General features: G+C 60.7%; 201 protein-coding genes and 3 tRNA genes (2 of these 204 cut by a window edge). 113 read left to right on the top strand and 91 right to left on the bottom strand.

Translation table 11 applies throughout. The annotated features are described in order from the left end of the window. The 40 genes from AC6IZO_RS01470 to flgL form a co-directional block, all read left to right on the top strand. A protein-coding gene (locus AC6IZO_RS01470; RefSeq protein ID WP_497807267.1) for a PAS domain S-box protein crosses the window boundary here: on the top strand, window positions 1–1,518 show its 3' portion. It extends 1,476 nt beyond the left edge of the window; 1,518 of the gene's 2,994 nt are visible here — the last part of the coding sequence; its start codon lies beyond the left edge, outside the window; its stop codon occupies window positions 1,516–1,518. A 3-nt stretch (window positions 1,519–1,521) separates the two neighbouring features. Next, a complete protein-coding gene (locus AC6IZO_RS01465; protein WP_497807265.1) occupies window positions 1,522–2,208 on the top strand; it encodes a response regulator in 687 nt (228 codons plus the stop codon). After that, entirely contained in the window at window positions 2,205–2,843 is a 639-nt protein-coding gene (locus AC6IZO_RS01460; RefSeq protein WP_497807263.1) for a sensor histidine kinase, read from the top strand. The genes AC6IZO_RS01465 and AC6IZO_RS01460 overlap by 4 nt, the downstream gene beginning before the upstream one ends. Window positions 2,844–2,907: 64 nt before the next feature. Continuing rightward, the gene (locus AC6IZO_RS01455; RefSeq protein ID WP_497807261.1) at window positions 2,908–4,095 is read left to right on the top strand and encodes a sigma-54 dependent transcriptional regulator; all 1,188 of its coding nucleotides are present in this window, start codon (window positions 2,908–2,910) and stop codon (window positions 4,093–4,095) included. Between the two features lie 122 nt (window positions 4,096–4,217). Further along, window positions 4,218–5,168: a sigma-54-dependent transcriptional regulator gene (locus tag AC6IZO_RS01450; protein WP_497807259.1), complete on the top strand. Its 951-nt coding sequence runs from the start codon at window positions 4,218–4,220 to the stop codon at window positions 5,166–5,168. Next, window positions 5,165–5,524: a flagellar basal body rod protein FlgB gene (locus AC6IZO_RS01445; RefSeq protein ID WP_497807257.1), complete on the top strand. Its 360-nt coding sequence runs from the start codon at window positions 5,165–5,167 to the stop codon at window positions 5,522–5,524. Before AC6IZO_RS01450 ends, AC6IZO_RS01445 begins: the two co-directional genes overlap by 4 nt. Continuing rightward, window positions 5,521–5,964 (top strand): flagellar basal body rod protein FlgC, encoded by a 444-nt coding sequence (flgC, locus tag AC6IZO_RS01440; protein ID WP_497807255.1) that lies wholly within the window; start codon window positions 5,521–5,523, stop codon window positions 5,962–5,964. Before AC6IZO_RS01445 ends, flgC begins: the two co-directional genes overlap by 4 nt. A gap of 18 nt (window positions 5,965–5,982) precedes the next feature. After that, the gene (gene fliE, locus AC6IZO_RS01435; RefSeq protein ID WP_497807253.1) at window positions 5,983–6,282 is read left to right on the top strand and encodes a flagellar hook-basal body complex protein FliE; all 300 of its coding nucleotides are present in this window, start codon (window positions 5,983–5,985) and stop codon (window positions 6,280–6,282) included. 11 nt (window positions 6,283–6,293) lie between these two features. Then, on the top strand, window positions 6,294–7,988 hold the full coding sequence (fliF, locus tag AC6IZO_RS01430; protein WP_497807251.1) for a flagellar basal-body MS-ring/collar protein FliF: 1,695 nt from the start codon (window positions 6,294–6,296) through the stop codon (window positions 7,986–7,988). Continuing rightward, window positions 7,985–9,007 (top strand): flagellar motor switch protein FliG, encoded by a 1,023-nt coding sequence (gene fliG, locus AC6IZO_RS01425; protein WP_497807249.1) that lies wholly within the window; start codon window positions 7,985–7,987, stop codon window positions 9,005–9,007. Before fliF ends, fliG begins: the two co-directional genes overlap by 4 nt. After that, on the top strand, window positions 8,982–9,668 hold the full coding sequence (locus tag AC6IZO_RS01420) for a FliH/SctL family protein (protein WP_497807247.1): 687 nt from the start codon (window positions 8,982–8,984) through the stop codon (window positions 9,666–9,668). Before fliG ends, AC6IZO_RS01420 begins: the two co-directional genes overlap by 26 nt. Further along, complete coding sequence (locus AC6IZO_RS01415) at window positions 9,668–10,966, top strand: FliI/YscN family ATPase (protein WP_497809910.1); 1,299 nt, start codon at window positions 9,668–9,670, stop codon at window positions 10,964–10,966. Before AC6IZO_RS01420 ends, AC6IZO_RS01415 begins: the two co-directional genes overlap by 1 nt. Then, window positions 10,966–11,451 (top strand): flagellar FliJ family protein, encoded by a 486-nt coding sequence (locus AC6IZO_RS01410; protein WP_497807245.1) that lies wholly within the window; start codon window positions 10,966–10,968, stop codon window positions 11,449–11,451. Before AC6IZO_RS01415 ends, AC6IZO_RS01410 begins: the two co-directional genes overlap by 1 nt. Before the next feature lie 461 nt (window positions 11,452–11,912). Next, the gene (locus tag AC6IZO_RS01405) at window positions 11,913–13,553 is read left to right on the top strand and encodes a flagellar hook-length control protein FliK (protein WP_497807243.1); all 1,641 of its coding nucleotides are present in this window, start codon (window positions 11,913–11,915) and stop codon (window positions 13,551–13,553) included. Between the two features lie 11 nt (window positions 13,554–13,564). Further along, entirely contained in the window at window positions 13,565–13,873 is a 309-nt protein-coding gene (locus AC6IZO_RS01400; protein WP_497807241.1) for a flagellar hook capping FlgD N-terminal domain-containing protein, read from the top strand. 3 nt (window positions 13,874–13,876) lie between these two features. Next, entirely contained in the window at window positions 13,877–15,136 is a 1,260-nt protein-coding gene (locus tag AC6IZO_RS01395; protein WP_497807239.1) for a flagellar hook protein FlgE, read from the top strand. Between the two features lie 253 nt (window positions 15,137–15,389). Then, window positions 15,390–15,680 (top strand): FliM/FliN family flagellar motor switch protein, encoded by a 291-nt coding sequence (locus tag AC6IZO_RS01390; protein WP_497807237.1) that lies wholly within the window; start codon window positions 15,390–15,392, stop codon window positions 15,678–15,680. After that, entirely contained in the window at window positions 15,677–16,159 is a 483-nt protein-coding gene (locus tag AC6IZO_RS01385) for a flagellar biosynthetic protein FliO (protein ID WP_497807235.1), read from the top strand. Before AC6IZO_RS01390 ends, AC6IZO_RS01385 begins: the two co-directional genes overlap by 4 nt. Continuing rightward, window positions 16,156–16,902 carry a flagellar type III secretion system pore protein FliP gene (fliP, locus tag AC6IZO_RS01380; RefSeq protein WP_497807233.1) on the top strand — a complete coding sequence of 249 codons (747 nt, stop codon included), beginning with the start codon at window positions 16,156–16,158 and terminating at the stop codon, window positions 16,900–16,902. The genes AC6IZO_RS01385 and fliP overlap by 4 nt, the downstream gene beginning before the upstream one ends. Then, the gene (locus AC6IZO_RS01375) at window positions 16,902–17,171 is read left to right on the top strand and encodes a flagellar biosynthetic protein FliQ (protein WP_497807231.1); all 270 of its coding nucleotides are present in this window, start codon (window positions 16,902–16,904) and stop codon (window positions 17,169–17,171) included. The genes fliP and AC6IZO_RS01375 overlap by 1 nt, the downstream gene beginning before the upstream one ends. A 5-nt stretch (window positions 17,172–17,176) precedes the next feature. After that, window positions 17,177–17,941 carry a flagellar biosynthetic protein FliR gene (gene fliR, locus AC6IZO_RS01370; protein WP_497807229.1) on the top strand — a complete coding sequence of 255 codons (765 nt, stop codon included), beginning with the start codon at window positions 17,177–17,179 and terminating at the stop codon, window positions 17,939–17,941. A gap of 3 nt (window positions 17,942–17,944) precedes the next feature. Beyond that, window positions 17,945–19,003: an EscU/YscU/HrcU family type III secretion system export apparatus switch protein gene (locus AC6IZO_RS01365; RefSeq protein ID WP_497807227.1), complete on the top strand. Its 1,059-nt coding sequence runs from the start codon at window positions 17,945–17,947 to the stop codon at window positions 19,001–19,003. Then, entirely contained in the window at window positions 19,000–21,078 is a 2,079-nt protein-coding gene (flhA, locus tag AC6IZO_RS01360) for a flagellar biosynthesis protein FlhA (RefSeq protein ID WP_497807225.1), read from the top strand. The genes AC6IZO_RS01365 and flhA overlap by 4 nt, the downstream gene beginning before the upstream one ends. Window positions 21,079–21,097: 19 nt before the next feature. Next, window positions 21,098–21,913 (top strand): FliA/WhiG family RNA polymerase sigma factor, encoded by an 816-nt coding sequence (locus AC6IZO_RS01355; protein ID WP_497807223.1) that lies wholly within the window; start codon window positions 21,098–21,100, stop codon window positions 21,911–21,913. After that, complete coding sequence (locus AC6IZO_RS01350) at window positions 21,898–22,869, top strand: flagellar motor switch protein FliM (protein WP_497807221.1); 972 nt, start codon at window positions 21,898–21,900, stop codon at window positions 22,867–22,869. Before AC6IZO_RS01355 ends, AC6IZO_RS01350 begins: the two co-directional genes overlap by 16 nt. Then, a complete protein-coding gene (locus AC6IZO_RS01345; protein ID WP_497807219.1) occupies window positions 22,866–23,768 on the top strand; it encodes a FliM/FliN family flagellar motor switch protein in 903 nt (300 codons plus the stop codon). The genes AC6IZO_RS01350 and AC6IZO_RS01345 overlap by 4 nt, the downstream gene beginning before the upstream one ends. A 9-nt stretch (window positions 23,769–23,777) precedes the next feature. Beyond that, entirely contained in the window at window positions 23,778–24,647 is an 870-nt protein-coding gene (locus AC6IZO_RS01340) for a cyclic di-GMP-binding domain-containing protein, MshE-related (protein WP_497807217.1), read from the top strand. Window positions 24,648–24,686: 39 nt separating this feature from the next. Further along, window positions 24,687–25,052: a hypothetical protein gene (locus tag AC6IZO_RS01335; protein ID WP_497807215.1), complete on the top strand. Its 366-nt coding sequence runs from the start codon at window positions 24,687–24,689 to the stop codon at window positions 25,050–25,052. Window positions 25,053–25,109: 57 nt separating this feature from the next. Then, the gene (locus tag AC6IZO_RS01330) at window positions 25,110–25,487 is read left to right on the top strand and encodes a response regulator (RefSeq protein WP_497807213.1); all 378 of its coding nucleotides are present in this window, start codon (window positions 25,110–25,112) and stop codon (window positions 25,485–25,487) included. 3 nt (window positions 25,488–25,490) lie between these two features. Further along, window positions 25,491–25,982, top strand: a complete 492-nt coding sequence (locus tag AC6IZO_RS01325) for a chemotaxis protein CheX (RefSeq protein ID WP_497807211.1) — start codon at window positions 25,491–25,493, stop codon at window positions 25,980–25,982. A gap of 196 nt (window positions 25,983–26,178) precedes the next feature. Then, window positions 26,179–26,910: a flagellar basal-body rod protein FlgF gene (flgF, locus tag AC6IZO_RS01320; RefSeq protein WP_497807209.1), complete on the top strand. Its 732-nt coding sequence runs from the start codon at window positions 26,179–26,181 to the stop codon at window positions 26,908–26,910. Window positions 26,911–26,918: 8 nt separating this feature from the next. Beyond that, window positions 26,919–27,707: a flagellar basal-body rod protein FlgG gene (flgG, locus tag AC6IZO_RS01315; RefSeq protein ID WP_497807207.1), complete on the top strand. Its 789-nt coding sequence runs from the start codon at window positions 26,919–26,921 to the stop codon at window positions 27,705–27,707. 2 nt (window positions 27,708–27,709) lie between these two features. Then, a complete protein-coding gene (locus tag AC6IZO_RS01310) occupies window positions 27,710–28,288 on the top strand; it encodes a hypothetical protein (RefSeq protein WP_497807205.1) in 579 nt (192 codons plus the stop codon). After that, on the top strand, window positions 28,285–29,004 hold the full coding sequence (locus AC6IZO_RS01305) for a flagellar basal body L-ring protein FlgH (RefSeq protein WP_497807203.1): 720 nt from the start codon (window positions 28,285–28,287) through the stop codon (window positions 29,002–29,004). Before AC6IZO_RS01310 ends, AC6IZO_RS01305 begins: the two co-directional genes overlap by 4 nt. A 74-nt stretch (window positions 29,005–29,078) precedes the next feature. After that, window positions 29,079–30,296 (top strand): flagellar basal body P-ring protein FlgI, encoded by a 1,218-nt coding sequence (locus AC6IZO_RS01300; protein WP_497807201.1) that lies wholly within the window; start codon window positions 29,079–29,081, stop codon window positions 30,294–30,296. Next, on the top strand, window positions 30,296–30,658 hold the full coding sequence (locus AC6IZO_RS01295; protein WP_497807199.1) for a hypothetical protein: 363 nt from the start codon (window positions 30,296–30,298) through the stop codon (window positions 30,656–30,658). The genes AC6IZO_RS01300 and AC6IZO_RS01295 overlap by 1 nt, the downstream gene beginning before the upstream one ends. A gap of 133 nt (window positions 30,659–30,791) precedes the next feature. Next, window positions 30,792–31,076: a flagellar biosynthesis anti-sigma factor FlgM gene (gene flgM, locus AC6IZO_RS01290; RefSeq protein ID WP_497807197.1), complete on the top strand. Its 285-nt coding sequence runs from the start codon at window positions 30,792–30,794 to the stop codon at window positions 31,074–31,076. Continuing rightward, window positions 31,077–31,415, top strand: coding sequence for a hypothetical protein (locus tag AC6IZO_RS01285; RefSeq protein WP_497807195.1), 339 nt, complete (start codon window positions 31,077–31,079; stop codon window positions 31,413–31,415). Window positions 31,416–31,424: 9 nt separating this feature from the next. Then, on the top strand, window positions 31,425–32,783 hold the full coding sequence (gene flgK / locus AC6IZO_RS01280; protein WP_497807193.1) for a flagellar hook-associated protein FlgK: 1,359 nt from the start codon (window positions 31,425–31,427) through the stop codon (window positions 32,781–32,783). Window positions 32,784–32,796: 13 nt separating this feature from the next. Then, window positions 32,797–33,696, top strand: a complete 900-nt coding sequence (gene flgL / locus AC6IZO_RS01275; RefSeq protein ID WP_497807191.1) for a flagellar hook-associated protein FlgL — start codon at window positions 32,797–32,799, stop codon at window positions 33,694–33,696. Window positions 33,697–33,856: 160 nt separating this feature from the next. On the opposite strand, the gene fliS is transcribed toward flgL, so the two are convergent. The 4 genes from fliS to AC6IZO_RS01255 all read right to left on the bottom strand — a co-directional run bounded on the left by fliS (window position 33,857) and on the right by AC6IZO_RS01255 (window position 37,342). After that, window positions 33,857–34,318: a flagellar export chaperone FliS gene (gene fliS / locus AC6IZO_RS01270; protein WP_497807189.1), complete on the bottom strand. Its 462-nt coding sequence runs from the start codon at window positions 34,316–34,318 to the stop codon at window positions 33,857–33,859. A 21-nt stretch (window positions 34,319–34,339) separates the two neighbouring features. Then, window positions 34,340–35,701, bottom strand: coding sequence for a flagellar filament capping protein FliD (gene fliD / locus AC6IZO_RS01265; protein ID WP_497807187.1), 1,362 nt, complete (start codon window positions 35,699–35,701; stop codon window positions 34,340–34,342). A 2-nt stretch (window positions 35,702–35,703) separates the two neighbouring features. Then, complete coding sequence (locus AC6IZO_RS01260; protein WP_497807185.1) at window positions 35,704–36,090, bottom strand: hypothetical protein; 387 nt, start codon at window positions 36,088–36,090, stop codon at window positions 35,704–35,706. A 79-nt stretch (window positions 36,091–36,169) separates the two neighbouring features. Further along, window positions 36,170–37,342 (bottom strand): flagellin N-terminal helical domain-containing protein, encoded by a 1,173-nt coding sequence (locus AC6IZO_RS01255; protein ID WP_497807183.1) that lies wholly within the window; start codon window positions 37,340–37,342, stop codon window positions 36,170–36,172. Between the two features lie 225 nt (window positions 37,343–37,567). Between AC6IZO_RS01255 and AC6IZO_RS01250 the strand changes: the two genes are divergently transcribed. The 7 genes from AC6IZO_RS01250 (at window position 37,568) to AC6IZO_RS01220 (ending at window position 44,217) form a co-directional block, all read left to right on the top strand. Continuing rightward, complete coding sequence (locus AC6IZO_RS01250) at window positions 37,568–37,810, top strand: flagellar FlbD family protein (protein WP_497807181.1); 243 nt, start codon at window positions 37,568–37,570, stop codon at window positions 37,808–37,810. Window positions 37,811–37,818: 8 nt separating this feature from the next. Further along, window positions 37,819–38,634 carry a flagellar motor protein gene (locus AC6IZO_RS01245; protein WP_497807179.1) on the top strand — a complete coding sequence of 272 codons (816 nt, stop codon included), beginning with the start codon at window positions 37,819–37,821 and terminating at the stop codon, window positions 38,632–38,634. Next, on the top strand, window positions 38,631–39,449 hold the full coding sequence (locus tag AC6IZO_RS01240) for a flagellar motor protein MotB (protein ID WP_497807177.1): 819 nt from the start codon (window positions 38,631–38,633) through the stop codon (window positions 39,447–39,449). Before AC6IZO_RS01245 ends, AC6IZO_RS01240 begins: the two co-directional genes overlap by 4 nt. Window positions 39,450–39,512: 63 nt before the next feature. Continuing rightward, entirely contained in the window at window positions 39,513–41,312 is a 1,800-nt protein-coding gene (locus tag AC6IZO_RS01235; protein ID WP_497807175.1) for a chemotaxis protein CheA, read from the top strand. Next, window positions 41,309–42,202, top strand: a complete 894-nt coding sequence (locus AC6IZO_RS01230) for a CheR family methyltransferase (protein WP_497807173.1) — start codon at window positions 41,309–41,311, stop codon at window positions 42,200–42,202. Before AC6IZO_RS01235 ends, AC6IZO_RS01230 begins: the two co-directional genes overlap by 4 nt. A 9-nt stretch (window positions 42,203–42,211) precedes the next feature. Further along, window positions 42,212–43,108: an HDOD domain-containing protein gene (locus tag AC6IZO_RS01225; RefSeq protein WP_497807171.1), complete on the top strand. Its 897-nt coding sequence runs from the start codon at window positions 42,212–42,214 to the stop codon at window positions 43,106–43,108. Next, complete coding sequence (locus AC6IZO_RS01220) at window positions 43,105–44,217, top strand: protein-glutamate methylesterase/protein-glutamine glutaminase (protein WP_497807169.1); 1,113 nt, start codon at window positions 43,105–43,107, stop codon at window positions 44,215–44,217. The genes AC6IZO_RS01225 and AC6IZO_RS01220 overlap by 4 nt, the downstream gene beginning before the upstream one ends. On the opposite strand, the gene AC6IZO_RS01215 is transcribed toward AC6IZO_RS01220, so the two are convergent. Then, window positions 44,178–44,660 (bottom strand): response regulator, encoded by a 483-nt coding sequence (locus tag AC6IZO_RS01215; protein ID WP_497807167.1) that lies wholly within the window; start codon window positions 44,658–44,660, stop codon window positions 44,178–44,180. The two genes, AC6IZO_RS01220 and AC6IZO_RS01215, sit on opposite strands and share 40 nt — an antisense overlap. A 394-nt stretch (window positions 44,661–45,054) precedes the next feature. Between AC6IZO_RS01215 and AC6IZO_RS01210 the strand changes: the two genes are divergently transcribed. Then, window positions 45,055–46,764: a M20/M25/M40 family metallo-hydrolase gene (locus AC6IZO_RS01210; protein WP_497807165.1), complete on the top strand. Its 1,710-nt coding sequence runs from the start codon at window positions 45,055–45,057 to the stop codon at window positions 46,762–46,764. A 175-nt stretch (window positions 46,765–46,939) separates the two neighbouring features. Next, a complete protein-coding gene (locus AC6IZO_RS01205) occupies window positions 46,940–47,596 on the top strand; it encodes an HAD family hydrolase (protein WP_497807163.1) in 657 nt (218 codons plus the stop codon). Between the two features lie 70 nt (window positions 47,597–47,666). On the opposite strand, the gene AC6IZO_RS01200 is transcribed toward AC6IZO_RS01205, so the two are convergent. From AC6IZO_RS01200 to AC6IZO_RS01180, 5 genes are all read right to left on the bottom strand, one after another. Continuing rightward, the gene (locus AC6IZO_RS01200) at window positions 47,667–48,440 is read right to left on the bottom strand and encodes a DeoR/GlpR family DNA-binding transcription regulator (protein WP_497807161.1); all 774 of its coding nucleotides are present in this window, start codon (window positions 48,438–48,440) and stop codon (window positions 47,667–47,669) included. A 55-nt stretch (window positions 48,441–48,495) separates the two neighbouring features. Next, window positions 48,496–50,754 (bottom strand): exo-beta-N-acetylmuramidase NamZ domain-containing protein, encoded by a 2,259-nt coding sequence (locus tag AC6IZO_RS01195; RefSeq protein ID WP_497807159.1) that lies wholly within the window; start codon window positions 50,752–50,754, stop codon window positions 48,496–48,498. Between the two features lie 207 nt (window positions 50,755–50,961). Further along, window positions 50,962–51,939, bottom strand: a complete 978-nt coding sequence (locus AC6IZO_RS01190; protein ID WP_497807157.1) for a glucokinase — start codon at window positions 51,937–51,939, stop codon at window positions 50,962–50,964. Further along, window positions 51,940–53,082, bottom strand: a complete 1,143-nt coding sequence (locus AC6IZO_RS01185; protein ID WP_497807155.1) for an isomerizing glutamine--fructose-6-phosphate transaminase — start codon at window positions 53,080–53,082, stop codon at window positions 51,940–51,942. Between the two features lie 132 nt (window positions 53,083–53,214). Then, window positions 53,215–56,601 carry a TonB-dependent receptor gene (locus AC6IZO_RS01180; RefSeq protein WP_497807153.1) on the bottom strand — a complete coding sequence of 1,129 codons (3,387 nt, stop codon included), beginning with the start codon at window positions 56,599–56,601 and terminating at the stop codon, window positions 53,215–53,217. 349 nt (window positions 56,602–56,950) lie between these two features. Here AC6IZO_RS01180 and AC6IZO_RS01175 point away from each other — a divergent pair, with 349 nt between their 5' ends. After that, window positions 56,951–58,318: an APC family permease gene (locus AC6IZO_RS01175; protein ID WP_497807151.1), complete on the top strand. Its 1,368-nt coding sequence runs from the start codon at window positions 56,951–56,953 to the stop codon at window positions 58,316–58,318. 267 nt (window positions 58,319–58,585) lie between these two features. On the opposite strand, the gene AC6IZO_RS01170 is transcribed toward AC6IZO_RS01175, so the two are convergent. The 20 genes from AC6IZO_RS01170 to AC6IZO_RS01075 all read right to left on the bottom strand — a co-directional run bounded on the left by AC6IZO_RS01170 (window position 58,586) and on the right by AC6IZO_RS01075 (window position 80,740). Then, window positions 58,586–60,067, bottom strand: a complete 1,482-nt coding sequence (locus AC6IZO_RS01170; protein ID WP_497807149.1) for a sodium:solute symporter — start codon at window positions 60,065–60,067, stop codon at window positions 58,586–58,588. A 21-nt stretch (window positions 60,068–60,088) separates the two neighbouring features. Further along, window positions 60,089–61,210 carry a dipeptide epimerase gene (locus AC6IZO_RS01165; protein WP_497807147.1) on the bottom strand — a complete coding sequence of 374 codons (1,122 nt, stop codon included), beginning with the start codon at window positions 61,208–61,210 and terminating at the stop codon, window positions 60,089–60,091. Next, window positions 61,207–62,106 carry a C40 family peptidase gene (locus tag AC6IZO_RS01160; RefSeq protein WP_497807145.1) on the bottom strand — a complete coding sequence of 300 codons (900 nt, stop codon included), beginning with the start codon at window positions 62,104–62,106 and terminating at the stop codon, window positions 61,207–61,209. The genes AC6IZO_RS01165 and AC6IZO_RS01160 overlap by 4 nt, the downstream gene beginning before the upstream one ends. Window positions 62,107–62,159: 53 nt before the next feature. Continuing rightward, window positions 62,160–64,739 (bottom strand): glycoside hydrolase family 2 protein, encoded by a 2,580-nt coding sequence (locus tag AC6IZO_RS01155; protein WP_497807143.1) that lies wholly within the window; start codon window positions 64,737–64,739, stop codon window positions 62,160–62,162. Window positions 64,740–64,986: 247 nt separating this feature from the next. Continuing rightward, a complete protein-coding gene (locus AC6IZO_RS01150) occupies window positions 64,987–65,946 on the bottom strand; it encodes a serine hydrolase (protein ID WP_497807141.1) in 960 nt (319 codons plus the stop codon). A gap of 194 nt (window positions 65,947–66,140) precedes the next feature. Then, window positions 66,141–67,337 (bottom strand): molybdopterin molybdotransferase MoeA, encoded by a 1,197-nt coding sequence (locus AC6IZO_RS01145; RefSeq protein ID WP_497807139.1) that lies wholly within the window; start codon window positions 67,335–67,337, stop codon window positions 66,141–66,143. Between the two features lie 22 nt (window positions 67,338–67,359). After that, a complete protein-coding gene (locus tag AC6IZO_RS01140; RefSeq protein ID WP_497807137.1) occupies window positions 67,360–68,022 on the bottom strand; it encodes an ABC transporter ATP-binding protein in 663 nt (220 codons plus the stop codon). After that, on the bottom strand, window positions 68,019–68,711 hold the full coding sequence (locus tag AC6IZO_RS01135) for an ABC transporter permease (protein WP_497807135.1): 693 nt from the start codon (window positions 68,709–68,711) through the stop codon (window positions 68,019–68,021). Before AC6IZO_RS01135 ends, AC6IZO_RS01140 begins: the two co-directional genes overlap by 4 nt. A 3-nt stretch (window positions 68,712–68,714) precedes the next feature. Further along, window positions 68,715–69,626: an ABC transporter substrate-binding protein gene (locus AC6IZO_RS01130; protein WP_497807133.1), complete on the bottom strand. Its 912-nt coding sequence runs from the start codon at window positions 69,624–69,626 to the stop codon at window positions 68,715–68,717. Window positions 69,627–69,635: 9 nt separating this feature from the next. Continuing rightward, on the bottom strand, window positions 69,636–70,667 hold the full coding sequence (locus tag AC6IZO_RS01125; RefSeq protein WP_497807131.1) for a ThiF family adenylyltransferase: 1,032 nt from the start codon (window positions 70,665–70,667) through the stop codon (window positions 69,636–69,638). Window positions 70,668–70,682: 15 nt separating this feature from the next. After that, a complete protein-coding gene (locus tag AC6IZO_RS01120; RefSeq protein ID WP_497807129.1) occupies window positions 70,683–71,759 on the bottom strand; it encodes a hydrogenase large subunit in 1,077 nt (358 codons plus the stop codon). Continuing rightward, window positions 71,756–72,163, bottom strand: coding sequence for an NADH-quinone oxidoreductase subunit C (locus AC6IZO_RS01115; RefSeq protein WP_497807127.1), 408 nt, complete (start codon window positions 72,161–72,163; stop codon window positions 71,756–71,758). The genes AC6IZO_RS01120 and AC6IZO_RS01115 overlap by 4 nt, the downstream gene beginning before the upstream one ends. Next, a complete protein-coding gene (locus tag AC6IZO_RS01110) occupies window positions 72,160–72,690 on the bottom strand; it encodes a 4Fe-4S dicluster domain-containing protein (protein WP_497807125.1) in 531 nt (176 codons plus the stop codon). The genes AC6IZO_RS01115 and AC6IZO_RS01110 overlap by 4 nt, the downstream gene beginning before the upstream one ends. Beyond that, entirely contained in the window at window positions 72,690–73,610 is a 921-nt protein-coding gene (locus AC6IZO_RS01105; RefSeq protein WP_497807123.1) for a respiratory chain complex I subunit 1 family protein, read from the bottom strand. Before AC6IZO_RS01105 ends, AC6IZO_RS01110 begins: the two co-directional genes overlap by 1 nt. Beyond that, on the bottom strand, window positions 73,607–74,080 hold the full coding sequence (locus AC6IZO_RS01100) for an NADH-quinone oxidoreductase subunit B family protein (protein WP_497807121.1): 474 nt from the start codon (window positions 74,078–74,080) through the stop codon (window positions 73,607–73,609). Before AC6IZO_RS01100 ends, AC6IZO_RS01105 begins: the two co-directional genes overlap by 4 nt. Then, entirely contained in the window at window positions 74,077–77,073 is a 2,997-nt protein-coding gene (locus AC6IZO_RS01095; RefSeq protein WP_497807119.1) for a proton-conducting transporter transmembrane domain-containing protein, read from the bottom strand. Before AC6IZO_RS01095 ends, AC6IZO_RS01100 begins: the two co-directional genes overlap by 4 nt. A 27-nt stretch (window positions 77,074–77,100) precedes the next feature. Next, window positions 77,101–77,373, bottom strand: a complete 273-nt coding sequence (locus AC6IZO_RS01090) for a MoaD family protein (RefSeq protein ID WP_497807117.1) — start codon at window positions 77,371–77,373, stop codon at window positions 77,101–77,103. Window positions 77,374–77,391: 18 nt separating this feature from the next. Next, complete coding sequence (locus AC6IZO_RS01085) at window positions 77,392–79,197, bottom strand: aldehyde ferredoxin oxidoreductase family protein (protein ID WP_497807115.1); 1,806 nt, start codon at window positions 79,195–79,197, stop codon at window positions 77,392–77,394. 2 nt (window positions 79,198–79,199) lie between these two features. Beyond that, on the bottom strand, window positions 79,200–79,676 hold the full coding sequence (locus AC6IZO_RS01080; RefSeq protein ID WP_497807113.1) for a 4Fe-4S dicluster domain-containing protein: 477 nt from the start codon (window positions 79,674–79,676) through the stop codon (window positions 79,200–79,202). A gap of 137 nt (window positions 79,677–79,813) precedes the next feature. Continuing rightward, a complete protein-coding gene (locus tag AC6IZO_RS01075) occupies window positions 79,814–80,740 on the bottom strand; it encodes a hypothetical protein (RefSeq protein WP_497807111.1) in 927 nt (308 codons plus the stop codon). 530 nt (window positions 80,741–81,270) lie between these two features. Between AC6IZO_RS01075 and moaA the strand changes: the two genes are divergently transcribed. Genes moaA through AC6IZO_RS01055 form a run of 4 tightly spaced genes read left to right on the top strand, consistent with a single transcriptional unit; the run spans window position 81,271 to window position 85,922 of the window. Next, entirely contained in the window at window positions 81,271–82,248 is a 978-nt protein-coding gene (gene moaA, locus AC6IZO_RS01070; RefSeq protein ID WP_497807109.1) for a GTP 3',8-cyclase MoaA, read from the top strand. Window positions 82,249–82,275: 27 nt separating this feature from the next. Beyond that, a complete protein-coding gene (locus AC6IZO_RS01065; RefSeq protein ID WP_497807107.1) occupies window positions 82,276–83,505 on the top strand; it encodes a molybdopterin-binding protein in 1,230 nt (409 codons plus the stop codon). Then, window positions 83,502–85,505 carry a molybdopterin biosynthesis protein gene (locus AC6IZO_RS01060; protein WP_497807105.1) on the top strand — a complete coding sequence of 668 codons (2,004 nt, stop codon included), beginning with the start codon at window positions 83,502–83,504 and terminating at the stop codon, window positions 85,503–85,505. The genes AC6IZO_RS01065 and AC6IZO_RS01060 overlap by 4 nt, the downstream gene beginning before the upstream one ends. A 3-nt stretch (window positions 85,506–85,508) precedes the next feature. Next, window positions 85,509–85,922: a hypothetical protein gene (locus tag AC6IZO_RS01055; protein ID WP_497807103.1), complete on the top strand. Its 414-nt coding sequence runs from the start codon at window positions 85,509–85,511 to the stop codon at window positions 85,920–85,922. 69 nt (window positions 85,923–85,991) lie between these two features. On the opposite strand, the gene AC6IZO_RS01050 is transcribed toward AC6IZO_RS01055, so the two are convergent. From AC6IZO_RS01050 to AC6IZO_RS01000, 11 genes are all read right to left on the bottom strand, one after another. Further along, a complete protein-coding gene (locus AC6IZO_RS01050; protein ID WP_497807101.1) occupies window positions 85,992–87,962 on the bottom strand; it encodes a sigma-54-dependent Fis family transcriptional regulator in 1,971 nt (656 codons plus the stop codon). 396 nt (window positions 87,963–88,358) lie between these two features. Then, window positions 88,359–89,042, bottom strand: coding sequence for a 3,4-dihydroxy-2-butanone-4-phosphate synthase (locus AC6IZO_RS01045; protein WP_497807099.1), 684 nt, complete (start codon window positions 89,040–89,042; stop codon window positions 88,359–88,361). A gap of 297 nt (window positions 89,043–89,339) precedes the next feature. Beyond that, window positions 89,340–89,942, bottom strand: coding sequence for a cytochrome c3 family protein (locus tag AC6IZO_RS01040; protein ID WP_497807097.1), 603 nt, complete (start codon window positions 89,940–89,942; stop codon window positions 89,340–89,342). A gap of 211 nt (window positions 89,943–90,153) precedes the next feature. Beyond that, the gene (locus tag AC6IZO_RS01035; RefSeq protein ID WP_497807095.1) at window positions 90,154–91,995 is read right to left on the bottom strand and encodes an FAD-dependent oxidoreductase; all 1,842 of its coding nucleotides are present in this window, start codon (window positions 91,993–91,995) and stop codon (window positions 90,154–90,156) included. Window positions 91,996–92,489: 494 nt separating this feature from the next. Continuing rightward, the gene (locus AC6IZO_RS01030; protein ID WP_497807093.1) at window positions 92,490–94,745 is read right to left on the bottom strand and encodes a sigma-54-dependent Fis family transcriptional regulator; all 2,256 of its coding nucleotides are present in this window, start codon (window positions 94,743–94,745) and stop codon (window positions 92,490–92,492) included. A 62-nt stretch (window positions 94,746–94,807) separates the two neighbouring features. Then, window positions 94,808–95,095, bottom strand: a complete 288-nt coding sequence (locus AC6IZO_RS01025; protein WP_497807091.1) for a ferredoxin family protein — start codon at window positions 95,093–95,095, stop codon at window positions 94,808–94,810. 11 nt (window positions 95,096–95,106) lie between these two features. Then, window positions 95,107–96,414 carry an FAD-dependent oxidoreductase gene (locus tag AC6IZO_RS01020; protein WP_497807089.1) on the bottom strand — a complete coding sequence of 436 codons (1,308 nt, stop codon included), beginning with the start codon at window positions 96,412–96,414 and terminating at the stop codon, window positions 95,107–95,109. Window positions 96,415–96,494: 80 nt separating this feature from the next. Further along, window positions 96,495–97,967: an FAD-dependent oxidoreductase gene (locus AC6IZO_RS01015; RefSeq protein WP_497807087.1), complete on the bottom strand. Its 1,473-nt coding sequence runs from the start codon at window positions 97,965–97,967 to the stop codon at window positions 96,495–96,497. Between the two features lie 17 nt (window positions 97,968–97,984). Continuing rightward, window positions 97,985–98,899, bottom strand: coding sequence for an electron transfer flavoprotein subunit alpha/FixB family protein (locus AC6IZO_RS01010; protein ID WP_497807085.1), 915 nt, complete (start codon window positions 98,897–98,899; stop codon window positions 97,985–97,987). Between the two features lie 43 nt (window positions 98,900–98,942). After that, complete coding sequence (locus tag AC6IZO_RS01005) at window positions 98,943–99,671, bottom strand: hypothetical protein (RefSeq protein ID WP_497807083.1); 729 nt, start codon at window positions 99,669–99,671, stop codon at window positions 98,943–98,945. A gap of 806 nt (window positions 99,672–100,477) precedes the next feature. Beyond that, window positions 100,478–101,344 carry a LysR family transcriptional regulator gene (locus tag AC6IZO_RS01000; RefSeq protein WP_497807081.1) on the bottom strand — a complete coding sequence of 289 codons (867 nt, stop codon included), beginning with the start codon at window positions 101,342–101,344 and terminating at the stop codon, window positions 100,478–100,480. A gap of 802 nt (window positions 101,345–102,146) precedes the next feature. On the opposite strand from AC6IZO_RS01000, the gene AC6IZO_RS00995 reads away from it, so the two are divergent. The 7 genes from AC6IZO_RS00995 to AC6IZO_RS00965 all read left to right on the top strand — a co-directional run bounded on the left by AC6IZO_RS00995 (window position 102,147) and on the right by AC6IZO_RS00965 (window position 109,380). Further along, the gene (locus AC6IZO_RS00995) at window positions 102,147–103,211 is read left to right on the top strand and encodes a hypothetical protein (RefSeq protein WP_497807079.1); all 1,065 of its coding nucleotides are present in this window, start codon (window positions 102,147–102,149) and stop codon (window positions 103,209–103,211) included. Window positions 103,212–103,391: 180 nt separating this feature from the next. Beyond that, window positions 103,392–104,327, top strand: a complete 936-nt coding sequence (locus tag AC6IZO_RS00990) for a SphA family protein (protein ID WP_497807077.1) — start codon at window positions 103,392–103,394, stop codon at window positions 104,325–104,327. Between the two features lie 124 nt (window positions 104,328–104,451). Continuing rightward, a complete protein-coding gene (locus AC6IZO_RS00985) occupies window positions 104,452–105,603 on the top strand; it encodes a 2-hydroxyacyl-CoA dehydratase subunit D (RefSeq protein ID WP_497807075.1) in 1,152 nt (383 codons plus the stop codon). Between the two features lie 12 nt (window positions 105,604–105,615). Beyond that, the gene (locus AC6IZO_RS00980) at window positions 105,616–106,920 is read left to right on the top strand and encodes a 2-hydroxyacyl-CoA dehydratase (RefSeq protein WP_497807073.1); all 1,305 of its coding nucleotides are present in this window, start codon (window positions 105,616–105,618) and stop codon (window positions 106,918–106,920) included. 68 nt (window positions 106,921–106,988) lie between these two features. Beyond that, complete coding sequence (locus AC6IZO_RS00975) at window positions 106,989–107,783, top strand: acyl-CoA dehydratase activase (protein ID WP_497807071.1); 795 nt, start codon at window positions 106,989–106,991, stop codon at window positions 107,781–107,783. Window position 107,784: 1 nt separating this feature from the next. Next, a complete protein-coding gene (locus AC6IZO_RS00970; RefSeq protein ID WP_497807069.1) occupies window positions 107,785–108,561 on the top strand; it encodes a hypothetical protein in 777 nt (258 codons plus the stop codon). 15 nt (window positions 108,562–108,576) lie between these two features. Continuing rightward, window positions 108,577–109,380 (top strand): ATP-binding protein, encoded by an 804-nt coding sequence (locus AC6IZO_RS00965; protein ID WP_497807067.1) that lies wholly within the window; start codon window positions 108,577–108,579, stop codon window positions 109,378–109,380. 1,683 nt (window positions 109,381–111,063) lie between these two features. Here the strand turns inward: AC6IZO_RS00965 and AC6IZO_RS00960 are convergent. The 6 genes from AC6IZO_RS00960 to AC6IZO_RS00935 all read right to left on the bottom strand — a co-directional run bounded on the left by AC6IZO_RS00960 (window position 111,064) and on the right by AC6IZO_RS00935 (window position 120,808). Further along, window positions 111,064–114,159, bottom strand: a complete 3,096-nt coding sequence (locus AC6IZO_RS00960) for a type I restriction endonuclease subunit R (protein WP_497807065.1) — start codon at window positions 114,157–114,159, stop codon at window positions 111,064–111,066. Then, window positions 114,156–115,163 (bottom strand): DUF4268 domain-containing protein, encoded by a 1,008-nt coding sequence (locus AC6IZO_RS00955; protein ID WP_497807063.1) that lies wholly within the window; start codon window positions 115,161–115,163, stop codon window positions 114,156–114,158. The genes AC6IZO_RS00960 and AC6IZO_RS00955 overlap by 4 nt, the downstream gene beginning before the upstream one ends. An 8-nt stretch (window positions 115,164–115,171) precedes the next feature. Next, entirely contained in the window at window positions 115,172–116,527 is a 1,356-nt protein-coding gene (locus tag AC6IZO_RS00950) for a restriction endonuclease subunit S (protein WP_497807061.1), read from the bottom strand. Further along, the gene (locus AC6IZO_RS00945; RefSeq protein WP_497807059.1) at window positions 116,524–117,600 is read right to left on the bottom strand and encodes a virulence RhuM family protein; all 1,077 of its coding nucleotides are present in this window, start codon (window positions 117,598–117,600) and stop codon (window positions 116,524–116,526) included. Before AC6IZO_RS00945 ends, AC6IZO_RS00950 begins: the two co-directional genes overlap by 4 nt. Continuing rightward, window positions 117,590–119,119 (bottom strand): class I SAM-dependent DNA methyltransferase, encoded by a 1,530-nt coding sequence (locus tag AC6IZO_RS00940; RefSeq protein ID WP_497807057.1) that lies wholly within the window; start codon window positions 119,117–119,119, stop codon window positions 117,590–117,592. The genes AC6IZO_RS00945 and AC6IZO_RS00940 overlap by 11 nt, the downstream gene beginning before the upstream one ends. Window positions 119,120–120,442: 1,323 nt before the next feature. Continuing rightward, window positions 120,443–120,808: a hypothetical protein gene (locus tag AC6IZO_RS00935; protein WP_497807055.1), complete on the bottom strand. Its 366-nt coding sequence runs from the start codon at window positions 120,806–120,808 to the stop codon at window positions 120,443–120,445. A 528-nt stretch (window positions 120,809–121,336) separates the two neighbouring features. Here AC6IZO_RS00935 and AC6IZO_RS00930 point away from each other — a divergent pair. From AC6IZO_RS00930 to AC6IZO_RS00915, 4 genes are all read left to right on the top strand, one after another. Continuing rightward, window positions 121,337–121,690, top strand: coding sequence for a hypothetical protein (locus AC6IZO_RS00930; RefSeq protein WP_497807053.1), 354 nt, complete (start codon window positions 121,337–121,339; stop codon window positions 121,688–121,690). A 421-nt stretch (window positions 121,691–122,111) separates the two neighbouring features. Beyond that, a complete protein-coding gene (locus AC6IZO_RS00925) occupies window positions 122,112–123,557 on the top strand; it encodes an SMEK domain-containing protein (RefSeq protein WP_497807051.1) in 1,446 nt (481 codons plus the stop codon). Next, window positions 123,557–124,978, top strand: a complete 1,422-nt coding sequence (locus AC6IZO_RS00920) for an argonaute/piwi family protein (protein WP_497807049.1) — start codon at window positions 123,557–123,559, stop codon at window positions 124,976–124,978. The genes AC6IZO_RS00925 and AC6IZO_RS00920 overlap by 1 nt, the downstream gene beginning before the upstream one ends. 309 nt (window positions 124,979–125,287) lie before the next feature. Further along, window positions 125,288–125,878, top strand: coding sequence for a potassium channel family protein (locus AC6IZO_RS00915; RefSeq protein WP_497807047.1), 591 nt, complete (start codon window positions 125,288–125,290; stop codon window positions 125,876–125,878). 12 nt (window positions 125,879–125,890) lie between these two features. Here the strand turns inward: AC6IZO_RS00915 and AC6IZO_RS00910 are convergent, their stop codons facing one another. Next, the gene (locus tag AC6IZO_RS00910; RefSeq protein ID WP_497807045.1) at window positions 125,891–126,277 is read right to left on the bottom strand and encodes a hypothetical protein; all 387 of its coding nucleotides are present in this window, start codon (window positions 126,275–126,277) and stop codon (window positions 125,891–125,893) included. 32 nt (window positions 126,278–126,309) lie between these two features. Between AC6IZO_RS00910 and AC6IZO_RS00905 the strand changes: the two genes are divergently transcribed. After that, the gene (locus tag AC6IZO_RS00905) at window positions 126,310–126,759 is read left to right on the top strand and encodes a hypothetical protein (RefSeq protein ID WP_497807043.1); all 450 of its coding nucleotides are present in this window, start codon (window positions 126,310–126,312) and stop codon (window positions 126,757–126,759) included. Window positions 126,760–126,782: 23 nt separating this feature from the next. Further along, complete coding sequence (locus tag AC6IZO_RS00900; protein WP_497807041.1) at window positions 126,783–127,253, top strand: Shedu immune nuclease family protein; 471 nt, start codon at window positions 126,783–126,785, stop codon at window positions 127,251–127,253. Window positions 127,254–127,365: 112 nt separating this feature from the next. Here the strand turns inward: AC6IZO_RS00900 and AC6IZO_RS00895 are convergent, their stop codons facing one another. After that, complete coding sequence (locus AC6IZO_RS00895; protein ID WP_497807039.1) at window positions 127,366–127,743, bottom strand: site-specific integrase; 378 nt, start codon at window positions 127,741–127,743, stop codon at window positions 127,366–127,368. 206 nt (window positions 127,744–127,949) lie between these two features. Here AC6IZO_RS00895 and AC6IZO_RS00890 point away from each other — a divergent pair, with 206 nt between their 5' ends. Beyond that, window positions 127,950–128,690: a hypothetical protein gene (locus tag AC6IZO_RS00890; RefSeq protein ID WP_497807037.1), complete on the top strand. Its 741-nt coding sequence runs from the start codon at window positions 127,950–127,952 to the stop codon at window positions 128,688–128,690. Between the two features lie 157 nt (window positions 128,691–128,847). Here AC6IZO_RS00890 and AC6IZO_RS00885 read toward each other — a convergent pair whose 3' ends face one another. Then, window positions 128,848–129,033 (bottom strand): ATP-binding cassette domain-containing protein, encoded by a 186-nt coding sequence (locus AC6IZO_RS00885; protein WP_497807035.1) that lies wholly within the window; start codon window positions 129,031–129,033, stop codon window positions 128,848–128,850. Window positions 129,034–129,160: 127 nt separating this feature from the next. Between AC6IZO_RS00885 and AC6IZO_RS00880 the strand changes: the two genes are divergently transcribed. From AC6IZO_RS00880 to AC6IZO_RS00870, 3 genes are read left to right on the top strand one after another with little or no spacing between them, the layout of a single operon-like run. Further along, window positions 129,161–129,334: a hypothetical protein gene (locus AC6IZO_RS00880; protein ID WP_497807033.1), complete on the top strand. Its 174-nt coding sequence runs from the start codon at window positions 129,161–129,163 to the stop codon at window positions 129,332–129,334. Next, window positions 129,331–131,274: an ATP-dependent nuclease gene (locus AC6IZO_RS00875; RefSeq protein ID WP_497807031.1), complete on the top strand. Its 1,944-nt coding sequence runs from the start codon at window positions 129,331–129,333 to the stop codon at window positions 131,272–131,274. The genes AC6IZO_RS00880 and AC6IZO_RS00875 overlap by 4 nt, the downstream gene beginning before the upstream one ends. Further along, entirely contained in the window at window positions 131,271–132,932 is a 1,662-nt protein-coding gene (locus AC6IZO_RS00870; protein WP_497807029.1) for a UvrD-helicase domain-containing protein, read from the top strand. The genes AC6IZO_RS00875 and AC6IZO_RS00870 overlap by 4 nt, the downstream gene beginning before the upstream one ends. Window positions 132,933–133,795: 863 nt before the next feature. On the opposite strand, the gene AC6IZO_RS00865 is transcribed toward AC6IZO_RS00870, so the two are convergent. The 4 genes from AC6IZO_RS00865 to AC6IZO_RS00850 all read right to left on the bottom strand — a co-directional run bounded on the left by AC6IZO_RS00865 (window position 133,796) and on the right by AC6IZO_RS00850 (window position 138,145). After that, window positions 133,796–133,972 carry a hypothetical protein gene (locus AC6IZO_RS00865; RefSeq protein ID WP_497807027.1) on the bottom strand — a complete coding sequence of 59 codons (177 nt, stop codon included), beginning with the start codon at window positions 133,970–133,972 and terminating at the stop codon, window positions 133,796–133,798. A 1,208-nt stretch (window positions 133,973–135,180) separates the two neighbouring features. Continuing rightward, window positions 135,181–136,959 carry a hypothetical protein gene (locus tag AC6IZO_RS00860; RefSeq protein WP_497807025.1) on the bottom strand — a complete coding sequence of 593 codons (1,779 nt, stop codon included), beginning with the start codon at window positions 136,957–136,959 and terminating at the stop codon, window positions 135,181–135,183. Then, on the bottom strand, window positions 136,943–137,110 hold the full coding sequence (locus AC6IZO_RS00855; RefSeq protein ID WP_497807023.1) for a hypothetical protein: 168 nt from the start codon (window positions 137,108–137,110) through the stop codon (window positions 136,943–136,945). Before AC6IZO_RS00855 ends, AC6IZO_RS00860 begins: the two co-directional genes overlap by 17 nt. A gap of 306 nt (window positions 137,111–137,416) precedes the next feature. Then, on the bottom strand, window positions 137,417–138,145 hold the full coding sequence (locus AC6IZO_RS00850) for a helix-turn-helix domain-containing protein (RefSeq protein WP_497807021.1): 729 nt from the start codon (window positions 138,143–138,145) through the stop codon (window positions 137,417–137,419). A gap of 257 nt (window positions 138,146–138,402) precedes the next feature. On the opposite strand from AC6IZO_RS00850, the gene AC6IZO_RS00845 reads away from it, so the two are divergent. Next, complete coding sequence (locus tag AC6IZO_RS00845) at window positions 138,403–138,966, top strand: hypothetical protein (protein WP_497807019.1); 564 nt, start codon at window positions 138,403–138,405, stop codon at window positions 138,964–138,966. Further along, window positions 138,963–140,210: a tyrosine-type recombinase/integrase gene (locus AC6IZO_RS00840; RefSeq protein WP_497807017.1), complete on the top strand. Its 1,248-nt coding sequence runs from the start codon at window positions 138,963–138,965 to the stop codon at window positions 140,208–140,210. The genes AC6IZO_RS00845 and AC6IZO_RS00840 overlap by 4 nt, the downstream gene beginning before the upstream one ends. 11 nt (window positions 140,211–140,221) lie before the next feature. On the opposite strand, the gene AC6IZO_RS00835 is transcribed toward AC6IZO_RS00840, so the two are convergent. Next, a tRNA-Lys gene (locus tag AC6IZO_RS00835) sits at window positions 140,222–140,297 on the bottom strand. Between the two features lie 159 nt (window positions 140,298–140,456). Next, window positions 140,457–140,675 carry a hypothetical protein gene (locus AC6IZO_RS00830; protein ID WP_497807015.1) on the bottom strand — a complete coding sequence of 73 codons (219 nt, stop codon included), beginning with the start codon at window positions 140,673–140,675 and terminating at the stop codon, window positions 140,457–140,459. Here AC6IZO_RS00830 and AC6IZO_RS00825 point away from each other — a divergent pair. Together AC6IZO_RS00825 and AC6IZO_RS00820 are read left to right on the top strand one after the other, a co-directional pair. Then, a complete protein-coding gene (locus tag AC6IZO_RS00825; RefSeq protein WP_497810004.1) occupies window positions 140,598–140,918 on the top strand; it encodes a hypothetical protein in 321 nt (106 codons plus the stop codon). The two genes, AC6IZO_RS00830 and AC6IZO_RS00825, sit on opposite strands and share 78 nt — an antisense overlap. Before the next feature lie 622 nt (window positions 140,919–141,540). After that, a complete protein-coding gene (locus AC6IZO_RS00820) occupies window positions 141,541–143,469 on the top strand; it encodes a peptidyl-prolyl cis-trans isomerase (protein ID WP_497807013.1) in 1,929 nt (642 codons plus the stop codon). 202 nt (window positions 143,470–143,671) lie between these two features. Here the strand turns inward: AC6IZO_RS00820 and AC6IZO_RS00815 are convergent, their stop codons facing one another. Next, a complete protein-coding gene (locus AC6IZO_RS00815; RefSeq protein ID WP_497807011.1) occupies window positions 143,672–144,712 on the bottom strand; it encodes a radical SAM protein in 1,041 nt (346 codons plus the stop codon). Between the two features lie 322 nt (window positions 144,713–145,034). Between AC6IZO_RS00815 and AC6IZO_RS00810 the strand changes: the two genes are divergently transcribed. Then, window positions 145,035–146,780, top strand: coding sequence for a S1 RNA-binding domain-containing protein (locus AC6IZO_RS00810; protein ID WP_497807009.1), 1,746 nt, complete (start codon window positions 145,035–145,037; stop codon window positions 146,778–146,780). 82 nt (window positions 146,781–146,862) lie between these two features. On the opposite strand, the gene AC6IZO_RS00805 is transcribed toward AC6IZO_RS00810, so the two are convergent. The 5 genes from AC6IZO_RS00805 to AC6IZO_RS00785 form a co-directional block, all read right to left on the bottom strand. After that, window positions 146,863–147,288, bottom strand: coding sequence for a TOBE domain-containing protein (locus tag AC6IZO_RS00805; protein ID WP_497807007.1), 426 nt, complete (start codon window positions 147,286–147,288; stop codon window positions 146,863–146,865). Window positions 147,289–148,204: 916 nt separating this feature from the next. Then, complete coding sequence (locus AC6IZO_RS00800; protein ID WP_497807005.1) at window positions 148,205–149,545, bottom strand: MFS transporter; 1,341 nt, start codon at window positions 149,543–149,545, stop codon at window positions 148,205–148,207. Window positions 149,546–149,634: 89 nt separating this feature from the next. Then, entirely contained in the window at window positions 149,635–151,158 is a 1,524-nt protein-coding gene (gene malQ / locus AC6IZO_RS00795) for a 4-alpha-glucanotransferase (protein WP_497807003.1), read from the bottom strand. Between the two features lie 35 nt (window positions 151,159–151,193). After that, the gene (locus tag AC6IZO_RS00790) at window positions 151,194–153,635 is read right to left on the bottom strand and encodes a glycoside hydrolase family 31 protein (RefSeq protein ID WP_497807001.1); all 2,442 of its coding nucleotides are present in this window, start codon (window positions 153,633–153,635) and stop codon (window positions 151,194–151,196) included. Between the two features lie 129 nt (window positions 153,636–153,764). Next, window positions 153,765–154,982: a hypothetical protein gene (locus AC6IZO_RS00785; RefSeq protein ID WP_497806999.1), complete on the bottom strand. Its 1,218-nt coding sequence runs from the start codon at window positions 154,980–154,982 to the stop codon at window positions 153,765–153,767. 330 nt (window positions 154,983–155,312) lie between these two features. Between AC6IZO_RS00785 and AC6IZO_RS00780 the strand changes: the two genes are divergently transcribed. The 4 genes from AC6IZO_RS00780 to AC6IZO_RS00765 all read left to right on the top strand — a co-directional run bounded on the left by AC6IZO_RS00780 (window position 155,313) and on the right by AC6IZO_RS00765 (window position 161,387). Continuing rightward, the gene (locus AC6IZO_RS00780; protein WP_497806997.1) at window positions 155,313–158,816 is read left to right on the top strand and encodes an outer membrane beta-barrel protein; all 3,504 of its coding nucleotides are present in this window, start codon (window positions 155,313–155,315) and stop codon (window positions 158,814–158,816) included. 77 nt (window positions 158,817–158,893) lie between these two features. Then, window positions 158,894–160,744, top strand: a complete 1,851-nt coding sequence (locus AC6IZO_RS00775; RefSeq protein ID WP_497806995.1) for an alpha-amylase family glycosyl hydrolase — start codon at window positions 158,894–158,896, stop codon at window positions 160,742–160,744. Window positions 160,745–160,958: 214 nt separating this feature from the next. Continuing rightward, window positions 160,959–161,035 (top strand) — tRNA-Val (locus AC6IZO_RS00770). A gap of 154 nt (window positions 161,036–161,189) precedes the next feature. Further along, entirely contained in the window at window positions 161,190–161,387 is a 198-nt protein-coding gene (locus AC6IZO_RS00765) for a hypothetical protein (protein WP_497806993.1), read from the top strand. Between the two features lie 85 nt (window positions 161,388–161,472). Here the strand turns inward: AC6IZO_RS00765 and metX are convergent, their stop codons facing one another. From metX to AC6IZO_RS00750, 3 genes are all read right to left on the bottom strand, one after another. After that, complete coding sequence (gene metX / locus AC6IZO_RS00760) at window positions 161,473–162,558, bottom strand: homoserine O-acetyltransferase MetX (protein ID WP_497806991.1); 1,086 nt, start codon at window positions 162,556–162,558, stop codon at window positions 161,473–161,475. Further along, a complete protein-coding gene (locus AC6IZO_RS00755) occupies window positions 162,558–163,859 on the bottom strand; it encodes a homocysteine synthase (protein ID WP_497806989.1) in 1,302 nt (433 codons plus the stop codon). The genes metX and AC6IZO_RS00755 overlap by 1 nt, the downstream gene beginning before the upstream one ends. 242 nt (window positions 163,860–164,101) lie before the next feature. Continuing rightward, window positions 164,102–164,263, bottom strand: coding sequence for a hypothetical protein (locus AC6IZO_RS00750; RefSeq protein ID WP_497806987.1), 162 nt, complete (start codon window positions 164,261–164,263; stop codon window positions 164,102–164,104). 190 nt (window positions 164,264–164,453) lie between these two features. Between AC6IZO_RS00750 and AC6IZO_RS00745 the strand changes: the two genes are divergently transcribed. The 3 genes from AC6IZO_RS00745 to AC6IZO_RS00735 all read left to right on the top strand — a co-directional run bounded on the left by AC6IZO_RS00745 (window position 164,454) and on the right by AC6IZO_RS00735 (window position 166,521). After that, complete coding sequence (locus AC6IZO_RS00745) at window positions 164,454–164,804, top strand: hypothetical protein (protein ID WP_497806985.1); 351 nt, start codon at window positions 164,454–164,456, stop codon at window positions 164,802–164,804. A gap of 8 nt (window positions 164,805–164,812) precedes the next feature. Next, window positions 164,813–165,361: a CDP-alcohol phosphatidyltransferase family protein gene (locus tag AC6IZO_RS00740; protein WP_497806983.1), complete on the top strand. Its 549-nt coding sequence runs from the start codon at window positions 164,813–164,815 to the stop codon at window positions 165,359–165,361. A gap of 224 nt (window positions 165,362–165,585) precedes the next feature. Beyond that, window positions 165,586–166,521, top strand: a complete 936-nt coding sequence (locus tag AC6IZO_RS00735; RefSeq protein ID WP_497806981.1) for an EamA family transporter — start codon at window positions 165,586–165,588, stop codon at window positions 166,519–166,521. A gap of 57 nt (window positions 166,522–166,578) precedes the next feature. Here the strand turns inward: AC6IZO_RS00735 and AC6IZO_RS00730 are convergent, their stop codons facing one another. From AC6IZO_RS00730 to AC6IZO_RS00715, 4 genes are all read right to left on the bottom strand, one after another. Further along, window positions 166,579–166,941, bottom strand: coding sequence for a hypothetical protein (locus tag AC6IZO_RS00730; RefSeq protein WP_497806979.1), 363 nt, complete (start codon window positions 166,939–166,941; stop codon window positions 166,579–166,581). A 206-nt stretch (window positions 166,942–167,147) separates the two neighbouring features. Further along, window positions 167,148–167,486 (bottom strand): hypothetical protein, encoded by a 339-nt coding sequence (locus AC6IZO_RS00725; protein WP_497806977.1) that lies wholly within the window; start codon window positions 167,484–167,486, stop codon window positions 167,148–167,150. A 240-nt stretch (window positions 167,487–167,726) separates the two neighbouring features. Further along, window positions 167,727–169,214, bottom strand: a complete 1,488-nt coding sequence (cysS, locus tag AC6IZO_RS00720) for a cysteine--tRNA ligase (RefSeq protein ID WP_497806975.1) — start codon at window positions 169,212–169,214, stop codon at window positions 167,727–167,729. Window positions 169,215–169,246: 32 nt separating this feature from the next. After that, window positions 169,247–171,016 carry a methyl-accepting chemotaxis protein gene (locus AC6IZO_RS00715; RefSeq protein ID WP_497809908.1) on the bottom strand — a complete coding sequence of 590 codons (1,770 nt, stop codon included), beginning with the start codon at window positions 171,014–171,016 and terminating at the stop codon, window positions 169,247–169,249. 446 nt (window positions 171,017–171,462) lie between these two features. On the opposite strand from AC6IZO_RS00715, the gene AC6IZO_RS00710 reads away from it, so the two are divergent. After that, window positions 171,463–172,806 (top strand): acetyl ornithine aminotransferase family protein, encoded by a 1,344-nt coding sequence (locus tag AC6IZO_RS00710; RefSeq protein WP_497806973.1) that lies wholly within the window; start codon window positions 171,463–171,465, stop codon window positions 172,804–172,806. 273 nt (window positions 172,807–173,079) lie between these two features. Here the strand turns inward: AC6IZO_RS00710 and AC6IZO_RS00705 are convergent, their stop codons facing one another. After that, a complete protein-coding gene (locus AC6IZO_RS00705; RefSeq protein WP_497806971.1) occupies window positions 173,080–174,273 on the bottom strand; it encodes a 6-phosphofructokinase in 1,194 nt (397 codons plus the stop codon). Between the two features lie 260 nt (window positions 174,274–174,533). Between AC6IZO_RS00705 and AC6IZO_RS00700 the strand changes: the two genes are divergently transcribed. From AC6IZO_RS00700 to AC6IZO_RS00660, 9 genes are all read left to right on the top strand, one after another. Then, a tRNA-Glu gene (locus tag AC6IZO_RS00700) sits at window positions 174,534–174,608 on the top strand. An 834-nt stretch (window positions 174,609–175,442) separates the two neighbouring features. After that, window positions 175,443–176,702, top strand: a complete 1,260-nt coding sequence (locus tag AC6IZO_RS00695; protein ID WP_497806969.1) for an efflux RND transporter periplasmic adaptor subunit — start codon at window positions 175,443–175,445, stop codon at window positions 176,700–176,702. A gap of 12 nt (window positions 176,703–176,714) precedes the next feature. After that, the gene (locus tag AC6IZO_RS00690) at window positions 176,715–177,437 is read left to right on the top strand and encodes an ABC transporter ATP-binding protein (RefSeq protein WP_497806967.1); all 723 of its coding nucleotides are present in this window, start codon (window positions 176,715–176,717) and stop codon (window positions 177,435–177,437) included. Then, window positions 177,434–179,869, top strand: coding sequence for an ABC transporter permease (locus AC6IZO_RS00685; protein ID WP_497806965.1), 2,436 nt, complete (start codon window positions 177,434–177,436; stop codon window positions 179,867–179,869). Before AC6IZO_RS00690 ends, AC6IZO_RS00685 begins: the two co-directional genes overlap by 4 nt. Window positions 179,870–179,873: 4 nt before the next feature. Continuing rightward, the gene (locus AC6IZO_RS00680; protein WP_497806963.1) at window positions 179,874–182,396 is read left to right on the top strand and encodes an ABC transporter permease; all 2,523 of its coding nucleotides are present in this window, start codon (window positions 179,874–179,876) and stop codon (window positions 182,394–182,396) included. Between the two features lie 3 nt (window positions 182,397–182,399). Next, window positions 182,400–184,358 carry a TolC family protein gene (locus AC6IZO_RS00675; RefSeq protein ID WP_497806961.1) on the top strand — a complete coding sequence of 653 codons (1,959 nt, stop codon included), beginning with the start codon at window positions 182,400–182,402 and terminating at the stop codon, window positions 184,356–184,358. Continuing rightward, window positions 184,358–185,713, top strand: a complete 1,356-nt coding sequence (locus AC6IZO_RS00670) for a sigma-54-dependent transcriptional regulator (RefSeq protein ID WP_497806959.1) — start codon at window positions 184,358–184,360, stop codon at window positions 185,711–185,713. Before AC6IZO_RS00675 ends, AC6IZO_RS00670 begins: the two co-directional genes overlap by 1 nt. Then, window positions 185,703–187,028, top strand: coding sequence for a sensor histidine kinase (locus tag AC6IZO_RS00665; protein ID WP_497806957.1), 1,326 nt, complete (start codon window positions 185,703–185,705; stop codon window positions 187,026–187,028). Before AC6IZO_RS00670 ends, AC6IZO_RS00665 begins: the two co-directional genes overlap by 11 nt. A 378-nt stretch (window positions 187,029–187,406) precedes the next feature. Next, entirely contained in the window at window positions 187,407–187,616 is a 210-nt protein-coding gene (locus tag AC6IZO_RS00660) for a TOBE domain-containing protein (protein ID WP_497806955.1), read from the top strand. 114 nt (window positions 187,617–187,730) lie between these two features. Here the strand turns inward: AC6IZO_RS00660 and AC6IZO_RS00655 are convergent, their stop codons facing one another. The 8 genes from AC6IZO_RS00655 to AC6IZO_RS00620 form a co-directional block, all read right to left on the bottom strand. Beyond that, window positions 187,731–188,537, bottom strand: coding sequence for an energy-coupling factor ABC transporter ATP-binding protein (locus AC6IZO_RS00655; RefSeq protein ID WP_497806953.1), 807 nt, complete (start codon window positions 188,535–188,537; stop codon window positions 187,731–187,733). After that, window positions 188,524–189,369, bottom strand: a complete 846-nt coding sequence (locus tag AC6IZO_RS00650; RefSeq protein ID WP_497806951.1) for an energy-coupling factor ABC transporter ATP-binding protein — start codon at window positions 189,367–189,369, stop codon at window positions 188,524–188,526. The genes AC6IZO_RS00655 and AC6IZO_RS00650 overlap by 14 nt, the downstream gene beginning before the upstream one ends. Continuing rightward, complete coding sequence (locus tag AC6IZO_RS00645) at window positions 189,360–190,115, bottom strand: energy-coupling factor transporter transmembrane component T family protein (protein ID WP_497806949.1); 756 nt, start codon at window positions 190,113–190,115, stop codon at window positions 189,360–189,362. Before AC6IZO_RS00645 ends, AC6IZO_RS00650 begins: the two co-directional genes overlap by 10 nt. Next, window positions 190,112–190,696 carry a hypothetical protein gene (locus AC6IZO_RS00640; protein ID WP_497806947.1) on the bottom strand — a complete coding sequence of 195 codons (585 nt, stop codon included), beginning with the start codon at window positions 190,694–190,696 and terminating at the stop codon, window positions 190,112–190,114. Before AC6IZO_RS00640 ends, AC6IZO_RS00645 begins: the two co-directional genes overlap by 4 nt. Next, window positions 190,686–191,141 carry a PPC domain-containing DNA-binding protein gene (locus tag AC6IZO_RS00635; protein ID WP_497806945.1) on the bottom strand — a complete coding sequence of 152 codons (456 nt, stop codon included), beginning with the start codon at window positions 191,139–191,141 and terminating at the stop codon, window positions 190,686–190,688. Before AC6IZO_RS00635 ends, AC6IZO_RS00640 begins: the two co-directional genes overlap by 11 nt. A gap of 13 nt (window positions 191,142–191,154) precedes the next feature. Beyond that, the gene (locus tag AC6IZO_RS00630) at window positions 191,155–194,460 is read right to left on the bottom strand and encodes an outer membrane beta-barrel protein (RefSeq protein ID WP_497806943.1); all 3,306 of its coding nucleotides are present in this window, start codon (window positions 194,458–194,460) and stop codon (window positions 191,155–191,157) included. An 826-nt stretch (window positions 194,461–195,286) separates the two neighbouring features. Continuing rightward, on the bottom strand, window positions 195,287–195,694 hold the full coding sequence (locus tag AC6IZO_RS00625; protein ID WP_497806941.1) for a rhodanese-like domain-containing protein: 408 nt from the start codon (window positions 195,692–195,694) through the stop codon (window positions 195,287–195,289). Between the two features lie 65 nt (window positions 195,695–195,759). Then, on the bottom strand, window positions 195,760–197,766 hold the full coding sequence (locus AC6IZO_RS00620; RefSeq protein ID WP_497806939.1) for a multiheme c-type cytochrome: 2,007 nt from the start codon (window positions 197,764–197,766) through the stop codon (window positions 195,760–195,762). A 242-nt stretch (window positions 197,767–198,008) separates the two neighbouring features. On the opposite strand from AC6IZO_RS00620, the gene AC6IZO_RS00615 reads away from it, so the two are divergent. Further along, a complete protein-coding gene (locus tag AC6IZO_RS00615; RefSeq protein WP_497806937.1) occupies window positions 198,009–198,929 on the top strand; it encodes a LysR substrate-binding domain-containing protein in 921 nt (306 codons plus the stop codon). A 140-nt stretch (window positions 198,930–199,069) separates the two neighbouring features. Here the strand turns inward: AC6IZO_RS00615 and AC6IZO_RS00610 are convergent, their stop codons facing one another. After that, window positions 199,070–199,849, bottom strand: coding sequence for a C-GCAxxG-C-C family protein (locus AC6IZO_RS00610; protein WP_497806935.1), 780 nt, complete (start codon window positions 199,847–199,849; stop codon window positions 199,070–199,072). 435 nt (window positions 199,850–200,284) lie between these two features. Between AC6IZO_RS00610 and AC6IZO_RS00605 the strand changes: the two genes are divergently transcribed. The 5 genes from AC6IZO_RS00605 (at window position 200,285) to AC6IZO_RS00585 (ending at window position 208,260) form a co-directional block, all read left to right on the top strand. Continuing rightward, window positions 200,285–202,150, top strand: coding sequence for a hypothetical protein (locus tag AC6IZO_RS00605; RefSeq protein WP_497806933.1), 1,866 nt, complete (start codon window positions 200,285–200,287; stop codon window positions 202,148–202,150). A 148-nt stretch (window positions 202,151–202,298) separates the two neighbouring features. Then, on the top strand, window positions 202,299–203,645 hold the full coding sequence (locus AC6IZO_RS00600; RefSeq protein ID WP_497806931.1) for a TolC family protein: 1,347 nt from the start codon (window positions 202,299–202,301) through the stop codon (window positions 203,643–203,645). After that, the gene (locus AC6IZO_RS00595) at window positions 203,642–204,757 is read left to right on the top strand and encodes an efflux RND transporter periplasmic adaptor subunit (protein ID WP_497806929.1); all 1,116 of its coding nucleotides are present in this window, start codon (window positions 203,642–203,644) and stop codon (window positions 204,755–204,757) included. The genes AC6IZO_RS00600 and AC6IZO_RS00595 overlap by 4 nt, the downstream gene beginning before the upstream one ends. Next, the gene (locus tag AC6IZO_RS00590; RefSeq protein ID WP_497806927.1) at window positions 204,754–208,035 is read left to right on the top strand and encodes an efflux RND transporter permease subunit; all 3,282 of its coding nucleotides are present in this window, start codon (window positions 204,754–204,756) and stop codon (window positions 208,033–208,035) included. The genes AC6IZO_RS00595 and AC6IZO_RS00590 overlap by 4 nt, the downstream gene beginning before the upstream one ends. Before the next feature lie 18 nt (window positions 208,036–208,053). Then, window positions 208,054–208,260, top strand: coding sequence for a YgaP family membrane protein (locus AC6IZO_RS00585; RefSeq protein WP_497806925.1), 207 nt, complete (start codon window positions 208,054–208,056; stop codon window positions 208,258–208,260). 74 nt (window positions 208,261–208,334) lie between these two features. Here AC6IZO_RS00585 and AC6IZO_RS00580 read toward each other — a convergent pair whose 3' ends face one another. Further along, entirely contained in the window at window positions 208,335–209,573 is a 1,239-nt protein-coding gene (locus tag AC6IZO_RS00580) for a pyridoxal phosphate-dependent aminotransferase (protein WP_497806923.1), read from the bottom strand. Window positions 209,574–209,805: 232 nt separating this feature from the next. Continuing rightward, on the bottom strand, window positions 209,806–210,489 hold the full coding sequence (locus tag AC6IZO_RS00575; RefSeq protein ID WP_497806921.1) for a PilZ domain-containing protein: 684 nt from the start codon (window positions 210,487–210,489) through the stop codon (window positions 209,806–209,808). A 213-nt stretch (window positions 210,490–210,702) separates the two neighbouring features. On the opposite strand from AC6IZO_RS00575, the gene AC6IZO_RS00570 reads away from it, so the two are divergent. After that, window positions 210,703–211,164 (top strand): hypothetical protein, encoded by a 462-nt coding sequence (locus AC6IZO_RS00570; RefSeq protein ID WP_497806919.1) that lies wholly within the window; start codon window positions 210,703–210,705, stop codon window positions 211,162–211,164. 33 nt (window positions 211,165–211,197) lie between these two features. Here the strand turns inward: AC6IZO_RS00570 and AC6IZO_RS00565 are convergent, their stop codons facing one another. Genes AC6IZO_RS00565 through AC6IZO_RS00550 form a run of 4 tightly spaced genes read right to left on the bottom strand, consistent with a single transcriptional unit; the run spans window position 211,198 to window position 214,045 of the window. Then, the gene (locus AC6IZO_RS00565) at window positions 211,198–211,734 is read right to left on the bottom strand and encodes a flavodoxin family protein (RefSeq protein ID WP_497806917.1); all 537 of its coding nucleotides are present in this window, start codon (window positions 211,732–211,734) and stop codon (window positions 211,198–211,200) included. A 12-nt stretch (window positions 211,735–211,746) separates the two neighbouring features. Continuing rightward, complete coding sequence (locus tag AC6IZO_RS00560) at window positions 211,747–211,974, bottom strand: tautomerase family protein (protein ID WP_497806915.1); 228 nt, start codon at window positions 211,972–211,974, stop codon at window positions 211,747–211,749. A 23-nt stretch (window positions 211,975–211,997) separates the two neighbouring features. Continuing rightward, complete coding sequence (locus AC6IZO_RS00555) at window positions 211,998–212,993, bottom strand: aldo/keto reductase (RefSeq protein WP_497806913.1); 996 nt, start codon at window positions 212,991–212,993, stop codon at window positions 211,998–212,000. A gap of 41 nt (window positions 212,994–213,034) precedes the next feature. Then, on the bottom strand, window positions 213,035–214,045 hold the full coding sequence (locus AC6IZO_RS00550) for an AraC family transcriptional regulator (RefSeq protein ID WP_497806911.1): 1,011 nt from the start codon (window positions 214,043–214,045) through the stop codon (window positions 213,035–213,037). 397 nt (window positions 214,046–214,442) lie between these two features. Here AC6IZO_RS00550 and AC6IZO_RS00545 point away from each other — a divergent pair, with 397 nt between their 5' ends. The 4 genes from AC6IZO_RS00545 to AC6IZO_RS00530 all read left to right on the top strand — a co-directional run bounded on the left by AC6IZO_RS00545 (window position 214,443) and on the right by AC6IZO_RS00530 (window position 219,291). Next, window positions 214,443–214,727, top strand: coding sequence for a DUF2934 domain-containing protein (locus tag AC6IZO_RS00545; RefSeq protein WP_497806909.1), 285 nt, complete (start codon window positions 214,443–214,445; stop codon window positions 214,725–214,727). A gap of 69 nt (window positions 214,728–214,796) precedes the next feature. Then, the gene (locus AC6IZO_RS00540; RefSeq protein WP_497806907.1) at window positions 214,797–215,579 is read left to right on the top strand and encodes a hypothetical protein; all 783 of its coding nucleotides are present in this window, start codon (window positions 214,797–214,799) and stop codon (window positions 215,577–215,579) included. After that, window positions 215,567–217,498 carry a prolipoprotein diacylglyceryl transferase family protein gene (locus AC6IZO_RS00535; protein WP_497806905.1) on the top strand — a complete coding sequence of 644 codons (1,932 nt, stop codon included), beginning with the start codon at window positions 215,567–215,569 and terminating at the stop codon, window positions 217,496–217,498. Before AC6IZO_RS00540 ends, AC6IZO_RS00535 begins: the two co-directional genes overlap by 13 nt. 155 nt (window positions 217,499–217,653) lie before the next feature. After that, on the top strand, window positions 217,654–219,291 hold the full coding sequence (locus AC6IZO_RS00530) for a SulP family inorganic anion transporter (protein WP_497806903.1): 1,638 nt from the start codon (window positions 217,654–217,656) through the stop codon (window positions 219,289–219,291). 195 nt (window positions 219,292–219,486) lie between these two features. On the opposite strand, the gene efp is transcribed toward AC6IZO_RS00530, so the two are convergent. From efp to AC6IZO_RS00500, 6 genes are all read right to left on the bottom strand, one after another. Beyond that, a complete protein-coding gene (gene efp, locus AC6IZO_RS00525) occupies window positions 219,487–220,059 on the bottom strand; it encodes an elongation factor P (RefSeq protein WP_497806901.1) in 573 nt (190 codons plus the stop codon). Between the two features lie 84 nt (window positions 220,060–220,143). Further along, window positions 220,144–220,566, bottom strand: coding sequence for a cytidine deaminase (locus AC6IZO_RS00520; RefSeq protein ID WP_497806899.1), 423 nt, complete (start codon window positions 220,564–220,566; stop codon window positions 220,144–220,146). 2 nt (window positions 220,567–220,568) lie between these two features. Further along, window positions 220,569–221,516: a phospholipase C/P1 nuclease family protein gene (locus AC6IZO_RS00515; protein WP_497806897.1), complete on the bottom strand. Its 948-nt coding sequence runs from the start codon at window positions 221,514–221,516 to the stop codon at window positions 220,569–220,571. Window positions 221,517–221,676: 160 nt separating this feature from the next. Next, entirely contained in the window at window positions 221,677–222,297 is a 621-nt protein-coding gene (locus AC6IZO_RS00510) for a thymidine kinase (RefSeq protein WP_497806895.1), read from the bottom strand. 19 nt (window positions 222,298–222,316) lie between these two features. Beyond that, window positions 222,317–222,817: a nucleoside 2-deoxyribosyltransferase gene (locus AC6IZO_RS00505; RefSeq protein ID WP_497806893.1), complete on the bottom strand. Its 501-nt coding sequence runs from the start codon at window positions 222,815–222,817 to the stop codon at window positions 222,317–222,319. A 159-nt stretch (window positions 222,818–222,976) separates the two neighbouring features. Then, window positions 222,977–223,720 (bottom strand): SIR2 family NAD-dependent protein deacylase, encoded by a 744-nt coding sequence (locus tag AC6IZO_RS00500; protein ID WP_497806891.1) that lies wholly within the window; start codon window positions 223,718–223,720, stop codon window positions 222,977–222,979. Window positions 223,721–223,894: 174 nt separating this feature from the next. Between AC6IZO_RS00500 and hisI the strand changes: the two genes are divergently transcribed. The 9 genes from hisI to AC6IZO_RS00455 form a co-directional block, all read left to right on the top strand. Beyond that, entirely contained in the window at window positions 223,895–224,308 is a 414-nt protein-coding gene (gene hisI / locus AC6IZO_RS00495) for a phosphoribosyl-AMP cyclohydrolase (protein WP_497809906.1), read from the top strand. Next, entirely contained in the window at window positions 224,308–225,180 is an 873-nt protein-coding gene (hisG, locus tag AC6IZO_RS00490) for an ATP phosphoribosyltransferase (RefSeq protein WP_497806889.1), read from the top strand. The genes hisI and hisG overlap by 1 nt, the downstream gene beginning before the upstream one ends. Beyond that, the gene (hisD, locus tag AC6IZO_RS00485; protein WP_497806887.1) at window positions 225,180–226,421 is read left to right on the top strand and encodes a histidinol dehydrogenase; all 1,242 of its coding nucleotides are present in this window, start codon (window positions 225,180–225,182) and stop codon (window positions 226,419–226,421) included. Before hisG ends, hisD begins: the two co-directional genes overlap by 1 nt. Next, on the top strand, window positions 226,418–227,527 hold the full coding sequence (gene hisC, locus AC6IZO_RS00480; protein WP_497806885.1) for a histidinol-phosphate transaminase: 1,110 nt from the start codon (window positions 226,418–226,420) through the stop codon (window positions 227,525–227,527). Before hisD ends, hisC begins: the two co-directional genes overlap by 4 nt. Further along, window positions 227,524–228,111, top strand: a complete 588-nt coding sequence (hisB, locus tag AC6IZO_RS00475; protein WP_497806883.1) for an imidazoleglycerol-phosphate dehydratase HisB — start codon at window positions 227,524–227,526, stop codon at window positions 228,109–228,111. The genes hisC and hisB overlap by 4 nt, the downstream gene beginning before the upstream one ends. Beyond that, the gene (hisH, locus tag AC6IZO_RS00470) at window positions 228,108–228,713 is read left to right on the top strand and encodes an imidazole glycerol phosphate synthase subunit HisH (protein ID WP_497806881.1); all 606 of its coding nucleotides are present in this window, start codon (window positions 228,108–228,110) and stop codon (window positions 228,711–228,713) included. The genes hisB and hisH overlap by 4 nt, the downstream gene beginning before the upstream one ends. Further along, a complete protein-coding gene (hisF, locus tag AC6IZO_RS00465) occupies window positions 228,710–229,483 on the top strand; it encodes an imidazole glycerol phosphate synthase subunit HisF (RefSeq protein ID WP_497806879.1) in 774 nt (257 codons plus the stop codon). The genes hisH and hisF overlap by 4 nt, the downstream gene beginning before the upstream one ends. A gap of 10 nt (window positions 229,484–229,493) precedes the next feature. Next, complete coding sequence (locus tag AC6IZO_RS00460; protein WP_497806877.1) at window positions 229,494–230,168, top strand: HisA/HisF-related TIM barrel protein; 675 nt, start codon at window positions 229,494–229,496, stop codon at window positions 230,166–230,168. A 186-nt stretch (window positions 230,169–230,354) separates the two neighbouring features. Beyond that, on the top strand, window positions 230,355–230,686 hold the 5' end (the start) of the coding sequence (locus tag AC6IZO_RS00455; protein WP_497806875.1) for a 2-oxoglutarate dehydrogenase E1 component. It continues 2,146 nt past the right edge of the window; the window shows 332 of its 2,478 coding nt (coding positions 1–332); it begins with the start codon at window positions 230,355–230,357; its stop codon lies beyond the right edge, outside the window.

Below are 230,686 nucleotides of genomic sequence, written 5' to 3'. Positions count from 1 at the left end.
GCACAGCGGGCGCTGCTCAAAAGCGAACAACAGTTGCGCGCCATCTTTGAGAGCGCCGTGGACGGCCTGTTCATCCTGGGGCGCGAGGGAACGTTCATGGAGGTGAACCCGGCGGGCGCCGCCATGACCGGCCGTGGACGAGAGGACATTGTGGGCCACTGTCTGGAGGACTTCAGCGTTGACGCGGGCGCGGCAGCCTCTCTGTGGCTCGACATGCAGCAAAGCGGGTGGGCGCGGGGAGAGCTGCAACTGATGTGTCCGGACGGCAGCACCCTTTACGCCGAGTGCACGCTCAAGGGAGAAATTCTTCCCGGCCTGCACCTGCTGATGACGCGCGACCAGACGCACCGGCGCGAACTTGAGGAACAACTGCGCCACTCGCAGAAGATGGAGGCCATAGGAAGGCTGGCCGGAGGCGTGGCGCACGACATCAACAACATGCTGACGGTCATACGCGGCTATTCGGAGCTGATGCTGCGCAAGCTGCCGCCGGAGCACCCGCTGAACCGTCATGCGGCAGGCATCGTCAATGCCGTCGACCGCTCGGTGCTGATCACCCAGCAACTGCTCGCCTTCAGCCGGCGGCAGGTCTTGCAGCCGCGCCCGCTCAATGTCAACCACATTGTCAGCGACATGAACAAGCTGATGCAGAAGCTGATTGGCGAGGACATTGAGCTGGTGCTGGAGTTGGCTCCCGAGTTGGGCGAGGTCACGGCGGACGGCGGGCAACTGGGACAGATTCTTCTGAATCTGGCGGTGAACTCGCGCGATGCCATGCCACGCGGCGGGCGCATCGTCATTGGCACCAGCAACGTCACGCTGCCGGAGCCGGCGATGAATCCTCACCTCCCGACCCAGCCGGGCGAGTATATCGCGCTCACCGTCAGCGACAACGGATGCGGCATGTCTCCGGAGGTGCAACAGCACATCTTCGAGCCGTTCTTCACCACGAAGGAACTTGGCAAGGGCACGGGGCTGGGGCTGGCGACCGTCTATGGCATTGTGCGGCAGAACCGCGGCTCCATCCTGGTGGAAAGCGAGCCGGACAAGGGCACAACGTTCCGCGTCTTCCTGCCGCGCACAGGGTTGCATCGCGGCCCCAAAGACAATGGGCAGACGCGCTCGGTGCAGCTTGGCATCCTGCTGGTGGAAACCAATGAGGCCTCACGCAACGCAATGAATGAGTTCCTTCGTCTCCAGGGGCACACCGTGTGGGTGGCCACCAGCCTTCAGGCGGCATTGGCGACGGCTTCCAACAACACCGAGTCCATACGCCTGCTGATCGCAGACTCGGAGCGCCCTGATTGCGCCGCGGAACTTCACTCGCTGCGCAGCCTGCTTCCGGGGATTCCCGCAATCCTGCTGGGGCCGGAAAAATCCGGCGACTACATTCGGCAGCAATTGCTCAAACCAACGGATATCTACATTTCGCGGCCTTTCCGCCTGGCGGAGCTGGCCAACAAGATCAAGGAGGTTTCCGCCAGTGCCGACACGCAGGACACGCTGGTGGATGCATAACGCATGCGCATTCTCGTGGTGGAAGACGACGCTCCCCTTGCAGGCTTTATCCGCAAGGGCCTGGAATCCGAAGATTACGCGGTTGATGTCGCCTACGACGGTGAGCAGGCCAACGCGATGGCCTGCGATCTCGACTACGACCTTGTGGTCCTCGACCTGAACCTGCCGAAGCTCGACGGCATTGGCGTGCTGCGCAATGTACGTCCGGCCAAGCCGCACCTGCCCGTGCTGGTGCTGACCGCTCGCAGCCGGGTGGAGGACCGCGTGCAGGCTCTCGATAGCGGAGCCGACGACTGCCTGAACAAGCCATTCTCGTACACGGAGCTTTCCGCACGCGTGCGCGCCCTGCTGCGCCGGGGACAGGCCACTGTCGACAGCGTCCTGCGTGTGGGCGACCTCTCACTGGATCGGGTGGAGCGCCGCGTGGAGCGCGCCGGACGAAGGATCGAGCTGACGGGCAAGGAATTCGCACTGCTTGAATACCTGATGCGCAACGCCGGACGAAGAATTACCCGCTCGATGATCATCGAGCATGTTTGGAACATCAACTTCGACACCACCACGAACGTCGTCGATGTTTACATCAACTATCTGCGCAAGAAGGTCGATGAGGGCGCGCCGCGCAAGCTGATCCACACCGTGCGTGGCGTGGGCTATGAATTGAGCGACCATCCGGCGGTGAACGCATGAGTCAGCCGGCATTCACCACGCCGGAGACCAAGGCGGCGTTTGCGAGCGAGGTCTTTCACACCCTGGCGCAACCGCTGACGGCGTTGCGCGGCACGCTGGAGCTTGCCCTGATGAAGAAGCTGGACGCGAAGGACATGCGCCAAGCTATGCAGGAGAGCATCAAGGCGGTGGACCGCACGATTGCCTCCCTGCGCTACGTGCGCGAACTGGCAGACGCGGAAGACCCCGGCAGGCCCACGCGCGTGAGCCTGAGCGATGCACTTAACCGCGCTCTTGACGACTTCCGCCCGGTGGCCGAAGAGATGGGCATATCGCTCACGGACGCACCACTGGCGGCGGTGATGGTTGAGGCCGATGCCACGCGGCTGGAGCATGCGCTGTTCCTGCTGATGGATGCGGCTTTCAGCTGCTCGCCCGCGGGTATACGGCTTGCGCAACAAGGCAGACGCTTTGTGCTGTACCTGCCTGGGGCCACACGGCTTCCGCTGAATGGCGCGCCGGCGCGCTCCGTGGAGCTGGCGCGAAGGATGCTGCAGGCCGCAGGATGCAACGTCATCGTGGAAGCAGCCGCCCTCATTCTGGAAGTGGGAGTCCCCAATGCGGAAGAGTCTCGGCCAAGCGGGAAAACACTTTAGTTTTCTCAACGCTTTCTAATCACCGTCTAATGACGGATTAATCTGAGCAGGTTATAAGACAGTTATGAACGCCGCCCTGATGCACGCACCCCAGTCACCGGTCACGGTGCTCGTCGCCAGCCCGAATATGCAGACGCGCCGTTCGGTGGCACTGCGGCTGCGTGCAGTCTCCTGCGTGGAGGAAGCGCATGGCGGCGCGGAAGCGCTGGCCAAGCTGGACTTCTGCGGTGCGCGCGTATTGCTGCTTGACCGTCATCTTCCCGATCTGGACTGCGGCGAGCTGGTGTCGATGGTCGAATCGCTGCATCCGAATGTGGAAGTCATCCTGATGGAAGATGAGAGCGGAGCCGTGAGGATCCCACCCGAACTGCGCGACAGCCCCGCCTATCGCCTTTGCAGTGAACTGGAGTACACGCGTGTCCTGCCGCCGGAGGCACTAGCCGTTGAATCACCGGTGTCTTTGCCACTTCCAACTCCGGACTCTGAGAGCACTCTGCCGGGAATGATTGGGTGCTGTGCCAGCATGAAGGAGATCGCGCGCCTGGTTCGCCTGGTGGCGCGCCGGAGCGCCGCAGTCATGATTACCGGCGAGACCGGGACCGGCAAGGAGCTGATTGCGGAAGCCTTGCACACGCTCAGTCCAAGGGCCGACAAGCCATTTGTCACCGTCAACTGTGCCGCCATTCCCGAACCACTATTGGAAGCCGAACTATTCGGATACGCGCGCGGTGCCTTTACAGGCGCGGTGCAGTCGCGAGTGGGCAAAGTACACGCAGCGCATGGTGGCACCATCTTCTTTGATGAAATTGGCGAAATGCCTCTGAACCTGCAGGCCAAGCTGTTGCGCTTTCTGGAAAATGGCGAGGTGCAGCGGCTCGGGACCTCTGACATCTTCCGCGTAGACACCCGCGTGGTTGCAGCTACCAACATTCACTTGGAAGAGCGTGTGGCGCAGGGTGAATTCCGCGAAGATCTCTATTTCCGCCTGACGGTCTTCCCCATCGACCTGCCTCCGTTGCGGCAACGCGGCGAGGACGTACTCCTGCTGGCGCGGCACTTCCTCAGCATCAATGCAGAACACGCGCAGCGTCTCTCTCCTGGCGCTGAAGCGGCACTGCGGCAGCACGACTGGCCGGGCAACGTACGCGAACTGCGTCACGTAATGGACCGCGCGGCCATTCTCTCCGATGGCGCCCCTTCGATCGAGACTGAGCACATACGCATCCGGAAGCTGCCGCGCAACCCGCGTTAGAGCGCTCTCAGCACCTGCGGCAGATCTGCTCTCCGCCAACGGCCAGCATTTTCCTACCGCCTCAGAGACTTCTCACCCAAACCGGCAAAAGGTGGCAACTGGCGTGCAGTCTCACCCGGCGTATGCTGCCTATTCAGACAAAAGAGGCCGGATTCGATTGGAGCAGCTATCCAGAATTCATTGGCAGCTCCGCAGCGCTGCTCGTGGTGCTTTCCCACGCGCGGCAGATGATTCATGAACGTATCCCCATCCTGATTGAAGGCGAAGCAGGCACAGGCAAGAAGCTGCTCGCACGCTTCCTGCACTGGCACAGCACACGGCGCAATCACCGCCTCATAGCTCTGCCCTGCTTCGGGCTCAGTGAAGCCCGGCTGCAGGACGAACTGTTCGGCTTCCGCCGCCCGCAGGCCGCCGCGCAATCCCAGGGTCGCCAAGGCATGCTCGCTGAAGCCGTGAACAGCACGCTGGTGCTGGAAGAGGTTGGAGCGCTGCCACTGCAACTCCAGATGCAGTTACTGCAGGAGCTTTCGGCGCGCCTTGCAGAGGACGATGCAACTCATGCCTCCACCGCGCCACTGCTGATTGCCACCACTGGTGTGGCCATTCCGCAGCTGGTGCACGCTGGCCGTTTTCTGCCGGAGCTGGCGCACCTGCTCGCATTTAACTCACTTACCATGCCGCCGCTGCGGCAGCGACGCGATGACATTGCACCGCTGGCGGAGCACTTTCTCCGCACCTCGCACCGTGGGCGCATCCCGCAGTTCTCCATCGACTTCCTCTTCGGACTTGAGAACTACGATTGGCCGGGGAATGTGGCGGAACTTGCCGGAGCGATGCGCCGGCTTGCTTACCGCACCAGCGCCGAAGTTCTCACCGAAGTTCACTTAGACATTGCACTACCGCTGCATCGCGCCGGTCTCTCGCTGCGGGAAGCCGAGCGCCGACTGCTTGAGTCGGCGTTGCTCTCGACGGCGGGCAACCGCACCAAGGCCGCGGAAATGCTGGGCGTGAGCGTACGCACGGTGCGCAACAAAATACGCGAATTTGGGCTGCCACCCCGGAGGCACGCATGAGCATCGTCGACACGCAACTGACCAACCTGCTCGGGCGTTACCTGGACTTGGCGGCCGCGCGACAGGGCGTGGTGGCCAACAACATTGCCAACCTTGACACGCCAGGCTACAAGGCGCGCGACACCAACTTTGGCGAGCAGTTGAAGACATTGATGAATGATGAGCCGCCCACGAGCCACCCTCGCGTGGTGGAGGTGCCGGGGCTGATCGAGCGTCCCGATGGCAACAATGTGAGTCTTGACCGTGAAGGCCTGCTGCTGGGCCAAACGCAGTTGCAATTCCAGACCGGAGTGGAACTGCTGCGGGCACAGCTCAAGCAGATTGCAACGGCAATCAAGGAAGGCGGCGCGCAATGAACCTGTTCGGAGTCATGCAGGTCAGCGGTTCGGCGTTGGGCGCGGAACGGCTACGCGCGGAGGTGGTGGCCAGCAACATGGCCAACGCCGAGAGCACGCGGACGCCCGAAGGCGGCCCATACCAGCGCAAACAGGTGGTGTTCGAGAGCGCGGGTCCGAAGTTTCAACTGGCGCTGGCCGCCGCGAGAGGCAGCAACGCCAATGCCGCGCTGAGCGGCGTGAAGGTGCAGTCCGTGGTGGCGGATCAGACGCCGCCGGTGATGCGCTATGAGCCGGGGCACCCCGATGCGGACGCCAACGGCTACGTCGCCTACCCGGCCATCAACCCCGTGGTGGAGATGACCGACATGATGAGCGCGATGCGTTCCTACCAGATGAACGCCGCCGCCATCAGCTCAGCCAAGCAGATGATCCAGCAATCGATCGACATCCTGAAGTAGCAACCAGCGAGGACCAGCATGAGCATCCCATCCATACAGGGCACCGCCGCATTCACACCGCTGACGAACATTGCGGCGCCAGCGGCAGCCGAGAACAGCACGGGCTTTCTTGACACGCTGGGCAGCGCCATCCGCGCCACCGGTAAATCGCAGGCCGAGGCGGAGCAGAAGGTGAAGGAGATGCTCAGCGGCGGAGGGCAGGACGTACACGCCGCCACGCTGGCTGTGGAACAGGCTAACCTCTCGTTTGAGCTGATGGTGCAGGTGCGCAACAAGGTCATCAGCGCCTACCAGGAAATCTCCCGACTGCAGTTCTAGGTTGAAGTGACATGGCGGAAACAGCGATCACCACGACCACGCAGCAACCGCTGGCCCAGGCCAGGGAGTTTGTGCGCAGCCTGACCTTGCGGCAGAAGCTCCTGCTGGGCGGCGGCGCGCTGGCCGTGGCTGCAACGCTTCTGATGTTTGTGCTTTTGACAGGCAAGAGCGAAATGAAGCCTCTCTACAGCGGCATGGAGCCCGCCGAGGCGCAGGCGTTGGTGGCGCGGTTACAGGCGAAGAAGATCGAGGCCAAGCTGACGCCGGACGGATCCGGTGTGCTGGTGCCGTCTGACAAGCTGGATGCCGCGCGGCTCGAAGTGGCCTCGCAGCCTTCCCCTCACAGCGGACGCATGGGCTTTGAGCTGTTCGACAAGAACAACTGGGCCTCAACCGACTTTGACGAAAAGGTGGCCTATCAGCGTGCGCTCGAGGGAGAGCTGGAGCGCACCATTGCCACAATGAATGGAGTGGAGGCCGTGCGCGTGCACATCACGCAGCCACCCGACTCGATCTTTGCCGGCAAGGAGCAAAATGCGAAGGCCGCCGTAATCCTCAAGCTGAAGAGCGGCCGCATCACCTCGCCCATGCAGGCCTCGATTGCGCGGCTGGTGGCGGGCTCCGTCGACAAGCTGGCGCCCGAAGCCGTGACCGTGGTGGACGCCAACACCAACCGAGCCATGCAGCTCAACACAGACCCAACGGTGGATGCCGACGGACTCTCCGCCAACGAGGTGCTGGCACAGCGTCTGCAGAAGACGATTGAGCCGGTGGTGGGTGCCGACCACGTGCGCACCTCCGTGCAGGTGCAATATGAAAACGGACTCTCCGAGGAGAACCAGGAAGTCTTCGAGCCGAACAGCGCGGTCGCCATCAGCGTGCAGAAGTCGGAAGAAATGAGCGTGGCGCAGAACAGCGGCGGGCCGGTGGGCACGGCAAGCAACCTGCCGAACAAGAACGGGCAGACGGCGGTGACGCAGCAGCCGCAGACTCAATCATCCTCAAAGACCGAGAACAGCCAGTTTGTGGTGAACAAGCTGGTGCGCCACGTGGCGCGCCCCGCCGGAGGCATCAAGCGGCTGACAGCGGCGCTACTGATCGACGATGAAATCCTTTACGAGAGCAAGAACGGCCAGGTAACGGAGAAACGCCAGAAGCGCTCCGCGGAACAATTGAAGCAGATTGAGGAGCTGGCCAAGGCGAGCATCGGCTTTGATGCCTCACGCGGCGACAGCATCTCCGTGCAGAACATCAGCTTCATGCTGCCTCCGCCGGAGACGGTCACTGTGCCCACCAAGTCGGAAAAGGTTCGCAAGGTGGTCTCCCAGTACGCCACCGCCATCCGCGTTGTCAGCCTGCTGCTGATCTTCCTGCTTGTCTACTTCCTTGTGCTGCGCCCGATCAAGAAGCAGATCATCGTCGCGTTCGGCGGACCCGCCGGGAGGGAAAAGAAAGGCAAGAAAGACAAGAGCGGAACAGCAGAAGGCACTGCGGCAATTGCAGGCGCGACCGCTGCAGACGGCACGGCCCTTCCCGCTGGACACCCCGCGCTCGAAGAGGAAGAGAACCTGCTCGTGCTTCCCGAGGTTGAGCCCGGCGTGAAGCGCAGCGCGCAGCTTCGGCGGCAAATCACGGACAAGGTACGCGACAAACCAGCGGCATCCGCACAGCTGATCCAGACCTGGTTGAGGGAAGGCAAGAAATGACCGCCACACTCACAGACGAAGTCACCGGAGTGCGCAAGACCGCGATCCTGATGGTGCTGCTTGGCGAGGAAGTTGCGTCGATGATCTACAAGCATCTGGGGGCCAACGAAATTCAGGACATCACAGCGGAGATTGCCGAGCTGCCGCAGATTTCGCCCGACCTTGCAACCACCATTCTGGAGCAGTACTGGGGACTGACGCTGACCAGCGAGTACCTCTCCACCGGCGGCCGCGAATATGCGCGACGACTGCTGGTAAAGGCCTTTGGCGATGAAGCGGCGCAGAGCATGCTGGAGGCCGTGAGCCGTGCACAGGAACTGAGCGCCAGCAAGCTCGACTCCTTGCAGAAAGCCGACCCGCAGCAACTCGCAAAGTTTGTGGAAGGCGAACATCCGCAGACGGTCGCGCTCATCCTCGCGCACCTGGACGCAAAGCAGGCTTCCGCGCTGTTGATGAAACTGCCGGAGGAGAGCCGCGCGCAGGCCGTGCGAAGACTGGCCGAGTTGCGCCAGTTCTCGCCCGAGATGGCGCAAAAGGTTTCGCAGGTGCTGCACAAACGCATGCAGGCCCTCGGCGAGCAGAGCCGCCGCGCCTACGCCGGATTCAAGGGCGTCGCCGACCTCCTGAACCGGATGGAGCCTTCGGCGGGCAAGGTCATCCTCGAACTGATTGAGCGCGATGACTCGAAGCTCGCCATGAGCATTCGCAACCTTATGTTCACCTTTGACGACCTGCTGGGCGTGCCGGAGACGGGCATCCGCGAGCTGCTGACGCAGGTGGACAAGAAAACGCTGGCAACTGCCTTGAAGGGCGCGCCCGAACAGTTGAAGATGCACCTGTTCAAATCCATGTCTTCGCGTGCGGTGGACATGCTGAAGGAAGACATGGACGCGCTCGGGCCGATCCGCGCGCGTGACGTGACCAAGGCCCAGCAGGAGTGCGTGGCGCTGGCGCGCAAGCTGGAAGCGGAAGGCAAACTCCAGTTGAAGCAGGATGGCGAAGATGAGTTTACCGTCTGACATGGCGCCGGAAAACGATGTGCGGCTCTTTCAGTACGCCGACCCGCTGGAGTCGCGGGAGCAAGCGGGTGCGGCGCAGTCGGCGGAGAGCACGCCCGCCGAAATGCAATCCGCGTCGCCCGATCTCGATGCCGAACGCGTCGAGGCCTATGAGCGTGGTCGGCAACAGGGACTGCGCGAAGCGCAGGACGCACTGCAGCAGCGCTACGACGAACAACTGCAAACGGCCAGAACGCAGATTCAGCAGGCCGTGCAGGAATTCACAGCCGAGCGTCACCAATATTTCGAGCATGTGGAGCGCGAGGTAGTGCAGTTGGCGCTCTCGATTGCACGTCGCGTGCTGCATCGCGAGGCGCACGTCGATGACCTGCTGCTGGCGGGGATGGTCCGCGTCGCTTTGGAGCAATTGGAAGATAAGACGCGCGTGCGGCTTCTCGTGCGGCCGGAGCGGATTGAAGCCTGGCGCCGATTGGAATGGGCCAGCACGGCTGCAGTGGAGTGGGTCGGCGACAACACGCTCAGCGACGACGTTTGCCGTCTTGAGACCGACCTCGGCACCACGGAAATTGGCATTGAACCACAACTAAAAGAACTCGAGCAGGGACTCTTCGATCTGATGGACCACCGCCCGTCCGGCAAAAGCCTGCAGGTGGTGCAGTGATGCTGGAGCATTATCTGCGCGCCGTGGACACAGCGCCTCTCACGCGCTGGCATGGCCACGTTACAAACGCGACCGGCATGCTCATCGAATCGCAGGGCCCGTTCTGCGCACTGGGGGAGTGCTGTGAAATCTCTACATCGGATGGAACGGTCTTCCCTGCCGAGGTTGTCGGATTCCGCGGCAACACGGTGCTGAGCATGCCGTTGGGAGAAGCGCACGGCATACGCTACGGCGACCGCGTCGCCACCTGCGGGCTGCGGCCGATGATTCCCGTTGGCGACGCACTGCTGGGGCGCGTGATTGATGCAACGGGCGCACCGCTGGATCACCGTCCGCGACCACGCTGCGACGCTTCTGTAGCAGTGGAGGCCTTCGGTCCCGCGCCGATGCAACGCCCGCCGATCAAGCGAGTGCTCGGCACCGGCGTGCGCGCCATCGACTCATTCCTCACCTGTGGACGCGGCCAACGCATCGGCATCTTTGGCGGAAGCGGCGTAGGCAAAAGCACGCTGATTGGCATGATGGCGCGCGGCACCGCCGCCGATCTGACAGTGGTTGCACTGGTGGGCGAACGCGGCCGAGAGGTGCGCGAGTTTCTGGAAGACGGACTTGGCGAGGAAGGACGCCGCCGCTCCATTGTCGTGGTATCCACCTCCGACCAGTCGCCGCTGTTGCGGCTGCGCGCAGCCATGGCAGCGACCGCGATCGCCGAACACTTTCGTGCACGCGGCAAACATGTGCTGCTGGTGCTCGACTCGATTACGCGCTTTGCCATGGCGCAGCGCGAAATCGGGCTTGCATCCGGCGAGCCGCCCACCGCAAAGGGCTACACGCCATCGGTCTTTACGCTGCTGGCCCGCCTGGTTGAACGCGCCGGAACACTGGAAGCAGGAAGCATCACCGCCTTCTACACGGTACTGATGGAGGGCGACGATCTGATGGACCCCATCGTGGACAGCGTGCGCAGCCTGCTCGACGGACATCTTGTGCTCGATCGCCGCTTGACCTCGCAGGGACACTATCCTCCCATCAACATTCTGGAGAGCCTGAGCCGGCTGATGCCCGCCGTCAGCCGGCCAGAGCATCTCTTCAAGGCGCAGGCGTTGCGTGGTCTGCTGGCGGCCTACACGCGCTCGGAGGATTTGTTGCGCATTGGCGCCTACCAGCGCGGAGCGGATTCCGAGTTGGACCGCGCCGTGGAAGTGGTACCGCGCATCCAGAAGTTTCTGCGTCAGGATGCGCTTGAAATCGCACGCTTCGATGAGTCCGTCGCCGCGCTGCTGAAGCTGCCAGCCTGATGCCATTTCGCTTTCCACTTGAGACGTTGCGCCGCGTGCGTTCGCTGTTGGAGCAGACGGAGCGGCGTGCGCTGGAACGCGCCATTTCTGCACGGCAGCAGCAACAGCGTCTCATTGGTTCCGCTGACCAATGGCTGCTGCAAACCCGTTGCAATCTCCACGCCGCGCTGCAGCAGACTGTCAGTTCTGCCGAGCTCAACTGGGCAGAAGAGCGCGTGGCTGGGATGTTGAGTGCGCGTGAGGCCGCTGAGCAGCGCCTGTTGCAATTGCAGGACGAAAACAACAAGGCATTGCAGACCTACCTGGCAGCGCGCCGAAGATTGGAAATTGTTGAGCATTTGAAAACCGAGCAGCGGACGAAGTACGAAAAACAGACCGCTCGTTCCCTGCAGGAGCTTCTCGACGACCTCTACCTGGCAAAGATTGCCCGCGAACGCGCAGCAGAACGGACCACTGCGGCAACTTCTGCCCACGAAAATCGTTAATCGAAAGTGGTGCCCAACGTGCATCAGCAATGGGCGTGAGCACCGCGACCATCCAGTTCGAGCCAGTGGCAACCCAGGCCCCAACCGTTGCGCCATCGTGCACGAGCATTCCGAGCCACAGCTTCTCCAGTGCGCTCGATGGCGCACAGAAAGCCGGAGCAGCGGATGCCTCGACGAGTGCGGAGACGGCGCGTGAGACGGCGAACTCCACGCCAGTCACAACGGAAACCGAGCCCCGCCCCCGCGTTCAGGCGCAAACACCGCACGCCTCGCGAATTCGACGTGCAAACACCGGGCCTTCTTCCCGCGAACCTGCGGCACCGGAGCAGCAAAACGATTCTATGGCGCAGCCGTTGCCGCCGCCCCAGGGGAAGTCAGATGCTCAGGCCCCATTGCAACTATCGGCAAGCTCCGCGGTGACACAGGAGTCAGCCGCCGCCGCGGCCCACAACGAGTCGGACATGGGAGCCATTGCCCCAACTGAGCAGATGGCGGCCTCCGTGGTTTCCGCTCTGACCGTTGCAAACCTGCCGATTACGGATGGCAGCTCCGCATCGAGCGAGCCGAAGCCTTCTGCCGAGAAGTGTGACAGTAGGAACGGCGGAACATTACGCGGCTTGCAGAAGCCGTCTCGCGAAACGGCGAGCACAGAGAGTGCTCCCGAGCACATGGTGGCACCCGTTGTTGCCCGGGCGCAGGTGGCTGAGCATGCGAGCGTGAATTTCACGGGGTCCGTCAGTTCGGCACAACCACAATTGAGCGCCGTAGCCGCCGTGCCTGTTCGCACTCAGACCACGAACGCGACAGCCACGGCGGCAGCAGGCGCGAAGACTGACAGCGTAAGCACTGAGCCGGTCACGCCCGGAACCTCCGAAGCAACCACTTCCCGCTCGACCCGCAGCATCGCGCCCCAACATCCTGCACAGAACGCACCTGATTCCATTGACGACTTGGACACGGAAGAGGAGACCACAGTCTCGCCCTTCTCGCTTTCCACAGCTTCGGAAGCATCCGCCTCTTTGCCGACAGCCCCCGTAATCGCGGTCCGCAAAGCAAGCAGAGTAACCGAGGCAGGAGATACGCCGAAATCTGCCCAGGCCATTTCCGGAGCGGACATCGCAACACCTGAGGTTGCGACCGAAGAAACCGGCCAGAAGCAGCCGTTCGCAGCGTCCGCAGCCTCACCGGTTGAGCACACGCCGGCGCTGGCTCTTGTTGGCTCACCGCGGTCACAGTCCTCGACCTCAGCATCGGCTCAAGGCACGGCCTCAGCGCAGCCTGGGGCGGTCGGCGGCGGGGCCGAACCGAAGACCCATGCAACCAGGCGGGACGATACTACGGCTTCCACCACGCACAAGAGCACGGGAACAGCGCCCGCGCAAGCGGTGCCAGCCACCACACGAGTCTCCGGCACCTTCGCAAAACTCGACGATGTTCACCCTAACGACAACCTGCCAAACGATTCCGTCGCCCCAGCGGCGGGGGTGGCTTCCCCGCCTGCCACGCGCCCGATAGAGGCCGCGCATGCGGCTGCCGACCAGAGCCATGCGATTGGGCAGGCCGCACTGTCGATGAACTTCGCGGCACTTTCCATCGCGAACGCAACACAGTTGTCAGCAGAGTTGCCGGACTTGCAGGTTGCGGCGGAATCCGCCGCAGCGTCTCGAACGGTTGAATCCCAGCAGTATCCACAGGTGGTACACGACGCCCGGCTGGTGCAGCAGGCAACCGGTGGCGAGTGGAAACTCGGCTTGCAGGTGCCGGAGATGGGCCGCGTGGAGATCCGCACGACCCTGCGCGACGGCTCCACGCAGGCGCAGATTGCGGTAGAGCGCGAAGACATGCATCGCGTGATTGCCGCCAACCAGGTGGAGCTGGGCAACACGCTGGCCCGGCACCAGGTGGAATACACCGGCGTCTCACTGATGGAGTCCTCCGCACAGGGGAGTGGCTCCGGCGGTCAACCGCAGTGGCAGCGCCCTGCTCAGACCGCCGCGCAGGACAGTTCGGCGACACTGCACCAAGGCATCCATTTCAGCAAGCAGGGAGCGCGTTTGCCGCAACCTGCGCACGGAGGCGCGAGCCTCAATGTTCTGGCCTGAGGAGGCAAGGAATGAGCATCACAGCCATTAACACGAACGCCGCTTCGCCCACTGCGAATGCAAACTCCGCATCTTCTTCCTCGTCCGCCGGCAGCAGTTCGGCGCAGAGCCTGCAGGACGAATTCATGACGCTGCTGACCACGGAGTTGAAAGTGCAAGACCCGACTTCGCCGATGGACCCAGGCCAGATGGTTGATCAACTCACGCAGTTCAACATTCTGAACCAGGTGGCGCAGATCAATCAGTCGGTGCAGAACACGCTCGGCACCGGCAGCGGTTCCACCACAACCGGCAACACCAAGACAAACGCACTGGAGTAAACGATGCCTGACTTCTCAATTCCGCTTTCCGGCCTCACGGCAAGCTCGACCGCGCTGTCGACGATCTCCAACAACCTCGCGAACCTGAACACGATCGGCTACAAGGAAGCGCGCGTGGAATTCAGCGACCTCGTGTACCAGTACCTTGGAGCCAGCGGCAACGGGAACCCGATGCAGTTGGGCGCGGGCACGCAGGTCAGCGCCATCGACTCGAACTTCAAGAGCGGCAATGTGGAGACTACCGGGGTCTCCACCGACGTTGCCATCAGCGGCAATGGATTCTTTGTACTGAAGAACCAGGGCGGCTATCTCTATTCGCGCGCCGGAGATTTTTCGGTCGATAGCGAAGGCTACCTCGTTGCCAGCGATGGCTCCCTGGTGATGGGCTATACGGCAACGAATGGCGTAGTGGACCCGAACAGCGGCATCGGACCGCTGCAGGTCGGCAAGGGACAAATCAGCCCGCCCAACCCCACAACCGAAGTGCAGTTGAAGACGAACCTCGATTCGTCCGCCAAGACAACAGATACCGCCTACACCACGCCGGTCACGGTCTATGACTCGCTCGGCAACAGCCACGTGCTGACCTTCTCATTCTCTAAGACGGCGTCGAATACCTGGTCGTACACCGTATCGATTCCGAGCAGCGACGTTACCGGCGGCACGGGCAGCAGCACCACGGAGTTGTCCGGAACCTTCAACTTCGACGGCAATGGCAACCTTGTGATGCCCACCGACGCCTCCGGCAATACGCTTACCCAGCTGCCCATTACGCTCTCCACACTCTCGGATGGCGCCAATGATCTGACCTTCAACTGGAGGTTGCAGGACACCAGCGGAGGCGGCATGCTGACGCAACTGGCATCGGCCAGCAGCACCGCCAGCACCTATCAGGACGGCTACGCAAGCGGCACACTGCAGGACTTCACCATCACCGGGGATGGCACCATCCAAGGCTCGTTCTCGAACGGGACAAAAGTCCTCGGCCAGATAGTGCTGGCAAACTTTGCCAACACGCAGGGTCTTACGCGCGCCGGCGGCAGCAACTTCACGGCATCACTGGCGTCCGGCCAGGCTGTGATCGGCGCGCCCGGAACGAGTGGGCGTGGATCGCTCTCTGGTGGATCGCTGGAAAATTCCAACGTCGATATTTCCACCGAGTTTTCCAAGCTGATCATTGCGCAGCGCGGCTTCGAGGCAAACGCGAAGGCCATCACCACCTTTGACGAAGTGATGCAGGACACTATCCAGCTCAAACGGTAATCTGTGCGGCTCCGCCGGGTGCGCATCCGGCGGAGCTTTCTTAACCCGCTCTCATAAGACTCCGCTAATCCTCACCTTCTGCGTCGACGGCTCTCATCTCGGGCACGGTAAGTTCTTCTCTTCTTTTGCCCCGGCTCCAACCTTTGCGGCACGCAGATTGCAACACACAGTTCGTACGGGGACTGACAGGGATCGAACGTGCTTCACATACACCGCTCGTTTCCAATCCAGAGCAGCACCCGGCATCGCACGCATGGCAACTGAACCGCTGATGAACGAACTGATCACGCAGCCAGAGGCTCCGCAGCTGGTGCACGACCCATTTGCAGAAGTGCGCTGGCTCACCTGCACACTCGCAATCGAAGTTCCTGTGCCGCACTTCACAGTCGGCGATCTGCTGCGACTTGCACCCGGCGATACGGTCAACTCCGAGTGGCTGCAGGGCGCGGACATTCCGCTTTCCGTCAACGGCAAGCTCATCGGCTGGACCGAGTTCGAGGTTGTAGATAACCAGCTCGCCATACGGCTGACCCAACTGGCATGAAGAACCGACGCAAACCCGCCGCTCCGCAGACCGCGTTTCAGGCTGCGCTCTCCCGTCAGCTTTCGTCCACCACGCTACGCGAGCGCCTTCGCACAGCCTTCACACGCCTGTTTCACCTGCTGCGGGCGCAGAGCCACACGCATTCGAGGCAGCTACGCGTGATGGAAATGGCCAGTCTTGGGGAGAAGCGCTTTGTGGCCGTGGTGCAGTACGGCGCTCAGCAGTTCCTCGTAGGCGGCGCAGCTGGCAGCGTGAGCCTGCTGTCCGGGCTCACTGCCGCACCAGAGACAAAACGGCCTGCCCCACTGCGCAAACCACGTCAGCAGCGGCGCAACAACTCCCCCGCACTCACCCGGGCGGAGAGCCGCAAGCTCGTCTCGCTGCTGGCGCCATCGCCCGGTCAGTTGACGTCCGAGCCTGCTGCATCCAAATCGCGTGGCACGCGTCGCGCAGCCCCGTCGATGGAGAAGCTGGCATGAGGCTCCCGCGCATGGGCGTGTTGCTTGCGTTGCTGCTGGCTGCTCCAGCGGCATTCGCTGGGCCTGTGCCTCTCGCGCCTCCGCCCAACGCACAGCCATTCGGCGGCTTCGGAGTCGCAGGGCAGACACCGTGGACAATTCTGGTCTTACTCACGGTGCTGACGCTGCTACCGGCTCTGCTGCTCTCGATGACGCCGTTCGTGCGCCTGCTCATCGTCTTTCACTTTCTGCGTCAGGCGCTCGGCACGCAAACGGCCCCAAGCAATCAGACGCTGATCGGCCTCTCGCTGGTGATGACCTTCTTCCTCATGCAACCAGTCGGCGTCGCCATTCAGCAGAAGGCGATTGTGCCGCTGCAGTCAGGAAAGATTGATGCTTTCCAGGCCGTCGCGCTCGGCTCGGAACCAGTGAAGGGATTCATGCTTCGCTATGCGCGCCAGAAGGACCTTGCACTGTTTCTCGAGCTTGCACATGAAGCAAAGCCATCCGACATCTCCACGTTGCCAATGCGGGTGGTGGCACCCGCGTACCTGATCTCCGAATTGAAAGCTGGCTTCCAGATCGGCGCCGTGCTGTTTCTCCCCTTTCTCGTAATTGACATGGTCGTCGCCTCGATCACGACCTCGGTCGGCATGATGCAACTGCCCCCCGTGGTCATTTCCACGCCAATCAAGCTGATGTTGTTCGTGATGGTGGATGGCTGGAACCTGCTGGTGGGTTCCCTGATGAGGAGCTTTGCCTGATGCCGATGGAAGACATTGTGCAACTCGGCCGCAACACACTGATGGCGGCGCTCATCATCGGCACCCCTATTCTGCTGGTGGCGACCGTCGTCAGCCTGCTGGTCAGCATCGGGCAGGTGCTCACAAGCGTGCAGGAAAGCACGATTGCGACCGTGCCGCGCCTGCTCGTAACGGCCGCGACCATCATGCTGATGCTGCCGTGGATTCTGCGACACCTGGAAATGTTCACGCTCGGATTGTTCTCCGACTTTCGCCCGCTGTTGAAGTAACGCGAATGATGACGCTCGACCAACTCGTAACTGCTGTGCTCACCGTGGGGATGCGCGTGAGCGGGCTGTTGCTCTTCGCGCCGGTCTTTGGTGGCTCGTCGGTTCCTGCGCGCATCAAGGTGGGGCTGGCTGTGATGTTGACCGCCGTGCTCTATCCCTCGGTGGCGCAGTTGCATGTGCCGGTCACTTTGGGCGCGTGGCTCCAGGTCTGTCTCAGCGAGGTTGTCATTGGCGTCTTGCTGGGGCTGGCAACCACCGTGGTCTTCGATGGCGTGCAATTTGCCGGGCAGGTCCTGGGCGTGCAGATGGGCTATTCGCTGGTCAGCGTCTTTGACCCGACGACGCAGGCGGATACCCCGGTGCTCGGCGTCTTCTACCAGATGATCGCCATCCTGATCTTCCTGCGGCTCGATGTGCACCACTGGCTTCTGCGCGGCATGGCGCGCAGCTTTGACTACCTGCCCAGCGGCACCATGCTGACCGGCGCAGGTGTGGTGGAAGGCGCATTTCACGCGGCGGCGGCGATATGGGTATGTGGACTGCAGATTGCCGCGCCCGCGCTGGCGGCAACCATGATGGCCGACATTGTGCTGGCCTTCGTCGGCAAAGCGTCACCGCAGTTGCCCGTGATGCTGGTTGGAATTTCGCTAAAGGCGATGCTGGGCATGTTGACCACCATCGCCGCTATGGCCCTGTGGCCGCACTGGTTTGAACGTTACTTTGCCGACTCCATCCGTTGGACGGAGCGGCTGCTGCGATTGGCGCATTAAACGATGGGCGACAGCAACAAATCCGAGAAGCCGACTCCGCGAAGACTGGAGAAGGCGCGCGAGCAGGGGCAGGTTGCACGCAGCCGGGACCTTGCGAGTGCGCTCGCCATGATGACCGGAATCTTCGTGATTTCAGCACAACTGCCTTCGCACTTAGCCGAATGGAAGCGCCTGTTCTACGCGCTGCTGAGCCGCGCCGCGAGCGAGGACATTCATTTTGGCAGCCCCGTCATCGCGTGGTCCGCCAAATTGATTGTGATGTGGACCGTGCTGCCGCTGGGCGCGGTATGGGCCATGACGCTGCTGGCCTCATTCGCACAGGGCGGCTTCCTGATCGCACCCAAGGCACTGGCTTTCAAGCCCGACCGGCTGAATCCGGTGGGCAAGCTGAAGCAGATATTCTCCACCGTCACGCTGGTCAACATGCTGAAGTCGCTGGTGCCGACCGGCATCATCATCTACCTCGCATACGGCATCTTCGAGCGCAATTGGCGCTCCATGATGGCCGGGGTGGACGGCTCAGCCTCCAGCATCGGCGCCAACATCGCTGGCACGCTCTTCGAGCTGTTCTGGAAGGCAGGGCTGGTGCTCGTCATCTGGTCGGCGGTGGATTACATCGCGATCCGACAGAAGCTGCAAGGCGACTTAAAGATGAGTCGCGAGGAACTGAAAGAAGAATTCAAGGAAACAGAAGGCAATCCACACACCAAGTCGCGCATCCGGCGCCTGCAACGGCAGGCCCGCCGCGGACGCATGTTGAAGGACGTGCAGAAGGCCACGGTGATCGTCACCAACCCAACGCACTTTGCGGTTGCGCTCGAATACCGCATCGACATGGCCGCGCCCGTCGTGGTCGCCAAGGGGCGGAACTTGGTCGCGCAGCAGATCAAGGAACTGGCGCGCTGGCACGGCGTGCCCATCATGGAGAACCCTCCGCTGGCGCAGGCGTTGTTCAAGTCGGTTGAGATTGGGCAGGAGATTCCTGCCAAGCTCTACGCCGCCGTGGCGGAAATTCTTGCCTTCGTCTTCCGCATGCAGGCCAAGGCCGGAGGTGTGCGATGACCGCAGCCGCCAACGCACCTAAGTCCGCCACGCGCGGCAGCATCGTGGACTGGCTACTGCCCAGCGCCGCGGTATCACTGGTCTTTGTGATGCTGGTGCCTCTGCCTGGATTGCTGCTCGACCTGCTGCTGGCGCTCAGCGCTACCACCAGCGTGATCGTGCTGCTCTCGGCGGTGCACATTCTGAAGCCGGTGCAGTTCTCCATCTTCCCCAGCCTGCTGCTGTTGCTCACGCTCTTCCGGCTGGCGCTCAATCTGGCGAGCAGCCGCCGCATTCTGCTGCACGGCAACGAGGGCACGGCTGCGGCAGGCGCGGTCATACAGGCCTTTGGACAGTTCGTCGTTGGCGGCAATTACATCGTCGGGTTCGTGCTGTTCATCGCGCTGATCGCAATCCAGTTTGTCGTGGTCAGCCACGGCGCAGTGCGCACCGCCGAAGTCACCGCACGCTTCACGCTCGACGCCATGCCCGGCAAGCAGATGGCGATTGACGCCGACCTGAATGCCGGACTGATTGATGAGCACCAGGCACGCGAGCGGCGCGAGGCCGTGTCGCGCGAAGCCGAATTCTACGGTGCCATGGATGGCGCGGCCCGCTTCAGCCAGCGTGACGCCATCGCCACCATCCTCATTACGGCCATCAACATCGTCGCCGGGCTGCTCATCGGCGTCTTCCAGCTCGACATTCCTTTCATGGAAGCCGTGAAGACCTACACGGTGCTGACCGTTGGCGACGGACTGGTGACGATGATTCCGGCGCTGCTGGTGTCAGTCGCAGGCGGCATGGTGGTCACGCGCGCGTCCTCCGGCAGCTCGCTCGGTGGCGATCTCCAGAAGCAGTTGTTCGCCAAATCTCGTCCGCTCTGGATTGCCGGTGGAGCGATGCTCTCGCTCGCACTCATCCCCGGTCTGCCAAAGTTCTCCTTCTTCCTGATGGCCTCGGGCGCATTCGCACTGGCCTGGAAGCTGAGCAAGCAGGAGAAAGCAGCAGCGGCCGCTGCCGAGAAGGAACAGAAAGCCACGCCCTCTGCGGCCGCCACCGAAGCACTCGATCAGCTGCTGGCACTCGACGATCTAGCGCTCGAGGTCGGCTATGGGTTGGTGCCGCTGGTCGACGCCAAACAGGGAGGGCAGTTGCTCCAGCGCGTGCGCGCGCTGCGCCGCCACCTGGCACAACAACTCGGCTTCATCATCCCCAGTGTCCACATCACGGACAACCTGCGCCTGAAGCCGCGCGAATACGTTATCTACACGCGCGGCGTGGAAATTGCACGCTGGGAGATTCCCGATGGGCAACTGCTCGCCATCAGCTCCGATCCGCAGCCGCCAAAGCTGCCCGGCGTCGAGACCCGTGAACCAGCCTTCGGCGTGCCGGCGCGCTGGATTGCCCCGAGCCTTGAGGAACAGGCACTGGCCGCTGGCTACGCCGTCATCGACCCGACCTCGGTGTTGGCCACGCACTTGTCAGAGATCATCAAGCAGCACGCGCATGAGTTGCTCTCCCGCATGGAGACCAAGCGGCTGCTCGACAGACTCAACGACTCGTATCCAAAGCTGCTGGAAGAGTTGGTGCCCAAGCTCATGACTCTCGGTGAGGTACAGCGCGTGTTGCAGAACCTGCTGCGCGAGCAGGTGCCGATTCGCGATCTCGGCACCATTCTGGAGACACTGGCGGAGATCGCGCCCACGAGCAAGCACCCGGTGCTGCTGGTGGAGGCGGTTCGTCAGGCACTCGGGCGCGCGCTTGTCAGGCCGCTGCTCACCGACGATGGCGCACTGCGCGTGGTCACGCTCGATCCTCACATTGAGGAAGAACTGGCGATGGCCTTCAACCCGCAGCTTCCCCCCGCAGGTTCGCAGGGGCTGCAACCTTCATTCGTCCGCCGCGTGCTGGAAGGGCTGCGACGGCTCATGGGCGGGCAGACGCCCACGGCAACACCCATCATTCTCTGCTCCACGCCCGGCCGCTATCACCTGCGGCGGATTCTTGAACCCTTTTTGCCCAAGGTAGTCGTTCTTTCGCCGGGGGAAATTCCTCCGGTCGTCCCCGTGCACTCCATAGGGGTTGTGAATTGATTTGCAAGAGGACCGCGTCATGACGAATACAGACAATCCGTATTCCCACAGCCTGAGCGAAGAGGAGCGCAATCGCATCCTGCTCGACCAGCTTCCACAGGTGCGCTACATCGCACGGCATATCCACGACCGCCTGCCGCAACACGTTCCTCTCGAGGACCTCGTCCACGCCGGAGTGCTGGGGCTGATCGACGCGCTCAACAAATATGACTTTGCCAAGCAGGTGCAGTTCAAGACCTACGCAAAGTTTCGTATCCGCGGCGCGATTCTCGACAGCCTGCGCGAGTTGGACTGGAGTCCGCGCGATCTGCGACGCAAGGCACGCATGCTGGAGGAGGTCACCGCCAAGCTCAGTCACGAACTGGGCCGCTCGCCGAGCGAGTTGGAGCTTGCCGCCGAGTTACAGATGCCACTGGAAGAATTTCATCATCTGCTCGGAGAACTCGACGGACTTGATATCGGCAGCATGCGCATTGAGAGCAATGAGGACGGCCGCGAGGAGGACTTGTGCGAGTACCTGCCCGGCAACCCCGAGGAAAGCCCGTACTTCATCACCCTGCGCTCGGAGATGAAATCTCTGCTCGCGCGCTCTATCTCTGAGCTGACAGAGAAGGAACAGCAGGTGCTCTCGCTCTACTACTACGAAGAACTGACCATGAAAGAAGTCGGGGCTGTACTCGGCGTCGGAGAGTCGCGCGTCTCGCAGATTCACTCGATGGCGCTGATACGGCTGCGCACGCGGCTGCAGGAATTGCTGGCCTCAAAGGCCGTCCCCGCGCACCTCGCCGCGCGCGCCGTCAGCCAGACCCTGGAGGCGACATGGAAAAGGTACTGAACCAGGATGAAATCGATGCGATGTTCCGCGCAGCGCTCGGGCGCGCCAACGCACAGGTGAACGAGAAGGTGCAGCCATGCGATTTTCGCCAGGCCGGCCAGATCAAGAAGGATCAGGTACGCGCCATCAGCCAGTTGCATGAAGGCTTTGCCCGCAACCTGACCAATGCGCTCGGTGCCTACCTGCGCGTCGTCTTCGATACCAACCTCGTCTCGGTGGAGCAATTGACGTTCCGCGAATTTCTGGCGCGCGTGCCGGACGTGGCATACCTCGCTTCGTTCCGCGTGGAGCCGCTCGGCGTGTTGGCGGCCATTGAGCTTGACCTATCGCTGGCGTTTCCCATCATTGACCTGCTTCTCGGCGGACGCGGCCGCTCGTCAAATGACAAACGCGAGGTCACCGAGATCGAAGAGCAGATTCTTCAGGGCGTGGTGCAGATTCTCTGCCACGAACTGCAGAGTGCCTGGACTTCGATCAACGTCACGTTCGAGTTTGCTGAACGCCTTACTGAAGCCCAAATTCAGCGACTGATGCCCCCGACCGACAAAACGCTCTGCCTCAGCTTTGAAATCCGCATGCCGGAATCGCGCGGCATGCTCAACGTCTCGCTGCCAGCCGTCGTCAGCAACCAGTTACTTCGCACGCTGGATCGCGAGACTCGATTCGATCAGCGCCGCTCCGCACCCGAGGTGGCACGCCGGATGCGCGAGCACGCGCTTGAGTTTTCCTTCGGCTTTGACCTCACGCTTCCTGAAATGAAGATCAGCATCGACCGCTTGGTGGGCATGAGGCCCGGAGACATTCTGCCGCTGCCACACTCGGCTTCCGTGCCAGCCTCAGCGATTGTGGCGCGTCGTGCTCTATTCGCGGCGCTTCCTATACGCTCGCAAACCACGCGTGCGGCACAGGTTCTTGAGTGGATTCCAGAATCAGCGGACGAAAGGAAGATTCAATGAGCGAACCTGTCTCCGGAACCAGCTTCTTCATCGAAACTTTGTCGGACGCGACGCGGAATGTACTCTCGCAGATCGCCGGACGCGACGTCACACTCGAGATCGCGGCGGCGGAGCCTGCTGATTCCGGCATTGACATTTCCTTCTCCACAACCGAACCGCTGGGTGGCGAGTTCACCCTCCGTTTCGACACACATCAGGCCATCCTCGGCGCGGCACTGCTCACCGGCGAGACCGTAACCGACACCAGCGAGTTCACGGACGAAGTCAAAGAGGCGCTGGAAGAACTGATCCGGCAGATCTGCGGGGCAGCCGCCAGTGTGCTTCGCCAGCGCTACGGGTCGCTCGAGGTACAACACCAGTCCGACCTGCACCCAGACTTTGCAGATTGCACGGTGCGCTCGCTCGCCATCGACGCCGGTGAAAGCAGGGTTGAGTTCCAACTGATTCTCACTAAGCCACTGACTGACGCCTTGGATCAGAGCGAGAAGCGCCGGGCCGACGAAGAGAGCGCGCAGGCCTCCACCCCGATGGAGGCAGCCCCCGTGGAGGACGCGACAGTGCCCGCTTCTGCGTCGGTGCCACGCCCGCCAGTTCCCCAGGTACTGGCAAGCCAGGAGAGAGCGCAACGCATGCTGCGTGATTCCAACCTCGACATCCTGCTGGATCTCGAGCTGGCGGTCAGCCTGCGCTTCGGCAGCCGCAACATGCTGCTGAAGGAAATTCTCGAACTCACTTCCGGCTCCGTAGTGGAATTGGACCGCCGCGTTCAGGAGCCTGTGGACCTGTTGATTGACAACCGCCTTATTGCGCGTGGAGAGGTCGTACTCGTCGATGGGCACTACGGATTGCGCGTGATTGAAGTTGCGCCTCCCCGCGACCGCATCGCATGTTTGCCCTAGGAGATTCGAATGGAACTCGACATGACATTGGCTCAACCGCAGCTCAGCCGCTGGAAGCGGCCACTGCAGCAGCTGGGACTGCTTGGTCCACGCTGCGCCCGCCCCGGCTGCGGCAACTCCAGCACATCGTTGGCAAACATGCTGCGGCGTTTTGAGGCTGTTATGGTGAATGGCTCGGATTGGTATTGCAGCGCGGACTGTGTGGAGGCCGCTATTGCCGAAGAAGCCGGGCGCATACGCTACGCGAGTGCCCGCCGGCCAGTGCTGACGCGCATGCCGATCGGCCTGCTGCTGCTTTCACGCGGAGCCATCACGGAAGAGCAGTTGCGCCAGGCCGTTTGCGAGCATGGCAGCAGCGGTATGCGTCTGGGAGAGTGGCTGTGCGAGCAGGGCTACGCAACAGAGGAGGACATCGCGGCGGCGCTCTCCGTGCAGTGGGCGTGCCCGGTCTTCCCTTCGGCCAGCATCCAGGCGGGCTGCGCCGCGCTGTTGCCCGGTGCATTATTGCGGCGTCATCGAATGCTTCCGGTGCATTTCACGGCCTCCACGCGCAATCTGTATGTCGCATTCGCGGATGCGATCGACCACACCGCACTCTATGCCATTGAGCGCATTCTGCATTGCCATACCGAGCCCTGCGTGGTTCCGGACACGGTCATTGAACGCGGCCTTCGGCAACGGAGTTCCTGTTCAGAAAACGAGAAGTCTTTTTCCCGCATCGAGTCGGGCGCAGCCATCGCCCGCACCGTGCGTGAGTTCATCCAGCAGCTTGGAGCGGAAGACGTCCGGCACGCCACCTGCGAAGGCGCCCTCTGGGTACGGGTAATCAGCCATAAGAGGTTCATGGATTTGACCTTCCTGGCACAGGAAAACAGTTAAAGTTCGACGCCAATGTGTCGATGAGTTGTGCAGGCCGTCATGAACTCAACACTGCAACTCGAAGACACACGGAGATGGACAGCGCCACGTTCAGATGAGGCGGTGACGCAATACGCTGAACCAAGCCTTGAGAACAGGCTGACGCGGGTGGAGGATTTGTTGGCGGGCAACGTCCTTGACCTAGCAAAGCTGGTCGAGACGATCGGCTCGCTCCCGGAGCTTGCGTTTGCGCTCCGGCGCACAGCAAGCTGCGAAGCAGTGGGCAACTGCACTCTGGCTGATGCGGTGGTGCTTGCCGGACGCGATGGGGTCCGCTTGATGGCCGCTGAATTCAGTGCTCTGCACGCACCGTTGAAGAAGAACCGCCCGACGCTGGTCTTCCGGCCGCGGGCGCGGCGGCGTTAGAAAGTTCCAATGGACGGCACCGTTCCGTCTGGAATGAAGAATTGAGGTAGCGAACCTATGAACCAGATCAAAGCTCTCATCGTGGATGACTCTTCGGTGATGCGAAAAATCGTTGAGCGTTCCCTTCGGCAGGCCGGGCTGGACCTGTCGCAGGTCTTCGAGGCTGGCAACGGCGTGGAAGCCCTGGGCGTGCTCAATGAGCATCGCGTCGATCTCATCCTCAGTGACATCAACATGCCCGTGATGGACGGCCTGGAGTTCGTGCGCCAGGTGCAGGCCACCGAGTCTTCCAACATTCCCGTCGTCATGATCACCACGGAAGGCAGCGAGTCCAACGTGGTGCAGGCTCTCTCGCTGGGAGCCAAGGGATACATTCGCAAGCCCTTCACTCCCGACCAGGTGAAGGAGCACGTACTTCCGGTCTTAGGACGATGACGCATGGCCGCGACCGACACTTTTGCCAACCACCTTCCGGCGGACCGCAGCAGTTGGAAGCCTCTGCTGGAGCTCTCCACGCAGGAAGTTTTTGAAATCATGCTGGCAACGCCGCTGAAACCACACCTGGAGAACACGGCGCCGCCCAATTCGGATTTCACCGCCATGGTGGGGCTGGCAGGCCAGCTCTGCGGCGTGCTGAGCATCCGCTGCTGCCAGGATGCGGCACGCATCATGACCGCAAAGATGCTGGGCATGCCTGCCGAACAGATGAGCGACGACAGCTTTGATGCACTCGGCGAGATTGCCAACATGATCGCCGGTAACTTCAAGGCCAAACTCAGCGGCATCGGCAACCATTGCATGCTGTCTGTCCCCACGGTGATCAGCGGCAATGACTACCAGACCCGGTCGCTTGCCGACGGCATGTCCGTGGATGCGGTGATGGAGTTCGGCGAGTATCCCGTCTGGGTCACGCTCGAACTGCATACGTAGAGATACTCTCTGGTTCGCTCCTTGCGGCACGCGGCCTGTTGCGCTGCGTGCCATTCCTTGTCTTCGCAGCATGATTAGGTTTCTCTCACCTCCATACGACCACGCCTCCCGGCTCGCGACACCACCCCCGGCTTCTAAGCCAACTCCAATTCAATTTGGCCCGTGGGTTGCACTTCCTTTGCGCGGAGGTTGCACCTTGAACAGCGGATTCTATGCGGCGTGCTCGGGACTGGTCTCCAGGATGCAGCAACTTGATCTGGTGGCGCACAACCTGGCCAACGCCAACACGAATGGCTACCGGGGCGAGGCCGTGGACTTCCGCACGGTGCTGGTGGCGCGCTCTCCCCTGCGACTCGTGGGCGCCAGCGAGGTCAACCAATTCGGCACGCTGGGCGACACGCGGCTGGACCTGGCGCAGGGCAACCTGCAGCAAACGGGAAACTCGCTCGATTTCGGCATAGAAGGCAAGGGCTTCTTTGCGGTGCAGACGGCCAACGGCACCCGCTACACGCGCAACGGAAACTTCCGCCTTTCTTCCACAGGCATGCTGGTGACCCAGGAAGGCGACGCGGTACTGGGCACCAACGGCCCTGTGCGCGTTCCGAGCGGCAATTTTGCGGTCAGCACGGACGGCACCATCTCCGCCGACGGCGCCGTTGCCGGCAAATTGCAGGTGGTGGAGTTTGCCGACAGCTCGCAACTCACCAACCTAGGCAATGGACTGTATGACGCGCCGAAGGCCGCGGCGCAACCCGCCACTGCTTCCAGCGTCCGCCAGGGCATGGTGGAAAGCTCGAACGTAAATCCGGTCAGCGCCGCCGTGGGACTCGTTGCGCTGCAACGCCACGCCGAGATGCTCAACCGCGTGCTCAACATGTTCCACACCGAAATGAACAAGACTGCGGCTGAAGACCTGCCGCGCGTATAGGAGATCCGATGTTTCGAGCCTTGTATACCGGCGCCAGCGGCATGATGGCCCAGCAGACCAACCTGGACAACATCGCCAACAATCTTTCGAACTCCAGCACCGCGGGCTTCCGCCGCCGCCGCGTGCAGTTCCAGGACATGATGTACCAGAACCTTGTAATGCCGGGCTCGGCCGCCACCAGCCAGACCGTTTCGGCAGGTTTGCAGATTGGCCTTGGCTCGCGCTCGGCCGCCACCGAGATCATTCAGTCGCAGGGCGACTTCCAGACCACGGGCAATACGCTCGATATCGCCATACAGGGCGCGGGCTTCTTCCAGGTCACCATGCCCGATGGCTCCACTGCCTATACGCGCAGCGGCTCGTTCCACCTCGACCAGGCGGGCAACGTTGTCACCGCCGACGGCGACGCACTCACGCCTGCCATCACCATTCCGAGCAACGCCACTTCGGTCGCCATCGGCGCCGATGGCACGGTCAGCATCACGCAGGCCGGCCAGACGCAGTCGCAGACCGTCGGCAACATTCAGCTTGCAATGTTCCCGAACCCGGGCGGGCTGAACAGCATTGGCAAGAACCTGTTCATGCCTACCACCGCCTCGGGCGACGCCATTGTCGGCACGCCCGGCGGTTCAGAAGGCCTTGGCACGGTGGCACAGGGAATGCTCGAACAGTCGAACGTGAACGTGGTGGAAGAGTTCGTCGAGATGATCATGGCTCAGCGCAGTTACGAGTCGAATTCGCGCGTCGTCAACGCCGCCGACCAGATGTTCCAGCAGGTGAACCAGCTCGGACGCTGACCATGAGCGCACGTCCTCAACCCGGCTCTCTCTCCGCAAGGCAGGCAGGCGCCATGCGCGCGCGCAACCACGCCGCGCTGGCGCTCGCCCTGTTGTGGCCCATCTTTGCATGGGCGGCAAAGCCGGACGCACAGTACCGCGCCGAGTTGGCGAACATGCTCGTGTCTCGCATAGGCGTGACGGGAATCGCCGGAGAGCAGATCGAGCTGTCAGCAAGGCCATTGTGTGCCGCAAACGAGATCACCGTGCGCTCCGTGCGCCGCAACGAGTTCGGACAGATGCTGCTCTCTCTGCAGTGCCCCGGCGAGCCAGTTCCCTTCTCCGCGGCCCTCACCGCGACAGTTAAGACCACAGCTCCGAAACCGTTCAAGCCACGGACACCGCTTCTTCGCGCAGGCACTGTCGTTCCGCTCGAGCTGCGCTCCGCAGGAATGTCGGTCTTCACTCGAGGAACCGTGCTGGCCGCCGCCTTCGCAGGCGAACCCGTCCGCGTTCGCGCCGCGCGCACGCATCGCGTCTATCAGGCGCAGTTGCTTGCTGACGGGAACGTCCGCGCCGAACTGCCGGGAGAAGCACAATGAATATTTCCACAAAATTGCAGCGGCTATTTCTTGCGCTCATCGCCATAGCTCTCCTTGCGGTACCCTGCTCCGCTTCCAAGAAGAAGGAGAAGAAAGAACAATCGCCGCAGGCTTCGCTGGAACAGTACTTGAAGCAGTTTCCGAAGCAGGAGGCGCCGACCGCGCCGCAGACGCTGGGCAGCCTGTGGACCAACACCAGCAACCTCTCCGACCTGTGCACGGACTATCGCTCGCACCGCGTGGGAGAAGCCATACAGATACAGATTGTGGAGCAGACGTTGATGTCGGCCTCGCAGTCGGTGAACAACTCGCGCGCGTTCACCACCAGTTCGGCAATCACGGGTCTGCCCGGGAAGCTGAAGACCGGCGGCATGAATCCTCTGCTCGGCGCCAACTCCAGCACCACACTCAAAGGCAGCGGGCAGACCGCAGGCGCCAGTTCACTGAAAACCACGCTCACCGGACAGATTGTGGCCGTGCTGCCAAATGGCAGCCTGGTTGTGGAGGCGCGCCGCGACGTGATGATGAACAACGAGCGGCAAACGGTTGCACTGCGCGGGTTGGTGCGCCCCGGCGACGTTGCCAGTGACAACTCGGTGCTCTCCACGCAACTTGCCAACCTTGAGGTCGAGGTCAAAGGCAAGGGCGTCATCAGTGACGCCACGCACAGGCCGAACATCTTCATGCGCTTGCTGCTGAAGCTGGTGGAGTTCTAGGGATGCGCACACGGATGCTTCCGCTCATTGTCCTTGCTGTGTGCGCGCCGCTCTGCGCACAGCAGCCCGCGCCCGTGTTCTATTCCGAACCGGCGGCTTCCGAGCCACAGCCGCCATTGCTACCCGCACTCGCACCGAAGCAGGATGCAGCCCCCGCCCGGCAGGTTTCGGTCGACGAGGCGCAAGACGCGGCAAAACCGATCGCTAGCCTCTCCGACCGCCAACGGCCCCTCTCGGTCACCACTGGCTACACCACGGTCCGCCACGTAAGGGTGCGCGACATCTCCACTATTGAAGGTGTGCGCGACAACCTCCTCATCGGCTACGGGCTCGTGGTTGGCCTGAACGGCCGCGGCGACAGCCGGCAGACGGTCTTCACAACGCAGATGCTGGCGAACGTGCTCCAGCGGATGGGCATGCAAGTGGCGCCAACGCAACTGCGCGTCAACAACGTAGCGGCCGTCTTCGTCACCGCCACGCTGCCGCCGTTTGCGCGCCCCGGCTCTCAACTCGATATCACCGTATCCTCCACTGGCGACGCAAAATCACTCGAAGGCGGAACACTGTTGCTGACACCATTGCGTGCCGCCGACGGCCAGGTCTATGCCGAGGCGCAGGGCCCGTTGACCACCGGCGGTTACGCGGCAGGTGGCGGCGGAAGTAACAAGCAGGTGAACCAGCCGAACAACGCCCGCGTGCCCGGTGGAGCCATCGTCGAGCGCGACAACTCAATCGAGCTTGCGTCACTGCCCAGGCTGAGCCTTCTGCTGCGGCAGGCGGATTTCACAACCGCGGAACTGGTCGCCGGCGGAATCAACCGCGAGGTTGCAGGAAGTACCGCGCACGTAATCGACAGCCGCCGCATCGAACTGACGCCACCCGCGGGAATGCCACACGCGGAACTATTGAGCCGCGTGCAGAACGTGGCCGTTGACGTGCCGACGCCGGCGCGCGTGGTGGTGAATGAGCGCACGGGCACCGTCGTCATGGGGCGTGACGTCAAACTCGGCGCGGTCTCCATCCTCCACGGCAACTTGACCATCGAGGTCAAAACCGAATACCAGGTCTCCCAGCCAGGCCCATTCTCGCAGGGAAGGACTGAGGTGGTGCCACAGACGACTGTCACCGCCAAGGAAGCTCCGGCGAACCGTATTCAACTGAGTGAAGGCGCAACTGTGGAGCAGTTGGTCAACGGGTTGCAAAGCATTGGCGCCACAGCACGCGACGTGGTCTCCATTCTGCAGGCGTTGAAGGCCGCCGGGGCACTGCAGGGCGAACTGGAGGTGATGTGATGAGCAGTTCGATTTCGCAGCTTTCGGCCGCCGATGCACTGAACAACCGCTTTGCGTCCGATGCGCTTCACACAGGCGGCGACGCGCGCAAGATCCGCGAAGGCGCCAGTGAATTTGAGGCCATGCTTATCGGCCAGGTAATGGAAAAACTGCAAAAGAGCTTTGCCTCAACCGACGAAGGAGATGCCGACCCGGCGCACGATACGGTCTCCAGTCTCGGCACGCAGGCCATTGCCCGTATGCTGGCAGAGCGTCATGCCTTCGGCATCAGCGACATGCTCGTACAGGCAATGTCCGGACAATCAGCCGTAGCTAGGACGACAGCGGCGGGAACTCCGACTCAAAAGGAACCTGAAAAGTAACACGCGAACTATCAAGGTTGTGACCAACCTGCCGATGAGAGATTTGGAAGGCAAAGAAAGGCTCGAAATCGATTAAAGCTTTCTCAGCAATTGCCGATAGGTTAATTGCAGGTGATTTCGAAGAGGTATCCCCATGAGGATTGATAACACAAACGTTGGCGCCGTCAACATTCTGCAGAATTCAGGCTCGCCGCAGCGCGCCCAGAGTTCACAGGCAGGCGTGAAGCATGAAGGCGGTGTGGTTGCAAGTCTGTCTTCCACTTCGCAGACCGTCAGCAGTGCGGCGGCCGGTGACGACATCCGTCAGGATCGCGTGGCGGCCCTGAAGGGCGCCATCGACGCGGGCATCTACCAGGTCGACACGGCAAAGGTTGCGGGCGCGATGATGGATACGGCGGTCGCCACACGGATGCGATAAGTGGCGGACACACGCACATCGACGGAGCCTGCGGAAGCGAGACGACTTCTCACGGAGCTGCTCTTCGCCATCCAGCAGGGCCAGCACGCGCTGTCCCACTGGGATGCCGAGGCGTTCTCATCGGCGGTGGCCGAGCAACAGCGCCTATGCACCGTGCTGTCGGCGGTGCCGCTCGATACGGGCGATGCCGAGGCTTGTCACCTCTTCGGGCAACTTCGCGACGCGCTAGCGACCTATCGCCAGGCGGTTGCCAAGGGGGAGCGTTGGTGCGCTACCCTCAACCGCATCTACAACCTGACTGAAGAGCGCGCGCCGGGACTCCGGTCGGAGCGTGTGTGAGGAGCGTCCATGTCGACCTCTCTGTTTGGCACGCTGAATTCGGCACTCAACACGCTGCAGGTGCAACAGGCCGCGGTGGAAGTCTCCACCGCCAACATTGCCAACTCCAATACTGACGGCTATTCGCGGCGGCGCGCCGTATTGCAGGAAGCCGTGCCGAACAACGACGGCACGCCCGGCGGCGTAACGCTGGCCCGCGTGGAAAGCCTGCGCGACAACGTACTTGAGCTGCGCATTCAGGAAGAAACGCAGGCACAGACCGCCAACGATACCATCAGCAACGCGCTTCAGCCGGTGCAGTTGCTCTTTCAATCAGGCAGCAACTCGGTCGGCGACCAGATGACGGCGTTCTTCAACGCCCTGCAGAATCTCTCAACCTCTCCGGCGGACAGCTCCCTGCGCCAGGCGGTGCTGACCGCTGCCAACAACCTTGCAAGCAGTTTTCAGACGGCATCGGCCAACCTGACGAGCACGCGCAACACGCTCGACCTGCAACTCTCGCAGGCGGTCAACACCGTCAACACGGACACCAAGCAGATCGCTGCGCTCAACATACAGATCCAGACACTTCAGGCGGAAGGCAAGGATGCCTCAGACCTCGTGGACAAGCGGGCTGTCCTCATCACCGACCTATCCAAGCAGATGGACGTCAATCAGTTCAGCGACAGCGAAGGCCTGACGCTGACCACAAAGGACGGCGCACCGCTCGTCATCGGCGGACGCTCCTACGACATTTCCGCGCAAACCGACCCCGCCACCGGCGACACGCACATCTATTCCGGCGCGAATGACATCACGGCGCAGATCAGCGGCGGCGCCATGGGCGGCACTATCACCGCGCGCGACGTGAATCTCAATGACCTGCAGAGCCAGCTCGATACGCTCGCCGAAGGCCTGGGCACGGCGCTGAATACCGCCAACTCCAGCGGCTACGATGCCAACGGAAACGCGGGCGGCAACCTGTTCAGCTTCACCACAGGCAGTGGAGCAGCCGCATCGTTTAAGACCGCGATCACCGATCCGGCGCTCATCGCGGCCAGTTCCGACACGGCATCTGGCGGCAACGGGAACGTCAGCAAGCTGCTCGGCGTACAGAGCCAGACGCTCGCCAATGGACAGACTCCACTCAACGCCTACTCGAAGATCGTTTACACCGTAGGCTCCAAAATCTCCGACGCACAGTCAGCTTCGAGTGCCGCCGGCACCATTCTGCAACAGCTTCAGGATCAGCAAAGCGCTATTTCCGGCGTGAACATTGATGAAGAGGTCACCAAACTAGTGCTCTACCAGCGGACGTATCAGGCGGCGGCCAAGATCATCAGCATCGTCGATTCCATGCTGCAAACATCGATCAACATGTTCCAGTAGACGAGGTACCGATATGCGCGTCAACCCGAACACCACCTCCGACATGCTCAACTGGCTCTCGCAGGCCAAGCAGGCTGAGGACACGTATCTTCAGCAGCTCTCTTCCGGCAAGCGCGTCAACGTACCTTCGGACGACCCTGCGGCGGCCGCTGCCAACGTGGCACAGACCGCACGCAGCGCGCAGGACGATCAATACATCCAGAGCAACTCGAGCATTGAGCAGTCGCTGAGCATGGCCGACTCCACCCTCAGTTCGGTGGTGACGGCCCTGACACGCGCTATCACCCTGGGCACCAATGGCGCCACCGACACACTCTCCAACTCCGACCGCCAGGCGCTGGCCAATGAGATCGACGGCATCAAGAGCCAGATCCTTGGGCTGGCCAACACGACCTTCAATGGGCAATACCTGTTTGCAGGCACCAACACGCAGGTGACACCCTATGTTGCCGATGCCACGCAAAGCTCTGGCGTGCGCTATGACGGCAACACGCAGCAGAACATCGTCGACGTTGGCGCGGGCCTCTCCGTGGCCGCCAACCAGCCCGGCAGCAGCATCTTCAACCAGAGCGGCAAGGACGTGTTCGCCGCTCTCACAACCTTAAGCACGGCACTGCGCAGCAATGACACCGCCGCCGTAGCCACCGCCACCAGCGGCATTCGCACCGCGCTCGATGGCGTAAGCGCCTCGCGCGTCTTTTACGGCAACGCCGTGAACCAGGTGCAGGCGCAGGACACCTACCTGAACCAGGAGAAGATCAACATTGCCAGCTACCAGAATCAGTTGGTGGGTGCGGACATGACCACCGCTGTCGCCAACCTGTCACAGGCGCAACTGGCGCGACAGGCCACCATGCAGGCCATGGGCCGCACCATGAACATGACCCTGCTGAATTACCTGCCCAATTCCTAGCTAGACCTGATTCCTCTCTGAAGGCGCCTGCGGGCGCCTTTCTTCTTGCGCGCGATGGCATCAAGGAAGGGCGCCCGGAAGCGCCCTTCGGTTCAAGTTGGCTTTTGAGTTGGGAGTGTTCGACGCCGGGTTCTGCGCGCGCCTTCGAGGCTCGAAAAGATTACGCGGTCCACGCGGAGGTCTTCTCCGCAACCTCTCCGGCGTAAACCGGAGCGGGAACCGAAGGAACTGCCTCCTGCTTCGGCCCGAACAAATGCTGCTCGGCCTTTTCCCACTCGCCGCGCACTTCCTGCAGCAGCCACATCTGCTCTTTCAGCAGGCTTACCGACTGCTTGATTTGCGCCTCCAGCAGCTTGCCCCGCATGTGCGAATAGAACTGCCACAGGAACTTCGCCGCCTCGCCGCCGTTCTGCATGTTCAGGTTCGCCTGCAGATGGTCCAGACACTCCATGCAATGCTTGATGGCCGCAGTGCGTGCTTCGATGTCGGAAGTTTCAAGACACTCGATCGCTTTCTGCATGTCGGTGAGCATGCGGTCATAAACCATCAGCACCAGCCGGATCGGGTTCGCGCTGCGAACGCTTGCTTCCTGGTACGCGCTCTTTGCTTCAAAGGGGCTCATGTGGGTTTTCGAACTCTCCGTCTATTTGCTTGAGCTGCTCGTGCTCGTCAGGCTGTCCAGCATGGTCGTGACCGATTGCATCTCGGTTGGGAACGATTGCAGCTCGGTGTTGATCTTGCTGTAGTAGGCTGTCAACCGCGTCTGTTCATCGGTCAGGTAGGCTTCCAGGTCGTCGATCTGGCTCTGCAGATCGTTGTAGCTGGTCTTCAGAGAGTTGTAGTCAACCTGCAGCGAGCCATCGACAGTGCTGCTCATATCGAGCAGGTAGCTGTCGAACTTCTGCCCGAAGGCGGTGTAATCGCTGTTCTGGAAGAAACTCTTCACGTCACTGAAGTTGTTGGTGACAACGTCGTTCAGCGTGGTGCTGTCCACCGTCAACGTGCCGTCGTTGTTCATGGAGATGCCGAGGTCGGAGAGCGAGTTCACGCTCCCGTTCCCGGTGACCGATGTTGTGATCCAGCCCAACAGGTCACTCTGCATCTGGCGCACGGTGCTGTCGCCGGAAAGCTCCCCGGCGGAGGCGGTGCTGGTGGAGTACTTGAACTGCTCATTCAGCGCGTTGATGATGCTGTTGTAGTCGTTCACCATGTTGGCGATGGAGGTGACAACGCCACTGGTGTTCGGCCCCACGGTCACCGTGGCCTGGCTGCCGTTGGTGGCCCCGGTCAGCGTCAGTGTGACGCCCGAGATGACGCCCGAAAGCGTATTGGTCGCGCTCGTAATGGGCACGCCATCAACGGTTGCCGAAGCATTCTTGCCCGCCGTGGTGGTGAAGCTCAGGTTCGCCGGCTGCGAGCTGATGTTGATGGAGCCATCGGCGCCGGAGGTCTTGCTGGTCAGCGCCAGGCGCGCGCCGCTGACGTCCGTAATCACGCTGGCCGTGACGCTATAGCTGCCGCTGTTGATCTGTGTCACAAGGTCGTTGAGTGTGGCGCCGTCGCTGACCGAGACCGTGTAGTTGCTGGAGCCAACGCTGAAGACGAGGTCTCCGCTGCCGACCGCCGCAGTAGCGCTGTCGAGCGAGTTGCTGTAAGAGCTCGACGTCACAGCCAGGTTGCCGACCACCACGGTATGCGTGCCTGCACTGGCTCCGCTCTTGACGGTGGCGGTGACGGCCGCGGTGTTCGAGCTGGAGACTGTCTGCTTGGCCATGGTGCCAACCACGCTGCTCAGGCTGTAGACATCGTTCTCCAGCGTGGAGGCCGCCGACTGGAACCCCTCCAGCAGCGTCATCTTGTCATTGATGGTGGTTTGCTGGTTCTTGAGGATGGTTTCGCCCTTGCGCTCGGCATCCAGCGTCTGCGTCACAAGCGATGCGACATCGATTCCGCTGCCGCTGCCATAATTCGATGTGCCGATGGATACACCGTAGTTGCTCGACATCGTTACAACCTCACGTTCAACTTCTCGGCTGCTTCCGTTTCGTCCGCCACTTCAGAGTCAGCTTCCAGTTCGCTGCCAGAGTCGCTCCAGTCGATCTCAGGAGCCTCAACTTCGCCCACTTCAGACGCTTCTTCTTCGGAAAATTGCTCCTCGTAGCTTTCCGGATCCTGCTCTTCGTCTTCGCCCGGCTCCAGACTCACGTGAAGCTGCGCTGGATCCTTCTGCTTCTCCGGCTTGCGCTCCATACGCCGGAACGCCGTTCGCGGAGTCGGAACCACCGGCAGGGTCCCGATTTCACTCTGCAGGTCATTGGCCGCTGGCATTAAGGAGTTGCTTATGCGCGCGGTCCGGTCCATAGGTTCAACCGGCAGTGGCTGCTGTAACACCACACGCATAAGCAACTCCTTAGATTTCTCACCAAGACCGGAAGGCGAGCCTCATGAAAGCCCGCCTTCCGGTGTCACTGGTTTACTGCAACAGCTTCAGCACGCCCTGCTGCATCTGGTTGGACTGCGCGAGGGCGGAGATGCCGGTCTGCTGCAACACGTTGTACTTGGTCATGTTGGCAACGGCGCCAGCGATGTCGGCGGAGGTGATGTTGGTCTCCGCAGAGCTCAGGTTCTGCACCTGGTTGCTCATGACGTTTCCGGCCGCCTGCAACTGGTTGATCACCGCGCCAATGTCGCCACGGAGGGCGGCAACCTTGGTGATCGCGTTGCTGATGTCGGTCAGCGCCGTCTGCGCGTTGGCCGTCGTCGAAAGCGAATCGGTATTGATGGAGGAGGTGTTCATGTTCGAGGCGGAGAAGGCATTCAACGTCACGGAGATGTTGTAGCTGCCGTTTCCGGTCGAGTCGGTCATGTAGATGTTGACGATGTTCGTGCCGCCAGAGGCCGCCGGGTTCGAGGCCGCGCCGAAGTTGCTCACCGGGTTCTGCGCATCCTGCGTGATCTTGATGTCACCGCTGTTGGTGTTGCTGGTCAGCAGCAACTGGCCGGTGCCGTTCAGGCTGGCCGTCACGCCGATGCCCGCATTGTTCACATTGTTGATGAAGTCGGCCACGGTGTCCGAACCGGTCGAAGTATAGGTAAAGGTCTTGCCGCCATTGGTGATGGTCATGGAGGCATTGCCCGAGCCGGTGGTCGCCATCGCGTCGGTCATGGCCACGCCGGTGGTGGAAAACGCCAACTGGTTCGGGTTGCTGCCCGCTGTGCCGGCGCCGAAGATGACCGAACCGTTGTAGGTCGTCTTCTGGCCGATGTTGTCGATTTCCGCCTTGATCTTGGTGAATTCGGCGTTCAGAGCGGCAGCCTGGTTGCCGGTCGAATCGAGAGTCCCCGTGGAAGCTTCCGTCGCCAGGGTTACGGCGCGGTTCAGGAGCGAGGTCACCTGCGAAAGAGCGCCATCGGCCACCTGCAGCATGCCCACGCCCTGCGTCGCGTTCTGCTGCGACTGCGTAAGGGCCGCGATGTTTGCCTGCAGGCCATTGGCAATGGCCAGTCCGGCCGCGTCGTCGGCGCCGGAATTGATGCGCGAACCCGAAGACAACTGGTACAGGGTCTTCTGCAATGAGGTCTGCGTCATGTTCAACTGGTTCTCTGCCGCCAGTGCCGGGATGTTGTTCAGAATGCTGAGTGCCATGGGACTCTCCTTCCCGCGGTTCCTGCTAAGCCGTACCGGAATTCATCAGGTGGCGGCACAATGCCTCCACAACGCCCTGTCCGGAGGAACCTTTGCGTGTTACACCCACTCCATCGGCAGCTCTTGCCCGACCTTTAGCCCGTTTCGAGATTTCTTCTGCATTTGGCCAGCCATTCAAGCTGAGTCCGCATTCATCCGATGTATTGCCTGCGAGACCGCACTGCCATGATCGAACTCACGCGCCTCAACAACAAACCGATCATCGTCAACGCCGAGCTGATCAAGTTCGTGGAACAGTCGCCGGACACCGTCCTGACGCTCATCACCGGAGACAAACTTGTGGTGCGTGACAGTGCCGACGAGGTCGTCCGCCGCATCCTTGATTACCGCAGCCGGATCGCATCCTCGCCCTCTCCGGCGGTGCCCCTGTTCTCCTCCGCATCCGCGCAACCAACATCCCAAGGCTGAGGTGACCCGTGGACCGCAGCAGCATCATCGGAATCATCGTCGGAATTGGCGGCATCATCCTCGGCCTGTTGCTGGAAGGCGGAAAGATCGCGCAGATTCTCCAGCCGACAGCGGCACTCATCGTCTTTGGCGGCACGCTGGGGGCCGTGCTGCTGCAATACCCGCTGCCGTTCTTCCTGGCCGCCGCGCGCCGGCTCAGCAGGGTCATTCTCCATTCCAACTTTCATCCGGAAACCATCATTGCCACCCTCGTGGAGCTGGCGCTGAAAGCCCGCCGCGACGGCATCGTCTCGCTTGACGCCGAGCTCGACAAGATTCCCGACCCGTTCACGCGCAAGGCCGTCATGCTCGCGGTCGACGGCACCGAGCCCGCCGAACTGCGCAAGATCATGCAATTCGAGATGGACACGCGCCAGGATTACGACGAAGAGTTGGCACACGTCTACGAGGCCGCTGGCGGGTTTTCGCCGACCATCGGCATCATCGGCGCCGTGCTTGGCCTCATACAGGTCATGCAGCACCTCGACAACATCGACGAAGTTGGCAAGGGCATCGCCGTCGCCTTCGTCGCCACCATTTATGGCGTGGCCGCCGCCAACCTCTTCTTCCTGCCTGTGGCGGGCAAACTCAAGGTTCGTGCGCATGAGGAACAGATGGTGCGTGAGATGGCTGTCGAGGGCGTGGTCTCCATTCTCGAGGGCATGAACCCGCGCATGCTTGAGACAAAGCTCAACGGCTACCTGGTGGACACGCGCGCGGCCAAGCCTGCCGAGAACACTTCCGCCAAACCTGCCGTGCAGGAGCACGAGTCGGAGCTGGCATGAGTCGGAAGAAGAAAGACCATTCGAACCACGAGCGTTGGCTGGTCTCCTACGCCGACTTTATGACCTTGTTGTTTGCCTTCTTCGTGGTGCTTTACGCCTCGGCGCAGGTGGATCGTCACCGCATGAATCAGCTCGCGGTCGCCATTCAGGCAGGCTTCTCTGAGATGGGAGTCTTCAACGGCAACGCCGCGGGGCCGCCGGGCGGCAAGCCCAACGGGGCACTCGGGCCGGGATCGCCGTCGCAGAAGGAACTGCAAAACATTGGCTCGGGACCTCTCCCCTCAGAAGGCGCAGGCGTGCAGGCGCTACGCCGCGCACTGGGCGAAGCTCTCAAGAAGGGGCAGATATCGCCCCGCGACGTCACGCTCCGCGAAGGCCCCGACGGACTGGTCATCAGCCTGCATGAGATGAGTTTCTTCGACAGCGGCTCCGCCAAACTGCGTGCGCAGGCCGAACCGGTCTTTGGAAACATTGCCGAGTTGCTGGCGGCGCAGAACTGCCACTACCGCATCGAGGGCCACACCGACAACGTACCGATTCACAACGCGTCCTTCGGCTCCAACTGGGAACTCTCGACCGCGCGCGCCACCGAGGTCATCCGCGAGTTGATCACCCGTTATGGAATGGACGCCGGAGCACTCTCCGCGGCAGGCTTTGCCGAGTTCCACCCCGTGGCTTCCAATGACACGGAGGAGGGCCGCGCGCTCAATCGCCGCATCGATATTGTCGTGCTCAATCCTGTTCGCGGCACGGCAATTTCTGCCCTTCCCGCCCTCCCGGCTCCTGCGCCGAGCGCCCCACCAAAAGCCCGCTGAACATCTAAAGTTCTGCGAGCCTTTCGCCGATTCATCCACTAGTACCAGTGTTGCGGGGCAATCATGTCTGACTTTGTTCCTGATGATCTGTTGCGGGACTACCTGACCGAAAGCGATGAACTTGTTCAGCGCATGGAGCAGGACCTGCTGACCCTTGAGAGCGACAGCAGCCCGGAAGTGCTCAACCGCATCTTCCGCGCCATGCACACCATCAAGGGCACCAGCGGCTTTTTCAATTTTGACCAAACGGTGGCGCTGGCGCACCGCGCCGAAAACGTGCTGGACCAGTTGCGCAACGGCCAGCTCTCGGTCTCCCGCGCGCTGGTGGACACCATGTTGCGCGTCAACGACCAGGTGCGCGCCATGCTCGATGACGTACGCTGCTCGCGCACCCACAACTACGATCTCTCGCCCTGGCTTGAGGCGCTGATCGCCTTGCAACAACCAACGGAAAGCAAGGTGGAGACGGAAGCAGTCACAGCCACTGAGCCACCTGCGGACACCGTGAAGCAGGAGGCGGCAAGCAGCGCTCCCGAGCCGGCCGCAGCGGCAACACCTTCCGCGGAAGGCTCTCAGCCAAGTGGTCCGCAACTTGTGCAGCAGTCCGCGGCAGCAGCCGAGCCGGAGCGCAACAAGCAGCGCCGCAAGTCCGCCGATGCTGACGCCGAGTCAATGCGCGTGAATGTGCGCAAGCTTGATTACCTCGTCAACCTTGTTGGCGAGCTAGTGCTCGAACGTAATCGCCTGGCATCGCTCTCCAAGGATTTCTCGACGCAGCGGCAGCAATCGCAGGAAATCTCGGAAGCTCTCGCACTCTCAACCGCGCGCCTTAGCTTCATCACCGACGAATTGCAGACCGCATCGCTCAGCACGCGCATGGTTCCCATCGACACGGTCTTCCGCAAGCTGCCCCGCGTGGTCCACGACACAGCCGCGCAGATTGGCAAGAAGGTCGAGCTGGTCATCGAGGGTGCCGAAACCGAAATCGACAAGACGATGATCGAGCACATCAGCGACCCGCTGACGCACATCATCCGCAACTCGCTCGACCACGGTATTGAATCTCCGGAGAAACGCCGCGCTTCCGGCAAGCCGGAAACCGGCACCATCACGATCATTGCGCAGCAGGAAGGCGACCAGATCGAGGTCATCATCCGCGATGACGGCGGCGGCATCGACCCGGAGCGCATCACGAACAAGGCCCTGGAAAAGGGCCTCCTCACCGCCGAAGCTGCGCGCCTGCTCTCGCAGCGGGAGATCTTCGACCTGCTCTTCCTGCCCGGCTTTTCCACGGCGGAGAAGGTCAACAACCTGAGCGGCCGCGGTGTGGGCATGGATGTGGTTCGCACGAACCTGAAGAAGCTGAACGGCACCGTGGACATTGAAAGCGAGCTTGGCCGTGGCACCACCATGCGCCTGCGCGTGCCGCTCACTATGGCCATTCTGCCGGTACTGATGGTGGAGGTGCGCGGCGAGGCCTATGCGGTGCCGCTCCGCTCCGTGGTGGAAACCGTACGGATCGACATGCGCGACGTTCACACCATTGAGGGCCGCGAGGTGCTTTCCCTGCGCGGGCGTGTGGTGCCCGTCATCCGACTGGCGGAGGCTATGGGCCTGTGCTCGCCGGAAGCGACTACGCAGCGCGCCGTCATCATCACCAGCAATGAGCAGCGGGTGGCCCTGCTGGTGGAGCGCCTCATCGGGCAGGAGTCCACGGTCATCAAGCCGCTGGGCACGCTGCTGCGCGACAGCCCCGCCATCGCGGGCGCCACCATCAGCGGAGACGGCCGCGTGCGCCTGGTTCTGGACCCCGCAAACCTTATCACGGATGCCGGCAGCGGCCGGATTGGAGTTGTTGCATGAGCTTCGCCAGCAGCCTTTCGCCGGACAACTCGCAGATCCCCTCCGACCAGGGAACCTGCGTGCAGCTCCGCGATCTCATCTACAGTGTGGCCGGCATTTTTCACGCCGACCACCGACTGCGCTTCCTTGAGGAGCGTTGCCAGCGGCGCATGAAAGCGCTGAACATCCTGTCCCTGCGGCAATACTTCCAGTTGCTCACCACCAGCCCGGACCGCACCGCCGAGATGCATCAGTTGCTGAATGAAATCACCATCGGCGAGACCTGCTTCTTTCGCAACCAGCCGCAGCTTGATTCGTTCCAGAAACTGGTGCTGCCGCAGGTGGTAGCCAACAAGGCCAATCTGCCCATCAAGAACATACGCATCTGGAGCGCGGGCTGCTCCACCGGCGAGGAACCTTACACGCTGGCCATGATGCTGCTGGAAGAGAGCATCGGTGGCGCGCTCAAGGGCTTCTCCTTCGAGATCATGGCTACCGACCTCAACGACCGTTCCATCGCCAAGGCGCAGGCCGGCGTCTACGGCGAATACGCCGTGCGCAACATGACGCCGTTCTTCCGCACCAAGTACACCACGCAGGACGGCCAGACCTGGCGCGTGAATGACAACGTGCGCGCCAAGGTCCGCTTCCAGAAGCTCAACCTCTCCGACGACAGCCGCATGCTCTTTCTTAAGGGCATGGACGTCATCTTCTGCTGCAACGTGCTCATCTATTTTGACGGCAACAGCAAGCGGCGCGTCATCAACCACTTTTACAACAACCTGCAGCCGAACTCGTTCCTCTTCCTCGGACACGCGGAATCGCTGTTCGGGATCAATGACGAGTTCCGGTTGCTCCACTTCCCCGGCGCGATCGCTTACCTGAAGCCCGCCGCCCGGTCGACGAGATAAGGAGGGATGATGCCTGCACCGAGTCTGTCATCTCTTCGCGCCAAAATTGAGTCGCTGGAGAACATTCCCTCCGCGCCTGCAATCCTCATCCCCGTGCTCCGCCAGTTGGAAGCCCCCAGCGAGAGCGTCGACATGCAGAAGATCATCGACCTGGTCGGACACGACAAGTCGATCACCGCGCAGGTGCTGCGCATGGCGAACTCGCCGCTGTTCGGCCAGCGCCAGCGTGTCACCAGCGTGCGCGGCGCGGTCATGAACCTTGGCCTGCAGCGCATGCGCGAGATCGTGGTGAGTTGCTCGCTGCTCAAGCTGGCTCCGCCCGCGGGGTGTTCCATCGATCCCACGGCGCTGTGGGAGCACTCGCTTGGCTGCGCCCTGGTCTGCCGCAAACTCTCGCGCCGGCTCCAGTACAACTGTCCGGAGCGCGCATATCTGGCGGGTCTGCTGCACGACATTGGCATCCTCGTGAACATCCTCGTCATTCCCAACGAGTATCGCGAGGTTCTGCAGATCGCCATACGCACGCGCAACCCGCTCGACCAGGTGGAGCGCGAGCATCTCGGCTTCACCCACGCCACCACCGGCGAATTCCTTGGCACAACGTGGCGGCTGATCGAGTATCTGAACGAGGCCATCCGCCGCCATCACGAACCGGAAACAGCCACGCTCGATCCGGAACTCTGCGCGCTGGTCTGCGTTGCCGATACGCTTTGCCGCATCAGCGGCCTCGGCCACGGCTACACCGAGATGCGCGCCGTCGACATCTTCGAGATGCCGGCCTGGGAGGTTCTCGCGCGCAACAACGCGCAGGCCGCCAGCGTGGACATGGCGCGCTTCAGCTTCGAGCTGGAAACCTACGTCAAGGAGGTCAGGGCGCTGGTCACGGCCCTGTTCCGCATTCAATGACGCCGACAGGCCCCATCCGCGTGCTGGTGGTGGACGACAGCGCATTCATGCGCACGGCCATCACGCGCATGATCTCCTCCGACCCCATGCTGACCGTCGTTGGCACCGCCCGCGACGGCCAGGAGGGGCTGGAGAAGATTGCGCAGCTGAACCCCGACGTTGTGACCATGGACGTCGAGATGCCACGCATGAGCGGCATCGAGGCACTCAGTCGCATCATGGCCGAGCGCCCGCGGCCGGTCATTATGATCAGCTCCATCACTCAGGAAGGTGCGCAGGCCACGCTTGAAGCCCTCGCTCGCGGTGCCTTCGACTACATTCCCAAGCAGCTCTCCTACGTCTCGCTTGACATCGTCAAGATCAAGGCTGACCTGATCGCCAAAATCAAGGCCGCCATGCGCGTACCCGGCGCTGCCTTTGGTGGGCACGCACCGATCACCGCACCACCGCTGGCTGCTCCGCCACCGCCCCGGCCGGTGGTCACCGGCGGGCGTATTCCTATTCCGCATATCGTCTGCATCGGAACCTCCACGGGCGGTCCCAAGGCGCTGCAAACACTGCTGCCTCAACTTCCGGCGGATTTTCCCGTGCCCATCATGATCGTCCAGCACATGCCGGTGGGCTTTACCGGGCCATTCGCGCGGCGGCTCGACAGCTTCTGCAAGATCCATGTGGTGGAGGCCAAAGACGAGCAACTGCTGGAGCCGGGCACGGTCTACATCGGTCCGGCGGGCTTCCACATCCGGCCGGTGGCAGCCATGCCCTCAGGCTTTAAGGTGCAGCTCTCAAAGACTCCGTTCGACCTTCCGCATATGCCGTCGGTGGATGTGATGATGCTGGCAGCAGCAGAGGCTTACGGCTCGCATGCCATGGGAATCATCCTCACCGGCATGGGCGCCGACGGATTGAAAGGCATGAGTGAGATCTACCGCTGTGGCGGAATCACCGTGGGAGAAGACGAGAAGTCCTGCACAGTCTACGGGATGCCACGCGCCTGTGCCGAAGCTCGCGTGCTGCATCGCGTTGTGCCATTGGATCTGGTTGCTACTGAGATGATTTCTGCGACGCGCTACAGGCCCTTGCGGGCCTCGGCATCCGCAGGCTCCTGAGGCGCCACCCACCTGTCGGCGGAAGAATCCAGCACCTCGCGCACCTTCTCCGCCAGCGCCTGGAGCGTGAACGGCTTTTGGAGATAGGCCAGTTGGAGGTGGGTCACGCCGCGCCGCACCACTGCATTTTCCGTATAGCCGCTCATGAAGATGATCTTCAAGCTCGGCTGGGTCATGGCCAGATGCTCTGCCAGATCGCAGCCATCCATGCCTGGCATCACAACGTCCGTCAGCAGCAGGTTCACCTGCCCGGAGTGCTGTTCAAAGCGTTCAATACCCTCGTGGGCGTTGTTTGCCTCCAGCACGGAGTAGCCTTCCAGCTCCAGGATTTCGCGCGCCACCTGCCGCACATACTCCTCATCCTCGACGAGCAGGATGGTCTCATGTCCCTTTGCCGGGAGTGGGGGCTTTTTGGGCGCACTGAATTCGCTTGCATGTGGCATGATGCTCTCCATAACCCAGGAGAGCCGACGATGGCGCTTCCGGGCCCCTACAGAGTATGAATCTGACTTATGAATCCGTCTCTCCCGCATCCACTTGCTTGGAATCTAGTGTGCGGTAACTCGATTGTAGGGCGGCACATCCTGTCGAGAACCCACCCGCCTGAGATTTCACTTAGCTCGCTCCAATTCTGAATTGCTGTTTCCGTTCCGGAAACTGAACCAGGGGCTTGCTTACAATTTTTTACGTTTTGTCCTTGCGCTTGCCCTCCAGATTGAGGCTTGCGGTGGTACCATCCCCTAAACCAGATTCCTGCCAGGCTGCCGGTGGCGGCTCCAAAGATCAATCAGCCGTTTTGACGCACCTGAGCGCATCCCATTCAATCGAGGACGGTCGATGTCTGCTTCTGCTGCTTGGAAGTCTTTTCGTTTTTCCTGTGCTCTGCTTCTTCTGTTCGTCTGCACCATTCCGGCCATGGCGGCCGGGCCGGCCAGCGACCAACCCGACCTGCAGATGGTCACGCGCATCCGCGAGGAAGGCTTCCATCACTCCAAGGTTATGGAGATCATGAGCGAGCTGACCGACCGGCTCGGCCAGCGGCTGGCAGGCTCGGCCAATCACAAGCGTGCCAATGAGTGGGCACGCGACCAGTTCACCACGTGGGGCCTGGCCAACGCGCATCTTGAGCCCTTCCAGTTCGGGCGCGGCTGGCAGCTCGATAACATCAGCATCCGCATGACGTCGCCCGATGTCGCCGTGCTCAGCGCGCTGCCCAAGGCCTGGACCCCGGCCACCAACGGCCCGCTCACCGGCGAGGTCGTTCGCCTGAAGGCCACCACGACCGAAGAGCTCGCAAAGTACAAAGGACAGCTCGCGGGCAAGATTGTGCTCGTCGGCGAAATGCGCGAGGTCAAGCCCGGCTCCGAACCGGCGCTGAAGCGTTATGACGAAAAGAGCTTGGAAGATCTCGCCGAATATCAGATTCCCGGCGAAAACCTTCGCGATCCGGGTGGACGCACCTTCACGCGCGAAGACCTGATGAAGCGCTTCCAGTTCCAGCGCGATCTGCAGAAGTTTCTGAGCGAGGAAAAGGTCGCCGCCACCATTGAAGCCAGCCGCGGTGAAGCCGGTCTGATCTTTGTGCAGGGCACGCAGAACTACCACAAGGGCGATCCCGACGGCGTGCTCCAGTTGGTGATGACCGTGGAGAACTACGGCCGCATCTCTCGCCTGCTCGACCGCAAGGTTCCCGTCAAGCTGGAGATCAACGTTCAATCGCACTTCGAACTGGTGGACGATGGCAACATCTACAACACTGTCGCCGAAATCCCCGGCTCCGATAAGAAGAACGAGCTGGTCATCGCCGGCGGACACATCGACAGCTGGCACGCAGGCACCGGCGCCACCGACGACGGCGCGGGCGTGGGCATGACGATGGAAGCCATGCGCATCCTGCAGACCATCTTCAAGGAGACCGGCACGCAGCCGCGCCGCACCATCCGCATCGGCCTGTGGGCCGCGGAGGAGGAGGGCCTGCTTGGCTCGCGCGCCTACGTCAAGGAGCACTATGGCTACCGCGAGGAGCCCAAGGCCGATCCGAACAATCCGGTCCCCTCGTTCCTGCGCGGCGGAGATTCCAGCCCGCTCATCCTGAAGCCGGAGCAGGAGAAAGTCTCCGTTTACCTGAACATCGACAATGGCACCGGCAAGCTGCGCGGCATTTACACGCAGGAGAATGCGGCGGTGGCGCCCATCTTCAAGGCCTGGGGCGAACCGTTCCGCGACCTCGGCTTCACCACCATCACCGAGCGCACCACGGGTGGCACCGACCATCTGTCCTTCGACGCCGTCGGCATTCCGGGCTTCCAGTTCATACAGGACCCGGTGGAGTACAGCACGCGCACGCACCACTCCAACCATGACGTTTACGAGCGTCTGCAGCGCGAGGACATGATGCAGGGTGCGGTCATTCTGGCGTCGTTCCTCTATGACGCCGCCATGAGTGACGATATGATGCCGCGCAAGCCGCTGCCTCCGAACGCCAAGAAGGAAGCTGCGACGGCTCCGGCCGCCGCGGCCACACCGGCGAAGAAGGCTAAGAAGTAACTGCCTGCATTGCACGCTAAACCGGAAAGGCGGCCATTGGCCGCCTTTCTCTTTGCACGCGCATTCCGCTTCGTCGAGATTGAGCAATGTGAATCTTCCTGCAATTCTGCGCCGGGCGCGCCCGCCTTGGATGCGGCCTGCGTTCATTCCCGCTAGAATGGTTGCAGGAGAAATAATGACAGAACCCGCTTCCCCGCTGAGTGGCGACGCGGCCGCGCAGCGCGGCACGGCACTGCCCCTCCCCGAAGGCAACTTCCAGGCCTACCTGTTTGACTGCGACGGCACCATTGTCGACTCCATGCCCATGCACTATCGCGCATGGCGCTCGGTGCTCGATCCGCTCGGGTGCCCATTCCCCGAAGACCTGTTCTACGAGTGGGGCGGTGTCCCTGTGGATGCCATTGCCCGCAAGCTCGCGGACCGCTACAAGATTGATCTGCCGGTGGAAGAACTGGTGACACGCAAGGAACAGCTCTACCGCGACGGCGTCGGTAAGGTCATCGCTATTCCTGAAGTCGTGGCGCACGTGGAATCTCAATACGGCAGGCTGCCGCTTGCCGTGGTTTCCGGCGGCGAACGCAAGGCGGTGGAGAAATCTCTCCGCGCAGTCGGCCTTATCGACCGCTTTGAGACCTTGGTCTGCGCCGAGGATTACACCCACAGCAAACCGCACCCGGAGCCTTACTTGACCGCCGCGCAGCGTCTCGGCATTGAGCCTGCCTCTTGTCTCGTCTTTGAAGACACCGATCTTGGCATCGCCTCCGCGCGTGCTGCCGGTATGGCGTGGGTCAAGGTGCCATCGCCGCAGGAGCGCGCAGCCAATTTCCATTAGAGTGCTGATCTCATGAAAAAAGGGCCGCGCATCACGCGCAGCCCCTATCACCGTTTTCCCCGCAGTGCTTCTAAACCAGTGTGACCTCCACTCCCGCCGCGCGCAGCTTCTGCACCTCGTGCTCCGGCACCTTGCGGTCGGTGATGACCCCGTGCACCTCGCTCGTGGGAATGATGGTAGTCAGGCTCTTCTTGCCGAACTTGCTGGAATCGCAAACGACGACCGTGCGCGTGGCCATGTGCACCATCGCGCGCGCCAGTTGCGCACCCAGCAGGTTCTGCATGAAGAACCCCACTTGTGTATCGATGCCGTCGACACCCATGAAGAAGATATCGGCCTTCAAGTGTGCAATGGTCTGCTCGGCCAGCGGTCCCACCAGCGAATAGGAGTTCTTACGCAGCGTGCCGGCGGTCACAATTACATCCACGTCGCTGGCGGCCAGTTCGTGCGCAATGCGTATGCCGTTGGTGATGACCGTCAGGTTCCTGCGGTCGCGCAGGGCGCGCGCAATCGCCGTGGTGGTGCTGCCCGCGCCGAGCACGATGGACTGACCTTCTTTCACCATCTCCGCCGCCGCTTCGGCGATGGCATGCTTCTCGCGGGAGTGCTTGAGCTCGCGTTCCGTCAGGCTGAAGTCGGCTTCCATGGGGAGCGCGCCGCCGTGGATGCGACGCACCAGACCACGTTGTTTCAGCAGGTCGAGATCTCGCCGGATGGTGATCTCCGAGGTGCCGAATTGCTCCGCCAGATCACGCACCAGCGCGCGCCCATTGCTTCGCAACAGGTCCAGAATCGCGCGCAACCTTTCTTCATTCAGCAGAGATGTAGTCTCCACTTTGCCCATGAGTCCTCCGTTCGCTCTTCTGCCTTGGACACCGGCACCACCTGCGACCACTTCTCTAATACAGCAGATACTTCGCGCGAAGCTGCTGGAATGTCTCCAGCCCGTCGCGCCAGCTCTCCGCCACATTGCGCGGATCGGCTCCGCTGCGGATCGCCTCCACACTTGCCTTGGAAACCATCAGCCAGTCGAGCTTCGCCATGTCGTACTTGTCCGGATACAGCGCGTGCAGCGCCGACGCCAACTCTACGCCCAGCTCAACCGAATCCAGCGCGTTGCGGTCCGTCACCTGTATATTGACGCCGCCACACAACTGGTTCGCGTAGTTCGAGTCCGTCGGCGTGAACTGCATGGCGATGAATCGCACCCCGCTGATCTCACGTGCATTCAGGTAATTCGCCAGCTCAACCGGCTTCACCCACGGTGCGCCCACCAGCTCAAACGGTGTGCCCGTTCCACGGCCGACCGAGATATTGGTCCCCTCGATCATGCCCACGCCCGGATAGAGCATTGCCTCGGTCAGGCTGCGCATGTTCGGCGAAGGATTGATCCAGAGCCTTCCGGTTGAGTCGAACCAGTCGCCGCGCATCCAACCTTCCATCTTGATCACCGTCAGCTTGGCATGCAGACCGCGCTCGCTGTTGAACATGCGCGCCAGTTCGCCGGCGGTCATGCCGTGGCGGATCGGCGTCTGCCAGTAGGCGACGAAGGATTCGCGCCCGGCATCAGCCACCGGACCCTGCACAAAGTCGCCTGCAATCGGGTTCGGGCGGTCGAGCACCACGATCTCCTTGCCCGCTTTCGACGCCGCCTCAAGGAAGTAGCCCAGCGTGGTTTCGTAGGTGTAGAAGCGCACGCCAATGTCCTGTATGTCGTAGACGATGGTGTCAAGCTGATCAAGAACCTCGGCCTTCGGGCGGCGGTTCGCATCGCCCGCGCCGTAGACGCTGTACACTGGTGCCCCGGTCGCGGCATCCACCGAGCCGGAAATATTCGTCGTGTCGAGTTTGCCGCTGATGCCATGCTCGGGGCTGAAGATGGCAGCCAGCTTCAGTCCGGGCACCGCCGCCAGCACATCAACCGTGCGCTGCCCCTTGGCATCCACGCCGGTGTGGTTGGTCACCACTCCGATTCGAACCGGCTTGGCCGGGTCTGGATGCAGCGCGGAGAAGCCATAGGCTTCCAGCACGTCGATGCCAGCCTTCGCGTCACCGGCACGCACCGTCACGCGGCGTGCGGCGGTTGCCAGCTCGTTATAGCCGGTGATGCGCGCCACGCGCAGCTTCGCGTCGTCCGTCGGGTTCAGGTTCAGATCGTGCACCACGGCGTTGGCCACACGTGCGCGCAGAGACACTACCGAGTGTCCGCCACGCGGGTGCACCGCGTTCGTGAGCACGATGATGTACGTGTTGGTCGTCGGGTCCATCCACAGCGAGGTTCCGGTAAAACCCGTGTGGCCGAACGAGCCCACAGGCAGAAGGTCGCCGCGGTTGCTGGCAAACGGAGAATCCAGATCCCATCCCAATCCGCGCGCGCTGTACACATGCGGCGGCTGCTGAGGCGTACTCATCTTTTCCACCGTCAGGCGGTTCAAAACGCGCGAGCCTGTCAGCATCTCCTGCGCAAAGATCGCCAGGTCATCGGCGGTTGCGAACAGCCCCGCGTGACCGGCGACGCCGCCCATGCGCCGCGCCGTCGGATCATGCACCACGCCACGCAGCATCTTGTTGGTTTCATCGAACTCAGTGGGCGCAATGCGCGCGCGCCACTCCGCCGGAGGCGTGAAGCGCGTGTTCTTCATGCCGAGCGGCGCAAACACGTACTTTGCCGCGTACTGGTCAAGAGGCAGCCCGCTGACCTTCTCCACGAGGAAACCGAGCGTCTCGAAATTAATGTCGCTGTACAGGAAGCGTGAACCCGGCGTATAGATGGGTTTTTCGGCCATTGCCATGCGGTACGCTTCCGGCGTTCCGCTCCACGCCTGCTTCAGGTCCAGGTCTTCGCGCAGGCCCGAATAGTGCGTCAGCAATTGCCGCACCGTGATGCTCTGCTTGCCGTTCTGCGCAAATTCCGGAATGTAGGTTGCAACCGTGTCATTCAGACGGAGCTTGCCCTGCTCCACCAGCTGCATCACGCTGCTGGTGGTGGCCACGCACTTGGTGAGGGAGGCGAGATCGAAGATCGTGTCCGCCGTCATCGCCTCGCGCGAAGGCTCCAGCGAGCGCGAGCCGTAGGCCTTGCGGTAGACGACATGGCCATTGTGGCCGACCACCACCACTCCGCCCGGAATCATGCCGTCGCCGACAGCTTTGTTCATCGCCTGGTCAACGCTCGGCAGTTTCGCGCTGCCACCATTCGCCGCCTGCGCCAGCGCACTTGCGCAGCAGAAAGCCGACAACACTGCCGTAACCAGAGATGCTCTTCCCAGCGCTCGCCACAACGATCTCATCTTCATCCGCTCCACGTCTCCAACGCCCTCGAACCGGCTCCGCTCTTACCGAACGCAGTCTCTGTCTCGAACTCGTTACTGCACTGCCTCACACGCCATGCGCGCCGCTCCCAGCAGTGCCGTGCGCTCCTCCAACACCAGATGCACGGGAAACTCGGGCATCAGCTTCGCGAGCAGGTCCTTTGCCAAAAAGCCACGCAGGAACGCCCCTTGCGCCATCCGCGTGCGCTGCTTGGCTGCGATGCCACCTGCAACGTAAACTCCGCCCAGCGCCATGGCCCTCAGGGCCAGGTTCCCAGCCTCCGCGCCGTAGATCTCCAGCAGCAGATCAAGCGCCTTGGCGCAGACTTCGCACTTGCCGCTGTCGGCCGCCGCCGCAATCGCTCCGGCCTTGTCACTGGCGTTGGCAATTGCCTGTTCCGTACCCGCGTCTACGCCGCCGCGCGTATCGCGCAGGAAGTCGTAGATGTTCGCCAGCCCCCGCCCGGAGAGCACGCGCTCCACGCTGAGTGCCTTTCGGCCCTTCAGCATCCAGCGCAGCAACTCGATCTGCTCCTCGGTTTGCGGCGCAAAGCCGGCCATGCCGCCTTCGCTCGCCAGCGCTACATGCCGCTGTCCATCCCAATACAGGATGCTCTCGCCCAGTCCGGTTCCCGCCGCAATCAAGGCCTTGGCCGCCTTGCGTCCGGCAACGCCCTCCTGCAACGTCAGCAACTGCGCGGGCTCCAGGCTGGAGATACCATTCGCGGTCGCCACCAGGTCGTTGCATAACCGGCATGGAAATCCAAGTTCCGCCTTCAACTGTTCCTGGTCGAGCGTCCAGCGGATGTTCGTCATGGTTGCCCGGCCTTCCACCACAGCACCCGCTACACCAAAACAGCCGCCTGATAGCGTCGTGTTTCCGGCCAGATCGTGCACCATCTCCACCAGCCGACCCCATTCCTGCGTCGCATAGCGCCGGACTTCCAGCGCGCGCGGCCCGTGCGGCGTTGCTTCAAACAGACCGACGTAACTCTTTGTGCCCCCAATATCGCCTGCTACTACAATCGGCAATCAATCCTCCTGCACGCTCTTTACAAGGTTCCGGGGACGGTCCACGTCAAATCCGTTCAGCAGCGCCACATGGTAGGAAAACAGTTGCAGCGGCAGAATCTCCAGCAGCGGCAGCAGCAGTTCGCTGGCGCGCGGCACATTCATCAGACCGGGCGCGAATGCCTCAGCCCAGCGGTCGCCCTCATTCGCCACCAGCAGAATGCGTGCGTTGCGTTGGCGAAGTTCATCTACCAACGTAATCGATTTTTCATAGCGTAGCGCCGATTCCGCATCCTTCTCGTCAACGGTTCCAACGGCGATCACCGGGGTCGATTCATCGACCAGTGCGGTGGGACCGTGGCGCAGCTCGCCGGAGGCGTAGCCCTCGGCGTGCACATAACAGATCTCTTTCAGCTTGAGCGCCGCTTCCATCGCCATGGGATAGTGAACCGCACGGCCGATCATCAGGAAGGAGTTGTCCTTATAGAAAATCTTGGCGGCCTCTTCGGCCTCGCGGTCAAAGCGCGGCAGCCATTCCTGCATTGTCTCTGGCACCCGCTTCAGCCCGGCCAGGTGCGCCTGCACCTGCTCATGCGCCAGCCGTCCGCACTGCTCGGCCAGCGAGAGCGCCAGCAGCAGTAGCGCCGTCAGTTGCGCCGTAAAACTCTTGGTCGCCGGAATTGCAATTTCCAGTCCGGCGTGGGTAAGGAAGACCGAGTCTGCTTCGCGCACAATCGTGGAGTTCTCCACGTTGGAGATAGCCAGCGTGCGCAGCCCTGCCTCGCGCGCGGCGCGCAGCGCGGCTATTGTGTCGGCGGTCTCACCCGACTGCGTAATGAACACGGCCAGCGTCTCGGCACCGCCCAGCGGCTTGCGATAGCAGTACTCGCTGGCGTGCGAAACCTCCACCGGAATTCCCGCCAGGTCCTCGATCATGACCTTGCCGGCCAGCCCCGCGTGGCGGCTGGCACCGCTGGCCACAATCACCACCCGCGCCAGCGGCGTACCAAATAGAAAATGACGATCCAGCTTGATATTGCCCTGCTGATCCAGATGACGCTCAATGGTCTGGCGCACTGCGCCCGGCTGCTCATAGACCTCGCGCAGCATGTGATAACGGAATTTGGGCGTGACTTCTCCGCCAGTGCCCTCTTGCATCGGCATTGCAACAACTCCCGGGGTGTTACGAAGGAAATGCGGGAGACAGACGGCAGGTTCACCGCCTGCCTCCCGCGTCAAGTTCGGCCAGACGCTCCGCGGAACACCTCAGCGAGGCATTCCGCGTGGCATCGTGGATTAGAAGAGGATCTTCGCCGCCAACTGCAACGTACGGCCGTCACGGCTGCCCGTGACCTTGCCGTAGGTCGAAGTCGATGACATGCTGGTGCCAATCGTCGTCGGGTTGGCGTGGTTGAACAGGTTGAAGCCCTCGAAGCGGAACTGCGTGCTCACCTTTTCGAAGATCTTCAGGTTCTTCATCAGGGCCATGTCATAGCGCCACAGTCCGGGGCCAGTGACCGAGCCACGGTGTTCGGTCGGAACCACACCGGAAAGCGTCGGGTAAGTGAACGCCGCTTGGTTGAACCAATTCGTCCAGCTGTGCGCCGCTCCAGAATTCGGATCCGAGATCTGATCCGGACGAATGCTGGAAATGCGGCCGTAACCCGCCGTTCCCGCAACAAAGAAGCCGCTCATCATCGGATCGCCTTCCGCTCCCGCTTTACCCAGAACAGTGAGAGGCAGTCCGCTGTTGACGGTCAGGATGCCGGAAGCTTCCCAACCACCGAGCACGTGTCCCACAAACCCCTTCTGCGACGCAAACCACGGCGTGTCGTAGACAAAGTTGGCGCTGAAGACGTGACGGCGGTCCAGCGTGGCACGGCCGTATTCGCACTCAACGCAGTAGGTGTACATCACGCCGGTCGAACGATCCGTCTGGTTGTTGGTCAGGTTCTTCGACCAGGTGTAGAACGCGCCGAAGGTCGTGTTCTTGCCGAACTGCTTCTTCACCGAGGCCTGAAGACCGTGGTAGTTGGACTTGAACCGGGGCGAAAGCAGACCGATCGACTCAAAGCCCTGGTACGGACGGTACTTGTTCAATGCACTGCCGCAATCCACAGTGGCTTTATAGATGCCATTCGAGAGGCAGCCAGACAGAACGCCACCAGCAGCGGCAACACCCGGTGCAACCTGGTTGATGTCGATAAGACCCGTCAGATGACGGCCCTCATTTCCCACATAACCCAGGTCCACCATCCAGCCCTTGCCGAACTCCTGCTGCACATCCAGGTTCCAGCTCAAGGTGTATGGCGTCTTCCAGTTGGGGTCGGTGCCGTAGAGGCTCTGCGGCCGCGCATTGGCTCCCGCCACATCCGGGGACGAGATGAAAGTCCCGAGGCTGGAGTCTGCGGAGTTATTGAAGATGTTGTCTTCAATGAGACCGGCCGCAACCGAGTCATAGAACATGCCAAAGCCGGCGCGGACGGACGTCTTGCCCTTGCCGTACGGGTCCCACGCGATACCGACGCGCGGAGCGAAGTTGAGATTGTTCTGGCGGGTAATGAACTTGCCGTAGGAGGAGTTGACGTCGCCCACAACGTAACCGTTGGTTCCGGCCGCCGCGGTGATGATGTTTCCGTTGGCATCAATGGTTGCCGCGTTCGCCGCGCTGTACTGCGCCGGATCGAACGAGGGCAGGTTCTTGCCCTCAGCCCACGGAGTCTGGAAGTACGAGTAGCGGAGTCCGTAGCTGACGGTCAGGTTCGGCAGAACGCGCCACTGATCCTGTCCATAGACTTCAAACAGGTTCTGCTTGATGTTGGCATTGAAATCCGCCGACGACTGAGATATCCCCAGCGCAGAGTAACCCAGCAGGAAATTTGCCCAATCCTGACTGATCGCATCGGACGCCGCATAGTTCGAAGAGTCGAACGAGTACGTGCCGGCATTGTTTCCGGCTGCGTTCTCTTCCTTCTGGTAGCGGTTATAGGAGACGCCGAACTTCATGGCGTGCTTTCCCTGCGTCCAGCTGAAGTTGTCGAACAGGTTGTGGTTCCGGTTATAGTCGCGGTACTGGCCGAAGCTCCCGAATGTCCCGTTGTTAAAGTCGTCAAAATAGACGGTCGGGATGCGGTTCAGCGTCACGCCGTACGGCAGGTTCACCGCGCTCGCCACGTCCGGCGAGTTGGTGCGCGCCGCCAGGCCGGTCGGATCACTGGTGATCGCGCCGTAGGAGTAAGCGTAGCCAACTTCGTTGTACAACTTTTCCGAGATCTGGAAGGTCGCGCGAGCCATGAACTGGTGGCCCGGCGAGTTGGTCTTGGTATTGCCGATGCCCGGCAGATAGGACTGCGGCCCGAACAGGCCGTAAGGCTCTTCCGTCGGAATCGAGTCGTTGATGAAGCGGCCCATCAGGGCAATCTTCGAAGTCAGCAGGTGGTCGATGCGATACAGTTCCTCGCGGTAGTTGAAGACACCCGCGGCCTGCGAAGACACATCCGTGCCATTCACAGAAAGACCCGGCATGGCTGCAACCTTGCTGAAGACATCCTTGATGTACGCAGCGGCAATTGGGTTGAAGTTCGCAGGGGCGATCGAGGTGCCGGTCGCCGCGCAGGAACCGTCGCTGTTGATCGCCGTACATACCGTGCTGGAGAAGTTACCAGCCAGCATGTCCGCGGTGGGCAGCGTCGAACTCTTGGTGACCGGCGTGGTCACGCGGCGGACTTCTTCACTGAAGAAGAAGAACGTTTTGTCCTTCTTCTCATAGATGCCGGGGATGTAGACCGGACCGCCGATGGTGCCACCAAAGTCGTTGTACCGCAGCACCGGACGCGCCAGGCCCTTGAACTTGTTATACGGCGTGTTGGCGTTCAGCCAGTCGTTGCGGAAGAACTCATACAGCGAACCGTGGAGCTGGTTGCTGCCGGAGCGGGTCACAACGTTGATCTGACCCGACGCCGAACGACCAAACTCAGGAAGGTAGCCGCTGCGCTCAACCTTGAATTCCGAAATCGCATCAACGCTGGGATAAACCAGCAGGGTGATGTTGGAACCGTGGTCCAGGTTGTCGGCGCCGTCAATCGTCCAGTTGTTCTGGCTCTGGCGCTGGCCGTTGATGGCGAAGGAGACGATGTTGACCTGGCCGCTCGGGTTCGTGGTGCCGACGTAAATCTGGTCGGAAGCGTTGCTGGTAACGCCCGGCTGCAGGGTGACCAACTGCTCGTAGTTGCGGTTGTTCAGCGGCAGTTCGCGAACCTGCTGACCGGCGATGAGGCCTTCAACGGCCGCCGTGTCCAAGTTCACCTGATCCGGCGAGGCTTCCACCTGCACGGTTTCCGAACTGCTGCCCGGAACCAGCTGGGCATCGATTGTCAGGCGATCGCTGACGTTGAGCACGATGTCCTTGTGGATTACCGTGCGGAACCCGGTGGCCGTGACGGTCACCGAATATTTGCCCACCGGCAGCAGCGGGGCGACAAATTCACCCGCCGGACCTGTGTGCAGTGTACGGATTGCCTGTCCGCGATCCGTGTTGGTGACTGTCACCAGCGCATTCGGTACAACCGCGCCAGTGGAGTCTGTGACAGTGCCGCGTATCTGTCCGGTGATTTCCTGCGCGGAACCCACCAGCGATGCGACAAGCACCAAGATGAGCAGGAGCAGCATGGTTCTGAAGCGCATTCGGCCTCCTGAAACTCGGTGAATAGTGTTTGAAGCGTTCGACCATCTCTACATGTTCGTACATGTTCGTTTATGGTCGTTGTAGACCGAACACGCTACTCTGGGTCGCCCCTCAAAGTCAATCCTTTTTGTCATGGCGAAAATCGCCTGCATTCCCACAAAATCCTTATCTTTCACCACTATTTCTAATTCCCATGAACTCGATAAGGAAAATGAATTCTCCCGTCGGATTTCTGCCGGAAAAACGATTGTCCGAACGAATCCGACCTGATATGTTCAAAAACATTCATCCCGGCGGGCCGCTCGCGCCGCGCTTGCTCCTGCGGGGCCGCCGCTCCTCAGGAGAGCCATGTCCAGCGCCGCCTCGTCTTCGTCCAGTTCCGCCCCGGCCCTGCGCCGTTCGCTCACCCTGTGGAACCTGATCATCTACGGCATCATCATCATTCAGCCCATCGCGCCCATGGGCATCTTCGGCGGCATCGCCAACAAGGCCCGCGGACACGTCGTCACCACCATCCTGATCGCCATGGTGGCCATGATGTTCACCGCCCTCAGCTACGGCAAAATGGCGCGCGTCTACCCCAGCGCCGGCTCGGCCTACACTTACGTCGGCAGCGAACTTAGTCCGCTGCTCGGCTACCTGACCGGCTGGAGCATGGTGATGGACTACCTGCTCAACCCGCTCATCTGCATCATTCTGTGCAGCGACCTCTCGCGGAACATCATTCCGCAGATTCCGCACGCGCTCTGGGCCGTCTTCTACGCCCTGCTGTTCACCATGCTGAATCTGCGCGGGGTCAAAACCTCGGCGCGAGTGAACAACATCATGGCCGCCGGCATGAGCGTGGTGGTTGTCGTCTTCCTCATCGTCGCCTTTCGCTACATCTTCGGCATGGAGCCAAAGCTCCCCGGCTTCTACACCCGGCCGTTCTACGACCCGCAGAATTTCTCCCGCGTCGCGGTCTTCCAGGGCACGTCGCTGGCGGTGCTCACCTACATCGGCTTTGACGGCATCTCCACGCTCTCCGAAGAGGTTGAGAACCCTCGCCGCAACATCCTGCTGGCCACCGTGCTGGTCTGCCTGATTACCGGCCTGCTGAGTTCGGTAGAGGTCTACGCCGCGCAGCTTGTCTCGCCCTGGACGCAGGCGCTCACCCAGCCCGACACTGCTTATGTCGACATCGCGGGCAAGGTCGGCGGCATGCGCCTCTTCCATTTGCTAAACCTCACGCTGCTGGTGGCCAACATCGGCTCCGGCATGGGCGCACAGTTGGGCGCGGCGCGCCTGCTCTACGGCATGGGACGCGGCAACGCGCTGCCCAAGGGCTTCTTCGGCAGAATCGACGAGCGCAGCGGCATCCCGGCCAACAACGTGCTCCTCATCGGCGTGCTCGCCCTTGGCGGCGCCTTCCTGATGAGCTATGAGGCCGGTGCCGAACTGCTGAACTTCGGCGCCTTCATCGCCTTCATGGGCGTGAACATGGCCGCGTTTGTGCGCTACTTTGTACGCGACGGGCGTCGAGGCCCCAGCGGATTCCTCTTCCACCTCTTCTGCCCGCTGGCAGGCTTTGCCATCTGCGCCTTCATCTGGTGGAACCTGGCGCTGACCACGAAGATCTTTGGCGTGCTCTGGCTGGCAGTTGGCGTGGCCTATGGCGCACTGAAGACGCGCGGCTTCCGCCGTGAGCTGGTCAGCTTTGAGGCTCCCTCCGACTAACCGGCAGGCAAGCAACTTCCCGTGCCCCACTTCTGCCCTCCGTCGGCAGAAGTGGGTTCATACGTCCATAGATCGACCATTTCGCCGCGACGATGTTTCCGCCGCCGTCCTGCGCGACAAGCTACACCAGACAACTGCCAGCATTGACGAATAGAAACTTTGCACGCCTGCGCGAAGGCCGGGGCGCAGGGATCCTTCGCTGCGCTCAGGATGACAGCCCGCGAGATGAATGGGATTTGTGAGGAGGATTGACCCGCGGGAGGGCGCTTAGTGCGCGCCCTCCGCGATCGTCTGGTTCTTTTCTTTGAGCACAAAGCTGGCGGCGTAGCCCACGATGAAGGCCGTGGTGCTGCCCAGTGCTACATACCAGGTGTAAGGCACCTTGGTGCACTGCCACAGGTAAACGTTGAGCACAAATCCGGCGAGCATGCCTGCCATAGCTCCGCGCTCGGTGGCCTTCTTCGTCAGCACGCCAAGCAGGAAGACCCCAAGCAGTCCGCCATAGGAAACCGAGGCGATGGAGAGGCCGACCTCCAGCACTTTGCCGCCGCCGCGCGCCACAATCGCCAGTGCAAACAGCACCACGCCCCAGCACACGGTCGAAAGCCGCGAGACGAACATGCGGTGCTTCTCCGTGGCCTGCGGCGCAATGCGCGAATAGAAATCCACCACTGTGGTCGAAGACAGCGAATACAGCGCCGCGCTCAAGTTGGACATGGCCGCCGCCAGAATGGCCGAGATCAGCAGCCCGCTGATGCCATGCGGCATATGAGTCACCACGAAGGCCGGAAAGATGGTGTCCGTGCGGGTGAAGGCCGTTTCCGGCGGCATCAGCTTGTAGAAGACGTAGAGCATGGCGCCGATCAGCAGGAACAGCGCAAACTGCGCCAGCACCACCACGCCGCTCATCAGCAGAGCCATCTTGGCCTGCCGCTCGCTGCGTGAGCTGAGCAGCCGCTGCACGATGAGCTGATCGGTGCCATGGCTCGCAGTGGTCAGGAACGCGCCGCCGATGACGCCGGACCAGAACGTGTAGGTCGCCCAGAAGTTCCACGAGAAATCGAACATGCGGAACTTGTTCGCCGCGCTCGCCACCTGGTAGACCGTGGGCCAGCCTCCGGGGACAAGGTGGATGATGGTGAAGAAGCCGATGATGGTGCCGGTCAGGTAGACCGAGAGTTGAATCACGTCGGTCCAGATGACGGCCGACATGCCGCCCTTGAACGTGTAAGCCAGCGTCAGCACGGTGACGATGGCGATGGCGGCCACGTCACGCGCGAAGTCGCTGTGGTGCCCGAGCAGAGGCCCCAGCGCAATGCCCACAACAATCGCCACGGCAAACACGCGGACACCCTCGGCTGCCGCGCGCGTCAGCAGGAACAGCCCTGCGGTGAGCGAGCGCAGCCGCTTGCCAAACCGCCGGTCGATGAGCTGATAGGCGGTGACAAGGTCTCCGCGGAAATAGTGCGGAATGAGCAGCAGGCAGATGATGACGCGCCCGACCAGGTAGCCGAGCACCAGTTGCAGAAAGCGGAAGTCCTTGTCGAAGGCCATGCCCGGCACGCTGATCACGGTCAGCGTGCTGGTTTCGGCCGCAACAATGGAGAGCGCAATGGCCCACCACGGAATCGTCTGCTCGGCGAGAAAGTAACTCTTCAGCGTCTGGTTCTTCTTAAAGTGCATGCCAAACGCCGTGACCGCCACCAAATACACGGCGATCACAACGAGGTCCAGCGCATTCAATCCCATGGCTCTCCGCTTCCGTGCCGGTTAACCGGCAATGACCTTCAGTCCCAGGCCCGGAGCCTTGGGCAGAATCAGTTTTCCCTTCTCGAACTTCACACCTTCATACGGATCGTTGGCGATGAGCAGCGGCCCGTCGAGATCGGGGTAGTCCACCAGCGGCGCCAGGTGCGCGGCCGCCGTGCAGGAGCAAGAGCTGCTGATCATGCAACCGAGCATCACCTTCATGTCGAGCGCGCGTGCCATCTTGATCCAGCGGTAGGCCTCCATGATGCCGCCCGACTTGTCGAGCTTCACGTTGATGCCGTCGTAGGCTTCCTTCAGCTTCGGAATCAGCGCGGCGCTGGTGCAGGCTTCGTCGGCGATGATGGGCAGGTGCACCTTGCTGCGCACGTAGCGGATCTCCTCGAACATGTGCGCAGGCATCGGCTGTTCAATCAGCTCCACGCCCTGCAACTCCAGCCAGTTGATCTTGCGGATCGCCTCTTCCTTGTCCGTCCAGCCCTCGTTGGCGTCCACACGCAGCGGCTTCTTGGTCACGCTGCGGATGGCCTCGATGGTCTCTTCATCGCTCTTGAGGCCGACCTTCACCTTCAGCACCGGATACTGCTCGGCCTCGCGCGTCTTCTGCCGCGTGATCTCCGGCGTGTCAATGCCGATGGAGAAGGTTGTGACCGGAGCCATCGCCGGGTCGAGTCCGAAGTATTCATACAGCGGCACGCCCAGGCGCTTGCCCAGCCAGTCGCAGATGGCAATGTCAACGGCCGCCATGGCCGCGTGCTGCCCGTCGCCGAGCGCCTTGCGGATCGATGCCAGCATCACGTCAAACTGGCGCGGATCGCCCGCGAGGATCGCCGGTTTGATGGCGTCGATGGCCTGCTTCGCCTGCTCGGGAAACTCCTTGTAGCGCACGATTGGCGCGCCTTCGCCGTAGCCGGTAATGCCGTCATGCGTGTACTGCACATGCACGGTGTCACGGTAGGCGCTCGACGACATGGTGGTCGTCCAGGTGTGGCGCAGGTTCAGGCGCTTCAGCTCAACCTTCACCTCGGTCGGGCCGCCCTTCTTCGTGGAAGCTTCACTGGTTGTCGTCATTGCCGCCGCCGCGCAGGCTGCGCCTGCCATCTTCATCCATTCCCTGCGATTCACTGCTTCACCCTCCGCGCCGCCACCAGGAGCTTGGTCCACGGCATGTCGTCCAGCTTGCTGATCTGCACCATTGGATGCTCGTGTGTGGTGTCGTGTATGAACTCGCCGCCACCGATGTACATGCCCGTGTGCGTAATCTTGTCGAGGCTCTCGCCGAAGAACAACAGGTCGCCCGCTTGGAGTTCCTCGCGCTTTACCGGCACCACGCCGCTCCAGCTCGCCTGCACGTCGGCGTCGCGGGGCATCAGGATGCCGCGCTGCCGCACCACCATCTGCGTGAAGCCCGAGCAGTCAAAGCCGTAGCTCGACGTGCCGCCCCAGGTGTAGGTGACGCCGAGGAAGCGCCGTGCCACTTGCAGGCTCTCCTCGATCGTCAGCGGCTTGAAGTCGGCGCTGACATCGCCTTTCTGCACGTAGGCCTGCTCGCCGGTCGCCAGCTTCACCTTCAGCCAGCGTTCGCCGCTGCCCACCTTCTCCGGCAGCACTTCCAGCCGCGCCTCCCACGGAAGGTTCAACACCGGCGCGTGCTTGGTCACATCCGGCTCGCGGTAGACGTTGGCGCTCTTCTGCACCACGCGCACCACGCGGCCCGCCGGAGCATATTCGCCAACTCCAGCCAGCAGCTCCTCGCTGCGTACCCATCCGGTGTAGTCGTCCGCCGTGCGGACCTCCACCCATCCCTCACTGGCCCGCAGCGCGTGCACACCCGCGCCATACAGCGCCTGCGAGACCACTTCGCTGTCCGCCGAGGCCTTGGCATACATGTTCACCACCGGCCGCGCCACCACCAGTTCCGGCTTGGGGGTAGAGGCTTGCGCCCACACCATCGCCGCCGGAGCCGCCAGCATCAGCAGCACCCACATCATGCGCACAACCATCGCGCCGTCCATCTTCATTCCACCGCTCCTGCAAGCTGCCATCTTCGACTTCCATCCCCCGGACTTGCCTTCTACTGAGCCTTGCCCGCGGAGCCTGCGATCCGGTGCTCCACGTTCCAGCCTTCCACCTGCACCGAGAACTTCTGCGCTCCATCCACCAGATGGAAGCGCAACGTGCGCGTCTCACCCGGCAGCAGAGAGATGAAGTTATCGTCCCACAGAATCGGTGCGATCAGCTCATCTTTCCCCGGCTTCACGGCTTCGGCGTGGACCATGAAGGCCACGCTCTTGCCTGTGTTCTGCAGCCGCAGCACGCCGCCGCTGGCCGTCACCTGCTCCAGACGCGCGCTCACCGTGGCCTTCGGCAGCTTCTCCAGCGCTGTCAGGTCTGCATAGCGCGCAGCCGGCGTGTAGAAGTAGTTGCTCTTCTCCCACTGCAGGTCGGCCAGCGCCTTCGGCACCACGTAGAAGTTCCCGCTCAACATGTGGCCCTTGGCGTCGCGCAAGTCCAGCTTCAGGAAGGTTGCCTCCGTCTGCGCGGGGACCGTGATGGTGTGTGCAACCGCGTCGGGTGCAAGGTCGAGCGCCTGTTCCTTTGAGAACGTCTGCTGCCCATCGAGGCTGAACACCTGCGCCTTGACCGTGAGCTGCTTCTGCTCCGCCAGCGTCGAGTTCACAACGTCCACCGTGCGCTCGTCGTAGCGATACTGCACGTGCACCGGCTCGTTGGCCTTGCGGGTGCCAAAGTAGCCGCCCGCCGGAACCAGATAGTAGTCGTACAGGTGCCAGATAAATTCCGGCCACGCGTTGTTCAGCATCCACTGAATCACGCCGGTCGAGGTGTACTTGTTTGCCGAATAAGCCTCGAACATCGCGCGCTCGCCGTCGTAGGCCATCCACTGCGCCTTGCGGTTGTAGTCGTCAAAACCGGTGGCCTTGCCGAACTGCGCTTCCATGGCGGCGTTGAAGTTGTTGTACTGCGCAAACTTTCCGATTCCGGCGTGGAAGTTCCACTGCGCATCCTGCGGCCACCAACTCTCTTTCGGCAGCGTGCGGCGGATGCTCTCCGGCAGCGGAATTGCAGGCCCCGGACCGGTCTCCGTGTTGTAGCCGTAGGCGCCGCCGAGCTTGGCCTTGTCCAGATACCAATATTCCGGCGGCACATAGTCGTACGGGCCGCTCATCTTGACACCGCTCGCTCCGGTCACCTTGGTTGGCGTTGCCGAGGCGGAACTGACAAACGGATTCGGCCAGTCGCGCTCTTTAAGGATGTCGATGTAATCCTGCTCGACATCCGCCGGTGGCGGCCCGTCGCTGCCGTTCAGCCACACAAACACGCTGGGATGCTGGCGCAGGCGGCTGATCTGGCTGTGCAGCGAGGCCTTCGAAATCTCGTGGTCTTCAGGCGTCCACTTGTTCCAGTGCTCCCAGTGGTCGCAGCAGCACCACCCGGCCATGATGAGGATGCCCATCTCGTCGGCCATGCGGAACATCGATTCGCTGCCGAGCTTGCCTTCGAGCCGCACCGTGTTCAGCCCCATGTGCTGCACGTACTCCAGCTCCTGGCGCAGACGCTTGTCAGGCTCGCGGTAGAAAACGTCCGGCGACCAGCCCGCGCCGCGGATGAGAATGTTGCGGCGGTTGATGCGGAACTGGCGGTGCCCCTCGGCATTTACGTCGCCCTGCACCTCGCGGATGCCGAAACGCGTGGCCTCCTCGCCGGAGACCTTGCCCTCGACCGATACGGTGACCGTGAGCTTCTCCAGGTGCGGCTTGCCGTACTGTGCCGGCCACCACGGCTGCGGATGCGCCACAACCAGTTGCTTGAACTCCGCGGGCGTAAAGCGCACGGAGCGCGTTTCGTTCGCCTTCAACTCCACCGTCTGCTCAACCGTTGCGCCGCAGAGCGTGGCGCGCACCGTGGCCTTCACAGGCGCGTCGGTCGCGTTTTCCACATCGGTTACCACGGTCAACTCGGCGGCGCTCAGCGCGTCGTCCGTGAAGTGCGTGGTCACCGCCGAATTGCGCACCGCCACCGGTCCGCTCTCATCGAGGTAGACCTCGCGCCAAAGCCCCAGGCTCTTGTCGGCAGGGGCATGGTTCCAGTCCACAAAATTGATGCCGAGATCGTTCTCCGTCTGGGTAAAGACCTCGACGGCCACCACGTTGTGCCCCGGTTTCAGCAGCTTGGAAACTTCAAATTCATAGGCGCGGTAGGCGCCGGCAACCTGCTTGGTGTCCGCGAGCTTGTGCCCGTTCAGCCAGATGTTGGCGCGGTAGTTGATGCCCGCAAAGTGCAGCCACTTCCTGCGCCCATCGTTCGCCGACGTGAACTCCGTGCGATACCACCACGAGGCGTGGTAGGGGCTGCTGTCGGACATGGGCAGGTTGGCGAAAATCTTGCCTTCGGGATAATCCGTGCCGGGAATGTCGCGGAAGTTGCGGCCGTAGAAGGGGTCTTTGACGCCGAGCTTTCCGGCCGCGAGCTGCGCTGCCAGTACTGTGCTCGGAACGGTGGTGCGAATCCATGTGGAGTCGGCCTTGAAGTGCGTGGTGCTCAGCGTGGCGCCGTCAAAGTTCTGTCCAGCGGAGGAATGCAGTTGCCAGCCTTCACGCAGTTCCAGCCTAGGCGCGGTCGCGGCCTTCCGCACCGCTCCACGCGCCACCACCTGCGCAGACGCCCCCAGGGAACACACCAGCAATACGGCACAAAGCCTGGCAAAGAGATTGCACTTCGAACGACCGGCAGGACGGCACTTCATCGGCGACCTCGGCGGCGAAGACGTGTAAGGCTGTCCTCATCCGAACAGAAATGAACATATTAGAACAAAGTCGTTCACCGCTGGCAATCGCTTTCGCAGCCACCTTACCCCGCGGCAAGTTTCGCGGAAAAGCCGTCTATTGCGCCAGTGTGCGGCCGTACTCCGAAGCGGTCTCCACCTGCGAGAAATATTGGTAGGCGATCTGCGAAATCTGGCTGATGGTTTCTTCCGCCTCGTGCCCGTTGGCCGCGTAGGTGGTGAAGACCGAGATGATGTATGGATGTTTCTTCAGCAGCACAATGCCCACGTCATTGCGCACGGCGTCGAGTTCGCCCGGCTTGTTGGCAATGGCGACCTCTTCCGGCAGCAGACGCGGAATCCAACTGTCTTTATAAGTGGAGAGCAGGCGCAGCAGATCGTCGCTGGAGGCGCGGTTGACGATGCGCGCGCGGTAGATGTCTTCCAGCAGCCGGGCCATCTCGCGCGGCGTGGAGACATTCTCGCGGCCTTCCTTGGCCGCCGTGCCGTCCATCATCTTGCGGCGCAGGCGGGTCTGAGGCAGGCTGGCGGCGTCAAGCATGTGGTTCACCTTTTCCATGCCCACGCGATCGATGAGGATGTTGGTGGCCGAATTGTCGCTGACGGTGACGACGAAGCCTGCCAGGTCGCGGTTGGTCACGCGGGTCACGCCCGGCGTCAGGTTGCCGAGGATGTAGCTGTCGGGCGCAAGGTCCTTGGTGTCGACCACGTAGGTGTCCGCGAGCTTGGCACCCGTGGCAGTCTCCGACTGGCGGTAGAGTTCGGTAAGCAGCGCCACCTTGATGCAGCTTGCCGTGGGGAACACGTCGTCGCCATTGATGCTGAACTCGCGGCCATCAGCGAGGTCGCGGATGGTGACGCCGGCCACGCCGTGGAATTCCTGCGCCTTGCGCTCCACGTCATGCCGCATCTTCTCCCACAGCAGTTCGCGCGTGTGCAGCGCGGCGGAAGCGCCCGCACTCTTTGCCGTGGAAGATTCATGCGTGGCCTGTGCCAACGCCAGCGGAGAGCCGGCCAGCACGGCCAGCAGCAGCAATGTTGCAGCAGATTTCAGCATCGGTCCCCTTGCGGCCCGCAGGCCAATGGCTGGGCAATGCGCGAAAAAACGCTCGCGCGGCCCGGCGGAGCACACCTGAATTGAATGTGGTCTAGCCTATCGCCCACGGCGCGCAGCGTCAACGCAACGCACGACGAACGCAGATGAGGGGATTCAATGCCTGTGCCGCGGCCTCTGCGGGCCGCTGGCAGCGCCTACATCAGATGAACGTCGACTTCGTCGCCCGGAGCAAATGAAGTCCGCCCGGACGGAAGAACGGCCCAGCCGTCGGAGTGCACCAGCGTGTTCAACATGCCGGTCGCCTGGTCTCCGGCGTCGAAGGCCAGCAGTGTTCCATCGCGCTCTTCCAGCCGCACGCGCAGCAAGCGCACCACGCCTTCGCGCTTGCCGACCTGCGATTGCAGCACGGCCCGCAGCATTCTTGGCAGCACCTGCGCGTGCCCCATGGCCTTGCGCAACGCAGGCTTCACAAACTCCGCAAAGGTCAGCATGGAGGCCACAGGGTTTCCCGGCAGGCAGAAAACCAAAGTTTTACCACGCATGCCGAAGGTTGTCGGCCCGCCCGGACGCATGGACACCGAATGGAACACCTGCTCAAATCCGAGATCGGTGAGCACCTTGCGCACTAGGTCACGCTCGCCCACGGAGACGCCCGCCGAAGTGATGAAGACGTCGGCCTTCAGACCCTCGGTCATCTTCTCCACGTGGCTGGCTTCGTTGTCGCGCGCAATGCCCAGCAGGCGAACCTCCGCGCCGCAGGCACGCGCCGAGGCCGCCAGTGAAACTCCATTGCTGTCGATCACCTTGCCGGGAGCAGGACGGCTGCCCAGCTCGAGCACTTCATCGCCGGTGGAAAGAATGGCAACCACGGGGCGGCGATGCACGGCAATCTGTGTGCGTCCAAGCGAGGCCATCAGGCTGATCTCCGCCGGGCGAACCACGGCTCCGGCCGGCAGCGCAACCTCTCCGGTATGGAAATCCGAGCCGGTGAAGCGCACGTGCTGGTGCAGCTTCACGGCCTTCTTCGGCGTGACAAAATCGCCTTCGGCCTCGGCGTGCTCAAACGGCACCACTGCGTCGGCACCCTTCGGCAGGCGTCCGCCAGTCATGATCCGGACGGCACAGCCGGGCGTGACTTCAAACTCCGCATCCGAACCGGCGGTAATCACGCCGAGCACATGCAAGCGAGCGCCTTCGGTGCAGTCGGCGGTGCGGACAGCGTAGCCATCCATCGCCGAGTTGTCGCACAGCGGCATCTCCCACGGCACGGAAACGTCCTCGGCCGTAACCAGACTGAGTGAATCGATAAGATCGACAGATTGGGCTTCAAGGGGAGTAACGCGTTCCAGAACCAGGCGCCGGGCTTCTTCAAAGGTTGGCAAAACTTTCACCCGAAATCTTTCTTGGAGAAGTCTACCCGGCAACGCCGAGCAGCTTCCCGTCTTCCAAGTAGATTACTTTCCCTCCGAGCTTTTCGCCAAGCCGCTCATCGTGGCTGGCGAGCGCAATGGTGATCCCCTCGCGGTGCAACGAGACGATGAGCGATTCCAGCAGCGCCACGCTGGCGCGGTCCACGTTTGCCAGCGGCTCATCCAGCAGCAGCACCTCGGGCTTGCAGGTGAGTGCGCGCGCAACCGCCACCCGGCGCGTTTCGCCGCCGGAAAGCTTGCGCGCATTGCGCGTCTCAAACCCGGCGAGGCCCACGCGCGCAAGGTTGGTACTCACCGTTCTTCGCGTGATTTCGCGATCCCAGCCGCGCACGCGTGCGCCATAGCCTACGTTGGCGGCCACGTTGCCGGTAAACAGATACGGCGTCTGTTGCAACAGTGTCACGCGCTGGCGCAGCCGCGTGCATTCCGCCAACGACCAGCCGACAGGCTCACCAGCAAACTCCACCGTGCCACTTGCGGGCCGCGATAAGAACGCCAGCAGGTTCAACAGCGTGCTTTTGCCCGAGCCATTTGGCCCGGCCAGCACGTACAGCCCGCCCTTTTCGAGCATCAACTCGTCAAAGGCCAGCACCGGCGTACGGCCGTAGCACAGCTCAATGCCGCGCAGTTCGTACTGGAGACTCATGCGCGCCTCCCCTGCGCCAGCGTGAGGAAGATGTTCACGCCGAAGGAAATCGCCATCAGGATCAACCCGAGCGCGAGGCCGAAGGCAAACTCACCCTTACTGGTTTCGAGGGCAATCGCCGTAGTCATCGTGCGCGTATAGGAGCGGATGTTGCCGCCGAGCATCATGGCCACGCCAACTTCGGAGACGACGCGGCCGAAGCCGGCGACGATGGCCGCCATCAACCCGAAGCGGACTTCGCAGGCCATCCGCCAAAAGGCCTGCATGTTGCTGGCGCCGAGCGTGCGCGCCGTGGAGAGGATGCGCTCGTCAGCTGCCTGCAACGCTGTCAGCGTGTACATGCTGACGATGGGAATGGCGAGGATGGACTGCCCGACGATGATGGCCCGCGGCGTGAACAGCAGCCCCAGCGAACCGAATGCGCCCTGCCGGCTAAGGAAGGCGTAGACCACCAGACCCACCACCACGGTCGGCATCGCCATCAGGCTGTTGAGGATCAAGCGCAACGCGCCGCGTAGCGGAAAACGCCCAAGCGCAAGCGCGGCGCCGATGGGCACACCCGCCAGCGAGGCCAGCAGGATGGACCACAGCGCCGCGTGCAACGATACCGCCACGGCCGACATGACATCCGCATCGCGCGCCAAGATCAAGCCGAACGCGGTGCGAAGCGATTCCGAAAGAAAATTCACGCGCTACTTTTTCGAGTAGATGAAGAACACAGGGTCGCCCTGCACCTTGTAATCCTCAATGATCTTCTGGCCCTCGCGCCCGGTGATGTAGTCGATGAACTTCATCGCCAGCGCGTGCTGCACATGAGGATACTTTTGCGGATTCACGGCAATGACGCCGTACGGATTGAACAAACCGTTGGCGCCGGTCAGCGCCTGCACCTGCTCCACCGTGAGCTTGGGAGCAATTGCCTTCTTTGATTTGCCTGCCGCGCGGCTGGAGTCGTAGACGTCGACAAGATCGGTCTTGCCGTGGCGCATGGCGTTGTAGGTGCCGCGGTCGGCCAACGTGTAGGCGCGCATCTCGGTGGCCATGTTGATGACTTCACCCATGCCCTGCCCGGCCGAACGGTACCAGCCGCCTGCAGGCTTGATGCCCGCCGCCGCCCAAATCTCCTTTTCCTTCTGGTGCGTGCCGGATTCATCGCCGCGCGAAATGAACGCCGCCTGCTTGGTCGCCAGCCGGCGGAAGGCATCGGCCGCCGAGGTTGCGTGCTTCAGATCCGCCGGATCGTTCGCCGGACCAATCACGATGAAGTCGTTGTACATCACGTCGCGGCGATTCACGCCAAAACCGGCGGCGATGAACTTGTCTTCCAGAGCGCGGGCGTGCACCAGCGTCACGTCCACATCACCCTGTTCGCCCAGCTTCAGGGCCTTGCCGGTGCCAACGGCAATCACGTCTACCTTGCAGCCGCACTGTTTCTCAAATGGCGGCAATAGTACGTTCAATAGTCCCGAATTCTCCGTGGAGGTTGTGGTTGAGAGCTTCAGACGCTGCTGCGCCATGCCCAGAGAGGCCAGCAGCACGACCAGGCACACCACCGCGATGCAGCGCACGGTGGCGGAGAGGAAACAACGAGGGGGTGTCTTCATGGATTCTTGTCAGCTCCCTATGTATTTTGCGTACAAGCTGCGGGCAACGCCAACATCCGTTGTGCCCTTCAGGATCGCCCGGCCATCGGGAAACACGGTCAAATCATACCCCTCAATCTGCGCGCGCAGCGCAAATTCATTGACCTTGATGGGGCCGAGTCCTTCCAGGCGCGACGCCAGTTCCCCGAGGTCGATGTGGCGCTCGCGGTCGTGGATCTGAACCGCGTTGCGTCCGCACAGGCTGATGGGTTTGCGGTGCTTGCCCGTGAGGTAGGAGTACTGCTTCAGTCCGCAGGCGGGGCAGTCGGCTTTGGCCTCCGGCTGCGCCATCTGCACAATGTCTCCGGTCCACACATCCACAATCGTCAACTGACGGTTGAGCTGGTCAATGTTTCCGGAGAGGATCTTCAACGCGTCGGCCACCTGCAGCGAAGCGATAATGGCTGTGATCGGCGCCAGCACACCCGCAGTTTCGCAGGTCTGCTGCGCACCCGTCGGAGACTCCGGCATCATGCAGCGCAGGCAGCAGGTCTTGCCCGGAACAATGGGCATCTTCAGACCGTAGCTGCCAACCGCCGCGCCGTAGATCCACGGCTTGTTGTGGCTAAGCGCGTAGTCATTGATGAGATAGCGGGTCTCGAAGTTGTCAGTACCGTCGAGAATCAGGTCCACGTCACCAAGCAGGTCGTCGATTGTCGCCGGTGTCAGGTCGCTGATCTCCGGCTCCACGGTAATGCTGGAGTTGACGGCCTTCAGGCGCGCGGCGGCCGCTGCCGCTTTCGGCAGGGCCTCCGCAACGTCCTTCTCGTCGTAGAGCGACTGCCGCTGCAGGTTGCTCAATTCCAGGTAGTCGCGGTCAATCAGCCGCAGGAAGCCGACACCGGCGCGCGCCAGCATCTCCGCCTGCGTGCTGCCCAGCGCGCCGCAGCCGACCACGGCCACGCGCGAGGCGCAGATCTTCCGCTGCCCTTCCTCGCCAATGCCGTGGAACCGCACCTGCCGCGAGTAGCGTTCAAGCACCGCCGCATCCAACGTGCTCATCGCGTTCCCTCCGCGCTAGCGGTCCGTGCAGGAATAGCACGGGTCGACCGCGGCTTGAATCAGCGGCACGTCGGCCAGGTCATTGCCCTTCACCATGGCCGCCACGGCCGCGATGTTGGCAAAGCTCGGCGTACGCACCTTTACGCGCGCGGGTGTGTCCGTGCCGTTGGACTCGACATAATAGAAAACTTCGCCACGCGGAGCTTCCACGCGCGAAACCGCCTCGCCCGCCCTCACCGAGTAGATTTCCCCGGCATGAATCGGGCCAGCAGGCATGCGGTCCAGAACCTGCTCAATGATCTTGCAGCTCTCCAGAATTTCCAGCGCGCGCACCACCACGCGGGCAAAGACGTCGCCGGAGGTCTGCACCGGAACCGCAAACTGAATCTGGTCATAGGCGAGATACGGCTGATCGCGCCGCAGGTCCATGTCGAGGCCCGAAGCACGCGCCACCGGCCCCACTGCGCCATAGGAGATTGCGTCTTCGCGCTTCAACACGCCAACCTTGCTGCACCGGGCCAGCACGCCTTCGTCGGTGGTCAGCAGCGGAATCAGCGAGCCTTCAGTCAGCTGCTTGATCTCCTGCGCCACCTTGCGAACCTTGCTGTCGTCGGTGATGTCGCGGTTGACGCCGCCGATGCGGTTCATCGAATAGTTCACGCGGTTGCCGGAGACCGACTCGAGGGTGTCCATGACCGCCTCGCGCAGGCGGAAGATCTGCATGAACAGCGTCTCAAAACCGATCAGCTCGGCGGCCACGCCGGCCCATAGCAGGTGCGAGTGCAGCCGCTCCAGTTCGGCGGTGACCATGCGGATGTGCTGCCCGCGCGCCGGGACCTCGATCTCGCCGATGCGCTCCATGGCCATGCAGAACGACATGGAGTGCACGTTCGAACAGATGCCGCACACGCGCTCCATCAGCGCAATGCACTGCGTGATGTTCTTGCGCTGCGCCAGCCACTCAATGCCGCGGAAGTTGAAGCCGACCTTCAGCGAGGCGTCAATGACGCGCTCGCCCTCGCACTCCACCTCGATCTTGTAGGGTTCTTCCAGCGCCAGGTGATACGGGCCAATCGGGATGCGGTAGCTCATAGCTTCTCTCCGGTCTTGCACAGCAGGACGCCGCGGCGGTCTTCCTCGCGCAGCATCAGCGGCGGCGTCGAGGTGCGTCCCTTGAACTCCACCGCGAAGTAATCACACAGTTCGCGCTCGGCCCAATCGGCGCCGGGGTAGGTGTCCATGATGCTCGGCACCAGGTCGCCAATTGCGACGTGCGCGCGCACCGACAGCAGCACGCCATCAATATCCCAGTGCCAGGAGACGCGATACTCTTCGCCCGGGCCGGGCACGCCGAGGATGGTGGCAAAACGCGCACCGGCCTCCAGCATCTTGCGCGCAACCTGCGGTACGGCTTCCGGCTCAACCATCAGCCACCAGCCGTCCGTGCGCTCCTCCCAGTTTCCGCCCACGTGCTTGCGGGCTTCCTGTGCGTTCATTTCGTCGTCTCCTTGTCCTCAAAGAACACGCTGGGCATCATGCTGCGCTGCAACCGGCGGCGCCGGCAGCGCTCGCACAATTGCAGCAGGTCGCGTGTCTCATGCTTCACGTGGTCAAAGGCCCGGCGAAGCAGTTCCTCATTGGCAAAGCGCACTGGCGCGCCACACTCCTTGCACGGGTGGAACTCCACCACATGCGAGGTGGCGCGCTGGCCCGGATGTTCGTAAGGCTCGATTGGATCGCTCCCCATGTGCAGCGCCAGTCCGGGGCAGCGGTCCGCGCAGCGCGCGCAGAAGGTGCAGCGGCCCGGCTCGTAGCTCCACAAGTAGGCACCGTTGGGCTGTTCCTTGCCGGTTACGGCGTTGCTTACGCAGACGTAGGCGCACATGCCGCAGCCCAGGCACTTTGCCGGGTCCAGCAGCACCTCGCCGCGGAACATCTCCGGCGTAGGCACACTGTGCGGCAGAGGTACCGTGGCCTTTTCCGTGGCCACGTTTCCGAAGATCATCTTCAGAGCTTTCAGCATTACCGGCCTCCTCCGCGAATCACCACGGCCGCCACCAGCGCCAGCACCGCAACCACGCCGCTGTACTTCCACATCAGGCTGCTGGCCTGCGTGAACTTCATGCGCGCCGTGGACGCCGCCAGAAGCGTCAGAAACGGAACCATCACCAGCGAAAGCAGCACGAAGCCGATGGCGTTCACCCACCAGTACTCACTGCGCACGGGCACCGCCAGCGTCACAAAGAAGCCGATCAGCGCCACCCACTCCAGCACGTGGGCAATCTCCCACAGCGCCAGGCGCGGCCCGTCGAACTCCGTCAGCGGCCCGGCCAGCAGTTCCTGCTCGGCGTTGGCCAGCGAGAACGGATTCAACCGCAGCTTTACCGGCAGGCACATCAGGATGGCCAGCAAGGCGGGCGCGCGCACAATCCACGGGGTGGAAGCCACAATGGCGGAGCTGCGCATGGAGCCCGAGACGGCCGCCATCGCCACCAGCGCCATCAGGAACGGCACATTGGAGACGATGCTCATGATGGCCTCGCGCGTGGCGCCCACTTCACCATAGATGGAGCGCGAAGCGTATCCGGCAAGGATGTAGCACAGCGGAGCCAGTTCGAGCAGGCCCACCAGCAGGATGATGTCGCCGACAAAACCGCTCTCCGAATTGAAGACCGGCAGCAGCGCCAGCGCGCCAATCATGCTGCCCACCGCCAGCAGAGGCAGGCCGAGCAGCAGCGGAACGTCGCTGGCAAAGCGGCTGACCGGAAGCTTGGCCAGCAACTTCACCGTGTCATAGAACGGCTGCGTGAGCGGCGGTCCAATGCGGCCCTGGAAGCGGGCTTTCAGCTTCCGCTCCAGTCCGAGCATGAACCAGCCCATCGGCAGCGCAAACAACAGTCCGGGGAACACTAGCAGCGCGAGAAATGCGCGAACGGAATTCACTTGGCACCTCCCACGCTGGGCGAGTGGTGCTGCGCCAGCTTTTCAATGGCGCGCGCCACGCCGTCAATGATGGCGTGCGGACGCGGCGGGCAACCCGGCACGAAGATATCCACCGGAATGATCTTGTCCACCGGCCCGGCAATCACCGGGCTACCGGCAAAGACGTTGCAACTGGCCGGGCACGAGCCGATGGCGACAACGACCTTCGGCTCCGGCATCTGCGCGTAGATGGTCTCCAGCGCCTCGCGCGTGGTGTTCGTCACCGGTCCGGAGACGCACAGCACGTCCGCGTGACGCGGGCTGCCTTCCAGCTTGATACCCACCTGCTCGACGTCATAGCGCGGCGTCAGGCAGGTGACCAGTTCGATGTCGCAACCGTTACAGGCTCCGGCGTTGAAGTGATACAGCCAGGCCGAACGGCGACGCGCGCGCTCCACCAGGCGATAGATGAATCCGCGATTCGTGTTCATGCAATCCCCCCGAGCAGCCGCGGCCAGAATCCAGTTGTCAGCAGGACGAGAGAGAGCAAAAGTACTGCAACAATCATCAGGCCGCGGCTGTACGGTATCGAACGCTCCGCCGTCGTGTCCGGTCCCCACCAGTACAAGGTGATGGCGCGGGCGTAGACCGCAACGGTGAGCATGGCAGCCGCACACAGTGTCGTGAGCAGCGCGGTATTTCCTGCGACGGCGGCGAAGATTCGCCAGTGCGCCGCGTATCCAAGTGTTGGGGGCACGCCCAACACCGCCAGCGAGCCGATAGCGAAACCGGCCGAGCCGATGGGATGACGCGTTGCCAGTCCGGCACCCGCGCCAAGCACTGCCCCGTCCGCCTCCGGTCCGGAGACACTGGCGAACAGCAGCGCCTTGGCCACGGCGTGAACCGTCGCGCCCAGCAGCGCGCCGGTCAAACCAAGCTCGCCACCCAGCGCCAGCGCCACAATCATCAGGCCCATGTCCTCAATGGTTGAGAACGCGAGCAGCCGCTTGAGGTTGGTCTGCGCCAGCGCCAGCAGCGCGCCGACGACGGCCGAGAGCACGCCGAGCGCGATCCACGGCAACGCGGGCGCGAACAACCACGCCTCCGTCGCGCGCAGGCTCAGCACCTCGGCAAAGGCCGCAACGTCCACCACGCCGATGACGACACCGGCGAGTACCGCAGGCGTTGTTTCGGTCATCAGCGGCAGCCACAGCCACAGAGGAACCAGTCCGAGCTTGACCGCCACGGCCGGCAACAGCAGCGCCATTGCCAGTTGAGCGTTTCCGCTCTCCACAGCCAGCGCACCGCCCACCATGCCAGCAGCCGAGAGAATGATCGCCATCAGGTAGCCGTAGCGTGCGCCAGCGTTGCGCGTGGTGCTCCACAGCATCAGCAGCGCCACCACCGAGGCCGCTTCCAGCAGGCCCGTGCGAACCAGAGCGCCCTGCGCCATGATTCCGCCGATGGCCAGCGCGCCGGAAACTGCGAGCGGCACCACCAGCTTGCGCCAGGCGCTTGCCGCAGCGGCCGCCACCAGCAGGCCCACCAGAGCCACGCCGGTTCCAGCCGCCAGAATCCACGTTGGCAGTGCAACTGCCGCACTGTTTTCCGCAGCCTTCTGCACCGGCTGCAGCCAGCCATAGGCTCCTACGCCAATGGCCAGCACCGGCAGCAGCGCCCAGGAGATCTTTTCCGCCGAAGCCAGCGGCTTTGCCACTGCATTCGCCACACTGCTCACCAGCCGCCACAGCCGCAGCCAGTAGCTATCGGCATCAAAGAACTGGTAGAAGGGCGCGAGCGCGTGCTTGGCCGAGTACGAAAAGTCGGAAGCCCCAAGGTGTCCGCGCGGGCTCAGCACTTCGCCGCCCGTGAAGACCGTGGGTGCGCCACCGGCGGCCACCGTGCCGCCACGCACCACCGAGGGAATGTAGGCAACGATGGCGCCGAACAGCAACGCCACTACGCCGAGCATCAGGCCGCCCGAAGCCAGCCACACGCCCTGCGTCGCCGTCAGTCCGAACCAGCTCACGCCGGTCAGCGCCGTACAACCCACGGCCGAGAGCATCGGGTTCATCAGGTAGGTGATGGCCACCTGCGGCGCCACGCCAAACAGCACGCAGCCCGCGGCCAGCACACCGCCGCCCGCCAGCATCGTCCAGTGAACCTCGTGCGCTTTTTCGGTGGCTTCACCGTCGCTGCCGAGGAAGACTCCGCTGGTTGCCTTCAGGAAGGAGAATACGGTCAGGATGCTGCCGATCCAGGGGATCAGTGCCAGCACCGGCTGATGCACTTCCAGCGCCGCGTTGTAGAGCATCCACTTGCTGACAAAACCGTTCAACAGCGGCACGCCCGCGATGCCCGCCGCGCAGATCAGCCAGATCTTCATCGTCTGCGGCATCTTGCGGCCCAGACCGCCAAGCTGGTTCATGTCGCGCGTGCCGCAGGCATGCTGCACCGCGCCGGCGCACAGGAAGAGGCCGCCCTTGAACAATCCGTGGTTGATGCAGTGGAACAGACCGGCGGCAATGCCGAGCGGCGTTCCCAGCCCAAGGCCGAGCATCATGTAGCCGATCTGGCTCACGGTGTGGAAGGCGAGCAGGCGCTTGAGGTCATGCTGCGCCAAGGCAAACAACACGCCGATCAACAGCGTGATGGCACCGAGCCACGAAACCGTCATGCCCCACGAGGCAGGCCACGGTCCGATGCTGTGCATGCGCGCCACAAGGTAAACACCGGCCTTGACGTAGCAGGCCGCGTGCAGCAGCGCACTGACCGGCGTCGGCGCAGCCATCGCGCTCGGAATCCAGGTATGCAGCGGGAACTGCACCGACTTGGCCACGGCCGCCACCAGCACCAGCAGGAAGATGCCCGTGCTGAAGGCGCCTTGCACCTTCGGGTCGGTCCACAGCGTGGAGCCGGTACGTACATAGAGCAGCACCACGGCGGCGAACAGTCCGTAGCCGGCCAGGTGCGTAATGGTCAAAACTTTGCGCGCGCCGAATGCGGCCTCGCGATCGCGATACCAGAAGCCGACCAGGAAGAACGAGCACAGGCCCACCAGCTCCCAGCTCAGATACACAAGAAAGAGGTCGGCGGCGTAAACCAGATGAATGAGTCCAGCGATGAAGATCAACACCAGCGAGTAGAAGCGCGTGGTGCCCTTCTCGTGTTCCATGTAGCCGACGGCGTAGAGCAACACGGCCGAGCCGATGCCGGCGGCCATGATGGCAAACAGGAAACCGAGGCCGTCAATGTGGTAAGCCAGCCGTACCGGTCCATCCCAGGTGCCAAAGCTCACGTCCAGTGCTTTCCCGGCGAGAATCGTGGGCCAGATGGCGATGACTCCGGCCAGTCCTCCAAAGCCGGAGAGCACAGCCAGCCAACCCTTGGCGCGCGTCGAGAGCACTCCCGCCAGCAGAATCTCCAACAGCACGCCTGCAAACAGAGCGGCCAGCGGGATCAGTGCTGCGTAGCTTGCGGTCACAAAATTCCTCCTTCCACGGGTGGCGGGTTATCCGCCCGCCACCATCGGGAAGATCGCCACGATGTCGTCACCGGTCAGCGCGGAGTCGATTCCACGCAGGTGCGCAATGTCGCGGCCGTTGATAAAGACAATGATGGTGCTGCTGAGCTGTTCGCCTTCAAAGACCCGCCGGGCGAAGGCGGTACCGTGGGCTGCGGCCAGCCCTTTCATGAGCGACCGCAAATCCGGTTCCGCCTTCGTCCAGGTTTCCTCTCCGCGTCCGGTCAATGTCCGAATGTCCGCAAAGTAACGGATGATCACGGAAACGAGTCTCCTTAGTTAGGCCAGCTGCAGGTCATGCAGCTTTTCCTTGGTCGGAACGCCTTCGGTGTTCCAGCCACGCAGCTTGTAATACTCCGGCAGCATCTCGGGCACACGGCTCACCTGGCCCTTCGACGGTCCGGTCTTGATGGCAGACTTGGTCAACCGCTCCGGCAGAACATCATCCGCCTTGGTGAGGCCTGCCTTCAGGTTGAACATCTTCTCGATGTTCCAAATGCGCTCGCCAGCCTTCAGGTAGTCGTCGGCCGTGTAGTTGATGCCGGTCAACGCCGAGAGCATGGCCGCGTAATCCGGGCCGCCCATGCCGAAGGTGCCGAAGATGCAGCCGCCCGAAGCGTCGATCGCAGCCGTCAGATCCTGGAACACTTTCACCAGGCCCGGCTTGTCGGCGATTGCATGCGGATCCATCTTCATGCCGCAACCCAGAACTTCCACCGCGATGGTGTAACCCTTCACGTGGCAGCCGCCGCGGTTGCAGGTGGCGTATTCCAGACCGATGCCCTGAACTCCGCGCGGATCGTACGCAGGCATCTCCTGCTTCTTCACCGTCATCGAAAGCTCGGGGTGGCCATAGGCTTGGGCCAGACGATAGGAGCCCAGCGCCAGCTTGTCGCCGATGCCTTCCCGCAGTCCGGTCTTGCGCGTCATCTCCACCATGGCGTCGGCGTTGCCAAAGCGCAGCTCAATGCCCTGTGTCTCCGACGGCTTGATCAGGCCGGTTTCATACAGTTCCATGGCGCAGGCCAGTGTGGAACCATACGAAATCGGGTCCATGCCCAACTCGTTGCACAGGTGGTTGGAGTGCACGATGGCGTCCAGGTTGTCGATCTCGCAGTCGGGACCGAGCGACCATGCTGCTTCGTACTCCGGACCTTCGCCTTCGCCCGCGTACTTCGGATCCTTCACCTTGCTCACGCGTCCGCAGCTGATGACGCAGGAGAAGCAGCCCTTCGGCCGGACCAACTGGTTGGCCGCGAGGGTTTCGCCGCCCACCTTGTCCGCCTGCGGGTAGTAGCCGTCGTCAAAGTTGCGCGTCGGCAGCGAGCCGATCTGGTTCAGAATGTTGACCAGTACGTTGGTTCCGTAGGCCTTCAAACCAGCGCCGCCCACCGGATGCTCCTTGACGCCCTTGCGTCCGGCCAGCACGGCGTTCATGAACGCCTTCGGGTCGGCCACCTTGATCGGCTTGGTGCCGACCACGGCAATGGCCTTCAGGTTCTTGGCGCCCATCACGGCGCCCACGCCCGAGCGGCCCGCGGCACGATGCATCTCGTTCATGATGGCCGCGAACAGCACCAGCTTTTCGCCGGCCGGTCCGATGCAGGCCACCTTGGCTTCCATGTCGGTCTCGGCGCGCACCATGTCGGTGGTGTCCGGAACCCACTTGCCCCACAGGTGCGAGGCCTTGCGGATTTCGACTGCGTCGTCCTTGATCCAGATGTAGACAGGCTCGGCAGCCTTGCCTTCAATGATCATCGCGTCGTAACCGGCGTAGTGCAGCTCAGGGCCGAACGAGCCGCCCGAGTTCGAACCGGCGATGGCGCCCGTCAGCGGGCTCTTGGTCACCACGTGGTAGCGTCCGCCCGACGGGGCGAACGTTCCCGAGAACGGACCGGGGGCGAAGACCATCTTGTTCTCCGCCGACAACGGATCGATCTTCGGATCGACTTCGTCGATGTAAATCTTGTCGCCAAGTCCGCGCGCGCCCAGGAACAGCGCGGCGTCCTTCATATTGGTGGGCTCCGTCGAAACGGCGCCCGTCGTCAGGTTGATGCGCAGAATTGTTCCGCTCCAGCCGTTCATGGTTATGCCCCCTCGAATGCAGCCTTGAACTTGCTCGCAAACGAGTGCTTGCGAGAGCGCGTGGAAATGTTGTCATCCACATATTCCAGCGCCTGGTTCGGGCAGAATTGCACGCACGACGGATCTCCGCCGCAGGTGTCGCATTTCAGAATCGTGCCGGTCACGCTGTCATACACCGCGTTGCCGAACGGGCAAGCGATGGTGCACATGCGGCAGCCAATGCACTTGTCTTTCGAGTACTCAACCAGCACATCGCCCTTCGAGCGATGCAGCGCGCCGGTCGGGCACACCTTCATGCACGACGCTGTGTCGCACTGCTGGCACATCATCGGCACCGAGAATCCTTCGCGCTCCCAGCTGTAGACGTGCACGCGGGTAGCTGTCGGCCGGAACTGCTGCTCGTGGCTGAAGCTGCAAGCCAGTTCGCAGTTCTGGCATCCAGTACAACGCTCTGGATGAATCATCAAAACCTTTGCCATACCTTCTCCATTCCGCTCGTCTTCCCTTCACGCCCACTTGCAGCACCCGGAAGACAGCGTTTGTTACCACCGGAACCCTGCGCCCGAAGAGGCCCGGCGTTCACCGCCGCCAAGCCTCTCCGGGGTCTTGCTTGAACCTAGAAGCCGTAGGACATCTGGAAGCCGTAGGTGTGGCGAGCCTTGAGGTTGACGCCAGGCGCCACCTGCCCGGCCACCTGCGCGATGCCGAAGTCAAAGTTCAGGTTGTGCTTCGGGCTCGGGATCAGACGTGCGCAATAGGTCAGCGTCGTCGGAATGTTCAATCCCGGGAAGTTCTCCGGATGATGCGGCTGGTGCGCCGCTTCCGAGGCCAACGCGAACATCGTCTTGCCCGGTCCCTTGAATACCAACGCCGCCGATCCAAACGCGTGCGCCTGCCAGTCCGGTGCGTTGCCGCCCATGCCCCACAGCTCGGCATTGGTGCCGCGAACGCCCGCCGTCAGAAGCAGAGCCGCCAGCGGTCCCGCGTTCTTCACCGGAACCGTCTTGGAACCCACAAGGTAGATGTCGCCGTTCGACTTGCCGTTATTCGTCGCCGGGCTCCATTCCACATAGTTGCCAACGTTGCGGACGCCGGTGCGCGCAATGAAGCCCACCGAGATCGCCGGTACCCAGTTCTGCTTGTTGTAGTTCTCCGGCACCACGTTCACTTTGCCGTTGAAGATGTCAAAGCCGTTCTGCCACAGATAGCTCAGCTGCGGGTCGCCGCCCAGGTTGTGGAACTCGTGCGTGTAGCCAAACTCCACACGCTTGCCAACCGCAACTTCAATCGACGTCTCGTGGAAATCGCCGATCACAGAGCCGGCGTTGAAGTAGTGATACGCCGCAACCGCGTGAATCTTCTTGTTCGGTACGCCCGCCGTGTACGCCAGCGGCGTCACGAACACACCAGTTTCACCTTCCCAGCCCAGTGCCTGTGCGGACGCGGGGGTCGAGGAAACAGAGAGAAGAGCAACGGCGCACAGCGCGGCCAGCGCCAGACGCCCCAGGATTGCAACCACTTTCTTTTGTGTCGAGCAATTCATCGTTGTTATCCTTCGCAACCACGTATTAGAAGCTTTAACTTCCGGAAGCCGTGCGGCGTCTCGTCCAGCGCCGTTTGCAGTCTCCGAAGTTCTCATCGTCTTTCCAGGGCCCAGGGACGAACCATGCTGCACGCAAAATACCGATGAGACTGACCTGCTTATTGCACGTTCCGTACCAACTGACGCTGTGTACTTAGGTCCCACGATTGCTTTGCAAATATGCGCAATCTTGGAACACACCCAGCTCCCGCAATCTGCTTTACGGCTGAAACGCTCGCGCTTCTCCAGCATCAATTTTTGGCATTGTCATTTTTTGGGGTCACGAATTGGGACGTTTGTCACGAAATGTGACAAGCCTCGCATCTTCCACCAAAAACCGCTTCTGCCATCCCGCCTATTGGCGCGTAACATGGCAATGAAAACCGCGAATTCCGCAGTTCTCCTGATTTGCGGCAAGACGCGCTCCAGCTTCTATATGGCGACTGAATTGCTCTGCTAGTTGGTTAGGTTTTTTGATCGGACGCTATCTCATGCCCCTCACCGACCATTACGGCCGCAGCATCCGTTACCTGAGAATTTCGGTTACGGACTTGTGCAATCTCCGCTGCCGCTACTGCATGCCCGCCGAAGGTGTGCCGAAGTTGAAGCACGCCGATGTCCTGACCTTTGAACAGTTGCACCGCATCGCACGCACCGCCGTTGACCTGGGCGTGGACAAGATTCGCGTAACTGGCGGCGAGCCGCTGGTACGTCGCAATGTGGTGGAGTTTCTTGAGGATCTCTCCAACATCGCAGGCCTGAAGGAACTGGTGCTGACGACCAACGGTCTGCTCCTGCGCGAGTTCGCGCCAAGCCTCCGCCGAGCCGGAGTCAAGCGGCTCAACGTCAGTCTGGATTCGCTCCGGCCCGAAGTTTTTGCCGCGATGACCCGCGGTGGCCAGTTGCGTCAGGCGCTCGACGGCATCGACGCCGCCGAGAAGGCAGGCTTCCCGCCCGTGAAGCTGAATACCGTGGTGGTGCGCGGAATGAATGATGATGAGCTGGCGAATTTTGCCGCGCTCACGCTCAACAGCCCGCGCCAGGTGCGCTTCATCGAATACATGCCCACCAACACCGCGCCGGATTGGAAGACGGCTTTTGTTTCCGCCGAAGAGATTCTGCGGCGCATCCGCGCCGTCTACCCTCTGGAGGAGATTCCGCGCGAGCGCGCCTCAAGCCCGGCCCGGCTTTATCGCATCCCCGGCGGCGCCGGCACCATCGGCGTCATCAGTCCGATCTCCGGCCATTTCTGCGCCGCCTGTGACCGCGTGCGCGTTACCGCCTTCGGCGTCCTGCGCGGCTGCCTGTTTGACGGCGTTGGCGTGGACTTGAAACCGTACCTGCAGGAGGATTACTCGCAGTTGCGCACGGCGATGGAGCAGGTATTCTGCACCAAGCCTGAGCGCCATCACCTGCTCGACATGAAGACGCCCGGAACAGGATTCGCCATGTCGCAGATCGGCGGCTAACCCGTCTGCCGCACGGGACCAATCACAATGAGTAACGACGATCGCAACAATCCGCCCGATGTGCGCGGTCTCGGTTTCACCACCCGCGCTTCTGTTGCCGATGCCTGGCAATGGCTCGACAAACTTCCCATCTCGGCGCCCGCCGATCACATTCCGCTCGGTGCCGCCCTGGGCCGTCTTCTCGCCCAGGATTTCGCCGCCATTGAGGACGCGCCCGCTGCCGACATCGCCACCTTTGACGGTTACGCTCTGCGCTCCTCAGAAACCCTCGGCGCCGGAAGCTACAACCCTCTGCTCTTCAAGATGGTCTCCGCGCAAACTGCGCTTGAGCCTCTTAGCGCACAAGCCATCCATGCCGGTGAACCACTGCCCGCAAACGCCGATGCCGTGGCCGACTACAGCGTGGCCCAGCCAGAAGGCGATGTGCTGAACCTGATTGGCAGCGTGGCCACGGGCGCAGGCGTGCTCCGTCGCGCGCAGGAAGCACAGAAAGGCTCCGTGCTGTTGAAGGCCCGTCGTCCACTGCGCCCTTCGGCGCTGGCACTGCTCGCCTCGTTCGGCATGGAGCAGGTCCGCGTGGTGCGCCGCCCGCTCGTGCGCATTGTGACCGCCCAAAACAAACTCACGCCGCAGCGTGATTCGCTCGGCCTGATGCTGCGCGCGCTGGTGGTGCGTGACGGTGGCGCCATTGAAAGCTTCCGCAGCGGCGTGCATGGCGAGGTCGCCCTGCGTCCGGAGATGACGCGCTCCGGTGCCGATCTGGTTCTTGTCTGCGGCGGCAGCGGCACCGGTGTCGACGACGATTCCGCACCGCTTCTGGCCTCCTGTGGAGTCCTTGCTCTGCACGGCATCGCCATGCGTCCGGGTGGCTCCGCCGCCATGGGCCTTGCCTCCAAGGTTCCGGTCATTCTTCTTCCCGGCAATCCTCTTGACTGCCTCTGCGCCTACGACCTGTTTGCCGCGCGCATTCTGCGGCGCATGAGCGGACTGGCCCCAGCAATGCCCTACCGCACTCGTCGCGTGCGCCTTGCGCGCAAGTTGGTTTCCGAAATTGGTACGCTCGAACTTTGCCGCGTCACTCTCCGCAACGGTGAGGCCATTCCCCTTGGCACCGCCGACGCCGGAGGACTGGCTTCCGCCGCACAGGCCGATGGGTTTATTGTGGTGCCGGAAACTTTGGAAGGCTACGCCCCCGGCGCCGACGTTGAAGTTCATCTTTATGACGACGTGCCGGACGAGGAAGGCAACGGACGATGATGGACGAGGGCAAGGACAAGGATAAAGAAATCAGCCCGGCGCTGCGGCGCGCCGCACGGCAGGAACAGTTTCTCGACGTAGTCACACGCGATGAGGCCGAAGCTCGCTTCCGCCATCACCTTCGCTTGACTCCGCTCGGCTGGGAGACGGTGCCGTTGCGCGAGGCGCTGGGCCGCGTGCTTGCCCATGATGTTGAATCCTGCGTCGACGTGCCCGCCTTCGACCGCTCGCGTGTCGATGGCTTTGCCGCCCGCTCTACCGACATCGCCGGTGCCACCGAGGAAGCGCCCCGCTCGCTCACGCTCAATGATGAAATTCTGACGCCCGGCATTGTGCCCACACTTGAAGTGCTGCCGGGTACGGCCACCACTATCGCCACCGGCGGCATGGTGCCGCGCGGTGCGGATGTCGTCGTCATGGTCGAATACACCGAGGCGCGGGAGCGCGACGGTCGTCTCTCCATCGACGTGCAGAAGACCCTCGCCCCCGGCGCGGCCATTGCCGCCGCCGGCAGTGACATTGCGCAAGGCGAGATCGTGCTGCGCTCCGGCCAGTCGCTGACCTCGCGCGAGCTTGGCTGCCTGGCCGCCATCGGTGTCTCCGAGGCCGTCGTCTGGCGACGTCCCCGTGTTGCCATCATCTCCACCGGCGACGAGCTGATGAAGCCCGGCGAGACACCTCATCTTGGCGGGGTCTACGATTCAAACAGCACCATTCTTGCCGGGGCCGTTGCGGAAGCCGGTGGCGAGCCTGTGCCGCTCGGCATCGCCCGCGACAACGAAGACGCCATCGACACCCTGCTGCGCAAGGCGCTCGACTGCGACATGGTTTTGCTCTCGGGTGGAACATCGAAGGGCGCGGGCGATCTCGCTTACCACGCTGTCGAACGGCTCACCAATCCCGGCATCGTCGTGCATGGCGTCGCGCTCAAGCCCGGCAAACCCTTGTGCCTGGCGGTCACCAACGGCAAGCCCGTGGTCATTCTTCCCGGCTTCCCGACCTCGGCCATCTTCACCTTCCACGAGTTTGTCGCGCCCGTCATCCGCGCCTTCGCTGGTCTGCCGCCCGAGCGTCCGGACAGTGTAAGCGCCACACTGCCCGCGCCCATGCGCTCCGACCGCGGACGCACTGAGTACGTGATGGTTTCGCTCACACGCGGCGTCGACGGCAAGCTCGCCGCCTATCCCAGCAACAAGGGCTCCGGCTCGGTCACCGAGTTCAGCCAGGCCGATGGCTTCTTCGCCATCGACGCGCAGGCCGAATCGGTTCCCGCCGGAAAAGAGGTGGAGGTCACGCTCATCGGCGCGCACCATGCGCTGCCAGACCTCGTCATCATTGGCAGCCACTGCGTCGGGCTCGACGTGCTCATCAGCCACGTGATGCGGCAGGGCTTCTCCGTGCGTTCGCTCAACGTGGGCAGCAATGGCGGATTGACGGCCGCCAAGCGCGGCGAGTGCGATATTGCCGGCGTGCACCTGATGGATGCTGCCAGCGGCGTCTACAACCGACCGTTCCTGAACGACGCGCTCACGCTTGCCACCGGCTACACGCGGCTGCAGGGCATCGTCTTCCGCAAGGGCGATGAGCGCTTTGAGGCACGTGCGCTCGCTGACGCTGCCCGCGCCGCCTGCGACGATCCGCGTTGCCTGTTCATCAACCGCAACGCCGGAAGCGGCACCCGCATATTGATTGACCGGCTGTTGCAAGGCGCGCAGCCGCCCGGTTACAGCAACCAGGCCAAGACTCATAACGCCGTGGCCGCCGCCGTGGCGCAAGGCCGCGCCGATTGGGGCGTCGCCATTCGCACCGTCGCCGAGCGCTACGGTCTCGGCTTCATCCCGATGCAGGAAGAGCACTACGACTTCGTCATCCCGAAGAGCCGGCTTGAGCGCGAGCCTGTGCAGCGCTTTCTGGCCGCCCTGCGGGAGTCTTCCGTACGCGACAACCTGCAGAAACTTGGCTTTGAAATTGACGCCGCTACGGGCGAGATAGGACACTAGCGCATGGCCACCAACCCCACGCTGCCGGTCGTCAACAACCCCGCATCCAAGCTCACCATTCCGCATGCGCGTGTGTGGAGCGTGCTCTGCCGCACCGCGCATTTGCTGGCCATCAGCGTGCTCGTTGGCGCACACGTTTACCACGCCCCCAAGAATGATCTTTATCCGCTGCTGTGGGTTGCCATCCTCTCCGGCATCGGCATGGCCTTCATCGAGGCCTTCCCGAATTATCCCAAGCTGCTGGAGAACTGGGCGCTGCTGCTCTATCTGAAGCTCGCTCTGCTGTGCGTCATTCCCTTTGCGTGGAACTACCGCGTGCCCATTCTGCTGGTGGTGGTCGCGATCGCCGGCGCAACCTCGCACGCCAACCGCAAGGTACGCCACACCTCTATCCTGTGGCGCAAGTCCGCGGTATAGATATTTAGGTAAATCGATTTAGCACTGAATATTCTGAGATGAAGCCCCGCCTTGCGCGGGGCTTTTCCGTCAGGCGATGCTGTCGCTCTCGCCGTATTCCTTCAGCTTGCGGTAGAGCGTGTTGCGGCTGATGCCCAGCGACGCGGCCGCCTTCTGCACGTTGCCCTTGTGGAAGAGCATGGTCCGACGGATGATGTCGCGCTCCACTTCCTCAAGCGGTCCGAGCGGGATCGCCTCCGGCGTTGCGGCGCTGACTATCTCGTTGGGCTTGCCCTGCGGCAGCGTCAGGTGCTCAATCTTCAGCACGGCCTCGTCTCCCGCAAGGTTGATGGCGCGCTCCAGCGCGTTCTCCAACTCGCGCACGTTGCCCGGCCAAGCGTAGGACTTCAGCTTCTCAAGCAACTCGTCGTCGAGTTCCTTGGCCTCCACACCTAAGCGCTCGGCAATGCGCCGCGCCAAGCTGCGTGCCAGCTCCGGCACATCCTCTGGACGCTCACGCAGTGGCGGCAGCGAGAGGTTGAGCACGTTGATGCGGTAGTAGAGGTCCTGGCGGAAATTTCCCTTCTCGACTTCCTGTTGCAAGTCCTTCAAGGTGGCGGCAATCACGCGGATGTTCACGTCGCGCGCGATGGAGGAGCCCACGCGCGTCACCTTGCGTTCCTGCATCACGCGCAGCAGCTTCATCTGCGCGCTCAGCGGCATGTCGCCAATTTCATCGAGGAAGATGGTGCCGCCGTTAGCGACTTCAAACTTGCCGGCCTGTCCGCCGCGCCGTGCTCCGGTGAATGCGCCCTCTTCGTAGCCGAACAGTTCGCTCTCCACCAGCGCCTCGGGCAACGCCGCGCAGTTGACGGCGATGAATGGCCCGTTGGCACGCGTGCCGCTGAAGTGTATGGCCTGCGCCACCAGTTCCTTGCCCGTGCCGCTTTCGCCTTCGATCAGCACAGTGGAAACACTGCCGGCCGCGATGCGCGTGCGCGCCTTCACTTCGGCGATCAGCGGGCTCTGGCCGATGATGTCGTTGATGGAGTAGTGGCGCCCGCTGAGCGAGCGCGGCACCGGCGACGGCCGATAGCGTGCAACCTCGCGGAAGGTGGCCACTGCGCCGATGGTGCGGCCGTCTTCGTCGCGCAGCAGCGAAGTCGAATTGCGAACCTTGCGTCCCTGCCGTCCGAAAACGATCTCCGTGTCCTCGTGCTCTATGCCCTCCTGCAGCGAGTGAACCAGTTGCAGGTCGCAGGTGCCGAGGTTACTGATGTGCTGTCCGCGCGCCACCTTGGCATCCAGCCCCAGGATCTCCGCGCCGCGCGCGTTGATCTCCGTGATGTAGCCGCGGTTGTCGACCGAGACCAGCCCGTCCGACATGTTGTTCAGCAGGATATTCGAGTAGCGGTAGGCGGCGTAAAGCTTCTGCGTCGCTGCCTGCAGGCGTAGTTGATTCTCAATGGCGCCCACGGCGGAAACCACCATGCCGAGGGTGTGGCCGCTGGAATGGTGATAGTCGCCACTCAGGTCGAGCACCCCCACCATGTTGCCGTCAGCGTCAAAAATTGGTGAGGCCGAGCAGATGAGAAAATGGTTTGGCTGGCAGTAGTGCTCGGCGCCAAACACCTGCAACGGACGCCGCTCAAAGATTGCCGTGCCAATGGCGTTGGTACCTTGCGCCGCCTCGCTCCAGTCGCCGCCGGGGCACATATCCACCCGGCGCGTCAGCGCCACCACATCCGGGTCGCCCACCACGTCAAGCACCAGGCCGGTCTCGTCGCTCAGCACCACCTGGAATCCGGTGCCCTTCACAAAATCGTAGAGCCGCTCCATGACCGGACGAACCATGCCAACCAGCTGGCGATGGCGATGAAGACGATCCTCCAGACGTGCGAGGTCGAGGCTTTCACAATTGGGACGAAGCGGATCAACGGCGAGACTGTGGCAGCGTTGCCACGAATTAGCAATAAGGGGATTCAGCCCGCACACATCAAGCGAAGCGCCCTCTGTGTACTGCTGCCATGCGGTCTGAATGACGAGGTTGTCGGGTGCCATACTTCCCCCGGTCCATTACAGATACATTGATTATCGGTTTATTCCTCACTCGACTGCTGTGATAGCCATCACAGCCGCCCGGTACACTGCCACCGAATCATGTCATTCCCGTCTAAGTCTTTTCGACTCAACTGTGAACAGGATTTCCGATTCTTTCCTGCCATGCCGCGTGTGCGCAGTTTTGCCACACAATTTCAAAGAATCAGGGTCCAAGGGCAGCGGCGATCTGCTTGTCGCAATTTGACGCGCTTGGAACGGCGTGAGGGCAACGTCTGTGCGCAGCATGGCGTTGCTCACGGCACAAAGGAGCGGAGTGCCCGGCGAATCTTGTGCCAGTGCGAATTACAAGAGAAGCTGCCACAGAATTCGCCGGAGATGCCAATGGCGCAGGGGCAATCAATCTGTCGTTTGGATTCCAGCGCCACATCTTCCAGCGTGGCACCTTCTGCAATGAGCCTGGATTTCTTCAGTACCTATGGCAACGAGTCTGCCAAGTCCCTCTATATTCTCAAGGCCTTTCCCCACCCCTGATCGCATATTGGATGGAATTCGGCAGAAGAAGACGGCCGGGACCTTTCCCGCAAGGCAGGCAAATGCCAACGCGCAGTGCATCGCCCTGGACGAGCGCCAGACTCGCCTCAACTGCGCGGTAACAGGAATGATGACGGTCTTTCCCCGTCTGAACATGGAACCATCCGCAGGGTTCTGAGCACCTTTTCCGATGCAGGCCCCCAGGCTGAATTCCTGAATCAATGGGGACCTTAGTTGGACAGAGTCCAGATCCTTGCAGGGCGTCAGCAGACATAACAACCCGCTCGCTGCCTGAGCAATCGCTCTCATCTCTTCCACGGAGGCCGAGTCCTCAGCAATGGCAAGGAAAGTTGGAGCGTGAGGCTCGGAATTGTCGTGCAAGAGGATTGGTCTGCCGGCACGAAACTCTTCCAGCGCGGCGGGAAACGAAGCAGAAAGCACCGGCTCAGGTGCCCGCGCAAGCGTCCCTTCCACTCCCTTCCAAGTGTCCCGAGAAGAATATCTTCCGCCCAAGTCACAGGCCACTTTTCGTTCATCGCAGAATTCCATCCAGCCAGTCCTCTTTCGTGTGCAACACGCGGGCCGCCCTCGCGCATCCCAGAGTCCTCCTCTGGATAGCGGGTAACCTTCCCTTGGAGGCCGCGGTCAAGGCCTCTTCTGCCTCCTCAGCCCTCACTTCAATGTTTCTCTATCGCCCTTCCAAACATTCGTGGAGGAGAACCATGCCTCCTCCACGTACAGAAGCAGGAGAAATACAGTCACCAGAATCGTCTATCTCGCTGTGGTTATGTCTTCGCTATCTACGCACGACAATTCGTGTTCCAGCCAGCAGAGCGCAGGGACTTTCTATTTCTGCGCGCTTGGAGCATGACAGTCCTTGCAGTTATTCAATTGCCGCGGATGGTGGCAACCGTAGCAATGGTCAATCGGCTTTGTAGCCTTGTGCATTTTGTGGCAATTGAAGCACTCGTCCTTCCCCGCGTGTGTATCTCCGGGCAGCGCAGCTGAGACGGCATGCGGGTTAATGGTCCGGCCGTCGAGTGCAACGAATGCTTTGCTGTTCTTGGTCTTCTCAACAAGTTGTTCGCGGCTTCCATGGCAATTCAGGCAGAGCGCATCCGGGTACTTTCTCTGGCGGATCAGGCGTCCCGGCACTTTCGACGGGTCCGAATGCTTGGCCTGCAATGCGGCCTTATCGTGGCAGGAGAAACAGTCGCTCGCGTTCGGGTGCTTCGCAAGCAGCTTATCGGCGCTCTTTGCCGACTCGGCATACGGCTGATGACAGGAAGCGCAACTGTTCGTATTCTCGGGTGAGAATTGTGCTGCTTTTCCGGAACCGGCCGGCTTATCCCCAGGGCCAGCACAATAGCCAATGGCAGGCGCTATCGACAACGCCACACAGATCCCAAAATTGCGTAGGGCCTTGATCGTTACTTTAGAAATCCTCATCACTATCATTCCTCATATCCAGGGTGCGGAGGATGTGCAGTTGGGAGCGTGATTCTCAGGAACCGCGCTGATTCCGTTCACATCCAGCGCAGACGCAAGTGCGTAGAATGCGCGGCCGCTCATTTTCTACGGTCTTAAAGAGCATCCAGAGGGGCTCTTGCTGGAGCCGCCTCTGGGTCTCTTTTGCAGCTACCTTCAAAACATCGAATCCCTACGCTTTTGTTTTTCCGAGGGCCTCCAGCGCTGCATTTTCGCCAGCAATCTTGCCGCTGATGACCGCAGACGCCGCCTGCTGGAAGTAGTTCTCCATGCCGAAGTTGTAAGGCTTCATGGTTCCCCCGGCATCCGTGGACCCGGCGTAGAGGCCGGGAATCGCGTTGCTGCCATCCTCCAGAAGAACACGCCATTTTTCGTCGACGCGGAGTCCTCCCTGGGTAACCCACAGGAACGAAGGCTTCGACTTGATTGCAGTGAATGGCGCTTTCCGCACCGGGAACAGGAATGACTTATGCTTGCCGAACTCTTCGTCCACGCCCTTGTCGCAATAGCCGTTGTACTTGTGCACCGTCTCCACAAAGTTCGGCTTGTTGATGCCAAGCTTGTCTGCGAGTTCTTCGAGCGTATTGGCGGTTATGATCGTGCCCAGCTTCTTGCCTTCTTCAAGGCTGTCCTGCCAGCGCCAAAGCGGACGAATGTCCTCATCGGTGAAGTAGATTCTGAAGTCGGGAGAAATCATGTTCTCGCACATTCCGTAGCGGGAACCTTTGATGTACTTGATGCACCCTTCGATATCCGCATCGTAGATCGTGAAGTAGGTGCTTCTCGGCTGGCTGTAGGAAGCGAAGGTCTTCTTCTTCCATGTGCCGTTTTCATCCATATAGCGCCTGCCCGAGCTGTTCACCTTCAGCACCGGCTGGCGCGCCAACTGGATGACGGCCGTCGTATATCCTGAAACAGTCCTGTCCTTGAAGAAGGTCCTCTGGCGGTAATTCCAGGGCTGCCCAATTGCGAGCATGTCAACGCCGCCATCGGCAACTCCAACTCCGGGAATGCAGGATGTGCCGGAGCCGGCGCCAAGCCCCATGCGAAGTCCATCACCCACGTTACTGTCGGCTCCAACGTGGCAGCCGCAGAACTTGTCGGCCCATCCGTAGTAGCGAATCATGTCCAGATTCGCGCCGTAGCCGCCCGTGGCAATCACGGTCGCCTTGGCTTTGATGTGCTTCACCTTCCCATCGATCACCGTGCGCACACCCACAATCCGGCCAGCGCTGTTCCGGACAAGGTTGGTCGCCGGCGCGTTGTAATAGACCTTCAGCGAGCCATTCTCTGTGAGCTTCCGCTCGATTGAACATTCGGCGGCGTGATATTTGTTCACCCACGGGTCCATCGGAGTGAAGTCCTGCAGGTCACTGCTCACGCAGGTGAAGGTCAGGGAAGAGTACTTCTGGCCTGGCTCGTCGAACGAATCCGAAAGGTCGACCGGCTGCATCTTGACGCCAACGCTATGGAGCAGGTCAAGACAGTTCTGGAATTCCTCCAACTGACGAACGATGAGCCGGTAATCGCACTCGTAGTTGTTCATCGCCCACATTTCCTGGGCGCACGCCTTCACGTCGTCGGCAGTCCAGGTTCTCTTCTTGAACGCCGCCCACTCTCTCCCGCCAGTGCCAGCCAGCACTTGCACACCGGCATGCTCCGGCCATTTCTCTTTCGTGTTCTTCTCCAGAGCAATGATCTTTGCGCCCACCTTGGACGCTGCAAGCGCAGCCATGGTGCCGCCGACGCCGAAACCGATCACGACAACATCGGTCTCGAAATCATATTTTGCCGGCTCGCCGATTGGCGCAATCGGCCGGACTTTGTCCATGTTGACCTCGTCGGCTCCGGCCTTCTTGTGGGAGGGTTTGGTTGCCGCTTCCGCTTTTGCCGTCAAAGGCCCGGCGAGCGAGGTTCCAAGCGCAGCCGCGCCAGCGGCTAAACTCGCGCCCTTCATGAATCCACGGCGTGAAAGCTTGCCGCTGCCTTCCGGCATTTTTTCTTCTGATGCCATATTCTGTAAGCTCCTATTCGGGTCGCTATGAGATGTTGAATTGCAGTTCTTCCTTCGCGAGCGGCGAAGGGGAAGGAGCGCATGCAGCCAGGCTCGAGCGCATCTGTTTCCAGCGGCCCCCAGCGTTGCTTGGTGAGCGCCTTCCCGTCTGAGCTATATGCAACTGCCTTTCCAAGGCTCCCGAATTCTTGCCGTGCCCAATGGCGTGCGTATTCAACAACTTCACCGCGATGCTCCGCGTGCTTCGCTCCGCCCCACGTGGTGAAATATCAACGATTGTTGCGATTCCAACTTTTGGTTAAATCGCAACATTGCACTCGACGTTCACGACGAGCGTGGGCTGCGCTTCAACATCAAACAATGTCTGCTTCAGAGCCACCGCCCCTCACACTTGGTGTGAGGCATGCGCCGGATTCTTCCTGCCGGACGCAACACCGAGGACACACAAAGCCATTGCGCTGGCACAGGCTGGCCGGTCCGACTTCTCGAAGAACCTAACGAATGTCTCTGCTGGAAATTCCCAGACGGCGCATGCGTGAAACGAGCGTTGACCGATTCACTCCCAGGCGCACGGCTATGCCCTTGGGCCCGCCAATCCGGCCGTCGCATTCCTTGAGCACCTGCAGAATGTAGCGGCATTCCACGTCTCGCAGGGTGCCCCCCAGGTGCGTCTCGACAGAGGCTCGACTGTGCGTTCCGGCCGGCGCTGGCGTTTCGCGAGGCTGGGCCTCAAGATCCGCAACCGGCAGGTTTAGAGTGCTGCCCTTGGTCAGGATGACCGCGCGCTCAATCAGGTTCTGGAGTTCGCGCACATTGCCGGGCCACGGCATGCCCTTGAGAATCCGCATGGCCCCGGCGGGGATGGATTCAATGTGCCGCTTCATTTGGGTCGCATATTTCTCAATGAAGTGGTAGACGAGCAGGGGAATGTCCTCTGTGCGTTCCCGCAACGGGGGGAGGACGATTGGAAATACGCTTAACCGGTAATAGAGGTCCCGGCGGAAACGCCCTTCTTGCACCATCTGTTCGAGATTGCAGTTTGTTGCAGCAATGACGCGCACATCTGTTTTGATCGAGCGCACCCCGCCCACTCTCTCGAACTCCTGCTCCTGCAAGACGCGGAGAAGCTTGGCTTGCAGATCAAGCGGAATCTCCGCCACCTCGTCAAGAAAGATGGTGCCTTGGTTAGCCAGTTCGAAGCGCCCCATCTTGGCGGATACTGCCCCGGTGAAGGCCCCTCTCTCATGTCCGAACAAATCGCTTTCAAGCAGACCAGCGGGAATGGCCGCACAATTGATTCTTACGAGGGTGCGATTCTTGCGGGCACTCAGGTTATGGATTGCCCGCGCAACCAGCTCTTTTCCTGTACCTGTTTCCCCTAGTACGAGGACACATGCATTGCTATCGGCGACCATCTCAACCTGGGATAGAACCTGTTTGAGGGCCACACTTTCCCCGATGATTTCTCCAAAATTGTAGGTCTTCTGTATTTCCTCTTCGAGATAGAGCTTCTCGTTGGCCAGCTTGTCCTTCAAGGCGCGAATGCTGTTATAAGCCAGGGTGTTTTCGACTGCGATTGCAATCTGACCGGCAATATCATGCAGCAGAGCGGCATCCCGATCCGCCACTGCGCCGTAGTTCCTATAGGCAACGTTCAGAACTCCCACGACATCACCGTGGGTAATCAGGGGAACCGAAAAGCCAAGATGGACCCTGCCTTGGGCAACCCGCCGGCATGCGACAAATAGTGCTCCGCCGCTTTTGTCCGTCAACTGTGCAATCTTCTTGCGCCAGAGTTCTGGCGAGGTCATTCCCATCCATTGGAGAGCGCTCTGCGTTTCCTCGTAAACAGCAATGTCTGAGTACTCATGCTCGAGAGTGAGTTTGCGCAACTCCTCCGCGCAGGCAGAATGATCTCTTCCCCAGATCTGCAATTGATTCAACGCGGACAGAAACGGCAAATCAAAATCTGCCTTCCATGTTTTCCCCGGAAGGTGCACGGTCAACCAGTTCAACTCATGTGTAGCCGAATTGCAGACAGAAACAGCACTGTACTCCGCCCCGAGAATTCTCCGGATCACCACGGAAATCTCTGCGATCAACGCTTCTCTATCCAGCTTGGATACGAGAGCGTTATTGACCTCCAGCAACGTACGAAGTTGAGCGTTATCAGCGGGCGTTTGACGCTGCGCTGGGTGCGCGACGGAGTCTGTATCCAAGGCACCGAGGCAGGTCGCAAGTGGCGGAAGAATCTTGCCAATGCAAGCACTCTCGAGAGATGACAGCGGCTGTTTACCTGCAGAACCAAGCACCAGGATGCCAAAGGGCTGTTGATGAGCCACCAAGGCAGCCAGCAGAAAGTACTCGACCTTCTGGGCGTTCCACTTTCCAACAAGCGCCGGCGTCACAGGCAGGAGACGGCACACTTCTGCCCTTGAGCACGGAAGAACTTCTCGCCGAGAAAACAGATCGCAAAGCTCCCAATACTGCGGAGAATGACCGGAAATCGTCAGGTCATCCTCCGCACAGGATTGCGTAGGCGCTTCCTGTTTGCACAGGAAGAGATCGACAGACGGAATTTGCCATTCCGCGGAAAAGTAGTCGGAGAGCTTCCGGCGGGCGCTCGCCATGCTCCCGACCGTGCTCACAGTCTCCAGCAGGCCGAGCAACGAGTTGCAGGATGCAGCGCCTGCGCCTTTGACGCAAGCCGGAGGCAGCAAACATGTCGCTAGCAATGTGTCACTTGCCATATCCACCCGCATCCTCGAATGCAACCACCACAACGCAACAATGCGCTCTACGATCTGCCGGTTTAGCCTTCCCGGAAGCTGATTCCGAATCCGCCACTTGGATAGTGCCAGCTAAGCAGCCCCGCGGGTGCTACCGCGCGGCAGGTACCGCACTCCATGCACGCAGCAAACAGAACGGCGATGCTGCCATCTTCATTTTCCGAATACACGTGTGCAGGACATACTTTGACAAGCAATTTGCCGGCGCCGGTCTTCTTCGCCACTTCCTGATTCACTTCTATATGCGACTCTTCCTCAACCGTATAGCTGTTGCCTGCCAAGCGCTGCGTAACATCCACAAGAGCATTCATTCCATTTCCTCCTAAAGCGCCCGGACAGCCTTGAGCCCATCGCTCACTACGGTAGACAGCTTCAGCCCTGATTGTTTGAACGCCTTCCAGGCAGTTGCCGCAATGTGTTTCCGCGGCGTGGTGTCCAGGTTGTAGATGCCGTAGAACACGTCAGCCAGGAGCATTCCGTAATCCTTGTACATTCTTGTAATGTCCAGGAATTCGGGCGCCTTGGAATAGGTCTTGATATCCTCGCCAACGAACATGTTGTCCAGATTCTTCTGGTACTCATCCATTGCCCGCTGGCTGAAATCGCTCGCCTCAAGTGCGCGGAGAATGGCCTTGGCGGCGCAAATGCCCGAACCGGCGGCCAAGTCCATGCCCCGAATGGTGAGGCCGGTATTCAGCGTAAAGCCGGCGGCGTCGCCAACGATGAGGAAGCCGGGCCTTGAGAGATCATGCGAGGCCATTCTCGGCCCATCCTCAATCGTCAGGTGGCATCCATACTCCAGTAGCTCACCGTCGCGGAGCAGCGACGCTATTTCCGGGTGCCGCAGAAAGTGATCGTGGGCATCGCTCGAAGCCAGGCCTTTCGCTTCCAGATCGTCCAGGCGCAACACAACTCCCACGCTGACCGAGTCCTTGTTGGTGTACAGGAAGCCACCGCCCGCAATGCTCTGGGTGCAATCCCCAACAACGGCGTAGGCGACGCCATCATCGCCGCTCACGTTGAAGCGGTCCTCAAGGACCTTGCGAGGCAGCCCGATTACACTCTTCACTCCGACCGCGAGGTGCTTTGTCGGCTCTTTCGCGCGAATACCGGCACCCTGGGCAATGAATGAGTTCACCCCATCGGCGGCAACTACAACGTGTGCACGGAGTTCATCCTCGCCCGCCTTCACGCCAACCACTTGATCGCCGTCGAGCAGGAGGCTATCGACGCGAACGGCCGACATCACCATCACACCCGCCGCTTCGCACTGCTCCGATAGCCAGGCGTCCAGCTTCGCGCGCAGCACCGTTACGGCGTTCGCGGGCTCCGACAGGCGCTCATCCCGGTAGTCAATATTGAAATGCGAAGCGGGGTTCAGAAAGCTCAGGACATTGCGCGTGATACGGCGCTCGATGGGAGCTTCCGCCACAAAATTCGGAAACACCTGCTCCATGACCCGGCAATAGAAAACACCACCAGAAAGATTCTTGGACCCCGGCTGCGGGCCGCGCTCGATCAGAACGACTTGCTTGCCTTCCCGCGCCAACAGGTAGGCACATACGGTGCCAGCCACCCCGCCACCGATCACAATGACATCGAAATCGGGCTCAACCACTTGTTTCGCCATCGCTACCTCAGATGAATTGCAAAATAAAGGTCGGGAGCCGGCAGTACTGTTATGTCCGGCTCCCGCTTGATTGCTATGAATTAGAGCGCGTTTGCCTTGACCTTCTCGGCGACATCGTCCGCCGCCAGCCAACCCGACGTCAGAGCAAAGCCGTTCGCCGAGCCCGGAACCGTAAGCTGATAGCTTTCGCCATACAGCCCGCCTGCATCGCAGCCGACACAGTACAGGCCCGGAATAACCTCACCCGCAGCGTCAATCGCCTGGAGGTGATCATTGACCTTCATGGCGCCCATGCTCACCATGATGCCGGTCTCCATCTTGATTGCGTAGAACGGGCCCTTTTCGTATGGGTGCAGGTACTTCGCAGACTTGTGGAACTTCTGATCGACTCCCGCCTTGGCAAAACCGTTGTACTCATCAACCTCAGCCTGCAATTGCTCAGGCTTCACGTTGATCTTCGCCGCTAATTCCGCGAGCGTCGTGCCCATGTAGACGTTCGTTCTCTTCTCGTCGGCGGCATCAGCCTCCAGCTCGTTGGGCAGGTTGACCAGCTTCTCGTAGTTGTTGACGTAGATGCCCAACCCGACCTCGTTGCCCTTGTTGACCAGCTTGTCGATGTGATTCTGGTCCAGGATGCACCAGTACATCGCGCCCGGAAGGCCTGCGATGATGTCGCCCGTGTTCCCGAAATTGAGGCCGACGATCTCATCCGTGAAGCGCTGGCCGTACTTGTTCACCCACAGGTAGGGCTGCATGCCAGCGTTGTTGACGTGGCTGGTAATGGTCTTGTCGCGCATCACGGCAAAGAGCAGCATTGTGCCGATGTTGGAGTTCTCAACGGCGCCAACTTCTTTCATCATGTTGATGCCGTCGCCCGTATTCCCCGGACCGCCGACATTGATGATGCGTTCGCCGATCTTGAACTTGCAGTACTTGTTGAGCATTGCGGGGCTGGCCGCGTATCCGCCGGAGGCAACGATAACCGCCTTGGCTCCGAGCCGAACTTCCTGCCCATCGGCATCTTTGGCAGTCACACCCTTGATCTTGCCATCCTCGCCGCGCAGGATCTTGCTGGCAGCGGTTGACAGAAACACGTCAACACCGCGACGGCGTGCATCCGCCTCGAGCAGCTCGATCACATGGGCGACCTCACCTTCAGGAAGGTGCCACGTCACCAGCTCGCCCGGCTGGTCAGGCGCGGTAATGGTGACGTCGTGATAGACGGCTCCCACTTCATCGCGCATCTTCTTGATCGTGGTGGCAGAGTTCTCAACGAAGCGGCTGACCAGCGCGGGATCGCAACGCCAGTGCGAATAGTCGAGGTAGGCGTTGTAGCCATCCGCCTTGCTGACTTTGATGCCGCGCTTCTTCTGTTCATCCGACTCGAAAGCCGCATGGCCTTCCGCGAAAGCCGAGCTGCCGCCGGTTTTGTCTTCCTTCTCGAGTACAGCACAGGTGAGACCATCTTTGGCCGCCTGCACGGCTGCCGACAATCCCGATCCTCCGCCGCCAATTACAACGACGTCATATTGAGCATCAAACTTTTCCGTCATGTGTATTTCTCCTTTTATTACTTGCCGAGAGCTGACTGAAGCGCGGGAACCACTTCGTACAGGTCTCCGACAATCCCGTAGTCGGCCGCTTTGAAGATCGGAGCCTCAGGGTCGTTGTTAATGCCAACGACGACCTTGGCGTCGCGAACACCTTCCAGATGCTGGGGGGCACCCTGGATTCCTATGGCGAGGTAAAGCCGCGGAGCAATGTGCTGGCCGGAGCGCCCGACATAACGCTCTTTCTCAACCCACCCGAGGTCGTCCGCAACCGGCATGCTGCACCCGATCTCGGCCCCCAGGGCATTGGCGAGGTTCTGGATGATGCCTAGGTCATCCTTCTTCTTCAGACCGCGGCCAATCGACACTACGATGGAAGCCTTGGTGATACCGGCGCCAGCTCCTGCCGCAGGTTCTGTCTTCACAATCCGGACGTCATCGACTAGGTCGGCGTTGACCGGCTCGACCTGAGTCGTGCCAGTGCCCGCACTTGCAACATCATCGCCAGCGTAGAACGTCACTACGGGCGCCGATGTTTCGATCGTCTCAATGACCCTTCCTGTCAGCCGCACGCACTCGACGACAATCTTGTCGCCGTCGGCCGCCAGACTCACTCCGCCAGGAATGACTGCTGCGCCCAGTTGGCAGGCGATAGCACCGGCCAGCGCGCGTCCTTCTGCACTGGCGCTGGAAATGACCGCCCTTGGCGCGGCCGCCGCAGCCAGCTTGCCAACGAATTTGCCATAGGCTTCAATCGCAATTCCCGGCGCAGCCTCGATCCACTTCACTTCATCGGGAGCAGCGGCAGCGGCGGCGTCTGCCACAGCACGCGGGCCAACAACAACCGCAGTCACCTTCCCCTTCATTCCTCTGGCGACGGCCACCAGCGCGGCCACCTGCTTCTCTTCCGTCACAATGATCCACACGTTGCTCACTTCACCCACCCCCTTCTCAATGGCACTCGAATGCTTGCGACGCTCACAGAATCCCCTCATCCCGCAGCGCTGCGACGAGCTGCCCCGCCGCTACTGCCGGCTCGCCGCTGAAAATACGCGCGGCCGTGACCTCGGGAAGCCTGGTGCCTTTGCACACAGCCTTGTCGTCACCGCTTACGCTGATTTCAGACTGGGTCAATTTGGTGATGGGACGTTTCCGTGCCGCCAACTGCTCCTTCATTCCGGGTGCCGCCTTCTCGGCGGCGGCGGCGCTGACGGCAATCACTGCTGGAGCAGCAACGCTGACAGTCTGTTCGTCTTTGCCTTGCTTGCGGACAACCTCTACCCGCCCGTCCGCAACGCGAGCACTGCTGACATGGGCAACCACTGGCCAGCCGAGCAGGCCCGCCAGAGCCACCGGCACCCCGGAGTACTCCTCGGAGTCACCGATCACTACAACCTCAACGCCTCCTATCTGCCGGACTGCAGCAGCGATCACGGCAGCCGTGGAAGCGTTGTCCGTGAGGTTCGCGGCATCGATGATGGACGTGGTCTGTTGAACACCCCGCGCCAATGCCCAGCTGGCGTCGCCGTCTCCAATCGTGAGGCCCACGAGTTCCCCGCTCTCGGCGATCGACTTTGCCGCTTCCAGAGCTGCAAAGTCGTCCTCGCCGGCAGTCATCTTGGCATTGCGCCAATCGACAGAGCCGTCGTTGCGGACAGCTGCATCTTCCGGTTTCCTCGCCCACTTATAGATAATTGCTGTTTTCATTTGCTTCTGTACCTCCTACCAACCAATGTTGATCACCTTCAATGATTGCGATTTCGAGTTGCCTATCCCTGCCTGCGCTAAACTGCGCAACGATGGACGGCTACCAGTGATACCTTTCGGGCCACCTGTGCCACCGAGTTCTGTAGCGATCGTCGAGTCGCTTCCCGTCGACGCTACGCATTACTCCACGGATGTAACGTCATCGTCGTTCTCCACCAATATCTAGGTGAATCAGGGCAATGCCATATCGCACGGCGCCCATTTCCGATCCGCAGACAACTTCAGATGCACGCCTGACGGCTCGAACTGCCACTTATCCTAAGGCACAGTTGAGCCATAAAATTGATACAAGTTTTCGATGCGATTATGTTTACGAGACGCAATAATCGAAAAAGCGGTTATCTAGAATCGACAGTCAAAGCAGAGGGCGGCGCAGCGGCAAATCTCTATTTTCGATTCGCAAATCGCGGGCGAGAACGGAGGGCATCTACCGCGCTGGGGCAAGAAGGATTGGACTTGACGGCTCATGCCATGGGCATTCAGCACCCACAAGAGGCATGTCACGTTGTGCTTCAGACAGGACGGGGGACGAGGAATTGATGCGATGCAAGCCAGGAACTCTTGCGCGACGCGTGCGAGAGCGAGGTCGCATTAATGCCGCGCGCAACCCACTGCAGGGGATTCCTGATAACGCACAGAGAGTGCGCCCAACGAACTCGTACCAGCGAGCGTGGGGCATACCCTCAATTGGATGCTGCCCCATTCTGCGCCGCCTAGCGTGCGGCAGAAGTCTCCGGCGAGACGGGTTAGGCCAAAGCGACGAAGTTCTTTACCGTCACGGGAACTTGATCTTTCCGCCAAACCAACTGAGGAAGTTGGCGTATTGAGGGCGAGATGATTTTCCTATAGATCACTTCCGAATGAAGCAATTGTGTGAATTCCGGAACAAAACATACTCCGAGTCCCGCCGCCACCAGGGGGATTCCTGTCGTTGCATTGTCCGCCCAGTATTCATATTTTGGGCGCACCCCGGCTTTTGCCAAAGCACGGGCAAAGTTCTCGTAGACGCCCCGCGCCGTATTCTGCGTTGGGAAGATGATTGGCACGTCTGCGAGCGCTCTGATTGGAATGGGCCCCTTCTCCTGCGCCAGCCGATGCTGCTTGTGAATTGCGACCATGACATAGATTGAGGGATATTGCTTCATCTCAAAATTCGCATTTGGGATGCAGTCCTCGCTGCATGCAATATCAATCTCGCCATCATGCAACCTGTCCAGAAGCGTTCTGGCAGAGCATTCCCGCGTCACAATCTGCACCTCGGAGTATCGGCGATGAAACCGCCGGATGGTCTTGCGCAATGGCCCATAAATGGAGGTCGCGGTGAATCCAATCGTGATGGAGCCAGCCTCTCCGGTTGAGGCAAGCCGGGAGGCACGGGCGACATTATCGAGCTGGTCCAATGCCCGGTACGCTTCGTGATAGAAGACTCGCCCCGCTTCTGTCATGGAGACGCTGCGCGTCGTGCGTGAAAACAACTGAGCATCAATTTCCTGCTCGAGTTGCTTGATGTTCTGGCTTAACGCTGGCTGCGCAATATGCAGGCGCTTGGCGGCCGTATTGAAATGCCCTTCTTCTGCGACTGCCAGCATGTACTTCAGATGGCGTATCTCCATCGCTCCTCTTTCCCCCCGCCGGAGCCGATCTTCGCAGCCCGACTATTGCATCCAGGATGTGCAATCACCCCAGGAGTCTATACAGAATGCATATCTCTCACAAGTGCCATTGCGCTGGCGGCGAAGCTCCGCAAGCTGGGCCGCGGCCCTCCGCAGGACCGCTCTTCGCCCGCGTTCATCAACCTAGCGCCGTGCCGCACTTCTGCAGGAACCCATGCGTTGCGGAGAAGCGATCCGGCTTGAGTGGTGAATGCCAGCTGCGGCGAGTGCGTCTCTTCGGGGTACATGCAAGCAAAGCACGGCTATTGAATTCGTCACAGAGTTCTATAGAAACGCCCCGAAAAACGTTCAGGGTGCGTCGTATCGTCCAAGGCACTTCTGAATCGTGGAAACTTCATTCTTGCATCTGTCATGAATAATCGGATCGAAAACTTGTATCAATTTTATGGCTACAGTCTGGCTTACGATATGCGGTAGTTTGCGAGGAAAAGTCGCAGGCTGATAGCCGGTGCCAGACAGTTTCGTTTCGGCACCCCGGAAAGGGAATTCCGGCATGCTTCTCGAAGAATGCTCGTTTTGTTGCATTTCGCTGAGATCACGCCGGGGCAACCTCGATTTCTGACGCCGGGCAACCTCTGGCCGCAAAGAACGGTTCCGGTGCAGATAGAAGGTCTGCTGAAAGGATAGTTTGGCATTCACGAACATCAACGCAGCAACAACACTCTCCCCCAAACGACGGCGCGAGGCCCTGCGAGGGCGTCCTCTGACTGAATGTTGGGAGTAGAAATAGAGGACATGTGGAATGAAACAACCAATTCTGGGCCTAGTTGGAACCGTCCTCATGGTTTTGATTGCCTTGGGATTCGTCAAGTTGTTCAGCTTCGCATTCTTTATGGGATGGGTTGCATATGTTCTTACCTGCATGGTTCCTGTGGAGCTGATGGTTTGCGTTCTCTGGCAATCCCAAGGCTCCGAGGCGATTGAGAAACTCGGCCAACCAGGAAAAGGCATTGTCCTTACCTCGTTCGTCGCAGTCGTCGGAGCCATCATCTCGCTCATTGCGTTTTACACAGTCGGTGGAGGATACGGACCGCCGACACCGATTCTCAACCTGTACGTAATTTCAATTGTCTGCTTTGCCTTCTTTGCCCTATTTGTTCTTCGAGGCTGGCCTTTTACCCTTATTCACAACCGCCTGGCCTCCGGTCTTGCTTTTCTTCTGGGTCTCTACGTTGTCGGCTACGCGCTGTTCCGGGTCTTCTTCAATTTCGGATTCATGGCTGGCGCTCCGGTTTACGTGCCTGCTCTCGATCCGCATGGCCTGTGCAACGCGTGGATTGCGATCACCTTCTATGTAGCGATGGTTGCAGCAATCTTTATTGCGCTCAGCTTTGACCTTTGGCCCCTTACCACTGTTCCGAAACTCATGTCCCCCAAGGCGCTGCCCCCCGTATGGGGTGTTGCGGTCATCTTGACGGCATCGGCCCTGCTCACTGTGGCGGTCGGCTTCCTCAAAATGGATGTGGTCGTTTTCATGGTCCGGATTCTGATTGCTTTCGTGTTCGGATCCATCATCGTGCTCACTGTTTTCCAGGGCTCACTGTTCGCAGCAATGAAGCAGCCGATCAAGGGCATCTTCAATGTGCTTGCGGCAGCAGTGATTGGAATCGGGCTCGCCACCGGCTACGCGTACCTTGCTTCGTTTATCAGCGGCATCCCTCTGGCTGGAGGTCCGCCGCAATACATGCTGGAGCTGTGGCTGGCTTCCGCATTGCTTGCCGTTACGTTTCCATTTCTCAGCGGACTTGCAGGGCTGTTCGAATACTGGCCGCTCCCGCACACTCCTGATACACCACCGGGCAACTGATACGGAGTATCAACTGGGAAGGATTCTTACCACACGAGCATGCGTCCCACACCTGGTGCGGGTGCACGACTCGGAGCATTGAAGAAGTTCACGCCATAAAAGCGGCGTGGGGTTTGCGGAAATTCTTTACTGGCGCCATCTGCTTGCGACGCCATGGAGACATATCATATGAAATCAAAAATGCTTGCTGTAGTGTTCTTGGGCATCCTGTTCTCTGCCGTGCCAATGTTTGCCGGAGAGGGCGGCGATCAATATCCCAACGGAGCGGAATCCTGGGGAGCCGGCATGCTGCCTCCGCCGGGCACCTTCGCAGTTCTCAACTATTTCCAGGTCTATCACGGCGATCTGAAGAATGGCTCTGGCGACACGGTTTCCGTCGGAGGAAAGACGGCATCTGTCTTTGCAGTCGCCAACGCGTTCCGTCCCGTCTATATGTCGAAGCTGAAGCTCTTCGGCGGAAATGTGGGCTGGTACGCCATCATTCCGGTCGTCAACCAGAGCGCTACACTTGGCTACCGGGACACCAAGGGAGGCATTGGCGACATTACGGTGCAGCCATTCTTCCTCGCCTACCATTTCCCGAAGAAGAACCTGCACATGGCCACCGTCGTGGACGTTGATCTTCCGACGGGGTACTACAACGCCTCCGACCCGCGTACGAGCATTGGCACGGGCTACGTCGGCATTGAGCCGGCCGTCGCCATCAGCTACCTGCCGAAATCCGGCTGGGACGTCAGCTCCAAGCTCCACTACCACTTCTGCATGAGAAACCCCGCCACGAACTACACCTCTGGTCAGAACTTCCACTTCGACTATCTGGTTGGAAAACACGTTGGGCACTGGGGCATTGGTGCCAACGGGTACTTCCTGAAGCAGACAACGGATGACCGGCAGAATGGCAGCGTGGTTCCCGCCGTTGACGGAATGTACGACGCCGGACGCAAGGGGCAGGTCTTTGCCATCGGCCCCAACGTTACCTACACTACCAGCCGCGGCTTCCAGTTTATTGCCGGCTACACACATGAGACGGTCGTGCGGAATCGCTTTGGCGGTGACAAGCTCACGGTCAAAATCATCATTCCCACGCACCTGTCGCTGTTCCCCAAGATGAAGTAGGGGGCAGCCCGCGCACGACCACTGACGCCATATGGGGAGAAATTCCCCGTATGGCGCCCACGCGTTATCCCACGCCACGGTTCGGCGCTGGATAATAGCGATTGAATGCAAGAAGGAGGCTGTCGTGGCCACAACATTGAAGGCTTTGGAGACGCTGACCGAGGCGTCCCAGGCATTGTCGAATCCTGCATTGCAGGCTTGGAAGAAGCAGGGCGGAAAGGTCGTTGGATTTTTCTACGATTACATCCCTGAGGAACTATTTACCGCGGCAGGAATTCTGCCCTATCGTATGCGGGCAACGGGAAGCACGAGCACCGAGCTCTCCGACGCTTATTTCAGCAATATTAACTGCAGTTACGTGCGCCATTGCTTTGACACGCTGCTGCGCGGAGACATGAACTTCCTGGACGGACTGGTTGTTCATAACTTCTGCGACCACATGCGCCGCATTTATGACAATTGCAAGGCGAACAGTTCGATCACGTCCCAGATTCCGTTCCTGCACTTCACCGTTCTTCCCAAGAAGCGCGGCGACGAGCAGATCGCAGTTTACCGTGCTGAGATTGCGGCGTTGAAGAATCATCTTGAGCAGCACTTCAACGTGCAAATCACCGATGAAAAGCTGCGCGATGCGATCAAACTGCACAATACAACCCGCCACCTGCTGCGCGAAATCTACGAGCTTCGGAAGCGTGATGTGCCCCCGCTTTCCGGCGCTGAAATGCTGGCAGTGATGGTTGGGGGAACGGCCATGCCCCGCAAATACTACAACGAGCTGCTGAGCCAGCTGCTGGAGGAATTGAAGACCGCCGGCACGTCTCACGCGAAACCCAAGGCCAGGCTGATGCTCGTGGGCGGCGGGGCCATTGATAACCCACAGTTGATCGAAGCACTGGAAAGCCAAGGTGGCATGATTGTGGCTGATGCGTTGAGCTTCGGCTCCCGTGCGATCTCCGCCGATGTTGCGGAGACCGGAGACCCGTTGACGGCACTTGCGCACTACCAACTGGCCGACCGCACGTCCTCGATTCGCCTCTGCTTGACCAGCCCTGAAAGAAACCAGTACGTGCTTGACACCGCACAGGAGTACCGCGCGGATGGCGTTATCTCGGTGGCAACAAGCTACTGCGATCCCTGGTATTTCGAGCAGATCCACACTGCAAGATACCTTGAACCACGGAAAGTGCCGCATCTCGAACTGCAATGTGAATATCTGCTGAGCGGTATTGGGCAGATGAAGACGCGAGTGCAGGCATTTATCGAAACATTGAGATAGGAGGGATCCGCCATGACTACAGCGACAGTACCCATGAAAAGAGGGGCAGCGCGTTTTCACGAGTATACAGATCGGATACGGGGAATTCTGGCGATGCTGGGACAAGCTCCGAACCCGAACCCAATTCAGATTGGGATGCTCAAACTTTTGCTCGCGAACGAGGAGAGGATCCTTGATTGCGCTGAAAACGGGAAGCCCTTGGCGTCAATCTGGTATGGAAATGCGCCGGAAATCTTCCCTGCGATGGGGATCCAGCCATTTTGCCCGTTTGACGACATGAAGGTTCATCTCGAACTCACGGACTACAAGGATTTGAAGGACGCCGACAAGCATCCGCTTCCCGCCGACGTCTGCTCCTTGATTCGAATGGCGGCCTACGCCGTTGACGAGGGCCTCGTGCCAACGCCGGACGTGATGGTCGCAATGACCACCCCGTGCGACGCCCAGCTTGCGGTGCATGAGCTGTGGAGCAACAACAGCGCATGGGCCAAGGTCCCCGGATTCGTGCTTGATCCCATCTACACCAACACTCCGGACGACTACAAGTACTTCGCGGGCGAAATCAAGCGGATGATCAAGTTCCTGGAGGAACATACCAAGCAGAAGCTTGACTTGGACAAACTCCGCGAAGTCGTCAAGGAATCGAACCTGCAATACGAAACCTGGAACGAACTCAACGAGTGCCGTCGCGCCGTTCCATGCCCGCATCCATCCTTCCTCTCGTCCGACCTCGGATGGGGAATCACCGAACACTTTGTGTCCGGAGACCCCGCGGGAACTCAGCTTTTGAAGATGCTCCTGGCCGATGCCGAACAAAAGGTTAAGGCGAAGCAGGGCTGCCTCGAAAAGGAAAATATCCGCATCCTGTGGGCGGATCTGATCCCGACGTTCACCGAAAAGCTCGGCGGCTGGCTGGCAGAAGAATGGGGCGCCGTGGTCGTGCAGGACTTCCAGGGCTTCACTTCTCATTTCGAGCCCATCGATACGACCAGCGAGGAGAGCATGTTGCTTGGCATCGCCAAGCGGTCGATGAACAGCCCGATGATCCGCCAGGGGCGTGGCTATGTTGATGTCCTGATGAACGACCTCACCCGCTTGGTCAAGGATTTCAAGATTGATTGCGTCTTCTTCCCCGGGCACATGGGGCACAAGGACCAATCCGCCTCGCTGCATTTCATCCGGGAAACCTGCCGCAACTTGAAGGTGCCTCTGCTGGCCTACACCAGCAGCAACTTTGACCCGCGGTATTTGCCGATGGATCAACTCAAGAAGAAGATTTCCGAGTTCTTTGAGGCCACCGGACTGGGAAAGCGTTAGTTGCAGATTGTATTCTGCGTGGGGGAGTCCCCTCCCCCGCGCAGACTTATCTGGTTGAGGGTACTTCGATGATTGTTGCCGGTTTTGATTTGGGTTCGGCCACGGGAAAAGTGGTTCTGCTGGAAGATGATCGCCTGTTGGCTTCAGTAGTCGTTCAAGACGACATTACCCCTGAGAAGACGGCCACAGAGGCATTGCGGAAGGCTGTTGCGCAAGCGAAGCTCGGCTCTATCGACGAGATTCAATATATGGTGGGCACCGGCTACGGACGGGCCGATGTTCATTTCCTGAATGAAAACGTTTCTGAGATCACCTGCCATGCGCGTGGTGCGTATTTCCTGCACCCCAAGGTGCGCACGGTGATCGATGTCGGGGGCCAGGACTGCAAGGTCATCGCGATTGACGACACCGGCAAGGTGCTCGATTTCGCAATGAACGAGAAATGCGCCGCTGGCACCGGAAAGTTTTTCGAAGCGATGGCGCGGGCGCTGCACTGCGATTTGCAGGAACTGTCTGATCTCGCGCTGGAATCGACGCACGCGGTTTCCATCACGCAGCAGTGCAGCGTATTTGCAGAGTCGGAAGTTGTCGGGCTGATGAACACAGGAGGCGACCGCAGGGACATCTCTGCCGGAATCCACAACTCTATTGCGAGCCGTCTCTACGGCATGCTGAATCGTGTCGGCATTACGGCTGACGTTGTGTTCACCGGAGGGTGCGCGAGGAACAAGGCACTCCAGAAGACGCTCGAAAAGAAGATTGCGCAGCCGATTGTGCATCTGCCCGAAGACCCTCAGATCATTGGAGCTCTCGGAGCCGCCCTGTTTGCGAGGGATCGTGCCGGAGCCCGTGTGCGGAGTTGAGATGTCGAATTTTGAAGCTTACATAAACAAGGTTGCGGCTTACATCCAGGAACGACGTGACCATCTGGCGCAGGTCAGAACTTTGAATGTGGCCGATGCAGCCACAGGTATCCGGATCGGCCCCGGGGCTGGCTCTGAACTCGTTCTCAAGCGTGATACGTCGATCGAGCTGGGCAGCCCTGCAACCTCATCATGCGCCATCGCTCTTTACTCCAACGACTGCGCCGCTGTGTGCAGCTCCCGCATGACCTTGATTGGTCCTGACATTCCGGAACTCGACTCCGGAAGCATTCCGTTTGGACAGATTCTCATTGCTGCAGGCCGTTCCCTGACAGAAGACGATTACGAAACCCTGATCGATGCGCAGTACGTCTCCGACGTCATTGAAGGATACATGGTGCGGAGTTCTTCCTCGCATCTCTGGGCTCGGGTAAGCAAGGGAGCTATTTCCAAGGGGTTCAACTTTGCGACTCTTGGACATGCGATTGAAGAACACGTCAGGACGCAGCTTCCTGCGGTGGAAGCCGTAGAGCTCATATTCGTCACCACCAGCGCGGACGATGTCAACCAGCTCAGTCTCATTGGTGCGGAGGTCGAGCAGGCCGCGCGTGAAGTGCGGCAGAGGGTCTGGAAGCATCGCGGAGTTGACATCTTCGAGTGCGCGAGCGGCGGCCACTGCGGCAAATGCAGTGACAAGATTGTGTGCGACAGAATTCGTGGAATGATTGGCCAGCAAAAGAGTGGCCGGGATGGCCTGCAGAATCAGCAGGCGGAATAGGACGCAGGCGCGGCGATGTCGAAGAAGATCATTGCAGTTTGCGGTAAGGGCGGAGTTGGCAAGACCGCCTTTACCACAATGTTGAGTACGGCACTCGTGAACAGTGGCAAGGCTGGCAGGCTTCTCCTGATCGACGCAGATCCCGCATTGGGTCTGCCGAACACCGTTGGAATCACGGTCGAGAAAACCATCGGCGAAGTGCGCGAAGCCATCATCAAGGCAGCTTCAAGCGATGCGAAGGAAGCCCAGCGTGAGGTTGCCAAGAAGATCGACTACATGATCCTGGAAGCGCTGACGGAAAATGACCAACTCGCCCTGCTCGCTATGGGACGTTCGGATTCACTGGGTTGCTACTGTTCCGTCAATGGCATCTTGAAGGATGCCATCGATGTTCTCTCCCAGAAGTTCGATACGATTCTGATCGACGGAGAGGCCGGCATCGAGCAGATCAACCGGCAGGTCATGCAGCGCGTCAACGATTTGATCATCCTCACAGATCCCTCCCACCGCGGACTTCAAACTGTATCCTTCATCCTGGACATGGTTAACCAGGAAAGAGGGCTTCGCTGCGACCGGGCCAGCGTCGTGTTCAATCGTGTAAGAACCGAGCAAGCTGCCTTGACCGAAGCAGCCAACCGCCTGGGCGTCACAGTTCTGGGAATGATTCCGGACGATAACGCGATCAGCGAATTTGATTTCTCTGGGAAACCACTCGCTTCTTTGCCGGAGAGTTCACCTGCGATGCAGTCTGTCCGGAGCATTGTTGAAAAGCTCTATTCGCCCTCAGCGAACGTGGAACTGTTGCGACAACACGCTTAAGCATAGAGCTTGAGCGTGAATCATTCCCCCGCTAGGGTTGGACTTCCGCAGTGAACATAGGCAGTCCGACCCAGCACTCCTCAAGCCTCCAAATGCAAATGATGAACGGCACTGCCGCTTGGAGACTGCAACTTCATGCCGGCCCCGGTCCGCAGAAACCTCACTGCGGCGAGAAGGTGCTCATCCAGTAGTCGTGTCCGGTGTTCTTGGACATTCAAAGTCGACTTGGCAATGAACGTCTATGACCAGGCGACACTGGATGATTTCCGGGCACCGTTGGGCACTTTTGCAGATGAGTTGTTAGCAAGTGTTAGCAAAACAGCTTCAGCAGCTTGAGGATTGTCTTGTAGCTTGTTGTTTTTAAATAAGATGGTGAGCGCGGTAGGAATCGAACCTACAACCTACTGATTAAGAGTTGTACCAGAACGAAGACTCAACAACTTGCATGCGTGAGCAGGAGCGGTCAGCAGTGTGCAAATCACCAATAATTGCGCCTATTAGCCTGGCTCTGACCATTCCTGCTCACTCCGGACCATCATGGCCTGGTCACCGAGGGTGGTCACCATTTTGATTCGACAACTGGACGCTGAACTCTGCAACCACCGTCTGACGCCGGGCCTCCAATCTCTCCCAATGGATGAACTCTCGCTAGGTACTCTCTCAACAAAAGTCTGGACGCCTTTTTGCCTCGCCATTTCGCAACAACACCCATCACTGGACTTGCCGACCAACATTGCGGCATCTCGACACATACTTGAGAGCTACTGGCGATGATCATCCTTAGCCATTGCCCGCACACTTCGCGCCAGAATAGGCCACAAAATTATTCCAGCTCTTGTACCTGCCTTCGGTGCGAGAATCTGAACAGTGGCGCAAGAGCGCCTACGGAAAGGAGCAGTACATGAATTACGTTGATGTCAGGAACAGGTACGAACAGGAGACCAACAGTGGCACAGACCGGCGGAACTCAACCGTACAAATGCAGGACCCCGAATATTTACGGTGGCTGCGGCGAGAGCACGTGGAGATCATCGACGACAACGAATTAGCCCGGCGGTTGAATATGCTCCGGCGGTGGGTGGTTAACCAGCTGCGACCGAATATCAAAGACCCCATTCCAAGGATCAAGCTCGGCCGGTTCAATCGATTCGAATGGAATAGCCCGGAATTGAATGCGTGGCTTGAACGGCGACGGAAGAGATAGCGTCGCGCAAAGCTGATACCGTCAGCTAGCACTACCGCGTGCGCGGATAACCTCTCCGCACACGTGCTGCACAAGCACCCGCTCTGCCGTCCTCTTCCTCTCCGCCGCTCTAAGTTGCCCTCATACCCCGACAAGTAAGACAACGTTCTGATGCACCGCGCTGACAAATCGCGTAAGCAGACACTCGGATTGAGACAGGGGGAACCAGGAAGACCCCCCGTATGCACCAGATCATGATGTTCTGTGCAGAAGATTCCTGACAATTGATGTCACTCGATATTTGCTGGCTGGCAAGTGTTTCGTTATGGCTTCATCGACGATTGGGCACAACGAAAACTTCGGCTTCGCCCATGGGGCAGCCCTCGATGAATCGGCAATTCAGGGTTCTTTGTCGCGAGCAGGCGTGGTCTAATTAGACTCACCCTCAGTTGTATTTCAAGCAGGATGCCGCTTTTGCCTTCCTTGCGATAGCAACAGCGTTACGCGACGGACCACTCTTCGGAGAATCCTGCTGCCTGCTGAAGAACCGTCTGCGTTGCGGTCTCCTGCATGTCGGGCGGGTATCCATATTTGCGCAGTACGCGCTTCACCAGCACACGCAGGTTGGCACGTACGTTCTCGCGAATTGTCCAATCAATCTTGGTGTTGTTCCGGACGATTTGAACCAACTCACGGGCAATGAGGCAGAGATGCTTATCCCCCATTACTTCAACCGCAGTATGGTTGGCTGCCAGGGCTTCATAGAATGCAGCTTCGGCGTTGTTCAACCCCAGCTTCGCCCCGAGCGCCTCCCGCTCGCGCAAATCGCGCGCCAGCCCGATCAGCTCGTCGATCACCTGCGCTGAGTCAATGGCCCGGTTCTGATAGCGGAGCAATGACTTCTCCAGCAGCTCCGAGAACTGCCGGAACTGAACCACGTTCTTCTTCTCCCGCCGCTTGAGTTCACCAGTGAGCAACCGCCGCAGCAGCTCTACCGCAAGATTCTTGAACTTCATGTTGCGAACTTCCGCCAGGAATTTGTCTGAGAGAATTGAAATATCCGGCCTCTTCAGGCCCGCGGCGGAGAAGATATCGACCACTTCATCGCTGGCAATCGCGTTCGAGACGATCTGGCGGATCGCATGGTCCAGCTCATGCTGAGGCTTGCCTTGCTGTTCGGCAGTCTTGGCAAGCGCCTTGCGCACGGCTTGGAAGAAGCCGACATCGTCCCGGACGTGCGTGGCCGCGGCGTCTGGCACAGCCAAGGCAAACGCAGCCGAGAGATCTTGCACAGCGGCGAGTACACGCTTCTTCCCATCCTCCAATCCAAGCACATGGTCGATGGCCGCAGCCATTACCGTTAGCTGCACAGCCGCGCTGCCTTGCTTCCACTTGCTCCAGTCGAAGCCGTGGAACAGGTTGCAGCAGATCTCGTAGTGCTTGAGCATCGCCGCGACCGCTTCTTCCTTGGGGATCGTGGTCTGGCCCTGTCCACCGTTTTCGGTGTACGTATGCAGAGCTTCCTTCAGCTCCTGCGCAATGCCCAGGTAGTCCACAACCAGCCCGCCTTCCTTATCCCGGAAGACGCGGTTCACGCGCGCGATGGCTTGCATCAGTCCGTGCGCGCGCATGTATTTGTCCAGGTACATCGTGTTCAGGCATGGCACGTCAAAGCCGGTCAGCCACATGTCGCGGACGATGACCAGTTGCAGCTTGTCCTTTGGATTCTTGAATCGCTTCGCCAGTCCCTTGCGGCGCTTGGTGTCGCGGATGTGCTGTTGCCATTCGGCCGGGTCACTGGCGGCTCCCGTCATCACAACCTTCAGGGAGCCCTTGTCGTCCTCGTCGCTGTGCCACTCGGGGCGCAGCTTCACCAAGGCGTTATAGAGGTCCACGCAGATGCGCCGGCTCATGCAGACAATCATCGCCTTGTTGACTGCGAACGATTCCCCGCGCGCTTCAAAGTGCTTCACTATATCGGCCGCGACAAGCGTCAGGCGTTTTTCCGTTCCAACCACCGCTTCCAGAGCGGCCCACTTGGTCCGAAGCCGCTCTTTGCGCTCCGTCTCCTCGCCCTCGGTCACTTCCTCAAAGTCTTTATCGACCTTGGGCATCTCTTCTTCTTTCAAAGATAGCTTCGCCATGCGGCTTTCGTAGTAGATCGGCACCGTTGCCTTGTCTTCTACCGCCCGCTGAATGTCGTAGACGCTGATGTACTCGCCAAAGACCTGACGCGTATTCGCGTCGGTCTTCTCAATTGGTGTCCCTGTGAAGCCGATGAAGGAGGCGTTGGGCAACGCATCGCGCATGTGTCGCGCAAATCCGTCCACAAAGTCGTACTGGCTGCGGTGCGCTTCGTCGGCAATCACGACAATATTCCGCCGGTCAGACAGCATCGGATACGGCTCGCCCGCCGGAGGCATGAATTTCTGAATGGTGGTGAAGACGACATGCCCCGAAGACACTGCCAGCCGTGCCTTCAGGTCTTCACGGTCTGCTGCCTGCTCGGGCATCTGGCGCAGCAGTTCATGGCACAAAGAGAAACCGTTGAAGAGCTGTCCATCCAGGTCGTTGCGGTCTGTAATCACGACGATGGTTGGGTTCTCCAGTTCCGGCTCCAGAATGAGCTTGCCTGCGTAGAAAGCCATGGTCAGGCTCTTGCCGGAACCCTGTGTGTGCCACACCACGCCAATGCGGCGGTCGCCTTTTTCGGCGGTTGCGGAGATCGTGTCCTGCACGGCCTTGTTCACCGCGTGGAATTGGTGATAGCCCGCGATCTTCTTCACTGCATCGCCGCCGCCGTCTTCCTCAAAGACGATGAAGAAGCGCAGAAAGTCCAGCAGGCGGCGCTTGTCGAAGAGCCCTTCAATCAGCACCTGCAACTTTGGCAGCAAAGACGGCGCAAGTTCCTCCCCCTCGATGGTGCGCCATGGCATGAAGCGCTCCGCGTCGGCGGTCAGTGAGCCAACGCGCGCCTCAATCCCGTCGGAGATGACCATCAGCGCGTTGTAACCGAACAACGCGGAAATCTCCTGCTTGTAGGTCTGGAGTTGTGTGAAGGCGTCCCACACGGTCGCATTGCTGTCGGCAGCGTTCTTCAGCTCAATCACCACCACGGGCAAGCCGTTCACAAACAGGATTACGTCCGGGCGCCGTGTGTGCTGGCCCTCGGAGACCGTGAACTGGTTCACGGCCAGCCAGTCGTTCTTGTCCGGGTCGTTAAAGTCGAAGACCTTGACCTGCGCTCCGCCGATGGTGCCGTCGGCGCGCGTGTACTCCACCGGCACGCCTTCCACGAACATGCGGTGGATGGCATGGTTGCGCGCCACCAGTGTCGGCCCGTGCGCGCGAAGCAGTTTCCGCATCGCCTCGTCGATGGCTTCCTTCGGCAGGTCACGGTTGATCTCTTCGAGGGCATCCCGCAGACGGCGCTCCAGCACCACGTCACGATAGCGTGCATCCGTGCGCTCCGCCGCCGTCTCGCCGCAGGCAATCTCCGGCCCGTGCAGCACCGTATAGCCAATCGCCTCCAGCCACTCCAGCGTGGCCTGTTCCACATGCGACTCCGTGAACTGCGGCGTGCCCTCGTCGCTCATTTGGCACCGACCTCCATCTCCGCCGGAAGCTCCTCCGGCTCAACTGACTTCAGAATCGGCACAAACACTTCCTGGAAGCGCTCCAGCGTCTTCCGCAGCCATGCCTGCTGCTCCGGCCAGAGCTTCTCATCACGGAAATCTGTCTTCTTTCGCGCAAGCACAAGGCACCGGCTCTTGTTCGGCTCGTCGAGATAGATCAGCTCCTCGCCAATCGTCTGCGAAAGCTTTTCATCCTGCCCCTTCAGATAGGCGAACAACTCCTCCGCGTTCTCTCCCTTCAGAATCAGGGCAACTCGCAGCTCCGGAACAATCCTCTTGTCGACCGCATCAAAGACCGTTGCTATCGAAGCCAGATGCGCGCCGGCCACGCCAAGCGGGTGAACCATCGTCCGCTGCGCCTTTGGCTTCGAGCACGAAACCGCGCTGCGTTTCTCCTCCAGAAACTCGGCAAAACCGGTCCAGAACCGCAACTGTAGTTCCTGTGCTCCCGCCCCTTCTCCCGAGCCCGCCGGGCCGCGCGTGTTCTTGCTCCACTCGTTCGGCTGGCTCACAACGTTGAACTTGGGTGCGACCGCGGAGTCGCCAATCTTCCAAAGCTCAATCTCCAGCCCGAAGAAGTTGATGCCCGTCTGCGTCTTCTCGTTCAGCCAGTCAAGCGCCGCGCGGTGCTCGTCGGTAAAGCGCTCGGCTATCCAGACGATGGTGACCGCATCGAGGCCCGCCGTGTAGGTCAGCACCTGCCCCAGATGCGTGTGGTCGGTGCGCTCAATCTGGTTCTCAATCAGCACCCATTGCTCGGTATCGGCGTCCTTGCAAAGGATGTCGGCGCGGAACAGCCCCACCGGCTTCTCCTGCGTCTCAAGCTCCAGGCTCACGCCAATCGTCTCGCCCAGCAGCGCAAGGTTCTCCGACTTCGCCAGCCACGGCGTGAAGTCACCCGACTCGCTCGCAAATACCCCTCGCAGGTCCACTTTCTCCAGACGTCCGAGATCAATCGATTTCATTCTGCTTCCTATCCTTTAACCCGTATCTCGCCGGAGATGAGCTTCGGCAGCAAAGCATCGCGTATGGCGGCAAGCGTCTTTGACTCTTGATTGGAAGCCTTGATCCTTGCAAAGAGTTGCGACGCAAAACGCCCAAAAGCAACTGCGACCTGTTCGCACGGCACGGCAATCTGAAATCGCGCTAGCGAATCCGCCTGCACACGTTGGCGGCCACTTGTCCCAGTCATGCTCTGAATGGCAAATTGACGAAACTCCGGGCTCCTCGCCAAACAATACCCATATTCAGGCGGCAGTGGAGCAATGGGGTGAAGCACAATAAACTCAGTAGAGCCCCAGCCAACCTGATGTTCGGCCAGAAAATCCACGAATGCGGTTTTTCCGTTTTCAAGGCACGGAGTGATACGCGCCAGCAGCGTATCGCCGTTCTCGAACTTCATCCCCGAACCAAACTCCCGCTCGATGACCGAGGCTGGCGAGTGGCCTTGAGTTGGAACGTTCGCCATATCAAGATACGGGGCCCGAACAGACCGTTTAAGAGAGCGCAATGGGTTCAGCTCAACGTGTTTCTTCAAAGCTGCATATTTCCAGCCGCGAGGAATCTCGCCAAGTTCGGAGGCTTCGAAGGAGTCGGGGAAGAGAGCGGCAATGTCGTCGGGGAGGCCGGTGGGGCGGCCTTCAGCTTTGGCGTGCACGGGATCGAAGTCCACAAACCACGACTTGAACAGCGCCCGCGCCATCTCCTCCAGCGTCTCGCTCATCCTCCGGTTCAACTCAATCTTGTCGTCCAGAGCGCCGAGCGTCGCACCGATTCGGCGCTGTTCAAGCATGTGAGGTAATGTAATCAAGAGCCGCTTCTGGTCCACTAGGCTAAGATATGGGGCCATGTCGGTCGAAGCTGACATACCTGCAAGCTGCGTGCGAAATTGATCACTTTGCGACCAATAGCGTAAGAAGCCCGAATCAATCGTCTCGGCATCCAGGCTGCGCCAGTAGCTCAGATGAGGCGAGTAGACAAACCGCGGAAATTCCTCTCGCACGTAAGACGTTCTTCCAGTGCTATTCCCTTTCGTAGTCACGATAACATCTCTAGGAGAAGACATCTTCGAACGGACAGCAGACGTATATTCCCGCTTGAAACGATCTGCGCCGCTGAAGCTGATATTCTGGTCACTGACATGGCCTGCACGAAGGAAGATCGGCCCGTCGCCGCCGAGCTGCTCTAGTTTTGCTCTGTATCCATCGCCGATTTCCAAAACGCCCTCTTCGATCAACTCAAGGAAGGTCACTGACCGCCACTCATTGGCCAGCCCCAAGCTCCCCGAACTTGGCGGCGTGTTCTTATCTCCTGTTCTTCGGGTGCTCATTGGCGCTCCTTGGCAGAGCGCCGGGGCGTGGCAGCATTCAGTTTCCTGACCTCTTCCACGACATGGTCGAAATCGCTGGCGGCCTCAAGTGCCGCCTTCCGCTGCTCCCGCTCGTAGGCGGCAAATTGCGCGTGGGCGTGCTCCTCGGCCAGCGCGTGCGAGATGCGGCCCGCGTCCTTCAAAATGCTGCGCTCGCTGAGCCGCAGGAAATCGTCGAGCTTGGCGATCCAGTCGGCCATGTGCATGAGGCGGTGGCCGCGCGCCTGCAACTCGGCAAAGTCCAGGTAGGCGGAGACGATCAGGTTCAGCGCCTCCAGCTCCTCCCTGCCCAGGTAGTTCTTGGCCACGGCCACATCCGCCTTGCGCACCGGCCCGGCGGGCGCGTTCTTCCAACTGGTGAGGCCCATGTGCGGCTGGCGGGCGTCGGCCCGCTCGCGGATGATCTCCGCCGCCGTGTGTCCGTGGGCGGCCCAGTGCATCTTGTTCTGCACGGTCTGGAAGAACTTCTGTGTCATCTCCGCGCTGCGGTCGTAGTCGATGCTGGTGGCGTAGATGTCCGTGACCTTTTGATAGAAGAGGCGCTCGCTGGAGCGTATGTCACGGATGCGGGCAAGCAGTTCGTCGAAGTAGTCCTGCCCGAGGGTGCGGCCGGCCTTGATGCGTTCATCGTCGAGCGTGAAGCCCTTGACGAGCAGCTCGCTGAGCCGGGCCGTGGCCCACTGGCGGAAGAGCGTGCCCCGCGACGAGCGCACCCGGTAGCCAACCGCCAGGATCATGTCGAGGTTGTAGTGCTTCAGCGTGCGTTTTACCTGGCGAGAGCCCTCCTGACGAACTTGTAAGTAATCCTTACAAGTTGCCTCCTCCCGCAACTCGCCATCACCGTAAATCTCCTGGATGTGCAGGGTTATGTTCTGAGGCGTGGTCTGGAAAAGCTCAGCCATCTGGGCCTGCGTGAGCCAGACGGTCTGGCCGTCAAGCCGCACCTGAAGATTCAGCCCGGCATCCTGATAGATAAGGAGCTGACCGGCAGAGGGCTCGGCGGAGGGTGGCGCTGAGGGCTTCCTAGTCGCCATAGCCAAGCTCCTTGAGATTGGCGGCGATGAGCGCGTCGAGCTTCTGCGCCTCGGCCTGCTGCTGACGCAGGGTGGCCGTCAGGCGCGCCATCTTCTCCTCGAAGGGCTCGCCATCGTCCTCCACGGCCTCCGCGCCAACGTAGCGGCCGGGTGTGAGCACGTGTCCCTGCTTGCGAATCTCCTCGACCGTGGCGGCTTTGCAGAAGCCTGCCACGTCCTCATACTTGCCCGCGCCCTTGTCTCCGCGCCAGGCATGGTAGGTGCCGGCGATCTTCGCCACATCCTCATCCGTCAGCTCGCGGTGGACGCGATCCACGAGCGTGCCCATCTTGCGCGCATCAATAAAGAGTGTCTCTCCGCGGCGCTCGCGGAAGCCGTTGCGCTTTTTGCTGCGCGTGAGGAACCACAGGCAGACAGGTATCTGCGTGGAGAAGAAGAGCTGACCGGGAAGCGCAACCATGCAATCCACCAGGTCGGCCTCGATGATGTTCTTGCGGATTTCGCCTTCGCCTGACTGGTTGGACGACATGGAGCCGTTGGCCAGCACAAAGCCCGCGATTCCGTGCGGCGCCAGATGGTGCAGGAAGTGTTGCACCCAGGCGAAGTTGGCATTGCCCGCAGGCGGCACGCCGTACTCCCAGCGCTTGTCCTCGCGCAGCAGATCGCCGCGCCAGTCGCTGTCATTGAACGGCGGGTTGGCCAGAACGTAGTCGGCCTTCAGGTCCGGGTGCTTATCGGCGTGGAAGGTATCGCCGTGCGCGATCTGCGCGTCAATGCCGCGAATGGCGAGGTTCATCACCGCCAGACGCCACGTGGTGTAGTTCGACTCCTGTCCGTAGATGGAGATGTCGCCGATGCGGCCGCTATGGGCCTCGATGAACTTCTCGCTCTGCACGAACATGCCGCCGGAGCCGCAACAGGGATCGTAGACGCGGCCCTTATAAGGAGCCAGCATCTCAACCAGCACGCGGACCACATGCGTGGGCGTATAGAACTGCCCGCCCTTCTTGCCCTCGGCGGCGGCGAACTGAGACAGGAAGTATTCGTAGACGCGGCCAAGCGTGTCCCGGGCACGATCCTCGGCCGTTCCCAGGCCGATATCGCTCACCAGGTTGATGATCTGCCCCAGGCGCGTTTTATCGAGCCCCGGACGGGCATATTCCTTGGGCAGCACGCCCTTCAGGCTGGCGTTGTCACGCTCAATGGCAGCCATTGCATCATCGACCGTCTTTCCGATAGTGGGCTGCGGGGCGTTCGCCTTCAAATGAGACCAGCGGGCTTCCTTCGGCACCCAGAAGATGTTGACGGCACGATACTCGTCGGGGTCCTCCGGATCGGCACCTTCGGCACGCTTGGCTTCAAGCTCAGCGTGCTTCGCCTCGAACGCATCGGAGATGTACTTGAGGAAAATCAGCCCGAGAACCACATGCTTGTACTCGGCTGCATCCATGTTGTTGCGCAGCGCGTCGGCGGCTGCCCACAACTTCGACTCAAACCCTAACGGAGTGCCACTTGCCACGGAATCGCCTCTACTTCTACGGAAAATGGGCATGGCGCGGTTGGGGGAACGCGCGCGCTGTCGCCCTCTATCTGAATGAACACGCGAAGTTTACCAGATTGAAGCTGCCATCGATGCAACTGTTTGGCCTTGCTGAAAGACGTGCAGAGAATCCAAGCCGCCTCCAAATAGGCCGACAGGGACTTATCTGAAGCAGGCGCAGCACAGTGCTGGGCCGGGCGGAGCGTGCTTCCAGAATGCGGTTGAGCCGAACGAGGAAGAAGACGTGAACAAGACTCCGAGCGAGACGTCCACGAAAGTCGTATAAGCACCTTCAAACAAACAACTTAACTCACTTTTCGACCCACTCCGACCTCAAAAATCGGGTGGGTCTTTGTCTTCTTAATATCTAAAATAAAGATAATAGGGAAGTTAGCGCGTGCAGTAGGCGCTAAAGCATCCGCTAAGTTATTGATTCTAGGTGGCGCTAAAGAGTTATCAAGTTACGAAAGAGAAGGACGTGAACGAAGAATGATCAAGGGACGAGAAGGATGGGTAAAAGCCGATCTAGCACGTCTTAGCGCCCTATTAGAATCAATAGCTTAGCGAAGGGTTTAGCGGCGTTTGCCTATGTTAAGTATTTTATATATATACACTTACATAGAAAACTGATATTTTGGACCCCCTTTTTAGAGTCCAGGGAGAGGATGACCTGTTCCCCCTCAACTACGCTTTCTGGTGGTGAGCGCCCCTGGCAACTTCATGGCCGACTTCCAAGTGGCTCCTTGACGAAGCACACTCGCGGAATAAGAGGAGGATAGGCAAGGAGCGAGCAGTTTGTGATGACGCACCCGGAAACCACAGAATTCACCAAGTCGCGCGTTGGTCCGCTCTGTGAGAACTACTGGCATTTGAATCCCGGAACTCTCCCCCCCCTGCTGCGTAGCGCCACCCCTTGCTTATTTCCGGTAGGACACTACGAGATCGATGCCCCGCCGGTTGAAGCATTTCCGCCACAGGGAGTAATCCTATCCGCGGTCGGCGATTACGCGCCTAGCTTCTGGCGCAGTTTCAGCCACCGCCAGCAACGGACGCTCGTCGGGCAGGAATCGCCATGCCGCGCTGGTTTGCGGAACCAGCGAATGCGCTCAAATCACACCCGGTTCGACGCTTTTGGTCTGCATCGATTGTCCCGGCGCCGAATCGGCGGAGGCAACAACGGCTCGATCATCTCCCACTGTTCGTCGGTTAGTTCCCAACGTCCGCGCATCGGTCAGAACGGAGCATCCCAGAGCACCCCCAGAATGCCACCTTTTCCCCCTCGCAGGATTTATGAGACTGGTTCTAGTCTTTCGCTCGCTCCCGACGAACAATTTTCAGTTCCCACGCCTTTCCATCGGCACGTTTCACATAGAGACTATTGCCCTGAACGTATACATCCACCTGCTCGCCGACGACAAAATCTGCGGCGTCATTGTGCCTTCGACGTGCGACTCGCTTTCCTTCCGCAGTAATGATGACGCCGTTGAACTTCACCGTAAGAACGGGATATTGAACATCACCACCACCACCAAGGATTTCGCCATTTGCCGCAATGATGTCGTCCGCTTCCGTTCTATACGAGACGTTTGTTAGCGTTGCTTCTTCCCACTGAACCAATTTCTCTTTCGCCTGAATAGGCTGGCTGTTTGTAATTACCACTACAGCCAAAAGACAAATCCCCATAACAACACGCAGACAATAACCGTGGAACACGCTTCCCCTTTCTCGTTTACAGGAATATTGGTTCGTTCAGAAAAGCGTAAAACTGGAGGAATCCCGAGTAAAGCTAAATTAATAGGTTGGATACGGAACCTCACGTCCCACGGTGAGACTCCGAGCCCTCTATACCAGAACTTAGGTTTTACTCTTCTCTCTGCAATCAAATTCATTGATTCCGAATTATGTACGAATTATAAGTCAGGTAACATCGGGCAAGGCTCAACCTAACCGTTGAGTACGGCAACCGAGCAGGAGACGCCACGGTGCCAGCGGCATGATCGACCATGCCGGATGCGCGGAATCGATTCCGAAAAGATAGTCTCCCTAGTCCGCCTGATGTTTTGGGCGGATATTGTTTTGCGCTCCTGGTGCGTTAACGCAGCGCGCCTTAGCAGATCGAACCTCCGAGTCCATTGACTCGAAGAATCGCTTTCGATTCTGCCTGGCAACGCTGACGTTCTCAACTAGGAGGAGTGCATGACCGTCCCGTCCGCAACCCTAATCCATCCCGACGGCACATCCGAAACGCTCTACGCCCGTCGCCGCCCAGGGAAGAAGTTCTCGATTCTTGAGCTGATCCGCCGGCTGGGGTATCTGAACCCGTGGTTTTATTCCATTGAGGGGTCAAACCTAACTTCGATCGTCAGCAAAGAAGCCCGATCCGCAGGCGAACCACTCAATCCAACTGCCACAGAACTCCGGAAGCAAGTCGCGTTCTACGAGTTCGAACCGGTGTACGGAAATGCTGTGATTTATGAAGAAGGTTCAATCAGCATGCAATGTGAAGATCGCAAGGACGGCGTGATGTGGCGGGATCGAAAGGCGAACTGAGAGGAAGGAACCTGAAATTCGCTCGCGACGTCGGATGTGCCTCTTTGAGTTTCTACCAGGGAGGACAAGAGGAACAAATCTGCTGAATGGAGCTAAGCCGACATCTCGGTACGAACCAGGGTCGACGAGTGGGTTGGCGATCTGGCGACAGTCGACACTCATCTCCTGCCTACAAGCCTGTTTCAGAACGCCAACTTCAACCATTGTGTTTAGTTGAGCCCCCCAGGTCTGCTAGAGAAGACTTCCACCCTGTTCCCGGGTTACTGTTCCCAGATCCTCTTTCTTTCCCCGGGGCTCCAAGTTTTCCAATTTCCGTCCCCAGTTTTCCGTGCGTCGGCAGGGTCCCAGCAACTAAAATTGTTGTAAATATGTATCATCTCCCGATTTCTCGGCGAATCTCGCTAAATCGAGGCGGACACACGTGAAACATCTCGATCTGCAGAACGAATTCAGAGAGTTGATAGCGCAACTGAGGTTCCAAGTTGAGTCTGCGAGTGCCATGGGAAGCTATGACACACACAAGGTTGCGGAGTTCGCCTTATGTGGTCCTCTTCGCGAATTGTACGGTTGGACAGCCCTTCGCAACCTCAATTCTGAACTGGCGAACTCTCCTGGAATAGATCTCGCTGACGACTTGGCGCGGATCGCAATCCAAGTGACGGCAACTGCTGATCTCGCCAAAATCAAGCACACGATAGAGGTCTTTATCGACCACGGGCTCAATCAGAAGTACGACCGATTGATCGTCTTCATCTTATCGAAGAAGCAAAGCAGCTATTCGCAGGCATCGGTTGACGCCAGCACGAATGGACGCCTCACGTTTTCGGCCAGTAAAGACATTTGGGATTATCAGGACATCTGCACAACGGCGGCCGGCGCAACGCCCAAGCAGTTGCAGGCCGTCGTCAACCACCTCAAAGGCTATATGAGGGGCATCCCGGTCGGCCTTGCCGATGAAGACATTGATCCGCCTACCGAGCCTCCAGAGTCGCTATTGGCCAATCTGTTAGAGCTGTACTTCCCGAAAACTCTATACATCGCTCAAATGTCTGCAGACCTAATTGAGCGGCATGGAAAGAGACGGCCAGGGCAGATGCGCAAAACGATTAGCGAATTCAACAGAGACTTAAAGACGCCAGTTCCGTCCGGATATGTCACTCACGGCAGACTAATCATCTCGTTCTTGGATCTGACGGATTCAGGTTCGCCATTCCGTCATCTGATAGATCCTGGAACCTCTGAGGAGCACAGATCCGAAGACTTCCTTGACATTGATCCTGACCGTGAAAGGGTGTTTAAATCCCTTCTCCGATCCACACTGCAGCAACGTCTCTACGCGGAACGCGTGCGTTGGGAACATGAAGACCGTCAATTTATCTTCCTTCCTCGCGAGGACGATCAGAACCAGCGTTATATTGAGTGGCGCGGTGAGAAAACAGCGACTCGTGCAGTTTTTGATCGCAAGTACAGCAAGAAGGATCCATCAAAGGTCCTCCAGCAAAAGCATCTCTCGTTTGCAGTCCAGTTCCTTCGCTTCGACGGCGACTGGTTTATGTCCATCACGCCGAGTTGGTTCTTCAGCTTTGGGCCCAAATTCAACAAATCGAACTACGCTTTTCAGAATCTCAGCTGGATAAAACGGCAGGAGACCAATCAATCTGTAATGAATCACTTCAGATTCATTGCTACATGGCTCAAATCGATAGATGAAGAGACCCTATTCAGCGCCGACAGCCATGCGGTACTGCTTTCCTTCGGCAACATGTTGACTTTGGATGGTGCACCTTCGCTCGATGAGTCCAAGTGGCTTCCTCTATCTGATTCTTTGGATGGTGAGGACGATATTCCGAGGAGGCTGTTCGACTGATGAAGCTATTTCATATCAAAGAACCTCGCCTGGCCTTTGCTGAAGGAACTCACATATGTCCGCGGCGGGGTATTGCCACATATGGAGTCTACGATCGCCACTCACAGACCCGGCGCACTCCAATACATCTTGGGGTCGTTGGCACCAGCGCCGATCTTGAAGCCATGGCGAACCTGCTTGAAAGAATGAAGTCTCCAATTCGAGGTGTCTTGGATGAGCGCAAACGCAACCTGTTCCCTGATTTCTGCGGATTCAATTCGGGTACCGGTTTTTATGCGGAGCTTGTGTTTAACCAAGATCTCGGACGTCCAATCAAGAACACTGACCTGAGCAAGATAACAAAGATAAAGAACAGAGCTGAGAGAATTGAAGCTGCGCTTGATCTCTACTACGACGAGATCAAGTTCTTAGCACAAAACCGCCCCATCGACGTTATAGTATGCGTTTTGTCCAAACCAATTTACGATGCCGTCAGCAAAGAGGCTGTTGTTGAAGAAGAGGAGCACCTCGAAACAAGTGTCGACGTTGATTCGGAGTTGAACTTTCGTCGCGCACTCAAGGCGCGAACAATGCATTTTGGAAAGCCTCTCCAATTGCTTCGGGCAGAAACCTTCAAATCGGATGCTAAGAAGCAGCAGGATGACGCGACAAAAGCCTGGAATCTCTCCACTGCGCTTTATTACAAGGCGGGGGCCACCAATCCGTGGCGCTTGGACAGAAAGGGCGATCACCCCCTGTCGTGCGCGCTTGGCGTGGCTTTTTACCGAAGCCGGGATAAAAAGAGTCTCAATACCAGTTTGGCCCAGGTGTTTGATGAATTGGGCAACGGCTTGATTATGCGCGGCACTCCAGTCCAACTGGATAAGGATAACCGTGTGCCAAAACTGACGGCAGACCAGGCATATTTGTTATTCAAATCCGCGTTGCAGGAGTACTGGAATGCGTTGCGGACGAATCCAAAGCGGGTAGTTGTTCACAAAACTTCCAACTTCTCCGACGCCGAAGCAGATGGCTTCCTGTCTGCGGCGGACGAGCTGCGCATTGACACGGTTGATTTTGTTACTGTCATGGATTCGAAGCTTCGACTCTTTAGGAATGGGGGCTACCCGCCATACCGTGGCACCTCAGTGGAAATCGGTCAGAACCATCAATTGCTCTACACGCGGGGCTCAAACTGGTACTACGGAACCTACCCCGGAATGTACATCCCACAACCGCTTGAACTCCGGGTCCTTCGTTCGGAACAGAGCGCTGACTTCCTTGCCCGAGAGATTCTCGGGTTAACCAAGATGAATTGGAACAACACGCAAGTTGACGGCAAATATCCCATCACTCTGAGTTGCGCCCGAAAGGTTGGCGAGATCATGAAGTACTTGGAGGAACATGACCATCCGCAGATTCGCTATGGGTACTACATGTGAGAAGGCGAAAGACTCGGTCAGATGAAACGTTGCCGAGGTTAGCCTTGCGGCGATCTGGGTCATATATCTTAAGTGTCGCGTACGGGCCAACGCACTCGCCGATACTTCAGGCGACAAAAATCTGCGGTCGGTTCACGACTTGGCGATTATGCACGATTGAGAATTGAAACAGTTGATGACGAGAACGGTGCTTACTGTACCTAAAGAGATGAGAACCATGTCTGTGCATGGCATCTGGCGATTACGCGGACTTCTTCCTTGAGCCAATGTCGTATATTGTGAGCCAGCAAAAGATCGGGGCTTGAAAGAATGGAAAGGCAGACGCAAGATCTTCCAACTTGGCTCTTGGCATTCATCTCACCAACGAGAGTGCTTTTTGAGCGATTTAATCGCATCAGCATCCAACGCTGGAGCGCCTCGTTTCTCGTACTGAATTTGGTATTTCTGTTCCTATTGCCACTGATCCAGCAGCATTGGCCCTTTTGGCATGGTCTCGTGTTTCTCGTTTGGCTGCTGCCGCTCTCGAGGACAGTCGAAATCGTGTACGCATTTTACAACGATACCTTCGACCAACTACGCCGGGTTCCCCTGAAGACGAAGCTGGACCGGGTGCAGCGATTCAAACTGCTCGGCCGCAGCTATATTGAGGTCTCAATCTGCTACGCCTCTCTTTATCTCGCTGTTCCCTGGTGCCACTTCAATCGTGCACCTTCGACCGGATTTGAGGCTGGATACTTCAGCTGGATCACGATTACGACGACGGGATACGGCGACATTCTTCCCGAGAGCTCGTTCACACGCCTGCTTTGCATGACAGAAATCGGCGTGGGGTTAATGCTTCTAGTCTTCGCCGTTGGGGTCTATTTTTCGCTTGAAAATGAAGGCACTTCGAGAGACTGATTCATGCCTTCGCTAGGCCAGAAAGGAATGGGGTACTTTTGTAAGACAGATTTCGGCACCCGATGGGAGAATCAAGGCAACCTTCAAAGAAGGTGGCAGGCTCCGACATTCAGAGTTGTCGATAAGAACGATTCTGCGCGTCTGGTTCGAATATTGAAGCGACTCAAGAATCCAAAGCGAAACGATAGATTCGATCAGGAAGTCCAGCCGGGCTTGGTGCTCGAACATCCGAACATTCTCCTGATCTGGAATCATGGAGTAGTGGCGGATGGCAAACCGTATTTTGTTAAGCCATTCTGCAATCGAGGCAAATTTGAGGAACAGCAGAGGCCCCTCGAATCTCCGCTCAAAGTCTTGAAGTTCTTTCGAAAGATTTGTGAAGGCGCTGCCCACGCGCATTTGCCTGCGCCTTTGGCGGAACGCCAAGAGCAATGAATATTTTGCTCACCAGTCTTGGGGCAATCGAGGACCCTAGACTCGAATCGACGGCGCGCGCGTGGCGAGAGCGACACCATATCGTTGAGCTTTTGCCCGCCGCGCGCCTGCTGGACTATCTACGCCTCACTTCAGCCAGTCTGGCCCATATCGATGTCATCGTCTGCGATGCCGATACCGCTCCTGACGGCATACCGAATTCAGAAACGCTGGAAAAGGCGATACGGCTTGCAAATAAGGTCGCCGAGTTGCCGGAATTTATCGCACAACGTGATGGCCGTACCTGGAAGATGGTGCCATTTATCATCATCGGCGAAAACTCGTTCTGCTTCTATGAAATGCCCGACCTGAAGGCAAGGCATGCGGGCATCGTCAAGCCGACCCCATACACTGATGGCACGCTTCGCAGATTCAGGAAAAGGTTGCCAGCTACTATGACCGCCTAATGAGGGAATACGAGAACCGAGGAATGATGGTCCGCTTTCTTCATGGCAGGACACAGATCAGCCCGGCGCTCAAACGCAAGAATAAACATGAAGAGAGCGAGTATTTCTATGTGCCCGCCGATCGCAGGAAACTCCAGCGAAACAAATGGCTGACCGTTATGCGCGACAACACGGGGATTGAGGCCGACGTTTCCATGCTCGAGCAACTACTCAACACAAACGCTTCCGAGCAGGAAATGCAACGGTTCTTTGAGGAGCATCCGACGATCCTGATGCAGGCACGACTCGGAATTCCCGTTGCCCATCCCTATGTGACTTCGCCGAGCCCGAATATTTTCGACTTCGCCTTAACGCCGATTATGGGCGGTCTTAATGGCGACCCGGTGGACCTGCTTGAATTGAAGGGACCGGATGAGCCTCTCCAGAACAATCTTCGACTACACAAGGGATTGTCGACGGCACTGCATAAGGCCATAGACCAGGTGCGTGACTAGCTTCGCCCGACGCAACCCGCAGCCGACAAGCACGGAGATGATTGCCAGAATACGGAGGCTGCACAGATCGTCACCATCTGCTTTCCCCAGTAGGATTCAACTTGGTCTTGCGTCAGCCAGATCCGGTACGGGCGCAAAGCTGCCTCACCCCATTGCCCCGACGAATTCCCGCAGCGAGCTCCGGACTGAGCAAGCCGGAATCTGCAGCTTCGTATGCCAGTCGCCGGACTGCCGCAAGGCGCTGATTGACAGTTCCAGCCGCCAAGCCCAAAGACTCTAAGTAAAGGCGAAAGCGCAGGACAACAGTCCGGTTCAAAGCAAGCCGGGGCTCGGAACAATACCAGGTGATGAATTGTTCGATCGCATACTTGTAGTTTCTCCTCGAATGTGGAGAGCTAAGGCTATTGAGTACCGCGGATTTAGCCTGATCCAGATCTGGAAGCTTTAGAACGATCTTGTGGCTGGGGCGCCGTTTGTTTCTTTTGCGCATATGAGCGGCCTCCACGCCGCTGGCATGCACAAAATAGACCGTGCCAAGAAGTCTGGCCTCGAAAAGTGCGTAGGCGATTTCGCGTCAACTCATTTCTTTGGTATCCCCGGTTCCAAGTGCGAGGCGAGGGAGGCACCGTAGTCGTGCTACGTCATTGAGACCGTGGACGCCGGCCAAGATGAGAAACTATAGGCATGCCGGTTCACATGTTTGCGATCGAATCCGTTTACGAAAGTGCTCTGCAAGGAGACTCACTCGAGAGCCTTCTTCCGTCCATCCGTGACTATTTCGGAGAGCTCAAGCAAAGAGGAGAGCTAAACGACAAGCACCTCAAATGTCGAGGCATTGCCGATGTACGCCATGCGATTCAAGAGTTCATGGATTGGGCAAATAACAAACCTGCCGAAGATCCAAAGTGGCTTTGGATCTCCTTGCACGGTAAGCGCCCAGAGCGCCCTGAGTACGTCGGCACAAAAGGATTGGCCGCTGCTGGGAGTCTAGAGGGCGAGGCTCGCACAGACGGACATGATGAGTTCGACTGGTATGAGGCGTTCGGCGTCAGCGATGTCTCTTTTCCGCCTAACGTGATGATTGTCATGGATGTCTGCAGCGGCGGCTCTCCATCCGCCGCTGCGCGTGCATCTCGTCGTGGAGGAAGTCCCCGGATGCTTTTTGGCCCCGTCCGAGCTGCTCACCGGGTTGAACTCAATACAGCAGCCGGATTGCTCACCGCGGCATTGCAGCATGGGACCCTTCCAACTGTCGCCGAAGCGAAGCGGCTGGTCACAACTCTCAATCGATCCTTCCCGAAAGATGCTGCGAACGGCAAAGAGTTCTACCGCGTATGGTGGTGGGGGCCTAAACGTCCTTCATCCTTCCCTCGTCCAAAGGGCGGTCTCAAGCGTGTGACGCAGTTGAACGTCCCAACTCTCGAGGCTAGCTCATGAGGTGGTCTCTCCATGACTTTGAGCGGAATCAACACGCGGTTCCAGCTTGTCTTTCCTATGATCGCCTGGGATAGCGGTTACATCCCACCGCATTCATCCACCTTGGACGGCAGTGCCGGTTCAGTTTACGATTCGCGGGGGACGCGGAAATCAAACTTCACCACGTGACGCTTCTTCGGCAGTTCAATCTTTTCTCGCCGACCACCATCCGGAAGAGCGTTGTCTTGCCCGCCCCGTTCGGACCGACGAGTCCGACTTTTTCACCGGGATTCAACTGAAAGGAAGCGTCCACGAAGAGCAACTGCTTGCCATATTGCTTGTTGATGTTTGAGAAAGAGATCATTTTGAAGGAGCAACTCGCGGGCACGCTGCCTCTTCCAGTATAGCCCGGCCCAATCCGCACCCGTTGAACCCGCTTTGTCCGGAGTACACTGTTTCTTAAACTTCAGCCTTGAATGTAGGGATTAGTTATGAGCCAAAGTGTCTTCTTCTCCTGGCAAAGCGACACCATGTCGAAAGTCGGAAGGAATTTCATCGAGCAAGCTCTCAACCGTGCAGTTGGTGCAATCAATTCAGATCTGGAGATCAAAGATGCTGATCGGCCGGATACACCATCGCTTCTAGTCGACAAGGATATCCGATGAAGCTCGTGAAACTTAGGTTGTGCAACTTTCAGTCGTTCCCATCCACCCCAGTCGATATCGATCTGTCAGCAGTCACTTTCCTGCTTGGTCCAAACGGATCGGGGAAAACGGCCGTGCTGTTGGCGATGGCTCGTCTTTTCGGCTTTGAACGCTCTATGCGGCCGATTCGCAGAACGGACTTCCACGCTGCAGACGGTGTGCCCGGGACTGCGACTGCGGCAAAACAACACCTTTGGATCGAAGCGCACTTCGACTTTCCAGAGTTGAAGAAGAAGACCGGAAAATACGCAACCATCCCGCCGAACTTTGCGCATATGCAATTGCTCTCAGCCGACGGAATTCCACGCATCCGTGTCCGGTTGAGCGCCGAAATGGACGCCGATGGAGAAATCGACGAACAGTGCCTCTGGGTACTTGAAACAGATGCCGCGGGCGAGCCGACCAAGACTAGCGTGGTTTCCCGGAGTGACAGGAATAGCTTCCATATTCATTACCTTCCGGCTCGTCGCGATCCAGCAGACCACATATCTTATGCGGCGACGACCCTTCTTGGCCGTGCACTTCGATCTGCCAATTGGACTAGCGAACGGGACACCATCGCCGCTCTGTCCGAAAACATCAGCCAAGAGCTGGCGAATAATGCAGCCATCTCAACGATCAGCGCTCAAATCAAAGCATCGTGGACTGGTCTGCACAAGGGGAAGTATTACGCTTCCCCAGCTGTTTCCTTCATCTCGGGCGAATTGGAGCAACTGCTACGGCACCTGACCATTGGCTTCAGCCCTGGGGAGACGGAGCCGACCGTTGATTTCACCCGCCTCAGCGATGGGCAGAAATCACTGCTTTACTTCTCGCTCGTCCTCGCGATGCAAGCCATCGGGCGAAAAGTGCTGAAGAAGGAAACGGATGCATTTGACGTTGACAAACTCCGTCCGGCGATCTTCACCCTGGTAGCACTAGAGGAGCCGGAGAACAGTTTGTCGCCCCATTACCTCGGACGCATCCTCAATTGCCTCAAGGTGATTTCGGGGAATGAAGATGCGCAAGCTATTGTCTCCACGCATTCCCCATCGGTTGTTAAACGGGTTCCACCGGAACAAATCCGCTATCTCAGGCTCAACGCGAAGCGGGCGACGGTTGTGAATACCATCCAGATGCCCGACAAAGCCGACGAAGCACACAAGTTTGTGAGAGAGGCCGTTCAAGCGTACCCCGAACTCTACTTTTCAAGACTCGTCATCCTAGGCGAAGGAGACAGCGAGGAAGTGGTGATTCCACGCCTTCTGGAGGCAGGGGGAATAGGCGATGATGAATCATCCATCGCGGTCGTCCCGCTGGGAGGGCGACATGTCAACCACTTCTGGCGCCTCCTGAATGCATTGGGTATTCCACATGTGACGCTGCTCGATCTTGATCTCGGGCGGTATCAAGGGGGGTGGGGGCGCGTCAGATATGCCGTCAATCAACTGCTACTGTATTTACCCTCAGATGGCACGCTGACCCCTGAGCACGTCAGCGGCATCACTGCGTGGGATGGCGTGCCTCGGTTGCTGGAGCAGGGATCGGCCTGGCCTAAATGGCAACCATGGTTGGAGAGTCAAGGTGTTTTCTTTTCGTCTCCTCTCGATCTGGACTTTGCCATGTTGACGGCCTTTCCGGCCACTTACAAGGCACCCCCAGCAGCCGCTCGAACACTCCCTGAAGACTCCACGGTGAAGTCGGTCTTAGGTAAGAGTCACGGTCAGTTGGAACAATACACTGAAGGCGAGCGGAAGCTGTTCGCCACTTACCATTCCTTGTTCAAGATCGGCAGTAAACCAGCTGAACACTTGCAGGCCATGAGCGAACTAAGCGAGGCAAAATTAAAAATATCTGCCCCGAGTACATTGAAACGACTCGTAGAAGCAGTCAAAACGAAACTTGCGGGGTTGCCCGAATGATCCCTAAAGCCGCCTGGACACCGGCAGGCGATCTCTGGCTCGAACCAAATGCCCGCTTGGCAATCCTGGAAGAAGAACAGAGTCTCGCCCTAACCGCTGGCCCAGGGGCAGGCAAAACTGAGATGCTCGCTCAGAAGGCGGATTATCTTCTTCGTACTGGCAGCTGCCGATATCCCGAGCGAATTCTTGCGATAGCCTTCAAAGTTGACGCGAGTGCAAACCTCCGCCAACGCGTGCAGCTTCGTTGCGGCAAAGATCTGGCCGAACGCTTCGACTCACTAACGTTTCATGGATTCGCAAAGCGGTTGATTGATCGCTTTCGTCCTCTGCTCACGGGCCGCGATGCGCTCGACTCCGATTACACGATCGGTGAAGCGCGGATCAGCAGAACACAAATTACGTTCGGAGACCTTGTTCCCTTGGCTCTTGAGATTATCCAGTGTTCGGAGATGGTTCGAACAGCAATCACCCAGACGTACTCGCATGTCTTCCTAGATGAATTTCAGGACTGCACGAACGAACAGTACCAGTTAATCCGCACGGCCTTCTTGGGTACAGGAGCCCGACTAACCGCGGTAGGTGATACAAAACAGAAAATCATGGGATGGGCCGGCGCGTTGGAAGGTATTTTCCAAACCTTTGCCGCGGACTTCAACGCGAAACCCTTGAACCTGTATCAGAACTTCCGTTCCAAGCCCAGGCTCCGTCGGATGCAAAACGAGATGGTGAAGGTCATGGACCCGGCTGCTGCGGTTGCCGATGGCGAGCTTCTGGGCAATGAAGGCATGATTGGTAAATGTTCCTTCAAGACGGACGATAAAGAAGCTGCATGGCTAGCTGAGAAGATTGCGAAGTGGATCTCAGAGGGCCTGCCACCCTCTGAGATCGCAGTGCTAATAGGCAACAAGCCAGAGTTGTACGCCATAAAGCTCATGGAGCAACTGGAGATCAGAGGAATACCCTATCGGGACGAAAAGCAATTTCAGGATCTCGGAACAGAACCCCTTGCCCGCGTATACACAGATGTTCTCAAGTGCGTCTTTCTTGATCGAGCTCCAGAGCCATACGCTCGGCTTATAGAGCTGTATGAAGGTCGCTGGAATGACGTTTCGAATCCAGCGGCTCATCGCCAGTTCAAGGAATTCCTCAGTAAGAACATGGAAGCGGTCCGTGCCAAATCCTTTCAGGGACCAACCGATTCAGTACTGCGGGGAATAACCAACGGCTTCTTGAATCTCGTCGGTCGTTCGGCACTGGTTTCTCTCTCGGACGAATACACAGGAGCAAATCGCCTCGACGATCTTGCGGAGCAAGTCCACGCTCGTCTGCGAGAGCTGTTGGATGGGGGATTAGAAATCGGCGAAGCTTTGGCAAGATTTTCAGAAGACGGGGCCGTCCGCATCATGACCGTGCATAAGAGTAAAGGGCTCGAATTTCACACAGTCATCGCAATGGGAATCGAAAAACAAATCTTTTTTGGTGATATCGACTCTACGCGCTCCACGTTTTTTGTGCAGATTTCGCGTGCGAAAGAACGTCTGGTGCTTACTTATGCCGCCCATCGTTCCCGCCCAGACGGACACACCGGCTACTGGTATGAAAATAGAACTCCCAAAACAGAGTTCTTTGATTATGCAACGAAGGCTCGCGACTCCTGACAATTAGATCATCCAGGGTGACTCGGAGGACTTCTACTGAGAAGTAGGCCAGTATCCAGCGATCTGCAGAACGTCGAGCGCTGGATTGTTGCCAACAGGGCAACGCACTCATCGAAAATGGTTTGTCTGGTGAAACAGAATAGGTTCTCATCAACGCCCCAACCGGAACGAGTATTTCCCATGGTGCAAGTTGTCCGGGACTGCCGGTCCCACTCCTGTCGCGAATGCCTGCGGCCTGATTGAATTCAGTTTTGAAGCAGAATTGGGGATGGAAGGAGCCGATTGGACACCAATCGGACACGAAATCATCCACGACGCGCTTCAGCGCGTGGAGCATATCGCTTGTAAGTGATTGAAAGGGCGAGACTGGCGGAGCGGGGGGATTCGAACCCCCCGATACAGCTTTAAGGCCGTACAACCGTTTAGCAAACCTTTGAACCTCGGTAACAGAGGTGACCGAACGTGCAAAGATGCACTGTACGACGACTCGCAACCTCTACGGCGATGTAATCTCTCTCTAACACGGCGATGATCGAGAGAGGCCGGAAGAACACGCATCACGCGATGCGAAGCGCGCCGGACTGCAAGCGAAACGATAGGATCATCCGATCAACAAGTCGGGCTTTCGCACAGAGGCACGCTTAGGGTAATTCTGGCGCGCCCTCGCGATACTTGATCGGGGGTGTAGAGGAGGCGTGCTGTCCGATGTCCTCCGGCACTGATTATTCGAGTGCCTGCTTTCCCGGCATCCCCTCACTGAGCACGATAGCAACGACCAGCAGGATCGCGGAACAGACAGAGTCGGTCGAGCCTGAGCAGATTGTCAGCCTTTCCGTTTTGATGGACCGACATCGTGGGGGCCTCTAATTGGCCTTCTTCCTAGCTTCATCCAGACGTTTCCGGAAGTACTCCGCCAGCTTCTTGAGTCGAACTTCGCGATTCGGGTTCTCGTTGAAGATTTGAATGATCTTCGGAAACTCCTGACGTATCTTCTCCAAATTGTGCGCCGGTGGCTTCAACTGTGGATGATCCTCTGCCATTGCTGTCTACACCCTTTTTGCACTCCTCTACCGGTGGCATCCGTTGCCCTCAGGGACGCATGGGGACGCTGGATCGAATTCTCGGCCTGCGCCTTCGGACTGTCCAAGGCGTTCAGCGCACGCCACACAGGCATCGTTCTCGCGTCTGGGGCAGAATATACGCGCCAGCATCCGACAACCTGCTATATACGCCCAGTCACTTGCTGCCGAAGAAACTCATGCACAGACCGAGGTATTCTGCGGTGACGCTCAAGAGGAACGCTTTTCACGAAGCCCCTCCCGCCGAAGAGCTTCCCCCTTCCTCCTCCAGCCATTCGTTAGCACACACAGCCCGGCAGACCTTCTCCCAGGCTCGTACTCGCTCGATTCTTTTGAAATATGCCCATTCCTCGCGCTAGGAACCCCTGTGACGAGCCGCGAGGACACGGCCCGGCTTCCCTCACCCTCGTCCGTCACCAGATTTCTCTCAGGGGCTTTCTACGCGATCCGTGCGCTTTCCTCATACCGCCTGCCTGCACGAATCGTCACCCCAATTACTCTCGCCGCCTATTGCAGAGAACCTCTCGGCACGGCTTGGGCAAGATTCCGCGCCGACCTTTACGGATAGGCCTGCACGCAGGCAACCGCGTGCCGAGGTCCTCGTGAGGCGCCGGACGAAAGGCGCGCTCTCCAAGCGTCTTCCAATCCGGCCATGACGGATGACGGCATCATATTTCTCCTGTCACGGCTGCTGTCATTCGATAAAGCACTTATTTCTATATACTTACATACCTTATGACAGGATGACAGTTAGATAGAGAAGAACATGTCTCTGTGTGGTGGGGGCTCTCGCTGCCTTGGACAGACGGCGGGGGATATATTAGTGCGTCTGTTCTCTCACTCTGCTGTCATGCCGTCACAGAATTCGATAACTACTTACCACGCAAAGACTTATGCCATGACGGGATGCTATGACGGGAACACACACGATGACAGGAGCCATTGGTGCTCTAAGATGAATTGGCAAGAAGGCTGGGGCTCAACGCTGTAACGGTGGAGGACACACTCCCAAACCTGAGTACAGTCCTGAGGTTGCCGCCGCAGTCTGATACGAATGGGGCCTCGGGAGAGCACCGATAACGGAGAGCTACTCTTGCAGGACAACTGTGTTGCCTACCTCCCTTTAGCTCTACCGCCCGATTACTCCTCCGAAGCCCAATAGGCAGCTTCTACTCTTCGCCGTTCGGAACGAACAGCACGGAACAACGCCGTTGGCTCGTGCGTTTGAGTTGGGCTCGGTATTCTTGTGGCACCTGATCCTCGGGAACGAAGTACACATCAGGCCCCTTGAACTTCAGCCGTTTACCGAGTGCGTTTGGCGTTCTTGGTAGAACATTCTCTGCTTTGACGGTACGGTCGGCCTGGAGCAGTTCGAACAAGGACGTCGTGTTTACTGCGAAAAAGCTCCCGGGCCTGTTCTGCCATGAGCCTTCTACACAGACGATGCCCTCCATATCGTCGCCAGGTATGCGACACCCTTTCGATTTCGGTTCTGCGGCTTTGAGGACCCGGAGCACACAGACCTGGAGTTCATCCTCCTCAGTTTCTGCTCCATCCATCACGCGCTTCCATTCGCGAATGATCTCGTTGGCCCATTCCTCGGGGCGCCCCATAACACGCCCGTAGGCTCTCAGCAAACCTGCAAGGACATGGAAATTTCCGGAAAAGTCCACTAGTTTTCTGGGGATTTCAGAAGCTGCACGCTCGTCCCTGTCACGGAAGAATTGCTGGATCACCTTCATGAGTCCAGAGCGTATCTCATCGCGATGGCTCTCAAGCTGAACCCGGTTAGCATCAGGGTCGTACAGCTTCTTCGCATCGTCCCCGAGGGCAGACGCAGCGTAGTCGACGTCTACGATGCGGCGCTGAATCTCCGGCTTGTACGCCCCCTCAATTGAGGTTATGACCATGACTGGACGAAGATCATTCGTGCGGCAGTTGACGCCATCCACGCTCGAGCGACCGCTCTCGGCGCCCGTTGCCATGTAGAGAAGCGTATCTGTCAGCGCCCCCATATTGGAGTGCTCCAGATTATCCAGAACGATGAGGCCGCTGTCGCCTCCATTGCGGATTGCTGCAACCGAGTAGTCGCCCTTTACGTCCCCAAGCCCATGCAAAGAGGTGAACCATCTCGCACCGGTGGTCTTGCCGTCACCGGCCCCTCCACGATGGGCCGTGATGAATCGATCACCACAAGTCTCACGCAGGTATGGGAACAGCCCCTCCTCCATCGCCGTGAGCCACTTCATGCTGGGCTCAGTGCAGGCTTGAGGCTCAACAACGCATTTCTCAAAGAAACGAAGAGCATCCTGCGCATCGACCTCCGAATACTTCAGCGCGCTTCCTTTTCCCTTGGGATGTTCGAGCCAGATGCCGTCCGCCGAATTGCCGTTCTCAACACGCTTGATGTCCTCAGCGGAGACCTTCAGGAGCCCCCCGTCTGACAGAGGCACGTAGAGACATGCGTGGTCGGCTGACAGCGCAGAGAATTTCCTCAGCTTCAGAGACTCGGCTGAATCCGAAGCCTCAACTTGCAACCGGGCGATTGCCGCGCGCGCCGCTTGGGTAACGGTGGTCACGCTTGTGGCCTTAAGCATGACCCCGTTGAGAGCGACATTGTCTTTTTCGTTATTGAGCGGAATACGAACCCCGTCGAGCAGAATGTGATACCCACCCGCTTCATCGCGCAGGAAACGGCCTTTGTTGGCCTTGATGTATGACGAAGCGTGCGTGAAAAGTACCATCGCTTGGCGCTCCGCGAATGGCATCTCAGCGGGGCTTCTCTTCTCTTTCTTGCTGGACTGATTCGTCACCTCTTCCTTCGGGACCATGATGAGCCCAGCTTTGCGTTTTCCTCTGCTTGCGTTGGACTTGACCGGTGTTGTATCGTTTGCGCTCTCTGGCGTGGCGGAAACCGGCAGGGGTACGACCTTAGCGGACGATGCCATCGTAACCACCTCGGTCATCCCGACAGTCGATTGGCTTGAGTGTCTCGGACTTGCGAAGCAGCACGATCCGGCCTGCTTCAAACTTGATTTCGAGCGATCCGTAAAAATGATCGCGCTCTAGTGTTGCCATCAAATCCCTTACGTCTTTCATGCAGTGTCCTTTCTGTTTTTCCAGTCTTTGGACCTTTTCGGTCTCTTGTACTTCGGTTATGCGTGTGGCAAGTGCGGGGAAGAGCCAGCGTCAGTCTTGCACGCAGCACGCCCCAAACTCGTCTTAGTCACCTCTGTTGCTCGTGTACTCCAAGTGCTCTAATCGCTGACGCCGCACCCGGGGGCACCGCACAAGCGTCGTGCCCCACAAGGCGTTCTCCTCTTGCACGCCCCCCTTCAGCGCCTCCGTCAGGGGTCTCCTCTCATCAGTCTCACCCCATCTCGGAAACGCTCGGCTTGTCCCTTCCTAAGCGGCTGCCTTGCTTAGCGCGCCTTTCAACGGGAACCACGGGTGCGTATGCGGCCAGTCGCATCGCTGATGGACGGCCACAAACGGACGGCCTTCCGGCGACAACTCTGAGAACTCAGGAGTGTTCTCCTGTGCGACTAGATTGCCCGTAGCGAGGTCAATTGGCTCTCCGCAGACATGGCATACGAACGTGCACGGGGGACTCGGGATCGACCAGCGCTGCTTCCCTTGGCGTCCGAGATGGAGCACGATGGGTGTCCCAGCGGAGCAAGGCAAAGAAGCGGACGCTACTTCGTTCTTGGTACAAGGAACGACACTCTCCGCGCTCCTGCTCGTTTTAGCGTTTTCAAGCTGCACTACATTCTGTGGTTCTGTCCACGACGAGCCCGTGACACGCGCGAACTTCCTAGCGGCCCCCATTCTGTATTCTCCTGGGTGACCTATACGTGTCACCAGACGTGTTCTTGGCCGTTTAAAATCGCGGCCTGACCCATTCGGTTGCTCTTCGTCAGCAACCGTTTCGTTTTGCTCGGCGTCTCCATGAGCTACACGCTGCTCAGGCAAGCAGTTGGAGACAAGCTGTTTCAGTACGTCGACTGAAATGAGCACTCTCGCACCTATCATCTTCGCTGGTATCGTTCCTCGGCGAACCGCTCGCCGAACTGTCGAGCTACTAACCGACAGGAGTTGCGCAGCCTCTGCGATACCAACCGCTATGGGTTCCATGGCTACCGCGCCGGCATCCTCGCCCGGACACTCGCTGCTGGAATCTCCCAATGCTTCCCTACCTTCTTCGCTCCTCGAAAGCGGTTTGCCCAAATCTCCTGATAGACATAGTTGAGCGTTGTGCCCAACATCTGAGCCGCTGCTCTTGCACTGACATGCTGACTGCTTTCCACCTATTTACGCTCCTTCCGCCCTCTCCCACGATTGGAGGGGACAATCATTAACACTCCTGGTATTATACCAACAAGTGCTTTAAAATGCTTGAAGAGTTACAGATGAACAAAACAAAGCCCGATGCCCTCGAGACCGTCCTGATTCCTGTTCCGATGTTAGGGACTGGAGAAGCTTCCAAGCTGCTGCAAATGAAAACCTGGCGCCTACAAAAATTCCTGGATGTTCCTGGGTTTGGGCTGAACGCGTCACGATCTACTGGGAGGGGCCACGGCTCACGACGACTATTTAGCGATCTTGACCTTTGCAAGCTCTCTCTGGCAAAGCAGCTCACTGATGATGGATTTACGCCTGAAGCCGTCATGAAAGCGCTACAGGCTTTAGAGGATCGCGACTTCCTCAGCGTCGACGAAACCGGTGCAAGCGTTCGACGAGGACTCCTGCTAAGAAGAAGGCGCCATCGCAACATGCAGGACGGAGGCACATTTGACGTTGAGCTATTTGAGACCGATCACCCACCTGAGTTCACACTTGGAAGCGATGTCTACTACATGCTCAACCTGCGTGACCTGTGTGATCGCGTAAGGAGCAACATCAGAACGCACTTGCAAAGAGAGATCGCGAATCAACCATTAAAGAAAAGGCCATGATCTATAAACCGAAGGACCGCCGCTATTACCGGGTGAAGTTTCACTTTGAAGGTCGCTTAATTCACGAGTGTACGCGGGCTACAGACAAGAAGACGGCCCGCTCGATTGAGGCGAAGATTCGCGCTGAACTGGCAACGGGAAACTGGGGCATTCTGGAAGCCAAGCCTGCACCCACGCTAGCGGAATTTCTGAAGTCGGATTTTCTCCCCTTCGTAAAGACGAAATTCATGTCCACGAAGGTGAAGACTTACCTCTATTACAACTCTGGCGCCAAGCGTCTGCTCAAGCCTCCTCTTGCACGTCTCCGTCTCAACGAAATCACTGATCAGCATGCAGCTCAGTTCGCAGCCAAGCTCTCGCCGCTCACGCCATCGACCATCAACTGTGGGCTTCGGACTCTAAGAAGGGCACTCAACTTGGCGTTCCAGTGGGGCAAGATCCATCGGCAAACACACATTACTCTTGCCAAAGGCGAGCGCCAGCGCGACCGCGTTGTGGAACGGCCGGAGTTCTTTGCATACCGCGAACTGTGTCGCCAACCGTGGCGAGACGTAGCAACGCTCATCTATGAAACAGGAATGCGGCCTGGGGAAGCCTACAGGCTGCGCTGGGAGCATATCGTCCTGAACGGCGATGGGACCGGTCAAATCCAGATTACGGAAGGTAAGTCAAAAGCGGCCAGACGTCTGTTGCCAATGGTTCCTGACGTCTATGCTGCCTTACAAACACGCTGGAAGGCCCAGAATATGCCTTCACGGGGATGGGTCTTTCCGACCGGATCAAAGTCAGGGCACCTCGAAGAAGGCACGGCGAAGAATCAACACAGCGGTGCCTTCAAGAAGATTGCCGCTGCGAATAGTGCATACAAAGAATGGGAGAAGAACGGTCGAAGGGGCCCCTGGGAGGAGGTTGTTGCGGAGAAGGTGCACCTTGATAGGGACTACATCTCTCGGCGCGCAGAAACGATTAAGGAGGGATTGACGCCGTTTGAACCCTATTGCTTGAGACACTCGGCCCTAACCCACCTTGCCGAATCAGGGTGCGACACCTTCACACTCGCCAAAATCGCAGGGCATAGCAGCATCACGATTACCCAACGCTACTGCCATCCGCAGGCAGACGCAATCGAACGAGCGTTCGCGAAAGTCGCGGCTCAGCAAAAGCTGGTCACCGACGGTGGTAACCATCGACAGTTGCTGCTCAGCGGCTCCGCCGTAAGCGTCCCTGTAAACCATGTTGCATGAGTAAGTTAGGATGGTGAGCGCGGTAGGAATCGAACCTACAACCTACTGATTAAGAGTCAGTTGCTCTGCCAGTTGAGCTACGCGCCCTGACTTTTCTACCGGACCGCCGCAAGGGATGCGCCGCGTCCTTTCACAACTTGCGCCCCGCAGCCGGGGCGCACCGTACTTCCCTGTGTGGCGGTGAAGTACTCATTGATAGTAGCAAACGAGGCGACGTCGTGCAAGTCGCAGCGCGCACTTCCCTGTTCAAAACTCCAGTTCATGCGTACCTGGAGCGGATCGCGTGCTTGATCCGTTCCACCTCCTTGAGGCGGCGCTGCACCCGCCTAGCCTAGGAGGACGCGCAGCGTAACGGTTGATGACGGCTTCAATCTGCTCGATGCGTGCGTGCTGGTTGCGGTAGGCGGCTTCGAGCGTGTCGCACCGCTGTGGCTTCTCGCGCAGGACTTCCTCGTAGTTGCCCATGCAGAAGTAAGCTTCCTTATCCCTGCGCGCGGCAATCTGCTTCGCGGTCACGGCAAGAAAGTAGCGGTCGCGCGAGATGGCTACGCAGGCGGAGGGATCGTTGGCGCGGACGAATCCATCATTTCTACGATGATGAGGATGAGCGCGTGCAGCGGCTCAGCACGTCGGGCAACAGACGTGAAATTGCAAGCCCGAGGCGTGAAAGATGGCACGCCGCCGCGTACCATCTTCTTTATTCAATAGGCTTCGCGCGGAATTCGACGCGAAGTGGCGCTCAAGCGAAAAACATACGCTGGCCCGTCCTCAACGGTAAGAGCGAGGCAGGACAACTAAAGACACCGCGGCCACGCAACGCTGACGCCATCAGATTTTGCCAGAAACTCCGGGCTGCGAGCATGCAAAATCCAAGGACCGCACGAAGGCTTCTGTGCGTCAGTACGGAGCCCCCGGCGCATTGTTCGACCACGCCCGTTGCGTCGCCCGTGGTCAGCCAATGAGCGTTCACTCCAGATGACGGCTACGGCTGCGGAATTGCCTTGCAGAACGGTCTCCGGCGGGGCAAGCGGCTGGTTTATAATGCAGATGCAGGATTGGCCGCCGCCGCAATGCGCGTAATGCCGATGAGCGTGTTGCGGGGCATTACTTTGCCAGCCCTCGATTTGCGTGGAAACGCAATCCTGAATACGAAATTGCGATCCGGACACCGCCGAGCGTCTTTGCCGCGCGAGCACGGGTTCAGCGCAGAAGTTTTGCCGTGGCGTTTTTGCGGGGCCAGCCCCGTCGGCTGCGGCCTTCTCTGCGCGATTCCTCTCCGCGAGCAGGACACACTTTTCGCGAACCGGCGTGAACTTGGAGCCCTTGGAAGATGATTCGATTTCTGCAAACGAAGAGCCGCACGCAGCAATTCCTGCTCGTCGGCTTCCTGACCATCATCTGCGTCATGATGGTTGTGACCCTTGTGCCGGGCGGCATTGGGGGCAGCGGCGTCAGCTCGAACCCCAACGTGGTGGCCCAGGTTGGCAGCCATGAGATCACGCTGCAGGAAGTCAACGACACGGCACAGCAGATCGTCCGGCAGCGCTATCCGCGCGGCGTCCCCGAAGAGTACATGTCGATTTTCCGCACCCAGGCTCTCAACCAGCTGGTGACGGAAAACATCGCCATTGCCGAGGCCGACAAGCTTGGACTGACGGCCACCGACGAAGAGCTGCGTTACGAATTGCAGCACGGCGCGCTTTCCGCCTACCTGTTCCCGAACGGCAATTTCATCGGCACTGCGGCGTATACCAACTTTGTCTCCACCAACTTCAACAAGAGCCTGCCGCAGTTTGAAGAGCTGGTGAAGCGCGAGCTGACCTGGCGCAAGCTGCGCGCCATCGCGGTCGGCGGCGTCAGCGTGGGTGAGCCAGAACTGCGCGACTACTACATGAAGGCGAAGCAGAAGGTGAAGTTCGACTACGCCGTGCTCACCATGGACGCCATGGACAAACAGGTGAAGATTGACGACGCCGAGCTGAAGGCCTATTACGAAAAGAACCAGGCGCAGTTCGCCAACGGCATTCCGGAGCAGCGCAAGTTGCGCTACGTGCTGGTGAGCGGCATCGGCGCCAAGCCGAGTGAAGCCGATCTGCAGGCCTATTACAACTCGCACTCGGACCAGTTCCGCGTGGGCGATACGGCCACCGTGCGCCACATCCTGATCAAGGCTCCGCTCGGCCCCGACGGCAAGCCTGACGCCAAGGCTGCCGACGCCGCCAAGAAGAAGGCGCAGGACGTGCTCAAGCAGGTGAACGGCGGGGACTTTGCGGCCATGGCCAAGAAGTACTCCGAAGATGCCGCCACTGCGAAGAACGGTGGACTCATCGGCAACCTGGTGCAGGGCGCCGGTGCCGCGCCGGATATCGAGAAGGTTGCCTTCACGCTCTCCAAGGGCCAGACCAGCGGCCTGATCAACACCAGCTACGGCTACGAGATCATCAAGGTCGACGAGCGCACCTCGGCGCACCAGAAGACGCTTGCCGAAGTGAAGGCGCAGATCGAGCCGATCGTGGCGCGTGACGCACAGCAGAAGGCCGCCGAAAAGGTTGCCCGCGCCGTGGAAGCCGCCGCCAAGAATGGCGACCTGGCCAAGGCCGCAGCAGCCAACAAGCTGACGGTTGCCGAGACCGACTTCCTCAGCCGTGGCGATGCCGTGCCGAACCTGGGCGCCGTGCCGCAGATGATGGACGCCGCCTTCGGACAGGCTGAAAAGGCCGCGCCGCAGGCCGTGGCTGTGCCGCAGGGCTACGTGGTGGTGCAGGTGGCTGGCATCAAGCCGCCGTCCACGCCGAGCTTTGAGCAGGTGAAGCCGCAGATTGCCTCGCAGTTGAAGCGCGACAAGGCCGTGCAGATGCTGCAGGACAAGGCGACGCAGATGGCCAACAAGGCCAAGGCCGCGCATGACCTGAAGGCGGTCGCCAAGGAGTTCGGCGCCACCGTCAAGTCCAGCGACTTTGTTGCCGCCGGCGGACAGGTTGCCGACATCGGCCAGATCGCCGGTGACAGCGCGCTGTTCACCAGCCAGAAGGGCGACGTGGTTGGCCCTGTTCAGGCGGGCATGAACGCCGCCGTGATGGTGCTGACCGACAAGCAGGCTCCGACCGAAGCCGAGTACCAGGCCGGCAAGACCGAACTGCGCGCCACCCTGTTGCAGCAGCGCCAGCAGGAGGCCGAACAGGTCTTCCTCGCCAGCCTGCGCCAGCAGATGGAAAAGAGCGGCAAGCTGAAGGTCGACGAGAAGAAGCTGAACCGGTAGTCACACCGCCGGTTCTGGCAGGAATGAAAAGCGGGAGGCTTCGGCCTCCCGCTTTTTGCTGCGCGAAATTTGCGCTCTGACGGTTTGCCTCTGACTGTTCAGAGCAACGGTATCGCCTTTCTTCTGCTGCTCTCAAATGACAAAAGGCAGGGACTCTGTCCCTGCCTCGGTCGATCTGAAATGCATTGAATTTGTGCTGCGCTTACTCGCTCTGGATCTGCACCAAGTCGCCGATGTTGGATTCGGACGACTGCGGGGTGAGCGGCTTGAGCGTCTGCGGCGAGCGCCAGAAGTCCATGTAGCTGATCTGGTGGACGCAGCTCACGGTGCAGTTCGGGGCGCAACCCTTCGGGGTCAGGAACTCGCGCTTCACGTCCTCGGTGGTGTACTGCGCCAGCGGCTTGCCGGGGAACCCGCGCTGCTGCGAGCAGTAGTGCACCAGGCCGTCCTCGCAAATGTAGAGGTAGCGCGCGCCGGCGCGGCAGCGCCAGTCGTTCGGCTTGCCCATGGCGATGTTGTCCTGGAACCAGTTCAACCGCGAATAGTTGGCGCGGGTTAGCGCCTTCATGCGGACAAAGACGTCGCGTTCGTGCTCACGCAGCGGGCGGAGCTGTCCGTCGCCGTCGTGAATGATGCCGAGCGTGGAGGTAAAGCCCAGGGTGCGCGCACGGCGGCCCACCACCAGCGCATCATGCGGGTTGCGGATGCCCCCGCCGATCACCGAATTGATGTTGACGTGGAAGTCCGCGTTTTCCGCCAGCAGTTGCAGCTTCTTGTCCAGAACCTTCAGGCTCTTCTTGCTGACGTCGTCGGGCATGATGTTGTCGATGGAGATCTGCATGTGGTCGAGCCCGGCGCGGTTCAGGCGCTGGATGCGCTCGGCGGTCAGCAGATAGCCATTCGTGATCATGCCGGCAAGCATGCCGTGGCGGCGGATTTCGCGAATGATGTCGTCCAGCTCGGGATGCAGAATCGGCTCGCCACCGGAGATGGTGACGACCGAGGTGCCGAGCCGCGCCAGGTGTCCGACGCGCCGCTTCATTTCATCGAGCGGCACCGGCGCGCTGGTCTTGTCATACTCGTTGCAATACGCGCAATCCAGATTGCAGCGGCGCATGGGAACAATCTGAGCCATGACGGGATGTGAGGTCGAAAGGACCCCGTGGGCGATCATGGCCAACTCGCGAACACGACGCTTCGCGGCCATCCAGCGGTGATGTATCCCCTTATTGCGTAGAGACATATGAACTCACCATCTATTAGACCACACGGCGAAGCCGCCGGGGATACCGGGATTTGCCGGAAGGCGAAAAACCGGGATCAAAGGGTGAGGATTCGCCGTTGGACGGGGGCGCGGCGGGGCGGAAATTGTTGCCGTACCTGCGATTGGCAGCCGTGCCTCAAGGTTTCCCGTAACAGTGTTCCGCTGCGTTTCCAGCACCAAGAAATGTCCATGCCAAGGCACCGGGGCGGCAGTGCGCGCGATGATATGCTGTTGACACATCGAACACGGTGCGAGCCGCTGGAAGGCTCGCGATCCGCAAAACAAGAAGGCCGCTTTTCACATGTCTGACGCCAACAACAATCAGCCCGAAACCAACCCCGAGACCCTCAACCCGAACGAAGCCGCCAAGCCGGCGGAGACGCAGCCGGAACAAGAAGCCACCGAATCGTTCAAGGACGTGCTTGCGCAGTTTGAGCAGCAGCACCAGCACCGCACCGGTGAAGGCAGCAACAACCGCGAAGGCACCGTCATCAACGTGAAAGATGAATCGGTGTTTGTCGATATCGGCTTCAAGATTGAAGGTCAGCTGCCGGTGAAGGCGCTGGCCGGGAAAGAGGTAAAGCCCGGCGACAAGCTGCTGGTCACCGTGAAGGGACGCGGCCCGGAGGGTTATTACGAGCTGGGCCTGGGCAAGGTGGCACGGCCCACCGATTGGACCGCGCTGGAGAAGGCCTTCAACGAGAAGCTGACCATCGGCGGCACGGTCACGGCGGTCATCAAGGGCGGCCTCAGCGTGGACGTGGGTGTGCGCGCCTTTATGCCGGCCTCGCGTTCGGGCGCATTTGACGCGGCTGAATTGGCCAAGCTGGTTGGGCAGGAGATCCGCTGCCGCATTACCAAGCTGGACGTGAGCGACGAGGACGTGGTGGTGGACCGCCGCGCGGTTCTGGAAGAGGAACGCCGCGCCGGACGCGAGCGCCGCTACAACGAGCTGAACGAAGGCGACGTGGTGAACGGCACCGTGCGCAGCCTGATGAGCTATGGCGCGTTCGTCGACCTCGTCGGCGTCGATGCCCTGCTTCACATCTCCGACATCTCCTGGGCGCACATTGCCAAGCCGGAAGACGCGCTGAGCGTCGGGCAGGAAGTGGAAGTAAAGGTCCTGAAGATTGAAGCCGGCAAGCAGCGCATCTCGGTGGGCATGAAGCAACTGCTGCCGCATCCGTGGGACGCCGCGGCCAGCAAGTACCACGCGGGCGACCGCGTGCGCGGCGTAGTCACGCGCGTACTCGACTTCGGCGCCTTTGTCGAGTTGGAGCCGGGCGTGGAAGGCCTCATCCACCTCTCCGAAATGTCGTGGGCGAAGAAGGCCAAGCGCCCGAGCGACGTGGTGAAGCCGGGCGAGACGGTGGAAGCCGCCATCCTGTCGGTGAACCCGACGGAGCGCAAGATCGCCCTCGGCCTGAAGCAGACGCTCGGCGATCCGTGGGTGGAAGTCAACAAGAAGTATCCGGTCGGCTCAATTGTGGAAGGCCCGGTGACGAGCCTGCAGAAGTTCGGCGCGTTCGTGCAGATTGTGGAAGGCGTCGAGGGCATGATCCACGTCAGTGATCTGGTAGACCCGAAGCGCGAGCCTGATACGCGCATCAACCACCCGCAGGACGTGTTGAAGCTCGGCCAAGTGGTGAAGGCCATGGTCATCGAGCTCGACGGCGAGCGCCGCCGCGTGAAGCTGAGCATGAAGCAGATGCTGCCCACCAGCCTTGAGGAGTTCATGGGCGAACACGCGGTGGGTGACCAGGTGACCGGACGCGTGCTGGACGTGAAGGGCTTGCGCGCCACGGTGGAGCTTGGCGAAGGCGTGCGCGCAACCTGCACACTGAGCGCCACCGAGCAGAAGGAAGAAAGCAAGGCCGCAGGCGCAGTCGACCTCTCCTCGCTCAGCTCGATGCTGCAGGCCCGCTGGAAGGGCACCGCGCCGGACAGCTCCGCAACATCGCAGGCAATTTCGGCGGGCGAAGTGCGCAGCTTCAAGATCACCAAGCTGGATGCCGACGCCAAGCTGATCGAGGTCACGCCGGCCTAAGCAGATTTACGAATGCAAAAGCAAAGCGCCGTCCTGATGGGGCGGCGCTTTCTGTTTGGATGAGAGATAACTTCTGCGTGAGTTAGTCGACACCGACCATGACGCTGGAGGCCTTGACGATGGCGCTGACAGCATCGCCCGCCTTCAGGCCCAAGCCCTTGCAGCTCTCGAGCGTGATGATGGAAACCACCGTGGTGCCGCCCGCGAGCGTCACATCCACTTCGGCGTTGACGGCGCCGGCCGTGACCTTGGCAACCTTGCCTGGCAGCACGTTGCGGGCACTGATCTTCTTGGGATCAACGTCCTTGGCGATCATGACGGCGCTGGCCTTCAGAATGGCGTAAGCGGCCTTCCCTTCCTTCAGGCCAAGCGCTTCGGCGCTGCCGTTGGTGATGACGGAGGCAACCTTCTCGCCGCCCTTCAGGGTCAGATCCACTTCGGTGTTGACGGCGCCCTTGGTGACTTTGGTGACGCTGCCAGCCAGCAGATTACGCGCACTGATTTTCATTCAATCCATCTCCTTACTTTGAATTCATTCTCATCGGTTCTGCAATCTCAACAATTTACACCCGGCAAAGACCATGGGAGCAGCAGGATGTCGTGTTTTGGGGTACGACTTGCGTATAGAGGACGCGGTCCTGTATCAGGCTTTCTGTCTTGTATAGAGACTCTTTATTTTTGAAGAGGTTACAACAGATTCTCAGGAGTGGGAGAAGTCGAAATCGGGAGCCGTCACTGTAAAAACTATTTTTTCGCACCTCGGCTTTTCATTTCCCATGCAGCACCAGTCCGCCGCTTTGCATCGCGCGCAGAGAAGGTGACAGTGTAACGCGCAGGTCAGGAGCGGCTGCCCGATGACAGCACGGACATCTCCCTTCAAGAAGCATTCCGGCACGAAGATGGACGCAAGCAGCGAAAGGAGCTTCACTCGGATGCGCAAGAAAAATGCCGGTGTGCAGGAGGTCCTCGCACACCGGCTGATGGTTGCTGCCCGGTACGACCCTACTGGTGTCACCGGCCTGAATGAGAAGGAGCAACACCGCGCCGAACCATGCCCCCACACGATCCGTCGTAATGGCCCTTCCGGCCGGCGACACCAGAGGAGTCGCCCAAGCTTGCCGTGAAGTCCGGTTGGCTACCGAGTTCACGACCTTGCGCATATTGTCTGTCTCTTAGTGGTAGGTGCCACCAATTTGTGACTCGAATGCGCAAAACAAATTTACATCGAAAATTGAATTTCCGAACGCCGCGTTCGCAAATTAATCAGGAGGAAAGTACACGGGCTTCTCAGGCAACATTTGTGAACGCCAGGTTTCGATCAGAAACGATCATGCCGAGGCCCACATTGATGATCACAAATGGACGAGGCGCGGCCGTGTGACCGCGCCTATCCGGAGGTTCCGCTCCAGTTCGTTTGATTCGTGTCAGTTCCGCACCGACGCATCCTCCTGCACGCGTCGCATGAGCAGCGCGGCCACAAGCAGTGCGGCACCGCCAATCATCACCACCGCCAGCCGCACGTCGATGGAGACCGGTAGCCGTGGAGCCATGAAGTTGACCACGCGGTTGAAGCACGCGCTGGCGATGATTTCCGGAATAACGATGAAGAAGTTGAAGATGCCCATGTAGACGCCCGTGCGCTCCGGCGGCAGCGAGCCGACCAGCACGGCATAGGGCATGGCCAGGATGCTGGACCACGCGATGCCAACGGCGGTCATGGGCAGCATGAGACCCAAGGGCGTGTGTATGGCCGCCACCGACAGCAAGCCAACGCCGCCGATGGCAAGACAGAGTGTGTGCGTATTCTTCCGTCCGAGCTTTTCCGCAATGGCCGGCAGGAACGGAGAGAACAGGAAGGTGACCACCGAATAGACGGCGAAGCAGACGCCGCCCCACTTGATACCCTCCGTGTAGCCGGGCGACTGGGTGGTGGTGGCGCCGAAGACGCTGCGCGCAATGGCCACGCCAAAGAACAGCCACATGCAGAACAGCCCGAGCCAGGTGCAGAACTGCACCGGCGCCAACTGACGCATGGTCTTTGGCATGGTGCGGACGGCTTCATTGATCTCTCGCACGTTGGCCAGCATCCGCGCAGACAGGCTGGTGTGCTGCTGCTTCCTCGCAAGGAAGGCCTGCATGTTTTCGGGCGGATACTCGCCGGTAGTCAGGATGGTGTAAAGCACTGCGCCGAAGAACGCCGCCGCTCCAAGATAGAACGAGAGCCGCACGGTGTACGGAATCGCCGAGGAGCCACCCGCATCGCTGATGTGGAAGACGTGCGTGAGGATGTAAGGCAGCCCGGAGGAAAGAGTGGCTCCGATGCCGATGAGCAGGCTCTGTGTGGCAAAGCCCGCGGTGCGCTGTTCGTCGGGAAGGATATCGGCAACGAAGGCGCGGAACGGCTCCATGCTGATGTTGATGGAGGCGTCGAGTATCCACAGCAGGCCCGCGGCCATCCACAGCGCGCTGCAGCGCGGCATCATCAGCAGCGCAAGCGAGCTGAGAATGGCGCCGGTGAGAAAGTACGGACGGCGGCGTCCGAGGCGGCACCAGGTGTTGTCACTGGCGTTGCCGATGAGCGGCTGCACGATGAGACCGGTGAGCGGTGCAGCCAGCCAGAGCATCGGAATCTGGTCGGCGGTTGCGCCCAGGTACTCATAAATGGCGCTCATGTTCGACATCTGCAGGTTCCAGCCAAACTGTATGCCGAGGAACCCGAAGCTCATGTTCAGAATCTGCCAGTAACTGCGGCGCGGTTTGTTCATGTCCGTCCCTTAAATCGACATCTGCGAATCTACTATTCCTGCTGCGCGGCAACCCGCGCTATTTGCGCTTGCAAGCTGAACCCTCGACATCAGCGGCCGTAGAGTTCCGCCAGCTTCTTCAACCGCGCGGCGAACTCCGGCTTCACCTGCTCCGCCGAATAACGGAACGTCCAGTTGCCCCACGAACGCCCCGGAAGGTTCATGCGCGCTTCGGTGCCGAGGCCGAGCACGTCCTGCATCGGCACCAGCACGGTATCAGCCACGCTGGCCATGACCGCGCGGATGAGCACCCAATTGACCTCGTCGGCGGGGCCAAAGTTCAGATACTCCTGCGCGAACTCGTGCTCGCGCCGCAGGTCGGCCTCGCTGCGCGTGGAATCGCCAACGCCGCCAGTCCACCAGCCGACGGTGGTGTCATTGTCATGTCCGCCGGTGTAGGCCACAAGGTTGCGTGGATAGTTGTGCGGGCGGAAGTCCGGCCCCTGCGGGTCGGTGCCGAAGGCAAATTGCAGCAACGCCATGCCGGGAAATTCAAACTGATTGCGGATGGCCTCGACCTCCGGAGTGATGACGCCGAGGTTCTCCGCTGCGATGGGCAGCGGGCCAAGCACCTGCTGAAGGGCCTCGAAGATGGCTGCGCCCGGCCCCTTCACCCATTGTCCGTTGACGGCCGTGGGCTCACCGGCGGGAATTTCAAAGTACGCCTCGAAGCCGCGGAAGTGGTCGAGCCGCACCATGTCGAACATGCCGAGCACGGCGCGCATTCGGGCAATCCACCACTGGAAGCCGTCGGCTTGCATGCGGTCCCAGCGGTAGATGGGGTTGCCCCATAGCTGGCCGGTAGCGCTGAAGTAATCGGGCGGCACGCCGGCCACGCGCGTGGGCTCGCCGTGCGAATCGAGCCAGAACAGCTGCGGGTTGGCCCACACATCGGCGCTGTCATGCGCCACGTAGATGGGCAGGTCGCCCATCAGGCGGATGCCCTTCTGCCTGCACTTTTCGCGCAGAGCGCTCCACTGGCGGAAGAACTCGAACTGCCAGAAGCGCTGCGCGGCAATATCGTCACGCAGGCGCTCGCTCCAGAAGGCGATGGCCTCGGGCTGGCGAGCGGCGAGCGCAGGCTCCCAGCGCGTCCAGGTGACGCCGCCGTGCGCGCTCTTGGCGGCGGCGAACAACGCATAGTCATTAAGCCAGGCGGCGTTGGCGGCGCAGAAGCCCTCATACTCGCGGCGCTGCTCGGCCGAAGCCTCGGCAAAAAAACGCTCGGCGGCAATGCGCAGCAGCGGCATGCGGTGCGCAAGCACCCGGCCGAAGTCTGCTTTGGTGTGCGGAAAATCCGGCGCGGGCGAAAGCTGGTTGCGGTGCAGCAGCCCACGCTCGCAGAGGCGGTCGAGGCTGATGAGCAGCGGGTTTCCGGCAAAGGCCGAAAGGCACTGGTATGGCGAATCGGCGTAGCCGGTCGGGTTCAGCGGAAGCACCTGCCAGAGCTTCATGCCGGCAGCGACGAGGAACTCGATGAAGTTGTCGGCCTCAGGGCCAAGGTCTCCGCAGCCGTAGGGGCCGGGCAGCGAAGTCGGGTGAAGAAGAATGCCGCAGGATCGGGGAAATCTCATGTTCGTATGAAGCCTGTAAGAATCCGGCCAGCCTTTCAGTAAGTAATTGCGATCGCCGTCTCAGCGGCGGTCGCAGTCGTATCAATTTCGATCGTGTGCGCGAAGGCATCAATCTTGCGCTCCGCCTTTATGCTGTTCACGCGCACTTCGCGTGGCGCGCGGCCATCATGCACCACCACGCGCACCTGCTGCCACCACGGCTTATACGAACCACTGGGCGCGTGCAGTGTAACGCGCAGCGAGCCTTCCTCCGCCACGCAGGTGAACTGCTGGCGGAAGAATTCTCCGCGCTGGTAGTTGAAACTTTCACCATCATCCTCGTAGAGCGAGCCTGTGCAGTTCGCGCCGGGGTAGACGTGCAATTCAAGAGGCCCGCGCGGCACTTCGTTCGTGCTCTGCACCAGAGGCTGCCGTGGAAGGATGGCCCCGGCACGCACGTAGACCGGCAGCACGGCCAACTGCTTCGCGCGCATGATGGCACAAGGTGCGTCCGCCTTGCTGCATTCCTGGCGCTCGCCCGTCCAGTAATCGAACCACGCGCCGTGTGGCAACTCGATGCGCTGATCGTCCACGGTTTCCTTGAGCACGGGCGCAACCAGCAGATCACGGCCGAACATGAACTCCGCGTCGTTGGCAGCCAGCGCGTCTTCCTCCGGAAACTCCATCATCAGCGGACGCATGACGGGCACGCCGGTGCGCGCGTTCTCCTCCGTCGCGGTGTAGAGGTACGGCAGCAGACGGTAGCGCTCCTCAATGTAGCGGCGGCGGATGGCCTCGTGCTCCGCGCCGTGTACCCACGGCTCCTGGTCTTTCGTGTCATTGGCGGTGTGGTTGCGGAACATGGGCAGGAACGCACCCAGCTCCATCCAGCGCGTCAGCAGCTCCGGCGTGGGGCTGCCAATGAAGCCACCGACATCGACACCCGTAAATGAATATCCGGAGAGCCCGAGACTCAGCAGCGTGGGCACCGTCAGCCGGTAGTGCTCCCACGTTGACTGGTTGTCGCCCGTCCAAGTGGCGGCGTAGCGCTGCGAGCCGCTGAAGGCCGCGCGCGTGAGGATGAACGGACGCAACTTTGGCTCCAGAGTACGCATGCCGTCATAGGTGGCACGCACGTTCAGCAGGCCGACAAGGTTATGCATCTCACGATGATCTGTGACGCGCGCAATGCCCGGCTCCTCGATGCGATGCACGGTCGCGAGCGGCATCGTCTTCTCGTCACTGAAGATCGACGGCTCGTTCATGTCATTCCAGATGCCGCGCACACCGGCCTTTGCCATGCCCGCGTAAAGCGTGCCGAACCACGCACGCGAACTCGCGCGCGAAAAATCAGGAAACGCGCACTGGCCGGGCCACACCTTGCCGAGATAGGTGGAGCCATCGGGATTGCGCACAAAATGATCTCCGGCAATTCCCTGCTCGTACGGTGCATAGCCCGGCTCGGCCTTCAGGTGCAGGTCGGCAATGGCCACGGTCTTGATGCCGCCGCGAGCGAGGTCGGCGACCATCTGCTCAAAATGCGGAAACGTCTTGCGGTTGACGTCGAAGGCCTTGTAGCCCGCAAGGTAGTCGATGTCGAGATAGATGGCGTCGGTGGGGATGTGATGCTCGCGCAAAGTGCGTGCCACTTCACGCACACGCGCTTCCGTGGTGTAGCCGTAGCGCGACTGCGCGTAGCCCAGCGCGAAGCGCGGTGGCAGCGGCGTGCGTCCGGTGAGCTGCGTGTAGTCTGCGAGCACCTGCTTCGCATCCGCGCCGTGGAAGACATAGAACACCAGCGGGCCGCCCGAGGCACCGAAAGCCCAGGTATCAGGCGCGCGCTTGCCCAGGTCAAACCAGCTCCGGTAGCTGTTATCGAGAAACACGCCGCTGGCGCTTCCCCGCCGCGTGAAGAGCACGAACGGAATGCTCTTGTAGAGCGGGTCGGTGCCGGTCTGCCAGGAGTAGGCGTCGGTGTTCCAGAACGTGTAAGCCGCGCCATGATGTTCGATGGGACCGGCTTTGTCTCCAAGCCCGTAAACATGCTCGCTGCCCAAGCGGTTGCGCACCGTGAACGCTTCGCCCTGCCATGCGACGGATTGCTCGTCGAGCACAACCTCGCCAGAAACGGTGGTGATGCGCAGCAGTCCGGTGGCGCGATCCACCTGCACGGTGAGAGCACCCGTGGTGAACCCTGCGTGCGTGGCCGTGGACGCTTCATGCAGTACGGGTGCGGAGAACGATGGCTCGCCCACCACGGCGTATGAAAAATGCTCGGGAACGTCGCGGCCGTTGGAGTACTCAACCCGCAGCACATTGGCGCTGAGAGCGGTCACGCGCAGATGAACCGCTCCGGCAGTGGCTAGGAACTGAGAGGCTTCCAGGCGGCTGGAAGCAACGGGGCCGGACTGGGAAAACAAGGGGCGGGCCGCCAGCAGCAGAAACGCCACCAGCAGCAGAGCAGTCGCGCGAAGCGTCGTGAACCAACGGTGCTTCATGAGGGTGCCGCATCCTTTTGTCCTGCCAGCGCGGGCGACGAGCGCAACCATGCAGCGTGCGCAGAACGAGTCACGGATGAAACTGGATGGATTGTAATTGCTCCGTCAAGCGGAGAGCGGTGAGGAAATTTACGGCAGCTTGTGGAGAGCCACCAGATGGGTCTCCACCGGCACGCCATGCGCGATCTTGACGCGGATGAGCGCCTCGAAGGGCGTCAGCTCTTCGGCACGTTGCACTCCGAGCCGCGAGAGAAGCTCTTCGAGCGAATTGGGCGTGCTGACATATTCGACGGCGGCCTGCGTGCCGAAGGTGGTGATACCGGCCAGGATGAGCACCTTGTTCGAGCTTGGCCCGCGTTCGAGGCCGATGATGGCGTAATCCTCGGTGAGCTGCTCACTGTTGGGCGTGGAGAGCACGCGCGTCGGCTCATCGGGCGCGGGCTTCAGGTTCACGATGGCCAGATCGCCCGGCCGGGACTGGTCTCCGGCGTTGCGCTGGAAGACGAAGGTAGACGTGTTCGGAATCTCGCGCAGGGTCAGATTCTCCGAGGGCGAGCCGAGAAAGATCAGGTCGTTCTGGCGGGCGTCGTCAAGCGTGAACAGGCTGCCGCGCTTGACCCGCACGCGTCCATGCAGGCTCGCAAAGACCACGTCGAGATTGTGCACGGAGAGCACTTCGCCGACGCCGGTGTAGTGGTCCCAGATGGCCGCGCCCTGGTCGCTGCGCGGGTTGTAATAGCGTATGCCGGTCTCCGGGCGGCCGACGAAAGCGGCGTTGCTGAAGATGACCCACGGTTCGGAGGAATGGTTGACGAAGCCGCCCCAGAAGGTCTGCACCGGCGCCGGAGCCGGCTGGAGCACGGAGCCGTTGGAGTGCGTGAGCAACCAGCCAATTGTGGCCAAGGCCACCACCAGCAGCACCGCAAGAATGCTGGAGGTCAGGCCAATCAGGCGTGGGGACCTGGCATCGGCCGCGCGTTGATTCCCCTCGAGTGACTCCTCCCGATTCTGCTTCGCTGGCCGGAATTGAAACGTGAGGGAGTAACTTCCCTTGGGCATGTCAAAAACAACCGGGTCCTCGGCGCCTTCGCCGGAGTAATACTTTGCGAGCTTGGCGCGGAGGCGGCCAACCTGAACTCGAACGGTGGAGTCGACCTGCGGGTCGTATTCGGCTGGACGGCCGAAGACCTCCGTCGCAATTCGATACTCCTTGAGCAGGACTCCAGGCTCGTCGAGGGAGTGCCGCGTCAGGTAGCGGAGGAGTTTGCACAGTGCCTCGGAGTGGTGCAAAACCTCGCTGGCAGTCAGGCGCTCAACCTGTTCGAGAATCTGGGTCCGTTCGTTCACGACCCGTCATGTTACAGGCGTAACGAACCTTTTACAAGAGTCCTATCCTGTTGATTTCACGAAGCTGTATGGATGTAACGGTAACAAACTGATGGAGACTTACGTTGCAGGGGCGACAGGCAGAGACTCCTGTCCGTTTGTAATGCGCTTAGTAAGTTCGCTATCTGTCTGTGGATGCATTACAACCATGAGTGATTGCTGAGGAAAACCAGAGGGCCGAAGCGCAGGGCAAGCTTCGACGTGCCAGCGCCAAACGCTCTCGGAATGACAAGAAAAGAAACAGCAAGAGCTTTATCACGTTTCCCAACCTGATCAAGGAGAGGAACAATTATGAAGCAGTGCGCCAAGGTGAAGTGGCTGGTTTTGCTCGCGATTCTGTGCGTGAGCCTGGCTGCCTTCGCCCAAACCGACACAGCACGCGTCATTGGTACCGTCACGGATCCCGCCGGGGCGGCCATCTCAGGAGCGACCGTCACGGCGACGAATCTAGGCACCAACCGTACGGTCAGCGTCACCAGCAGCGGCAATGGCGATTACACCCTCAATGCCCTGCCCACCGGTTCCTATAAGGTAGAGGTCAAGAATAAGGGCTTCCGGACCGAGACCGCGAACGTCACACTGACGATCTCGCAGGTGCTGGAAGTCAACTTCAAACTTCAGGTCGGCGGCACGACGGAAACCGTGAACGTGACCGATGAAGTGCCTCTGGTGGAGACCTCGACCTCCAGCTCCGGCGAAATCATTCAGGGCCGTCAGGTGACGGAACTGCCGATCAACGGCCGCAACTTCACTTCTCTCGCACTGTTGACGCCTGGCGTCACACGCGGTGCGGCCTACCAACAGGCTATGGGCGGCGCTTCCGGCGGCCACTCAGAAACCTGGCGTAACTCTGAGAACGGCGGCGGCGCTCTGGCGGTAAACGGACAGCGCTCGCAGGCGAACAACTACATCTGGGATGGAGTCGACAACAACGACTCGTTCGTCAATAACCTCCTGTTCTTCCCGCCGACGGAAGCCATCCAGGAATTCCGCGTGAACACCAGCGTAGCTCCGGCAGAATTCGGCCGCGCCGGTGGTGCCATCGTTCAGGTTCAGACCCGGGGCGGCAGCAACCAGATCCACGGAAGCGGATTCTGGTATCGCCGTACCGACAACCTTGACGCCAACCCGAATTACTTTGGCGGCGGCTCCACCAAGGACACCTTCAAACGCAACCAGTTTGGCGGCACCGTGGGCGGCCCGATTTGGAAAGACAAAATCTTCGCTTTCGGCGACTACCAGGGATTCCGCCAGTTGCAACCTGTGAACTGGGGGTCCACCCACGTTCCAACCCTAAAGATGCGCGATGGTGACTTTTCCGAATTGCTGGTCAGCTCTGGCACCGGAATCACCTCAGCGCCAATTCCGCAGATTTGCCCGAACCTCTATGACGGTGGCGGCAATCTCATTCTGAATGGTGGCAACAAAGGGTACATCTTCGATCCGCAGACCTGTCTGCCGTTCGGCTGGGTGGGCAATGCCGCGACCGGTGCGGCGGGCCCGAATATCAACATCATTCCGGCCGGCAAGCGCAACACAGTCGGCATGAACTACCTGAACGCCTTCCCGCTGCCGAACATCGCAGGGGCCAATGCGTCCATCAACGCTGCAAACTTCCAGCCACACCGCCAGAAGACGATCAAGAACAACGATTTCGATATCCGCACCGACTTTGTGCTGAACCCGCGGGAAACCATCTTCGCGCGTTACAGCTATGGTCAAGACAACCTTTCCGAGACGGTCTGCCTGCAGGATGCCAGTCATTTCCTGCCTTCCTGCGACAGCTCCGGTACCAACCCGAACCACCCGCGGCAAGTCGCAGCCGGTTACACTCGCCAGATCACCAACAACTTGATCAATGAATTTCGTTTTGGCTATTCGCGGCCGTACTACGGTTATCAGCAACCGGGCTACGGCACGCCGATGGCGGCCAACCTCGGAATTCCGAACGCGAACACCAGCAGCCTGCTCGGCGGCATGGCCCTGATCGGCGGCTGGAGCGGACAGCTTGAGTACAGCGGCGACTACGGCCCCTATGTGGTAAAGCAGAAGACCTATCAGTTCAATGACGCGGTGAGCTGGGTGAAGGGGCACCATACCTTCAAGTTCGGCTTCAACATCATGCACCGTGGCGTTGACTGGACGCAGGCCAACCGCGCCAAGGGGTACTTCTGGATCGACGACAACAATGGAACCCAATGGAGCGGCTTCCCCGGTGCTTTCTCCGGTCACGGTACGTTCACTGGTTACGAAATCTCCGAGCTGGCGGGTGGCTTCATGTCGGCCTATCAGATCGGAGTCTTCAACGGCTACTACAACACCAACAACTGGGAAAACGGCTACTTCGCCCAGGACGATTGGAAGGTCAACAGCAAGCTGACCCTGAATCTCGGCCTTCGCTATGACCAGTTCACCTGGCCGACCGAACAAAACAACCGCCAGTCGAACTTTGACCCGAAGACCGGAACCTTGGCCCTGCCCGGAGATACCGGCTGGAACAATGCTCTGATCGCGACGCCAAAGCACAACTTCGGTCCCCGCATCGGCTTTGCCTACGACCTGCATGGAAACGGCAAGACCGTCATTCGTGGCGGCTACGGTCTGTTCTATTTCCTGGATCGTGGTGGCGTTGGCGTGCAGCTTTCCAACAATCCGAACTTCAACGGAACGCAGACCTACTATGCCTGCCCGACGCTGGCTACCTGCGGCAGCGGTTATCGCTTCACACTCAGCGGCCAGGGAGCTCCGGGAAGCACGGATCCGACGCTGGCTACCGGTGCCCTGCCGTCGGGCAGCTCCGGAACCGACCCCAAGAACCTGACGGTCAATGACAACGTCATCTACTACCCATACAAGAGCCCGAACTCCAACATCCAGCAGTTCAACCTGCAGGTGGAACAGGCTCTCAACAAGAACACCTCCATCAACGTGGCCTACGTGGGCATGATGATGGACAATCTGGCGACGAACTACAACGCCAACAGCAGCGTCCTGGGCGGCACCACGAACTGGTTCCCGTCCCTGGGCGGCATCAGCGCCTACGAGTACATCGGCAACGGCAACTACAACTCGCTGCAAACAAGCCTGAAGCAGCGTATGAGCAAGGGCTTGCAGTACACCGTGTCGTACACCTGGTCGCACACGCTGGACAACTCCAGCGGCGCACTGGACGGCGCCGACAGCCGTATTCCCGTCGGAGCCAACGGCAAGGCCCTGCTCCACTACAACTACGGCAATTCCAACAATGACATTCGTCACTCACTGGTGGCTTCGGCGCTGTACGAGCTGCCTTTCGGCAAGGGACGCATGTTCCTGAGCAACGCGCCCAAGATGCTCGATTACGTGATCGGCGGATGGCAGTGGAACAATATCCTGATCCTGCAGAGTGGCGCGCCATTTGACGTCACGATGAACAACTCCGGTGCTACCGGCCGTCCGGATTACCACGGCGGATGCAAGGTCGGTGCCAGCGATCTGGTTTGGCTGAGCTGTCCGAGCGGAGCCTTCACTTCCGCCTCCGGACTGGTCGGAACACTGGCTCGCAACTACTTCCACTCCCCGGGGCAGCATCGTTGGGACATGACACTCCAGAAGGATTTCGCCGTCACCGAGCGGGTGAAAACCCGCTTCCTGATCCAAGCCTTCAACGTCACCAACACCCCCTACTTCGGCAGCCCTGACGGTAACGTCAGCGACGCGCCTTCCGTAGGAACGCACAGCGGCTTTGGCGTGAAGAACTCGACCATCTCCAGCTCGGAACGTGAAATCGAGTTCGGTCTGCGTCTGAGCTTCTAACCAAACACGGCACACAACTCGGGGGACAGATTCGTCTGTCCCCCTTCTTTCGCGCACGTTCGAGGTCATAACTAGTTATGGATACGCTGCGGCGCGCCCGCTGTGTCAAACTGCTGATTTTTGCGCTCGTTTTTACCTCTCTTACCGCCTGGGCCCAAGGCCCGAAGGTCACCAAACTTGAACCACCCAACTGGTGGGTGCAGATGCCGCACGATCCGATGCTGCTGCTGACCGGGGAGAACCTGGAAGGCGCGTCGGTGAGCGTGCAATACCCCGGGGTGAAGATCACCCGCACGGAGCCCGGCTCCGGCGGACACTACCTGTTCGTCTGGCTGCACGTTGCAGCTGAAGCCAAGGCCGGCGTTGCGCACCTGAAGATCACCGCGCGAGGCACCAGCACGCAGGCTGACTTCAAGCTGCTGGCACGCAGCAACTCCGCGGAGATCGCGCATGGCATCACGCGCGATGACGTGGTCTACCTCATCATGCCCGACCGCTTTGCCGACGGCGATGCGACCAACAACGATCCCGGCTGCTGCAAGGGCTTTTACGACCGCGAGAAACCGATTGCGTATCACGGCGGCGACCTGAAGGGCATTGCCAGCCACATGGACTACCTGAAGGAACTCGGCGTGACGGCCATCTGGCTGACGCCGTGGTGGAAGAACTCGTCGAAGGCGGGCGACTACCACGGCTACCACGTCACGGACTTCTACGCCGTTGACGACCACTTCGGCACCTTGAAGGACCTGCAGGAGATGGTGGCCGAGGCGCACCGCCACGGCATCAAGGTTGTGATTGACTACGTGGCCAACCACATTGGGCCGCTCAGTCCGTGGGCCAATGACCCGCCGACGCCGACCTGGCTGCACGGCAGCGTGGCCAGGCACATGGACCCGAGTTACGACTTCTGGCCGCTGGTGGACATACACGCCCCCGCGCGCGACCGTCGCCCGGTGGTGGAAGGCTGGTTCGCCGGCAAGCTGCCGGACGTGAATCCCGACGATGCGCGACTGGAGGAGTTTCTCTCCGATAACGCCATCTGGTGGATTGAGTCGGCGCGACTGGATGCCTTGCGGCTGGACACCTTCCCGTATTCCTCTCGCGAATCCTGGGGCAAGTGGCACCAAGCAGTGCGCTCGGTCTACCCGAAGATCTCCTCCATGGCCGAGGTGTGGAACACCGATCCGGTCATCACCTCGTTCTATGAAGGCGGGCGCAAGGAACGGGGCGTGGACACCGGAACCACCACGGTCCTCGACTTTCCGCTGATGGACGCCATCCGCAACGTGCTGCTGCACGGACGTCCTGCCAGCACCATTCCTCAGGTGCTGGCGCATGACTACCTTTACCAGCGGCCCGAGGAGCTGGTGACCTTCGTTGGCAACCACGACCTCAAACGCTTTATGGGCGAGGACGGCGCGACGCTTGAGAAACTGATCGCCGCCGATGCCCTGCTGATGAGCCTTCGTGGCACTCCGCAACTCTACTCGGGCGACGAAATAGCCATGCACGGTGGCGATGACCCGGACAACCGCCACGACTTCCCCGGCGGCTTCCCCGGTGACACGCGCAACGCCTTCACTGCGGCGGGCCGCTCGCTGGCCGAGCAGAAAGCCTTCGACGCCTTGAAGCAGTTGATTGCCCTGCGCAAGCAACATTCGGCGTTGCGCCGCGGCACGCTCACTACGCTGGGCGCAGCCGATGGTTACTACGCCTACCTCCGCGCCGACGGCAACGACCGCGTGGTGGTGCTGTTGAATCCGACAGACACGCCGCAGAAGATCAGCCTGCCGCTGGCCGACACGCCGCTCGATGGGCGCACGGCTCTGGAACCGATCTACGGAGACAGCACGGCCACCATCGACGGCAACACGCTCTCATCCACGCTTCCTGTGAATTCGGTGACGATGTTCGCAGTCAGGTAAACGGCTGCTGCTTCTTGGGACGCGGCTCCGGCCGCGTCCCGTTTTTTTGTCCTTATATATAAGGTTTGAGTTTTCCACCGATGGGCGGGGTAGGGCATTTGCCCAAAAGGCAGTGCTTCGGTAGAATGAAAAAGTCGTTGCAGTGTTTTGCTCAAAACCTGCAACAGCGGCGACGTTCCCGCGCAGCCGCAAAGCAGTCTCCGGTAGGTTATGTAGGCCCGTAGCTCAGTTGGTTAGAGCGCATCCTTGACACGGATGAGGTCGATGGTTCGAGTCCATTCGGGCCTACCATTCTCAAGCACCAGTTCCCCAACATCCTCAGCATCGCAAAAGAGAGCGAAGTGTGTTCTCGCCTCGCGGGCATTCATGCGTTCGCTTCCGTGCAGGAAGGCGAAGGCGGTGCGGCTCCGCGTACAATAGGTTTGTTCTTAAGGATGAGGAAGAGATGGCTCTGGTCTGGCTGGTTGAATGTAAAACCTGTTTTCAGCGGTTCGCCGTGCTGCCGCGCCACAGTGTGTCCGGCAAAAGCACGGACGCCCTGACGGCTAACCCCGATATGGGCTCCTTTGAGTGCCCGCACTGCCACGAGTTCCACCACTACGGAACCGAGGACTTTATCCCCGGCGAGGGCCGCATCGTCTAGCCGGCTGATCCTCGCGAACCTCGCGAATTTTGCACTCCCCAACAACTCACTGGTTGCAGGATGAGGCGCCCATGCGCACTGGCGGCTATTCGCCCAGGAATCGCGTGGTGACCGGCAGTAGCTGCTCCGGCTCGGCGAGGAACGCGTCGTGCCCGTGCGCGGAGACCAACTCGGTGTACTGCACGTTGACGCCGGCGCTCTTCATGCATTCGCTGAAGGCGCGCACGTCCTCGGCTGGAAAGAGCCAGTCGGACGAGATGCCAATCAGCAGTACCGGGCACTTCACACGCGCGAAGGCCTCGCTTGCGCCGCCACACTCCTGCTCCGGATCGAAGGCGTCCATGGCATGCGTGAGCGTGATGTAGGAATTGGCGTCAAAGCGGCGCTCGAACTTTTCGCCCTGATGGTCGAGATAGCCCACCACGTCGTAGCGGCCCTCGGGAGACTCCCACGGCGCGGGACCAACGCGATTGGGCTTGCGTCCGTGACGCTCGGCAAACAGCTCGTTTGATTTGTAAGAACAGATGGCCAGCGCGCGCGCAATGGCAATGCCCCGCGCGGGCGGCTCGTCCGGCGCATAATTGCCGCCCTTGAAGGCCGGATCAAGTTCGAGGATCTGGCGCTGAATCTCGTTGAGTCCCAGTCCCATCGCTCCCAGCGGACAGGCGCCGATGGCAACGCACTTTCCCACTCGTTCCGGAAATTCAATGGCCCACTGCAGCGCCTGCATGCCGCCGATGGAGCCGCCCACCACGGCCTTGAAGCGCGCAAAGCCAAGCGCATCGGCGGCGAGCGCCTGCGCTCGAACCATATCTCGGACGGTGATGCGGGGAAAGGCTGCGCGGTAGGGCTGGCTGGTGGCGGGGTCGAGCGAGGTGGGGCCGGTGGAACCGTAACACGAACCAAGCACGTTGAAACAGACGATACAGTTTCGCGCCGGGTCTAGCGAGGCAAGCAGTTGCGGCCACCAGTCGGCGACGTTGGCCGAACCGCTCAGCGCGTGACAGACCAGGATGACGTTGTCCACGGCGGCCGAAGGCTCGCCGTAGACCGCGTATTGAAGATCGACGTGCGTCAATGTTTCACCGCTATCAAGCGCGAAGGGCGCTCCGCCGTTGATGCGGATGCTGCCCTCGCGCACGCGACAGTTACAGACTGCATCGGTGCTCACTACGGCCTCCCAGACGGGCTGGAGAGTGCCAGCGCCTGCTCAAGATCGTCGATGATGTCCTGCGCGTCCTCAATGCCGATGGAGAGCCGCACAAGATCAGGCGTCACACCGGAATCCAACTGCTCGGCTTCGGTGAGTTGCTGGTGCGTGGTGGAGGCCGGATGGATGGCGAGCGACTTGGCGTCGCCGATGTTGGCCAGCAGGCTGAACAGCTTCAGCGAGTCGAGGAACTTCTTGCCCGCCTCGTAACCGCCCTTGATGCCGAAGGTGAGCAGCGCGCTCGCGCCCCTGGGCAAGTACTTCTTCGCCAGCTCGTGATAGTGGCTCGACTTCAATCCGGGGTAGTTGACCCAAGCGACCGCCGGATGCTGTTCGAGGAACTCGGCCACCTTCTGCGCGTTGGCCGAGTGACGCTCCATGCGCAGGTGAAGTGTCTCCGCACCCTGAAGAAGTAGGAAGCTGGAGAACGGCGAGAGCGCCGCGCCGGTGTCGCGCAGTCCCTGTACACGCGCCTTCACGATGAAGGCCAGGTTGCCAAAGGTCTCCGTGAACGAGCAGCCGTGGTACGACGGATCGGGTTCGGTGAACTCCGGGAAGCGGCCCGAGGCCTTCCAGTCGAAACGACCGGAGTCGACGATGACGCCGCCGATGGTGCTACCGTGTCCGCCGATAAACTTGGTGGCCGAGTTGAGCACAATGTCGGCGCCCCACTCAATGGGCCGCACCAGCGCGGGCGAAGCCACGGTGTTGTCCACGATGAGCGGCAGCCCGTGCTTGTGCGCGATTGTCGCCAGCCGCTCGATATCGGCCACGTCGAGCTTTGGGTTGCCGAGCGTCTCGGTGTAGAGAGCCTTGGTCTTATCTGTGATGGCGGCTTCGATGCCCGCGAAGTCTTCGCCGTCGACGAATTTGAAGTTCACGCCGAGCTTCTTGAACGTGTAGTGGAACAGCGTGTAGGTGCCGCCGTAGAGCGAGGTGGTGGAGACGACTTCATCGCCCGCTCCGGCCAGCGTCAGGATCGCCAGCGTTTCCGCAGCCTGCCCGGAGGCCACAGCCAGCCCGGCCGCCCCACCTTCCAGGGCCGCCACGCGCTGCTCGAAGACGTCCGTCGTGGGATTCATAATGCGGGTATAGATGTTGCCGGGCTCCTGCAGAGCGAACAGCCGCGCGCCGTGGTCGGCGTTGTCGAAGACATAGGAAGTGGTCTGGTAGATCGGCACCGCGCGCGACTTGGTTGCCGGATCTGGCTTCTGGCCCGCATGAACCGCCAGTGTGGCAAAGCGCTGTTTCGTCTCTGACATCTCGTCTCCTTGGTTCCCCGCGTCAAACTTCCGCGTAAACGAAAACGACCCACATTTTGTGTGGGTCGTCTTAAATCCGGTGTCTTAGGGCTTGTTGCCGCTAGTTCCGATGACGACCCACGCTGACGCACATGCACATGTGCATGGGGCACATGGCCATGGTGGTCGCGAGCTGGGTCTTCATCTTCATGACTGTTACGACTATCTCACAGGCTGCTGCGCGGAGGCAAGAGCCGCGCGCGCTAGATTCGTGGACCGGAAGAAGCGGTCCATGCGAGCGGCGGCTCATTCGTCTGCTGCGCCAGCAGACGGCGCTGGTGCTCGCGCTCATTCAAATAGGTGCCCACGCTGAATAGCAAAAGGAAGGCCGACAGGAACAGCACGAGTTGGATCATCTCAGCCATAGGAGCCTCGAACGCAGCGGTTGCGCATTCTGACTATCGGACGAGGTACGGCGCGGTAAAAGCCGATGTCCAAAGGTGTGACGCGCGCCGCCCAGACCGGGAAAGCAGGGCATGGAGAGGTTCCAAACTGAGTACCATCTGGCAGCGCGCGGCAGTTGCATTCGCGGCAGGCAAACGGCAGAATCAAGCTATGCACGATTCACGTCAGCAGCCAGCGGCTTCCACGGAAGGCACCTTCCAACGCGGGGCCATCGTGTTGCTGACCCTGCACTCACCGCGCGAAAAGGTCTGGGGCATGCTCGTGGAGCTGGTTCCGCACGGCGTAACCCTGCGCGGCATCTCGCTGGAATCGTTCGAGGACCTTCTGCGCCAGGTAAAGGCCGATGAGGCTCCGCCGCTCTCCACTGTCTTCTTCCCCATGCACCGCGTGGAGCGCATGGCACTTGATGAGCCGACCGGCGACGTGCCATCGCTGGCGGAGCAGATGGAGCAGCGCACCGGCCACAGCGCCGAATCTGTTTTGCGCGAGGCCGCACGGTGAAGTCCGCAGTGTGGAACGCCCCCAACCAGATCACGCTGCTGCGGCTTGTCTTCGTGCCCTTCATGGTCATCCATGTGCTCGACCGCAGTTACCAGGCGGCGCTGATCATCCTCGTGATCTGCGGGTTGAGCGACGGGCTTGACGGACTGCTGGCGCGCGCGCTGCACCAGCGCACCAAGCTGGGCGAATACCTGGACCCGATTGCCGACAAGCTGATGCTCAGCTCGCTGTTCATCTCGCTCTCGCTCACGCACCAGATTCCGTGGCGCTACACGGTGCTGGTCTTCACGCGCGATATCGGCATCCTCGCCGTCTCGCTCGTGCTCTACATGACAACCTCTCTGCGCGACTTCCGCCCAAGCATCTTTGGGAAGGTGAACACGGCGTGCCAGATCGGCGCAGTCTTTTTCGTGATGCTGGCAAATGTGCGCGTGGAAACCTGGGTGCTGATGGCGCGTTACATCTTCCTGCAAGGCGTCTTCGCCTTCACGCTGGCCTCGGCCCTGCACTACATACACCTGACCAGCACGCGCCTGCGCTCCGTGCAGATGCAGTAGCACAGTTAACCAGCCGCAACTTTCATCCTCAACAATTTCCCGTAATAGCCGACGCACAGCCATCTGCACACAAATTGTGCAGCCACGTGCGGCGCTCGCGAATCCTTGATGATGTTCTGCCGAGCTTCCGCGCGGACCAAAGACGGCGCAGGCCAACGCGTTCCCGTAATTCTGTTAAGCTGGATGAAACTCCTCGTATGACGCAGGAACAATCCAAATTCCGAATGCAGGTAGTGGTGGCGTTTGCCCTCGTGTATGTGCTCTGGGGTTCCACCTACCTGGGCATCCGGCTGGCGGTGGACCACCTTCCGCCGCTGGTGATGGGCGGACTGCGCTTCACCGTCTCCGGCCTGATGATGCTGGGCTGGTGCTGGTGGCAGAAGCGCCCCATCCTGGTGACGAAGATCGAACTGCTGCGTTTGACCATCATCGGCTTCCTGTTGCTGGTGACCGGCAACGTGGTACTGGGCTGGGCGGAGACAAAGATTCCAACCACGCTGGCGGCGCTGCTGATCGCCATTACGCCGCTGTGGTTCCTGCTGCTGGAGTCGCTCAGCACGCGCGGCGACCACATCAGCGCGCGCGGCGTGGCGGGCATCGCGCTTGGCGTCTTTGGCGTGGGCGTGCTGCTGTGGCCGGACTTCCGTCACCTTTCGCTGGCGCAGGATTCACTGCTGGGAGCGCCGCTGGTGCTGGCCTCGAGCTTCAGTTGGGCCAGCGGGTCGATCCTCTCCAAGCGCTGGCAGATGAACATCGATCCCTACACCTCGAGCGGCTGGCAGATGCTGATGGCCGGCGTGGTGAACTCGGCCGGCGCGCTCGCCATTGGAGACCTGCACCGCACGGTGTGGGCGCGCAGCTCGCTGCTTGCCGTCGTCTACCTCATCATCGCCGGATCGATCATCGGCTTCACCGCCTACATATGGCTGCTGCGCAACGTGCCCACTCCCAAGGTGGCCACCTACGCCTACGTCAACCCGATTGTCGCAGTCTTTCTCGGCTGGCTGGTGCTGGATGAGAAGCTGAACAGCTACATGATGGCCGGCGCCATCATCATCATTATCAGCGTGATTCTGGTGACCGGAGCCAAGCTGAAACCGCGCGAAGACCGCACCGTGGCAGACGAAGAACTCGGGCCGCTGGAATCCGCCGGAGATTAAACGGCGCGCAACAGAAAGGCCGCGCACGTGGCGCGGCCGTCACGGTCCCCATGCTCGCTACTTCTCTGCGCCCGACACCTGGGCACCTTCGAACTTCAATGTCCCCTTCAGCTTTGGCACTTGGATTTCGCGGACATGCTCGCCATTGGTGACCACCACGGACAATTGCGTGGAGGTACCGCCTTCGACAAACGTTGCGCTTGTTTGCACCACCGCGGTGCGGCCTTTCATGAGGCTCACCTTTGCGTTTGCGCCGTCGCGCTCCACGCTGAGGCGATAGTCTCCGGCGGGAACGCGGGTGCCCGCCAGCGTGACACTTTCATACAAGGTAAGGCTTGCAGTTTGGGTTTCGCTGGCGAAGGCCGCAGTTGCGGCAAACGCCAACAGGACGATGGCAGCGATACGCAGCGTGCGTTTCATGCGTGCTCTCCTCCGTGAATTGGCGTGAATTCGCGTGCGTGCCGGCGTGCTGCACACGTCTCACTTCCCGTGACGCTTGCGTTCTGTCCCGGTGATGACAAGTACGCAGCCGGCGCGGATACGGTTCCGCAGGAATCGATGCCGCCGCGCAGAAATGAAAAGGCCGCGCACGCGGCGCGGCCTTTCACTTGAAACGATAGCAGGAGTTACTCGCTGAAGACGACGGCGCCCTTCAGCTTCGGAATGTCGATGCTCTTCACCTTGTCGGAGCTCTTCACCACCACCACGTCGTCGGCGAGGGGTTTGCCTTCGACGAAGCTGGCCTTGGTCTCGATGACGACCTTCTTGCCCTGCTTCAGGGTGAACTTCACCTGCTGGCCGTCACGGTCGATGACCATGGTGTAGTTGCCGGCGGGAACGTTGGTGCCGGCGAGGATGGTTTTGTTCTCCAACTGAATGCCAATGTTGTGGGTATCACTGGCGAAGGCTGGAATGACGAGCACGCTCAGCACGAGCACGACTGCGATACGGACTGCGAGTTTCACCGGTTTCCTCCAAAAGTGAACAGATGAAACGCAGTGCGGGGCCTGGGAAACAACGGGTTGGTTCGCAGCTGGGCCGCGGGCGCGTGTCGTTTCTGCCGCACTCGTTCCATTCCGTCCGGACGGTTTTACCGTCTCCTGATGAATACGTAGTGCGTTTACCGATGGTTCCGGCAAACATGTGATTGTAACAAAAAGCTCCGCACATGGCGGAGCTTGTTGGTTTTCAATCTGCGACACAGGCTATTTGCGATGCCAGCGCACACCGTCCTTAGTGTTCTCCAGAACGATGCCTTCGGCGGCAAGCTGATCGCGAATGGCGTCGCTGGCCTTGAAGTCACGCGACTTGCGTGCAGCCGAGTGCTTCGCCACCAACTCCTCCACCTGCGCATCGCTGAGCGACGCACTGCGGGCAATCTCCAGAGCAGCCGGTGAAATTTTCTCGCCCAGCCCTTCGGCCTGCGCCCAGTCCACTACCTGCTTCACACGCGCGGCATCGTTATCGGTGAGCACGTCAAAGATCGCGTCGAACTGCGTCAGCGCCTTGAGCAGCGCCGGAATGTCACCCTTCCGAACCTCGCCACGGTCGACGGCGGCATTGGTATCACGCACCAGGTCGAAGATGGCTCCGAGCGCCAGCGCGGTGTTCAAGTCTTCGTCGAGCGCAACGCGCATCTGCCCACAGGCTTTTGCTGCAAGCTCCGCCACGACCGGGTTTTCGCCCTCGGGCCACTGCGAAGTTTCCAGCCGCAGCTTGAAGTTGCGCAGACGCTCCACAGAAGCGGCCGCCTGCGTCAGTCCGTCAAAGGTGAAGTTCAACTGTTTGCGATAAGGCACTGAGGCCAGCAGGAAGCGCAGCGATGACGGCTTGTGGCCCATCAACACCAGATCGCGCAAGGTAAAGAAGTTGCCGAGTGACTTCGACATCTTCTGCCCTTCGACGAGCAGAAAACGTGCATGCATCCAGAAGCGCGCGAACGTCTTGTGCGTCAGCGCCTCGGTCTGCGCGATTTCGTTCTCGTGGTGCGGGAACATGAGGTCTTCACCACCGGCGTGCAGGTCAAAGGTATCGCCAAGGTAGCGGCGGCTCATGGCGGAGCACTCAATGTGCCAGCCGGGGCGACCGGGGCCGATCTCGGTCTCCCACTTTTCTTCGCCCGGCTTGGGAGCCTTCCACAGTGCGAAGTCGCGCGCGTTGTCCTTGTCGTATTCATCCACGTCCACGCGCGCGCCGTCGGTCATGCCGGCAAAATCCTTCTTGCTCAGCTTGCCGTACTCGGGGAACTTGGCGATGCGGAAGTAGTAGGAACCATCCTCCGCCTTGTAGGCCACGCCCTGCTCTTCGAGCTGATGAATCATCTCGGCCATCTCCGGGATGTGCTCGGTAGCACGGGCGATCTGCTCGGGCTGCTGGATGGACAGCGTCTGCATGTCGTCGAGGAAGGCCTGGATGTACTTCTTCGTGTAGTCGTGAATGGCCAGGCCGCGCTGCACCGAGTTGCGGATGATCTTGTCATCCACGTCGGTGATGTTCATGACGTGCTGCGTCTTGTAGCCGCTGGCAATCAGATGGCGGCGCAGGATGTCGACCGCAATGAATGTGCGGAAGTTGCCGATGTGCCCGTAGTCATAAACCGTGGGGCCGCAGGCATAAAAACGAACAGTGTTGTCGCGCTCCGGGGCAAAATTCTCCACCCGGCCGCTGAGAGTGTTATAGAGCTGTAGCGACATGGCCGTCCTTCAAAGGTGCGTAACCTTTGATTTTACGGTCGCGGGTGAGACTCCGGCAACACGGACGGTGAATTCCACAGCGGATCGTCCGACAGGAAGCCGCTGAAATCGTCTTCCGCCTGCGGCGAAGCGCCGGAACCGAGCGGAGGAATCTGCGCAACCACGGTCTCCTGGCCATCCAGATGGAAGTGGCTGACGATTTCCTCCAGATTCATGGCCAGTTCGGAGAGCTGTTCGCAACTGCGCGCCGTCTCATCGGCAGCTTGGTTGGCCTCCGAGGCCATGCCCGCGATGCGCGTTGCGCTCTGGCCGATCTGTTCGGTGGCGGAGGCCTGCTCGGTGGAAGTTTCGGCAATCTGCGTGACCATCGACTTCACGCGAGTCGCGGTCTCGATGATCTCCCGCAGAGCGCCCTCGGCCTTGTCCACGCCTTCCAGCCCGGAAACAACATCCTTGCGCTCTTCGGCCATCGTCGCCAGCGCGTCCTTCATCTCGGTCTGCACGGTCTGAAGGATGCCGCTGATTTCCTTGGTGGCAGCCGTGGTGCGCTCGGCGAGTTTGCGCACTTCATCGGCGACAACGGCGAAACCGCGGCCCTGTTCCCCGGCGCGTGCGGCCTCAATGGCGGCGTTCAGCGCCAGCAGGTTGGTCTGGTCGGCAATATCGTCAATCACGTTGGCGATGGTCCCCACCTGCTGCGAACTCTTGCCCAGCCGCTCCACGCGCTCGGCCAGCGTGCTGTTGACCTCGGAGATGCGGTGCATGAGCGCCTGCGTTCCCTGCACCAGTTCCCCGCCGAACTGTGCGGTCTCCGAGGCACGCGTCGAGGCCTCGGTGGCGGAGCTGGAATTTTCCGAAACATAGCGCACGCTGTTGGCGAGTTGGTGCAGCGCGGCCGCCACCTGCGTGGTCTGGTCGGTCTGGTCCTTGGCGCTGCCTGCGGTCAGGCTGGCGGCGGAGGTGATCTTCTCGCTCGCTCCGCCCAAGGCGCGCGCGGTATCCACAATTTTGCGAACAACGCCAAGCAGTTGCTGCTCCATCAGGTTCATGGAGGCGGCCAGTTGCGAGAACTCGTCACCACCGGAGGCGTCGAGCGGCTCCGGCGTCAGCTTTCCGTGGGCAATGTCTTCGGCGCGCAAGCAAATTCTGCGGGCGCCCTGCTGCAGCTTGCGCGCCACCACCAGGCTCACCGAGATGGACAACGCCGAACTGAGCACAAAGCAGATCACCAGCCAGCGTACGGCGGCCTCTGTGTCCGCGCGCTCGCTGACAAAGATCTCGCTGGTTAGCGCCTGGTTCTGCTCCCAAAGCTCCTGCAGCGCTTTGCGTGTGGCCGCAGCCTGCGGGGCAATGCTGCGTACCTCGACCAGCGCCCCTGCGGTGTCGCCCGCGCGGGCCTTCTCCAGCGTGCGCCGTTGCGCCGCCTGGATGAGGGGCGCGTTCTGCGCGATGAGATTCACGCGGTCGCGGTTTTCCTGCTTCTGGAAGCCCTTGGAAATTTTCTTCAGCCCTTCGACGGCCTTGTTGACCTTCGCCAGATTGGCTTCCATCTGCTCGGCGTCATTCGCAAATTGCGCCGGGTTCTGCGCATCCAGAATGGCGTCACGCACGTTGGCCTTGGCCATGTTCATGGAAACCGTGGCCTGCGCGATCGTCTGTTCCGACGGCCACTTCACGTCCACAACCATCTTCTGCCAGCGTAATGAGTCGCTCAGCTTCCAGTAGGCGCCAACGCTCGCCAGCGCAAACAATGCCACCACGGTCAATGACATAACCCAGATTTTCCGCCCAATCGAAAGCATCATTCTTCCGTCCTCAGCCAGTCTGAGTCTGCTATCGGCATGTAGCGTCAGGACTTGATTCAACGGGCGTGCAGCGTCATTTGCCTCGCTTTCAAACGGAAAGTTGGGGATTCCAAAACGCCGGTTTTGGGATATACTTTCGCATCCAGAGCGAGGAGAGGCCGTGGTGTATTTCCCGAGGGGAAACCGCACGCCGAAGCCGCACCGCATGCACGATCCGGTGCGGGCTCTGAGCGTGCGCGCCATCTGGTCGCGCTTCTGTTCGCCCCGCGCTGAGGTTCACCTCTCCCCTTCCTGCTCGCGTCCCAACCTATTTGCCGGCGACTAACTTCCCCGACCTCCGCTGATCTGCCGTTCGCGTTTTCATTCTGGTTCGCCAACTGCGTTAGCCAATTTCAAGACGGGCGCGGCCGCGCCGCGTTGCCCCGTCGCATCTGGAGGTCGCCATGAACAACACCGCCTGTCCCGCCGGTCCGCACCTGCGCACGGCCATTCCCGGTCCCAACTCGCAGCGCATTCTTGAGGATGATGCGCGGCTGATTTCGCCGTCCTATACGCGCACGTACCCGCTGGTGGCCAAGCGCGGACGCGGCGTGGTGATCGAGGACATGGACGGCAACGAGTTCCTGGACTTCTCCGCCGGCATTGCCGTCACCTCCACCGGTCACTGCCACCCGGAGGTGGTCGCCGCCATCCAGAAGCAGGCGGCCGAGTTGATGCACATGTCCGGCACCGACTTTTATTACCCGCAGATGCCGGAGCTGGCAGAGCGCCTCTCGCGCATTGCGCCCATGAAAGGGCCGCACCGCGTGCACTACGGCAACAGCGGCGCCGAAGCCATTGAAGGCGCGCTCAAGCTGGCCCGCTACCACACCAAGCGGCAGTACATCATCGCCTTCTACGGCGCGTTCCACGGACGCACCATGGGCGCGCTCTCGCTCACCTGCAGCAAGGCGCAACAGCGCCGCCGCTTCGCCCCGCTGGTGCCGGGCGTGGTGCACGTGCCCTATCCGAACCTCTACCACCGGCCCGAAGGCACCGATGCCGATGCTTACGCGCTTGAGACTGCGCGCTACATTGAGGACACGGTCTTCCGCACCGAAGTTCCGCCCGAAGAGTGCGCGGCCATTGTGGTCGAGGCCTTCCAGGGCGAGGGCGGCTACCTGCCCGCGCCGCCGGTCTTCATGCAGGAACTGCGCCGCATCTGCGACAAGCACGGCATCATGCTCATCGTCGACGAAGTGCAGTCGGGCATGGGCCGCACCGGCAAGTGGTGGGCTGTGCAGCACACCGGCGTTGAGCCGGACATGATCTGCATTGCCAAGGGCATTGCCAGCGGCATGCCGCTGAGCGTGCTGCTGACCAAGGCCGACGTGATGGACTGGGCACCGGGTTCGCATGCGTCCACCTTCGGAGGGAACCCCGTGTGCATCGCCGCCGCGCTCGCCACGCTCGACATTCTTGAGCGCGAAGGCGTGCGCAACGCCGCCGAAGTGGGCGAGCACATGATGAAGCGGTTGAATACCTGGCCGGAGAAGCTGCCGCTGGTGGGCGATGTCCGCGGGCGCGGACTGATGATCGGCATCGAGATCGTCAGCGACAAAGCGAAGAAGACGCCGTCGCCCGAGCTGCGCGACCGCATCGTGGACAAGGTCTTTACCAAGGGCGTGCTCGTGCTTGGCTGCGGACCGAACACGCTGCGCCTCTCGCCGCCGCTGGTGGTCACGCGCGAACAGGCTGATATCGCGCTCGACCTGCTGGAAGAGTCCATCCGCGAAGTGGCGAAGTAGGCAGACTTGCGAAGAATCGCGTCCCAGGTTAGCGCCAGACAACACGGCGCGAACCTGGGGCACCCAGACACATCTTCCGTGGTGTCATCCTGAGGAGCATCGCGACGAAGGATCTGCTTTTTGCCGTTCCCTCTAGTCAAGATCAAAAGCAGATCCTTCGCTTCGCTCAGGATGACGCCCGTTCCGATATTTTCCTTCCGAACATGCAACAGGCCGCCCTTTCGGACGGCCTGTTTTGTTCTAACCCCTAATCCCTGGCCCCTGTTCCCTGCACTACTCGCCGGTCATGATGAACAGCGGCTTCATCTCGAAGCTCTTGTAGTGCGGACGCAGGCGGTCGGTATTGTAAAGCTCCTTCACGTTCACGACCTTCTTGGTGGCCGTCACCTGATCGATGGGCACGTTGTCATAGCGGCCGTTCTTGAGCACCACCAGCCGTCCGTGAATCTTGCTCAGGATGAGGTCGAGTGCGAGGTTGCCGTAGGCCATAGGCACGATGGAGTCGATGGCATCCGGGTCGCCGCCACGCACCAGGTAGCCCAGCTTCTGGTTGATGACGTCGACGGTTTTGCCGCCGTTATACTTGGCCGAATACTTCTTCAGCTCCGCGCTCACCAGGTCTCCGATGCCGCCCAGCTTCTTGTGGCCGAAGGCGTCGGTCGTCTCGTCGCTGAAGACCATCTCGCCGCCCTCAAATATGGCGCCTTCACTCACCAGCACCACCGAGTAGTGGCTGGGGTTCTTCTTGCGGTCGTTCACCAGCAGCTCAGTGAGGCGCTCAATGTCAAACCGGTGCTCGGGGATGACGCAGCGGTTGGCCGCGCCGGCCATGGTCGGCAGCATGGCGGTAAAGCCCGCGTAGCGGCCAAAGACCTCCATGACGAGAAAACGCTCGTGCGAGCCGGCCGAGGTACGCAGGTTGTTCGCAATCTGGATGGTGCGCGTGACGCAGGTGCTGAAGCCGATGCAGTAGTCGGTGCCCGGAACGTCATTGTCCATCGTCTTGGGAATGGCAATGACCTTGACGCCTTCCTGATAGAGGCGCACGCCGTAGCTGAGCGTGTCGTCGCCGCCGATGGGAATGAGGTAGTCGATGCCGAGCCATTCGAGGTTCTTCAACACCTCGGGCGTCAGGTCGTTCTTCTCGGCGTTGTACTGCGCCTTCAGGTGCTCGGGCACGGCGTCCTTCTTCATCTTGCTGGGGTTGGTGCGCGAAGAATGCAGGAAGGTGCCGCCGGTGCGTCCGGCGCGGTTGACCACCGCCTCGGACAGATACTGGAAATTGTCGTTGTTGTCGTAATCCTTGTCGCGGACGAGGTCCACCAGCCCGGCCCAGCCGCGACGTATGCCAATCACCTTATAGCCTTCGCGCAGAGCGCGGAAGGTCACCGAACGAATGGCCGGATTCAAGCCCGGCACATCGCCCCCGCCCGTAAGAATACCGATTACACCCTTCGTCGTCGCCATAGTATGAAATCCCTCTGCGGTTGAGGTTGAGAGAAGCATTCCAGTATGCCATCCCGCGGGCGGTTTGGGCAGCTTATCGCAGTATGAAACTTGCTGAAGGCCCGGCGCCATAACACACAGCAGCCGCTCAATGCAGATGCTCCGGACTAGGGCTCTCCGGAACATCTGCTGCCCCAACCTCTGTAAATGGCTCCTCACAGGCCCTCCGCCCCTTTTCTCCACAGCCCGGGTTTTGCTATATTGAATAGGACAATTCGAGTGGCGCTATCGTCTAGGGGTTAGGACGTGAGATTCTCAATCTTAAAACCCGGGTTCGATTCCCGGTAGCGCTACCAAGATCGTTCTAGATGCCGCCCTGACTGGGCGGTTTTCGTTTGCGGCGAAAATTCAGAGGCAGGAAACTTCCTCACTCAAGCCAACAGAAAGCTTGCATGGGGCACCCGCCGGTTCTGGCTGACACAAACTTATCCTGTGGCTATAATCGTGCCCCATATGAGCAACATGTTTGAGTCTTTCGACTTCATGAACCGAGGATGGGACGTTCGCGTACTTGAAAATTCTTCGCTGCGTACCGTCTTTGTTGCTCTCTTAGTGAATACGTTCTGTCTTGGTGGGCTGATCGAGCTTATGATTTATCGGGCACTCCATTCCCATGCTTTCCATTGGTCAAACGTCCCACTCACGATAGCGTGCGCCATTCCCGTTATTCGCTATTCAAGGCTCGTTTATCGGCGGCTTGGGAGTTGCTCCACTGGTCACGATTCGAATCCACCAAAACTTCCTTAATACCCGCACAAGGTGAGCACTTTGTTCCGCGCCCAACCATCACGTCCCTTGGCACAGTCTGCACATGAACCGGGCCTGAACTACTGAGTGGGCCTTGCTCCCCGCAGCGTGTCCATGCTATCGAGCCATGTCAGGATTCGGTTCCAACTGGAACATAGATGCGCTACCAATCAAGATCAGCGAAAGCCCGTCACCTGAGCGGGTTTTTCTTTGCGCCGACACTGGGTATCGCTGGTGCTGTCGCCCGTGTTCGATTCCGAACAGGCCTTCGCGATTCCGAACGAAATCCCCTCCAAGCGATCTCCACAGACGCGCGTAAGTGATTGAATGTGCGGTGCCTTGCTGCCCATCGATCTGGCACGGCACGTGCATTCCTTCCGGGCATGGATATTGCCCGTCCCGACATCAAACAAAGACTTCAGCGACGCCGAGTTGCCATTGCCGCCCTTGTGGTCGTAACAGTGGCCGCAGTGGCCGTGGCGCTGGCGCGGCTCAAGCCGGCGGCGCCCAGCGTTGAGCGCTCCGCCATCTGGACCGACACGGTCAAGCGCGGCCCCATGGTGCGGCAGGTGCGCGGCATCGGCACGCTGGTTCCTCGCGAAGACCGTCTGGAGCTGATTCCGGCTCAAAGCGATGCAATCGTCACCAGGATTCTGGCGCTGCCCGGCCGCGAGGTGGAACCCGGCACTGTGCTGATGGAGTTGAGTGCGCCGCAACTGACGCAGGAGGCGCTTGACGCCTCGCTCACGCTGAAGGCCGCGCAGGCCGAGTACCACAACCTGCAGGTAAAGCTGCACAGCGAGCTGATGAACCAGAAGGCTTCGGCCGCGACGGTGAAGGCTGATTACAGCCAGGCGCAGTTGCAGGCGGAGACCGACAAGGCGCTCTACGATCTCGGCGTCATCTCCGGACTTGCGTATAAGGCCTCACGCGGCAAGGCCGACGAACTGACCACGCGAAACGGCCTGGAAACGCAGCGGCTCACCATGAACGAACAGGCCATCGCCTCGGCGCTAGCGGTGCAGCAATCCAAGGTCGAACAGGCCAAGGCCATCTGCGAGTTGAAGCAGCAGCAGTTGCGTGCACTGCACGTCACGGCCAGCATCCACGGCGTGCTCAGCGAGCTGCCGCACCAGATTGGCGAGCACGTAAGCCCCGGTACCACGCTCGCCAAAGTGGTGCAGCCCGACCAGTTGAAGGCTGCGCTGAAGATCCCCGAGACACAGGCACGCGACATACAGATCGGCCAGCCCGCCTCAATCGACACACACAACGGCATCATCGCCGGGCGCGTCATGCGCATTGATCCGGCGGTGCAGAGCGGCACGGTCACCGTGGACGTGGAGCTGGTTGGTGAGTTGCCCAAGGGCGTGCGCCCCGACCTGAGCGTGGACGGAACCATCGACCTCGACCGGCTGGGCAATGTGCTGAGCATGGGACGGCCCGCCATCGGCGAGGAGAACAGCACGCTGAGCCTTTTCCGGGTCGATCCCGACGGCAAGGGTGCAACGCGCGTTTCGGTCAAGGTGGGTCGCGCGTCGGTGAATGCCATGCAGGTGCTGGAAGGACTGCGCGAAGGCGACGCAGTGATTCTGTCGGACATGTCGCGTTGGAGCAACGTAGACCGCATACGGTTGGACTAGGAGACGAAGAGAATGGCTGGAAACGGTACGCTGATTGAAATCGAAGGACTGACCAAGGTTTTCTACACGGACGAAGTGGAGACGCATGCGCTCTCCGGAGTGCATCTGACCATTGACCGTGGCGAGTACATCTCCATCAGCGGTCCCTCGGGCTGCGGCAAATCCACGCTGCTCTCCATTCTGGGGCTGCTGGACACACCCACCGACGGCAGCTACAAGCTGAACGGCACGCCCACGGCGGGCCTCAGCTTTGCCGAGCGCTCGCGCATACGCAATCAGGAGATCGGCTTCATCTTCCAGAGCTTCAACCTGATTGGCGACCTGAATGTGGAAGAGAACGTGGAGCTGCCGCTGACCTACCGCGCGGGCATGAGCAGCGCTGAACGCAAGGAGCGCGTAAAGAAGGCGCTGGAGCGCGTGAACATGGCGCACCGCATGCGGCACTATCCGGCGCAGCTCTCCGGCGGCCAGCAGCAGAGAGTGGCCGTAGCGCGCGCGCTGGCCGGCTCGCCCTCCATCCTGCTGGCCGATGAACCCACTGGCAATCTCGACTCGAAGAACGGCGAAGCCGTGATGCAGTTGCTGCGCGAGTTGCACGCGGAAGGCGCCACCATCTGCATGGTCACCCACGACGCGCGCTTTGCCAAACACTCCACGCGCCAGGTTCATCTGTTCGACGGCAAGGTGGTGAGTGAAGACGAACTGGCAAAGAAGCTGGCCGAGGTGGATGCATGAGGCAGTTTGTACAGGACCTTCGTTATGCCATGCGGCAAATGAAGGAGAGGCCGGGCTTTGCCGCTGTGGTGATCCTGACCATCGCTCTCAGCGTGGGCGCCGCTACGGCGGTCTTCTGCGTGGTGGACGCCGTGGTGCTGCGTCCGCTGCCTTACGACCGCCCGGAGTTGATTTACGACAGCATGTCGCTGGCGCGCATGGGTTGGCGTCAGCCGGAGTCCGCGCCCGACTACGTGGACCTGCGGGACCAGACGCACAGCTTTGCCGCCTATGCGGCATATACACCTTATAGCCGCATGAACCTGGAGGCACCCTCGGGACCAGTCTCGCAGAACGTAGTGCGCGGCACCTCAAACTTCTTTGACGTCTTCCGCGTGAAGCCCGTACTCGGACGCACGTTCCTCGCGGGCGAAGACCAGCGCGGCGCGGCCAACGTAATGGTGCTGAGCTACGAGGTGTGGAAGACACAGTTCGGCGCGCAGAGCGGCATTCTGGGCCAAATGGTCAAACTGGACGGCAAGCCCTACACCATCGTCGGCGTGATGCCCGCGGGCTTCCGCTTCCCCATCGCCAAGCGCAACGCCGTCTACATTCCGCTGCAGTTTGAAGATCGGGAGTTGCATCAGCGCGGCAGCCACTTTCTAAAGACCGTGGCACGCCTGAAGGACGGCGTGACCGAACAGCAGGCCAAGGCCGACGTGCAACATGTGCTCGACAACCTGGGCCGCGCTTATCCCGACACGGACGAGGCGCGCCACGAAGGGCTGCTGCGATTGGATCGCGCCGGACAGAAGCAGACCTTCAGCGCCATGTGGACACTGTGCGGCGCGGTGCTTGCGCTGCTGGCCATCGGCTGCTTTAACATTGCCGGACTGCTGCTGGCGCGCGGCATCCAGCGCGAGCGCGAAATGGCCCTGCGCGTCTCGCTCGGCGCAGGACGCGGGCGCATTGTGCGCCAGTTGCTGACCGAAGGATTCGCCTACTCCGTCGTCGGCAGCGTCTTCGCCGTGCTCATGGCGGGCGGACTCATCGCCGGTATGCGCGAATTTCTGATTCAAGCGCTTTCGCGCGGCGCGGAGATACATATCAACTGGATGGTTCTGCTTGTGGCGCTGGCCATAGCCACGCTGTTCACCATGCTCGCGACACTGGTTCCGGCCGTGCGGCTTTCCGCCATCGCGCCCAACGAAGTGCTCAAGAGCGGCGGACGCGCGGGCGTGCAGCGCGGGCAGCAGCGCCTGCGGGCCTCGTTCGTGGTGGCACAGGTGGCGCTCTCGCTGGTGCTGCTCGTCACCTCTGGACTGCTCATTCACGGCGTGCTGAAGGAAATGAACACGCCGCTCGGCTTTGATCCCGCGTCAGTCCTGCAGATGAAGATCGACCTTTCGGCGGGCAACTATGCCACACGCGATCCGATTGCCAGCTTCTACACACCGCTGCTGGAGCGCGTCGCGCAGATTCCGGGCGTAGCTGCCGCGGGCGTCGTCAGCCTGACGCCCATCCAGAATTACGGCAACAACAGCGACGTACACATCACTGGTCAGCCGCCGTATCCCAAGGAGCAGGAGATGCTCTCCGAGTTTCGCCTGGTCAGCCCCGGCTACTACGACGTGATGGGGCTGAAGATCAAACAGGGCCGTATGTTCTCCTCCGCTGACGCGCAGAACGTGAAGGCCGGCTCGATCATCGTCAACGACGCATTCGTGAAGAAGTTCGTGCCCAACGGGCTGAACCCCGTCGGACTCCACATTGATGACGCGGAGAAGGAAGAGGAGAAGAGCCAGATCATCGGTGTGATGCCCTCGGTGCGGCAGAACATCTTTGACGCGCCGCTTGCCGAGCACGATTTTCTGATCAACCAGGTGGCGGAAAAGCAGCGGCTGGACCTGCTGCAACACATGGACCTGCTGGTGCGCGCGAATGGCGATCCGAAGGCGCTCATCGGCTCGCTGCGCAACGCGCTGCATGACGCGGACGAGACCGTTCCCTTCCGCGATCCGGAGACGCTGACGGAAATCGTCTCCGACGCGCTGATTTTCGAGCGCATGGAAGGCTGGCTGTTCGGCGTTTTTGCCGCTGTGGCGCTGCTGTTGGCGGTCATCGGCCTTTATGGCCTGGTGAGCCACGAGGTGGAACGCTCGTTCAAGGACATTGGCGTGCGCATGGCGCTGGGAGCCACCCGCGCCAGCGTGCTCACGGCGGTGCTGCGCAAGGTTCTGCTGCTAGTGGCCGCAGGATTAGGTCTGGGCGCAGCATTGACCGCCGCAGCCTACCGCCTGATCACCAGCATCGCGCACTTTGAGCCGCAGCATGAGCTTGGCATGTTGACGCTTGTGGTGGTGACGCTGGCAACGACGGCGCTGCTGGCCGCATTGGTTCCCGCCCGCCGGGCCTCGTCCATCAACCCCATGGAAGCATTGCGAACGGAGTAGTGGCATGAGCGAAATGTGGCAAGACATCAAGGTAACGCTGCGGCAGATGCGCCGCTCGCCAGGCTTCGCGCTGACCGTGGTTCTGATCATCGCACTCGGTATCGGAGCCAACGTGGCCGTCTTCACCGTATTCAATCAGGTGATGCTGCGTCTGCTGCCGGTGCACAAACCGAAGGAAATGGTGCGGCTGCAATGGAAGGGGACTTTTTCCGGCTCCACCAGCATGTTCGGCGGAGGAGCAGATGATTACTTCTCCTATCCGATGTACCGGGATCTGCGGGATAAGAACCAGGTGCTCTCCGGATTGGCGGCGACGGTGCGTGCCGGAGTCGGCGTGACTTGGCACAACCAGGCCACGGACGAAGACGCCGAGATGGTCAGCGGCAACTACTTCAATGTGCTCGGGCTCAACCCGGCACTTGGGCGGCTTTTCAACAGCCAGGATGAGACACAGAAGAACGCCAATCCGGTTGTCGTACTCGCCTACGAGTACTGGCGCACACGCTTCGGAGGCGATCGCGCCATTGTTGGGCAGAAGATACTCATCAATGGCAACGCGTTCACCGTGGTTGGCGTGGCGCCGCAGAATTTCCGTTCGGCCATTGCCGGTACGCGCCCCATGCTCTTTCTGCCGATGACCATGTGCGAACTTGTCTTCGACTGGGCGCGCGACCGCGACAACCTCAACAACCATCAGTCACTCTGGATCACCCTGGTGGGGCGATTGCGGCCCGGCATGACGCGCGAGCAGGCGCAGGCCGGGCTGGCACCACTCTGGCACAGCCTACGAGCCTATGAACTGACGCTGTATGAACACCCGTCGGCACGCTTCAAGCAGCGCTTTCTCGATGAATCCTCAATCAAGGTGGTGGATGGCTCGGCGGGCTTTGCGCCCGACCGCAAGGGTTTGGAAACGCCTCTGCTGGTGTTGATGAGCATGGCGGTGCTGTTGGTTCTTATCTGCGTGGTGAACGTGGCCACGCTGCTGCTGTTGCGCGCCGCAGGGCGCGCCCGTGAGATGTCCATGCGCTACGCTCTGGGTGCGGGCCGCGTGCGCATTGTGGCGCAGTTGATGATGGAAGGCGGTGTGCTGGGGTTGACCGGAGCTGTGATTGGGCTGGCGATTGCCCCTTCCCTCTCCACGATGCTTGTCCGCCTCATCACCAGTTCACAGCCGGGAGAAGAGCCGTATTCCAGCGCGATCGACGCGCATGTGCTCACCTACACCGTCGCGCTGGCCCTGCTCATGAGCGTGCTTTTCAGCCTGGCACCAGCCCTGCATTTTCTGCGTCCGAACCTGGCGCAGTCTCTGCGCGAAAACACGGGAACCTTCAGCAAGGGAGCGCAACGTTTCCGCCAGCTCGCCGTCGGCATACAGATTGCGCTCAGCGTGGTTCTGCTGGCCTGTGCCGGCATGTTCCTGCGCACCGCCAGCGCGCTGATGCACCAGCCCCTTGGATTTGAAACCGAGGGCGCGCTCACCTTCCATCTCGATCCGAACATGTCCGGGTACTCAGGTGAACGGGTCGGCCCCGTCGTGCGCAATGTGCTCGCCAGGCTTGCGGCTACGCCCGGAATCACCTCGGTCTCCGCGACCACCGATCCCGAAATCGCCAACTGCAGCAGCTTCTCAACCATTCAGGTGCAAGGGCATCACGCGACGGAGAGCGAGAATATGGATTTCGAGACGCCCTTCGTCACACCCCACTACTTTGCCACCATGCGCCAGCCGCTGCTGGCTGGGCGCGACTTCACCGACGCCGATGTTTCCGGCGCACCCAGGGTCGCCATCGTGAATGCGTCGCTGGCAAAACGATATTTCGGCACACCGCAGAATGCACTGGGGCACTGGGTTTCCGGCGACGGCGACCACCCGGAGGAGAAGGCATTCACAATCGTGGGCGTTGTCGGCGACGTGAAGCACAACACGCTGCGCACAGACATCGGCCCGGCGGTCTACCGGCCATATTGGCGCTTGAAGGTGCTGCCGCCTGTCCAGATCTATGCGCGCACCACTGGCAATCCCGAGGTGGCGCTCGCGTTGGTGCGTCAGGCCATCCACCAGGTGGACCCGCTTCTGGTACCCACCGACCTGCACAGCATGACGAAGCAGGTGGAGAACAATGCGCAGAACGAGCGGGCAATTGCCGCTCTTGCCCTTGGCTTTGCCGCGCTCTCACTGCTGATGGCGGCTGTCGGACTCTATGGCGTCCTTGGTTACTCGATTGAGCAGCGCACCCGCGAAATCGGTGTTCGGCTTGCGCTGGGGGCACCGCGCGCGAGCGTTGCGGCTTTCCTCACCCGGCAGATGCTCGTCATCACCATCGCCGCCGTCGTTGTTGCCCTGCCCTGCGCCGTGGCACTGGCTCGTGCCTTCCGCAGCATGCTCTATGGCGTGACCAGCTACGACGCGGTGAGCCTGACCTCCGCCTGTGCGCTGACGGCATTGATGGCCCTGCTGGCGGCGGCGCTGCCGTTGCGCCGTGCCGTCTCTGTCGAGCCCAGCGTGGCCCTGCGTTCGGAGTAACGAATGAATATGAGTGAAATTGTGTCGAAACGTGTGATGAAGGTTGCTCGCGAAATCTTTCTACCCTTTTCCGTCGCAAGCCTGTGGCTGCTGGCTTCACCTCTCTTGCTGGCGCAGGTGGCACCAAGCTCCGCCGGGCCTGCAGCTTCGCAGCCCCAACAGCCCTTGCGGCTGGAATTGCAGCGCTCGTTCAATCCTGTGGCGCCCTATCGCGGGATAACGGTGGGCGCGCCCAATCTGCGCAACTCCAACCGTCTGCAACAGAAGATTGCCACGGGCGCGCTGCGGTTGACGCTGCGTGACGCCATCGACCTGGCCCTTGAGAACAACCTCGATCTGGAGATCGCGCGCTACAACATTCCCATTGCCGAGGCCGACATTCTCCGCACCAAAGCTGGCGGGCAAGCGCGCGGCGTCAACACCGGCGTGGTGCAAGGCACGCCCGGCGGCGGACAGGGTGGCGTTGGCGCCAGCGGCGCAGGTGGCGGTGCAGGCGGCACCACGAGCGGCGCGGGAGGTGCAGGTTCCGGCGCCTCGGGTCTCGTGCAGTCGACGCTGGGCACCGGCACCTCGGTCTCAAGCTACGACCCAACCATTACCGGCAACATGTTCGTGGAGCACAGCACCGAGACGCTGACCAATACGCAGGTCTATGGCGTGAACCCCTACCACCTGAACACCGGGCAGGCGCAGTTTAGTTACTCGCAGGCGTTCCCCACCGGCACCTCGGCAAAGTTCACGCTGGTGAATGACCGCGAGACGACCAACAGCCGCTACAACGACCTGAGCCCGCAGGTCTACTCGTACATGAAGTTCACCGTGCAGCAGGAGTTGCTGGCAGGCTTCGGGCTGGGGCCGAACCTGCGCTACGTGCGCATTGCAAAGAACAATCGCAAGATCAGCGACATCGCCTTCCGCGCGCAGGTCATCTCGACCATCACGCAGATCGCCAACATTTACTGGAACCTTGTCGGCGCCTACGACGAGGCGCAGGTGAAACAGCGCTCCTACGACTTTGCACAGCGCACGCTGGAGATCAGCCGCAAGCAGCTCGCACTGCAATCCATCCCCGCCATGGACGTGTTGAAGGCTGAAGCCGAGGTGGCCAACCGCGAGCAGGAGCTGACGGTGGCGCGCACCAACCTGCAGCTTCAGGAACTGCTGCTGAAGAACGCCATCACGCGCAAACTTGAAGACCCCATGCTGGAAGAACTGCCCGTAATTCCGCTCGACCGCCTGCAGGACGCCACGTCCGACGATCCAACCGTACAGACGCTGATCGAGCAGGCGCTGAAGAGCCGCACGGAACTGCAGGAGTCCTCGATCGATCTGCAGAACCGCGAACTGAGCCGCAAGACCGCGCGCAATGCGCTGCTGCCTTCGCTCACACTCTATGGCTCCTATGCAGGCAGCGGTTACGCCGGCGACGCCAACCAGAACTACTACAGCGGAGCGCCCGGCATTGCCAACAGCGGCCTGGGAACCGCCATGCAGAGTGCATTCAACAACTCTTCGCCTGACTACGTGGTTGGCGTCCAGCTTTCTCTGCCGCTGCGCAACCGCGTGGCCAAAGCCGACCAGTACCGCACGGAGCTGGAGTACCGCCAGGCGCAGCTCTATGCCGAGGAGCTGACGAAGACCATACGGATTGAAGTCCGCAACGCTCACTATGCCTGGCAGCAGAGCAAGAGCCGCGTGGCTGCCGCGCGCAAGGCGCGCGAGCTGGCGCAGCGCACGCTGGAGATCATGCAGAAGGAGCAGACGCTCGGCGCCGGGTCGAACCAGCAGACGCTCAATGCTGAGCACGACCTTGCCGTCGCCTCCTCCGCGCTGGTAACCGCGGAAGCCGCGTGCGAAAAGGCCCGCATTGAGGTGCTGCGCGCCAGCGGACAGATTCTCGCGGAGTACGGAATCTCGGTGGATGAGGCGCGGACTGGCCTTGTGGCGGAGCGTCAGCCATAATGAAGCCGATGCTGCGCGTACTCATTGCCGACGATCAGGCCCATGTGTTGGAAGCGCTCGAGTTGCTTCTGCGCCCGAATGGCTTCCAAGTGGAGACCACGCGCACGCCGCAGGGCATTCTTGATGCAGCCGCCGCGCGCCAGTTCGACGTGCTGTTGATGGACCTGAACTATACGCGCGACACCACGTCCGGGCAGGAGGGATTGGACCTGCTGACGCAACTCCGCGCGAGCGATGCCACCCTGCCCATTGTGGTGATGACCGGCTGGGCGAACATCGATCTCGCGGTGGACAGCATCAAGCGCGGAGCCAGTGACTTCATCCAGAAGCCGTGGGAGAATACCCGCCTGCTCACGCTGCTGCGCACGCAGGGCGAACTGTGCCGCGCGCTGCGTTTGGCACAGCGGCTGGAAACTGAAAACGCATTGCTGCGCGGCCCCGGCAAAGTGACATTCATCGCCGAGGCGCCCTCCATGCAGCCGGTACTTGATCTGATCGCTCAGGTCGGCCCCTCCACGGCCAACGTGCTCATCACGGGTGAACACGGCACGGGCAAGGAGATTGTGGCGAAGCTGCTGCACGCGGCCTCTCCGCGCGCGGCCAAGGCAATGGTGGCCGTCAACACCGGAGGACTGCCCGAAGGCACGTTCGAGAGCGAGCTGTTCGGACACGTAAAGGGCGCGTTTACCGATGCACGCTCCGACCGCATTGGACGCTTTGAACTTGCGGACGGCGGCACGATATTTCTGGACGAGGTTGCCAATGTTCCGCTGCGACAGCAGGCCAAGCTGCTCCGCGTGCTGGAGACCGGCGAAATGGAGCGCGTGGGCAGCTCGTGCACGGTGAAAGTCGATGTGCGTGTTCTTTCCGCCACCAACGCCGATCTGCGCGCGGATGTCGAGGCCGGCAACTTCCGCGCCGATCTTCTCTTCCGCCTCAACACGATTGAGATTTATCTGCCTCCGTTGCGTGAACGCCGCGAGGACATTCCGCAACTGGCCGCGCATTTTCTTGCGGTTCAGCGCGAGCGCTATAACAAGAACGTCACCGGGTTCGAGCCGGCAGCCTTGCAGGCCATGATGCAGTACGCGTGGCCGGGCAATGTCCGCGAACTGGAGCACTGCGTGGAGCGCGCACTGCTGCTCTGCCGCGGCTCCATGATCGAGCCAGCCAACCTCTCGCTCAACAACGGCACTGCCGCTCCGGCACTGGAGGCCATGAGCCTGGAAGATGTGGAGGCGATGCTGGTACGCAAGGCGCTGGCGCGCTGCGCAGGAAACGTCAGCCAGGCAGCCGAATCGCTCGGGTTGAGCCGTGCCGCGCTTTACCGCCGCATGGAGAAATATGGCCTCTAGCGGACAGCGCCCGCCCTCGCTGCTCTCGCGCACCAAGCTGCTCTGCGCCCTGCTCTCGCTGCCCGGCGTTGTACTTGTTCTGCTCTGGACATGGCAGATGAAGATGAGCATGGCAACGGCACTGGCCGCACTCGCGGCGCTGCTGTTCTACTCTCTTCTGCTTTCTGCATTCTTCATCGACACGCTGACCCACCGGCTGCGTACCTTGAGCAACGTGCTCTCCGCGTTGCGCGAGGAGGATTACTCCTTCCGCGCGCGCGACGGCCGATCGCCTGATGCACTCGGCGAGTTGGCAACAGAGATCAACGCACTGGCCGACATGCTGCAGCACGAGCGCCTGCAGACCCGCGAGGCATCGGCGCTGCTGGAGCGCATCGTCGAGGTGATGGATGCGCCGCTGTTTGCCTTTGACATGCAGGGGCGGCTGCGACTGGTGAACTCTGCTGGAGAACGCCTGATCGCGCACTCAAACGGCACGGCCATCGGATGCGCCGCAGAGGAGCTTGGGTTAAACAAACTGCTGGAAGAAGATGACGAAGCGATTGTCACATTGGGCGCAAGCCCCGCAAAATGGCTGGTTCGCCGCAGTCGCTTCCGGCAGTCGGGCGTGCCGCACCAACTGCTTGTCCTCTCCGACGTGAGTACGCCACTGCGCGATGAAGAGCGAGTGGCCTGGCAGAGACTGATCCGCGTGCTCGGCCATGAGTTAAGCAACTCGCTGGCGCCGATCAAGTCGATTGCCGAGAGCCTCGCCTCGCGCGTACCGGCCTTGCAACTTGCGCCGGAGACAGCAACGGATTTCCGGCGCGGATTGGAAATTGTTGAGGCTCGCGCCGAGGCCTTGCATCGTTTTGTGCAGGGCTACCGGGCGCTGGCGCAGTTACCGCCACCGGTATTTCAACACACTGAGCTGCGTCCACTGCTGGAGCGCGTGGCGGCCATGGAGACGCGCGTGAGTGTGTGCATGGAGTCCGGCCCGAACGTGGCCCTGAACATCGACCCGGACCAGATCGAGCAGATGCTCATCAACCTGCTGCGTAATGCCGCGGAAGCGTCGATTGAGAACGGCAGCACGGCGGTTCGTATGGGCTGGGAGTGCGCGAGCCATCAGGTGTGCATCTTCCTGCTTGATGAAGGGCGCGGCATCGCCAACCCTGACAACCTCTTCGTTCCCTTCTACACCACCAAACCACAGGGCAGCGGCGTGGGGCTTGTGCTGGCACGGCAGATTGCCCATGCGCACTCCGGCAGCGTGCGCCTCCTCTCGCGCGCAAACGCCACCGGAACGCGCACAGAGATTTCATTGCCCTTATGAGTACCGCTTGGATCAGAGAGAGTCTGCATCTCACTAGCGGAAATAGTCACCCATGAGCTGAAACCGGCGGTACGCAAGTCTCACTTCCAGAGGCGATGCGGACGCGAGGTCTTGGAGCCGGTGTCCCAGCCTTCTCGGTTGCGGTGGTCAGCGCCACACTGGGCACGCTTACCTACGGATATCTGCGCCCGCGTCTGCCACACTAATGCCCGCCGGTTGACATACCTTCCGGGGCGGATTACTGTTCAGCGTTTGCGGATTCCTGCCCTTCGCAAACCGGGCTGCCGTGCGAACCGGGCATCAGCTCTTGCAAGCAGCACGGTGCAAACATTTTGAATTCGGTCTTACCTTGATCCTGCAACAGGAAGGGGCGTCAACATGAAGGTTGGTGCACGCAATCGCATCATTGGCAAAGTAACCAAGGTTGAAGAAGGCAGCGTGATGTGCCTGGTCAAGCTGGAGATCCCAGCCAAATCGCAGATGGGCTCTGTGATGACCCTGGAATCACTTCACGAGATGGACCTGAAGGTGGGTGACGAAGTGGAAGTCGTCGTCAAGGCCGTCAACGTGCTTCTGATGAAACCGTAGCCAACACTGATCGGTCTCCCCGCATCGGCATTAGCTGCGGATGCGGGGATTCAGACTAACTTGATTTAACGATTGCACACCTTCTACCGGTGCAATCGCCGGCGCCACGCCGCATCAATTCCGCCCTGCCAGTTGACTCCAGTGCTGCACGAGTTCCTCCGCCGTCAAACTGAGCGGCAGGCCCAGTGCCTGCGCCAATTGCTGAATGGCAGTTGGCAGCAATCCCGCCTGTTGCAGCAGGTCAAGCCGGGAGAAGAACTCGCGAGGCGCTCCGCAGCTGTGCAACCGGCCCTCGTGCAGCACCAGCACCTGATCGGCGTTTCTGGCGACGAATTCCATATCGTGGCAGACGACTACGACGGTGGTACCCACAGACTTCTCGTCGCGCAGGATGCTCTCCAACCGGCGCGTACTGCTGGCATCCATCGCGCGCTGCGTTTCGTCCAGCAGCAGCACGCGCGGCTTTACGGCCAGCACGGAGGCCAGGGCCACGAACATGCGGCTGGAGCGGTCGAGGTCAAGCGGATGCGTTTCTGACTGCTGCTGCAATCCGCAGCGCACCAGAGCCTCCTCCGTTCGCTGCGCGACTTCGGCAGCGCTCACTCCAAGATGAGCAGGCCCGAACGCCACCTCTGCGCGAACGGTCGCATGGAAGATCTGCTGCTCGGGCGCCTGGAAAACGGTACCCACCACACGCGCAAGCTTGGCCGGTGAACTCGTGCGAGTATCGATTTCCTCAACCACAATGCGGCCGCCGGTGGGCTTCAGCAGCCCGTTTGAGAGGCGCATCAACGTGCTCTTCCCCGCTCCATTGCGCCCGGCAAGCACTGTCAGTTCGCCGGGTCGGGCCGTGAAGTCTACCGCCGTGAGCACCGTGCTGCCTTCGCGGTAGCGGAACGAAACATTCTCAGCCCTGAGCATTCCCGGCCTCCCGGAACGCAGCCAGCGCGCCCTCGATTGTGACAGGGACCGGAGTCCAATCAGCCAACAGTCCCCGCTGCCGCGCTAGTCTTACGGCTTCAGCCGGCGGCAGCACGCCGAGCGCAGCCTCCGCCGCAGGATGCAGCAACACTTCTCCGGCCGGCCCATCCGCCAGGCACTGCCCATCCTGCAACAACACAAAACGCTGCGCAGTCTGCGCCGCAATCTGCGGTGAAACCTCGGCATGCAACAGCGTGGTTGCCGACGGAAGCGATGCCAGCACCGCAAGCAGCCGCGCGGTGGTTTGCGGATCAAGGCTGGAGAATGGCTCATCGAGCACAAGAACCTCCGGACGCATGGCCAGCGCACAGGCAAATACCACGCGCTGCTGCTCGCCGCCGGAGAGCGTGTATGGATCGCGATCGAGCAGCGCTTCCAGCCCGCAGGCGGCAACTGCCTCCTCCGAGCGTTCGCGCACCTCGTGCTCGGAAAGGCGCAGATTACCCGGCCCAAACGCAATTTCGTCACGCACCGTGAACTCGCGGCCTGAGAGCTGCTGCATCGGCGTGGCCCCCACAAACTGCACGGCCGCCGCGCGCTCCGCGAGCGAATACTCGCCCCAGGGCTTTCCGCGAAAGAGCACTTCCCCGCGCACCGGACTCTCCGTTGCGGGCAGCCATCCGGCCAGCCACATTGCCAGCGCAGTCTTGCCGCTGCGGTTTCCGCCGACAATCGCCACGCGCTCACCAGCCTCGATTGAAAGGCTCACCCGCGCCAGAACCGGCCGCCCCATCGTCTCAAACGTAAGGTCTCGAACTTCGATCAACGCCACAGCGCAACGCCTCCCTGCACGCAGGCAGCCACGAGCATCAACCAGCGCACGGCCTTCTGCATGGAAGAATCTGCGGGCGGATTCAGCACCGTGCGTCCGGGCCACGCGCGAAACGCACGCGCCGTAAGCGATTGCGAACGATGCTGCGCGTCTTCCAGGCCAACAATCACGAGGGGCACCACCATGGCAGGCAGTGTGCGAACGCGGGTCCACAGGGAGCCCTGCACATCCAGCCCGCGGCATTGCTGCGCATCGCGGATTTCACGCGCCTTGGCCGCAAAGGAACCAGCGATCAGCAGCGGACTGGCTGCGAGATAGGAGAGGCCCGGCGAGACGCCCGCCGAGTCGAGCGCCTTCAGCAACTCCGAGGGGTGCGTAGTGGCCAGCACCAGCAGCGATGCGGCCATCAGCAGCCCGATGCGCCCAAGGGTGAGCGCGGCAAGCGCCAGCCCCGCCCGGCTGAACGGCAGGCTCAGGATGGCTGCATCTGCCGGATGCAGCATGAAACCCTGCACAATCACCACCCCAATCGCCAGCGGAGCAATCGTCGCCAGCCAGAGCCGCACGGCCGTACGGCCCGCGCCACAGGCGCCAGTCAGCGCCATCATCAGCACGGCGACAAGGAATAATGCCTGCCACGGCATCGTCAGAACCGCAACGATGCTCCATGGCAGGACAGCAAGCTTGGTGAACGGATGCGCGCGATGCAGCCAGCTTGCACCCGGAGCATAGAGAAGCGTGCTCATGAGATCGTCGCCGTCCCCGCCGCAGCACCGGGCGCGAACTGCTGCCGCAAACGCTGCGGCAGGCGTTGCACAATCACCCACACAATGATGCAGCTCAGCGTCTTGTCCAGAATGTTGGAGGCGATGATGGTAACTCCGGCGGCGCTCAGCAGCGTTTTGCCAACGTGCAGGAAGTAGAGCACGGCAACGTCCGATCCGGTTCCGGTAACGCCGCCGAACAAATAGATCTGAATGGGCAGCGCGACGATTGTCAGCGCCAGCGAAATGACTACGCCGGAGATGGCAGCTCCCCACCACCGGCGGAACAATCCGGCTTTGACCATCAATCCCGCGACTGCGCCAATGGTGATGGCCACGGGTGCGAACGCCGCCTCCACAGGCCCTGCCACAAATGAGCGGGCGAGGTTCGCGACCAGTCCCGTGGCAGCGCCAGCGGTCACGCCGCCGAGCACCGCCACCAGGATGGTGCCAATGGAATCAAGAAAAATGGGCAGACGCAGCCACTGATTGATCTGTCCGGCAACGATGTTGATCACCGCCCCGAAGGCGACCAGCGCGAGCGTGCGGGTTTCAATCTTCAATGCTGTTCCTCCGCGCCTTCACGCTCAATTCTTCATAGCCGGAGCGCGTGCAGTAGACGCGCTCAAACTCAACGTCGGTCAACTCGGCCAGCACCACTTCGGCCGTGGTGTAGACAATGGCCCCTTCGCCCAGGTGGGCGCCAATGCAATTGCCCTCTCCGTCAGAGATGGCGATGTGCAGGTGCTCCGTCTCCTCATCCACGGTTCCGCAGAGCGAGACAATTTCAAAGTGCCCGCTCTTTTCCACCCATTTCTCCGCGTTGGCGTAGCGCAGCCGCGCCTTCGTCAGGCTCCCGACGCAGGTGACCACGGCCACCGCGCGCAGATCGTGTTCGTCCACGAACTTCCTCAGCCCCCGGAGAAGATCTTCTCCGGGGGTGAGGCGGAAGGCATAGTAGCGGGCCGAACTCTCAGCCCGCGATTGCGTGCTTCCTTGTGCTGTCATCGTTCTCCGTACCTCAGAACATGATCCGCAATGCAAGCTGGATCAGGCGTGGATTGTTGACCGTTGACTGGATCATACCGAAGCCGGCTGCGCCTTCCGTGGTTCCGGGCTGCGCGAACTGGGCATGGTTGAAGACGTTGAAGGCTTCCGCACGGAACTGCAGCTTGGTGTCCTCACGCCACAGCGGAACCGTCTTGAAGAGCGAGACATCGAAGTTGACGAAGTCCGGCCCGAACAGCATGCTGCGCGAGCTATTGCCGAGCTTGCCCGCCGCCGGGTCCACAAAGCAGGAAGTATCAAACCACTCGTTCAAGCTCTGCCGGCTGTTGCCGCTCAGGTCTCCGCTGCACACGCGGTCCGGACGGTTTGAGCCCGGCACGTTGCCACCAAGGTTGGTTCCCGAGTTGTTCACCGCGGTGCTCATGAACAGCGGCGAGCCTGAGTGCAGATGCGCGATGGTGTTCCACTGCCAGCCACCGAGCACCGCCTGCTCCACCGTGTTGAAGTTGCCTCCGATCCGGTGTCCCTTGCCCACGGGCAAACTGTAGAGCACGCTGGCAACGATGTTGTGCGTCACGTTGATTTCTGACAAGCCTTTATCAGAGCTGCCTGCAACACTCAGCGGGAAATAGCTGACGCCCCCGGCAGTGCCCTGGTAATCGGAAAGTCCGTTGTCGAAGGCCTTTGAGTAGGTGTACCCAAGCAGCATGTAGAGTCCGCGACGTGCGTTCTTGGTTTCCGCCTTGATCTCCAGTCCGTCATAGCGGAGCTGGCCGCGGTCGCAGTAGCAACTGATGAAGCCGTATTGCGGATACTTGCCGCTTTCGCCCGTTGTGTTCGGTCCCGGCGTATTGAAGTTCTCGTTCGCAACCAGCAGGTGCGAACCGCGCGAGCCGGTGTAAGAGGTGGTCAGCAGAATTGCGCCGGGCAGTTCATGCTGCACGCTGAGGTTGAACTGCTGGATGCGCGGCAGCTTGCTGTGCAGTGGTTGGAAGTTAAGCGTGTAACCGGCAAAGGCGCTGGTGTCATAGGTCTTGGCGACCACAGGGAAACCCTGTTCCGGCGTGAACGTTGAGGAGGGATAAAGGTTGTCCGCCGAAAAGCTCGGTGCCGCAACGAACGGCGGGTTCTGCCACAGTGTCTGACTGCCAAGGTTCCAGCCGGAATCGTGATACATGGCGTAACCGCCGCGAACCGACCATTTGTCGTTGTTGCGCGGAGTCCAGGCGAAACCAATGCGCGGCTCCAATCCGGTCCAGTCGGTTTCAACCCCGGCGGTGCGACCGCTCGTCCGGCCGGGGATGAGGAATTCGCCGGTCGCCCAGTCGAAGTTTGCCTGGCGGTCGTGCACCTCCACCTTGGGCGTGGTTACGTTGTACGCAAGGCCGAGGTTGATCGTCAGATTCGGCAGAATCTTCCAGTCATCCTGCACGTAGGGACGGAACTCGGTCCACCGAGTGCCGCGTGTGGTGCCGTCAAACAATTGGTTGATCTGTCCGTAGCTCGGCAGCCCGAGCAGGAAGCTGGCCACCGGCGAGCCGGTGCTCGAATCCAATGCGCCGTCGGTCATCCCCGCCGTAAACTGGCTGTCGAAGTACCAGTAGCCATTCTGGAATCCACCGGTCATCACGTTCAACTGGAAGCGGCGGATCTCGCCGCCAATGCTGAGCGTGTGCTTGCCGCGCACAAGGCTCAGCGCATCGCGCAGGTGAAAGACGTTGGTGCCGCCCTGGAACGGCGCGTAACCCGCGTCTCCCACGCCCCAGTACCCGCTGCTGAAGACGGCATCGACCAAACCGCTCATCAGGTAAGTGTCGTTGTAGGAGTTCGGAATTCCCAGCTGCTTGCTCAGATACTTGCCATCACCGTAAGAGACGATGGAGTTGAAGATTCTGTTGTAGCCGAACGAGGCCGAGTTGATCGTGTTTGGCGAGAAGATGTGCGTCTCCGAAACAACCGCATTGCGCCCATGGTTGCCAAAGGTCTCCGTGCTGCCAAAGCCATAGCCCGTGGTGCCGTATCCGGGCAGGCCGGAGGGTTGGTAAGACCTTGCCTGGTCATAGCTGAAACGGGCAAAGACCGTATCGTGCTCTGAGAAGCGGTGGTCCAGCCGCAGGTTGAACTTCTTGTCACTCAGCGTCTGCACCGGCGTGGAGAGATAGTTGGCCGAAAGCGTTCCCGTCTGGTTCGGGTCCGGCAGCAGGGCAATCATCTTCTGCGCAATCGGGCTCATCAGGCTCGTTGGAATCACGTTGCAGGCCGTTCCCCCGCTCTGCGTGCCATCGGCCGCCGGGGTGATTGCGTTGCCGTCGCTGTCGCACTTGAACGGGGCACGTGTGAGCTTTCCGGTGACCGAATCCACGTGCGTGCTGTACGGGTTGTAGATCTGCACCGCCGAGTAGTCCGAGAACGACTCGCTGAAATTGCCTTGCTTCATCAGCTTCGTTGGCACCTGCGCCTGCACGGGGCTTCCCTTGTGCTGCTCCTCGCCCTCGTAGTCGGCAAAGAAGAAGGTCTTGTCCTTCACAATCGGTCCGCCGATGGAGCCGCCGAACTGGTTCATGTTGAATTTCTCTTTTTCGGTGGCGAAGTAGCTGCGCGCGTTCAACACCTTGTTGCGTAGGTACTCATAGAGCGAGCCGTGAAACTGGTTGGTGCCGGACTTGGTGCTGACGACCACGGTGGGGCCGCCGCGCGTGCCATACTCCGCCGAGTAGTTGTTGGTTAGTACCTTGAACTCCTCAATGGAGTCGATGGAGGGCATGATGGCGATGGCGCCGGCCGTCAGTTCGTTGTTGTCCACGCCATCCAGCAGCCAGTCGGTTGCATTCTCACGCGAGCCTGCGACCGAGAGCGAATAGCCGCCGCGGATCGATGTCTCATTGCCGCCACCGCCAGTGAATTGCGTGTTCTGCGCTGTGGATTGGATGGTGCCCGGCGCCAGCGAGGCCAGTTGCACAAAGTTACGCCCATTGAGCGGCAGGTCTGCGACCTGCTCGGCGGTGATGACCTGCCCTAGCGTCGGGTTGGTGGTTTCCACCTGCACGGCGTTGGCGGTCACCTGCACCTGCCGCGTATCCGTTGCCGGCGCCAGCGAGAAGTCGAGCTTCTTGTTCTCGTTGGTCTGCAACCGCACGTCGGTCAGGTGCGCGGTCCGGAAGTTGAGAAACTCCACGTCCACGTTGTAGGTTCCGACCGGAAGCAGCGCAGTGTTGAAATGCCCGGCGGCATCGGTCTTGGTCGTGCGCACAAGACCGGTATTGGCAGAGCGCACGGTGACCGTTGCTCCGGCAACCGCCGCGCCGGTCGTATCGGTCACATCTCCCAGCAGGCTGCCCGTAGATTGACTGAATGCCTGCCCAACAAGCAACAGCACCAGGAAAACGGTGAGAAGGAATAAGTTTGCATGATTCCGCATGTTTCGTCCTTGTGTTTCTTGCTTCATTCCAATTGCAAGGCCGAACCCTTTGTGGGCTGCGTGCAACCATTGCTGAAGCTCCCCGTGTGCCGGGGCTCGAAACGGACGTGCGGGGCGCTTCAACATTGCGTTGTGCGCCACCAGGCGGGACGGACGTCAGAACATGAGTCCTGAAATCCCTTGGATTCTGAAAGTCTGATGCAAACAGATTGCCTCAGTCCTGCTTAGTAGGAATTGCAGGAACTGAAGAGCATTGCAGAGCGAACGAAGCCTACCCGCCGGGTGTGCATGGGCGGCTGGACTCACGTAAAGGGGAGCTTCCCTTGGATCGTGGTGTCGACGGGCGACGGCATCGTAATACTTGCTCAGGATCGGCGAGGCCGTCCGATGACTGACTTCGGGTGCCTGCAACAACCTCCGCAGTCATCCACGCCTCAAAAACACCTTACCACCGGAACAATGCGAAGCTCAAAGAAAAGGCGAAAAAACTGCTCGTACATGGAGGATTGCTCGGGAATCGCAATCTTGCAGAAGAGCAAGGTGCCGCGCCGCGGCGGATGCTCCCTTGGCAAGACACTGCTCGCACGCGGGGTTCTTGCTCCTCCGCAATGTCAATCCATTTGTGACGTGCGCGTAATTCTGAAATGCGCCCCCCGCCGAAGTGAGCACGAGAAAACGCTGCGGAGCCGGGGTCGGCTGCCCCCGCAGCGTTTGTTGGAGTCAAAGACTACTTTGCGGCTCTCTCGAACGGGCGTCCGGAGTTGACCCAGCCGAAGATGCCATCGGGCATGGTGTAAATCTTCTTATAGCCAAGCCTGACGGCTTCGCGCGCGGCCTCCTCGCTGCCCGTGCAGCGGCGCTCGGCACAATAGAAGATAAGTGTCGCGTTCTTGTCGCGCGGCAGGAACTTCTTCAGATGCTCGCCGGTGACATGCACCGCGCCCTTGATGTGGTGCTGTTCGTAGACTTCCGGCACGTTCACGTCTATGAGGTAGACACCGGGCTTGCCCAGCATCTCATCCACCTGGCGCAAGCTCAGCATGGTGTACGGCTCGCCATCCTGCGCAACGGCTGACGCGCCCAGCACGCAGCACAGCGCCAGCAACAGAATTAGTGCTCCCCATTGTTTCAACATCGCGGACTCCATTGAAAAGGAAACCGGCCAGGGTGCAGGAGGTCCCACCCCGGCCGGGCTTGGCGCTACTTCTTCGCCATTTGTTTTGCGGGCAGCAGTGCGGCCTTTGCACCATCTGCCAGCGTCTTGGCTTCCTGCACCTTCTTCAAGGTGAACTCGGGCGCATGCACGCCCCAGGAGCCGTCCTTTTCAATGGACGCAATGATGGCCTGCGCCTGGTTGACCATCACCTGCACCTGCGCCTTCTGCTGCGCGGGCAGCTTTGAGGTCGCAAGCTTCGGTCCGAGCGTTGCCAGTTCGGCCTTCACGTCCTTCACGCCCGACTTGATCGGAGTCTGCCAGGCCATGACCTTGTCGAAGATCATCTTCTGGTTCTTGAACTTCAACTCCTCAGGCTGATCGGACTGCGCAGGGCTGTGGCAGCCGCCCGCGTTGATGACGTTGCCGTCGCCAAAGCTGGTGCGCCCGCAGGACCACATCAGGTCGATGAACGGCTTGCCATCCTTGCGGTTCAGCCGCCACGCGCCATCCTTGAAGTTGCGGTCCTTGCCTGGCGGCGGGTTTAGCGACTTCAGCTCGGGATCAACGACGATGCGCCAGATGTGGGCAGAGCGCTCATTGTCAAAACCACCGTAGTCCGGGTACTGGATGGTGCCGAAGTTCTCGCAGCTCATCATGTTCGGCATGTGGCAGCTGGTGCAGTCGTGGCCGTTGTGCGCCACCGTCTCCTTGAAGAACTCAGCCTGCTGCGTGTGGCAGTCCTGGCACTTCTTGCGGAGTCCGGGCTGGGTGTAGCTCGACTTCCAGTCGTTGGCAGTGACTTCGTGCGGATCGTGACAGGTACCGCAGCGCATGCCTTTCTCATAATGCGCCGTCACATAAGACTGCGAGCCTTCGGTGCCGCAGGCCGGGCACTTCGTTTTGAAGAACGAAGTGAACGGCTTCTTGGGATCGGCCTTGGCTTCGTCGGAGTTGTAGGCAAAGCGCTGGTGGCAGCGTTCGCAGTTGGACGGCATGCCTGCGCCGCGCGCACCGTACAAGTGCGCGCCCGCGCCATGGCACTCCTCGCAGGTGATGCCCTTGCTCACGGTGTGCTTGCGCAGTTCCTGCGGATTGCCCAAAGCAGCCATGAATTCATCTTCATTCTTGAAGTCGAATTTGAAGGTATGGCAGATCTCGCAGTAGGAGGTGGCGGGCTGGAAGAGCATACTCTTGCGATTCTTGGCACCGTAGGAGGTAAACCCCCAAACAGCCGAGCCGTTGTCGCCGAAGTCCTTCAGCTCGGTCGGGAAGCCAGGAACGTAAGCGGCGATCTTGTGCGCCACCTCGGGCGTCATGTTCTCCGCCCAGTGGTGCGAGTGCTGGTTGCCGCCGGCCACAAGGACGCCGGTACCGTCGTTGAAGTTGCCGCCCTCAACGTGGTAGGTGCCACGGACAAGGTACTTGTCAATGAATCCGTACTTGGTGCGCGGCGTGCCGATGATGGCGTAGACCGAGTTTGCATCAATACCTTCCGGCAGCACCGACGGTCCCTTGCCGCCGTACAAAGGAGCCTTTACATCATGATTCGGCGCTTCCTCAATCTCGTCAGGGAAGCGCACAACCTTGGCGTGACGCGAACGCTCCCACTTTTCATACTGCGCGGGGTGGCACTCGGCACACTTCTTGGCACCGACGAATTTGTTCGGGTAATCGAGGATCGACTCCACGCCCAGGCGATACGTCAGAGCAACCTGACGGTTGTGGTCCTTGGCATAGGCGGCGCTGCCGCCCTCTTCAGTGAACTCCTCTTCGCGGTCGCTGATGTGATACTTGCCCACCAAACGGCCTTCCTTTTCGTACTTGAAAATCGGGTGATTGGCTTTGAGAAAGTTATAAAAGCCTTTTTCCTGCTCGACGTAGCCTTCCAGCGTACGCGGACCCTGTTCCTCGGCCTTCTTCGCTTCCGGCTTGGCCGCGGGCTTGGTTTCGGTGGGCTTGCTCTCTTTCTTCGGCTCCTGCGCCTGCAGCCAGCCGAGCGAACAAAGCAGCACACCGCACATCATGACTCTGAGAATGCGAGCCAGGTTCATGGTGCTTCTCCTATTTGTATGAAAACTGACGAATCCAAATCACACTCGCGGACGCAAATACAGGCACTGTATTTCTCTCTACACATCCGCGAGTGTGAATCGTCTCGCCTGCCGGGCGCGGTGTCCAAGCAGAAGTACTTATCTCGGATTTGACTTCCTTATTAGGAACTCACTCAAGGAGTGTGATAACTATCACAGGGTGCGCCGCTAGGTGTCGGTTACAGTGTTGCGCAACCATGCCAATGGAAAATTTCCGTCTCAAAGTCTTCCGCACCGTGGCCGAGCACCTCAACTTCCGGAGGGCCGCCGAGAGCCTGCACCTGACACAGCCGGCAGTCACGCTCCAGATCAAAGCGCTCGAAGAGGAACTGGGCGTGCGCCTGCTCGACCGCTCCGGCAGCAAGGTGGTGATGACGCCCGCCGGACGAGTGCTGCAACGGAGAGCCTCCGAAATTGCCGATCTGGCGGCCCGCACCCTCGAAGAATTGGCGGCGCTGACCGGCGAGCACACCGGCGAGCTGCGCGCGGGAGCCTCCACCAGCATTGCGCAGTATGTGCTGCCCAAGCTGCTCGGCAGCTTCAAGCGCGAGCACCCGAAGGTGCAGTTGCAGATCATCAGCGGCAACACGGAAGAAATTGTGGAGTACCTGCTGGCGGGGCAGATTGCCATCGGCCTGATTGAAGGCCCGGCGCTCAGCAAGGACGTCCGCACCGAGCCGTTCATGGAAGACGAACTGGTGTTGATCTTCCCCGCCAAACACCCGTGGGCCGCGCTCGATCAGCTGACGATGGAGCAACTGCGCGGCGCGCCGTTCCTGCTGCGCGAGCGCGGCTCGGGTACGCGGCGTGTGCTGGAAGCCGCACTGGAAAAGGCCGGCCTTCGCAAGCACGACATGAACGTGGTGATGGAGTTGGACTCGACCGAGGCAATCATCTCCAGTGTCGAGTCCGGCCTGGGAATTGGCTTTGTCACGCGGGCCGCCATTCTGCCGCGACTGCCGCTGCACCGCATTGCCACCCGCCACGTGCAGGGGCTGCGCGTGCCGCGTCACTTCGCCTTCGTCTATCCGGCGGGGCCAAAGCCGGAAGGACTGGCGGGAATGTTCCGGCGCTTCACTTTTGAGCACGCCAGCGAAGGCTTCATCCACACCAGCGCGCGGTAAGCGCCACCCGCTCCTCAGGAGAACATCCTCTCCACCCAGATCAAAAAGAAGCGCCGCAATTCTCAGGCTTGCTGAAGATTGCGGCGCTTGATTCTGGGAGAGGGTACCTTTTTCATTCCTTGCGTGAAGGCAGTGCCTGGCTACACCTTGCCGTGGCCCTTTTCAATCTGCACTGAGTGGCATCCGCCGCAATCCATCTTGCTGCGGATGTTCTCGACCATGCCGCCCTTCTCGTGGCAGGTCATGCAGCCCTGCGTCTGCTTGGAGGGCGTAAAGCCCGCCAGCGACTTGCCCGCAGCCTGCGCATTCAGCAGCTCGACGGCCTTCTTGGCCACCGAAGCGGTCAGCGTACCACAGCGCTCGGCGCGCTCCGGCGAGTACGCCTTCTTGCCAGCGGCCTTGGTCCAATGCGCAATCGACTCATGGCAGAGCGGCGTACCGGCCACCGAGCGAACTTCCTTGAACTTGGCGCCCTGGGGGTAGAAGTTCGGCAGCGGCTCGGTCTGGTACCACGACATCAACGTGTCGATCACCGGATTGGGATCCTTGGAGAGCAACTGGATGGCCGCAATGCTGCCATTCAGCGAGCCGCACAGCGTGGCCCAGCCGTTCACGCCACCCGCGCCGTACTTGAACATGGCAAACGGGAAATCCTTGTAGGGGGCGCCCATCTGGTCGCCGAGCGTACCTATGATGGCCTCGAAAGAACCGTACATGCAGTGGCCCTTCAGGTAGGAGTCATAGGCGCGTTGTGCCACGGCATCCGGGTCGAGCGGTTTATACGGCCACGGCACCGGGTTGGGGCCAGCGGCCGGAGCGGCCGGCTGCTCGGAGGCTGCAAACAACTTGCCGGCAGCGCCGGCGACGGCAACGGTGCCAATCATGGTAACCAGTTGACGGCGATTCAGTTTGCTTTCCATGACGAATCTCCAAGAGTGCAAAAGTATGGATTGCTGGCGTCGTGCCCGGTTTATGTTCGCTTCCTAAGAACTACACCCAACAGCGGGGGCTGCGCCGACACCATGATAGGTATCACAACGGAACGGCTTCCGCTTCATTAGTAATTTCAATGTGCGATTAGGAGTTTTCGTTGGACTCCGGGCGGAGCGGATGGGTAAGGTTCTGGGGTCGCAAACGTAAGCCGGCGCGGCAGGCGTGCGCCCGGCACTTTTGGGTCGTTTAAAAACGCTCTTTGTAAGTAATACAAGTCATATATACTATGGGGCGCAGGTTTGCGACAAACGCCACGGTTCCAAGCCTCCGGCGGCAAGCCGGAGACCCAATGGGTCTTCACCGTACCCCGGGGAACCGTGTCCCAAGGAAAGTAACGACAGATAAGAGAAGAGAGGAATTCCATGCGTTTGAAGTGGCAAAAAATCCTCACCCTGATGCTGGTCGTCTGTTTTGCGTTTGGCCAGAGCTTTGCGTTCGATCCGGGCTCTGACCAGACGGAGAAGAAGACCGCAAAGAAGACAGCCAAAGCAAAGCAACCCGCCACCAGCGAAGAGTTGAAGGCCCTGAAGGAGCAACTGGAAGCCGAGCACCAGAAAGTGGAAGCTCTGCAGAAGGAACTCCAGACCACCATGCAGCAGCTGCAGCAGAAGATCGACTCGCTGCAGAATACCGCCAGCCAGGCTCAGACGACCGCCGACACGGCCTCCTCGTCGAGCAAGCAGACGGCGACCTCGCTGAGCACGGTCCAGGCCAACGTAACCGAATTGAAGACGGCCCAGGCCGCCGCCGCTGAGACCGAGAAGAAGACGGCCAAGCGTGTGGACGAGCTTGAGTCGCCCACCACGATCCACTACAAGGGCGTCAAGCTGACCCCGGGCGGATTCCTGGCCATCACCACCATCAACCGCAACCACAACGCCAACGGCGACACCGCCGACAGCTGGGGCTCGATCCCGCTGGATGGCAGCGCCAACGGAAAGATGAATGAGTTCCGCATGAGCGGCCGTTCCAGCCGCCTTTCGCTGAAGGCCGAGAGCCAGTTCGGCAGCGTCAAGGCGATGGGCTATTTTGAGATGGACTTCCTGGGCACCACGCCCAACGCCAACGAGACCCAGACCAGCAGCTACGCTCCGCGCATGCGCCTGGCCTTCCTCAACCTGGCGATGCCGCACGGCTGGCAGCTCACCGCCGGTCAGGACTGGACGCTGCTCCAGACCACCAAGAAGGGCATCGATCCGCTCAGCGAGTGGCTGCCCTCCATTCTCGATAACTCCTACACCACGGGCTTCTCCTATGCGCGACTGGGCACCGTCCGCGTGACCAAGGAACTCACCAAGAAGTCCTGGGCCGCCATCGCCATTGAAAACCCGGAGATGGGTGTGAACTCGGCGTGCTTGCAGGGCGTTGGCACCGCCAGCGCGGCATCCTGCTCCATCGCCACCCTGGGCAACATTCAGGGCTACCAGAACTCCACGGCCTCCGGTTCGCCGACCAACTCCGGTTTCGCTGCCACGCAGACCCCGTCCATCGATATGGCGCCTGATGTTGCAGCCAAGATCGCCGTTGAGCCCGGCTGGGGCCACTACGAAGTGAAGGGCGTCACGCGCTTCTTCCGTGATCGCGTTTACCCGAACTACGGCGCTGCGAGCTCTCTGACGGGCGCCAACAACAAGACCAGCGTCGGCGCCGGCATCGGCGTGGGCGCAGTCCTGCCGGTCGTGGCCAAGAAGCTGGATATCGAAATCCAGGGCTTGATGGGCAAGGGCATTGGCCGCTACGGCACCACCGGTGGTCCGGACGTGACCTATGACACCAAGGGCAAGCCGGTGCCGGTCAAGTCGGCACAGGCCATCATCGGCATTGAAGCCCATCCGACCCCGAAGCTCGACGTGAACATCTACGGCGGCTTCGAGTACTACGGCCGCACGGTCTTCACCAGCAACACTGCGCTGTTCGGTGCAACCACCACGGCGACCAACGCTCCGATCGTGACCGGCTTCGGTGCCACCCAGTTCTGGGACGCCGGCTGCGGCCGCGAATTCCCGGGCACAACCTCCTCGACCGCCTGCATGTCCAGCGGCCAGAACCGCAGCATCTTCACCATCCATCCGGGCTTCTGGTACCGCGTGTGGAAGGGCAAGCAGGGCACGGTTCAGTTTGGCAGCTTCTATGCCTTCACCCAGCGCAACACCTGGGCAGGCCAGGGCGGCTATGGCCAGGGCAACGAACACATGATCATGACTGGTGTTCGTTACAACCTGCCGTAGTCTGAATGTCTGTTTTCACCAGCCCGGTTCTTCGGAACCGGGCTTTTTCCTGCTCGCCAACTGCCCTTCCCCGCTCTACACTCCGTTTTGTAACGTCCGTCTACTTCCTGCATTTGTTCGGTTGAGAGAACTGAAGACAGGCATTCCAATGAAACAACGATTTCTCATTCCAATTCTGTTGCTAGCGGCCTCCGCCGTGGCGCAAACTTCCGAGCCGCTGAAGCTGAGCGACGCGGTCGCGCTGGCGCTGCGCAAGAATCCGGAACTGCGCATGGCCGCCGCCGACCAGAGCGCTGCCGGGGCAAATGTGGAGATGGCCCGCAGCGCCTTCCTGCCGCGCGTGGATTTCTCCGAGTCCCTTGCACGCGGTAACGATCCGGTCTACGCCTTTGGCACGCGTCTGCGCCAAGGGCGCTTCACCCAGGACAACTTCGCCATCCCGAGCCTGAACTATCCGGCGCCGATCACAGACTTCACGGCCCGCGTTGGCGGCCAGTGGACGGTGTTCAATTCGTTTCAGGATCGCTTCCGACTGCGCGCGGCGCGCTCCTTGCAAACTGCCTCGCAACGTCAACTGACGCGTAGTGAGCAGGCGACAGTCTACCGTGTGGTCGAAAGCTATTACGCGCTGCAACTGGCCGAGCGCCAGCAGGACTTGGCGGAGCAGACGCTGACTACCGCGCTGAAAATTCAGGAGAGTGCCAACGCCCGTGTGCAGGCTGGAACCGCGGTCGAGGCCGACGCGCTGTCGTCGCAAGTGCTGGTGGCCAGCCGTCAGCAGGAACTCATCCGCGCCCGTGGCGAAGTCACCATTGCCGCTGCACAATTGGAAACGTCTCTCGGTGCACGCTTGTCGCCGGGACAGCAGCCCGCCAACGCTCTCCACGAGCAGAGCTTTGAAGTGGCGGAGTTGGAACAAGCCGAGGCCCGCGCGCTCAAGCAGCGCCCCGACCTGGAGGCCGTGGCCGCGCAGTTGGCCGCACAGCATGACGCTGTGCGCGCTGCGCGCTCAGCCTACGGGCCCCGGCTTGATGTCTTTGGCTCCTGGCAGTCTGACACGCAGGCGCTGGCCACCGGCGGCAACACCAACTGGATGACCGGCGCTTCCCTGCGCATCGACCTGTTCGCGCACGACAAGAGCGCCACGCTCGGCCGTGAGAAAGCCATGCTCAGCCGCGCCGAAGCCGCGCAGCAGGCCGCCGGCGACGCTGTCCGCATGGAGGTTCGCCGCGCCTGGGTGGAGTACGACTCCGCACGGCAGATGCTGGCGGTTGCACGCGCGGCCACCGCGCAGGCAGAGGAATCTCTGCGCATTGTGCGAGACCGCTATGAGAGCGGCCTGACGCCGGTAACCGAACTGTTGCGCGCCGAAGATGCCGCGCGCACGACAAAGAACAATTACTGGCAGGCCGTTTCCCGGCAGGCCGTCTGCTATGCCGCGTTGCAACTGGCGACCGGCGAATTGAATGAACACAGCGTGGTGGTGACCCAATGAAAAAGATATTCCTGATGGCGGCACTCGCCGCACCGTTTGCAATGCTCACGGCTTGTAATTCTCACCATGAAGTTGCTTCGCAGACGCCCGAAGTGGTGACCGGGGTGGCCACCTGCACGGCGAAGAGCTCTGCGGTTCCGGATGCACTCGTTGCCGTGGGCACCGTGCGCTCGGTGGAAACCGCGCAGATTGCACCGCAGATGATGGGGACCGTGATAGCCGTGTACGTTCACGAAGGCGACGCCGTAAAGGCCGGACAGGTACTGGCTTCCATTGACGCGCAGCAGGCACAGGCTGGCGTGGAGCGCGCCCGCGCCGCCACGGCCGCCGCGCAGCAGGATGTGGCGGCCGCCGAGAGCGACCGCGCGCTGGCCGAGAGCACGCTGAAGCGCTACCAGACTCTGTACGACCGCAAATCGGTAAGCCCGCAGGAATACGACGAGGTAAAGACGCGCGCACAAGCAGCCACGGCCCGCGCACAGGCGGCGACCAGCGGCAAGGCGCAGGCGGAAGCCGCACTTTCCCAAGCTCGCACTGCGCTGGGATACTCAAAGTTGCGCGCGCCGTTCTCTGGCGTGGTGACCGCACGCACGGCCGATCCCGGCGCAATGGCCGCACCCGGTGTGCCTCTGCTGACCGTGGAGCGCACAGACAAATACCGCGTGGAAGCTGCGGTCGACGAAAGCCAGTTGCGCTGGGTCAAGCCCGGAGCCAGCGTTCCTGTCTCTCTTGACGCTTATCCGGATGAAACAATTTCCGGCAAGGTGGCGCAGATTGTGCCCGCCGCCGACGTCGCTTCGCGCAGCTTCACCATCAAGCTCGATCTGCCGAAGTCGAAAGTTGTGCGCAGCGGCCTGAGCGCCCACGCCAGCTTCGCACGCGGCGAACGCACGGCGTTGTTGGTGCCCGCGACGGCCGTGGTACAACGCGGCTCGCTCCACGCGGTTTACGTGGTGGCCGCCGACGGCATGTTGCAGCTTCGCTATGTGACCGTGGGTGAAACAAGCAACGGACAGACTGAGATTCTCTCCGGCCTCTCGGCGCAGGAAACGATTGTGCAGGCTCCCGAGGGACGTGAGCTGGGCGGCAAGCGCCTGGAGGTGCGGCGGTGAAGCACCACGAGCTCGGGCTTGCCGGAAAAATCGCGCACGCTTTCATCGACTCCAAGCTGACGCCGTTGATCATCGTAGCGTCGATCCTGCTGGGCATCTTCGCCATCATTGCCACGCCGCGCGAAGAAGAGCCGCAGATCGTCGTCCCCATGATGGACGTGATGGTGGCCATGCCGGGCGCCACGCCGCAGGAGGTGGAACAGCGCGTGAGCGTGCCGCTGGAGAAGATTCTGCGGCAGGTTCCGGGCGTGGAGTACCTCTACTCCATCTCGCAGCCCGGCGGCAGTCTGGTGATTGTGCGCTTCAAGGTCGGCACTAAAGAAGAAGACGCAATCATCAAGACCTACAACCAGCTCTTTTCGCACATGGACCAGATGCCTGCCGGTGTCTCGCAGCCACTGGTGAAGGTGCGCTCCATCGACGATGTGCCGATCCTTGCGCTGACGCTGTGGGGACCGAATTACGACGCCTACAAGCTGCGCCAGGTGGCAGCCGAACTGGAACACACCATCAAGCAGGTGGACGATGTCTCCGAGACGAAGATTCTCGGCGGCCAGCCGCGCTCCATCCGCGTGGAGCTTGATCCAAATCGCCTTGCTGCTTATGGCGTGGCCGCGCCACAGGTGCTCCAGGCGTTGCAATCCGCCAACGTACGAGCGAACGTCGGTGCCTTCGACAAGAACAACACGGAATTCCAGGTGGAAGCCGGGCGATTCCTCAACTCCGCCGCCGACTGGCAGCAGGTGGTGGTGACAGCGCGCAACGGCAAGCCGGTCTACCTGCGCGATGTGGCCGCGAAGATCGAGGACGGCCCCTCGGAGCCAACCGACTACGTGCTGTACGGACAGGCCGCAGGCACGCCTCATGCGCAGCTTGGCGCGGACTACCCCGCCGTAACGCTGACCATTGCGAAGCGCAAAAGCACCAATGCCACTGATATTTCCAACGCGGTGCTGGCGCGCGTGAATGCCTTGCGCGGCAACGTGCTGCCCGCCGACCTGAACATCACCACCACGCGCAACTACGGCGTAACGGCCAAGGAAAAATCCGACGAGTTGCTGGAGCATCTATTCCTGGCGACGCTCTCCGTTACGTTGCTGGTGGCGCTCGTGCTCGGCTGGCGTGAGTCCGGCGTAGTTCTGCTGGCCGTGCCGGTGACACTGGCGCTCACACTCGCCATCTTCTATCTCTACAAGTACACACTGAACCGTGTGACGTTGTTCGCGCTCATCTTCAGCATCGGCATCCTCGTCGACGATGCCATCGTTGTGGTCGAGAACATTGTGCGGCACTTCCGCCTGCCGGAGAATCGCGGCCGCTCGCTCACCGATGTTGCGGTGGAGGCCGTCAACGAGGTGGGCAACCCGACGATCCTTGCGACCTTCACGGTCATCGGCGCCATCCTGCCCATGGCCTTCGTGCGCGGATTGATGGGCCCGTACATGCGCCCGATTCCGGTTGGCGCCTCGGCGGCCATGGTGTTTTCGCTGCTGGTGGCGTTTATCGTTTCGCCGTGGGCGGCATGGAGATTGCTGCGCCATTATGCGGACGATGAGGCGGCGCATCATCACGACTCGGAGGATTGGTCCACCCGGCTCTACCGCCGCGTGATGGAGCCGATCATCCGGCACCCACATTATCAGGCCGCGTTCTTCGTCACCGTGGTTGTACTGCTGCTCGCAGCAGTGGCCTTCATTCCGCTCCAGTGGGTCAAGGTGAAGATGCTTCCCTTCGACAACAAGAGCGAGTTCCAGGTCATCATCGACATGCCGAACGGCACGCCGCTCGAGCGCACGACCGAAGTTGCACAGCGGCTCGGCTCGTACCTTTCTACGCAGCCGGAGATTGCCAATTACCAGATTTACGCAGGCACCAGCGGCCCTTACAACTTCAACGGGTTGGTGCGCCACTACTTCCTGCGCCACGGCTCCAACCAGGCGGATATTCAGGTGAACCTGCTGCCGAAGAACGAACGCAGCCAGCAAAGCCACGCCATAGCGCGCCGCCTGCGTCCCGAGTTGCTAAAAATTGCCGAGCCGATGGGCGCGCGCATCAAGGTGAGCGAAGTACCGCCCGGACCGCCCGTGCTGCAGACGCTCGTTGCCGAAGTCTACGGCCCGGACCTGAAAGGCCAGATGCAGGTGGCCGAGCAGATCAAACAGATCTTCAAAGGCACGCCGGGCGTGGTGGACGTGGATTGGTACGTGGAGGACCCGCAGACGAAGTACGACCTTGCTGTGGACCTCGTGCGTGCCTCGCAACATGGCATCTCCGCCGGTGATGTAACACGCACGCTGGAGCTTGGCACCAGCGGCGCAAACGCCGGGCTGCTGCACGTCGCGGACAGCCGCGAGGATGTACCCATCAACGTTCGTTTCAGCCGCGAGGCACGTTCGAGCATCGAAAGCCTTGAAGGAGTAAAGCTGCCGACGGCGAGCGGGCAGATGGTCTCCGTGGGCGAGCTGACGACCATGCGGCAGACAACGATTGACACGAGCATCTACCGCAAGAACATGCAGCGCGTGGTCTACGTCACGGGCGACGTGGCGGGCGGCGCGGAAAGCCCCGTCTACGCCATCCTTGCGATGAACAAGAAGCTCGACCAGCTGAAGCTGCCGGAGGGCTACACGCTCGGCCGCTACAACGCCGTGCAGCCGCCGTCGACCGAGCGCTACTCGATGAAGTGGGACGGCGAGTGGCACATCAGCATCGAGGTCTTCCGCGACCTTGGGCTGGCCTTCGGCACGGTGCTCATCCTCATCTACGTGCTGGTGGTGGGCTGGTTCCGCTCGTTCATCACGCCGCTGGTCATCATGGCGCCCATTCCGCTGACGCTGATCGGCATCCTGCCGGCACACGCGATGATGGGCGCGTTCTTCACCGCCACGTCAATGATCGGCTTTATTGCGGGCGCGGGCATCATCGTGCGCAACTCCATCATCCTCGTCGACTTCATCGAACTGCGCCGCGCGCAGGGGATGCCGCTGGAAGAAGCGGTGGTCGATGCCGGAGCCGTGCGTTTCCGCCCGATGCTGCTGACAGCTGCCGCCGTTGTGGTCGGCGCCAGCGTCATCCTGTTCGATCCAATCTTCCAAGGCCTGGCCGTCTCGCTGATGGCGGGCGAAGTAGCTTCGACACTGCTCTCGCGCATGGCCGTGCCGGTGCTCTATTACCTTGTGCAGAAGTGGCTCGGGCTGCATACGCAGCACCCGCATTCTCCGGAAAACATTGCGGAGTGCGACCGTCCAAGCTGCGACCTGCCGGAAAATTCCAACTAAAAGGGGGAGGAAAATAAAATGACTGTAGAACGTGCGACAAGAATGATGGCCGGGATCGTGGTCCTGGTTTCGATGGGCTTGGCCGTGTATGTCTCGCCCAAGTGGTACTGGCTGACGGCCTTCGTGGGCCTCAACCTGTTCCAATCGGCCTTCACCAACTGGTGCCCGGCCATGACCATCTTCCGCAAACTCGGTTTGAAAGATGCGGGAAGCTGCGCCCGGTAACTGGCTCGGCAATGTGCATCAACGAGAAAGCCCGCCTTTACGGCGGGCTTTTTGCGTGTCCGTAGAGTGGTTGACTACGCGAGGATGCGGTACTGCTTCGGCGCGAACGGCGTTGCCCTGCGCATGGCTGGCACGTCTTTCACGTCCGCCAGCTCCATGTGCATCACTTCGTCAAACGCCTTCTGGAATTTCTCCATCTCCTCACGAGTGCCGATGGTGATGCGCACGTGGTTGGGCCACGCCGGCCAGATGCGCCCGATGAAGATGCCCTTTTGCTGCATGGCGGCGATGACGCGCTTGCCCGGCTGTTTTGTGTCGAGCATGAAGCAGTTGCTGTCGGAGGGAACGAAGCTGTAGTTGTGCTTGGTGAGCCAGTCGAAGGTGCGGTTGCGAACGTCGGCGATGATTTGTTTGCGCTGCGAAACGAGGTCTTTATCTTTCAGTGACGCGATGCCGGCTGCCATGGCCGGCACCGGACACAGGCTCCAGCCGCCGCGCGCAAAGATCTTCTGCTGCAGGTCAGGCCGCGCAATGACGAAGCCGAGCCGCATTCCAGCCATGCCATAAATCTTGCTGAACGTGCGCAGGATGATGATCTCCTTGTCTGCCGCGACAAGGTCGAGCGCAGGCGTCTGGTTGCTGAAGTGAATGTAAGCCTCGTCGAGCAGCAGGATGGACCCATTGGGCTTGTTGGCCAGCGCGTACTCCACATCGGCGCGGCTGGTGACGGTGCCCGTTGGATTATTCGGCGAGCAGATGTAGAGCAGCCCTGCATTGGGCGCGGCCTTGCACATGGCACGCACGTCGTGCGCGTAATCCTTCGCCAGCGGCACTTTAAAGATCGGCGCGCCGAGGGCCTGCGCGGCAATCATGCCGGCTTCGTAACCAGGGTCGGCAATGACGAACGGGCGCTCCGGCCCGCAGAAGGCAAGCACCGAGTAGTGCAGCGGCTGCGTCGAGCCCGAAAAGGTCTGCACGTATTCCGGCTTCAGGCCGTTCTGCGCGGCAAACAGGCTGGAGACCTGCTCGGCCATGTCTTCGCAATAACGGCCGCTGCGCGCGAGAGCCTCCTGTCCGGCCTTGCGCGCAGATTCGCTCAGACCCAGCGGATTCTCATTGGCGTTGATGTAGACAGCGCCCTCGACGTGCCCGCGAGCGAGTGGCACGGACTGCGCAAGCGCCAGTTCGGCCTCACCCAGGCAACCGGCTGCGGTCAGCGCCGCACCGGCGCTCATTGCCGTGCGCAGAAAGTTTCGCCGCGAAAACACGGCGCCATCAGGAAACAGGTTTCCCATCAGACTTTTCGTCATCATCAACCCCTGGATTGAGCGCGGAGTGCTCGAAAGAATTGCAACTACTCTACGCGAGAAATGCCGGGACGCCAAGCCTTGCGATGCAGGAGCTTCGCGGGCCTGGAGCAAGAATCATGGGAGTGAATCAGGTGGACGGACGCGGGAAACCGCCTCGTCCGGCACATGCGCGCAACATCACCGCAACTTAAGCAACCGCGCGCACGCGTGAAAACAGATGCTATTCCGTATGCGATCAGTAGCGAATTTCCGGGCGCAGTTCGCTCTCCAACTGCTTCAGTACATCGTGCAGACGATCGGCGGGCTTGAGCGTGCCCAGGTCGAAGCGCAATCCCATGCCCACGCCGGGGTGTGTACTCACAACATGTGCAACGGTCTGGAAGGTAATGCCGCGCAAGGTCACGGAAATTCGCAGTTCGGTGTCCTTCGGCAGCGGCATGCCGATCTCCACGTAGCAGCCGTTGCGTGCAATGTCTGTAATGGGAGCGCGCAGGGCAAAGCTCTTGCCTGCTTCACGGAGTTCTGCGAATCCGCTGCAACGGAAGCGCGGCGAAGAGCGTCGTTCCAGAAATTTCCGGGTCTGCGACGGGGGTGCCGGATTCTCGGCATCACCGTGCAGGCGCCAGAAATTGTCCACCGTAGGCTCCACCATGCGCAGGTGCACGGAACCGCCCGGCTGGGTTGTGGGCGTATCGCAGACTACGCGAAAACGTGCCTTGCGGTCGTCGATGCCGGCGCCGATGACGTCACCGGATTTGAGCGCGACGGTCACGGTCTCCACCACGGCACTCTCGGTGCTGACCGCGCTGGTCCAGACATTCTCATTGAACGCCTTGCCCCCAGCATCCAGCCCCCAGATACGCAGCTTCAGACGCACCGGCTTTTCCGATTCAAACTGAAAACCACCGTAGACCGCCATAACCCACACCTCTCTATCAGTTCGACAGCGCACGGGAACCCGGGGGATGGCCACCACCCTCTTGCACAAAAGACTACCATCGCGAACTGAAAAGTGAATCCACAATTGAGGCGGGATGCCGGAAAGTTAATGCGTTTCAACTCGGGATGCGTGCGGCACACAAGTGTTGGGCCATCGCTCAGGCACAAGCGCCCTTCGGCCGATCAATCAAGTATGAGTTACCGCATTGATTTTGATCCTGGGCAGGGCGTGCTTCTGGTGACCTTCTCCGGCATTCTCACGCAGAAGCTCCTGGTGCAGCACTATCTTGATGTGACCGATTTGCTGGCCCGGCGGCGGATGCAATGCTCGATTGTCGACCTGCTCCAGGTCGATTCCTCCCCCGTTTCCAACCAGGCCATTGTGAGCCTTTCGCGGGAGGAACCCCTGTTCCTCAGCGCCAAGCCGCGCGCATTTATCGCCCGCGGACGCGAGAGCGTCAGCCTGTGGCGGAATTTCATCAGCCACAACCGCACCCCGGAGCGCACACGGCTCACCAATTCAATGGTGGAAGCACTGGAATTGCTTGGGTTGGAAGGATTGCGGCTGGAGCATTTCTGCTCCAGCGCAGAGGCCATCGAGGTTCCGCTTGCTCCGCCGCCCGAGGATGGACCGCAGGTCAACGGGAACGCCTGAGTAAAGGAACTCAACCTGCCGGCGCGGGCGCAGTTACGCCCGCAGCCCCATCTCATACGCCTGCTTCATCGCCGGCCGGTGCACAATGTCGCCGACCTCCCAGGCCCCGGTTCCGTAGATGATGCCCTTCTCCTTCGCGCCGTGCAGGCAGGAGGTGAAGCCGCGCAGCTCTTCCACCGCGCGCTGTAAAGCAGGCTCGCTGCGGACAGCCGCAGTGAGGATGAAATAGAACTCCTTGTTGGAGAGCTTGGTGTAGCGGGCCACCGTACGGTCGATCACCGTCTTCAGTTGCGCGCACATGGTGTAAAAGTAGATCGGCGAAGCCAGCACGATGACATCAGCGGCGAGCATGCTGGCAAGAATCTTCGCCATGTCGTCCTTCTGCACGCACTCGCCATTGCCCCGGCAGGCGTAACAGCCCTGGCAATAATGAATGGTCTTCTCGGCAAGCACCACCTTTTCAACCGTATGCTTTGCTTCCTGCGCCCCGCGGAAGAACTCGTCGCACAGGGTATCCGAATTGCCGCCCTTTCTCGGGCTGGCGGAAAATATCAGTACCTTCTTGCTCATTGCTTAAGATTCCTACTCCATTTTGTAGCCGGGAATTTTGTAGAGGGTGCTCCAGCGCGGCAGGATCTCCGCGTGGTAGACCTCCGGCCACCGGCTCGGTTCAACATCTTCAATGCCGACGGAAATAGCTCCTTCTCCGCATTGCAGGACCTCGGTGAGGCTCTCGACAATCTTTCCGGCGAGACGCGCTTTCTGCTCCTCGCTTCTGCCGCTGGCAAGTTTCACTAGCACATGAGGCATTGCATCTTCCTTCCGATCTGGCGCTAGCGCCCGGTCATCTTTTCCAGTTGCTCGGGGTAACGGTCGCCCTGCACGGGAATCTTCGCCACGGCGTCATTGAGTTGGCGCACGTCTTCCGCCGTCAGCTCCACTTCGACCGCGCCAAGGTTCTCCTCCAGCCGCGTGAGCTTCGTGGTGCCCGGAATCGGCACGATCCACGCCTTCTGCGCCAACAGCCAGGCAAGCGCGATCTGTGCCGGAGTTGCGTCCTTCTGCTTTCCCATGGCGGTCAGCAGGTCGACGACGGCCTGGTTGGCCTTCATCGCCTCGGGCGCAAAGCGCGGCAGCGAGCCGCGGAAATCATTGCTCCCAAACTTGGTCTCCGCGCTGATGGCCCCGGTGAGGAAGCCGCGGCCGAGCGGACTGTACGGCACCAGGCCAATACCCAGTTCCTCCAGCACCGGCAACACTTCCGCCTCCACCTTGCGATACCAAAGCGAGTACTCGCTCTGCAGCGCGGTGACTGGCTGTACGGCGTGGGCGCGGCGGATGGTCTTCGGGCTTGCTTCGGAGAGGCCGAAGTGGCGGACCTTGCCTTCCGCAATCAACTCCTTCACGGCTCCGGCAACATCCTCGATCGGCACGTCGGGATCAACGCGGTGCTGGTAGAACAGATCGATCACGTCCGTCCGCAGGCGCTTGAGCGAGGCTTCCGCCACCTGTTTGATGTGCTCCGGGCGGCTGTCGAGCCCCTGATGGCGCGTCTGGCCCGTAGGATCGAGCTTGAAGCCGAACTTGGTGGCGATGATGACCTGATCGCGCACCGGTGCAAGCGCCTCGCCCACCAGTTCCTCATTCGTGAACGGACCGTAGACTTCGGCGGTATCAAAGAACGTGACGCCGCGCTCGACGGCCGAGCGCAGCAGGGAGATCATCTCCCCTTTGTCCTTTGGCGCGCCGTAGGAGAAGCTCATGCCCATGCAGCCGAGGCCGAGGGCCGAGACTTCCAGTTTTCCGTTTCCCAATCTGCGTTTCTGCATTCGTATCTCCTGTGAAATCCGGGATCGTATCTGCTGATTCGTTAGGATGCCAACTGCTGCTGCCGGCGCATCTCGCGCCAGCGTCCGGGTGGCACGCCCTCCCAGGCACGAAAGGCGCGGACAAACGAATTGGCGTCCTCATAACCGAGCAGGTAGGCCGCTTCGTTCAACTCCAGCACGGAGTTGTTCAGGTAGTGCCGCGCCAGGCAGTGACGGGCTTCCTCCAGCACGCGCTGGAAGCTCGACCCCGACTCCTGCAGGCGGCGCTGCAACGTGCGCGAGCTGATGTGCAGCGAACGCGCCACGTCATTGATGCTCGGGCGGCGGCCCGTCAGCTTCTGCTGAATTTCGCGGCGAACGCTTTCGGTAAAGCCTTCGCTCGTGGTCTGCTGTGCCAGCTCGGCCTCAAGCTGCGGAGCCAGCGTGGCCAGCAACTCAGCGTTGCGTGTCACCAGCGGACGCGCGGCTTCCGAGGCGCGGAAGACGATGGTGTTCTGGTCGGCTCCGGTCAGCACCGGGCAACCAAAATGGCGCTCCAGGTCCTTAACGTACGAGCGTGGCTCGCGCAGTTCCAGGCGCAACGGAGTGATCCGCATGCCCGTGCCCATGCGCGCCACCGAGAGCACCCAGGCGAAGCAGACGTCGACGAGAACGCGCGGCTCGGGGCTTGTGGCCAGCGTCCAGCGGAATTGCAGGCTCCACTCGTGTTCGTCCTGCCGCTGAAGAATCTCTTCCGGGCAGGTGAGACGTTTGTAGCGGGCAATCTGCTGCACCGCATCGCCAAAGGTTGGCGACGAGAGCGCCGCCAGTGCCGTGGGCGACAGGCGTTCGATATGCGTTTCCGTTCCGAGAGGCAGCCCAATGGCCGGGTCCGGACTCATCTCACCTAGAGCGTTCCAGAAGGCGAACAACTCTTCGGTGGAGACCAGCACGCGCGATTCATTGAACAGCCCCGGCGGCAGCCCGGCACGGCGCAGGATGGGAGCAATGTCGATGCCCGCTTCTTGAAGCTTCTGCGGAGCGTAGGACGAAATTCGTAGATGCCTGTTCATAGCGTCAACCAGTGCTCCTACTTTAGCCGGGAGACGTTTTTAACAATATGCAGACGGCGCCAATGTTTATACAGATTGCGCCAACCTTTGAACAGCCTCTTGGGCTGGAATCAGAGGAGTTTCTCCCGGTGGAGAGCGACCAGGTTCTTGGAATGTAGCTTTTTGCCGCCATTTTCCTGTGGATTTCCGCAAGGAGCGGCAAAAAACTGACAGGTTGTTCTGTTGTGGAAAACGGTGTGGATATTCGCAGTGCGAATGGCACTTATCAGTACTATTTATAGCAGTTTATCTTGATTTTCACCTTCGTCTTACACAGGTGGCGTTATAGTAACAAAAGGGAGCGGTAGGGGTGCTGCTCCAACCAATCCCTGATCCCTTCAGTAAGGAGTTGTGAACCATGGCCAAGAAGACTGGCGAGACGTCGACTCCCGAAGTCAAAGCGAAGTCCACTCGCACACGCAAACCAAAGTCTGCCCCCAGCAAGTCCAACGGAACCCCCAAGACGCCGCTCGCCGCAGCCGCCCCGGGCAACGTGAAGACAATGCCGGCACCTGCTGAGGTCAAGCAGATGATCCAGGAGCGGGCATATTTCCTCTTCCAATCGCGCGGCGGACAACATGGCCAGGATCAGTCTGATTGGCTGAAGGCTGAAGCCGAAATTCTGGGCAAGCGCACAGCGTAACGCAACGCGCTCCGCGGGGTTCCCCCAATCACACTTCCCCGCCGCCCCGGTTGTGCGTACAGTGCGGGAGTGGGCACCCAATTTCTGCTCCGCAAGTGGTACCTGGACTGCGTGACCGCAACGGGTGACGCAGCCATCGTCTATGCCGCCGAGATGCTGTGGCACGACCTCCCCGTGCGCTACGCCTCCGTATTGCTACGCACAGACGGATGCCTGAGCACACGGACCACGATGCGGCACGTTGCGCTTCCGTCCGACGCGGTTGGCAAGCCGATTCATCTTGAGCTGCCCGAACTCAAGCTGTCGGGCGATTGGCAGGAAGACAGCCCAGCGATCTCCGCCACGGTCTATGCCTGCGACGACGGCGCGGTGGAGTGGAACTGCCTGCAACCGCGCTCGCGCGTGGAGATGGTTGTGGACGGTCGGCACCTTGCGGGCCTAGGCTACGCCGAATGCCTGACGCTCACCCTGGCACCGTGGCGGCTGCCCATGCGCGAGTTGCGCTGGGGCCGCTTCACATCCGGCCCGGACGCCGTGTGCTGGATTGATTGGCAGGGTCCGTACGCGACCACACTTGTATTTCACAATGGCACACGCGTTGAGCCTCTGCAGGTTACCGACCATGAAGTGCGCTGGAATGGGGGAGAACTCCTATTGAGTGCCCCGGCCTCTCTCCGCGAAGGTGTGCTGCGCGATTCCATCTTGCCTCACGCGCCGAGGCTTGCGAAACTGCTGCCGGACTCCCTGTTCGGCATCCGCGAGCAGAAATGGTTGAGCCAGGGCCTCTGCCGCACCCCCGGGTCCACAAGTTCCGGCTGGACAATTCACGAGGTGGTGCATTGGGACCTGTAAGCTCACGCGCGCTGCTGCCACGGCTCCTCTACGGCGCGCTATTCACCATCATTCTTCCGCTGTTGCTGGTCTTCTGGGCAAAGGCCATTGCGCACGTGGTGCCCGTGCCAGCTCCGACGCTCGGCACATGGAACTGGGTGATTCTTGCCGCTGGTCTTCTGCTGATGTTGACCGGCATGGCCGCACTCTGGTTCCAGGGCGGCGGCCTGCCGATGAACGCCTTCCCTCCGCCGCGCTTTGTCGCCAGCGGAATCTACGCACTGGTTCCGCACCCGATCTATGCAGGCTTTGTGATCGCCTGCGCCGGAGTGTCGCTCATCGCTGGCTCCGCGAGCGGCTTCTGGCTGGTGACTCCGCTGGCTGCCGCCGGATGCGCCGCTCTGGTGCTCGGCTACGAATTGCCGGACCTGCAACAGCGCTTTGGCGACGCCGTAGTTGACGCGTGGCTTCCGGCAAATGCTGAGCGGCCGCCGCTTCTGGTGGAGCGCCTGCGAGTCTGCCTGCTGGTGCTGCTGCCCTGGCTTGTCATTTATCAATCCTTGGGGTGGCTTGGCCCTGCCACCGACGCGATTGACAGTCGCATGGCATTCGAGAAACAACTCCCCGTATTGCCGTGGACGGAAGCAATCTACGGAAGCCCTTACATCGTCGTAGTGCTGATACCGATGCTGCTGAAAAGCGCGCGCCGCCTGCGCGAATTTACCGTGCGCGGTGCAGAGGCGATGACCGTCATCTTTCCTCTCTATTGGCTTTTGCCACTCCACGCACCAGCCCGGCCGTTTGCGGCCACGAACCTGTGGGGCAACCTGCTTCTGTTCGAGCGCAGCTTCAGCAAAGGCGCGGCGGCGTTTCCTTCGTTTCATGTGGCGTGGGCTTTCATCGCCGCAGCATCCCGGACGGGACCGTCACGCCTGCGGCGAGTTTTATGGTTCGCGTGGGCCACGGCGGTGGCGGCAAGCTGCATTACCACGGGCATGCATTCGCTGGCAGACGTGCTCGCGGGCTTCGCAGCCTTCCTCGTTGTCCTGTGGCTGCCGCGCCTCTGGCATGCACTGTTGCGTGGATGCGAAGTGATCGCCAACTCCTGGCGCGAATGGCGGGTGGGCCCGGTGCGCATCATTAACCACGGAGCCTATGCGGGGCTGGCAACCTTCCTTGGCCTGTGCGTAATGAGCGCGTTACTCGGCCACAGGGCCAGTTTTCTGCTGCTCGCCATCTATGTAGCTGGCACTGTCGGCGCAGCCCTGTGGGCACAGTGGGTGGAAGGTTCCCCGGCACTGTTGCGGCCGCTTGGATTCTACGGCGCACTGCTGGGCACGATTGCGGGTGCGCTGCTCGCGCGACCTGCGAACACTTCCGCGTGGACGGCCTTGGCGGCGCTGAGTGTGTCCGCACCACTAATACAGGCCGTGGGCCGTCTGCGCTGCCTGGTGCAGGGTTGCTGCCACGGACGCGAGGTCCACACACTCCACGGCCTGCGCTACACGCATCCGCGCTCGCGCGTGACGCGATTGACGGCTCTGGGCGGAATTGAAATTCATGCCACGCCGCTTTATTCCATCCTGTGGAACGGCGTGGTGGCCTGCGTGCTGCTGCGGCTGGTTTGCACGCACGCCACGGCGGCCACGCTCTGCGCGGTGTACCTGATTGGCTCCGGCCTCGGACGCTTTGTGGAAGAGGTTTACCGCGGTGAGCCGCAGACGATGCTGCTAGGCGGGTTGCGCCTTTACCAGTGGGCAGCCATTGCGTGCGTGCTGGCCGGCGCGCTGATTTTGACCGTACACAGCACACCTGCAATGGACGGCTTCCGTCTTCACGATGTAAACCTGCCATTGGCCTTTGGCTGCGGACTGGCAGCGTGGTTCGTCACGGGCGTGGACTTTCCCGAGTCAAACCGGCGCTTTGCACGGCTGACTTAGTTCCGTTTCGAAATTCAAGATGGTCCTCACAGGCGCATGAATGGCCGCATTTCTGCGTCTGCACGCGACTTTCGTGGCACATTCCGGTTATTCTGGAATGCATCATGAATTCTGCAGTTCCCCACACAGATTGGCGGGCGTGGATGCCAAAATCCATGCTCGCGCTGAAGCAATACTCGAAAGAAAAGTTTCTGGCGGACCTGATCGCCGGCATTACGGTGGGCCTTGTGGCGCTGCCGCTGGCCATGGCGTTCGCCATCGCCAGTGGTGTGCCTCCGCAGGCAGGCCTGTACTGCGCGGTTGTCGCCGGCTTTTGCATCTCGGCCTTTGGCGGTTCCCGCCTGCAGATTGGCGGCCCCACGGGCGCGTTCGTCGTAGTTGTGGCAGGCATTGTCGCCCGCTACGGCATGGACGGCCTGCTGATGTGCACGGGCATGGCCGGCATCATCCTCATCCTGCTGGGCGCCACCGGGCTGGGCACTGCCGTTCGCTACATTCCGCGCCCCGTGGTGGTGGGCTTCACCAACGGAATTGCCGTGGTGATTGCCAGCACGCAGATCAAGGACTTCTTCGGCTTCAAGGTCGATCACATGCCGGGAGATTTTCTCGGCCGCATGGAAGCCCTCGCGCAGAACCTAAGTACCATCTCTCCGACGGAAACCGCGCTCGGCGTTGGATCGCTCGCGGTCATTGTGCTCTGCACGCGATTTGTGAAGCGCGTGCCCGGCTACATTGTGGCGCTGTTTGGCGGCACTCTCATCTCGCTGGCGCTGCACCTGCCTGTGGAGACCATCGGCAGCAAGTTTGGCGGCATTCCTTCCGGACTGCCCACGCTGCACCTGCCGCAGTTCCACTTCAATCTTGTGCTGGCGCTGATCTCTCCGGCGCTGACCGTGGCGATGCTCGGCGCGATTGAGTCGCTGATGTCGGCGGTGGTGGCGGACCGCATGAGCGGCGACCATCACAACCCAAACGTGGAGTTGATCGCTCAGGGTATTGGCAACTTCATGTCGCCGCTATTTGGCGGGCTGCCCGCCACGGGCGCCATTGCGCGCACGGCCACCAACATCCGCTCCGGCGCAAGAACGCCGGTCAGCGGCATCATTCACGCGCTCACCCTGCTCGTCATCCTTGTGGTGGCCGCGCCCATCGCGCGCTTCATACCACTCTCGGTGCTGGCGGCCATTCTGTTCGTGGTGGCCTACAACATGGGCGAATGGCATGAGATTCCCGAGCTGCTCAAGATGCCGAAGCTGATTGTGGGAAGCTGGGCGGTCACGTTCTTCCTGACGGTCTTCGCCGACCTGACGGTGGCCGTCGAGGCCGGAATGATCCTGGCGGCGCTGGTCTTCATCCGCGAAGTCTCCTCCACCACCACGGTGAGCGAGGTAACGCCTGAGTACCTGCGCGAGGGCCGCGAGCACACGCTTTATGATCGCGACATTCCGCCGTACGTGAAGATCCTGCGCATCCACGGCGCGTTCCTCTTCGGCGCCACGCACAAGCTGGAGAACGTGGAGATCGACTCGCTACCGAAGGTGGTCATCCTGCGCCTGCGCAACATGACCACGCTCGATTCAACCGGGCTGAAGGCCTTGGAGATGTTCTCCAATGAAGTCCGCGCCAGTGGCCGCGGCGTCATTCTGTGTGGCGCGCGGCCGCAGCCGCGACGCATGATGCACAAAGCGGAGTTCAAGAACCACGTGGGCGCCGAGAACCTTTGCGACAACGTGGCGCTGGCGCTGGAACGCGCACGCACGCTGCACGCCGAGCTGAGCGCGGAGGTGGCGTAAACGCTCCGGCGTCTGAGCCACGGCGTTGACCTCCACGCCACGAGTTCCCTGAGGCAACAAGCAACAGCAGATCCCTCGCTGCGCTCGGGATGACGCCTCATTGAACAGAAGAGGAATGACAGTCTCTCGAAAAGAAAAAGAGCAGAGTCCGCGGACTCTGCTCTTTTCATTCACTCAACTTCTAAGGCTCTTCTGCTACGCGCGGCCTGCAAATTCGCGGGTTTCGGTGGAGACCTTCACCTTCTCGCCGGTCTTGATGAACAGCGGCACGCGGATTTCGATGCCAGTCTCGAGCGTGGCGGGCTTGGTCACGCTGCCGGCGGAGTCGCCCTTGGCGCCCGGCTCGGTGTAGGTCACTTCCAATTCCACCTGGTTGGGCAGGATGAGGCCGATGGGGTTGCTGTTGTACTTCAGCATCTCAACCATCATGCCTTCCTTGAGGAAGTCGAGCGCATCGCCCAGCGCGTCGCCGCTCAGGGCAATGGTCTCGTAGGTCTCCTGGTCCATGAAGTTCGAGCCATCGCCGTCGCTGTAGAGGTACGAGGCTTCCACCTGCTGAAGATCTGGCTCCTTGAACTTGTCGCTGGCCTTGAAGGTGCGGTCGAAGACGGCCTGCGTAAGCAGGTTGCGCATCTTCAGGCGGACCATGGTTTGTGCACCGCGCGCCGAAGGCGTGGAGACTTCGGCCTCCATGCAGTGGTACGGAGCGTTTTCGTACTCGAAGAACATCTTACGTTTAATGTCGATGGCATCCATCAATGCGGCCATAAAACCCTCGCGGCAGCGCGAGGCCGCGCCCGATGGAGCGCGGCCTCACACGCAAATCTCAATCTAAGGATAACAGGAAGCGGGCTAGCCCTTCAGCCGGAAGCCTTCGGGCAGCAGCTCGCGAATCGGCGTCTGCACAATCTGGCCGGCCTGCGCGAGGTAGATGATGATGGCCTCGGGACCGTGCTCAAAGATGACCTGGCGGCAGGCGCCGCAGGGCGCGCACGGCGCGCCTTCGCCATTCAGGCAAGCCAGGGCAACAATCTCCAGATGATCCTTGTCCGCGCCTTCGCTGATGGCCTTGAAGATTGCGGTGCGCTCGGCGCAATTGGTGAGGCCAAAGGAGGAGTTCTCCACGTTACAGCCCGAGAATATCTGCCCGGAGCGCGTCAGGACGGCCGCGCCGACGTGGAACTTGGAGAACGGCGCGTAAGAGTGCTTGGAGGCCGCCAGAGCGGCCTCCCAAAGAGCGTGTACCTGCTGCGGAGGCAACACCGCTGCGGCCATGGTTATTTCTTCTCCTCGCAACCGGCAGGCTTCACCGCCGGACGCTCGCGCCAGGGTTCGGGCTGCTGTTCGGAGTCAACCCAGGCGGTGTAGATCATGTTGAGCAGCATCTGTGCGCCGCGCCCCAACTGCTGGCGGATAAACTCGCGCGACTCCGGCGAACCGTGCCCCTCGAAGCCGCAGGCCTTCTCAATCTTGTAGGACTGCTCCACCTTGCCCTGCGATTCGTGCAAGTAAGCGATGTAGTCGTCGAACGGATGATCAAGATGCTTGGGCGCGCCGACCAGATCGCCGATCTTCTCGACCTCAGGATTGGCGTTGACGAACGTGGTCTCCATCTTGGTGTGGATGAAGTGCTCGGTGGTGTAGCCGTTCGGGTTGGGGCCGGTCCAGCCGTTGTACTGGATGGTAGTGTGCAGCGGATTGGCGCCGTCACCCACGTAGTGTCCCAGCCATCCGATGTAGAACAGCGCATTCGCTTCGGCGTTGGCGGTCGGGCGGCCTTCCTTCTGCGCCTTGCGATATTCGCGGAATGCAACCTTCAGGCGGTCGAAGACCTCAATCGTGATGTAAGGCTGGAAGCCGACCTTCTCCGGCGCGAGCTGCTTCGGGTCCGTGGCCTGGCGCGCGTAAATTGCGCGGACAAACGCGTAGCGGTCCGGCGGCAGCGGCTTGAGCCAGTCAACGTATTCCATGTCCATGAAGTGGTCGGGGGCCTGCGCGTCATTCAGCGGCTTCTCCAGGTTCGAGCGCCAGCGGTCGGGCTCGGGACCAACGTAGCTGATGTAGTCGGCATGGGCCTTGAGGAACGCGGGCATCGTGTCCGGAATCTTCTCGGCGGCGGCACGGTTGACCGCCATGTGGCCGTGGTCTCCCCAGGTGAAGGCAATGGTGGGCGCGAGCAGAACGCAACAGACAATCACTGCACTGCAGAGCAGAAGTTTACGCATGGTTCTCCAACCTTGAAGTCTCGTGTGAAATGTAGCACCTGGAGCGGGGCTTGCAAAGCCGCGCAAAGCGCGCGGGAACCCGCATGGTCATTGTTGTTTACAGACACCAAACGCAGCCCGTAACAGGCTGCGCGGCGTGCGTGAACTCTTTCTGTACCGGTTAAACGTCGGCACCCTTGCCGAGCGCTGCGGTGGTTGCGGCGGCGCGCTCCTTCAGCTTCACCAGGTTCGGCTCAAAGCAGCGGCGGCAGCGTGCCTCATACATTCCAGCGGCGCCAACCACAACAAGCTCTTCACTGGCCACCAGGCGCTGCGTGTGCTTGGCCGGGTTGCCGCACTGCATGCAGATGGCGAGCGTCTTGGTGATCTCATCGGCCACGGCCAGCAGCTCCGGCATCGGATGAAACGGGCGGCCGAGATAGTCGGTGTCGAGTCCGGCGATGATGATGCGCTTGCCCATATCCGCCAGCCTCACCACAAGATCGATGATGCCTTCGCCAAGGAACTGTGCCTCGTCGATGCCGATGACCTCGGTGCGCCAGTCGAGCGCCTTTTCCAGCTCCTCGGCGTTGGAGACGCACTCGCTGCCAATCTTCAGGTCGCTGTGGCTGACAATGTGGCCGTCGCTATAACGCTGGTCGATGGCGGGCTTGAAGATCTGCACGCGCTGGCGCGCGATTTCCGCACGGCGCAGGCGGCGGATCAGCTCCTCGCTCTTGCCGCTGAACATGGGACCGCAAACGACTTCAATCCAACCAATACTGCCCTTGGTGATATTCATCTCAGATTCGCCGTATCCCCTAACACTCGGATGAAACAGTCTGCATGGCAGCCTCAGGCTGCGGCTGACGGCGCGGCGCAAGATACTCGCGCAACGCCGCAAAACTCGGGAACACCTTGTGCGCACAGCCCAGCACCCAGCCGCTCACGTGGTCGACCGGCATGGCCGTAACCAGGTAGACGGGGATGCCGCGACGATAGGCCACCGTCAGCTCACCCTGCGTGCCCGCGCCGCGCGTGGCGTGTTCATCCCACAGCGCGATGATGGCGTCGCACTTCTCCTCGACCCAGTCGAGATCGTACTGGATGATCTTGCGCACGGCCTGCTGGAAGCGCGGAAGATCACTCTCCTTCCAGCCTCGGAAGTTGCGCACTTCCTCGTCGCTGAGATCCTTCTGCTCGTCGAGCGCAGGATCATAGACCTGGTGTCCCAGTTGAGTGAGATAAGTGGTGATCTCCGACCGCCAGCTCTTGCCGTGGTCTGGAGCATATTCGATGGCGCCGCACAGATAAAAAAGCATTCGACAGAATCCGATCATCCCGGATGTGGAACTTTGATTGTGGCGGCAACGGCGGGCAAAAGCAACCGGAAACGTGCTCCGCAGCCGCATAAATGGCCAAAAACTTGTTCAAAGTGGGCGCGAATCTGGAGAATACGCCACCCGCACAAACCGTGGAACTCAGCCGAATATCCGCGGCAGCAACTCGCCCGCCTTGCCGAGAAAGCAGCGCGTAAAGGCCGCATGATTCGCAGGCTTTTCGGGACCAACGTAATAGGTATGCACCAGAGGGCCGCCATTCAGGTAGCGCGCCGAGGCCCAGTGCACAAAGCTTGCGGCAGGCTGCACCACGCCGCTGGTGCCCACAACAAGCAGCACCGTGCAATGCTCCAGCTCGTGCAGGATGTGCGGCATCTCCAGCGGCACTTCTCCGAACCAGACAATGTGCGGGCGAATGTGTGCACCGCAGGCGCAGTGCGGTATTTCCGATTCGTTCTCGTAGATGTTTGTGTCGGCAAATGGCGGGCGGTCGCAGTTCTCGCAGCGCGAGCGGAACAGTTCTCCGTGCATGTGCACCACGCGGGAGCTTCCGGCGCGCTCGTGCAGGTCGTCCACGTTCTGCGTGCAGAGGAAGAAGCGTTCGCCAAGATTGTGCTCGAGTTCCGCGAGCGCCACGTGCGCAGGGTTTGGCTGCGCGGCCAGCGCGTTGTGCCGCCGCGCAGAATAGAACTGCCAGACCAGTTCCGGATTGCGGTCCCATGCCTCGGGCGTGGCCACGTCTTCCACGCGGTGCCCGTGCCATAGGCCGTTACTGTCGCGGAAGGTTGCAAGGCCACTCTCGGCGCTGACGCCCGCTCCCGTCAGGACAAAGACGCGGTCGCGCGCTCCAATTCGAATTCCCTGTTCCGAAGCCTTGCTCTTCATCACTTTGTAGAGGGCTGCAATTTTCCTGGTTGACCCGCGCCGCAGTTTCACGCTACATTGAATTTGTTATGCAGAGCCTGCGCCATCACCGCCATCATCATACGGCACACGTGTCGGCGGAGGCGCTCAGATCCTAAGTACCAAGGCAATTATCTGAATCCACCCGCTGATGCGATCTACGCTCAGCGGGTTTTTTGTTTCCGCAGGGTCCTTCGCACAGCCAACTTCAAGGAGAACAACGCAGTGTCCGTCACCATCGATTTCGACAAGATGCAGGGGCTGGCCCCGGCCATTGTGCAGGACGCCGACAACGGCGACATGCTGATGCTCGGCTTCATGAATCAGGAAGCTCTCGACAAGACCCTCTCGACCGGCTACGTCACCTTCTACAGCCGCACCCGCAACAAGCTCTGGATGAAGGGCGAGACCAGCGGCAACCGCCTGCGCCTGGTTTCGCTGGCCACGGATTGCGACAACGACACGCTGCTCTGCCGCGTCTTTGTGGAAGGCGACGGGCTCGTCTGCCACGAAGGAACACGTTCCTGCTTCACCAAGCCCATGACGTTCCAACCCGCGGAGGTGAAGTAATGGCTAAGATTCGTCTCGGAATTCCCAAGGGCAGCCTGCAGGAAGCCACCATCGCATTGTTCGCCGCCGCTGGCTTCAAAATCTTCGCCAACGGCCGTTCCTACTTCCCCACCACCGACGATCCCGAACTGGAATGCATGCTGATTCGCGCGCAGGAAATGGCGCGCTACGTGGAAGCTGGCGCGCTCGACGCCGGGCTGACCGGTATTGACTGGGTAGTGGAGAGCGGCTGCAAGGTGCAGTCAGTCTGCGAGCTGGTTTACTCCAAGCAGAGCCGCAACAAGGTGCGCTGGGTGCTGGCCGTGCCGGAAGATTCGCCGTTCAAGAAGGCGGAAGACCTAGAAGGCAAGGTCATCGCCACCGAATTGGTTGAAGTGACCAAACGCTATTTCGCGGAAAAGAAGATCAACGTGAAGGTTGACTTCTCCTGGGGCGCCACCGAAGTGAAGCCGCCGATGCTGGCCGACGCCATTGTGGAAGTGACCGAAACCGGCAGTTCGCTGCGCGCCAACCGCCTGCGCATCATCGAGACCGTGATGGAATCCGACACGCACGTCATCGTCAACGAGAAGGCGTACACCGATCCGGGCAAGCGCCAGAAGATCGACAACATTGCGCTGATGTTGCAGGGCGCCATTGATGCCAAGGGCCGCGTGGGCCTGATGCTGAACGTGCCGACCGCCGACCTGCCGAAGGTTCTCGACGTGCTGCCGGCACTGAATTCGCCGACGGTTTCCGCACTGAGCGACCCGAAGTGGGTGGCCGTCAACACCATCCTCGACGAAACGGTAGTGCGCGACGTCATTCCAAAGCTGAAGGCCGCGGGCGGCACGGGCATCGTGGAGTTCCCGCTGAGCAAGGTGGTGATGTAATGCAGATCGCTGATGGCGAGGCAGCGCGGGCAAAGGTTGCCGCGCTGGCCGCGCGTTACTCCGAACCCGACGCGAAAATTGCGAAGACCGTGCGCGGAATCGTCAGTCAGGTGCGCCAGCGTGGCGACGCCGCACTGCTCGATTACGCGCGCCGCTTCGATTCGCTCGGCGAGCAGCCGGTACGGGTGAGCAAGGCCGAGTTGAAGCAGGCGCTGCGCTCGGTCTCGCCCGAGTTCCGCAAGGCGGTTAAGACCGCCGAGCAAAACATCCGCCGCTTTGCCGAGTGGCAACTGCCGAAGAGTTGGATGAAGACCGCCGAGCCGGGTCTGCGAGTGGGCCAGAAGGTGGAGCCGCTCAGCGCCGTCGGCTGCTACGCGCCAGGCGGACGCTATCCACTGCCCTCCACGGTGCTGATGACCGTCATCCCCGCGCAGGTCGCGGGCGTCAAGCGCATTGCCGTGGCCTCGCCACGCCCCGCGCCGGAGACACTGGCGGCGGCCGCGATACTCGGCGTTGAAGAGTTCTACCGCGTTGGCGGTGCGCAGGCGGTGGCTGCATTCGCCTACGGCACTGAGAGCGTGCCGAAGGTCGACAAGATTGTAGGCCCCGGCAACAGCTACGTGGTGGCCGCCAAGCGCGAAATCGCCTTCGATTGCGGCATCGACTTTCTTGCCGGTCCGACCGAGATCGTCACCGTGGCGCACGAGGGTTCGGCGGACTTCATCGCCAGCGACCTGGTGGCGCAGGCGGAGCACGACCCCGAAGCGCTGCCCATCTTCATCACCACCAGCAAGCGGCTGGCAGCACAGGTGCTCGACGAGTGCATGGTGCAGTCGGCGTCCAATGAAATCGCAAAGAAATCGCTGGCGGCCAACGGCGTCATCCTGATCGCGAAGACCAAACGCGAGGCGATGGAGTGGGCCAACACCATCGGCGGTGAGCACCTGACGGTACAGCCGGAGGACCTCGCAGCAGTGCGCTCGGCTGGCTCTGTTTTTGTCGGAGACTATTCGCCGCAATCGCTGGGCGATTACGCCAGCGGCCCCAACCACACGCTGCCCACCGGCAACGTTGCGCGCACCCGCGGCGGCCTCAGCGTGCTGGACTACGTGAAGATCATCAGCGTGCAGCAGGTGACGCGCGCGGGCCTCAAGAACATTGGCCCGACGGTGACGCTGCTGGCCGAGGCCGAAGGCCTCAAGGGACACGCCAATTCCGTCCGCGTGAGGTTGAAGAAATGACCCTGACCGCACGCAAGGCTGTTTACGGCATCAAGGAGTATCACCCGCCGCTGGGCCAGCGCGAAGGCCTGCGGCTCGACTTTAACGAAAACGTTGGCGGCTGTTCGCCGCGCGTGCTGGAAACCTTGCGCACGCTTTCGCCCGAGGTGCTGAATAAGTACCCGGAGCGCGATCCGGGCGAGCGAGCGGTGGCCGCCTACCTCGGCATCGACGCGGCACAGGTGCTGCTCACCAACGGCGTCGATGAGGCGATCCACCTGCTCTGCGAGACCTACCTGGAGCCGGACGACGAAGTGCTCATCGCGGTGCCGACCTTCTCGATGTACGAGGTCTACGCGCTGGCCACCGGCGCAAAGGTCGTAACCGTGCAAGCCGGCGAAAACTTCGCCTTCCCCGCCCAACAACTGCTCCAGTCCATCACGCCGCGCACCAAGCTCATCTGCATTGCCAATCCGAACAACCCAATTGGTTCCGTTGCCACTCGCGAAGACCTGCTGGCGATTGTGAAGGCCGCGCCGCAGGCGGCAGTGCTCATCGACGAAGCCTATTACGACTTCCACGGTGAGACGCTGTTCGACGTGCTTGGCCAGTTCGACAATCTGTTCCTCTCGCGCACGTTCTCCAAGGCCTTCGGGCTGGCGGGCTTCCGGCTGGGTGCGCTGTGCGGCACGGCCGAGCAGATGAAGCTGCTGCGCCGCGTGGCCTCGCCTTACAACGTGAATGGCGTGGCGCTCGAGTGCCTGAAGCAGGCACTCGACGACCGCGAGTTTGTAGCCCGCTACATTGCCGACGTGGCCGAGGGCCGCGCGCAGCTTGAAGCGTTCTACGGCGCGCGCGGCATTCCCTACTGGCCTTCGCGGGCGAATTTTGTGCTCGCCTACTTTGGCGAATACCACAAGGCATTCGTCACGGAGATGCGCCGCCGGGGCATTTTGACGCGCGACCGCAACAGCGATCCCGGCTGCGCGGGCTGCGTGCGCATCACGCTCGGCACCAGCGGGCAGACGGCACGCCTGCTGCGCGAGTTACCCCAGGCGCTCGCCGCCATCCACTTTGTTGCCGCGCCGTTCCCCGTCGCGCAATACCGCGCGCAGGAGGTCCGATGAGAAAGGCTGCATTCCACCGCAAAACGAACGAGACCGACATCAACATTGCGCTCAACGTGGACGGGCACGGCAAGTACACGGTCTCCACCGGCATTCGCTTCTTTGACCACATGCTGGAGCTGTTCGCGCGCCACGGCGCGTTCGACCTCACGCTCACCTGCAAGGGCGACCTTGATGTGGACCAGCACCACACGGTGGAAGACGTGGGCATTGCGCTGGGCAACGCCTTTGACAAGGCGCTGGGCGACTACAAGGGCATCATGCGTGCCGGATATTTCCTGATGCCGATGGACGAGACGCTCGGCATCGCCGCCGTGGACCTGAGCGGACGCGCTGCCTGCGTGGTGGAACCGAAGGTACGCACTCGGCTGGTGGGCGATCTGCAAACCGAGCTGGTATTCGACTTCTTTGAGGGCTTTGCGCGTGGCGCACGGGCGAATGTGCACCTGAAAACGATGTATGGCCGCTCGAACCACCACAAGATCGAAGCGCTCTTCAAGGCCTTTGCGCGGGCTCTGCGCTTTGCCTGCACCAAGGACAAGCGCATGGCCAACATGCTGCCGAGCACCAAGGGACTCTTATGATCACCATCGTCGACTACCGCGCCGGCAACCTGGCATCGGTGCAGAAGGCGCTCAACTACCTGGGGCAGCCGTCGGTCATCACCGAGGACCCCGAGGCGGTGAGCCGCGCGGAGAGCATTCTGCTGCCGGGCGTGGGACACTTCAGCGCCACGGCTCGCCTGGAGCAGACGGGCGTACGCTCGGCCATCGAAGAAGCCCTCGCGAAGGGCACGCCGTTCATGGGCATCTGCGTGGGCATGCAGTGGCTGTTCGCTGGCTCCACGGAGGCGCCGGAGGCAAAGGGCCTCGGCATCTTTGAAGGTCCCTGCGTGCGCTTTGAGACCGAGCTGAAGGTTCCGCATGTGGGTTGGAACCAGATCACCCGCACGCTCGAGGGAGAGAACTCGCGGCTGTTGGCGAATGTGCCGACGGACGCGTTTGTCTACTACACGCACTCCTACCATGCGCCGGTGGTGCCGGGCGTGGTGGCCACCACGCATTACGGCGAAGACTTTGCCGCCTGTGTTGAGCGTGGCAATGTCTTCGGCGTGCAGTTCCACCCGGAAAAATCAGGCGCTGCGGGCCTCCAGATGATCAAGAACTTTTGCGAGGTGCGCGCATGACGCTGACCAAACGCATTATTGCCTGTCTCGACGTCACCGCCGGGCGCGTGGTGAAGGGCGTGCAGTTCGTGGATCTGGTGGATGCCGGTGACCCGGCGGAGCTTGCCCGCAAGTATGCCGCCAGCGGCGCCGATGAGATTGTGATGCTCGATATCACGGCCACCAGCGACGCGCGGCCCATCCTGATTGACGTGGTGCGCCGCACGGCGCGCGAGTTGTTCATCCCGTTCACCGTCGGCGGTGGCGTGCGCTCGCTGGCCGACGCCGCTGCACTGTTTGAGGCCGGAGCCGACAAAATCACCATCAACTCCGCGGCCGTAAAGAACCCGGCGCTGATCACCGAGATTGCCGAGCGCTTCGGTTCGCAGGCCGTGGTGCTTGCCATTGACGCGCGGCGCGGCGCTACTCCGGTGGAGGATGCAACCGTCTTCATCGCCGGAGGACGCACAGATACAGGGCGCAAGGCAGTTGCGTGGGCACGCGAGGTCGAATCGCGCGGCGCTGGCGAAATCATGCTCACCAGCATGGACCGCGACGGCACGCGTATCGGCTTCGACTGCCCGCTGACGGCGGCCATCGCACGCTCGGTCAGCATCCCGGTCATCGCCAGCGGCGGCGCGGGTTCCGCCGAGCACTTTGCGGAGGTCTTCACCACAGGTGAGGCCGATGCGGCGCTGGCGGCTTCCATCTTCCACTTCGGCATCCATGACGTGCGCGAATTGAAGGCCTATCTGCAGAAGGCCGGAATTCCCATGCGGCTGCCGTGCTAACGAGGATCTTATGCTGATTCCTTCCATTGATTTGATGGGCGGCAAGGTGGTGCAACTGGTGCAGGGCGCGCGCAAGGCCCTGGAGTTTGACGACCTTTCCGCATGGATTGAACGCTTCCGGCCCTACCCGATGGTTCAGGTGATTGACCTGGATGCCGCGATGGGCAACGGCTCCAACGCCGCCATGGTGGAGCAGATTTGCGAACACCTGCCCTGTCAGGTGGGCGGCGGCATCCGCACCGTGGAGGCCGCGATGAACACGCTGCGGCTGGGCGCCAAGAAGGTCATCATCGGCTCGTCGTTGCTCAAGCAGGGCAAGGTCGATCTCGACTTTGCCGCTTCGCTGGCGCATGCGGCGGCTGCGGCCCGCCTGCTGTTCGCCGTGGATTCCCGTGGCGGCAAGGTGGCCATCAAGGGCTGGAAAGAGGCGACCACGCTGACCGCCGAAGAGATGATGCGCCAGACCGAGCCTTATTGCGCGGGCTACCTCTACACGCACATTGACACCGAAGGCACCATGCAGGGCTTCCCCTTCAGCGTGCTGGAGCCCCTGCGCGCCGCCACCAGCAGCAAGCTCATCGTCGCTGGCGGCATCCGCTCGCAGGAAGAAGTGGACCGGCTGGACGCCCTGGGCATTGACGCCGTGGTGGGCATGGCCGTTTACACCGGCGCGCTCAAGGCCTGAGCGCCCATTATCCGTGTTCTCCGGGGCTGTTTCCGCTCGGCCCCGGAATTTCCCAATTCCGCGCGGTTTCCTGCGTCCTGAAACACTCTCCCGCATCGAAAATAGGTGGAGCTTTCTCGCAAGCTCTCCTTCCGACGTATTAAAGTAGTTGGATTCGCCCGGTTCGCCGGGCCAAGGAGCAGAACTGTGCAGGCCCAAGCCATCCCGACCGCTGAAGCCCTCTCCGCCGAAACTGAGCAACGTGAGCGTGTGTTTGATGCGTTCCGCCGCCTCGGCCATCTGCAGGCCAATCTTGACCCGCTGGGCAGCCTTCCAAAGCTCGAACATCCTGAGCTGAAATTGACCGGTCCCGCCGCCGACGCGGCGCGCGCTGTCTATTGCGGCGCCATCGGTGCCGAGTTCATGCACATCACCGACCCTGAGCGGCGCCAGTGGATTCAGCAGCAGTTGGAAGGCCCCGCGCCGGAGTTCAGCACCGAAGAGATCCTGAAAGGCCTGACGAAAGCCGACATCTTCGA

Source organism: Oryzophilus luti (genome assembly GCF_059726245.1).
Note: the sequence above shows the minus strand (reverse complement) of the source record. Positions and strands in the feature narration are given on the sequence as shown.

Bases quoted from the DNA above. Each gene is read 5' to 3' on its own strand.
- AC6IZO_RS01465 (WP_497807265.1), top strand. From the start codon at position 1,522: ATGCGCATTCTCGTGGTGGAAGACGACGCTCCCCTTGCAGGCTTTATC.
- AC6IZO_RS01460 (WP_497807263.1), top strand. From the start codon at position 2,205: ATGAGTCAGCCGGCATTCACCACGCCGGAGACCAAGGCGGCGTTTGCG.
- AC6IZO_RS01455 (WP_497807261.1), top strand. From the start codon at position 2,908: ATGAACGCCGCCCTGATGCACGCACCCCAGTCACCGGTCACGGTGCTC.
- AC6IZO_RS01450 (WP_497807259.1), top strand. From the start codon at position 4,218: ATGCTGCCTATTCAGACAAAAGAGGCCGGATTCGATTGGAGCAGCTAT.
- AC6IZO_RS01445 (WP_497807257.1), top strand. From the start codon at position 5,165: ATGAGCATCGTCGACACGCAACTGACCAACCTGCTCGGGCGTTACCTG.
- flgC (WP_497807255.1), top strand. From the start codon at position 5,521: ATGAACCTGTTCGGAGTCATGCAGGTCAGCGGTTCGGCGTTGGGCGCG.
- fliE (WP_497807253.1), top strand. From the start codon at position 5,983: ATGAGCATCCCATCCATACAGGGCACCGCCGCATTCACACCGCTGACG.
- fliF (WP_497807251.1), top strand. From the start codon at position 6,294: ATGGCGGAAACAGCGATCACCACGACCACGCAGCAACCGCTGGCCCAG.
- fliG (WP_497807249.1), top strand. From the start codon at position 7,985: ATGACCGCCACACTCACAGACGAAGTCACCGGAGTGCGCAAGACCGCG.
- AC6IZO_RS01420 (WP_497807247.1), top strand. From the start codon at position 8,982: ATGGCGAAGATGAGTTTACCGTCTGACATGGCGCCGGAAAACGATGTG.
- AC6IZO_RS01415 (WP_497809910.1), top strand. From the start codon at position 9,668: ATGCTGGAGCATTATCTGCGCGCCGTGGACACAGCGCCTCTCACGCGC.
- AC6IZO_RS01410 (WP_497807245.1), top strand. From the start codon at position 10,966: ATGCCATTTCGCTTTCCACTTGAGACGTTGCGCCGCGTGCGTTCGCTG.
- AC6IZO_RS01405 (WP_497807243.1), top strand. From the start codon at position 11,913: ATGGGAGCCATTGCCCCAACTGAGCAGATGGCGGCCTCCGTGGTTTCC.
- AC6IZO_RS01400 (WP_497807241.1), top strand. From the start codon at position 13,565: ATGAGCATCACAGCCATTAACACGAACGCCGCTTCGCCCACTGCGAAT.
- AC6IZO_RS01395 (WP_497807239.1), top strand. From the start codon at position 13,877: ATGCCTGACTTCTCAATTCCGCTTTCCGGCCTCACGGCAAGCTCGACC.
- AC6IZO_RS01390 (WP_497807237.1), top strand. From the start codon at position 15,390: ATGGCAACTGAACCGCTGATGAACGAACTGATCACGCAGCCAGAGGCT.
- AC6IZO_RS01385 (WP_497807235.1), top strand. From the start codon at position 15,677: ATGAAGAACCGACGCAAACCCGCCGCTCCGCAGACCGCGTTTCAGGCT.
- fliP (WP_497807233.1), top strand. From the start codon at position 16,156: ATGAGGCTCCCGCGCATGGGCGTGTTGCTTGCGTTGCTGCTGGCTGCT.
- AC6IZO_RS01375 (WP_497807231.1), top strand. From the start codon at position 16,902: ATGCCGATGGAAGACATTGTGCAACTCGGCCGCAACACACTGATGGCG.
- fliR (WP_497807229.1), top strand. From the start codon at position 17,177: ATGATGACGCTCGACCAACTCGTAACTGCTGTGCTCACCGTGGGGATG.
- AC6IZO_RS01365 (WP_497807227.1), top strand. From the start codon at position 17,945: ATGGGCGACAGCAACAAATCCGAGAAGCCGACTCCGCGAAGACTGGAG.
- flhA (WP_497807225.1), top strand. From the start codon at position 19,000: ATGACCGCAGCCGCCAACGCACCTAAGTCCGCCACGCGCGGCAGCATC.
- AC6IZO_RS01355 (WP_497807223.1), top strand. From the start codon at position 21,098: ATGACGAATACAGACAATCCGTATTCCCACAGCCTGAGCGAAGAGGAG.
- AC6IZO_RS01350 (WP_497807221.1), top strand. From the start codon at position 21,898: ATGGAAAAGGTACTGAACCAGGATGAAATCGATGCGATGTTCCGCGCA.
- AC6IZO_RS01345 (WP_497807219.1), top strand. From the start codon at position 22,866: ATGAGCGAACCTGTCTCCGGAACCAGCTTCTTCATCGAAACTTTGTCG.
- AC6IZO_RS01340 (WP_497807217.1), top strand. From the start codon at position 23,778: ATGGAACTCGACATGACATTGGCTCAACCGCAGCTCAGCCGCTGGAAG.
- AC6IZO_RS01335 (WP_497807215.1), top strand. From the start codon at position 24,687: ATGAACTCAACACTGCAACTCGAAGACACACGGAGATGGACAGCGCCA.
- AC6IZO_RS01330 (WP_497807213.1), top strand. From the start codon at position 25,110: ATGAACCAGATCAAAGCTCTCATCGTGGATGACTCTTCGGTGATGCGA.
- AC6IZO_RS01325 (WP_497807211.1), top strand. From the start codon at position 25,491: ATGGCCGCGACCGACACTTTTGCCAACCACCTTCCGGCGGACCGCAGC.
- flgG (WP_497807207.1), top strand. From the start codon at position 26,919: ATGTTTCGAGCCTTGTATACCGGCGCCAGCGGCATGATGGCCCAGCAG.
- AC6IZO_RS01310 (WP_497807205.1), top strand. From the start codon at position 27,710: ATGAGCGCACGTCCTCAACCCGGCTCTCTCTCCGCAAGGCAGGCAGGC.
- AC6IZO_RS01305 (WP_497807203.1), top strand. From the start codon at position 28,285: ATGAATATTTCCACAAAATTGCAGCGGCTATTTCTTGCGCTCATCGCC.
- AC6IZO_RS01295 (WP_497807199.1), top strand. From the start codon at position 30,296: ATGAGCAGTTCGATTTCGCAGCTTTCGGCCGCCGATGCACTGAACAAC.
- flgM (WP_497807197.1), top strand. From the start codon at position 30,792: ATGAGGATTGATAACACAAACGTTGGCGCCGTCAACATTCTGCAGAAT.
- flgK (WP_497807193.1), top strand. From the start codon at position 31,425: ATGTCGACCTCTCTGTTTGGCACGCTGAATTCGGCACTCAACACGCTG.
- flgL (WP_497807191.1), top strand. From the start codon at position 32,797: ATGCGCGTCAACCCGAACACCACCTCCGACATGCTCAACTGGCTCTCG.
- fliS (WP_497807189.1), bottom strand. From the start codon at position 34,318: ATGAGCCCCTTTGAAGCAAAGAGCGCGTACCAGGAAGCAAGCGTTCGC.
- fliD (WP_497807187.1), bottom strand. From the start codon at position 35,701: ATGTCGAGCAACTACGGTGTATCCATCGGCACATCGAATTATGGCAGC.
- AC6IZO_RS01255 (WP_497807183.1), bottom strand. From the start codon at position 37,342: ATGGCACTCAGCATTCTGAACAACATCCCGGCACTGGCGGCAGAGAAC.
- AC6IZO_RS01250 (WP_497807181.1), top strand. From the start codon at position 37,568: ATGATCGAACTCACGCGCCTCAACAACAAACCGATCATCGTCAACGCC.
- AC6IZO_RS01240 (WP_497807177.1), top strand. From the start codon at position 38,631: ATGAGTCGGAAGAAGAAAGACCATTCGAACCACGAGCGTTGGCTGGTC.
- AC6IZO_RS01235 (WP_497807175.1), top strand. From the start codon at position 39,513: ATGTCTGACTTTGTTCCTGATGATCTGTTGCGGGACTACCTGACCGAA.
- AC6IZO_RS01230 (WP_497807173.1), top strand. From the start codon at position 41,309: ATGAGCTTCGCCAGCAGCCTTTCGCCGGACAACTCGCAGATCCCCTCC.
- AC6IZO_RS01225 (WP_497807171.1), top strand. From the start codon at position 42,212: ATGCCTGCACCGAGTCTGTCATCTCTTCGCGCCAAAATTGAGTCGCTG.
- AC6IZO_RS01220 (WP_497807169.1), top strand. From the start codon at position 43,105: ATGACGCCGACAGGCCCCATCCGCGTGCTGGTGGTGGACGACAGCGCA.
- AC6IZO_RS01215 (WP_497807167.1), bottom strand. From the start codon at position 44,660: ATGCCACATGCAAGCGAATTCAGTGCGCCCAAAAAGCCCCCACTCCCG.
- AC6IZO_RS01210 (WP_497807165.1), top strand. From the start codon at position 45,055: ATGTCTGCTTCTGCTGCTTGGAAGTCTTTTCGTTTTTCCTGTGCTCTG.
- AC6IZO_RS01205 (WP_497807163.1), top strand. From the start codon at position 46,940: ATGACAGAACCCGCTTCCCCGCTGAGTGGCGACGCGGCCGCGCAGCGC.
- AC6IZO_RS01200 (WP_497807161.1), bottom strand. From the start codon at position 48,440: ATGGGCAAAGTGGAGACTACATCTCTGCTGAATGAAGAAAGGTTGCGC.
- AC6IZO_RS01195 (WP_497807159.1), bottom strand. From the start codon at position 50,754: ATGAACAAAGCTGTCGGCGACGGCATGATTCCGGGCGGAGTGGTGGTG.
- AC6IZO_RS01185 (WP_497807155.1), bottom strand. From the start codon at position 53,082: ATGCCGATGCAAGAGGGCACTGGCGGAGAAGTCACGCCCAAATTCCGT.
- AC6IZO_RS01180 (WP_497807153.1), bottom strand. From the start codon at position 56,601: ATGCGCTTCAGAACCATGCTGCTCCTGCTCATCTTGGTGCTTGTCGCA.
- AC6IZO_RS01175 (WP_497807151.1), top strand. From the start codon at position 56,951: ATGTCCAGCGCCGCCTCGTCTTCGTCCAGTTCCGCCCCGGCCCTGCGC.
- AC6IZO_RS01170 (WP_497807149.1), bottom strand. From the start codon at position 60,067: ATGGGATTGAATGCGCTGGACCTCGTTGTGATCGCCGTGTATTTGGTG.
- AC6IZO_RS01160 (WP_497807145.1), bottom strand. From the start codon at position 62,106: ATGAAGATGGACGGCGCGATGGTTGTGCGCATGATGTGGGTGCTGCTG.
- AC6IZO_RS01150 (WP_497807141.1), bottom strand. From the start codon at position 65,946: ATGCTGAAATCTGCTGCAACATTGCTGCTGCTGGCCGTGCTGGCCGGC.
- AC6IZO_RS01140 (WP_497807137.1), bottom strand. From the start codon at position 68,022: ATGAGTCTCCAGTACGAACTGCGCGGCATTGAGCTGTGCTACGGCCGT.
- AC6IZO_RS01130 (WP_497807133.1), bottom strand. From the start codon at position 69,626: ATGAAGACACCCCCTCGTTGTTTCCTCTCCGCCACCGTGCGCTGCATC.
- AC6IZO_RS01125 (WP_497807131.1), bottom strand. From the start codon at position 70,667: ATGAGCACGTTGGATGCGGCGGTGCTTGAACGCTACTCGCGGCAGGTG.
- AC6IZO_RS01120 (WP_497807129.1), bottom strand. From the start codon at position 71,759: ATGAGCTACCGCATCCCGATTGGCCCGTATCACCTGGCGCTGGAAGAA.
- AC6IZO_RS01115 (WP_497807127.1), bottom strand. From the start codon at position 72,163: ATGAACGCACAGGAAGCCCGCAAGCACGTGGGCGGAAACTGGGAGGAG.
- AC6IZO_RS01110 (WP_497807125.1), bottom strand. From the start codon at position 72,690: ATGCTGAAAGCTCTGAAGATGATCTTCGGAAACGTGGCCACGGAAAAG.
- AC6IZO_RS01100 (WP_497807121.1), bottom strand. From the start codon at position 74,080: ATGAACACGAATCGCGGATTCATCTATCGCCTGGTGGAGCGCGCGCGT.
- AC6IZO_RS01085 (WP_497807115.1), bottom strand. From the start codon at position 79,197: ATGAACGGCTGGAGCGGAACAATTCTGCGCATCAACCTGACGACGGGC.
- AC6IZO_RS01080 (WP_497807113.1), bottom strand. From the start codon at position 79,676: ATGGCAAAGGTTTTGATGATTCATCCAGAGCGTTGTACTGGATGCCAG.
- AC6IZO_RS01075 (WP_497807111.1), bottom strand. From the start codon at position 80,740: ATGAATTGCTCGACACAAAAGAAAGTGGTTGCAATCCTGGGGCGTCTG.
- moaA (WP_497807109.1), top strand. From the start codon at position 81,271: ATGCCCCTCACCGACCATTACGGCCGCAGCATCCGTTACCTGAGAATT.
- AC6IZO_RS01065 (WP_497807107.1), top strand. From the start codon at position 82,276: ATGAGTAACGACGATCGCAACAATCCGCCCGATGTGCGCGGTCTCGGT.
- AC6IZO_RS01060 (WP_497807105.1), top strand. From the start codon at position 83,502: ATGATGGACGAGGGCAAGGACAAGGATAAAGAAATCAGCCCGGCGCTG.
- AC6IZO_RS01055 (WP_497807103.1), top strand. From the start codon at position 85,509: ATGGCCACCAACCCCACGCTGCCGGTCGTCAACAACCCCGCATCCAAG.
- AC6IZO_RS01050 (WP_497807101.1), bottom strand. From the start codon at position 87,962: ATGGCACCCGACAACCTCGTCATTCAGACCGCATGGCAGCAGTACACA.
- AC6IZO_RS01045 (WP_497807099.1), bottom strand. From the start codon at position 89,042: ATGGAATTCTGCGATGAACGAAAAGTGGCCTGTGACTTGGGCGGAAGA.
- AC6IZO_RS01040 (WP_497807097.1), bottom strand. From the start codon at position 89,942: ATGAGGATTTCTAAAGTAACGATCAAGGCCCTACGCAATTTTGGGATC.
- AC6IZO_RS01035 (WP_497807095.1), bottom strand. From the start codon at position 91,995: ATGGCATCAGAAGAAAAAATGCCGGAAGGCAGCGGCAAGCTTTCACGC.
- AC6IZO_RS01030 (WP_497807093.1), bottom strand. From the start codon at position 94,745: ATGGCAAGTGACACATTGCTAGCGACATGTTTGCTGCCTCCGGCTTGC.
- AC6IZO_RS01025 (WP_497807091.1), bottom strand. From the start codon at position 95,095: ATGAATGCTCTTGTGGATGTTACGCAGCGCTTGGCAGGCAACAGCTAT.
- AC6IZO_RS01020 (WP_497807089.1), bottom strand. From the start codon at position 96,414: ATGGCGAAACAAGTGGTTGAGCCCGATTTCGATGTCATTGTGATCGGT.
- AC6IZO_RS01015 (WP_497807087.1), bottom strand. From the start codon at position 97,967: ATGACGGAAAAGTTTGATGCTCAATATGACGTCGTTGTAATTGGCGGC.
- AC6IZO_RS01005 (WP_497807083.1), bottom strand. From the start codon at position 99,671: ATGAAAACAGCAATTATCTATAAGTGGGCGAGGAAACCGGAAGATGCA.
- AC6IZO_RS01000 (WP_497807081.1), bottom strand. From the start codon at position 101,344: ATGGAGATACGCCATCTGAAGTACATGCTGGCAGTCGCAGAAGAAGGG.
- AC6IZO_RS00995 (WP_497807079.1), top strand. From the start codon at position 102,147: ATGAAACAACCAATTCTGGGCCTAGTTGGAACCGTCCTCATGGTTTTG.
- AC6IZO_RS00990 (WP_497807077.1), top strand. From the start codon at position 103,392: ATGCTTGCTGTAGTGTTCTTGGGCATCCTGTTCTCTGCCGTGCCAATG.
- AC6IZO_RS00980 (WP_497807073.1), top strand. From the start codon at position 105,616: ATGACTACAGCGACAGTACCCATGAAAAGAGGGGCAGCGCGTTTTCAC.
- AC6IZO_RS00975 (WP_497807071.1), top strand. From the start codon at position 106,989: ATGATTGTTGCCGGTTTTGATTTGGGTTCGGCCACGGGAAAAGTGGTT.
- AC6IZO_RS00970 (WP_497807069.1), top strand. From the start codon at position 107,785: ATGTCGAATTTTGAAGCTTACATAAACAAGGTTGCGGCTTACATCCAG.
- AC6IZO_RS00965 (WP_497807067.1), top strand. From the start codon at position 108,577: ATGTCGAAGAAGATCATTGCAGTTTGCGGTAAGGGCGGAGTTGGCAAG.
- AC6IZO_RS00960 (WP_497807065.1), bottom strand. From the start codon at position 114,159: ATGAGCGACGAGGGCACGCCGCAGTTCACGGAGTCGCATGTGGAACAG.
- AC6IZO_RS00955 (WP_497807063.1), bottom strand. From the start codon at position 115,163: ATGAAATCGATTGATCTCGGACGTCTGGAGAAAGTGGACCTGCGAGGG.
- AC6IZO_RS00950 (WP_497807061.1), bottom strand. From the start codon at position 116,527: ATGAGCACCCGAAGAACAGGAGATAAGAACACGCCGCCAAGTTCGGGG.
- AC6IZO_RS00945 (WP_497807059.1), bottom strand. From the start codon at position 117,600: ATGGCGACTAGGAAGCCCTCAGCGCCACCCTCCGCCGAGCCCTCTGCC.
- AC6IZO_RS00930 (WP_497807053.1), top strand. From the start codon at position 121,337: ATGACCGTCCCGTCCGCAACCCTAATCCATCCCGACGGCACATCCGAA.
- AC6IZO_RS00920 (WP_497807049.1), top strand. From the start codon at position 123,557: ATGAAGCTATTTCATATCAAAGAACCTCGCCTGGCCTTTGCTGAAGGA.
- AC6IZO_RS00915 (WP_497807047.1), top strand. From the start codon at position 125,288: ATGGAAAGGCAGACGCAAGATCTTCCAACTTGGCTCTTGGCATTCATC.
- AC6IZO_RS00910 (WP_497807045.1), bottom strand. From the start codon at position 126,277: ATGCGCGTGGGCAGCGCCTTCACAAATCTTTCGAAAGAACTTCAAGAC.
- AC6IZO_RS00905 (WP_497807043.1), top strand. From the start codon at position 126,310: ATGAATATTTTGCTCACCAGTCTTGGGGCAATCGAGGACCCTAGACTC.
- AC6IZO_RS00900 (WP_497807041.1), top strand. From the start codon at position 126,783: ATGATGGTCCGCTTTCTTCATGGCAGGACACAGATCAGCCCGGCGCTC.
- AC6IZO_RS00895 (WP_497807039.1), bottom strand. From the start codon at position 127,743: ATGCGCAAAAGAAACAAACGGCGCCCCAGCCACAAGATCGTTCTAAAG.
- AC6IZO_RS00890 (WP_497807037.1), top strand. From the start codon at position 127,950: ATGTTTGCGATCGAATCCGTTTACGAAAGTGCTCTGCAAGGAGACTCA.
- AC6IZO_RS00885 (WP_497807035.1), bottom strand. From the start codon at position 129,033: ATGATCTCTTTCTCAAACATCAACAAGCAATATGGCAAGCAGTTGCTC.
- AC6IZO_RS00880 (WP_497807033.1), top strand. From the start codon at position 129,161: ATGAGCCAAAGTGTCTTCTTCTCCTGGCAAAGCGACACCATGTCGAAA.
- AC6IZO_RS00875 (WP_497807031.1), top strand. From the start codon at position 129,331: ATGAAGCTCGTGAAACTTAGGTTGTGCAACTTTCAGTCGTTCCCATCC.
- AC6IZO_RS00870 (WP_497807029.1), top strand. From the start codon at position 131,271: ATGATCCCTAAAGCCGCCTGGACACCGGCAGGCGATCTCTGGCTCGAA.
- AC6IZO_RS00865 (WP_497807027.1), bottom strand. From the start codon at position 133,972: ATGGCAGAGGATCATCCACAGTTGAAGCCACCGGCGCACAATTTGGAG.
- AC6IZO_RS00860 (WP_497807025.1), bottom strand. From the start codon at position 136,959: ATGGCATCGTCCGCTAAGGTCGTACCCCTGCCGGTTTCCGCCACGCCA.
- AC6IZO_RS00855 (WP_497807023.1), bottom strand. From the start codon at position 137,110: ATGAAAGACGTAAGGGATTTGATGGCAACACTAGAGCGCGATCATTTT.
- AC6IZO_RS00850 (WP_497807021.1), bottom strand. From the start codon at position 138,145: ATGGAACCCATAGCGGTTGGTATCGCAGAGGCTGCGCAACTCCTGTCG.
- AC6IZO_RS00845 (WP_497807019.1), top strand. From the start codon at position 138,403: ATGCTTGAAGAGTTACAGATGAACAAAACAAAGCCCGATGCCCTCGAG.
- AC6IZO_RS00840 (WP_497807017.1), top strand. From the start codon at position 138,963: ATGATCTATAAACCGAAGGACCGCCGCTATTACCGGGTGAAGTTTCAC.
- AC6IZO_RS00830 (WP_497807015.1), bottom strand. From the start codon at position 140,675: ATGGGCAACTACGAGGAAGTCCTGCGCGAGAAGCCACAGCGGTGCGAC.
- AC6IZO_RS00820 (WP_497807013.1), top strand. From the start codon at position 141,541: ATGATTCGATTTCTGCAAACGAAGAGCCGCACGCAGCAATTCCTGCTC.
- AC6IZO_RS00815 (WP_497807011.1), bottom strand. From the start codon at position 144,712: ATGTCTCTACGCAATAAGGGGATACATCACCGCTGGATGGCCGCGAAG.
- AC6IZO_RS00810 (WP_497807009.1), top strand. From the start codon at position 145,035: ATGTCTGACGCCAACAACAATCAGCCCGAAACCAACCCCGAGACCCTC.
- AC6IZO_RS00805 (WP_497807007.1), bottom strand. From the start codon at position 147,288: ATGAAAATCAGTGCGCGTAATCTGCTGGCTGGCAGCGTCACCAAAGTC.
- AC6IZO_RS00800 (WP_497807005.1), bottom strand. From the start codon at position 149,545: ATGAACAAACCGCGCCGCAGTTACTGGCAGATTCTGAACATGAGCTTC.
- malQ (WP_497807003.1), bottom strand. From the start codon at position 151,158: ATGAGATTTCCCCGATCCTGCGGCATTCTTCTTCACCCGACTTCGCTG.
- AC6IZO_RS00790 (WP_497807001.1), bottom strand. From the start codon at position 153,635: ATGAAGCACCGTTGGTTCACGACGCTTCGCGCGACTGCTCTGCTGCTG.
- AC6IZO_RS00780 (WP_497806997.1), top strand. From the start codon at position 155,313: ATGAAGCAGTGCGCCAAGGTGAAGTGGCTGGTTTTGCTCGCGATTCTG.
- AC6IZO_RS00775 (WP_497806995.1), top strand. From the start codon at position 158,894: ATGGATACGCTGCGGCGCGCCCGCTGTGTCAAACTGCTGATTTTTGCG.
- AC6IZO_RS00765 (WP_497806993.1), top strand. From the start codon at position 161,190: ATGGCTCTGGTCTGGCTGGTTGAATGTAAAACCTGTTTTCAGCGGTTC.
- AC6IZO_RS00755 (WP_497806989.1), bottom strand. From the start codon at position 163,859: ATGTCAGAGACGAAACAGCGCTTTGCCACACTGGCGGTTCATGCGGGC.
- AC6IZO_RS00750 (WP_497806987.1), bottom strand. From the start codon at position 164,263: ATGGCTGAGATGATCCAACTCGTGCTGTTCCTGTCGGCCTTCCTTTTG.
- AC6IZO_RS00745 (WP_497806985.1), top strand. From the start codon at position 164,454: ATGCACGATTCACGTCAGCAGCCAGCGGCTTCCACGGAAGGCACCTTC.
- AC6IZO_RS00735 (WP_497806981.1), top strand. From the start codon at position 165,586: ATGCAGGTAGTGGTGGCGTTTGCCCTCGTGTATGTGCTCTGGGGTTCC.
- AC6IZO_RS00730 (WP_497806979.1), bottom strand. From the start codon at position 166,941: ATGAAACGCACGCTGCGTATCGCTGCCATCGTCCTGTTGGCGTTTGCC.
- cysS (WP_497806975.1), bottom strand. From the start codon at position 169,214: ATGTCGCTACAGCTCTATAACACTCTCAGCGGCCGGGTGGAGAATTTT.
- AC6IZO_RS00715 (WP_497809908.1), bottom strand. From the start codon at position 171,016: ATGCTTTCGATTGGGCGGAAAATCTGGGTTATGTCATTGACCGTGGTG.
- AC6IZO_RS00710 (WP_497806973.1), top strand. From the start codon at position 171,463: ATGAACAACACCGCCTGTCCCGCCGGTCCGCACCTGCGCACGGCCATT.
- AC6IZO_RS00705 (WP_497806971.1), bottom strand. From the start codon at position 174,273: ATGGCGACGACGAAGGGTGTAATCGGTATTCTTACGGGCGGGGGCGAT.
- AC6IZO_RS00695 (WP_497806969.1), top strand. From the start codon at position 175,443: ATGGATATTGCCCGTCCCGACATCAAACAAAGACTTCAGCGACGCCGA.
- AC6IZO_RS00690 (WP_497806967.1), top strand. From the start codon at position 176,715: ATGGCTGGAAACGGTACGCTGATTGAAATCGAAGGACTGACCAAGGTT.
- AC6IZO_RS00685 (WP_497806965.1), top strand. From the start codon at position 177,434: ATGAGGCAGTTTGTACAGGACCTTCGTTATGCCATGCGGCAAATGAAG.
- AC6IZO_RS00680 (WP_497806963.1), top strand. From the start codon at position 179,874: ATGAGCGAAATGTGGCAAGACATCAAGGTAACGCTGCGGCAGATGCGC.
- AC6IZO_RS00675 (WP_497806961.1), top strand. From the start codon at position 182,400: ATGAATATGAGTGAAATTGTGTCGAAACGTGTGATGAAGGTTGCTCGC.
- AC6IZO_RS00670 (WP_497806959.1), top strand. From the start codon at position 184,358: ATGAAGCCGATGCTGCGCGTACTCATTGCCGACGATCAGGCCCATGTG.
- AC6IZO_RS00665 (WP_497806957.1), top strand. From the start codon at position 185,703: ATGGCCTCTAGCGGACAGCGCCCGCCCTCGCTGCTCTCGCGCACCAAG.
- AC6IZO_RS00660 (WP_497806955.1), top strand. From the start codon at position 187,407: ATGAAGGTTGGTGCACGCAATCGCATCATTGGCAAAGTAACCAAGGTT.
- AC6IZO_RS00655 (WP_497806953.1), bottom strand. From the start codon at position 188,537: ATGCTCAGGGCTGAGAATGTTTCGTTCCGCTACCGCGAAGGCAGCACG.
- AC6IZO_RS00645 (WP_497806949.1), bottom strand. From the start codon at position 190,115: ATGAGCACGCTTCTCTATGCTCCGGGTGCAAGCTGGCTGCATCGCGCG.
- AC6IZO_RS00635 (WP_497806945.1), bottom strand. From the start codon at position 191,141: ATGACAGCACAAGGAAGCACGCAATCGCGGGCTGAGAGTTCGGCCCGC.
- AC6IZO_RS00625 (WP_497806941.1), bottom strand. From the start codon at position 195,694: ATGTTGAAACAATGGGGAGCACTAATTCTGTTGCTGGCGCTGTGCTGC.
- AC6IZO_RS00620 (WP_497806939.1), bottom strand. From the start codon at position 197,766: ATGAACCTGGCTCGCATTCTCAGAGTCATGATGTGCGGTGTGCTGCTT.
- AC6IZO_RS00615 (WP_497806937.1), top strand. From the start codon at position 198,009: ATGGAAAATTTCCGTCTCAAAGTCTTCCGCACCGTGGCCGAGCACCTC.
- AC6IZO_RS00610 (WP_497806935.1), bottom strand. From the start codon at position 199,849: ATGGAAAGCAAACTGAATCGCCGTCAACTGGTTACCATGATTGGCACC.
- AC6IZO_RS00605 (WP_497806933.1), top strand. From the start codon at position 200,285: ATGCGTTTGAAGTGGCAAAAAATCCTCACCCTGATGCTGGTCGTCTGT.
- AC6IZO_RS00600 (WP_497806931.1), top strand. From the start codon at position 202,299: ATGAAACAACGATTTCTCATTCCAATTCTGTTGCTAGCGGCCTCCGCC.
- AC6IZO_RS00595 (WP_497806929.1), top strand. From the start codon at position 203,642: ATGAAAAAGATATTCCTGATGGCGGCACTCGCCGCACCGTTTGCAATG.
- AC6IZO_RS00585 (WP_497806925.1), top strand. From the start codon at position 208,054: ATGACTGTAGAACGTGCGACAAGAATGATGGCCGGGATCGTGGTCCTG.
- AC6IZO_RS00580 (WP_497806923.1), bottom strand. From the start codon at position 209,573: ATGATGACGAAAAGTCTGATGGGAAACCTGTTTCCTGATGGCGCCGTG.
- AC6IZO_RS00575 (WP_497806921.1), bottom strand. From the start codon at position 210,489: ATGGCGGTCTACGGTGGTTTTCAGTTTGAATCGGAAAAGCCGGTGCGT.
- AC6IZO_RS00570 (WP_497806919.1), top strand. From the start codon at position 210,703: ATGAGTTACCGCATTGATTTTGATCCTGGGCAGGGCGTGCTTCTGGTG.
- AC6IZO_RS00565 (WP_497806917.1), bottom strand. From the start codon at position 211,734: ATGAGCAAGAAGGTACTGATATTTTCCGCCAGCCCGAGAAAGGGCGGC.
- AC6IZO_RS00560 (WP_497806915.1), bottom strand. From the start codon at position 211,974: ATGCCTCATGTGCTAGTGAAACTTGCCAGCGGCAGAAGCGAGGAGCAG.
- AC6IZO_RS00555 (WP_497806913.1), bottom strand. From the start codon at position 212,993: ATGCAGAAACGCAGATTGGGAAACGGAAAACTGGAAGTCTCGGCCCTC.
- AC6IZO_RS00550 (WP_497806911.1), bottom strand. From the start codon at position 214,045: ATGAACAGGCATCTACGAATTTCGTCCTACGCTCCGCAGAAGCTTCAA.
- AC6IZO_RS00545 (WP_497806909.1), top strand. From the start codon at position 214,443: ATGGCCAAGAAGACTGGCGAGACGTCGACTCCCGAAGTCAAAGCGAAG.
- AC6IZO_RS00530 (WP_497806903.1), top strand. From the start codon at position 217,654: ATGCTCGCGCTGAAGCAATACTCGAAAGAAAAGTTTCTGGCGGACCTG.
- efp (WP_497806901.1), bottom strand. From the start codon at position 220,059: ATGGCCGCATTGATGGATGCCATCGACATTAAACGTAAGATGTTCTTC.
- AC6IZO_RS00520 (WP_497806899.1), bottom strand. From the start codon at position 220,566: ATGGCCGCAGCGGTGTTGCCTCCGCAGCAGGTACACGCTCTTTGGGAG.
- AC6IZO_RS00515 (WP_497806897.1), bottom strand. From the start codon at position 221,516: ATGCGTAAACTTCTGCTCTGCAGTGCAGTGATTGTCTGTTGCGTTCTG.
- AC6IZO_RS00510 (WP_497806895.1), bottom strand. From the start codon at position 222,297: ATGAATATCACCAAGGGCAGTATTGGTTGGATTGAAGTCGTTTGCGGT.
- AC6IZO_RS00505 (WP_497806893.1), bottom strand. From the start codon at position 222,817: ATGCTTTTTTATCTGTGCGGCGCCATCGAATATGCTCCAGACCACGGC.
- AC6IZO_RS00500 (WP_497806891.1), bottom strand. From the start codon at position 223,720: ATGAAGAGCAAGGCTTCGGAACAGGGAATTCGAATTGGAGCGCGCGAC.
- hisG (WP_497806889.1), top strand. From the start codon at position 224,308: ATGGCTAAGATTCGTCTCGGAATTCCCAAGGGCAGCCTGCAGGAAGCC.
- hisD (WP_497806887.1), top strand. From the start codon at position 225,180: ATGCAGATCGCTGATGGCGAGGCAGCGCGGGCAAAGGTTGCCGCGCTG.
- hisC (WP_497806885.1), top strand. From the start codon at position 226,418: ATGACCCTGACCGCACGCAAGGCTGTTTACGGCATCAAGGAGTATCAC.
- hisB (WP_497806883.1), top strand. From the start codon at position 227,524: ATGAGAAAGGCTGCATTCCACCGCAAAACGAACGAGACCGACATCAAC.
- hisH (WP_497806881.1), top strand. From the start codon at position 228,108: ATGATCACCATCGTCGACTACCGCGCCGGCAACCTGGCATCGGTGCAG.
- hisF (WP_497806879.1), top strand. From the start codon at position 228,710: ATGACGCTGACCAAACGCATTATTGCCTGTCTCGACGTCACCGCCGGG.
- AC6IZO_RS00460 (WP_497806877.1), top strand. From the start codon at position 229,494: ATGCTGATTCCTTCCATTGATTTGATGGGCGGCAAGGTGGTGCAACTG.